A 226,876-nucleotide genomic window follows, 5' to 3' on the forward strand; every position below is an offset into this window, starting at 1 on the left:
TGTTACCTGGTTCGTCCACAACGGGCCGGAATGGCCCCCGTTTTAAGAGACCGGCGATTCTAGAGAAAGCAAGCCTCTAGGTCAATTTCCAACCAGCTTTTCCTTTATCTAGGTATGTCGGTGCCCAGAGGCTGAGAAACCGTTCAGCCAGAGATAAAAATAAAGAAGGGAATTACTTAAAGCTTTTCTGTAAAGCTTATAAAGGCTAGGCAGGCACTCATCTGTGGATAACTACCTTCAACCCTTATAGCACCTGATGTACAGAGAATGACAACACTGTCGAGAAGCGGTGTTGTGCCTGTGCCGCACCAGCGGAAAAGCTGTGTGTGGAAAGATAAGTTATCCACAGGCGGGTTATCCACCGAATTTCGCCCCCAGTTGTGCAAAGCCCTTAAGTGGGGTTATCCACAGAGCTTATGCACATACCATTGGTCGTGTTTTTTCCGGATAAGACATTGATTCGTCGTGCTCTGTGATCAACCTACATGTGGATAAGTGTGCGTCTGGTCGTTACAATGGCCGCTTGTTTTTGCCTCACCGGCTTTCAACTTAGGGGATATCCGTGTCAGTGGAACTTTGGCAGCAGTGCGTGGAGCTTCTGCGTGATGAGCTGCCTGCCCAGCAATTCAACACTTGGATCCGTCCGCTACAGGTCGAAGCCGAAGGCGACGAGTTGCGTGTCTACGCACCGAATCGGTTTGTTCTCGATTGGGTCAACGAAAAGTACCTGGGTCGTGTACTGGAGCTGCTGGACGAACACGGCAATGGTTCGACGCCTGCGCTTTCCTTATTAATAGGCAGCAAACGCAGCTCGGCCCCTCGTGCGGCGCCCAATGCTCCACTGGCTGCCGCTGCGGCGGCTTCCCAGGCGCAGCAGGCTGCTGTCGCTCCGGTCGTGGCCCCGACTCCGACCGCGCCGGCCAAGCCGAGCACGCAGAAAGTTGCCGAGGAAGTCAGCGAAGAACCTTCTCGCGACAGCTTCGATCCCATGGCGGGGGCCAGCTCCCAGCAGGCTCCGGTACGCGCCGAACAGCGCACCGTCCAGGTGGAGGGGGCGCTCAAGCACACCAGCTACCTGAACCGGACCTTCACTTTCGAGAACTTCGTGGAAGGCAAGTCCAACCAGCTGGCCCGCGCCGCGGCCTGGCAGGTGGCCGACAACCCCAAGCACGGCTACAACCCGCTCTTCCTTTATGGCGGCGTTGGCCTGGGTAAGACCCACTTGATGCATGCTGTGGGTAACCATCTATTAAAGAAGAACCCGAATGCCAAGGTCGTGTACCTGCATTCCGAGCGCTTCGTGGCGGACATGGTCAAGGCGTTGCAGCTCAACGCGATCAACGAGTTCAAACGCTTCTACCGCTCGGTGGACGCATTGCTGATCGACGATATCCAGTTCTTCGCCCGCAAGGAGCGTTCCCAGGAAGAGTTTTTCCACACCTTCAACGCCCTGCTCGAAGGCGGCCAACAGGTGATTCTCACCAGTGACCGTTATCCGAAAGAGATCGAAGGCCTGGAAGAGCGCCTGAAGTCACGCTTCGGCTGGGGCCTGACCGTGGCGGTAGAGCCTCCGGAACTGGAAACCCGGGTGGCGATCCTGATGAAGAAAGCCGACCAGGCCAAGGTCGAGCTGCCCCACGATGCAGCGTTCTTCATTGCCCAGCGGATCCGCTCCAACGTGCGCGAGCTGGAAGGTGCGCTCAAGCGCGTCATCGCTCACTCGCACTTCATGGGGCGCGATATCACCATCGAGCTGATTCGCGAATCGCTGAAGGACCTTCTGGCCCTGCAGGACAAGCTGGTCTCTGTGGATAACATTCAGCGCACCGTCGCCGAGTACTACAAGATCAAGATCTCCGACCTGCTGTCCAAGCGTCGCTCGCGTTCTGTCGCGCGGCCTCGACAAGTGGCCATGGCCTTGTCCAAGGAGCTGACCAACCACAGCCTGCCGGAAATCGGCGATGTGTTCGGCGGCCGCGACCACACCACGGTCTTGCACGCATGCCGCAAGATCAATGAACTTAAGGAATCCGACGCGGACATCCGCGAGGACTACAAGAACCTGCTGCGTACTCTGACCACTTGATGACTCCAGCGCAGCTTATTAAGGCAAGGGACTAGACCATGCATTTCACCATTCAACGCGAAGCCCTGTTGAAACCCCTGCAACTGGTCGCCGGCGTCGTCGAACGTCGTCAGACCTTGCCGGTACTTTCCAACGTGCTGTTGGTTGTCGAAGGCCAGCAGCTGTCGCTGACCGGTACCGACCTGGAAGTCGAGCTGGTCGGTCGCGTGCAGCTGGAAGAGCCGGCGGAGCCAGGCGAAATCACTGTCCCGGCGCGCAAGCTGATGGACATCTGCAAGAGTCTGCCCAACGATGCCCTGATCGACATCAAGGTCGACGAGCAGAAGCTTGTGGTCAAGGCTGGCCGTAGCCGCTTCACCCTGTCCACTTTGCCGGCCAACGATTTCCCGACCGTGGAAGAAGGCCCGGGCTCGCTGACTTGCAGCCTCGAGCAGAGCAAGCTGCGTCGCCTGATCGAACGCACCAGCTTCGCCATGGCCCAGCAGGATGTGCGTTACTACCTCAACGGCATGCTGCTGGAAGTTTCCGCCGGCATCATCCGCGCCGTGGCCACCGACGGTCACCGTCTGGCGATGTGCTCGATGCAGGCTGATATCGGTCAGCCGGATCGCCACCAGGTGATCGTGCCGCGCAAAGGTATCCTGGAATTGGCCCGCCTGCTCACCGAGCCAGACGGCAATGTCAGCATCGTCCTGGGCCAGCACCACATCCGTGCTACCACAGGTGAATTCACCTTCACCTCCAAGCTGGTCGACGGCAAGTTCCCGGACTACGAGCGCGTGCTGCCCAAAGGCGGCGACAAGCTGGTACTCGGCGACCGCCAGGCGCTGCGCGAAGCCTTCAGCCGTACCGCGATCCTTTCCAACGAGAAGTACCGCGGTATCCGTCTGCAACTGGCCAATGGTCAGCTGAAGATCCAGGCCAACAACCCGGAGCAGGAAGAAGCGGAAGAAGAAGTCGGTGTGGAATACAACGGCGGTTCGCTGGAGATCGGCTTCAACGTGAGCTACCTGCTCGACGTGCTGGGCGTGATGACCACCGAACAGGTTCGCCTGATCCTGTCCGATTCCAACAGCAGTGCGCTGGTGCAGGAATCCGACAACGACGACTCGGCTTACGTTGTCATGCCGATGCGCCTGTAATCATGTCCAGCAGAAGCTAGATGTCCCTCAGTCGTGTCTCGGTCACCGCGGTGCGCAATCTGCACCCGGTGACCTTCTCCCCCTCCCCCCGCATCAACCTCCTCTACGGCGCCAACGGCAGTGGCAAAACCAGCGTGCTGGAAGCCATCCATCTGCTGGGGCTTGCGCGTTCGTTCCGCAGTGCCCGTTTATTGCCTGTGATCCAATACGAGCAACTCGCGTGCACGGTGTTTGGCCAAGTTGAGCTGGCGGAAGGTGGGCAGAGCAATCTGGGGATATCTCGTGACCGCCAGGGCGAGTTCCAGATCCGCATCGACGGGCAGAATGCCCGCAGCGCAGCGCAGCTGGCGGAAATCCTGCCATTGCAATTGATCAACCCCGACAGTTTCCGCTTACTGGAAGGGGCTCCGAAAATCAGGCGCCAGTTTCTGGATTGGGGTGTGTTCCACGTGGAACCCCGCTTCATGTCAACCTGGCAGCGCTTGCAGAAGGCCCTGCGGCAGCGGAACTCATGGCTGCGGCATGGTACACTTGACGCCGCTTCGCAAGCAGCTTGGGACAGAGAACTGTGTCAGGCCAGCGCTGAAATTGATGAATACCGCCGCGCCTATATCAAAGCCTTGAAACCAGTCTTTGAGCGGACCTTGAGCGAATTGGTAGAGCTCGAGGGCCTGACGCTTAGCTATTACCGTGGTTGGGATAAAGAGCGAGAGCTCAGTGCAGTGCTCGCGACTTCCCTCCATCGTGATCAGCAAATGGGTCATACCCAGGCCGGCCCCCAACGTGCTGACTTGCGCCTTCGATTGGGCGCACACAACGCTGCGGATATCTTGTCCCGCGGCCAGCAGAAGTTGGTGGTCTGTGCCTTGCGGATTGCCCAGGGACACCTGGTCAGCCAGGCCCGGCGTGGGCAGTGTATTTATCTGGTGGATGACTTGCCGTCCGAGTTGGACGAGCAACACCGTCGCGCATTGTGTCGCTTGTTGGAAGACTTACGCTGCCAGGTGTTTATCACCTGTGTAGACCACGAATTATTGAGGGAAGGCTGGCAAACGGAAACGCCAGTTGCTCTGTTCCACGTGGAACAGGGCCGTATCACCCAGACCCACGACCATCGGGAGTGAAGGCATGAGCGAAGAAAACACGTACGACTCAAGCAGCATTAAAGTGCTGAAAGGTTTGGATGCCGTACGCAAACGTCCCGGTATGTACATTGGTGACACCGACGATGGCAGCGGTCTGCACCATATGGTGTTCGAGGTGGTCGATAACTCGATCGACGAAGCTCTGGCCGGCCACTGCGACGACATCAGCATCACCATCCACCCGGACGAATCCATCACCGTGCGTGACAACGGTCGTGGCATCCCGGTAGACGTGCATAAAGAAGAAGGCGTTTCCGCGGCCGAGGTCATCATGACCGTGCTGCACGCCGGTGGTAAGTTCGACGACAACTCCTACAAGGTTTCCGGCGGTCTGCACGGCGTAGGTGTGTCGGTAGTGAACGCCCTGTCCGAAGAGCTGGTCCTGACCGTTCGCCGCAGCGGCAAGATCTGGGAACAGACCTATGTGCACGGTGTGCCCCAGGCGCCGATGGCGATCGTGGGCGACAGTGAAACCACCGGTACCCAGATCCACTTCAAGGCTTCCCAGGAAACCTTCAAGAACATTCACTTCAGCTGGGACATCCTGGCCAAGCGTATTCGTGAACTGTCCTTCCTCAACTCCGGCGTGGGTATCGTTCTGAAGGACGAGCGCTCCGGCAAGGAAGAACTGTTCAAGTACGAAGGCGGCCTGCGCGCATTCGTTGAATACCTGAACACCAACAAGACCGCGGTCAACCAGGTGTTCCACTTCAACGTGCAGCGTGAAGACGGTATCGGCGTGGAAATCGCCCTGCAGTGGAACGACAGCTTCAACGAAAACCTGCAGTGCTTCACCAACAACATCCCGCAGCGCGACGGCGGTACTCACCTGGTGGGCTTCCGTTCGGCACTGACCCGTAACCTGAACAACTACATCGAGCAGGAAGGCCTGGCGAAGAAGCACAAGGTCGCCACCACCGGTGACGATGCCCGCGAAGGCCTGACCGCAATCATCTCGGTCAAGGTGCCGGATCCGAAGTTCAGCTCCCAGACCAAGGACAAGCTGGTGTCTTCCGAAGTGAAGACCGCGGTCGAACAGGAAATGGGCAAGTACTTCTCCGACTTCCTGCTGGAAAACCCGAACGAAGCCAAGCTGGTGGTCGGCAAGATGCTCGACGCCGCGCGTGCCCGTGAAGCGGCGCGTAAAGCCCGTGAAATGACTCGTCGTAAAGGCGCGCTGGATATCGCTGGCCTGCCGGGCAAGCTGGCGGACTGCCAGGAAAAGGACCCTGCCCTTTCCGAACTGTACCTGGTGGAAGGTGACTCTGCTGGCGGCTCCGCCAAGCAGGGACGCAACCGCAAGACCCAGGCGATCCTGCCGCTCAAGGGCAAGATTCTCAACGTCGAGAAAGCACGCTTCGACAAGATGATTTCCTCGCAAGAGGTCGGCACCTTGATCACGGCACTCGGTTGCGGCATCGGCCGCGAAGAGTACAACATCGAGAAGCTGCGTTATCACAACATCATCATCATGACCGACGCCGACGTCGACGGTTCGCACATCCGCACCCTGCTGCTGACCTTCTTCTTCCGTCAGTTGCCGGAGCTGATCGAGCGCGGCTACATCTACATCGCGCAGCCGCCGCTGTACAAGGTCAAGAAAGGCAAGCAAGAGCAATACATCAAAGACGACGACGCCATGGAAGAGTACATGACGCAGTCGGCCCTGGAAGATGCCAGCCTGCACCTGAACGAAGACGCACCGGGTATTTCCGGCGAGGCGCTGGAGCGCCTGGTGAACGACTTCCGCATGGTGATGAAGACCCTCAAGCGCCTGTCGCGCCTGTACCCACAGGAGCTGACCGAGCACTTCATCTACCTGCCGGCCGTGACCCTGGAGCAACTGTCCGATCACGCAGCGATGCAGGATTGGCTGGCTCGCTTCGATGCCCGCCTGCGTTCCTCCGAGAAGTCGGGCCTGGTCTACAAGGCCAGCCTGCGTGAAGACCGTGAACGTAACGTCTGGCTGCCAGAGGTCGAACTGATCTCCCACGGCCTGTCGAGCTACGTCACCTTCAACCGCGACTTCTTCGGCAGCAACGACTACAAGACAGTCGTTTCCCTTGGCGCTCAACTGAGCACCCTGCTGGACGAAGGCGCATATGTGCAGCGCGGCGAGCGCAAGAAAGCCGTGACTGAGTTCAAGGAAGCCCTGGACTGGCTGATGGCGGAAAGCACCAAGCGCCACACCATTCAGCGATACAAGGGGCTGGGCGAGATGAACCCGGATCAGCTGTGGGAAACCACCATGGACCCGACCGTGCGCCGCATGCTCAAGGTCACCATCGAAGACGCCATCGGTGCCGACCAGATCTTCAACACCCTGATGGGTGATGCGGTCGAGCCTCGTCGCGACTTCATCGAAAGCAACGCCCTGGCGGTGTCCAACCTGGACTTCTGATCCGGGTTGCAGCACCAAAGCAAAAAGGCCGCGATCGTGAGATCGCGGCCTTTTTGTTTCTGTAGGAGCGCAGCTTGCTCGCGATAGCGGTGCATCCATCAACGCATGATCGCGAGCAAGCTTCGCTCCTACTCGGATGTAGCCGTCACGCTTTCCAGGCGATAGCCATAGCCATAGATGGTCAGCAGCTGCCAGCCACGATCCGCGGTCAGCCCCAGCTTGTTGCGCAAGCGGTAGATATGAGTGTCCAGGGGGCGCGAGGAAACGATTTCCTCATGGGTCCAGAAGCGCTCGTAGAGATACTCCCGCGACAGGGGGCGACCCAGGTTGGCGAACAGGCAGCGGGCCAGGCGGTATTCGCGTTCGGTCAGGCTGATCGGGCAGCCGGCGCGGGTCACGGTCAATTCGGCGTCGTCGAACACCAGGTCATTGAAGGTTTGCACCTCGACGGTAGCCGAACGTTGCAAGCCATGGCGACGTAAAACGGCGGTCACCCGAGCCTTGAGCTCGTTAGGGCGGAAGGGTTTGCTCACATAGTCGTCGGCACCGGTATTGAGTGCCTGGACGATATCGCTCTCGGCGTCGCGGCTGGTCAGCATGATGGCGGCCGGTGGCGCCTCCATGTGTTCGCGGGTCCAGCGCAGCAACGACAGGCCGCTGAGGTCCGGCAATTGCCAGTCGAGAATCAACAGGTCGAAGGTTTCGCGCCGCAGTTGCCGCAGCAGATCCTCGCCACGCTCGAAGCTGTGCAGCGTCCATGGTTGTTCCCCGGGGCCGGGGATCTGTCGCAGTGTCTGTTCCACCCGCGCCAGTTCGGCGGGCTCGTCATCCAGTATTGCGACACGCATGCGGGGCAGTTCCTTTTATCGCGAGAGAAGACTTGTTCGTGTGGCTTTTTATGGCGCTGAGTTTAGGCGGTTAGGACGAATCTGAACAATTGTGGCGAATTGCTCTGATTCAGACCGTTGCTCGGTAGGCTGATGTCATATGGCCGGTAGCCGACAGGAGCACTGTCGCGGCCTGCAAGTCGTTGCAGAACGATACCGGCTCGAACGTGCAAGGAAAAGGATTATGGGGAACATGCTGGGGAGGGGGCGGCGGCTGGCCGCCAGCATCGAGCAGGCGGCCGGCCTGGCTCGGTTGATCACACTGATGCTCGTGGCGTGCGTGAGCCTGGGGACGACCGCGGAACCATCCGCGCAGCCATCCTCGGACTATGCCTTGCCGGTGCAACGCTATTTCAGTCCTTCCGCGACGACTATCGGTTTCAGCGACTCCCAAGGGTTCGCGCCGATCAGCGCGCCGCAGATGGCGCAACCCGTGGTACGCCAGGAGCAGCAGCGTTGGGTGTTCTGAATCAGACAATTCTGAACAAATATTGCAAACCGGCCCGGCCTGTACGCCGTGCCGGTAAATTTGCAGTCGCTGAGTGGCACACAGGGGCAATCGGAAGTGCTCCGACACAGGGAGTGTCATCCGCCGGATTGGCGGGCGTCAGGCCGGGGTTTGTCTCTGGTTTGCAGTACAGGGGAATACAGGGAGTGCCTCCTCAGGATGTAATGCTCCGACACAGGGACGTGTCATCCCTTCCCTCCCCCGCGGCCTTCTGGCGCCGCCAGCCAACAAACAACTCCTCATCTTCTATCTGGGTAGGCCTCTGATGAAAACATTCGGCGCTGAATTTTTCGGTACGTTCTGGTTGGTCCTGGGCGGATGCGGGAGCGCCGTGCTGGCGGCCGGCGTTCCGCAATTCGGCATTGGCTACCTGGGGGTGGCCCTGGCCTTCGGCCTGAGTGTCCTGACCATGGCTTACGCGGTCGGACCGATTTCCGGCGGGCATTTCAACCCGGCGGTTTCGGTGGGCCTGTGGTTGGGTGGGCGTTTCCCTGCCAGCCGGCTGTTGCCTTACATCGTCGCGCAAGTGCTCGGTGGCCTGGCCGCGGGTGGCGTGCTGTTCCTGATCGCTTCCGGCAAGGCCGGCTTTGACGCTTCGGCAGGCTTCGCCGCCAACGGTTATGGCGAGCACTCTCCAGGCGGCTACTCGATGTTCGCCGCGCTGCTGACGGAAGTGGTGCTGACCGCGATGTTCATCCTGATCATCCTCGGCGCCACCGCCAAGCGCGCCTCCGCCGGCTTCGCGCCGATCGCCATCGGCCTGACACTGACCCTGATCCACCTGATCAGCATTCCGGTCACCAATACCTCGGTCAACCCGGCGCGCAGCACCGCGGTCGCCTTCTTCGCCGGCGAATGGGCCGTGTCGCAGCTGTGGCTGTTCTGGATCGCGCCGTTGCTGGGTGCTGGCGTGGGGGCCTTGGCCTATCGCCTGATCTCCAGCGAACGGGACTGACCTTCGCGGCTGGAGGCGCCGCTGCGTATCCAGCCCGTCACGGCGCCAGACAGCACAACCGCTCTTCAGCGGTTGTGCTGTTTGTTCCGTAACTGAAATGAGCCTGGCCGCGCCTTGTTCGAGAGGTATGGTCAGAACGCCAATAATGCAGTTCTAATGGCACGGACTTCAGAAGAGCGCGACTACGGACCCAATGAACCCATGACCTCTTTGCACATTCGCCACCGGGCCATGCTCATGTCGTTTCTTCTCGGCAGTGCAGTGGCTTTCTCTACCGCGCCGGCGGCCATCGCCGCCCCCAAGCGCCCTCCCTATATCGACGACAACCAGCAATGCCGCGGCCAACCGCTGCCGGCAACGGTCGAGCACCTGACGGGCGAGGCCTGGAAGCTGGATGCCAAGGGCAATCAGCTGCCCCTGGAAGAAGGCATGAGCGTCGATGAACTCGAGGGGGTGAAGACCTCGCCCTCGGCATTCGTCAGCCTGTCCCTGGGCGATGGCTCGTTGGTGGTACTGCCTTCCAGTTCGCAGATCACCCTGCACTTGAACGAAGAGCATGCGATCCCTCAGGTCGCGCTCGAGCAGGGGCAGATCGAATCCTATGTGGTCAAGCGCCCGAGCGATTACGACCGGTTCCAGATCGTCACGCCGATTGGCGTGCTGGGGGTGCGCGGCACCCACTTCCGGGTGCGCAACGACGACCAGCTCTCGCTGGTGGAAGTGCTCAACGGCCAGGTCGCGGTCAATCGCGAGGAAGCCCACGAGCCAGCGCCGAAAAAGCCCAGGGGCAAGCAGCGCCCTGTGGGTAAACCGGCCGGCCCGCAGCCTGGCGAGGTCCAGGTGATGGGGCGCCAGGGGCTGCGCATCCAGAAGGAAGGCCCGCTGAAACCGGTCGATCTGCTGCCCGCGCCGCAGTTGATGGGCCAGGCGGGCCAGACCGGGGACTTGCCGGTCTGGCAGTTGATCATGAAGCCCTTGCCGGGAGCCAAGCGCTATCGCGCCCAGGTGGCGACCGACAAGGCTTTCCTCAATATCAAGCAGGAACAGTTCTCCAGCACCCCGGAAGTCAATTTCAGCGGCCTGGAAGCCTTTTTCTATCATGTCCGCCTTTCTGCTTTCGACGAGCAGGGACTCGAAGGAGAGACGGGGGTCTATGACATCTTCTATTACCCGAGAATCACGCGTGTTCAGTAAATGCGCGGCGGATCGTCGGTGAGGCGCTGGCGCCGACCCGATGGCCGGGAGCCGACGCAAGCCCAGCGACTGTTTGGCGGCCTGGTACGGGAATGGGCCTGGGTCAGCCTGCTCCTGCTGCCGTTGACCGCCCTGCTGGCGCTGAGCCACGGCCTGGCGCTGAACAACCTGCTGTACGACAACCTGCGCCGGCTCAGCCCGGTACCGGTCGATTCGCGCCTGCTGATGATCACCATCGACGACTACAGCCTGCAGCAGCTGGGGAAGTGGCCCTGGCCTCGCACCCTGCATGCCGATCTGCTGGACCGGTTGGCGGCAGCCAAGGTCCAGGGAGTGCTGTTCGATGTGATCTTCAGCGAACCTGACAGTGTTCCCGGCAACGACCAGCGCCTGGCCCAGGCGCTCTGCCAGGGAGGGAATGTGTTCCTGCCGCTGCTGCGCGAGAGTGTGGCGCGTTACGGCCAGCCATTGGGCGAGATCGAACCGGTGCCGGCGCTGAACCAGTGCGCCAGGGCCATCGGGCACATCAATGCCGAAGCCGACGCCGACGGCACTGTGCGCAGCGTCTATCTGCGCGAAGGTCCGCCGCAGGCACCCAAGGCGCAATTGGCCTGGCTGCTTTATCAACAGGCGCATCCGGCCGGTACCCAACTGACGATGCCGGGCTCGGACGAGGCGCAGCTCGCCCAGGGCTGGCTGCGCAGCAACCAGATACGCATCCCCTTCATCAGCCCTCATGCCGGATTCCCCAGCGTTCCCTATGTCAGCGTGTTGCGCGGTGAAGTCCCCGAGCAGCTCTTGCGCGATCGGCTGATCCTGATCGGCACCACCGCGCCCGGCCTTGGCGACCGTTATGTCACGCCGCAATCGGCGACTGTCGGCACCACCCCGGGCATCGAGATCCAGGCCAACTTGCTCAACGGCCTGTTGCAGCAGCGCACCATAGTCGCCCTGGGCCCATGGCCGACGGCGGCGTTGTCGGTGCTGTTGGTGGCGACCCTGCTGGGCTTGCTGCTGGTGCGGCCGCGGCATGCGTTATGGCTGACCCTGGGCTGCATGCTCGTGGCCCTGTTCGGTTCGGCCGGGCTGTTGCGGCTGGGCCTGTGGTGGCCACCGGTGGCCAGCCTGCTGGGAATGCTGCTGGCCTACCTGATCTGGAACTGGCGGCGCCTGAGCGTGATCCTGGCCTACTTCGGCTGGGAACTGGCCCGCCTGGACAGCGAACCCAAGGTATTGCCCGAGCGCCGCCGTACCCAGGCCCCCGTCGGGGATGTGCTGCAAGGACAGATCGTGGCGTTGGAACAGGCCCTGAGCCGTACCCGCGATACCCGCCGCTTCATTGCCGACGGCCTGGAATACCTGCCGGTCGCCACCCTGATCAGCGATCCGGAGGGACGCGTGCTGCTGGCCAACCGCAACGCTCGCGACGTGTTTGGCAATGCCTTGATCGGCACGGACATGATCCAGCAACTGGCCGAGCTCGGTTACCCCGGTTTGCAGGATGGGCCGTGCCCTGCCCTGTCCCAGTTGCAGCCCCTGGAGTTTCGCGACGTCGAGCAGCGCAGCCTGCGCGTGGACCTGGCCCCCCTCTTGCCGATCGACAGCGAAACCCCGATCGGTTGGCTGTTGAGCCTGACCGACCTGAGCCTGGAACGGGATGCCGAACAGCAGCGGGCAACCCTGTTGCGCTTCCTGTCCCATGATCTGCGCGCGCCGCATTCGGCGATCCTGGCCCTGCTCGATGTACAGCGCCATCAGGAGGTGGGAGACCCGCGGATCTACAGCCAGATCGAATTGCAGGTGCGTCGCACCCTGGGGCTCACCGAAGCCTTTGTGCAACTGGCCAAGGCCGAGTCCGAGGCGTACCAGTTCCAGCCGAGCATGTTCGCCATGCTGGTGCTGGATGCCTTCGACCAGGCCATGACTATCGCCCAGCTGAAAAACATCCAGCTGGTGCACGACCTCGACGACGAGGAAGAAGGGATGGTCCTGGCCGATCAGTCGCTGCTGACCCGGGCCTTGTTCAACCTGTTGGAGAACGCCATCAAGTACAGCCCCGCGGGGTCGACCGTGCGGGTCCAGGTGGCTTGTGCGCAAGGCTGGCTGACCTGCGATATCACTGACCAGGGCAAGGGCATCGCGGCCGAGGATCTGCCGCAGTTGTTCGTGCAGTACCAGCGTTTTGCCTCGGCCCAGGGCAGCGAAGGCCTGGGGCTGGGCTTGTCGATGGTCAAGGCCGTGGTGGACCGGCATGAGGGGCGGATTCTCTGCCGCAGCATAGTCGGCCAGGGGACGACGTTCAGCCTGCAGTTGCCCTTGTTCACGGAGTGAACGACAGGCAAAAAAATACCGGCCGCAAGGGCCGGTATTTTTTGCTCGAAAAACTTATGCACGTTTTTCGCTCGTTTATGGCTTTACGAAATATGCATGAAAATCAGAGAGTTATGAATTGCATATAGCGTTTTTTGATTAAACCGTACACAGGTTATCCACAGACGCTCAACCCGCCACTTTGTCTGGTGCGGCAGTGACCGGCGGCAGCGAACCCATGTCTCGCTGTGCCTGTTCGTTCCAGGCCGCGACCCGGTCGTTGAGCTCGGCGATGGCCCGTGGTCCGGAGCCTTCGGCGTGCATCGGCGCACCGATCATCACGGTGATGGTCCCGGGGTGCCTGACCCAGCCATTCTTCGGCCAGAACTTGCCGGCGTTGTGCGCCACCGGCAGCACCGGCAAGTCGGCGTTGACCGCCAGGGCGCTGCCGCTGCGGGAGAATTTGCCGATCTGGCCATGGGGCACCCGGGTGCCTTCCGGGAAGATCAGCACCCAGACGTTATCCTTGAGCAGCTCGTCGCCCTTGCTGGCCACTTGCTTGAGCGCGGCCTTGGGGTTGTCGCGGTCGATGGCGATCGGCCGCAGCATGGCCATGGCCCAGCCGAAGAACGGTACGTACAGCAGTTCACGCTTGAGCACCTGGCTCAAGGGTTCGAAATAGGCGGAGAGGAAGAACGTCTCCCAGGTGCTCTGGTGGTTCGAGACAATCACGCATGGCCGCTCGGGGATGTTTTCCGCACCCTGCACTTCCACATCGATCTTGAGAAACACCTTGGTCAGCCACAACGCGCAGCGGCACCAGTAGACGTTGATAAAGCGATAACGCGCCTTGAACGGCAGGAAGGGCGCGATAAAAAAGCTCAGGGAGCACCACAGCAAGGAACTGGTGCCCAGCAGCAGGTAAAAGAAGAAGGTTCTGATTGCCTGCAGGATCGACATAGCGGCGTTTACCGTTGCGGGCATTGCCCGCCTCTAAAAAGCGCCCTCCCGAACAATCCCTGGCCAGGATGTCAGAAGAACTCTAATTGTGGATAAGTTCAGCGGCGACTGCCGCCAGGTCGTCAAAAATCAAGGTGCCTGCCGGTAGGGGTTTCCCCAGGGTCTTTTCGCCTTTCCCGGTCTTTACCAACACTGGCTGAGAGTCGACGGCTTTTGCGGCTTCCAGGTCACCGAGACTGTCGCCCACAAACCAACAACCCGCGAGATCCACCTGGTAGTGCCGGGCGATGGTCTGCAACATGCCGGGCTTGGGTTTGCGGCAGGCGCAACCTTCGTCCGGACCATGCGGGCAGTAAACGATGAGGCCGAGTTCGCCGCCCTGCTCGGCCACCAGCGCGCGCAGGCGCTGGTGCATGGCCTCGAGGGTGGCGACATCGTAGTAACCGCGAGCGATGCCCGACTGGTTGGTAGCGACCGCTACCGTCCAGCCGGCCTTGCTCAACTGCGCGATCGCCTCGACCGAGCCGGGGAGCGGAATCCACTCTTCCACCGATTTGATGTAAGCGTCGGAGTCGTGATTGATCACCCCGTCCCGATCGAGAATCAGCAGTTTCAACGTCATCAGCTCAGTACGGAAATGTCGGCAATATTGAGGAACAGCCCGCGCAGGCGGGCCAACATGGCATAGCGGTTCTTGCGCACGTTGAGGTCCTCGGCATTGATCATCACGGCTTCGAAGAAGGCGTCGACCGGCTCGCGCAGGCTGGCCAGGCGCGCCAGCGCCTCGGCGTAGTCACGCTGGGCCATCAGAGGCTTGACGGCGTTTTCCGCTTTCACGATGGCCGAATTGAGAGAGAACTCCTTGGCGTCGGCGAACAGGCCCGGATCGACATCGGTGAAAATGGTCGGCTCGGCCTTGCTGATCAGGTTCGACACACGCTTGTTCACCGCCGCCAGCGCCTCGGCTTCCGGCAGCTTGCGGAAAGCCTGCACCGCCTGTACGCGCTGGTCGAAGTCCAGGGCGGAGCCCGGCTTCAGGGCACGGACCGACAGGTAGGTGGCGACATCCACGCCTTCGTCTTCGTAACGGGCACGCAGGCGGTCGAAGATGAACTCCAGCACCTGGTCGGCCAGGCCGGCGCTCTTGACCTTGCTGCCGAACGCGCTGACGGCGAACGCCACGGCTTCGGTCAGGTCCAGGTCGAGCTGCTTGTCGATCAGGATGCGCAGCACGCCCAGGGCGGCACGACGCAGGGCGTACGGGTCCTTGCTGCCGGTTGGCAGCATGCCGATGCCGAAGATGCCGACCAGGGTATCGAGCTTGTCGGCGATGGCCACCGCGGCACCGGTAACGGTGCTGGGCAGTTCGGCGCCGGCGCCACGCGGCATGTACTGCTCGTTCAGCGCCAGGGCGACGTCTTCCGGCTCGCCGTCATTGAGGGCGTAGTAGTAGCCGGCGATGCCTTGCATTTCCGGGAACTCGCCGACCATTTCGGTGGCCAGGTCGCACTTCGACAGCAGGCCCGCGCGCGCGGCACGCTGGGCGTCGCCGCCGATGCGCGGGGCGATGAAGGCGGCCAGTTTCGACACGCGCTCGGCCTTGTCGTAGACGCTGCCCAGCTTCTCCTGGAACACCACGTTCTGCAGGCGCTGGTTGAAGTCTTCGAGCTTCTGCTTCTTGTCCTGCTTGAAGAAGAACTCGGCGTCGGTCAGGCGTGGGCGAACGACTTTCTCGTTACCCTCGATGATCTGGCGCGGGTCCTTGCTCTCGATGTTGGCCACGGTGATGAAGCGCGGCAGCAGCTTGCCGTCGACGTCCAGCAGGCAGAAGTACTTCTGGTTGTCCTGCATGGTGGTGATCAGGGCTTCCTGCGGCACTTCGAGGAAACGCTCCTCGAACGAGCACACCAGCGGCACTGGCCATTCCACCAGGGCGGTGACTTCGTCCAGCAGGTCGGCCGGCACGATGGCGGTGCCTTCCTGCTTGGTCGCCAGTTCTTCGGTGCGCTTGCTGATCAGCTCGCGACGCTCGGTGGCGTCGGCCAGCACGTAGGCGGCACGCAGGTCGGCCAGGTAGTTGGCCGGCGAGGTGATGCGCACGCTCTGCGGGTGATGGAAGCGGTGGCCGCGGGAATCGCGACCGGCTTTCTGGGCGAGGATGGTGCAGTCGATGACTTCATCGCCCAGCAGCATCACCAGCCATTGGGTCGGACGCACGAATTCTTCCTTGCGCGCGGCCCAGCGCATGCGTTTCGGAATCGGCAGGTCGTTCAGCGAGTCTTCGACGATGGTCGGCAACAGGCTGGCGGTCGGCTTGCCCTTGATGCTCTGGCTGTAGCGCAGCTTCGGCCCGCTCTGGTCGATTTCGCTCAGGTCCACGCCACATTTCTTGGCGAAACCCAGGGCGGCCTGGGTCGGGTTGCCTTCGGCATCGAAGGCGGCCTGGCGCGGCGGGCCGTCGAGGTTGATGCTGCGATCCGGTTGCTGGGTCGCCAGGCCGGTGATCATCACCGCCAGGCGGCGCGGCGCGGCATAGACATGCTTGGCCTCGAAGTTCAGGCCGGCGGCCTGCAGGCCTTTCTCGATACCGCCCAGGAAGGCTTCGGCCAGGGTGTTCAGGGCTTTGGGTGGCAGTTCTTCAGTGCCCAGTTCAACCAGAAAATCTTGCGCACTCATTGTGCCGCCTCCAACTTAGCCAACACTTCATCACGCAGGTCCGGGGTCGCCATCGGGAAGCCCAGCTTGGCGCGCGCCAGCAGATAGGCTTGCGCGACGGAACGCGCCAGGGTGCGCACACGCAGGATGTACTGCTGGCGCGCGGTCACGGAGATGGCGCGACGGGCATCCAGCAGGTTGAAAGTGTGCGAGGCCTTGAGGACCATTTCATAGCTCGGCAACGGCAGCGGCTGGTCCAGCTCGATCAGGCGCTTGGCTTCGCTTTCATAGAAATCGAACAGTTCGAACAGCTTCTCGACGTTGGCGTGTTCGAAGTTGTAGGTCGACTGCTCCACTTCGTTCTGGTGGAACACGTCGCCGTAAGTGACCTTGCCGAACGGGCCGTCGGCCCAGACCAGGTCGTACACCGAGTCCACGCCCTGCAGGTACATGGCCAGGCGTTCCAGGCCATAGGTGATCTCGCCGGTCACCGGGTAGCACTCGATGCCGCCCGCCTGCTGGAAGTAGGTGAACTGGGTCACTTCCATGCCATTGAGCCAGACTTCCCAGCCCAGGCCCCAGGCGCCGAGGGTCGGCGATTCCCAGTTGTCTTCGACGAAGCGGATGTCGTGCACCAGCGGGTCGAGGCCGACGTGCTTGAGCGAGCCCAGGTACAGTTCCTGGAAGTTCTCCGGGTTCGGCTTCAGGACCACCTGGAACTGGTAGTAGTGCTGCAGGCGGTTCGGGTTTTCGCCGTAGCGGCCGTCAGTCGGGCGACGACTGGGCTGCACATAAGCGGCGTTCCAGGTTTCCGGGCCGATGGCGCGCAGGAACGTGGCGGTATGGAAAGTGCCGGCGCCTACTTCCATATCGTAGGGCTGAAGTACCACACAACCTTGCTCGGCCCAGTATTGCTGGAGGGCGAGGATCAAGTCTTGGAAGGTACGCACGGCTGGCGTAGGCTGGCTCACGAAATTCACCTGTTACTTGGGCTGCGATTTAAAGAGCGGGAGTATACCCGATTCAGTTGTGCGCACGCCCACTGGAGCCTTATGCCACGCTGCTTTTGGTGCAACGAAGATCCCCTGTACATGGCGTACCACGATCAGGAGTGGGGCGTGCCGCTGCGCGATGCACAGCGCTTGTTCGAGTTGTTATTGCTCGAAGGGTTCCAGGCCGGCCTCTCCTGGATCACCGTCCTGAAGAAGCGCGAGCGTTATCGCCAGGTGCTGTTCGGCTTCGATGTGCAGCGGGTGGCGCAGATGAGCGACGCCGAAATCGATGAGTTGATGCTCGATCCGGGGATCATCCGCAATCGGCTGAAACTCGAGGCCGCCCGACGCAATGCCCAGGCCTGGATGGAGCTCGAAGACCCGGTGGCCTTTCTCTGGTCGTTCGTCGACGGGGTGCCCAGGATCAATCATTTCAAGGATCGCAGCGAGGTCCCGGCGGTGACTGCGCAAGCCGAGGCGATGAGCAAGGGGCTGAAAAAGGCCGGCTTCACCTTTGTCGGGCCGACCATCTGTTATGCGCTGATGCAGGCGTCGGGCATGGTCATGGATCACACCCGCGACTGCGATCGCTACGCCATCCTCGCGAACGCCCGCTAGAATAGCCGCCTTGCGACGAGGTTCATGACCCGGATATCAGGAGTCACCTGTGGAAAAGTTTAAAGGCGCCCTGCTGGTAGGCGCTCTGCGATTGTTCGCCCTGCTGCCCTGGCGCGCGGTGCAGGCAGTCGGTTCGGCCATCGGCTGGATCATGTGGAAGACCCCCAACCGGTCCCGCGACGTGGTGCGGATCAACCTGGCCAAATGCTTTCCGCAGATGGATGCCGCCGAACGCGAGCGTTTAGTCGGACAGAGCCTGAAAGATATCGGCAAGTCCCTGACCGAGAGCGCCTGCGCCTGGATCTGGCCGGCCGAGCGCTCCATCGCCCTGGTGCGTGAAGTCCAGGGTCTGGAAGTGCTGCAAGAGGCCCTGGCCTCGGGCAAGGGCGTGGTCGGCATCACCAGCCACCTGGGTAACTGGGAAGTGCTCAACCACTTCTATTGCAGCCAGTGCAAACCGATCATTTTCTACCGCCCGCCGAAGCTCAAGGCGGTGGACGACCTGTTGCAGAAGCAGCGGGTCCAACTGGGCAACCGCGTGGCGCCGTCCACCAAGGAAGGCATCCTCAGCGTCATCAAGGAAGTGCGCAAGGGTGGTGCGGTGGGCATTCCCGCCGACCCGGAACCGGCCGAATCCGCTGGGATCTTCGTGCCCTTCTTCGCCACTAAGGCGCTGACCAGCAAGTTCGTGCCGAACATGCTGGCCGGCGGCAAGGCGGTCGGGGTGTTCCTGCATGCGCTGCGCCTGCCGGACGGTTCGGGCTACAAGGTGATCCTGGAAGCCGCACCCGAGGCGATGTACAGCACCGATACCGAAACCTCCTGCGCGGCGATGAGCCAGGTGGTGGAGCGCTATGTCGGGGCCTATCCGAGCCAGTACATGTGGAGCATGAAACGCTTCAAGAAACGTCCGCCCGGCGAAGAGCGCTGGTACTGACCCGCCTGGCACGATCTGTGGATAACCAAGGGTCCAAGGTTATCCACAGAGCCTGAAGCAGAGCACGACCTATCTATGCCCGATTCGCGCCAATCCCTGAGGATCAAGATCCAGCATGACAGTTTCGGCGAATGCCTGGGGCAGACGCGCAACCTGTCCGCCAGCGGGGTCTATGTCAGGCACCCGATGCTGGCGGCGCTGCCCAAGGGCGCGGTGGTCTACGGCCAGGTGCAAGGCCTGCCGATGAACGCGCCGCGAGTGAAGATGGAAGTGGTGCAGGTGGATGCCGAGGGGATCGGCCTGCGTTATCTCTGATCCCGACTCCGACTCCGACCCCGATCCTGTAGCCGCTGCCGAGCGGGCGAGGCTGCGATCGACCGCGAAGCGGTCGTAAACCAGGCGCCGCAATCTGCCAGATAATCCTGGCGTGCAGGTCCAGCGAGGATTGCGTCCTCGTACGCAGCCTCGCCCGCTCGGCAGCAGCTACGATCAGTCTTTGGCCTGGCGTTCCAGCTTCTTGAGGAACACCGTCATTTCCTTTTCCGCCTGCTTGTCGCCATGCCCGCGGGCCGCTTCCAGGCCCTGCTCCCAGGCCTGGCGCGCCGCCGGATAGTCCTGCAGCCCCTGGTAAGCCTTGCCCAGCAGCTTCCACGCCGCCGAGTACTTGGGGTCGAAACCGACGCAGCGTTGCAGATGCTCGGCGGCCTTGGCGTATTCGTTCAGGTCCAGGTAACCCTTGCCCAGGCCGAAGCGCAGCAGAGCGTTATCCACACCCTTGGCGAGCATTTTTTCCAGGGAATCGAGCATGAGGTCACCTTGAGATGTAGGAGCGAGGCTTGCCCGCGATGACGCCAGTATCCACAACGCAGATCCCGAATCAGAAGAAGCTCAACCCCACGTGGAACAGCTTCTCCACATCGCGGATATGTTTTTTATCCACAAGGAACAGAATCACGTGGTCGCCGGCCTCGATCACCGTGTCGTCGTGGGCGATCAGCACTTCCTCGTCGCGGATGACCGCGCCGATGGTGGTCCCCGGCGGCAATGAGATGTTCTCGATGGCGCGACCGATCACCTTGCTCGACTTGGCATCGCCATGGGCCACGGCCTCGATGGCCTCCGCCGCGCCACGGCGCAGCGAGTGCACGCTGACAATATCGCCGCGGCGCACGTGGGCCAGCAGGGTGCCGATGGTGGCCAGCTGCGGGCTGATGGCGATGTCGATGTCGCCGCCCTGGATCAGGTCGACATAGGCCGGGTTGTTGATGATGGTCATCACCTTCTTCGCCCCCAGGCGCTTGGCCAGCAGCGAGGACATGATGTTGGCCTCGTCGTCGTTGGTCAGGGCCAGGAAGATATCCGCGTCGGCGATGTTCTCTTCCATCAGCAGGTCGCGGTCCGAGGCGCTGCCCTGCAGGACCACGGTACTGTCGAGGTTGTCCGAGAGGTGCCGGCAGCGCGCCGGGTTCATCTCGATGATCTTCACCTGGTAACGGCTTTCGATGGCTTCGGCCAGGCGTTCGCCGATCTGCCCGCCGCCGGCGATGACGATGCGCTTGTTGGATTCGTCGAGGCGGCGCATCTCGCTCATCACCGCGCGGATATTGGCCTTGGCGGCGATGAAGAACACTTCGTCGTCGGCCTCGATCACCGTGGTGCCCTGGGGCAGGATCGGTCGGTCGCGGCGGAAGATCGCGGCGACGCGGGTGTCGACGTTGGGCATGTGCTCGCGCAACTGGCGCAGTTGCTGCCCCACCAGCGGCCCGCCGTAATAGGCCTTGACCGCCACCAGCTGGGCCTTGCCTTCGGCGAAGTCGATCACTTGCAGGGCGCCGGGGTGTTCGATCAGGCGCTTGATGTAGTTGGTCACCACCTGCTCGGGGCTGATCAGCACGTCGACCGGAATCGCTTCGTTGTCGAACAGGCCGGCGCGGGTCAGGTAGGCCGCTTCGCGGACCCGGGCGATCTTGGTCGGGGTGTGGAACAGGGTGTGGGCGACCTGGCAGGCGACCATGTTGGTTTCGTCGCTGTTGGTCACCGCGACCAGCATGTCGGCATCGTCGGCGCCGGCCTGGCGCAGCACCGTTGGGAACGATGCGCGGCCCTGCACGGTACGGATGTCCAGGCGGTCGCCGAGGTCGCGCAGGCGATCGCCGTCGGTATCCACCACTGTGATGTCGTTGGCTTCGCTGGCCAGATGCTCTGCCAGGGAACCGCCCACCTGCCCGGCGCCGAGGATGATGATTTTCATCCAGTCACTCCCTTAAAACCGTTTAGCCGCGTGCTGCGGCGATCTTGATCAGCTTGGCGTAGTAGAACCCGTCGTGGCCGCCCTCTTGCGCCAGCAACTGGCGCCCGTGGGGCTGCTTCAAGCCGGCCGCAGGCTGCCCCAGTTGCCCGGCAATGTCCAGCTCGCGAGCCCCCGGGGTACGGCCCAGGAAGGCCTCGATCACCTCGGTGTTTTCGGTCGGCAGGGTCGAGCACGTGGCGTACAGCAGGATGCCGCCGACTTCCAGGGTCGACCACATGGCGTCCAGCAGTTCGCCTTGCAGGGTGGCCAGGGCGGCGATGTCGTCTGCCTGGCGGGTGAGCTTGATGTCCGGGTGGCGACGGATCACCCCGGTGGCCGAACACGGCGCGTCGAGCAGGATGCGCTGGAACGGCTTGCCGTCCCACCACGCGGCGGTATCGCGGCCGTCGGCGGCGATCAGTTCGGCGTCCAGGCCCAGGCGGTCGAGGTTCTCCCGCACGCGCACCAGGCGTTTGGCTTCCAGGTCCACCGCCACCACGCCGGCCAGCGCGGGCTGGACTTCGAGGATGTGGCAGGTCTTGCCGCCGGGGGCGCAGCAGGCGTCCAGCACCCGCTGGCCCGGCGCCAGTTCCAGCAGTTCGGCGGCCAGTTGCGCGGCTTCGTCCTGCACGCTGATCCAGCCTTCTGCGAACCCCGGCAGGTTGCGCACGTCGGTTGCTTCAGCGAGCACGATGCCGTCCTGGCTGTAGACGCAAGGCGTGGCGGCGACGCCGGCCTCGCCCAGCAGTTTCAGGTAGGCGTCGCGGGCATGATGACGCCGGTTGACCCGCAGGATCATCGGCGGGTGGGCGTTGTTGGCGGCGCAGATGGCTTCCCATTGCTCGGGCCAGAACGCCTTGAGGGACTTCTGCAGCCAGCGCGGATGGGCGGTGCGTACCACCGGGTCGCGCTCCAGTTCGGCGAACAGCGCCTCGCTCTCGCGTTGGGCGCGGCGCAGCACGGCATTGATCAGGGCCTTGGCCCAGGGCTTTTTCAGCTTGTCGGCGCAACCCACGGTCTCGCCGATGGCGGCATGCGCGGGCACGCGGGTGTAGAGCAACTGGTAGAGGCCCACCAGCAGCAGCGCCTCGACGTCGGCGTCGGCCGCCTTGAACGGCTTCTGCAGCAGCTTGGCCGCCAGCGCCGCCAGCCGGGGCTGCCAGCGCGCGGTGCCGAAGGCCAGGTCCTGGGTGAGGCCGCGATCGCGCGCTTCGACCTTGTCCAGCAGGGTCGGCAACGAGCTGTTGAGCGAGGCTTTGCCGGTGAGGACCGAAGTCAGGGCCTTGGCAGCGGCCAGGCGCGGGTTCATTGGGCGTCCGCCGCTTGGCCGAGCACGGTGCCGGTGGCGAACTTCTCGCGCCGGCTGTTGAACAGGTCGCTGAAGTTCAGCGCCTTGCCGCCGGGCAATTGCAGGCGGGTCAGGCACAGCGCCTGCTCGCCGCAGGCGACCAGCAGGCCGTCCTTGCTGGCGTCGAGGATGGTCCCCGGTATGCCCCGGCCTTCGGCGAGGTGGGCGGCCAGCACCTTCAGGGCTTCGCCGTTCAGGGTGCTGTGGCAGATCGGCCAGGGGTTGAAGGCGCGTATCAGGCGCTCCAACTCCACCGCCGGGCGGCTCCAGTCGATCCGCGCTTCGTCCTTGTTCAGCTTGTGGGCGTAGGTGGCCAGGCTGTCGTCCTGCACTTCGCCTTGCAGGGTTCCCGCGGCGAGGCCGGCGATGGCCTGCACCACGGCGGGCGGGCCGATTTCGGCGAGGCGGTCATGCAGGCTGCCGCCGGTGTCATCGGCGCTGATCGGGGTGCTGACTTTCAGCAGCATCGGCCCGGTGTCCAGGCCGGCTTCCATGCGCATCACGGTCACGCCGCTTTCGGCGTCGCCGGCTTCCACGGCGCGCTGGATCGGCGCCGCCCCGCGCCAGCGTGGCAGCAGCGAAGCATGGCTGTTGATGCAACCCAGGTGCGGAATATCCAGCACCGCCTGCGGCAGGATCAGGCCATAGGCGACCACCACCATCAGGTCCGGCTTGAGCGCCGCCAGCTCGGCCTGGGCCTCGGCATTGCGCAGGGTCGGCGGTTGCAGCACAGGAATGGCGTGTTCCACGGCCAGCTGCTTGACCGGGCTTGGCATCAGTTTTTGCCCGCGGCCGGCCGGCCGGTCCGGCTGGGTGTAGACCGCGACGATCTCGTAGGGGCTGGCGAGCAGGGCCTTGAGGTGTTCGGCGGCAAATTCCGGAGTGCCGGCAAAGACGATGCGCAGTGGCTCAGTCATGGGAATTCTCGATGGTAAACATGCGGAAAAGAAAAAGGCTTGCCGTGGCAAGCCTTTGCAAGACGGTCATCAAGCCTGCTGGCGGTGCTGCTTTTCCAGCTTCTTCTTGATCCGGTCACGTTTGAGCGTGGATAGGTAATCGACGAACAATTTGCCGTTGAGGTGGTCGCATTCGTGCTGGATGCACACCGCGAGCAGGCCTTCGGCGATCAGTTCGTAAGGCTGGCCGTCGCGGTCCAGGGCCTTGATTTTCACGCGCTGCGGACGATCCACGTTCTCGTAGAAGCCCGGTACCGAGAGGCAGCCTTCCTGGTACTGGCCCATCTCGTCGGTGAGCGGTTCGAACTCGGGGTTGATGAATACCCGTGGCTCGCTGCGGTCTTCGGACAGGTCCATGACCACGATGCGCTTGTGCACGTTGACCTGGGTGGCGGCCAGGCCGATGCCGGGTGCCTCATACATTGTTTCAAACATGTCGTCGACCAACTGGCGCACTTCGTCGTCCACTACGGCCACCGGTTTGGCGATAGTGCGCAGGCGCGAGTCGGGGAATTCGAGGATGTTCAAAATGGCCATAAGCGTAATTGCTACACGTGTGAAGTAAATTCGGAGTCGGAGGCCTTAGGGGTCGAGGACCGGGCAACCGGTGTAAAACGCGCTCGATTCGGAGCAGGGAGCGCACAGGCTCTGGCGTTTCACGCGAGTGCACATGATAAAGGGATTCACCGCATGAGGAAATCACTACTCGCCTTGCTGCTCGTGGGCTGGACCGGCATCGGCCAGGCCCAGGTGGCGCTCCGCGAGGATTATCCACAGCGCTATACGGTGGTGGCGGGCGACACCCTGTGGAGCATCGCCAGCCGCTATCTGCGTGATCCCTGGCAGTGGCCGGCGCTGTGGCAGGCCAATGCCGGGCTCGCCGATCCCGACCTGATCTACCCCGGCGACTCCCTGACGCTGACCCGGGTCGACGGCCAGCCGCGCCTGAATCTTGCGCGAGCCGCTTCGCGCGGCACGATCAAGCTCTCGCCCGAGGTACGCCGCACGCCGCTGGCCGAGGCGATCCCGAGCATTCCGTTGCAGGCCGTCGAGAGTTTCCTGCTGAGCAACCGCATCCTCGACCGGGCCGATGCCTTCGACCACGCGCCCTATGTGGTGGCCGGCGATGCCGAGCGGGTGCTCAGCGGCACCGGCGACCGTATTTTCGCCCGCGGCCGTTTCGACCCGGAGCCGTCGACCTACGGCATCTTCCGTCGGGGCAAGACCTACACCGACCCCGGCAGCGGCGAGGTGCTGGGGATCAATGCCGACGAGATCGGCGGTGGCGAGGTGGTCGCGGTCGAGGGCGATATCGCCACCCTGCGCTTGCTGCGCACCACCCAGGAAGTGCGGCTGGGCGACCGCTTGTTCGGCAGCGAGCCGCGCACCCTCGACCCGGCCTTCGTTCCCAGCCCGCCGAGCCGGGCGGTCGAGGGGCTGATCATCGACGTGCCGCGCGGGGTGAACCAGGTCGGCGCGCTGGACGTGGTGACGCTGAACAAGGGGCGGCGCGACGGCCTGGCCCAGGGCAATGTGCTGGCGGTGATGAAAACCGGCGAAACCGTGCGTGACCGGGTGGCTGGCGGCGAAGTGAAGATGCCCGACGAACGGGCCGGCCTGCTGATGGTCTTCCGGACCTACGACAAGCTCAGCTACGGCCTCGTGCTCAGCGCTTCGCGCTCGCTGGCGGTCATGGACAAGGTACGCAATCCGTAAAATCCTCAACAAGTTACCAACAGACTTATCCACAGCTTGTTCCTGCTGCTGGCGCACTTATAACGATCAAGGATGATCCCCATGTCGCAGCCTGTCCGGGCGTCGGTTTCCCCTGCGGAGCTGGAAGCCCGTCTACGTTTGCACCGTTTGCCGGAACTGGGCCCGAAACGTTTCCAGGTGCTGCTCGAAGCCTTCGGTTCGGCCTCCCGCGCCATCAGCGCACCGGCCAGCGCCTGGCGGGCCCTGGGCCTGCCGGCGCTGGCCGCCGAGTCGCGGCGCAGCGTCCAGGTGCGCGAGGGCGCCAGCCATGCACTGGCCTGGCTAGAGCGTCCCGGCCAGCATTTACTGATGTGGGACCAGCCGGATTACCCGGCACTGCTCAATGAAATCGCCGATGCGCCGCCGCTGTTGTTCGTCGCCGGCGATCCGCGTCTGCTGGAGAAACCGCAGTTGGCAGTGGTGGGCAGCCGCCGCGCATCACGGCCCGGCATGGACACCGCCGCGGCGTTTTCCCGCAGCCTGGCCGCGGCCGGTTTTGTCATCACCAGCGGCCTGGCGCTGGGGATCGATGGCGCGGCGCACCAGGCTGCGCTGGAAGTCGGCGGGCAGACTGTCGGCGTGCTGGGCACCGGCCTGGAAAACTTTTATCCACAGCGCAACCGGCGCCTGGCCGAGGCCATGATCGCCCAGGGCAGCGCGGTGGTTTCCGAGTTCCCGCTGGAGACCGGCCCCCAGCCCGGCCACTTTCCCCGGCGCAACCGGATCATCAGCGGCCTGTCCCTGGGCGTGCTGGTGGTCGAGGCCAGCGTTGCCAGCGGTTCGCTGATCACCGCCCGGCTCGCCGCCGAGCAAGGACGCGAGGTGTATGCGATACCCGGGTCGATCCATCACCCCGGCGCCCGGGGTTGTCATCAACTGATTCGCGACGGCGCGGTGCTGGTGGAAACCATCGAGCACATCCTCGAGGCCCTGCGTGGCTGGCAGCGGTTGCCGTTGGTCGGCGACCCGCCCGAAGCCTTGCCGGCTCACCCGCTGCTGGCGCTGTTGCACGCCGCGCCGCAGACCAGCGAAGGCCTGGCCACGACCAGCGGCTGGACGTTGCCCAGGGTATTGGCGGCGCTCACCGAACTGGAGCTGGAAGGCCGCGCGGTATGCGAAAGCGGTCGTTGGTTTGTCCGGGTAAAAAGCTAGGTTTTACAGGCAGTATCGGTAAACTGCGCACAGCATTAATCCGGAGAATCAGCAATGGTCAGCAGTTGGCGTGTGCAAAAAGCCGCACGAGAAATTCGCGCAGGGGCGGTGATTGCCTATCCAACCGAAGCGGTCTGGGGGCTGGGGTGCGACCCGTGGAACGAAGAGGCGGTGGACCGCTTGCTGGCCATCAAGTCGCGGTCCGTGGACAAGGGCCTGATCCTGATCGCCGACAACATCCACCAGTTCGATTTCCTGTTCGAGGACTTCCCGCAGGAATGGATCGACCGCATGGCCAGCACCTGGCCGGGGCCCAATACCTGGCTGGTGCCCCATCAGGACCTGTTGCCGGAATGGGTCACCGGGGTCCATGACACCGTCGCGCTGCGGGTCAGCGACCATCCGCTGGTGCGTGAACTGTGCGCGCTGGTCGGGCCGCTGATTTCCACCTCGGCCAACCCCCAGGGCCGCCCCGCCGCGCGCACGCGGCTTCGCGTCGAGCAGTATTTCCGCGGGCAACTGGACATGATCCTGGGCGGCAGCCTGGGCGGGCGCAAGAACCCGAGCCTGATCCGCGACCTGGTGACCGGCAGGATCGTCCGCCCAGCCTGAAACCGCGTCGGCCTTCATCGCGGGCAAGCCCTGCTCCTACAGGTTCGCGTCGTACCACGATGATGTGTACGACATTGCTTCTGTAGGAGCGAGCGGGCGGCGATCCGACTTGCCCGCGATGCATTCGCTCAGACGACGCAGGGTTTACGGCAACAGAATGGTCGACCCCGTGGTCCGGCGCGCCGCCAGCTCGGTCTGCGCCTGCGCCGCTTCGGTCAGCGGGTAGCGCCGGCCGATCTCGATCTTCAGCTGGCCGCTGGCGACCAGGGCGAACAGGTCGTCGGCCATGGCTTGCAGGTTTTCGGCGTTGTTGGCGTAGGCCGCCATGGACGGCCGCGTGACATACAGCGAGCCCTTGGCCGCCAGGATGCCCAGGTTGACCCCCTCCACCGCGCCCGAGGCGTTGCCGAAGCTGACCATCAGCCCCCGCGGTTGCAGGCAGTCCAGCGAAGTCAGCCAGGTGTCCTTGCCGACACCGTCGTAGACCACCGGGCACTTCTTGCCGTCGGTCAGCTCCAGCACGCGCTTGGCCACGTCTTCATGGCTGTAGTCGATGGTTTCCCAGGCGCCGAGGGATTTCGCCAGGGCGGCCTTTTCCGGCGAACTGACGGTACCGATCAGCTTCACGCCCAGGGCCTTGGCCCACTGGCAGGCAATCAGCCCGACGCCGCCGGCCGCGGCGTGGAACAGCACGGTTTCGCCGCCCTTGAGCGGGTAGGTCTGGCGCAGCAGGTACTGCACGGTCAGGCCCTTGAGCATCATGCCGGCGGCCTGCTCGAAGCCGATGCTGTCCGGCAGGTGCACCAGATTGTCGGCCGGCAGCACATGCACATCGCTGTAGGCCCCCAGCGGTCCGCTGCCGTAGGCCACGCGGTCGCCGACCTTGAAGCGGGTCACGGCGCTGCCCACGGCCTCGACCACGCCGGCCCCCTCGGCGCCCAGGCCCGAAGGAAGGGCCGGTGGCGAATAAAGGCCGCTGCGGTAGTAGGTATCGATGAAGTTCAGGCCGATGGCCTTGTTGCGCACACGGACTTGCTGCGGGCCCGGCTCGGCGGGCTGGTAATCCACATACTCGAGCACTTCCGGGCCGCCATGGGCACGAAACTGGATACGCTTGGCCATCTGCACTCTCTCCTTGGTCGTGTCGTGAAAGTGCCTTATCGGACTCCTATGCTTGACCGTCGTCAACTGCGACCGGCCCTCGCGCAGTGTTATGCTACGCGCCCCGTTTGCGCAGGCCCGCTGGCTGTACCCCCGGCGCCGCGTAGCTTTGCCCGATTCAAGGTGATGCCATGACTACCCGCACCGAGGCCGTGAAAGCCTATCTGCTCGACCTGCAAGACCGCATTTGCGCTGCCCTGGAAGCCGAAGATGGCGGTACGCACTTCGTCGAGGACGCCTGGACCCGGCCGGCCGGCGGTGGCGGGCGCACCCGGGTGATCGCCGACGGCTCGCTGATCGAGAAAGGCGGCGTCAACTTTTCCCATGTATTCGGCAGCGGCCTGCCGCCTTCGGCCAGTGCCCACCGTCCCGAACTCGCCGGCCGTGGTTTCGAGGCGCTGGGCGTGTCGCTGGTGATCCACCCGCACAACCCGCATGTGCCGACCTCCCACGCCAACGTGCGCTTCTTCATCGCCGAGAAGGCGGGCGAAGAACCGGTCTGGTGGTTCGGCGGCGGTTTCGACCTGACCCCCTACTACGGCAACGAGGAAGACTGCGTGCATTGGCACCGGGTGGCCGAAAAGGCCTGCGCGCCGTTCGGCCCGGAGGTCTACCCGCGCTACAAGGCCTGGTGCGACAGCTACTTCCACCTCAAGCATCGCAACGAGCCACGGGGCATCGGCGGCCTGTTCTTCGACGATCTGAACGAGTGGGACTTCGACACCAGCTTCGCCTTCATGCGGGCCATCGGCGATGCCTACCTCGAGGCCTACCTGCCGATCGTGCAGCGCCGCAAGGCCCAGGCCTACACCGAGAAGCAGCGCGAGTTCCAGGAGTTCCGCCGTGGCCGCTATGTCGAGTTCAACCTGGTCTACGACCGCGGCACGCTGTTCGGCCTGCAATCGGGCGGACGCACCGAGTCGATCCTGATGTCCCTGCCGCCGCAGGTACGCTGGGGCTATGACTGGAAGGCCGAGCCGGGCAGCGAAGAAGCCCGCCTTACCGAGTACTTCCTGCAGGACCGCGACTGGCTGGCGGGCTCCGCTTAAAGCCCCGTCGGCGACAGAACAGTGACCGCGCATCTTGCCACCGGCAAGGCGCGCATGAGGGGTTTAGTGGATGGATCAGTACGTCGTTTTTGGTAACCCGATCGGCCATAGCAAGTCGCCGCTGATTCATCGGCTGTTCGCCGAGCAGACGGCTCAGCGCTTGAGCTACACCACTCAGCTGGCGCCCCTCGACGATTTCACCGGCTGTGCCCGCGCCTTCTTCATCGACGGGCGCGGCGCCAATGTCACCGTGCCGTTCAAGGAAGAGGCCTATCGCCTGGCCGACAGCCTGACGGCCCGCGCCGAGCGCGCCGGTGCGGTGAACACCTTGAGCAAGCTCGCCGACGGCAGCCTGCTGGGCGACAACACCGACGGCGCCGGCCTGGTGCGCGACCTGACGGTCAACGCCGGCTTCAGCCTCAAGGGCAAGCGCATCCTGCTGCTGGGCGCTGGCGGCGCGGTGCGTGGCGCGCTGGAACCGCTGTTGGCGGAGCAGCCGGCCTCGGTGATCATCGCCAACCGCACGGTGGAAAAGGCCGAGCGGCTGGCCGAACTGTTCGACGACCTGGGGCCGGTGTCCGCCAGCGGCTTCGACTGGTTGCGCGAGCCGGTGGACCTGATCATCAACGCCACCTCGGCCAGCCTCACCGGCGATGTGCCGCCGATTGCCGCCAGCCTGATCGAACCGGGCCAGACGGTCTGCTACGACATGATGTACGGCAAGGAGCCGACGGCCTTCTGCCGCTGGGCCAGCGAGCACGACGCGGCAGTTTCCCTGGATGGCCTGGGCATGCTCGCCGAACAGGCGGCGGAGGCGTTCTTCCTGTGGCGCGGCGTGCGCCCGGACACCGCGCCGGTGCTGGCCGAACTGCGGCGCCAGCTGGCGCTCTGACAGATCGCGTCATCGTTCATCGCGGGCAAGTCGGATCGCCGCCCGCTCGCTCCTACAGGTCCTCTGATTGTTCATCTATTCGGTGTACGACCCGGATCTGTAGGAGCGAGGCTTGCCCGCGATGGGGTCGCCGCTGTAACCGCGCTGTAACCCGTGATCAATCCTCAAAACGGATCGGGCATTGCTCCGTGCCTTCGAGCTTGCGCAATTCCTCGACCACCGACGTCCGCGCACGGCGCAGGGTCAGGCTGCGGTTCTGGCGCAGCAGGCGGCGGGCTTCCTGGTGCAGCATGGTGACCCCGGAATAGTCGATGAAGTTGATCTGTCGGGCGTCGATCACCAGGCGCGGGGCTTGGCAGCGCTGGATGCGCACCTGCAGGTAGTGGCTGGCGCCGAAAAAGATCGAGCCGCCCACCCGCAGGACGTCTTCGTCGCCTTCACGCGTATGCTGCACCCGCGGCTGCGAGGTGCGCTTTAAGTAGAAGAACAGCGACGCCAGGACCCCGGCGTAGATCGCCGTCTGCAATTCCAGCAGCAAGGTGGCGACACAGGTCAGGCTCATCACCACGAACTCGGCGCGGCTGACCCGGTACAGCGCGCGAATGCCGTGATAATCCACCAGCCCCCAGCAGATCAGCAGGATGCTGCCGGCCATGGCCGGGATCGGGATATGGGCGATCAGCCCCGCCCCGGCCACCGCGAACAGGGCCACCCACAGCGCCGAGAACACCCCGGCCAGGGGCGAACAGGCGCCGGCTTCGTAGCTCAGCCCGGAGCGGGTGAAAGAGCCGGACGACAGGTAGCCGGAGAAGAACGCGCCGGCGATGTTCGACAGGCCCTGGGCGCGGACTTCCTGGTTGGCGTCGAGCAACTGCTCGGAGCGCGCCGACAGCGAGCGGGCGATCGACAGGCTGGTGACCAGCCCCAGCATGCCCACCGCCACGGCGCTGGGCAGCAGCCGCAGGATCATGTCCAGGTCCAGCGGTAGCGGGCTGAACGGCGGCAGCCGCCCGGTAAAGGCGCTGACCAGCTGCACCTGGCCGAACATCGCCGGCCACAGCCACACCACCAGGGCGCTGAGCACCAGGGTGATCAGCAGCGACGGCCAGCGCGGCGCCAGAAGCTTGAGGAGCACGCCGACGACCAGCGTTCCCAGGCCCAGGAGCAGCGAGGGCCTGTCCACCGCATCGAGGTGGGCGTACAGCGAGGTCAGGCTGTTCAGCGCCGTGGCCTCGCTCGGCAGGTCCAGGCCCAGCAGGTTGGGTAGTTGCCCGAGGGCGATCACCACGGCGGCGCCGAGGGTGAAGCCGAGCACCACCGAATGGGACACGAAGTTCACCAGCGCGCCGAAGCGCAACAGCCCCAGCAGCCACTGGAACACTCCCGCGAGCAGGGTCAGCAGCAGGATCAGGGTGATGTAGTCCTGGGACGCAGGCACCGCCAAGGGGCTGACGCTGGCGTAGAGGACGATGGAGATCGCCGCGGTCGGCCCGCCGATCAGGTGCCAGGAAGAGCCCCACAGGCAAGCGATCAGGACCGGCACGATGGCCGCGTACAGGCCGTACTCCGGCGGCAGGCCGGCGATCAGCGCATAGGCGATGGATTGCGGCAGCGCGAGGATCGCCCCGCTCAGGCCGACCAGCAGGTCGCGGCCGACGCTGGCGCGGGTCTGCCGCGGCAGCCAGCTCAGGAACGGCAGGAGTGAATGGCGATCGGGCCAGGCCATGGGTCCTCGCGGTCGGCGTGTTCGGGGGCGTCAGGGTAAAGCATTGCCGCAGGTGCTTGTAGGAGCGAAGCTTGCTCGCGATGCAGGCGACGCGGTCCTTCAGAGGGACCGCGTCCGCAGGTTCTAGGGCTACTGCGTAGCCCATCGCGGACAAGCCTCGCTCCTACATACGGGCTTGCACGGCTGGCAGGGCCTCCTTGCCGTCGCGGGTCTTCACCCCGTCCAGCCATTTTTCCAGCACCGCCGGGTTGGCCTTGATCCAGGCTTTGGCCGCCTCGGCGTTGCTGAGCTTCTTGTTGGCCACCTCGGCCATGATGCTGTTCTCCAGGTCCTGGGTGAAGCTCAGGTTGGTCAGCAGCTTGCCAACGTTCGGGCAGGCCTGGGCATAGCCCTTGCGGGTCAGGGTGTAGACGCTGCCGGTGTCGCCGAAGTATTTCTCGCCGCCCTTGAGGTAGTGCATTTTCAACTGCACGTTCATCGGGTGCGGGGTCCAGCCGAGGAACACCACGAACTTCTGCCGTTTCACCGCCCGCGAGACTTCCGCAAGCATCGCCTGCTCGCTGGACTCGATCAGCTTCCACTGGCCGAGGTCGAATTCGTTCTTCTTGATGATCTCCTGCAACGACAGGTTGGCCGGGGCCCCGGAGCCGATGCCGTAGAGCTTCCTGTCGAACTTGTCCGCCTGCGGGTTGAGATCGTTGAAGTCATGCACGCCAGCGTCCCAGACGTAATCGGGCACCGCCAGGGTGAACTCGGTGCCGTCCAGGTTCTTCGCCAGCTGGGTGACCTCGCCGTTGGCCACGAACTTGTCGTAGAAGCCCTGTTGCGCCGGCATCCAGTTGCCCAGGAACACATCCACCTGGCCGTCCTTGAGCCCGCCGAAGATGATCGGCACCGCCAGGGTGTCGACCTTGGCCTTGTAGCCCAGGCCCTCGAGCAGAAAGCCGGCGATGGCATTGGTGGCGGCGATGTCGCTCCAGCCCGGGTCGGCCATCTTCACGGTCTCGCAACCCTGCTCGGCCCAGGCCAGGGCCGGGATGGCGGCGCTGCCCAGCGTCAGCCACGCGACAGCCATGCTTGTGGATAACTTTTGCATGATGTTCCCCTTAGGTTTTATTGGTTTTGGCAGGGTTGTGGATAACGGGCCTTGCGCTCCAGATCGTCGAGGTCGATATGGTTGCGCATGTATTGCTGGCTGGCGTCGACCAGCGGCTGGTGGTCCCAGCTCTTCAGCTTGCCGCGGCTCAGCGCGTCGGCGACGAAGCGACGGCGGCGCTGGCTGGCGAGTACTTGTTGGTGGATGGCCGGAATGTCCCATCGGGCCCGGGCTTCGCGAAGAAAATCCTCGAACAGGGGGCGATATTGCGGCGATTGGCCGAGGTCCTCGCGCTCGTGCGGGTCGTTGGCGACATCGAACAGCAGGCACGGGTCGTCTTCGCTGTAGATGAACTTGTAGCGGCCGCGGCGAATCATCATCAGCGGGCCGACTGTGCCTTCGGCCATGTATTCGCCGAAGACTTCGTCGTGCCCGCCCTGCCCTTGCAGGTGCGGCACCAGCGAACGGCCGTCCAGCGCCAGGCCCGGTTGCAATTCTCCGCCGGCCAACTCCACCAGGGTCGGCAGCAGGTCGGCGGTCGAGACGGCCTGGCTGACGCGGCCGGCAGCGAATTGCCCCGGCGCGCTGATCAGCAGCGGCACCCGCGCGGCCATTTCGAACCAGTGCATTTTGTACCAGAGGCCGCGCTCGCCGAGCATGTCGCCGTGATCGCCGGAGAAGATGACGATGGTGTCGTCGAGCAGCCCGGTTTCCTCCAGGGTTTCCAGGAGTTTGCCGACGTTGCTGTCGATGTAGCTGCAAGCGCCGAAATAGGCGCGCCGCGCGTCGCGGATCTTGTCCACTGGCAGCGGTTTGTCCCACAGGTCGTAGACCTTGAGCAGGCGCTGGGAGTGCGGGTCGAGATCGCCCTGGGGCGGCGTCTGCGGCAGCGGGATGTCCGCGTCGCGGTAGAGGTCCCAGAACGCCTTGGGAATGGTGTAGGGATCGTGCGGGTGGGTCATCGACACGGTCAGGCAGAACGGCCGGTCGCCGTCTTCACGCACATGGTCGAACAGGTATTGGCGGGCCTTGAACACCACCTCTTCGTCGAAATCCAGCTGGTTGGTGCGCACGCACGGCCCGGCTTGCAGCACCGAGGACATGTTGTGGTACCAGCTCGGGCGCACGTCCGGTTCGTCCCAGTTCACCGCCCAGCCATAGTCGGCCGGGTAGATATCGCTGGTCAGGCGTTCCTCGTAGCCGTGCAACTGGTCCGGGCCGCAGAAATGCATCTTGCCCGAGAGCGCGGTGCGGTAGCCCAGGCGGCGCAGGTAATGGGCATAGGTCGGGACGTCGGCGGGAAACTCGGCGGCGTTGTCGTAGGCGCCGATCTTGCTCGGCAACTGCCCGCTGACCAGGGTGAAGCGCGACGGGGCGCACAACGGGCTGTTGCAGTAGGCGGCGTCGAATACCACGCCTTGCGCGGCGAGGCGGCCCAGGTGCGGCAGCTGGATGGGCGACGGACCGTAGAACGGCAACAGTGGCGCGGCCATCTGGTCGGCCATGATGAAAAGAATGTTCTTGCGCTTCATCTATTCGCGGCATTCCATAGTAGGAAGTTATGGGAAAGTGCTGCGATCGAGCATGTAACCCGCGCCTTTTGTGGTAAAGCCCCCGTGCGGCAATGACTAGGATAAGTGCAGCTTATGTATGAAGCCCTTGGCGACCTGTCTTTGGACCTGTTCCGCGTATTCGAGGCGGCGGCGCGCCAGCGCAGCTTTACCGCCGCCGCGGTGGAGCTGGGCACCACCCAGCCCGCCATCAGCCAGCAGATCAAGCGGTTGGAGGAGCAACTCGGCACCCGGCTGTTCGACCGCATCTATCGCGGCATCGAACTGACCGAGGCCGGCCATCTGCTGTTCGAGCAGGTGCAGGCCGGTTTGCAGAGCATCGACAGCGGCCTGAGCGCCATCACGGCCCAGCATCAGCATGAGGTGCTGCAAGTGGCTACCGATTTCGCCTTCGCCGCCTATTGGCTGATGCCGCGCCTGCATCGCTTCCACGCGGCCAACCCGCAGGTGGATGTGAGCCTGGTCTCCAGCGAGCGCAGCCACAACATGCTGCGCACCGATATCGATGTGGCGGTGCTGTTTGGCGATGGCCGTTTCAGGCAGGGCGAAAGCCACTGGCTGTTCAGTGAGGAAGTGTTTCCGGTGTGCAGCCCGCTGTTGCTCAAGGAGCGGCCATTGCCCTTGCCCGCCGGCATGCTGCTGGAGTTTCCCTTGCTGCACCTGCGCGGCGAAAGCAGCAGTCACTGGTTCGACTGGAGCGGCGTATTCCGCGAGCTGGGGATCGCCACCCCGCCGGCACCGGGGCAACTGCGTTTCGACAACTACACCCTGCTGATCCAGGCGGCGATCGGCGGCCAGGGCGTGGCCATCGGCTGGCGCCACTTGGTGGATGACCTGCTGGCGCAAGGCCTGCTGTGCCGGCCGATCAGCGAAACTGTGATCTCCCGCTACGGCTACTACGTGGTCCTGCCCCAGCGCAAACGGCGCGGGCCGCTGATCCAGCGCTTCTTCGACTGGTTGATGGCCGAACAGGCGGACAGCGCCCAGTCGCTCAAGGGGGTGTCGCTGCCCTCCATCGCCCTGTAGACGCAGCCGGAGCCTCAGCCTTGGGCGAGCGTATCGACGAACTGCACGTGCTCGCGCAGGTGCAGGTTGAGGCGCAATTCGTCGTTGATGCCGATGGCCACGCCGTTGAGGCGCCGCAGGGGTTCGGCGAGCCCCGGTTCGAGGCTGCTGCTCACCTGGTTGAAGTGCTCGATACCCAGCCCGGGCAGGCCGGCTGGAGCGTTGACCAGGGTCCAGTCCAGCGGGCTGGCGTGCAACGCGGCGAGTATCTCCTGGGCGACTTCCCGGGGCAGGCTGGCAGCGGGCGCCGGATTCGGATTGTCGAGGACGGCGAAGTCTCCCACCAGGATCAGGCGCCGGATCGCGGCGGCCTGCAGGCCTGCGACCAGCGCCGCCACGGCGCGTGCCTGGTCCTGCGGCGCGCAGGCCTGCCCCGCTGTGACGCTGCCGGGCAGTTGCGGTGCGTCCAGCAGGCAGATCACCGCCGAGCTGCCGGCGACGCTGCGTTTCACCTGCTGCGGGTCGAACAGGCTGCCGCCCTTGGTGCGCAAGCCGGGACGCGGCGCCAGAGCGGTAAGGTCGTCGAGGATGGCGATGACTTCGTGCTGGCGCCGCAGGCTTTCAGCCATCAGCGCGCTGCCCAGGCTGCTCATGGCGCCGTAGAGCACCAGCTTGACCGCTGGGGTTTCAGCATTTTTCATGGCTTGGCTCGTTTCTTTACACTGTCTGGGTTATGACCCGGGGGCTGTCGCCAGGGTTCGACTTTGTCACGAGGGATTGCATGCAACGCATCAAGGGCTATCACGCCCACGTCTATTTCGACGCCGACACCATCGATCAGGCCCGTGCCCTGTGCGAGCAGGCGGCGCAGTTGTTCCCGCTGCAAATGGGCCGGGTGCATGAGCGCCCTGTCGGGCCGCATCCGGACTGGAGCTGCCAGCTGGCATTCGAGCCGCAGTACCTGGGCGTGGTGCTGCCGTGGTTGGCGCTCAACCGCAACGGGCTGGTGGTGTTCCTGCACCCGGATACCGGCGACGATCTGAAGGATCACACGGAGCATGCGGTGTGGATGGGGGCGGTCAGGCCGCTGGACCTGTCGATTTTCTGAGCGGTTGGTCCGTAGGGGCGAGCGGGCCGTGTCGGCCCTATCGCACGCAAGCTGTGCTCCTACAGGGTGGGGGATCAGTACAGCACGTTATCCAGGATCTCGTAGACGATCCCGGTGCCTACCGCGATCAGCACGATATCGGCGCCCATGCGCCGCCATTCGTAGCCCTGGTAATACGGCAGGTGCGCCAGGGCGCGGTTGTCCAGGCGCTCGCCGTAGTAGCCGCGAGGCAAGGGCTGGCCGCGTACCAGCAGGACGCCGCGGGGCGGCGGCGCGCCACGCACGAAGTAGGCGTGGTTGTCGCGAATGACCTCGCGCACCGGCCCGAAGTCCCGTGGCGGGCCGCCCCGACGATCGGCCTGCGGGCCGCGATGTTCGTCGCCACGGTTATCCCCGCGATAGTCCCTTCGGTCGTCGTAGCGACCCTGCTGCGGGCCGCCGCGATCGTGGTCGTCACGTGGGTCCGCGAGCGCATGCAGCAGCGGGCTGGCGCCGAGCATCAGCACGCCGAGGCCGGCGATCAGGCGTTTGGGCATTTTCATGGGATTTACCTCAGGCACGAACAACAAAAAGGGGCTCGGAACCTGGTTCCGAACCCCTGGGTCTTGCTGCTTAGTCTGTGGCTGGCGAGGCTAATTCCTCTGTATCAGGAACTTTACCCTCAGCTGACACGCGCCTGACGTACCCCTTCGGCCAGCGAGGCACAGAGGCTCAAGACGCCGTCCACCGCCTGCTCCGGGCTGGCGGCATTGGCGATCTGGTCGATCAGCGCCGAGCCCACCACCACCCCGTCGGCCAGGCGCGCGATGGCCGCGGCCTGCTCCGGGGTGCGGATGCCGAAGCCGATGCTGATCGGCAGCTCGGTGTGGCGTCGCAGGCGGGTCACCGCCTCTTCCACGTGCTCCAGGGTGGCGGAACCGGCCCCGGTCACACCGGCCACGGAGACGTAGTAGACGAACCCCGAGCTGCCGTTCAGCACTTTCGGCAGGCGCGCGTCGTCGGTGGTCGGCGTGGTCAGGCGGATGAAGTCGATGCCGGCGGCCTGGGACGGGTCGCACAGCTCGGCGTTGTGCTCGGGCGGTATGTCCACCACGATCAGGCCGTCGACCCCGGCTTCCTTGGCTTCGGCGATGAAGCGCGGCACACCGTAGTGGTGGATCGGGTTGAAGTAGCCCATCAGCACCAGTGGGGTCTGGTCGTTGCCGGCGCGGAACTCGCGAACCATCTGCAGGGTTTTCGCCAGGTTCTGCTTCGCCGCCAGGGCGCGGATGTTGGCCAGCTGGATCGCCGGGCCGTCGGCCATCGGGTCGGTGAAGGGCATGCCCAGTTCGATCACGTCGGCGCCGGCGGCCGGCAGGCCCTTGAGGATCGCCAGGGAGGCATCGTAGCCAGGGTCGCCGGCGGTGACGAAGGTCACCAGGGCGGCGCGGTTCTGTTGCTTGAGTTCGGCAAAGCGCGTTTGCAGGCGGCTCATCAGTGTTTCTCCTGCTGGGACTGTTGCATGTGGTGCATCACGGTTTGCATGTCTTTGTCGCCGCGGCCCGAGAGGTTGACCACCATCAGGTGATCCTTGGGCAGGTTCGGCGCGCGTTTGAATACTTCGGCCAGGGCGTGGGCGCTTTCCAGGGCCGGGATGATGCCTTCCAGGCGGCAGCACTGGTGGAACGCGGCCAGGGCTTCGTCGTCGGTCACCGAGGTGTATTCGACGCGGCCGATATCGTGCAGCCAGGCGTGCTCGGGGCCGATGCCTGGGTAGTCGAGGCCGGCGGAAATCGAGTGGGCGTCGATGATCTGGCCATCGTCGTCCTGCAACAGGAAGGTCCGGTTGCCGTGCAGCACGCCGGGCAGGCCGCCGTTCAGGCTGGCCGCATGCTTGCCGGTCTCGATGCCGTAGCCGGCGGCTTCGACGCCGATGATCTGCACGCTCTGGTCATCGAGGAACGGGTGGAACAGGCCCATGGCGTTCGAGCCACCGCCGATGCAGGCCACCAGGCTGTCGGGCAGGCGGCCTTCCTGGGCTTGCAACTGGTCGCGGGTTTCCTTGCCGATCACGGCCTGGAAGTCACGGACCATCGCCGGGTAAGGGTGCGGGCCGGCCACGGTGCCGATCAGGTAGAAGGTGCTGTCGACGTTGGTCACCCAGTCGCGCAGGGCTTCGTTCATCGCGTCCTTCAGGGTGCCGGTGCCGGCGACCACCGGGATCACCTCGGCGCCCAGCAGTTTCATGCGGAACACGTTGGCCTGCTGGCGCTCGATGTCGGTGGTGCCCATGTAGATCACGCAGTCCAGGCCGAAGCGCGCGGCCACGGTGGCGGTGGCCACGCCGTGCATGCCGGCGCCGGTCTCGGCGATGATGCGTTTCTTGCCCATGCGCCGGGCCAGGAGGATCTGGCCGATGCAGTTGTTGATCTTGTGCGCGCCGGTGTGGTTCAGCTCTTCGCGCTTGAGGTAGATCTTGGCGCCGCCGCAGTGCTCGGTCAGGCGCTCGGCGAAATACAGCGGGCTGGGACGACCGACGTAGTCGCGCTGGAAGTAGGCCAGTTCCTTGAGGAATTCCGGATCCTGCTTGGCCGCTTCGTATTCGCGGGCCAGGTCGAGGATCAGCGGCATCAGGGTTTCAGCGACGTAGCGGCCGCCGAACGCGCCGAACAGGCCGTTGGCGTCAGGGCCGTTGCGCAGGTTGGTCTGGGTCATTGGAGCGCTCCCGGTGAGTCGTGAAGAGGGTCGATGCGTGGCATGACAATGGCGTCCACTCTACCCCTGACGCCCGAGGCTGAAAACCGATAAGATCGCCACAACCTGTCAGGAAAACTCACCTATCCCATGAGCCACGACCTGCCCCCGCTGAACGCCCTCCGGGCCTTCGAAGCCACTGCCCGCCTGAACAGCGTCAGCCAGGCGGCCGAGCAGCTGCATGTTACCCACGGTGCCGTCAGCCGGCAGTTGAAGCTGCTCGAAGAGCACCTGGGGCTGAGCCTGTTCGTCAAGGAAGGCCGCGGCCTGAAACTCACAGATGCCGGGGTGCGCCTGCGGGATGTCAGCGGCGATGCGTTCGAGCGCTTGCGGGCGGTCTGCGCCGAGCTGACCCAGAGCACCGCCGACGCGCCTTTCGTGCTCGGTTGCTCCGGCAGCCTGCTGGCGCGCTGGTTCATCCCGCGGCTGGGGCGATTGAATGCCGACCTGCCGGATCTGCGGCTGCACCTGTCGGCCGGCGAAGGCGACCTCGACCCGCGCCGGCCCGGGCTGGACGCCCTGCTGGTGTTCGCCGAGCCGCCGTGGCCGGCGGACATGCAGGTCTACGAGCTGGCCAGTGAGTGTATCGGCCCGGTGCTCAGCCCGCGGTACAGCCGTTACGAGGCATTGCGCCAGGCGCCCCCCGATGCCTTGCTGGGCGAGGCGCTGCTGCAGACCACCTCGCGTCCGCAGGCCTGGCCCAGCTGGGCACGGCAAAACGGCATCGACGCCGGGGCATTGAAGTTCGGGCAGGGGTTCGAGCATTTGTATTATTTGCTGGAGGCGGCGGTCGCCGGGCTGGGGGTGGCAATCGCGCCGCAGCCGCTGGTGGCCGAGGACCTGCGGGCCGGACGCCTGGTTGCCCCGTGGGGCTTCTGCGAAACCCCGGGGCAACTGGCGTTGTGGCTACCCAAGCGCGCCGCGGATGGGCGCGCCCGGCAACTGGCGCAGTGGTTGCGGAACGAGCTGCGCCAGGCGCTTTAATCGCCGCGTTTGCACAGCAGGTAGGCCGCCAGCAGGCCCAGCGCGCCTACGGCGACGCCGGCGGTGGTCCAGGGGTGCTGCTGGGCGTAATCGCGGGTGGCGATCCCGGTTTCGCGGGTTTTCACTTTGACTTCTTCATAGGCATCGCTGAGCAGGCTGCGCGAATGTTTCAGCGCGTTCTCGGCGTTGCTTTTCAGCGTCTTGAGGGTTTTGCGTGATTCGTCCGAAGCATCGTCCTTCAGGCTTTCGAGCGACTTGAGCAGACTCTCGATCTCGGCTTCCATGCTTTCCAGTGAGGCTTTGCGTAGCGAAGTGTTGGCCATGGTGGCTCTCCTGCAATGTTGATGAGGGGGTCTGTAGGGTCCGACTGCACGGCGTGGCGAAAGTGCATTAAATCTGAACGTTGTGGGCCGGGACCGACACCAAGTGTTGCTGGCAATCGCTGCTAGGCTTTGATCTACCTCATCAGGAGAGAACGTCATGTCTGATCACCACACGTACAAGAAAGTCGAGCTGGTCGGCTCGTCCCCGAGCAGCATCGAAGACGCCATCAACAATGCGCTGGCCGAAGCCAGCAAAAGCATCAAGCACCTGGAATGGTTCGAGGTCACGGAAACCCGTGGGCACATCAAGGACGGCAAGGCCGCGCATTTCCAGGTGACGCTCAAGGTCGGCTTCCGGATTGCCAACAGCTGAGGCCGAGGCAGGCTGTTGAACTTGTGCGCTGGCCGATTGCCATAGGAAATGGCAAAGCGCTATATCTGCCTCGGGACCCGTAAGGGCTGGGGTTTTACGCTTTTTCTGATTCGACCAGGGAATGTGACCGATGAAAAAACTGGTAATGGCTTTAGCGTTGTTGAGTGCCGCGGGAACAGCCTTTGCTGCCGGCAAACCATGCGAAGAGCTGAAAAGCGAAATCGCCGCGAAGATCGATGCGAAGGGTGCGTCGGGTTATTCGCTGGATATTGTCGAGAAAGGCAGCGCGACTGACGGCAAAGTGGTCGGTAGCTGCGAAGGCGGTACCAAGGAAATCGTCTACAAGCGTGGCTGAGCCCCTGTAGGCATGCACGAAGCCGACGCTTGCGTCGGCTTTTTTGTGCCCGGGTTTCCCCGGAGCGGTCGTGCGTCCTGCGGCGGCTGGGGCCTGTCAGCCCTTCATGACCTGCGCCAGCAGTTCGTAGGAATGCAGGCGGTCGGCGTGTTCGTACAGGTCGCAGGTGAAGATCAGCTCATCGGCGTCGGTCTGTTCGATCAACACTTCGAGCTTGGCGCGGATCTTCGCCGGGCTGCCGATCATGGCCAGGCCCAGGAAACTGCCCACGGCCTCTTTCTCATGGGGCAGCCACAGGCCGTCCATGCTTGGCACCGGCTTGCGCTGCACCAGGCTCTGGCCGCGCATCAACGCGAGGATCCGCTGGTACACCGAGGTCGCCAGGTAGTCGGCTTGCTCGTCGGTATCGGCCGCCACCAGCGGCACGCCGAGCATCACGTAGGGTTTGTCGAGGACCGCGGAAGGCTTGAAGTGGTTGCGGTACACGCGAATCGCTTCGTGCATGTAGCGTGGCGCGAAATGCGAGGCGAAGGCGTAAGGCAAGCCACGCTGGCCCGCCAGCTGCGCGCTGAACAGGCTCGAACCCAGCAGCCAGACCGGCACCTGGGTGCCGGTGCCCGGTACGGCGATCACCCGTTGTTCCGGCGTGCGCGGGGCGAGGTAGGCCATCAGTTCGGCGACATCCTCGGGGAAATCGTCGGCGCTGCCGGAGCGTTCGCGCCGCAGCGCGCGGGCGGTCATCTGGTCCGAGCCGGGCGCGCGCCCCAGCCCCAGGTCGATGCGTCCCGGGTACAGGCTTTCCAGGGTGCCGAACTGCTCGGCGATCACCAGCGGCGCATGGTTGGGCAACATCACGCCGCCGGAGCCGACGCGGATGCTCGAGGTGCCGCCGGCCAGGTAGCCCAGCAGCACCGAGGTCGCGGAGCTGGCGATCCCGTCCATGTTGTGGTGTTCGGCGACCCAGAAGCGGGTGTAGCCGAACTTCTCGACATGCCGGGCCAGGTCCAGGGAATTGCGCAGCGATTGCGCCGGGCTGCCATCCTCGCGCACGGGGACCAGATCGAGGGTGGAAAACTTTACGTCGGACAATGGTTTCATGAACCTGCTTCTCCTCTGGGTATGCAGGCCTTTGTCATGAGCCAAAACCTGCCGAATGCTGTAAGCCTGTTTCATGCAATGTGGGCATATACCCGAGTTTCAATAGCCAGGACACATTTGCTGTCCGGATAAACGGCCGACTCACACCGGATGAACTTCACCGGGCCTTCTATCCTCTAGAACCCTATTGGCAGAAAACCCCAAGGGTGCGGCTTGTCGCGCCCGTTCTCGAGGAGACAGGCATGAGTATCACCAAGAAAGCATCGGCTCACTGGGAAGGCGACCTGAAAACCGGCATCGGCTCCATTTCCACTGAAACCGGGGTGCTGCGCGAAGCACCCTACGGCTTCAAGGCACGTTTCGAGGGAGGCCGCGGCACCAATCCCGAAGAATTGATCGGCGCCGCGCACGCCGGGTGTTTCTCCATGGCCTTTTCGATGATTCTCGGCGAAGCCGGGCTCAAGGCCGACAGCATCGATACCAACGCCGAAGTGACCCTGGATCAGGTCGATGGCGGGTTCGCGATCACCGCGGTGCACCTGATCCTCAAGGCCAGGATTCCCGGTGCCAGCCAGCAGCAGTTCGATGAACTGAGCCAGAAGGCCAAGGAAGGGTGTCCGGTATCCAAGGTGCTGAATGCCCGGATCAGCCTTGAGGCGACCCTGCTCGGCTGAGCCTGCTTCGCTGCGTGGGCAGCCCCTTTGCCACGGATGAATGCCGTTCATTCGCTGGGGGCGGGCTAGCCCGTGGCGGCGTTTGTATCGAGAGACCCGCGCCAGGCAGGCGCGGAAGCAGAACGCGGGTCATGAAAATGTGGTCGAATAGATGACTGCAGGCTCAGCCCAGGACCTTGGGCGCTGCATCAAGGGAGCTCCACATCATGAAACGTTTTGCCCTGGCAGTTGTTTGTTGCGCGCTGGCCACCTCGGCCCTGGCGGCTCCGAAGGATTGCGAAGAACTCAAGCAAGAGATTGAAATCAAGATCCAGGCCAATGCCGTGCCCTCCTACACCCTGGAGATTGTGAGCAAGGAGGAAGCCGAAAAGCATGACGTGGCCATGGTGGTCGGGACCTGCGAAAACGGCACCAAGGCGATCATCTACCAGAGAAACGACAGCTGATCAGATCACGCAGTTGACCATGTGATCCTCGGCCAGCAGCTCGCGCCGGGCGTTGTACAGCCGGGCGCTGGGTGTGAAGCCCAGCGAGCGGCCTTCCAGCAGGTAACGCTGGCCGGCTTCGAAATGGTCATAGCGGATGCTCAGGTAGCACAAGCGCTCGGCCGGATCGTTCAGCAGGCCGAGACGCCCGCTGAACACCTCGAAATCGAAACGCACCATCAATTCATGACTGCCCGGGGTGACCTGGAAATAGCGGCCATCGCGCAGGCGCTGGTTGTCCAGGCGTTCGGCCATCAATAGCTTGCCGCCCGGGGTCGGGGTGGCGAAGTCGACCCAGGCCTGTTGTGGGTCCACCGCCGGCAAGGGGCTGGTACAGGCAACGAGGCCGGTCAGGGCAAGCAGCAGCAAGGGTTGGCGCATGAGGGTCGGCTGTCCGGAGAGAAGCCGCAAGCATAGCGCCGATCAGGTGCGTTGACAGCCCGCCGGTTGCCCGGTGCCCACCAGGTTGCGTTGCTGGTCGTAGAGCTTGGCCCACGGCCGGAAACCGATATTGCCGGTCTGCAGCTGATAACGCTGGCCGGCGTTGAAGTCCTTGTATTTCACGTTCAGCTTGCAGTCGCGCCACAGCGGTTCGCTGTCCGGGCCGATATTGGTGGGCTCCACGGCGAACTGGTAGCGCACCTTCAGCTCATGGTTACCCGGCTGGACCTCGAAATAGCGACGATCCACCCAGGCCTTTTCATCCACTTCCAGCGCCTGCAGGGCGGTGTCCTGGTGGGTGTCGAGGTCGATCCAGGCTTGCGTCGGATCGGGGGTGGGCAGTCCGGCACAGCCGCTCAGGGTCAACAGTCCGGTGGTCAGCAGCAACACGCGCATAGCGAAACTCCAGGCAGGCGAGATAGTCTTGCGGGCAGACTCTCGACGGATGATTCGATTTGATTAGGCCGCGTTCAAGCCATGGGTTACTTGATCGTCTTTTGCGCTTTTTGTTTCCGGGCCTGGTGCTTTTGTCGCTCAACGGTTGTTCCAGCGTCGGTTACTACAGCCAGCTGGCCACCGGCCAATGGCGGTTGTTGCAGGCCCGCACCCCGGTCGAGCAGGTCATCGCCGATCCGGCTCGCGACCCGCAACTGCGCGCCCACCTGGCCCAGTCGCAGGTGGCCCGACGCTTCGCCAGCCAGCACCTGCACCTGCCGGACAACCAGAGCTATCGCCTCTACGCCGACATCGGCCGGCCCTTCGTGGTGTGGAATGTGTTCAGCACCCCCGAGTTTTCCCTGAGCCCCAAGACCCACTGTTTCCCGATTGCCGGCTGCGTGGCTTATCGCGGTTATTACAGCCAGGGCGGGGCCCGGGGTGACGCGGCCTTGCAGAAACAGCAGGGCATGGACGTGGCCATCGGCGGGGTGGAGGCTTACTCGACCCTGGGCTGGTTCAACGACCCGATCCTCAGTTCGATGATGCATTGGGGCGACGAGCGCCTGGCGACCCTGATCTTCCACGAGCTGGCGCACCAGCGCTTCTATGTGAAGGACGACACCGAATTCAACGAGTCCTTCGCCACCTTCGTCGAGCAGGAAGGCACCCGGCAATGGCGCGCCGCCAGGGGCTTGCCACCGTCCAGCGATGCCCAGGTCCGGCAGCGCGACCAGTTCATCCAGCTGATCCTCGATACCCGCCAGCGCCTGGAGCGCCTGTATGCCCTGCCGCTGCCGGCCGAGCAGATGCGCCAGCGCAAGGCCGCCGAATTCGAGCGGCTGCGGCGGGATTACCGACAACTCAAAGGCAGCCAATGGCATGGCGACTCGCGCTACGACGCCTGGATCGACGCCCCGCTGAACAACGCCCGGCTGCTGCCCTTTGGCCTGTACGACCAGTGGGTACCGGCATTTGCCGCCTTGTTCAAACAGGCGAACGGGGATTGGCCGGCGTTCTACCAGGCCGTGGAGAAGCTCGGTGCGCTGCCGGCCGAGCAGCGCAAGGCGGCGCTGAAAGCCTTGATGGGCGGCGTCTAGAAGGACGCCATCGCGGGCTCAACTGCGCAAGAACGCCTGGTGCAACTCGTCCAGGGTCTGGAAGTGGTAGGCCGGCGCCTCGGCGCTCAGTTCCTCGTGGCTGCCGAAGCCATACCCCACCGCCGCGGCGTCCAGTCCGTTGTGGCGGGCGCCGATCAGGTCGTGCTTGCGGTCGCCGATCATCAGGGTGTCGCGTGGGTCCAGGCCTTCTTCGCTCACCAGGTGGCGGATCAGCTCGACCTTGTCGGTGCGGGTGCCGTCCAGTTCGCTGCCGTAGATCACCTTGAAGTGTCGGGCGAAGTCGAAATGCCGGGCGATTTCGCGGGCGAACACCCAGGGCTTGGACGTGGCGATATAGAGCTGGCGACCCTGCCCGCCCAGGGTTTCCAGCAACGGCATGACGCCGTCGAACACCCGGTTCTCATACAGGCCGGTGACTTTGAACCGTTCGCGGTAGAAGTTCACCGCCTCCCAGGCCCTGGCTTCGTCGAAACCGTAGAACTGCATGAACGCCTGCAACAGCGGCGGGCCGATGAAGTGCTCCAGCTTCGTCAGGTCCGGTTCGTCGATGCCCAGCTTGCCGAGGGCGAACTGGATCGAGCGGGTGATGCCTTCGCGCGGGTCGGTCAGGGTGCCGTCGAGGTCGAACAGTACGGTTTGGTAATGCATGGGAATTCCTGGGCAATGATTCGGGGGCTCAAGCCTGGTCGTAGCCTTCGGCCAGATGCAGGTCCTTGAGCTTCACGTAGTTGGCGGCGCTGTAGGTGAAGAACGCGCGTTCCTTGTCGGTCAGCGGGCGTGCCTGCTTCACCGGGCTGCCGACGTAGAGGAAGCCGCTTTCCAGGCGCTTGCCCGGCGGCACCAGGCTGCCGGCGCCGACGATCACGTCGTCTTCGACCACCGCGCCGTCCATGACGATGCTGCCCATGCCGATCAGCACCCGGCTGCCGATGCTGCAACCGTGCAGCATCACTTTGTGGGCGATGGTCACGTCGTCGCCGATCAGCAGCGGGAAGCCGTCCGGGTTGAAGGGGCCGGCATGGGTGATGTGCAGCACGCTGGCATCCTGCACGCTGGTGCGCGCGCCGATGCGGATGCGGTGCATGTCGCCGCGGATCACCGTCAGGGGCCAGACCGAACTGTCGGCGCCGATTTCGACATCGCCGATCACCACCGCCGAGCTGTCGACGAAGGCCCGCGGGCCGAGGATGGGCGTGTGCTGCTGATAGGTACGGATGGCCAAGTGGGATACCTGCTCTGACATTTATTAATGGGGGCGATAGCTGCGGCGTGCGTCGATTGTAATTAAGATGGCGCAATGTTTCTTCCAGCCAAGGTGCCCACCGTGAGTGTGAACAACCCTCTTCTGCAGCCCTACGACCTGCCGCCGTTCTCGGCGATCCGCGCCGAGCACGTACAGCCGGCCATCGAACAGATCCTGGCTGACAACCGCGCCGCCATCGCTGAAATCCTCAAGAGCCAGGGCGCGCAACCGACCTGGGCCGGCCTGGTCCTGGCCATGGACGAACTCAACGACCGCCTGGGCGCCGCCTGGAGCCCGGTGAGCCACCTCAACGCCGTGTGCAACAGCGCCGAACTGCGCGAAGCCTATGAGGCCTGCCTGCCGGCCCTGAGCGCCTACTCCACCGAAATGGGGCAGAACCGCGAACTGTTCCAGGCCTTCGAAGCCCTGGCCAGCAGCCCGGAAGCCGCCGGTTTCGACGTGGCGCAGAAAACCATCCTGGAACACTCCCTGCGCGACTTCCGCCTGTCGGGTATCGACCTGCCGCCGGAGCAGCAGAAGCGTTATGCCGAAGTGCAGAGCAAGCTGTCCGAGCTGGGCAGCCGCTTCTCCAACCAATTGCTCGACGCCACCCAGGCCTGGACCAAGCACGTCACCGACGAAGCGGCGCTGGCCGGCCTGACGGCCTCGGCCAAGGCGCAAATGGCCGCCGCGGCCCAGGCCAAGGGCCTGGACGGTTGGCTGATCACCCTGGAGTTCCCCAGCTATTACGCAGTGATGACCTACGCCGAAGACCGCGCGCTGCGCGAAGAAGTCTACGCCGCCTACTGCACCCGTGCCTCGGACCAGGGGCCGAACGCCGGCCAGAACGACAACGGCCCGGTCATGGAGGAAATCCTCGACCTGCGCCAGGAACTGGCCCGCCTGCTGGGCTACGCCAACTTCGCCGAGCTGAGCCTGGCGACCAAGATGGCCGAGTCCAGCGACCAGGTGCTGAGTTTCCTGCGCGACCTGGCCAAGCGCAGCAAGCCGTTCGCTGCCCAGGACCTGCAACAGCTCAAGGCCTATGCCGCCGAGCAAGGCTGCCCGGATCTGCAGAGCTGGGACAGCGGTTTCTACGGCGAGAAGCTGCGCGAGCAGCGCTACAGCGTGGCCCAGGAAACCCTGCGCGCCTATTTCCCGATCGACAAGGTGCTCGGCGGCCTGTTCGCCATCGTCCAGCGCCTGTACGGCATCGAGATCGCCGAACTGAAAGGCTTCGACACCTGGCACCCGGACGTGCGCCTGTTCGAGATCAAGGAAAACGGCCAGCACGTGGGCCGCTTCTTCTTCGACCTGTATGCCCGCGCCAACAAGCGCGGCGGTGCCTGGATGGACGGCGCCCGCGACCGTCGCCGCACCTTCGACGGCGTGCTGCAAAGCCCGGTGGCCAACCTGGTGTGCAACTTCACCCCGGCCGACAGCGGCAAGCCTGCGCTGCTGACCCACGATGAAGTCACCACCCTGTTCCACGAGTTCGGCCATGGCCTGCACCACCTGCTGACCCGCGTCGAGCACGCCGGCGTTTCTGGCATCAACGGCGTGGCCTGGGACGCAGTCGAGCTGCCGAGCCAGTTCATGGAGAACTGGTGCTGGGAGCCCGAAGGCCTGGCGCTGATCTCCGGCCACTATGAAACCGGCGAGCCGCTGCCCCAGGACCTGCTGCAGAAAATGCTCGCGGCGAAGAACTTCCAGTCCGGCTTGATGATGGTGCGCCAGCTGGAATTCTCGCTGTTCGACTTCGAGCTGCATGCCACCCATGGCGACGGCCGCGGCGTGCTGCAGGTGCTCGAGGGCGTGCGCGACGAGGTCTCGGTGATGCGTCCGCCGGCCTACAACCGCTTCCCCAACAGCTTCGCGCACATCTTCGCCGGCGGTTATGCCGCGGGTTACTACAGCTACAAGTGGGCCGAAGTGCTGTCGGCCGATGCGTTCTCGAAGTTCGAGGAAGAAGGCGTGCTGAATGCCGAGACCGGTCGCGCGTTCCGCGAAGCGATCCTGGCCCGCGGCGGCTCCCAGGAGCCAATGGTGCTGTTCGTCGATTTCCGCGGACGTGCGCCGTCGATTGACGCACTCTTGCGCCACAGCGGCCTGTCCGAGGACGCAGCGGCATGAGCGAGGGGCCAGTGAAGACGAAAAAACGCTTTATCGCCGGGGCGGTATGCCCGGCGTGCAGCGAGCAGGACAAGCTGATGATGTGGAGCGAAGACGACGTTCCCCATCGCGAATGCGTGGCCTGCGGTTATGCCGACACCTTGAATGAACAGGGCCTGTCGGTGCCCAAGGAATTGAGCACGCGGGTCAACACCACGGCCCTCAAGGTGCCGGACGCCAAGGTCCAGTCGGTGCAGTTCTTTCCCAACCCCAAGTTGAAGAAGAAAACCGACGAACCCAAGTAGTGGTGAATCCTTGTAGGAGCGCAGCTTGCGCGCGATAGCGGTGTATCAGATACACCGCGGCGCCTCGATCGCCAGCAAGCTGGGCTCCTACAGGAAAGCTGCGCCCCTCGGGGCCTATCAATTCGCCGGCTTGCTGACGCTCACTGTCTCGAACCAGCTTTTCACCGAGCACAGGGCGAACACGCTGGTGCTGCAATCGCCATTGGCCAGGGCGGTGCGCAATTTGTCGATATCGGCCTGCATCATGTAGCGAATGCCGTCCTTGAAGTGGGAACTGTCGCCAAACCCGCCTCCGGTCATTTCATTCAGTGCCTCCTCCTTGCTCCACCCCTGGACCACGACCCGATACATCGCCGACATCAGGCCGGTGCGGTCCGAGCCGTGCTTGCAGTGCATCAGCACCGGGCCCTGGGTCTCGGCGGCCTGGATCGCCCGCAACGCCGCTAGCACATCGGCGTCATCCACATGATTGGTGCGATAGGGCAGCTGCACCTGGTTGATGCCCGGGGCTTGCAGCCAGCTGGAGTCGGACTCCGGCAGGAAGTTGATCACCGTTCCGACCTTGAGCTTCTCCAGCAGGGGCACGGCTTTGCCGTCCGGCAAGGCGCTGCGGTAGAGCGTTGGCGACATCTGGTACAGGTTGTAGTGGGGATCCACGGGCTGGGCCCACTGGGCGGGCCGGGTCGAGTCGGTCTCGGCGGCCTGCGCCTGCGGCCAGGCGAACAGCGTCAGGAGGGACAGGCAGAGAGCGGGAAGGACGCGAAAGGTGTGCATGCAGAAGGCCGTGACCGGAAAAAGAGTGAGGGAGCCTTAGCTTCTCCTCGAAGCGGTCAAAGCCCTGTGAGGGGCTTGTCAAAGAATCGTGAAGCGGGCTCCTGGAGGGTTTTTTCCGGGCAATCGCCACTTTTTCCGGCATCAGCGATCTATTTGGATGCTTAGCCTGCTACCATTTGTAACCAAAATTTGCTGAACTGCGCTTCCCGGCGCCGGCTTTTCCCCGCCGCCGCCAAAAAATGACAAGCCACGCCATGACGCGGCTGCCCAACCCGTGAATGCCTAGTGTGAGGTGTCTCCCCCATGTCTGATCACGATCAAGACAACCCGCGGCGTGAGTTTTTGCGCAAATCCCTGACCCTGATCCCGGTGGTCACGGTCGCCAGTACCGGCCTGGGCAGCTCGATGCTGATGGCCGCCCCTGAAGCGGCCAAGCCCGCCGCGCCCGTCGCACCGGCCAGGACTTCGGGCAGTGCCGACAGCTACCAGCCGACTTACTTCACTGCCGAAGAGTGGGCCTTTGTCCAGGCTGCCGTGGAGCGCCTGATCCCGGCCGACGAGCAAGGTCCCGGTGCCCTGGAAGCCGGCGTGCCGGAATACATCGACCGGCAGATGAACACCCCCTACGCCGCGGGCGCCCTGTGGTACATGCAAGGCCCGTTCAATGCCGACGCCGCGCCGGAGATGGGCTGGCAGAGCAAGCTGGTCCCCAAGGAGATCTATCGCCTGGGCATCGCCGCGACGGACGCTTGGTCGAAAGCCTTCAACGGTAAAACATTTGCCGCGAAAGACAGCGCTACCCGAGACGATCTGCTCAAGCAGCTTGAAGCCGGAAAACCGCAATTCGACAGTGTTCCGCCGAAGATTTTCTTCAACCTGCTGTTGCAAAACACCAAGGAAGGGTTCTTCTGCGACCCGATCCACGGTGGCAACAAAGGCATGGTCGGCTGGACCCTGATCGGCTTCCCCGGCGCTCGCGCCGATTTCATGGACTGGGTGGAACGCAACGAGCAATACCCTTTCCCGGCAGTATCGATTCGCGGCGAGAGGGCTTGAGCATGGCAACCGTAATGAAGAAGGTCGACGCGGTGATCGTCGGGTTTGGCTGGACCGGCGCGATCATGGCCAAGGAGCTGACCGAGGCCGGGCTCAATGTGCTGGCGCTGGAGCGCGGGCCCATGCAGGACACCTACCCGGACGGCAACTACCCGCAGGTGATCGACGAACTCACCTACAGCGTGCGCAAGAAACTGTTCCAGGACATTTCCCGGGAGACGGTCACCATCCGCCACAGCGTCAACGACGTGGCCCTGCCGAACCGCCAGCTGGGTGCGTTCCTGCCCGGCAATGGCGTGGGCGGCGCCGGCCTGCACTGGTCCGGCGTGCATTTTCGCGCCGACCCGATCGAGCTGCGCATGCGCAGCCACTACGAAGAGCGCTACGGCAAGAACTTCATCCCCAAGGACATGACCATCCAGGACTTCGGCGTCACCTACGAAGAGCTGGAGCCGTTCTTCGACTATGCGGAAAAAGTCTTCGGCACCTCGGGCCAGGCCTGGACCGTGAAAGGCCAGCTGGTCGGTGAAGGCAAGGGGGGCAACCCCTACGCGCCGGACCGTTCGGACCATTTCCCGCTGGAGTCGCAGAAAAACACCTACTCCGCGCAGCTGTTCCAGAAGGCGGCCGGCGAAGTCGGCTACAAGCCGTACAACCTGCCGTCGGCCAACACCTCGGGGCCGTACACCAACCCCTATGGCGCACAGATGGGGCCGTGCAACTTCTGCGGTTTCTGCAGCGGTTACGTCTGCTACATGTACTCCAAGGCCTCGCCGAACGTGAACATCCTGCCGGCCCTGCGGCCGCTGCCGAATTTCGAGCTGCGCCCCAACTCCCACGTGCTCAAGGTCAACCTCGACAGCACCAAGACCCGCGCTACCGGCGTCACCTACGTCGACGGCCAGGGCCGCGAGATCGAACAGCCGGCGGACCTGGTGATCCTCGGCGCGTTCCAGTTCCATAACGTGCGGCTGATGCTGCTGTCCGGCATCGGCAAGCCATACGATCCGATCACCGGCGAAGGCGTGGTGGGCAAGAACTTCGCCTACCAGAACATGGCGACCATCAAGGCCTACTTCGACAAGGACGTGCACACCAACAACTTCATCGGGGCTGGCGGCAACGGCGTGGCGGTGGACGACTTCAACGCCGACAACTTCGACCACGGCCCCCACGGCTTCGTCGGCGGCTCGCCGTTCTGGGTCAACCAGGCCGGCAGCCGGCCGATCGCCGGGACCTCCAACCCGCCGGGCACCCCGGCCTGGGGCAGCGCCTGGAAGAAAGCCACCGCCGACTACTACACCCACCAGGTGTCGATGGACGCCCATGGCGCCCACCAGTCCTACCGCGGCAACTACCTCGACCTCGATCCGGTATACCGCGACGCCTATGGCCTGCCGTTGCTGCGCATGACCTTCGACTGGCAGGAAAACGACATCAAGATGAACCGCTTCATGGTCGAGAAGATGGGCAAGATCGCCCAGGCGATGAACCCCAAGGCCATTGCCCTGCTGGGCAAGAAGGTCGGCGAGCACTTCAACACCGCGTCCTACCAGACCACCCACCTCAACGGTGGCGCGATCATGGGCACCGACCCCAAGACCAGTGCCCTGAACCGCTACCTGCAGAGCTGGGACGTGCACAACGTGTTCGTCCCGGGCGCTTCGGCCTTCCCCCAGGGCCTGGGCTACAACCCGACCGGCCTGGTGGCCGCGTTGACCTACTGGTCGGCCCGCGCGATCCGCGAGCAGTACCTGAAGAACCCCGGCCCGCTGGTCCAGGCATAAGGAGCGATGACCATGAAAACCCTCGTTATCGCCACCCTGGCCCTGCTCGGCAGCACCGCCCTCAGCGCCGCCGAAACCGATCCGCAGGCCTTGGTCAAGCAAGGCGAATACCTGGCTCGCGCCGGTGACTGCGTGGCCTGCCACACCGCCAAGGACGGCAAGCCGTTCGCTGGCGGGCTGCCGATGGAAACCCCGATCGGCACGATCTACTCCACCAACATCACCCCGGACAAGACCGGCATCGGCGAGTACAGCTTCGAGGACTTCGACAAGGCCGTGCGCCATGGCGTGGCCAAGAGCGGCGACACCCTGTACCCGGCCATGCCCTACCCGTCCTATGCACGGGTCAGCGATGCCGACATGCAAGCGCTGTATGCCTACTTCATGAAAGGCGTGGCGCCCGTGGCCCAGGAGAACCGCGACAGCGACATTCCCTGGCCGCTGAGCATGCGCTGGCCGCTGGCCGGCTGGCGCTGGCTGTTCGCGCCGAGCGTGGCGGACCTGCAAGGCCAGGCGGCGCCAGCGCCGGCCGGCCAGGACCCGCTGGTCGGCCGCGGCGCCTACCTGGTCGAAGGCCTCGGCCACTGTGGCGCCTGCCACACGCCACGGGCCCTGACCATGCAGGAGAAGGCCCTGAGCGCCGGCGAAGGCAGCCAGTTCCTGGCGGGCAGCGCGCCGCTGGAAGGCTGGATCGCCAAGAGCCTGCGCGGCGACCACAAGGACGGCCTCGGCAGCTGGAGCGAGGCGCAACTGGTGCAATTCCTCAAGACCGGCCGCAGCGACCGCAGCGCGGTATTCGGTGGCATGAGCGATGTGGTGGTGCACAGCATGCAGTACATGTCCGACGAGGACCTGACGGCCATTGCGCGCTACCTCAAGTCGCTGCCGGCTGTAGACCCCAACGACCAGCCGCACCAGTACGACAAGCAGGTGGCCGAGGCCCTGTGGAAAGGTGACGACAGCAAGCCGGGCGCGGCGGTGTACATCGACAACTGCGCGGCCTGCCACCGCACCGACGGCCATGGCTATACCCGCGTGTTCCCGGCGCTGGCGGGTAACCCGGTGCTGCAAAGCGCCGACGCTACGTCGCTGATCCATATCGTGCTCAAGGGCGGCACTCTGCCGGCCACCCACACCGCGCCATCGACCTTCACCATGCCGGCGTTCGCCTGGCGCCTGTCGGACCAGGAGGTGGCCGATGTGGTCAACTTCATCCGCACCAGCTGGGGCAACCAGGGTTCCGAGGTGAAGGCCGCGGACGTCGCGGGGCTGCGCAAGGGCGACCTGCAGAGCACCTCGAACGACGACCTGGGCCAGGTGACGAAGCACAGCGGCGGTTGACCGGGCGTTATCGCGGGCAAGCCGGATCGCCGCCCGCTCGCTCCACGGGATTACCCCGACTGTAGGAGCGAGGCTTGCCCGCGATGCGCGTCGCCAGACGCGCGCTTCCAGCCCAACGGCGCTTTGCAGAAATTCCAACCTCCATTACTGTATATAAATACAGTAATGGAGCGCCTCCCATGTCCACCCCCCTGCCCCCGCGCGGCCGTGGCACCGCGACCAACCCGCACAACCGCTTCGCGCCCCAGCGTTCGGAGGCCTTCGACGACGGCTGGCACCAGGAGGTGCCGTTGACCCAGGGCACCGAGGTGCGCTTCGAAACGGCGAAATCCATCATCACCCGCAACAGCTCGCCGGACCTGCCCTTCGACCGCTCCATCAACCCCTATCGCGGCTGCGAGCACGGCTGCATCTACTGTTATGCGCGGCCCAGCCACGCCTACTGGGACATGTCTCCCGGGCTGGATTTCGAGACCCGGCTGATCGCCAAGAGCAATGCCGCTTCGCTGCTCGAACAGCAGCTGTCCAGGCCCGGTTATCGCTGCGCGCCGATCAACCTGGGCTCCAACACCGACCCTTATCAGCCCATCGAGCGCGAACACCGGCTGACCCGCCAGACCCTGGAAGTGCTGTTGCGCTACCGGCATCCGGTGACCATCGTCACCAAGGGTTCGCTGATCCTGCGCGATCTCGACCTGCTGGCCGAGCTGGCCAGGCAGCGACTGGTGGCGGTGATGATCAGCCTGACCACCCTGGACGACGAGCTCAAGCGCATCCTCGAACCCCGGGCGGCGGCGCCCAAGGCGCGGTTGCGGGCGATCCGGGTGATGCGCGAGGCGGGGATCCCGGTCGGGGTGCTGTGTTCGCCGATGATTCCGATGATCAACGACAGCGAGCTGGAAAGCCTGCTCGCCGAGGCTCGGGCCGCCGGCGCGCAAAGCGCGGCCTACATGATGCTGCGCCTGCCCCTGGAAGTGGCGCCGCTGTTCGAGGAATGGCTCGAGGCCCACTATCCGCAGCGGGCGGCCCATGTCCTGAGCCTGATCCGGCAGTGTCGCGGCGGCGAACTCTACGACAGCCGCTTCGGCGTACGGATGCGCGGCGAAGGCCCCTTCGCCGCCCTGCTGGCGCAACGGTTCGCCAAGGCCAGCAAGCGCCTGGGGCTCGACCGGCGCGAAGGTTATGACCTCGATTGCACGGCCTTCTGTCCGCCCGGCGCGCAGATGTCGTTGCTCTAGGAACAATTGACCTAAGGTGCAGTAGTGCCTGGTGCACCTTACGCTTACGCTGACCACCTTCTGGCTGCGCCAATAGTGGCGTTTTAGAGCGCTCCGTTCAGTTTGAGTTAAGTTTGGAGGGCTAGTTTGTTCATCGAGGGACCTGTGGGTCGCCCCCAGCGTTCTGGTTGTTTTTTAATCAAACGCTGGTGTCATGCTGGATAAAACCGGAAAATTCCCCCAAGGGTCTGCGCGGAAAGTGGGCGAGCGACGGTCAGGCATGGCAACGGCCGGCGTGCGACGCCATACCACTTTTCGACAGAGCCAAATCGGTCAAAGAGGATGAATCACATGAGTGACAAGGATAAACAGCCGTTGGCTGCGCCGGCTTCAGCGTCCACAGAGGCCGCGGAAAGTGCCGACGCAGCGCTGCAGACAATCGTTGACGGCTTTTTGCATTTTCATCACGAGGTCTTCCCGCAGCAGGAAGAACTGTTCAAGAAACTCGCCAAGGCCCAGCGGCCCCGGGCGATGTTCATTGCCTGCGCGGACTCGCGCATCGTTCCCGAACTGATTACCCAGAGCGCCCCGGGCGACCTGTTCGTGACCCGCAACGTCGGTAACGTGGTGCCGCCTTACGGGCAGATGAACGGCGGCGTGTCCACGGCCATCGAATACGCGGTCATGGCGCTGGGCGTGCATCACATCATCGTCTGCGGCCATTCGGACTGTGGCGCCATGCGCGCGGTGCTCAACCCGCAGAGCCTGGAAAAAATGCCGACGGTCAAAGCCTGGCTGCGCCACGCCGAAGTGGCCAAGACCATGGTTCACGAGAACTGCGATTGCGTTGACGAGAACGCCAGCATGCACGTGCTGACCGAAGAGAACGTCATCGCCCAGTTGCAGCATTTGCGCACCCACCCGTCGGTGGCTTCGCGCATGGCCAACGGCCAGTTGTTCATCCATGGCTGGGTGTACAACATCGAAACCAGCGAAATCAAAGCCTACGACGCGGACCAGGGATGTTTCCTGCCGCTGGATGGACGTCATCCGATCCCGGTTGCGACGCCTAAAGCGCGCTTCTAGAGCCTCCTAAATCCCGTGTGGTTCAGCCATGACTGCCGTCAGCGCAGTCAGGCTTCGCCACGCCTGCAAAAAGCTTCAGGAGAATCATCATGCGTGCAGCACGACTGAAAGCTGTTTTGCCACGGGAGCTGCTGGCTTCCGTGGTGGTGTTCCTGGTGGCCCTGCCGTTGTGCATGGGGATCGCGATTGCGTCCGGCCTGCCGCCGGCCAAGGGGTTGATCACCGGGATCATCGGTGGCCTGGTGGTGGGCTGGCTGGCCGGCTCGCCCCTGCAAGTCAGCGGCCCCGCCGCGGGGTTGGCGGTACTGGTGTTCGAGCTGGTGCGCCAGCATGGTATCGCCATGCTCGGGCCGATCCTGCTCCTGGCCGGCCTGCTTCAATTGGTGGCCGGGCGCCTGCGCCTGGGTTGCTGGTTTCGCGTCACGGCGCCGGCGGTGGTCTACGGCATGCTGGCCGGGATCGGGGTGTTGATCGTGCTCTCCCAGGTGCATGTCATGCTCGACGCCCAGCCCCAGGCGTCCGGCCTGGATAACCTCGCGGGCTTCCCCGCGGCGGTGGCCCAGGCGCTGCCGAGCCTGGGCGGCGGGTTTGGCTGGCAGGCCGGGTTGCTCGGCTTGTCGACCATGGCCGTGATGTTCCTGTGGGAAAAACTGCGCCCGCATTCCCTGCGCTTCATCCCTGGCGCGTTGCTGGGCGTGGGCCTGGCGACCCTGGCCAGCCTGGCCCTGGCGCTGCCGGTCAAACGGGTGGAAGTCCCGGCCAACCTCGCCGAGGCAATCGACTGGCTGCGTCCGGCCGACCTGCTCAACCTGGCGGATCCGACGCTGCTGATCGCGGCCTTCGCCGTGGCCTTTATCGCCAGCGCCGAAACCCTGTTGTCGGCTGCCGCGGTGGATCGCATGCACAACGGGGTGCGCTCGGACTTCGACCGTGAACTGTCGGCGCAGGGGGTTGGCAACATGCTTTGCGGGCTGCTCGGGGCGTTGCCGATGACCGGGGTGATCGTGCGCAGCTCGGCCAACGTCCAGGCCGGCGCGACCACGCGGCTGTCGACGATCTTCCACGGCCTGTGGCTGCTGGCGTTCGTGCTGTTGCTGTCCAGCGTGCTGCAGAGCATTCCGGTGGCCAGCCTGGCGGGCGTGCTGGTGTACACCGGCTTCAAGCTGGTGGACCTCAAGTCGTTCCGCAAGCTGGGTCGCTACGGGCCGATGCCGATGCTGACCTACGGCGTGACCGCGCTGGCGATCGTCTTCACCGACCTGTTGACCGGGGTGTTGATCGGTTTCGGCCTGACCCTGGTGAAGCTGGCCTGGGGCGCCTCGCGCCTGAAGATCAGCCTGATCGACCTGCCGGCCGACGGCGAGATGGAGTTGCGCCTGGTGGGCGCCGCGACCTTCCTCAAGGTCCCGGCACTGACCCAGGCGCTAGGCAGCATTCCCCCGGGCACCACGGTGCATGTGCCGCTCAATAACCTGGGGTATATCGACCACGCCTGCCTGGAACTGCTCGAGGAGTGGGACCGGGCCAACGCCGCCAAGGGCTCGAAGCTGGTGATCGAGTCGCGCGGGTTGAAGCGTCGGCTGGAGGGACGCCTGCACACCACAGTGGGGGTGAGCCCGGCGTCGAAAGGCGTAAGCCGGGCATGAAGCCTCTGTAGGAGCACAGCTTGCGTGCGATGGGTGCGCCGAGGTCTCTCTGAAGCGCCGCACCATCGTTCATCGCGGGCAAGTCGGATCGCCGCCCGCTCGCTCCTACAGAGTTTCGATGGCTTCAGGCTGCCGGCTGGTCGAGCTCCAGCTCCACGCCCAGCTGGCGCGACAGACACGGCCAGCGTTTCCAGGCCGCTTCGGTGTCGGGGCTGTTGAGTTTCTCCCGGTAGGCCTCGACCGACTCGAGGGCGAAGCTCTCTTCGTCGAGCATGCTGTCGACCGCGTGATGCACCGCTTCATCCAGCTGGTTGGCGAAGGTTTCGCCGATCAGTTGGTGCGCGATCAGGTTGGCCACGGTGGTATCCAGCGGGATCAGCGGCTGGCCGAAGTGAGTGATGTACAGGTCGTTGACCTCCTCCACCAGGCGGTGGGCCAGGTAGGCCTCGTCCAGCAGGCCGTCCAGGCCTTCGTGCCCGGCCATGATGGCGGGTGGCTGAAGGAAGAACTGCTCGGCGATCTTCAGCACCGGCTTGATCTGCGACTCGATGCCGGCTTCGCGCGCGACTTCGTTGGCAGCGTCCAGCAGGTCCGGGACCTGGTCGATGTAAGCGGCGACAAAACGGGTCATCACCCCCTGGGCGTCCACTTCGGGGAGCTGGATGGCGGGGTGCAGGTGCGGCAATTGGGTTTCCAGCTGGCGGCGCAAATAACCACTGCCGGACTCATGCTGATGGGCTCGTTGGATCTGCTCGCGCAATGCGGCGGTGTTCATGAATACTCCAGGAAACAAGGGCAATTTAATAGGGAAGACATAAGTTAGCCTGCTCACGAAACCGCTTAAGACGCATTTTTCATAATCACGTCACAGTTAGACGCCCAGGTTATATCTCTTCGCCATCGTTCTCCCCTCTATCCCTTTCCTGCCGTGGCCTATAAGGCTGCACGAAACTGTTTCAGGCGTTTTACGAGCCTGCGTTGCGAGGTCGAAGTCGCTGTCTATACTCGGGGCTGTATGAAGTTAGCTGATGACGCCCGACTGCATGTGCAGCGAGGCTCGGCGGTTTAAGTTCGTAGTCTAGGCAGCCGCTCCCTTGCCGCAGGTGAAAGCCGGCGGGATAACAAGAACGATAAGGGGAACCCGCAATGATGCGACATCCACAAGTCTGGATGGGCCTCCTGTTGTGGTCGGTATTCAGCCAGGCGCATGGCGCCTGGACGGTGAATATGGCGCCTGGAGCGACTGAAATCAGTCACGCGGTATTCGACCTGCACATGACCATCTTCTGGATCTGTGTGGTGATCGGCGTCATCGTCTTCGGCGCCATGTTCTGGTCGATGATCCTGCACCGCCGCTCCACCGGCCAGGAAGCCGCCCGATTCCATGAAAGCACCACGGTCGAGATTCTCTGGACGGTGGTGCCGTTCGTGATCCTGGTGGTCATGGCCATTCCCGCCACCGCGACCCTGATCAAGATGTACGACACCAGTGAGCCGGATGTGGACATCCAGATCACCGGCTATCAGTGGAAGTGGCACTACAAATACCTGGGCCAGGACGTCGAGTTCTTCAGCAACCTGGCTACCCCCGCCGAGCAGATCCACAACCAGAGCGCCAAGGGCGAGCATTACCTGCTGGAGGTCGACCAGCCGCTGGTGCTGCCGATCGGCGCCAAGGTGCGCTTCCTGGTGACCTCGGCCGACGTCATCCATTCCTGGTGGGTGCCGGCCTTCGCGGTCAAGCGCGACGCGATCCCCGGTTTCGTCAACGAGGCCTGGACCCGGATCGACAAGCCCGGCCTGTACCGCGGCCAATGCGCCGAGCTGTGCGGCAAGGACCACGGCTTCATGCCGATCGTGGTCGACGTGAAGACCCAGGCCGACTACGACACCTGGCTGGGCGAGCGCAAGGCCGAAGCGCTCAAGCTCAAGGAGCTGACCAGCAAGGAATGGACCCTCGAAGAACTGGTGGCCCGTGGCGACAAGATCTACCACACCACCTGTGTTTCCTGTCACCAGGCCGAAGGCCAGGGGCTGCCGCCGATGTTCCCGGCCCTCAAGGGCTCGAAGATCGCCACCGGTCCGAAGGAAGGTCACTTGAACCTCGTCTTCCACGGCAAGCCCGGCACCGCGATGGCGGCCTTCGGCAAGCAGCTGTCGGAAGTCGACCTGGCCGCGGTGATCACCTACGAACGCAACGCCTGGGGCAACAACAAGGGCGACATGGTGACGCCCAAGGATGTCCTGGCTCTGAAACAGGCGGAAAGCAAATGACCCGGTCCATTGCGTGTTCCCGGAACCGGTCGGGGCGTGCCGCCCTCGATCGTCCAGCCCACCCGTTTACAGGAGACAGGTCATGAGCGCTGTGATCGACGACCACGGCCACGCCGGCCATGACGAGCATGCCCATGGCCCCGCCAAGGGCCTGATGCGCTGGGTGCTGACCACCAACCACAAGGACATCGGCACCCTGTACCTGTGGTTCGCCTTCACCATGTTCCTGCTCGGCGGCTCGTTCGCCATGGTGATCCGCGCCGAGCTGTTCCAGCCCGGGTTGCAGATCGTCGAACCGGCGTTCTTCAACCAGATGACCACCATGCATGGCCTGGTGATGGTCTTCGGCGCGGTGATGCCGGCGTTCGTCGGCCTCGCCAACTGGATGATCCCGCTGATGATCGGCGCCCCGGACATGGCGCTGCCACGGATGAACAACTTCAGCTTCTGGCTGCTGCCGGCGGCCTTCCTGATGCTGGTCTCGACCCTGTTCATGCCGGGCGGCGGGCCGAACTTCGGCTGGACCTTCTACGCCCCGCTGTCCACCACCTACGCGCCGGAAAGCGTGACCTTCTTCATTTTCGCCATCCACCTGATGGGCATCAGCTCGATCATGGGCGCGATCAACGTGATCGCTACCATCCTAAACCTGCGCGCCCCCGGCATGACCCTGATGAAGATGCCGCTGTTCGTCTGGACCTGGCTGATCACTGCGTTCCTGCTGATCGCGGTGATGCCGGTGCTGGCCGGCTGCGTGACCATGATGCTGATGGACATCCACTTCGGCACCAGCTTCTTCAGCGCCGCCGGCGGTGGCGACCCGGTGCTGTTCCAGCATGTGTTCTGGTTCTTCGGCCATCCCGAGGTGTACATCATGATCCTGCCGGCCTTCGGCGCCGTCAGCTCGATCATCCCGGCCTTCTCGCGCAAGCCGCTGTTCGGCTACACCTCGATGGTCTACGCCACGGCGAGCATCGCCTTCCTGTCGTTCATCGTCTGGGCGCACCACATGTTCGTGGTCGGCATCCCGCTGGTGGGCGAGCTGTTCTTCATGTACGCCACGATGCTTATCGCGGTGCCGACCGGGGTCAAGGTGTTCAACTGGGTCAGCACCATGTGGCAGGGCTCGCTGACCTTCGAGACGCCGATGCTGTTCGCCGTGGCCTTCGTGATCCTGTTCACCATCGGCGGTTTCTCCGGGCTGATGCTGGCCATCGCCCCGGCGGACTTCCAGTACCAGGACACCTACTTCGTGGTCGCGCATTTCCACTACGTGCTGGTGCCGGGCGCGATCTTCGGCATCTTCGCCTCGGCCTACTACTGGCTGCCGAAATGGACCGGCCACATGTACGACGAAACCCTGGGCAAGCTGCACTTCTGGCTGTCCTTCATCGGCATGAACATGGCGTTCTTCCCGATGCACTTCGTCGGGCTGGCGGGCATGCCGCGGCGGATTCCGGACTACAACCTGCAGTTCGCCGACTTCAACATGGTCTCGTCCATCGGTGCGTTCACCTTCGGGGCCACGCAGATCTTCTTCCTGTTCATCGTCATCAAGTGCATCCGTGGCGGCGCGCCTGCGCCCGCCAAGCCCTGGGACGGCGCCGAAGGGTTGGAGTGGAGCGTGCCGTCGCCGGCGCCATACCACACCTTCAGCACGCCGCCGGAAGTGAAATGAACGGCCCGCCGCGCTACCCACGGGCCTGTGGAACGGCAGGAGGTTGCTGATGGCCGAGGTCTCGATGAAGAAGCTGGTCACCCGCCTGTTGCTGGTGGTGACGGCGATGTTCGTCTTCGGGTTTGCCCTGGTGCCGATCTACGACGTGATGTGCAAGGCGCTCGGGATCAATGGCAAGACCGGCGGGCAGTACTCCGGCGAGCAGCAGGTCGATGCCTCGCGCCAGGTGCGCGTGCAGTTCCTGTCGACCAATGCGATCGACATGGTCTGGGAGTTCTATCCCAAGGCCGACGACATCGTGGTTCATCCCGGTGCGGTGAACGAGATGATCTTCATCGCCCGCAACCCCAGCGATCACCCGATGAGCGCCCAGGCGATCCCGAGCATCTCGCCGAGCAGCGCGGCGATGTATTTCCACAAGACCGAATGCTTCTGCTTCACCCAGCAAGTGCTGCAACCCGGTCAGCAGATCGAGATGCCGGTACGTTTCATCGTTGACCGCGACATGCCCAAGGATGTGAAGCACCTGACGCTGGCTTACACGCTGTTCGATATCACCGCGCGTCATCCACCGGTGGCCGTGAGCACCAACACCGGCGGTTAAGACGTTCAAGCGTGCCCGATAAGGAGAACAACAAATGGCAACTCATGAGCATTACTACGTTCCCGCCCAGAGCAAGTGGCCGATCATCGCCACGCTGGGCATGTTCGTTACCGTGTTCGGCCTGGCCACCTGGTTCAACGACCTCAAGGCCGCACGACCCGAGTCCCATGGCCCGCTGATCTTCTTCGTCGGGGGCCTGTTGCTGGCCTACATGCTGTTCGGCTGGTTCGGCGCGGTGATCAAGGAAAGCCGTGCCGGGCTGTACAGCGCCCAGCTGGATCGCTCGTTCCGCTGGGGCATGAGCTGGTTCATCTTTTCCGAAGTGATGTTCTTCATCGCCTTCTTCGGCGCGCTGTTCTATGTGCGCCATGTGTCCGGCCCGGCCCTGGGCGGCGAAGGCAGCAAGGGCATCGCGCACATGCTCTGGCCGAACTTCGAGTTCGTCTGGCCATTGCTTAACAACCCCGATTCCAAGCTGTTCCCACCCCCGAAGGAAGTCATCAGCCCCTGGGGCCTGCCGCTGCTCAATACCGTGCTGCTGGTCAGTTCCAGCGTCACCGTGACCATCGCCCACCATGCCTTGAAGAAAGGCCATCGTGGCGCGCTGAAGATCTGGCTGGCGCTGACCGTGCTGCTCGGCTGTGCCTTTCTCGGCTTCCAGGCCGAGGAATACCTGCACGCCTACCACGAGCTGGGGCTGACCCTGGGCTCGGGCATCTACGGCGCCACCTTCTTCATGCTCACCGGCTTCCACGGCGCCCACGTGACCATCGGCACATTGATCCTGTTCGTGATGCTGATGCGCATCCTGAAGGGGCATTTCGACGCCGAGCACCAGTTCGGGTTCGAAGCGGCCAGCTGGTACTGGCACTTCGTCGATGTGGTGTGGATCGGCTTGTTCGTCTTTGTCTACGTGCTCTGAGCCCGCCGTTACCAGGGGGCGTGCGACACCAGCTGGCCGCTGAAGAAGCCCCAGGCGATCAGCCCGACGGTGATCGCGGCCAGGCACACACGAACGGTCAGCGACCTGAGCAGGCGATGGGAGCTGCTGTCGTCCTTGACCAGAAAGAACAGCCCGCTGAACAGGCTGACGAGCGTGGCGATCAGCATCAGGACGATGGCCGCTTTAAGCATGGTGGGGGCTCCCGGGGGGAAACGCGATGCGCTTGAGTATAGCCAGTCGATCTCGTCACTTTCTGGCGTTGCCATGAACGGCTTTCGCCCGGGCGTGGTGCCGACGCTGGTGGTGCTGGCCTTGCTGCCGGTGCTGGTGGCGCTGGGTTTCTGGCAGCTGGGACGAGGCGAACAGAAACGCGAACTGCTGGCCAGCTACGCCGAACGACGGGTCGCCGCGCCGCTTGGCGTGGACGAGCTGCAAGCCGCCGCCGATCCGGCGTTTCGCCGGGTGCGATTGCACGGCCGGCTGGATGCCGAACACAGTCTGCTGCTCGACAACCGCCTGCACGACGGCAAGGTCGGGGTCGAGCTGCTGCAACCCTTTCTCGACCAGGCCAGCGGCCAGTGGCTGCTGCTCAATCGCGGTTGGCTGCCCTGGCCGGACCGGCGCACGCCGCCGGCGTTCAGCACCCCGGAACAGGCGCTGGACCTCGACGCCTGGGTCTATGTCGCGCCGGGCGCGACCTTCCAGCTGCATGCCGACCCGCGCGACGCCCAGTGGCCGCGGCTGGTGACGACGGTCGACGCCGCCGGGCTGTGGCGCGAGTTGGGGCGTGGCGGGTTTGCCCACGAGTTGCGCCAGGAGCGCGGCCCGGGCGCCTACCTGACCGAATGGCCGGTGGTGGCCATGGGGCCGGAAAAACACTTGGGCTATGCCGTGCAGTGGTTCGCCATGGCGCTGGCCCTGGGCGCTTTGTACCTCTACTTCGGATGGCATAACGCAAGGGAGAAAAAACATGGGAGCGGCCATGAATCCACCCAACATTTCTGAGGCCCGCGCGCGCCACCAACGGCGCCGTGGCCGCTGGCAACTGCTGCTGATCGTGGCCATGGTGATCGGCCCGATGATCCTCGCCACCGGCATGTACAAATTGCAGTTCTGGGTGCCGGACAGCCGCACTTATCACGGCGAGATGATCGGCAACGGCCAGAGCCGCGCGGACCTCGGGGTCCAGGCCGACGAGGCGCGCTGGCAACTGCTGGTCACGGCCCCGCGGGACTGCGCGGTGGACTGCCAGCAACTGGTGTACCTGGCGCGGCAGATCCAGATCGCCCTGGGCCGCGACGCCTCCCGGGCCAGCCACGCCCTGGCCGCCGCCCAGCCGCTGAGCGAGGAGTACGCGGCCAGGCTGCAACGCGAATACCCACAGTTGCAACGCTATCCCCTGGACCCGTCGGCCTCCGCCAAGGGCGCCAATGCCCAGGGCGCGCCGCAGCTGTGGATCGTCGACCCGCACGGCAACCTGGTCCTGCGCTACGACGCCCGGGTCAAGGGCAAGGACCTGCTCAACGACCTGCGGCACCTGCTGAAACTGTCGAACATCGGATAGGGGCATCGTCATGGCCAAACCCGGATTTCGCCTCGCCTTGTTCGCCACCTTGCTGGCATTGATCGTGGTGCTGCTCGGCGCCTATACCCGGCTGACCCATGCCGGCCTCGGCTGCCCGGACTGGCCGGGCTGCTACGGCTTCATCGGCGTGCCGAAAAGCGAAGCCCAGCTGGCCCATGCCGAACTGCACTTTCCCGATGCGCCGGTGGAAGCCCACAAGGGCTGGAACGAGATGATCCACCGCTATTTCGCCGGCACCCTGGGCCTGCTGATCGTGCTGCTGGCGGCACGTTCCTGGACGCACCGGCATCACCCCGGGCAACCGCTGAAGCTGCCGCTGTTCCTGCTGTCGGTGGTGTTCGCCCAGGCCCTGTTCGGTATGTGGACGGTGACGCTCAAGCTGTGGCCGCAGGTGGTCACCGCGCACTTGCTGGGCGGTTTCGCCACCCTCAGCCTGCTGTTCCTGCTGACGCTGCGCCTGTCCGGTGTGTTGCCGGCGCTGATCGTGCCGCGGCGCCTGCAGTACTGGGCCACGGCCGGGCTGGTGCTGGTGATCGGGCAGATCGCCCTGGGCGGCTGGGTCAGCTCCAACTACGCGGCGGTGGCCTGCATCGACCTGCCGACCTGCCATGGCCAGTGGTGGCCGGCGGCGGATTTCGCCAACGGCTTTCACCTGACCCAGCATATCGGCCCCAACTACCTGGGCGGGCAGCTCGACAGCGAGGCTCGCACCGCCATCCACCTGACCCACCGCCTGGGCGCCCTGCTGGTGACCCTGGTGCTGCTGGGCCTGGCCTGGCAGTTGAAGCATGTGGGCATGACGCGCCTGGCCGGGCTGGTGCTGGTAGCGCTGGGCGCGCAGGTCGGCCTGGGCATCAGCAACGTGCTGTTCCACCTGCCGCTGCCGGTGGCCGTGGCTCATAACGCCGGGGGCGCGGCGCTGCTGCTGACCCTGGTGCTGGTCAACTATCACGCCCGCACCAGCCTGGTCCGCGCCCGTACGCACCTGCCGCTGGGCTGGCGCTTGAGCCCGCGTAAACAGGCGGCCGGGCCCATCACGATAAAAGGAGAGATGCCATGGCGACTCTGATCGGTGAACGCCACCGCCAGGCGATCTGGCGGGACTACCTGGAGCTGACCAAGCCCAAGGTGGTGGTCCTGATGCTTATCACCTCGCTGGTGGGCATGTTCCTCGCCACCCGTGCCGGGGTGCCGTGGACGGTGCTGGTGTTCGGCAACCTGGGTATCGCTCTGTGCGCCGGCGCGGCCGCGGCGGTGAACCATGTGGTGGACCGGCGGATCGACGCGGTCATGGCCCGCACGCACAAGCGGCCCTTGGCCGAGGGCCGGGTCTCGCCGTCGGCGGCGCTGGGTTTCGCCCTGTTGCTGGCGCTCGCCGGGCAAGCCTTGCTGCTGGCCTTTACCAACCCGCTGACCGCCTGGCTGACCCTGGCCTCGCTGCTCGGCTACGCGGTGATCTACACCGGCTTCCTCAAGCGCGCGACGCCACAGAACATCGTGATCGGCGGCCTGGCCGGCGCCGCGCCGCCGTTGCTGGGCTGGGTCGCGGCCACCGGGCATGTGACGGCCGAGCCGCTGTTGCTGGTGCTGATCATCTTCGCCTGGACCCCGCCGCACTTCTGGGCGCTGGCCATCCACCGCAAGGAGGAATACGCCAAGGCCGACATTCCGATGCTGCCGGTGACCCACGGCGAGCATTACACCAAGGTGCATATCCTGCTCTACACCTTCGCCCTGCTGGCGGTCAGCCTGCTGCCCTACGTGATCCACATGAGCGGCATGCTCTACCTGGTCTGCGCGCTCGGCCTGGGCGCGCGCTTTCTGCAATGGGCCTGGGTGCTGTACCGTGGCAGTCGGCCGCACGCGGCGATCGGCACCTTCAAGTACTCTATTTATTACTTGTTCCTGCTGTTTATCGCGCTGCTCGTAGACCACTACCTACTGTTGAACCTATGACTCGAACTCAGAAAACCGTCTTTATTCTCGTGGCGCTGGTGGCCCTGGTGCTGGGGCTCACCGTCAACAAAGTGCTGACCGGCAAGAACCAGGGCGACCCCACGGCGCTGATCGATGCCGGGATCATCCTGCTGCCCCAGAGCCGCACCCTGCCGGACGTGAAAATGACCGACCAGGAAGGCCAGCCGGTGCAGCTCGACGCGCTCAAGGGCAAGTGGAGCCTGCTGTTCTTCGGCTACACCTTCTGCCCGGATATCTGCCCGACCACCCTCGCCCAGCTGCGCCAGATCAAGAGCGAGCTGCCCAAGGAGGCGCTGGACAAGCTGCAGGTGGTGCTGGTCAGCGTCGACCCGAACCGCGACACGCCGCAGCAGCTGAAACAGTACCTGGGCTACTTCGACAAGGACTTCAAGGGCCTGACCGCGACCTCGGTGGCGGACGTGCAGAAGCTCGCCAATGCGGTGAGCATCCCCTTCATCCCGGCGGACACCAGCAAGCCCAATTACACCGTCGACCACAGCGGCAACCTCGCGGTGATCGGTCCGGACGGCACCCAGCGCGGCTTCATCCGCGCGCCGCTGAACAACCAGAAACTGGTGGCCCAGCTGCCGGTGATGCTGCAACGCAAGTAACCCGGGAATACCGCGTTATCGTTTATCGCACGCAAGCTGTGCTCCTACGCGCTTCTGTAGGAGCACAGCTTGCGTGCGATGAAATCACTGCGGTCCATCCGAAACGAAACGGGGCGCCCTGAGGCGCCCCGTTTGTGTTTCTGCAGCCGATCAGAACGCCGGAACCACGGCGCCTTTGTACTTCTCGAGAATGAACTGCTTCACTTCCGGGCTGTGCAGCGCGGCAACCAGCTTCTTCATGGCGGCCGAATCCTTGTCGTCGGGACGGGCCACCAGGATGTTCACGTAAGGCGAATCCTTGCCTTCGATCACCAGGGCGTCCTTGGACGGATCCAGCTTGGCTTCCAGGGCGTAGTTGGTGTTGATCAGCGCCAGGTCGACCTGGGTCAGCACGCGCGGGATGGTCGCGGCTTCCAGTTCGCGGAACTTCAGGTCCTTGGCGTTCTCGGTGATGTCCTTCACGGTGGACAGGATGTTGTTGGCGTCCTTGAGCTTGATCACGCCGGCCTTGGCCAGCAGCAGCAAGGCACGGCCGCCGTTGGTGGCGTCGTTGGGGATCACCACGGTGGCGCCGCCTGGCAGTTCGTCGAGCTTCTTGAACTTGCTGGAGTAGGCGCCCAGCGGCTCCAGGTGCACGCCGGCGACGTTCACCAGGTGAGTGCCCTTGGCCTTGTTGAACTCATCGAGGTAGGGCTGGTGCTGGAAGAAGTTGGCGTCCAGGCGCTTTTCGGCGACCTGCACGTTTGGCTGGACGTAGTCGGTGAAGACCTTGACCTTCAGGTCCACGCCTTCCTTGGCCAGCGCCGGCTTCACGAATTCGAGGATCTCGGCGTGGGGCACCGGGGTGGCGGCCACGGTCAGGGTGTCGGCGGCGTGCGCGGAGAACGCGGCCACGGCGGCGAAAGCGACGAGTAGTTTTTTCATCCAGCTAGCTCCTTGTGAGGCGCCCGGTGCAGGGCGCCTGCCGGCCAGGGCCGACTTATTTTCGGGAAAAGTGCACCACCAGCTTGTCGCCGACGGTTTGCAGAACTTGAACCAGCACCAGCAACAGCACCACGGTGACCACCATGACGTCGGTCTGGAAGCGCTGGTAGCCGAAGCGGATCGCCAGGTCGCCGAGACCGCCCGCGCCCACCACGCCGGCCATGGCGGTGTAGGACACCAGGGTAATCGCGGTCACGGTAATGGCCGCGAAAATGCCCGGGCGGGCTTCCGGCAGCAGGGCGTTGGTGATGATCTGCCGGGTGCTGGCGCCCATCGACTGGGTGGCTTCGATGATGCCGCGGTCGACTTCGCGCAGGGCGGTTTCCACCAGGCGCGCGAAGAACGGCGTGGCGCCGACCACCAGCGGCGGGATCGCCCCGGCGACGCCCAGCGAGGTGCCGGTGATGAGCACGGTGAACGGGATCATCACGATCAGCAGGATGATGAACGGCAGCGAGCGCAGGATGTTCACCAGCAGCGACAGCAGCGCGTAGAGGCCCTTCTGCTCCAGCAGTTGGCGCGGGCTGCAGAGGAACAGCAGCACGCCCAGGGGCAGGCCCAGCAGCACAGTGAACAGCAGCGAGCCGCCGAGCATCAGCAAGGTGTCGCCGGTGGCCAGCCAGATTTCGTACCAGTCGATATTGGCGAAGAAACTTGTCAGCAGTTCCATTAGCGCAGCACCTCCATGTGGACATCCGCCGCAGTGAAGTGGGCGAAGGCCGCCTCCATGTCACCGCCGGTGATGGCCAGGGTCAGTTGCCCGTAAGGGACGTCTTTGATGCGGTCGATACGGCCGGCGAGGATGCTGTAGTCCACTCCGGTCTCGCGGGCCACGGTGCCCAGCAGCGGCGCATAGGTGGCGTCGCCCTGGAAGGTCAGGCGCACGATGCGCCCCGGCACGTGGGCAAAGTCGTCGCGCTGTTCGCTTTCGTCGACCTGCTCGTCTTCCTGGACGAAGCGCTTGGTGGTCGGGTGCTTGGGATGCAGGAACACCTCGGCCACCGAACCCTGCTCGACGATCACCCCGGCGTCCATCACCGCCACCTGGTCGCAGACGCGACGGATCACATCCATTTCATGGGTGATCAGCACGATGGTCAGTTTCAGTTCGCGGTTGATCTCGGCCAGCAGTTGCAGGACCGACGCGGTGGTCTGCGGGTCCAGGGCGCTGGTGGCTTCGTCGCACAGCAGGATCTTCGGCTTGGTCGCCAGGGCACGGGCGATGCCCACACGCTGCTTCTGCCCGCCGGAAAGCTGGGCCGGGTACTTCTTCGCGTGGTCGGCCAGGCCGACCCGGGCCAGCAGCTCGGTCACGCGCTGGTCGATCGCGCTGCGCGACAGCTCGCCGGCCAGGGTCAGCGGCAGCGCGACGTTGTCGGCCACGGTCTTGGAGGCCAGCAGGTTGAAGTGCTGGAAGATCATCCCGACCTGCTGGCGGAAACGGCGCAGGCCGTTGGGGTCCAGGGCGGTGACTTCTTCGCCGTCGACGACGATCTTGCCGCCGCTGGGGTTTTCCAGGCGGTTGATCAGACGCAGCAAGGTACTTTTGCCTGCGCCGGAATGGCCGATCAGGCCGAATACCTGGCCATTCTCGACCTTCAGGCTGGTCGGATGCAGCGCGGGAATATCCTTACCGGCGACCCGGTAGGTTTTATGGACGTTTTGAAACTCGATCACGTAGCGAACCTTGTGGGGCGCGTTAGAAAAGGATCAGCGGTTAGCCGGGCGCGCATTTTAGCCTGTCCGTATAGAGGTTCTTAGCATTTATTTCGTAAACATCCTTCGATTTGGCAATAACGCGATCAAAGGTCATAAAAAAGGAACGGCGCCAAAGCTCATCAGTCACTGATTTAGCCACTCGAAAAAACCAGGTGCCGTGCCTGGTGATGTTGACCGAAGAAGCCCCCGCCCCATCGGGGCTTCGCCAACGAGGAGTCTTGTCTGATGAGCACCAAGAAACCGAGCGTCCCGAACAGCCAGCTGGCCGGGACCGATACCCTGGATCGCGGTAACACCAACAGCAAGCTGCAAAGCCTGGAAGCCTTCCGTTCCGATGCCAGCGAGCAGGCCCTGCGCACCAACCAGGGGGTGAAGATCGCCGATAACCAGAACACCCTGAAGGTCGGCGCCCGGGGCCCTTCGCTGCTGGAAGACTTCATCATGCGTGAGAAAATCACGCACTTCGACCACGAGCGGATTCCGGAGCGCATCGTCCACGCCCGCGGCACCGGCGCCCATGGCTACTTCCAGACCTACGAGAATCATTCGGCGCTGACCAAGGCCGCATTCCTGCGCGATCCCGGCAAGAAGACCCCGGTGTTCGTGCGTTTCTCGACGGTGCAGGGGCCGCGCGGCTCCGGCGACACCGTGCGCGACGTGCGCGGCTTTGCCGTGAAGTTCTTCACCGACGAGGGCAACTTCGACCTGGTGGGCAACAACATGCCGGTGTTCTTCATCCAGGACGCGATCAAGTTTCCCGACTTCGTCCACGCGGTCAAACCCGAGCCGCACAACGAGATCCCCACGGGCGCTTCGGCCCACGACACCTTCTGGGACTTCGTGTCGTTGCAGCCGGAGTCGGCGCACATGGTGATCTGGGCCATGTCCGACCGGGCGATCCCGAAAAGCCTGCGCAGCATGCAAGGCTTCGGCGTGCACACCTTCCGCTTCATCAACGCCGAGGGCACGTCCAGTTTCGTCAAATTCCACTGGCGTCCCGCAGCGGGCACTTGCTCGCTGGTGTGGGACGAGGCGCAGAAGCTGGCAGGCAAGGACACCGACTTCCATCGTCGCGACCTGTGGGAAGCGATCGAGGGCGGCGATTACCCGGAATGGGAGCTGGGCGTGCAGGTGATCAGCGAGGACAACGAGCACAGTTTCGATTTCGACATCCTCGACCCGACCAAGCTGATTCCCGAGGAACTGGTGCCGATCACGCCCCTGGGCAAGATGGTGCTCAACCGCAACCCGGACAATTTCTTCGCCGAGACCGAGCAGGTCGCCTTCTGCCCGGGGCATATCGTGCCGGGGATCGACTTCTCCAACGACCCGCTGCTGCAGGGCCGGCTGTTTTCCTATACCGACACCCAGCTCAGCCGTCTCGGCGGGCCGAACTTCCACGAGCTGCCGATCAATCGTCCGCTGGTGCCGATCCACAACGGCCAGCGCGATGCCGTGCACCGCAGCACCATCGACAAGGGGCGGGCCTCCTACGAACCCAATTCCATCGACGGCGGCTGGCCGAAAGAAACCCCGCCAGCGCCGGAGAATGGCGGGTTCGAGAGCTATCACGAGCGCATCGACGCGGACAAGATCCGCCAGCGCAGCCCCTCGTTCAGCGATCACTTCTCCCAGGCGCGGCTGTTCTACAAGAGCATGAGCCCGCATGAGCAGGAGCACATCATCGGCGCCTACAGCTTCGAGCTGGGCAAGGTCGAGCGCGAGTGGATCAGGGCGCGCCAGGTGAACGAGATCCTGGCCAATATCGATCTCGAACTGGCCGCGCGGGTGGCCCGCAACCTCGGTTTGCCGGCGCCCAAGGCGGGCACTGTCGAGGTGCCGCAGCCGGCACTCGACCGCTCGCCGGCCCTGAGCCAGGCCAACCTGCTGTCGGGGGATATCAAGACGCGCAAGATCGCGGTCCTGGTGGCCGACGGCGTCGACGGCCAGGCCATCGACGACTTGAAAAAGGCCCTGGAAGCGGAGGGCGCCCACGCCAAATTGCTCGGGCCGACCTCGGCGCCCGTGACCACGGCGCAGGGCAAGGTCCTGCCGGTGCATGCCTCCATGGAAGGGCTGCCGTCAGTGGTGTTCGATGCGGTGTTCGTGCCGGGCGGCGCGAAGTCGGTGCAGGCCCTGGGCGGCGATGGGGTGGCCCTGCATTACCTGCTCGAAGCCTACAAGCATCTGAAGGCGATTGCCTTGCAGGGCGAGGCCAAGCAGCTGCGGGATGTGCTCAAGCTGCAAGCGGATGCGGGGCTGATTGTCGGCGGGGATGCCAAGGCGTTGCGGGCGTTCTTTGACGCGATCGCCCAGCATCGGGTCTGGGAGCGGGAGCCGAAGACCAAGGCGATTCCGGCCTGACCTTTTGATGCTTCCGTAGGAGCACAGCTTGCGTGCGATGGGGGCGCTACGGTTTCTCGGTAGCGCCGCCCGCACGGCAGGCTATTGGGCTTTGCGTGGGGTCAAGACCATCTGGGCCGGGATGTGGCGCAGGATCTGCCGTTCGATCTGCAGGTCGAACGCCCCGTCGAGCTTCTTCACGCGCTTGCTCAGCAAGGTCTTCAGCCAGGGGTAGTCTTCGGTGCGCGGCGCCTGGATGCTGACGTCGCACTGATAATTCACCACATCGGCGGCGATCGCATCGAGTTGCCGCCGCAGTTGCTTGATATCGCGCAGGTTCAGCGCAACGGTGGTGCTTTCGGCGGCCGGGTCGATCAACTTGGCGGCCGGCCTGGCTTCGGCGGCCTTGAGGGCGGCTTCGGCTTTTTCCAGCTCGGCTTTACGGGCCTGGGTGATGGCGCCGTTGACGCCGCCGGTCAGGGCCGGCGCCTTGGGCATCAGCGCGCGAGCGCGGCTCAGGGCGGTGGCGGCAGCGTTGACATCACCTTTTTGCAGGACGATCTGGCTGCGTTGCAGATAGGCTTCGGCCAGCTGGCGCTGGTACTGCTCGAGCTGCGGATCGTCGGGCGACTGGCTCTGCAAGGCGCTGAGCTGGTCTTCGGCGGTGGCCAGCTCGCTGCTGGCGATACTTTGTTGCAGCTGTGCCAGGGCCGTGGCCCGGGCATCGGGGGCTTCGACCGGCGGGGTGCTCTGGCAGGCGCCCAGCAGCAGGGAAAATGCGACAAGGAGCAGATAACGGGAGGCGAACGGCTTCATTCCTGCGACTCTCTAATTGCGCAAAAAGCGAGCAAGTCTACACCCCTCGACGGGGCAGAACAAAACTCAGCAGAAACAAGGCGGCCGCCGTGACCACGATCGAGGGTCCTGCCGGGGTGTCCTTGAACCACGACAGCGCCAGCCCGCCAGCGACCGCGAGCATGCCCAGCAGGCTCGCGCCCAGGGCCATCTGTTCCGGGGAGCGGGCGTGACGTTGCGCCGCAGCCGCCGGGATGATCAGCAGCGAAGTGATCAGCAGCACGCCGACGATCTTCATCGCGACCGCAATCACCACCGCGATCAACAGCATCAATGCCAGGCGCAGAGACGCCACCGGCAAGCCCTCGACCCTGGCCAGCTCCTCGTGCACGGTGATCGCCAGCAACGGTCGCCACAGGGCTACCAACAGCAGCAGGACCGCGGCGCTGCCGCCGAGGATCCACGCCAGGTCGCCGGGGCTGATCGCCAGCAGGTCGCCGAACAGATAGGCCATCAGGTCGATCCGCACGTCATGCATGAAGCTTAGTACCACCAGCCCGAGGGAGAGCGTGCTGGGGGCGAGAATCCCCAGCAGCGTGTCGGACGCCAGCGGCTGGCGCTGTTGCAGAGTGACCAGCAGCACCGCCAGCAGCAGGCAGCCGACGGTTACCGCCACCGCCGGGCTGACATCCAGCAGGAAACCCAGGGCCACGCCAAGCAGGGCGGCGTGGGACAGGGTGTCGCCGAAATAGGCCATGCGCCGCCAGACCACGAAGGACCCCAGGGGGCCGGCCACCAGTGCCAGCGCCAGGCCTGCGAGCAGGGCGTAGAACAGAAAATCAGCCATGCTTGCAGCTATCTCCATGGACATGAACGTGGCCGGCGACCGGCCCGGTGACGACCGAGCCATGCAAGTCGTGGGCGTGGTCGTGATGGTGGTGGTAGATCGCCAGGCTGGGCGCGTTCTGGCCGAATAGCTCGACGAAGGCCGGATCGCCGCTGACCTGTTCCGGGTGGCCGGAGCAGCATACGTGGCGATTGAGGCAGACCACCTGGTCGGTGGTGCTCATCACCAGGTGCAGGTCGTGGGAGACCATCAGCACGCCGCAGCCATGGCGGTCGCGCAGGCGGGTGATCAGGCTGTAGAGCTCGGCCTGGCCGGCGACATCCACCCCTTGTACCGGCTCGTCGAGTACCAGCAGTTCCGGCTCGCGCAACAGGGCGCGGGCCAGCAGTACGCGCTGCATTTCCCCGCCGGACACGTTTTGCACCGGGCTGTCGATGACTTGCTCGGCGCCGACTTCCTTCAGCGCGGCCAGCGCGGCCGCGCGGTCCACGCCCGGCACCAGGCGCAGGAAGCGCAATACCGACAGCGGCAAGGTGGGGTCGACATGCAGCTTTTGCGGCATATAGCCGACCCGCAGCTTGGGCTTGCGCCAGACGCTGCCGCTGTCGGGCTTGAGCAGCCCGAGCACGGCGCGCACCAGCGTGGTCTTGCCGGCGCCGTTGGGGCCGATCAGGGTGACGATCTGCCGCGGTTCGACGCTGAGCTGGATATTCTCCAGCACGGGCTGCCCGGCGAAGGTCACCGCGACCTGGTCGAGGCGGATCAAGGCAGTGCTCATCAGGCCCCCTGGCAAGCCGAGCAGAGGCCGACCACTTCGACGGTCTGGCCTTCGACGACGAAGCCGACGTCGCGGGCGCTGCTGACGATCGCGTCGCTGATGGACTTCTGTTCGAGTTCGATGGCGACATGGCACTCGCGGCAGATCAGGAACTGGCCCTGGTGCGCGTGTTCCGGGTGGTTGCAGCCGACGAAGGAGTTGAGCGAGGCGATCCGGTGGACCAGGCCGTTTTCCAGGAGGAAGTCCAGGGCGCGGTACACGGTGGGCGGCGCGGCGCGACGACCATCCTGCTCGCTGAGCACGGCGAGGATGTCGTAGGCGCCCAGCGGCTTGTGACTTTGCCAGACCAGCTCCAGCACCCGCCGGCGCAGGGCGGTCAGGCGCAGGCCCTGGCGCGCGCACAGGACATCGGCCTCGGACAGCGCGCTGTGCACGCAGTGAGAGTGGTCGTGGGGGCGACTGGCGAGGGGTGTTTTAGGCATGAGCGGCGACGATAATTGTGAGAGACGTTATTATGTTACCCGTTCTCGCCTCTTCGAGTGGTCATCGTGTCCCGACTTTTTGCCCTTTTTGTCGCTTTTATCACCAGCGTGTTCGTGATCGGCCCGGCCCACGCCGAAGTGCGGGTCCTGACCAGCATCAAACCCCTGCAATTGATCGCCGCCGCGGTCCAGGACGGCATCGCCGTGCCCGAGGTGCTGCTGCCGCCGGGCGCCTCGCCGCACAATTACGCCTTGCGCCCTTCCGACGTGCGCAAGGTGCAGGCGGTGGAATTGCTCTACTGGATCGGCCCGGACATGGAGAGTTTCCTGCCGCGGGTACTCAAGGGGCGCACCCTGCCGTCGGTGGCCGTGCAGGATCTGCCGGGCCTGAAACTGCGCCGTTTCGCCGAAGATAACCACTCGCACGCCGAAGAAGCCGATGAGCATGACCACGATCACCGCCCGGGCAGCCTCGATGCGCACCTGTGGCTGTCGCCGACCAACGCGCGGGTCATCGCCGATCGCATGGCGGCCGACCTGAGCGCGGCGGACCCGAGCAACGCCGCGCGTTACCAGAGCAATGCCAAGGCTTTCGACAAGCGCCTGGATGCCCTGGATGCCCGCTTGAAAACCCGTTTGGCGCCGATCGCTGGCAAGCCTTATTTCGTTTTCCATGAAGCTTTCGACTATTTCGAAGAGGCGTATGGCCTCAAGCACGCGGGCGTGTTCGCCGTCGCGGCGGAGGTACAGCCGGGCGCGCAGCATGTCGCGGCGATGCGCACGCGTTTGCAGGAAGTCGGCAAGACCTGTGTGTTCAGCGAACCGCCCCTGCGCCCACGCCTGGCCGAGACCCTGGTGGCCGGGCTGCCGGTGAAGTTGGCGGAACTCGATGCGCTGGGTGGCTATACCCCGGCCACGGCGCAGGGTTATGAACAGGTGCTGGAGAAGCTGGGCAACGACCTGGCGGGCTGCCTGGAATCGTTGTAACCGCTGCTGGCGCTATCGCGGGCAAGCCTCGCTCCTACGGAGGCTTGCCCGCGATGCGTTCAGAGGGCGAACGGCAACGGCGTGCTGACCTGCTGGCGCTGGGCCAGGCGCAGCTGGAATTCCATCGGATCGTGAATCAGCACGTCCTGCCCGGCGAAGGACTCGGCGGCGATCAGGCGTGACAGCCAGAAGCGCACGCAGGCGACCCGCAGCATGGTCGGCCACAGCTCGGCCTCGGCGGCGGTGAACGGCCGCAGCGCCGCATAGGCGCCCAGCAGGGCCCGGGCCCGGGCGCCGTCGAGCAGGCCGTCGGCATCGGAACACCAGTCGTTCAGGGCGATCGCCACGTCATACAGCATCGGCCCGGAGCAGGCGTTGTAGAAGTCGATCAGGCCGGTCAGGTGCGTGCCTTCGAACATCGCGTTGTCGCGGAACAGGTCGGCATGGATATTGGCCCGCGGCAAGGCGAGGACTTTCGCCTTCTGTTCGCTGATCTCATCCAGGGCCCGTTGCAGCAGGTCGCGGGCCTGGGCATCGAGATGGGACAGCATCTGGCCACCTTCGGCCTGCATCCAGTCCAGGCCGCGATCGGTCTTGCGCTTGATCATGTTGTCGCGGGTGGCCAGGTGCAGATGGCCGAGCAGTTCGCCGACCTGCGCGCAATGCTGGGCGTTGGCATCCTTGATGTGCTTGCCGGCCAGGCGCGGCTGCAACAGTGCCGGTTTGCCGGCCAGTTCGCGCAGGGCCACGCCGTCGGTGGTGCGCAGCGCATAAGGCACTGGCAGGTCGGCGTCGTGCAGTACGTCCAGCAGTTCGATGAAGAACGGCATTTCCTGGACCGGGCCGCGCTCGATCAGGGTCAGGACGAATTCGCCCTGTTCCAGGCTGATGAAGAAATTGGTGTTTTCGCTACCAGCGGCAATCCCCTGGAAGTCAAGCAGGCGGCCGAGCCCGTATGGGGCGAGAAAGGTTTCCAGCTCGGGCCGAGCCAGGGGAGTGAACACAGACATGGTTAAAAACTGCCAGTACGGGCGCCGCTGTCGAGCCAGCGCCGGTTGAAGTTAGGAGCGGTTTACCACTCGAAGATTTTCCACGACGGAATTAGCATATCCGGCTGGTCCGAACGAATGAAGTTGCCATCGGAACCGTCGGCGCGCACCAGAAAGTAGGGTTTGCCGCCCTTCGGTGTGACCTTGATGGCGTACAGGAAACCGTTCTGCCGGTACTCCTGGATAGTCTTGTCGCCTTCCGTGCGAATGGTTACTTCCGGATCCGCCGAAGGCGCATCCTCCGCGGCAATCGCGGCCATCGGCACGATTGCAATCAGGCTGGCCAGCAGCAAGCGATTTAGTGTGCGCATGATAACCTTGTCCCTTTGTCGTCAACGGTCCCGCTATTCTAGCGCCGGACCCGCCGAAAAGGTTGATCCTGCTCATGAGCCAAGCCCCCCTCGTCCTGGTGGACGGTTCGTCCTACCTGTATCGCGCCTTCCACGCGCTGCCGCCCTTGACCACTTCCAAAGGCATGCCGACCGGTGCGGTCAAGGGCGTGCTGAACATGCTCAAGAGTCTGCGCAAGCAGTACCCCGACAGCCCGTTCGCCGTGGTGTTCGACGCCAAGGGCGGGACTTTCCGCGACGAGATGTATGCCGAGTACAAGGCCAATCGCCCGAGCATGCCCGATGACATGCGCGTCCAGATCGAGCCGCTGCACGCCAGCGTGATCGCCCTGGGCTTTCCGCTGCTGTGCGTCGAGGGCGTCGAGGCGGACGACGTGATCGGCACCCTGGCCCGCAGCAGCGCGGCGGCTGACCGTCCGGTGGTGATTTCCACCGGCGACAAGGACATGGCGCAACTGGTGGACGGCCACATTACGCTGGTCAACACCATGTCCGGAAGCAGCATGGACGTGGAAGGCGTGAAGGAGAAATTCGGCGTCGCTCCCGAGCAGATCATCGATTACCTGGCGCTGATGGGCGATTCCTCCGACAACATTCCGGGGGTGCCGGGGATTGGCCCCAAGACCGCTTCTGGCCTGCTGGTCGGGGTGAACGGCGGCCTGAAAGAGCTGTATGACCAGCTCGACATCGTGCCGAGCCTGCCGATTCGCGGGGCCAAGACCCTGCCGGCCAAGCTCGAGGAACACAAGGAAATGGCGTTCCTCTCCTATCAGCTGGCGACCATCAAGGTCGACGTACCGCTGGACATCGGCCTGGATGACCTGCACCTGGGCGAGCCGGACCGGGACAAGCTGATCGAGCTGTACAGCCTGATGGAGTTCAAGAGCTGGCTCGACGAACTGCAGCGCGACGCCAAGCGCCTCGAACTGAGCGAAGCCGCGACGCCTGGAGCGGCGGTCGATCTGCTGACCGTGGTCGAGGTTGAAGTCGAGGTCGCGGTGCCGGCCGTTGTCGAAACCCGATATGAAACCATCCTCGACCAGACGCGTTTCGACGTCTGGCTGGAGAAGCTGAAGAACGCCAAGCTGTTCGCCTTCGACACCGAAACCACCGGCATCGATGCCCAGCAGGCGCAGCTTGTGGGCTTGTCTTTCGCGGTAGAGGCCCACGAAGCGGCCTATATCCCGCTGACCCACTCCTACATCGGCGCGCCCGAACAGCTGGATCGCGATACGGTCCTGCGCGCGTTGAAGCCGCTGCTGGAGGACCCGCAAAAACTAAAGGTCGGCCAGCACGCCAAGTTCGACATGAACATCCTGGCCAACTGCGCCATCGGTGGCGATCAGGCCAATGGCATCACCGTGCGTGGTGTCGCTTTCGACACGATGCTCGAATCCTACGTGCTCAACTCCACGGCCACCCGCCACGACATGGACAGCCTGGCGGAGAAATACCTGGGCCATGCCACCGTGAGTTTCCAGGACATCGCCGGCAAGGGCGCCAAGCAGCTGACGTTCGATCAGATTGCCCTTGAGCAGGCCGGGCCCTATGCCGCCGAAGACGCCGATGTGACCCTGCGCCTGCATCAGGTGCTGCACGAGAAGCTGGCGGCGATCCCGAGCCTGGCCAGTGTGCTCAGCGATATCGAAATGCCCGTGGTGCCGGTGCTGGCGCGCATCGAGCGCCAGGGTGCGCTGGTGGATGCCGACCTGCTGGGCGTGCAGAGCATCGAGCTGGGCGACAAGATGGTGGCGCTGGAGCGCGAAGCCTTCGAGATTGCCGGCGAGGAATTCAACCTGGGGTCGCCCAAGCAACTGGGGGTGATCCTCTACGACAAGCTCGGCCTGCCGGTGCTGAAGAAGACCGCCAAGGGCCAGCCGTCCACCGCCGAAGAGGTGCTGGCCAAGCTGGCCGAGGACGACTACCCGCTGCCCAGGGTGCTGATGCAATACCGCTCCATGAGCAAGCTCAAGAGCACCTACACCGACCGCCTGCCGGAGCAGATCAACCCGCGTACCGGGCGGATCCACACCTCCTACCATCAGGCGGTGGCCTCCACCGGGCGTTTGTCCTCCAGCGATCCGAACCTGCAGAACATCCCGGTGCGTACCGCCGAAGGCCGGCGCATCCGCCAGGCGTTCATCGCTCCGCCGGGCTACAAGCTGCTGGCGGCGGACTATTCGCAGATTGAGTTGCGGATCATGGCGCACCTGTCCCGCGACGAAGGCTTGATGAATGCTTTCCGTAACAACCTCGACGTGCACACGGCGACGGCCGCCGAGGTGTTCAAGGTCGACCTCGAGAACGTCAGCTCCGATCAGCGCCGCAGCGCGAAGGCGATCAACTTCGGGCTGATCTACGGCATGGGCGCGCAGAAGCTCGGCAAGGACATCGGCGTCGATACCAAGACCGCCAAGGCCTATATCGACACCTACTTCGCCCGTTACCCCGGCGTGCGCGAATACATGGACCGCACGCGTGCCCAGGCCGCGGACCAGGGCTATGTGGAAACCCTGTTCGGGCGTCGCCTGTACCTGCCGGAGATCAACTCCAACAAGCCACAGGAGCGTGCCGGCGCCGAGCGTACGGCGATCAACGCGCCGATGCAGGGTACGGCGGCCGACATCATCAAGAAGGCAATGGTGGCGGTGGACAATTGGCTGGCGACCTCGGGCCTGGATGCCAAAGTCATCCTGCAAGTGCACGACGAACTGGTGCTGGAGGTGCGCGAAGATCTGGTGGCCCAGGTGAGCGAGGAGATCCGCGGCTATATGAGCAACGCCGCGACCCTGGATGTGCCGCTGCTGGTCGAAGTCGGGGTGGGCAGCAACTGGGACGAGGCGCACTGAGGCGAGACGGGGGCTTTCTGCCGCGACATAGTGCCGCGGCAGAAGAGCCCGCCAGGCGCTTTAGTGCAAAAAACTTCATCCACTATTGCCAATAGTTTTTGCCGGCTCCCGGAACTTAATCGGGGCAGGCCCACTCAGAGTAACTGAATGGCTGGTGAAGCCTTTCGATGCTCCTATGTTGTGTTAAGTGTTGGCAGATATCTGGACCTCGCCCTAGCGGTCCGGAACTTGGACCCCGAACTTCCCCTCCCCATACGAAGTCCGGGGTTTTTTTTGCCCCAAAACTGCCTGTGGAATGACCATGCTGCGTTAAAAGCGCGGCCCGAAATGCTCATTTACAGCCAGTAAACTCCGCTTTCGGGCCGCGCTTTTGCCTTGCCTGATCATCCCACAGACAGTTTTTGCCTTCCTTTCTCAGGCCTCGGTTTCGGTGGCTTTGTCGGTCAGTTCCAGCCAGTTGGCCAGTACGGTGTAGGCCTCTTCCAGGCCCATGCGCTTGGGGGCGGAGAACAGCTGGATGGTGACGTTGTCGCCCCAGCCCTTGCGGATTTGCGATTGCACCTTGAGCAGGGTGTTCTTGGCTGCGCCGTAGGTCAGCTTGTCGGCCTTGGTCAGCAGGACGTGCATCGGCATGCCGCTGGCGACGGCCCAGTCGAGCATCAGCTGGTCGAAGTCGGTCATCGGATGGCGGATGTCCATCATCAGAATCAAGCCTTTCAGACTCTCGCGACTGCCCAGGTAGGCTTCCAGGTGACGCTGCCAGTGTTGCTTGAGCGGGATCGGCACTTTTGCATAACCGTAGCCTGGCAGGTCGACCAGACGGCGATCGTCGTCTAGCTTGAAGAAGTTCAACAGCTGCGTGCGACCCGGGGTTTTCGAGGTGCGCGCCAGGCTGGCGTGGGTCAGGGTATTCAGGGCGCTGGACTTGCCGGCGTTGGAACGCCCGGCGAAGGCCACTTCGAAGCCTTCGTCATCCGGACATTGATCGACTTTGGCGGCGCTGAGCATGAAAGTGGACTGTTGGCACAGACCAAGAATGGGGTTTTTCAGTTGCATGGGATTTCCGATAGGGGCGGTGCCGGGAATGGGCGCGGCAAGCGGTGTCGTTTCCGTTTCAGTGACGCCAGTATATAATGCCGCAGATTTTGTGTGCGCTTTGTCCCAGCGTAGGATGAAGTTCACGAGAGCGACAGACCTTGATTGCGCATTAGAACGCACCACGCTCTCAACCCTGAAAAGGTCGTTTTATGACGAAATGGCTGCTGGCTACCGGTCTCCTGATGCCGCTTTACAGCGCTCAGGCTACACAGGACCCGGAAGCCGTGTACAACCGTGTTTGTGGGGCTTGTCATTCCGGCCAACTACCAACGGCTCCCCGCAAGGGAGACCAGGGAGCTTGGGCGCCAAGACTGGCGCAAGGTATGGAGACGCTGGTGCAACACGTGACCCAGGGTTTCAAGGCGATGCCGCCGCGTGGTTTGTGCATGGACTGCAGTGCCGAGGATTACCGAGCCATCATCCTTTGGATGAGCGAGTGATCCCGGTCCATAACTCTTAACCCTTAGCCGTAGTTGGATTAGCTGATGAACAAATTACTCGTGAGTCTGCTGTTGACCTTGGGCATCACAGGTGTCGCCCATGCTGCAGGCGACGCTGCTGCCGGTCAGGCGAAAGCCGCTGTGTGTGGTGCTTGCCATGGTCCGGATGGGAACAGCATGGCGCCTAACTTTCCGAAGCTGGCGGGTCAGGGTGAGCGTTACCTGAACAAGCAGTTGCACGACATCAAGTCCGGCAAGCGCCAGGTGCTGGAAATGACCGGCCTGCTGACCAACCTGAGCGATCAGGACCTGGCTGACATCTCCGCCTACTTCGCCAGCCAGAAAGGCAGCGTCGGCGCGGCGGATCCGAAAGTCGTGGCTCGCGGTGAAGAACTGTTCCGTGGTGGCAAGCTGGATCAAGGCATGCCTTCCTGCACCGGCTGCCACTCGCCAAATGGCACGGGCAACGCCGCTGCCGGCTTCCCGCACCTGGGCGGCCAGCACGCTCAGTACGTGGCCAAGCAGCTGACCGACTTCCGTGAAGGCAACCGCACCAACGACGGCGACACCATGATCATGCGCAGCATCGCCGCCAAGCTGAGCAACAAGGATATCGAGGCTGTATCCAGCTACATCCAGGGCCTGCACTGAGGCCGGCGATCATGTTGCGAAAGGGTCTATCCTGCGCAACGTTAATGATTGATTAATCTGTCGATGAAAGCATAAAGGGTGGCCCAGGCCGCCCTTTTTTATGGCGTCTGCCGCTACACTAGCGAACTCAAGCCCGCCATGACCTGTCCGAAAACAGGTCGCGCGAGGCGACCTTACTTGTTCAGGAGTAAAGCATGCGTAATCTGATTCTCAGCGCCGCTCTCGTCACCGCCAGCCTGTTTGGCATGACCGCTCAAGCCGCCGAGCCCCTCGAAGCCGGTAAACAATATGTAGAGCTGAGCAGCGCCGTTCCGGTTGCGGTGCCTGGCAAGATCGAAGTGGTCGAGCTGTTCTGGTATGGCTGCCCACACTGCTACGCCTTCGAGCCGACCATTAACCCCTGGGTTGAGAAGCTGCCGGCCGACGTCAATTTCGTACGTATCCCGGCCATGTTCGGCGGTATCTGGAACGTTCATGGCCAGCTGTTCATCACCCTGGAAGCCATGGGTGTCGAGCACAAGGTGCACAAGGCCGTATTCGAAGCCATCCATGGCGGCAAGAAACTCGCTTCCCCAGAGGAAATGGCCGAGTTCCTGGCTGGCGAAGGTATCGACAAGGACAAGTTCCTGAGCACCTACAACTCGTTCGCCGTCAAAGGCAAGGTCGAGGACGCGAAGAAGAAGGCCCAGGCCTATCAGATCTCCGGCGTACCGACCATGGTCGTCAACGGCAAGTACCGCTTCGACTTGGGCACCGCCGGTGGTCCCGAGGGCGCCCTGAGCGTCGCCGACCAGTTGATCGCCAAAGAGCGAGCGGCCAAGTAAGCGAGTTCCCAGCCATGCGACGTTGGGGTTCGGAACGCATCGTTGGCCTGCATGATCCGCGGGTCAACGAACATCATGTAGCGTCCTCTGGCCTGCCGGCAGACAGTCGTCTGCGGCTGCTCAGCTTCAATATCCAGGTCGGTATCAGTACCGAGCGTTATCGGCATTACCTGACCCGTGGCTGGCAGCACCTGCTGCCGCACAACGGGCGCGCCAATAACCTGCAAAAGATCGGCGACCTGCTGGGCGACTTCGATCTGGTCGCCCTGCAGGAAGCCGATGGCGGCAGCCTGCGCTCAGGCTACGTCAACCAGGTCGAACACCTGGCCCAGTTGGGGGCCTTCCCCTACTGGTATCAACAACTCAATCGCAACCTCGGTCGCCTGGCGCAGCACAGCAACGGCGTGCTCAGCCGCCTGCGTCCGTGGGCGATAGAGGACCACCCGTTGCCGGGCCCCAAGGGCCGTGGGGCGATTCTTCTGCGCTTCGGCGATGGTCCCGAGGCGCTGGTGGTGGTGATGATGCACCTGGCCCTCGGCGCGCGTACCCGTACCCGGCAGCTGGCTTATATCCGCGAGATGATCGGCGGCTACAAGCACCAGGTGCTGATGGGCGACATGAACACCCATGCCAGCGACCTGCTGGAACATTCGCCATTGCGCGACCTCGGCCTGCTGGCCCCGCAACTGGAAGCGACATTTCCCAGCTGGCGCCCGCAACGCTGTCTCGATCATATTTTGCTCAGCCCCAGCCTGACGCTGGAACGGGTCGAAGTACTGGCCCAGCCGATTTCCGATCACCTGCCGGTCGCGGTAGAGATTCGTCTGCCGGGTTCGCTCACGGCCGATGCATTGCCCGCGTTGAGTCCTGCCCCTCGCGGATCCCATGAATGAGCGACGACGCCCAGCGCTGGAAAGAGAAATACCTCAAAAGTATCGAACAACAGGAAAAACTCGAGCGGCGCTGGAATGCCCGCCTCGACCTCCTGCGTCGTGGCCTGGTCCGCAGCACCCTGGCGGCCGAAGGCACGGACCGCGCTGTCGACCAGTGCATGAAGGAAATGCGCGAAGTGGTGCGCTCGGACGACATGGACGCGGCCCTGGCGGCCCTGTTGCCGCGCCTGGAAAAAGCCGTGCTGGATTCCGAGCAGCGTCGCGAAACCCGTGTCGAGCAAATGAGCACGGCGCTGACGTCGCTGGTCAGCCAGTTGCAGAAACTGCCGCTGCCGCGTGACGTCAGCCGACCGCTGAAAAGCTTTGCCAAGCAGCTGGATGGCCGTGTCGGCCAGGCCCGGGAAATTCCGCTGTTGCTGGGCGAGCTGAGCAGCCTGCAAGGCAAGGCGCTGAGCCAGCTGGAGAGCCCGGAGGAGCCAAGTCGCCCTGGCCTGCTGCAACGTTTGTTCGGCGGGCGGGACGCCGATGAAGCGACGGCGCCGGCGGTAACCGCGCCCCCTGTGGCGGCGCCGAGCCCGGCTGCGGTACGGCCGCCGGAAATGCTTGAAGCGCCTGCGCCGCAGATCGAGGACAGGCCCCTGCCATTGGCCGAGGCGCCGGCCCTGGAATCGCCCATTGCGGTCCAGCCAGCCCTTGCGCCTGACAGCCTGCCACGAGCGCCGCAACCGGAAATCCTGCCGCAGCCTCTGCCCGAGGAAGCCGCCGCGGCCCCGACCTCGCCCCCGGTCACTGCCTTTGTGCCGCCGGTACTCGAGCCGGAGAAAACCGTCCCCGTCGAGCTTGCGCCCCAGGCGCCGGATGCACCGCCTGTGCAGGTGCCGGCAGAGCCCGAACCCGTCGAACTGTCCGTATCGGAGCCGTCTCCGGCCGCCGAAGCAGCGGTTGCCGCCAGTAACCCGGACGAATTGATCATCGCCGCGCCGGCGCAGGTCGCTCCGGCGCCTGTGCTGCTCGATCGCCTGCCGTTGCCAGCGGCCATGGCCGAGGTGCTGGCGGCGGCCAACCCACAGTCCGGCGAGCCGGATGTGCTGTATGCCCTGCCCGATTCGCCGGAGCCGTCCTACAGCTCGGTGGCCAAGCATATCGAACATACCCTGCTCGGTCTGCTGGACGACCTGAGCCTGCCCGAGCGCCACCGGCCACAGGCCGAATCCATGCGCGATCGCTTGCAGCATGGGCTTAACTGGTATGAATTGCTGCCGATCCTCGACGATCTTGCGGTGTTGATGCTGGCGATCACCGACAGCGGTCAGCATGAGTTCGAGACCTACCTCAAGCACCTCAACGAACGGCTGGAATCCTTCCAGAGCAATCTGCAGGCAGCCAGCGAAGGCCACGCCGACAGCCATTCCGCAGCGCGGGCCATGGACACGCAGATCCGCGAACAGGTGGATGGCCTGCAAAGCAGCGTCCAGGAAGCCGCCGACCTCGACGACCTCAAACAGGTGCTGGAAAGCCATCTGGAAGGCCTGCTCGGTACCATGGATCAGCACCAGAAGCAGCGCGACGAGCGGGAGAAGGAAGTGGCGGCCCGCCTGCAAAGCCTGGCCGAGCGAGTGTCGAGCATGGAGCAGGAAGCCCAGGGGTATCGCGAGCATCTTGAGGAGCAGCGGCAGAAAGCGCTGATCGACCCGCTGACCGGGCTGCCCAATCGCGCAGCCTGGGGCGAGCGCCTGGAACAGGAAGTGGCGCAGTGGCAGCAGCACGGCAATACCTTGCTGCTGGCGATGCTCGACCTCGACCACTTCAAGGCCATCAACGACAACTATGGGCACCTGGCCGGCGACAAAGTGCTGAAGATCATCGCCAGCGTGCTGCGCAAGCGCCTGCGCGGCAGCGATTTCATCGCCCGTTTCGGCGGGGAAGAGTTCGTGCTGATGATGCCAAACACATCATGGCCGGTCGGTGCGCGCCTGGCGGAAACCCTGCGGGCCGCCATCGAAGCCTGTCCGTTCCACTTCAAGGGCGAGCGGGTGACGATCACCATGTCGATTGGCATGAGCGCCTTCAAACCGGGCGATCACAGCGATCTGGTGCTCAAAAGAGCCGATCAGGCGTTATACCGGGCTAAAAATTCGGGACGGAATCGGGTGGAGCTGGGCTGAAGGGTAATTTGTTCAATTTTGTATAAACCGGCGTTTTGGCCGTTTTCACGCTCAGGCAGTACGTTACACTGTTGCATTATTTTCCCCAGCGTACTGCCTTCCATCATGAAAGTCCTTGCCCTCGCCCTGTCCCTTCTCGTGCTCGCCGGTTGTGCCAGCGGCCCGCGCATCGATACCAGCCACCCTTCGGTCAACTTCGATGGGCGGGTGCAGTTCGTGGTCGTGCACTACACCTCCGCCTCGATGGAGCGCTCGCTGCAACTGTTGACCCACGGCCAGGTCAGCAGCCATTACCTGATCGGCGACGACAAGGCGGCAACCATCTACAAGCTGGTGGACGAGCAATACCGCGCCTGGCATGCCGGCGAGAGCCAGTGGCAAGGTCGCACCTGGCTGAACTCCAGCTCCATCGGTATCGAGATCGTCAACCCGGGCTTTCGCGACCTGCCTACCGGTCGCGTCTGGTATCCCTACAGCGAAGCGCAGATCCAGAACCTGATCGTGCTGCTCAAGGACATCAGCAAGCGCAACAACATCTCGCCCCGGCACATCATCGGCCACAGCGATATCGCTCCCTTGCGCAAGCTCGACCCGGGCCCGATGTTCCCCTGGAAGCGCCTGGCCGAAGCCGGGCTCGGCCTGTGGCCCAATGCCCAGGCGGTAGCCCGTCAGCAAGCGTTCTACGCCGCCCAGTTGCCGAGCATCTCCTGGTTCCAGGCGGAACTGGCGCGCCTGGGTTATGAAACCCCGCAGACCGGCCAGCTGGATGTCGCGACCCGGCATGTGCTGGCGGCGTTCCAGATGCATTACCGGCCGTCGCGCTTCGACGGTCAGCCGGACGCGGAAAGCGCGGCGATCCTGCAGGTTCTCAACCAGACAAAATAATGACGCCCGCCCGGCGGTCAGGGCTTTTTCTCCATCAGTAGCTATAACTCATTGGTAACCTTCGGATATCCAATGATGTCGCCCGCCCGCGAACCCCTGCGCAGTTGGTTCTATCGCCCCTGGCTGCTGGCGATGGCGGCGGCTGTGCTGAGCGCGATGCTGCTGTTGGCGGCGAGCCTGGGCATTGCGATGCATGAGGTGCAGCTGCGCGAAAGCGAGCAGATGAATGCCCGCGGCGAGCGTTTTCTCGAACGCCTGGAGCAGCTGTTCGGCCAATTGCGCGAGGGGCTGGACGTGCTCGAGGAGCAGCCGCTGCGCGAATGCAGCGCCGGCATGATCGAAATCCTGCAACAGGTCAGCTTCAGCTATCGCTTCATTTATGAGGCGGCTTACGTCGATGCCTACCAGGCATGCACCAACTGGCCGCGCCAGGACAACCTGACCATGGTGCGGCCGCCGGACATTCGCGGCCCGACCTACAGCTACTGGCTGAACACCTCCGGCGAATCCAATGAAAATCGCGCGGTGCTGATGCTCGGGCGTGGCAGTTTCCGGGTGGCGACCTCGCGCGGACACCTGACCGATATGGTCGACCTGCCAGCCGGCAGCAGCCTGATGGTGGTGCTCGACCACGGCAAGCAGGCGATCCCGGTGCTGGGCCAGACGCTGGCCTGGCCGCCGGCCGAGCCGGCACCGCCGAGCGGCGGCAATCCATTGCAGGTAACCGAGAGCCAGCTGATCTACCGGATGCCGACCACCAACCCGGAATACCAGCTGGTCCTCGTCACCCCGCGTACCAGCATGCAACAGGAAATGTTCGACGACTGGTGGTGGCTGGTGCCCGGCAGCCTGGCACTCGCGCTGTTCATCGGTGGGCTGGTCTTTCAACTGGTCCGGCAGCGCCAGTCCCTGGGCGCCGAGTTGCAGGGGGCGCTGCATCGCGGCGAGTTGCAGGTGCTGTATCAACCCATCTTCGATCTGCATACGCGCCAGTGCGTCGGGGCCGAAGCGCTGCTGCGCTGGCGGCGTCCGAATGGCTCCCTGACCAGTCCGGAACTGTTCATTCCCATGGCGGAGGACACCGGGCAGATCCGCCCGATCACCGATTTTGTCCTGCAGCGCCTGCTCGAACAGCTGGGGCATCTGCTGCGAACCAACCCGCACCTGTATATCTCGGTCAACCTGGCGGCATGCGACGTCATGGTGCCGCGCATCGGCAAGGTCATGGCGCGCCTTTTGGCGTTGCATCGGGTGGCGGCGCGGCAGATCGCGTTCGAGGTCACCGAACGCGGGCTGATCGATGTGGTGGTCGCGCGGAACAACCTGCAGGCTTTACGGGATGTCGGGCACCAGGTGTTGATCGACGATTTCGGCACGGGGTATTGCAGCCTGGCTTATCTGCAGACCCTGCCGGTGGACTGCCTGAAGATCGACAAGGCCTTCGTCGATGCCCTGGGGCATGACGCGGCCAGCAGTGGCGTGGCCCCGCACATTATTCGCATGGCCCATGCGCTGCAGCTCAAGGTGATCGCCGAGGGTATCGAGTTCGAGGACCAGGCGCTGCTGTTGAGCAGTGAAGGCGTGCGTTTCGGCCAGGGCTGGCTGTTTGCCCGGGCATTGAGCGCGGTGCAGTTCATCGACCTGATCGCCCGCGGGCACCGCCGCCCGGGGCCACGCCGCCTGGATGAAGAAGCCTAGAGCGGCAGGGCCAGATAAAACTGCGTGCCCTGCCCCGGCCGCGAATAGACGCCCATGCGCCCGCCATGCAGTTGCACGATTTCCTTGCACAGCGCCAGGCCCAGGCCGGCCCCGCCTTTCTTGCGCCCGACCTGGACGAAGGGCTCGAATATCCGCCCCTGTTGCCCGTAGGCGATGCCTTCGCCGTTGTCTTCGACGCTGATGATGACGCGTTCGCCATGCCGCCGCGCCTGCAGGCGGATCGCGCCCTCACGGGGGGTATGCCGCAGGGCGTTGTCGATCAGGTTGTCCAGCACCCGTTCCAGTTGCATGCGATCGGCGTGCAGGCGTGGCAGCGGCGCCTGTATTTCCACCAGCAGCTCGATGCCTTGTGTCGTGGCCGTGCCGATGAAGCGGTTGCGCGCCTGCTCCAGCAGGTCTTCGAGGATGCAGGGCGCCAGGGTCAGTTTCTGCAGGCCGTTCTGGTAGCGCGAGAAGTTCAGCAGGTCGTTGATCAGTTGCATCAGCCGCTGCATTTCTTCGTTGACGGTGTTCAGCAGGTCGGCTTCGCGGGATTCCTCGGGGAAATGCACGCGCTCCTGCAACAGGCCGAACGCCATGTGCATGCCGGTCACCGGTGTGCGCAATTCGTGGGAGGCGCGCAACACGAACTCGCTGCGCACCCGCTCGAAGGCCCGCTGTTCGGTGACGTCGTGCAGCACCATCACCGCGCCGAGAATATGCCCCTGGGGATGGCTGACCGGGGTCAGGCTGTACGTCAGCAGGCGCGATTCGCCATCGACCTCGATGCTGAGGTCTTCCGGGGCCCGCTCCAGGTTGCCGCCGCGCAGTACCAGTTGTAGCTGTTCGTCCAGCTCCGGGCGTTCGAGGGCGCTGCCCAGGCCCTGTCCGAGGCGCGCCTCGTCCCAGCCCAGTTGTCGCTGGGCCACCGGGTTGAGGTGCTCCAGGCAGCCCTGACGGTCGATCATCAGCAAACCGTCGTCGATGCTGTCGAGCACCGATTGCAGGCGTTGCTGGCCGGCGAGCAGTTCGTCGACATTGGTCGCCTGATGCTCGCGCAGGGCCTGGGCCATGATCCCGAAGCGCCGGGTCAGCAGGTTCATCTCGGCGGAGGACGACAGCGGAAGGGTCACGTCGAAGTTGCCTTGGCCGATCTTGTCGGCGGCCTTGACCAGGGCTTCGATAGGGCCGCCGAAGCGCCGGGCGATACCGTGGGCGGTGATGAAACCGATGATCAGCACCGCCAGCCCGACCAGGCCGAGCAGGCCGGCGATCAGCAGGGCGCGATCGCGGGCCTGGTGTTCGATGTCGTTGATATTGTCCAGGGCCTGCTTGTGCTCGCCGATCAGGCCATTGCGCAGGGTATTGAAGCGCTGGGTCAGTTCCGTGTTGCCATTGACCCCCGCCGCGCTTTCGTCGGCCCGCTCGAAGGCTTCGAAGAAGCGCTGGTAGTCCTCACGGGCCTGGACAAACCCGTTGTGCACGTTGTTCTGCCGCTCGTGCACGATGCCTTGGTCGAGCAGGGCCAGGTACTGCTGCCGGGATTCCTCCAGCGCAGTGCGGTCGGGGTGGTGGTTGAGCATGATGATCAACTGGTCGCCCAGGGTCTGGCGCAGCTTGAGGCCCAGGTCCAGGGTGATGAAGTTATTGCGGATCAGCGCTTCCTGGGTCTTGGCCATCTGCATGACGCTGACCAGCCCGAGCAGCAGGCCGAGCAGCGCCACGGTAATCAGCGCCGAGATGCTCAGGAACAGCCGCGTGCGCAGTTTCATCGCCAGCTTCATGCGGGGCGGCTCACAGGTTGTACTGTTTGCGTTTGCGGTACAGCGTCGAGGCGTCGATGCCGAGCGTCCGGGCAGCCTGGTCGAGGGTATCGCTGGTGGCCAGCACCGCGCCGATATGGGCTTTCTCCAGTTCGTCCAGGCTCAGGGCGGCACCGATGCGCGGGGTGTTGTTGGCGGGTTGCTCGGCCATGCCCAGATGGCTGATCTCCACTTTCTCCTGCGGGCAGATGATGCTGGCGCGTTCCACCACGTTGCGCAGTTCGCGGATATTGCCCGGCCAGCGATAGTTGAGCATGGCTTCTCGGGCCTCGTCGCTGAAGCAGCGGCCGGGACGGGCGTATTCCTTGACGAAGCGCGCGAGGAAGCGGTCGGCCAGGGTCAGGATGTCCTCGCTGCGTTCGCGCAGCGGTGGCAGGTGCAGGGTGATCACATTCAGGCGGTACAGCAGGTCCTCGCGAAAGCGCCCCTCGCGCACCATGTCCTCGAGGTTGAGGTTGGTCGCGGCGAGGATGCGCACATCGGCGCGGCGGGTCACCGGGTCGCCGACCCGTTCGTATTCCTTGTCCTGGATGAACCGCAGCAGCTTGGGTTGCAGGGTCAGCGGGAAGTCGCCGATCTCGTCGAGGAACAGTGTGCCGCCATCGGCCTGGTTGACCCGGCCCAGGGTGCTTTCGCTGGCGCCGGTAAAGGCTCCGCGGCTATGGCCGAACAGTTCGCTTTCCATCAGCTCGGCGTTCAGCGACGGGCAGTTGATGGTCACGCAGGATTTCCTGGCGCGCTTGCTCCAGCCATGGATGGCCCGGGCCAGTTCGCCCTTGCCGGTGCCCGATTCGCCGAGGATCAGGATATTGGCGTCGGTGCCGGCCACCTGGCGTGCGGTTTCCAGTACCACTTTCATGGCCGGGCTGTGGGAGTCCAGGCCGTCCTTGGGTTTGCGCACCTCGCCTTCCAGGGCTTCCAGGCGGGCCGAGAGCTGGCGCACTTCCAGTTGCTTGGCGGTGGCCAGGCGCAACTGGTCGGGGCTGCACGGCTTGACCAGATAGTGGGCGGCGCCGGCCTGGATCGCGTCCACCGCGGTATCGACGGCGGAGTGGGCGGTGACGATCACCACGCGCATCCAGGGCGCCTGGATGCGCATCTGCGCCAGTACGTCCAGGCCGTTGTCCTCGCCCAGGCGCAGGTCGAGGAAACACAGGTCGAATACCTGGCGCTGGAGCAGGGCGTCGGCCTGGGCTGCGCTGTTGGCGGTGGCGACGGTATAGCCCTCGTCTTCCAGGCAGTAGCGGAAAGTACGCAGGATTGCGGATTCATCGTCCACCAGAAGGATACGGCCTTGATTTTCCGGTGCTGATTCCATGTCCGCGTCTCCTGAAGTGAGTGATCTTATTTAGTCCCGGAAAAATCGGGCAAGTTGCATGGTCAATCTTGATCGATTCCACCGCGTGCAGGTTAGTCCTCTCCGAGCGTGATTGCTAATCGATTGAAAATAATAGGGTTTATCCGTTTCTAACAGCTTGTCGCGATTTTTTTGCGACTCGTGGATGCCCTGGGCGGCGGTTCCTGAGGTTTTTTCCCGCGTCGTTTCGCCGAGGTTCGTGCAATTCGCACGATGCTCTAACGGGCATCGTGCAGGATGAACGCCGGAAGATCGCAGGATATTCAATTAAGCCATTGTTTTTATTAGGTTTATTTGTAAATAAAAAAGTGGCATGCAGGCTGCAATGATCTCATCAGACTTTTCTGATCGAGCCGTAAGAGCTCAGAACAATGACTCAGGTGGGAGGAGCTTCAGGATGAATCGCCAACGTCTCACTCAATTCTCTGTTTCACCCTTGCGTTTGCAGCAAGGGTTGTTCGCCAGCCTGGCCTTGCTGGTGACCCTGATTGGTGGCCAGCAGTTTGCGCGCTGGGAGCAGGAGCCATCGCAACAGAACACCGCAAGGTTGCCGGTTTATCACAGTACCCAAACCCATTTCAGTGCCGTCAGCACCCGGTTTGCAGATTCCGCCCCGATGTTCCTGACGGAGTCCGACCAGGCTCAGCCTGTGGTCGTGGCTCCGTACCAGGAGCGCTGGGTGTTCTAGGCAGGACGGCTGGCGCGCGAATGCCGGGCCGGCCGGGCAGTACCTCTAAATAGAAGCGTATTAAGGAGAATGACCATGTTGAGCTGGGCAATCACATTCCTGATCATCGCCATCATCGCCGCCGTACTGGGCTTTGGTGGTATCGCGGGCACCGCCACGGGGATCGCCAAGATTCTCTTTGTCGTTTTCCTGGTGATGTTCATCGCTTCCTTCTTCTTTGGCCGCCGCGGTCGAGGCTGAATATGAGCGCTTTCTTCAAACCACTGGCCGCCGCCCTGCTGCTGGGCGGCGCGGCCACGGCGATGGCGGCCAACGACGGTCAGACCCGGGCCAACGAGCTGTTGAACACCGACCCGCAGTACCGCAAGACCTGGCAGGAAGTCATCGAGAAAGAGGAGCGGCTGCCGGAATGGGTGATGAACCTGTCCGGCGACGCAGAACAGATGAACGCGGTGGCGGAAGACGGCGAGCAGTATCTGGTCGGCCCGCTGTGTGAAACCCGCGAGACCTGTCGCAGCCAGCGCCTGATCGTGGCGTTCAGCTTCGACAAGAAAGACGCCTATGCCATGTTGGTCGAGGTGCCGGCGGGCCTGCCCGCGGACAAGTCGCCGACGCGGCACGCCGAGTACCGTTTTCTCGGCAAGCCTGACCCCGGCATGCAGGGCTTGCTCAAGGAGCAGCTGAAAAAGGACCCGAACTGGTACTGAGCAGGCTGGGCGAAAGGTTCGATCATGGAAAGGCAGCGCCTGCGGCCTGCCTTTCCGTTGCACCGCCCCGAGGAGGGGTAGCGCATGACCAGGGGGCCGGGACGTTCTGATCGCTTCAGGATCGGAGTGACCTAGGGGTACAGGGAGTGCCCCCGCAAGGGCCGGGTCAGGCAAAACTGCGACGCAAGCTCGCCAGCCGCCGAGGCTGACGACTTGCGTCGTGTTTATGGCAAAACCTTGTCGCAGAGCGGCGGCATGCCTTTTCAGCGGACGGGGCGCAGCAATGGGGCGAGGTGCTGCTCCAACCGTTTCACGGTGTTTCCTCGCGACCGTACATCGAGAAACTTTTAGCTTTTTCCAGTCGCTACTTCTGCTTCTTCTGTAAGAACTTTCTCTTCTTTCGCAGGTCCTGCCCAACCCGCGCAAAAGCGCTGAATGCCGCCTGAAATGGCCGTTTCACGGTAGATTGCCAGGCCGAAATGTCGCATTCGAACCGGTTGGGACGCCCGTTTTGTTTAGAAAAACTCATGCCGATTCGGCATAGGGTAGGCGTTTACGGCATTAGACGCGCTCCCCTTGCGTCGGAATAGTTGCGCCTTTTTTCGCCTGCACAGAGCTGTAAATGCTTGGTCGGGGTGACCTTATACGGGGGCCGATGCACAGACTTTTCCGCCATTGAGCGTTCCAGTTCGCGCATCAGCCCGAGTCCAACTGAAGTAAGGGTAATGATATGAAGAAGGCAAAACTAAGCCTCGCCTGGCAGATCCTCATCGGTCTGGTGCTGGGGATTGCAATTGGTGCGCTGCTCAACCATTTCAGTGCCGAAAAGGCCTGGTGGATCAGCAACGTCCTGCAACCGGCAGGCGATATCTTTATCCGCTTGATCAAGATGATCGTGATCCCGATCGTGATTTCCTCGCTGATCGTCGGTATCGCCGGCGTGGGCGACGCGAAGAAGCTCGGGCGCATCGGCCTCAAGACCATCATCTACTTCGAAATCGTCACCACCATCGCCATCCTGGTCGGCCTGGTGCTGGCCAACGTGTTCCACCCGGGCGCCGGCATCGACATGAGCACCCTGGGTACCGTGGATATCTCCAAGTACCAGGCGACCGCCGCCGAGGTCCAGCATGAACACGCGTTCATCGAGACCATCCTCAACCTGATCCCATCGAACATCTTCGCGGCCATGGCCCGCGGCGAGATGCTGCCGATCATCTTCTTCTCGGTGCTGTTCGGCCTGGGTCTGTCGAGCCTGCAGGCCGACTTGCGCGAGCCGCTGGTGAAGATGTTCCAGGGCGTCTCGGAAAGCATGTTCAAAGTCACCCACATGATCATGAACTACGCCCCGATCGGCGTATTCGCCCTGATCGCGGTGACCGTGGCCAACTTCGGTTTCGCTTCCCTGCTGCCGCTGGCCAAGCTGGTGATCCTGGTCTACGTGGCCATCGCCTTCTTCGCCTTCGTGGTCCTGGGCCTGATCGCTCGCCTGTTCGGTTTCTCGGTGATCAAGCTGATGCGCATCTTCAAGGATGAGCTGGTGCTGGCTTACTCCACCGCGAGCTCGGAAACCGTGCTGCCACGGGTGATCGAGAAGATGGAAGCCTACGGTGCGCCGAAAGCCATCTGCAGCTTCGTGGTGCCGACCGGCTACTCGTTCAACCTCGACGGTTCGACCCTGTACCAGTCCATCGCGGCGATCTTCATCGCCCAGCTGTACGGCATCGACCTGTCGATCAGCCAGCAATTGCTGCTGGTCCTGACCCTGATGGTCACCTCCAAGGGTATCGCCGGCGTGCCGGGCGTGTCCTTCGTGGTACTGCTGGCGACCCTGGGCAGCGTGGGCATTCCGCTCGAAGGCCTGGCCTTCATCGCCGGTGTCGACCGTGTGATGGACATGGCCCGTACCGCCCTGAACGTAATCGGCAACGCCCTGGCGGTGCTGGTGATCGCGCGTTGGGAAGGCATGTACGACGACGCCAAGGGCCAGCGCTACTGGAACTCCCTGCCGCACTGGCGCAGCAAGGAGCCGCTGCCAAGCGGCGAGATCACCAAGGGCTGAGGCCGTTCCTATATGTAATGTGCAATCGACAAACCCCGGTCAATCCGGGGTTTGTCGTTTCTGTGGGCCCCGCTATCATTCGCCGCATCTTTTGGGGGAATAACTGATGCTCAATGGCCTGTGGCTTGGCTTCTTCATTGTGGCGGCCGTCTCTGCGCTGGCGCAGTGGCTGGTCGGCGGTAACGCCGGGATCTTCGCGGCGATGGTGGAAAGCATCTTCGCCATGGCCAAGCTGTCGGTGGAAGTGATGGTGCTGTTGTTCGGCACCCTGACTCTGTGGCTGGGCTTCCTGCGGATCGCCGAAAAGGCCGGGATCGTCGACTGGCTGGCCAAGGTCCTGGGCCCGCTGTTCACCCGCCTGATGCCGGAAGTGCCGCCAGGGCATCCGGCCATCGGCCTGATCACCCTGAACTTCGCGGCCAACGGCCTGGGCCTGGACAACGCCGCCACGCCGATCGGCCTCAAGGCCATGCGTGCGCTGCAGGACCTCAACCCCAGCGCGACCACGGCGAGCAATGCGCAGATCCTGTTCCTGGTACTCAACGCTTCATCCCTGACCCTGCTGCCGGTGACCATCTTCATGTACCGCGCCCAGCAAGGTGCCGCCGACCCGACCCTGGTGTTCCTGCCGATCCTGCTGGCCACCAGTGCCTCGACCCTGGTCGGCCTGCTGTCGGTCGCGGTGATGCAGCGCCTGCGCCTGTGGGACCCGGTGGTGCTGGCTTACCTGATCCCCGGCGCCCTGGCCCTGGGCGGCTTCATGGCCTTGCTGGCCACGTTGTCGGCCACCGCGCTGGCGTCGCTGTCGTCGATCCTCGGCAACCTCACGCTGTTCGGCCTGATCATGCTGTTCCTGGTGATCGGCGCGTTGCGCAAGGTCAAGGTCTACGAAGCGTTCGTCGAAGGCGCCAAGGAGGGGTTCGATGTCGCCAAGAACCTGCTGCCTTACCTGGTGGCCATGCTCTGCGCGGTCGGTGTGTTGCGGGCCTCCGGTGCGCTGGATTTCGGCCTCGACGGCATTCGCCACCTGGTGGAATGGGCCGGCTGGGACACCCGCTTCGTCGACGCGCTGCCCACGGCCCTGGTCAAGCCCTTCTCCGGCAGCGCCGCGCGGGCGATGCTGATCGAGACCATGCAGAGCCAGGGCGTGGACAGTTTCCCGGCGCTGGCCGCGGCGACCATTCAGGGCAGTACCGAGACCACCTTCTATGTGCTGGCGGTGTACTTCGGTTCGGTGGGTATCCAGCGGGCGCGCCACGCGGTGGGCTGTGCCTTGCTGGCCGAGCTGGCCGGCGTGGTGGCGGCGATTGCGGTGTGCTACTGGTTCTTTGGTTGAGGCGCGGGATGCTATCGCGGGCAAGCCTCGTTCCTACGGATTGCATTCCTGTAGGGGCGAGGCTCGCGAACAACCTCAGCGGGTTCTGATCGTTGGCGCCAGGCGTGTGCCCTGCTTCACCGTCCACTCCACCACTTGCCGGCTCAAGGCGTCTGCCGCCTGACCGAAGCCGGTGACCACCGCCGGGACCCGGGTGTCGTTCAACGGCTGGCGCACCTCGAAGCGCTGGCTGGCGAGAATCTTCTGGTCGTAGCCGCGCACCAGTCGCGCATCCAGGCGGATCACTACGCCCACGGCCTTGCCCTGGTACTCGCTCTGGAACGCCTGCAGGTTGCCGCCCAGTTCCAGGTCGGTCTGCACGTTGCTGTCGTCGGTGCCCAGCAGTTGCACCCGGCCATCGGCGAGGAAACCTTCCAGCAACCGATCGCGCAGCAGCACCGGCGCCGGATCGCTCCAGCGAGCGTCCTTGTAGCTGCTGATCACATCGCCTTGGGGAATGACCGCAATTCTTGCGCTGTTCAGCGCGTCGCTGGCCTGGGGCTTGGTCAGGCGCAGCGACCAGGGCTGTGCGGTGCCCTGGGACCGCGCTGCGGTGCTCTGGGCCGTGGGCAGGCGGTAGATGTCCACCGGCTCGGCCTGGGGCAGGATCGAGCAGGCGCCGCTCAAGGCGAGGCTGGCGATCAGGGCCAACTGGCCGAATGGGCGATAGGCACGCTTCATGGCGTGAACTCCTTGTTCTTGTCACTGCCCAGCAGATAGCCGCTGGGGTTGGCTTCCAGGCGACGGGAAATGGCCCGCAGCGAGCTCAGGGTGTCCCGCAGCTCGCGCACGGCGGGTGCCAGGCCATTGAGGCCCTGGATGCCGTTGTTCAGCGAGTCCTGGTTATCGGTCAGCAATTGGTTGATGGTCGCGCTGCTCTGCTCCAGCGCTTGCATGGCCTGCTCGGCGCTGCCGAACATCTGCTTGCCCTGTTCGTTGAGCAGGCCGTTGGCGTTGCGCATCAGGGCGGTGGTCTGTTCCAGGGTGGCGCTGGCCTGCTTGCCGATGGAGGCCAGTTGCTGCATGGCCTGGCGCACGTCGCCGCGTTGTTCGGCGAGGACGCCGGTGGTCTGCTCCAGGTGTTCGAGGGTGTTGCTGATGCGTTCGACGTTCTCGGGCGAGAAGATGCCGTTGGCGTTATGCAGCAGCAGGTTGACGCTGGTCATCAGGTCGTCGCTGTTGTTCAGCAGGCGGGCGATCGGCGATGGCGAAGCAACGATCAACGGCAGCTTGCCGTCCTTGCCCTGGAGCGTCTGGCTTTGCGGGGTGCCGCCGCTGAGCTGGATGATCGAGGTGCCGGTAATACCGGTCAGCGCCAGCTTGGCCTGGGTGTCTTCCTTGATCGGGGTCTCGCCGCTCAGGCGGATCCGCGCCAGGACGCGACGCGGGTCCTTGGGGTCGAGGCGCAGGCTGACCACGTCGCCGACCTTGATCCCGCTGTACTGCACGGAGCTGCCCTTGGACAAGCCGCTGACGGCCTCGTTGAACACGACCTCGTAGTCCTTGAACTCGGTGTCGACGCTGGACTTGGCCAGCCACAGGCCGAACAGCAAGGCGCCGACCACCACCAGGACGCTGAACAGGCCGATCAATACATGATGGGCTCGGGTTTCCATGTCATACCTCGTTGAGCTGTGTAGCGGCTTGATACGCCGCGCGGCCGCGAGGGCCATGGAAGTACTCGTGAATCCAGGCGTCGTCGGTCTCGGCGACCTGGTCGATGGCATCCGCCACCAGCACCTTTTTCTGCGCCAGCACCGCCACCCGGTCGGTGATGGTGTACAGCGTATCCAGGTCGTGGGTGACCAGGAATACGCTCAGGCCCAAGGCGTCACGCAGGGTCAAAATCAGTTGGTCGAACGCCGCGGCGCCGATCGGATCGAGGCCGGCGGTGGGTTCGTCGAGAAACAGGATGTCCGGATCCAGGGCCAGGGCCCGTGCCAGCGCGGCGCGCTTGATCATGCCGCCGGACAGCGAAGACGGGTATTTGTCGGCCGCCGACAGCGGCAGGCCGGCCAGGGCCAGTTTCACCGCCGCCAGGTGCTCGGCGTCGGCGCGGCTGAAGCCGGCATGTTCGATCAGCGGCAGGGCGACGTTTTCGGTCACGGTCAGCGACGAGAACAGCGCGCCTTTCTGGAACAGCACGCCGAAGCGTCGTTCGATCAGCGAGCGTTCGTGCTCGGCCAGGCTCGGCAGGTTCTGGCCGAACACCCGCACCGAGCCCGCGCTGGGCTGGCGCAGGCCGATGATGCTGCGCAGCAGCACCGATTTGCCGCTGCCCGAGCCTCCGACCACAGCGAGGATCTCGCCCTTGTACAGGTCCAGGTCGAGGTTTTCATGCACGCTCTGCGGGCCGAAGCGGTTGCACAGGCCGCGGACTTCGATCACCGCCTCGGTGGGCGCGCGGGTTGTACGGTTCACCAGCTCATCTCCATGAAGAACAGCGCGGCGACGGCATCCAGGACAATCACCACGAAGATCGATTGCACCACGCTGGACGTGGTATGGGCGCCCACGGACTCGGCGCTGCCGCTGACCTTGAACCCCTCCAGGCAGCCGATGGCGGCGATCAGGAAGGCGAAGATCGGCGCCTTGACCATGCCCACCAGGAAGTGCTGCACGCCGATGTCCGATTGCAGCAGCGCGAGGAACATCGCCGGCGAGATGTCCAGCGACAGGGCGCAGACCACCCCGCCCCCGACTATCCCCGAGAGCATGGCCAGGAAGGTCAGCATCGGCAGTGCCACCAGCAGCGCCAGGACCCGTGGCAGCACCAGCAGCTCCATCGGGTCCAGGCCCAGGGTGCGGATCGCGTCGATCTCTTCGTTGGCCTTCATCGAGCCGATCTGCGCCGTGAAGGCGCTCGCGGTGCGGCCGGCCATGAGGATCGCGGTCAGCAGCACGCCGAATTCACGCAGGAAGGAAAACGCCACCAGGTCGACGGTAAAGATGCTGGCGCCGAAACTCTGCAGCACCGTGGCGCCGAGGAAGGCCACCACGGCGCCGACCAGGAACGTCAGCAAGGCGACGATGGGCGCGGCGTCCAGGCCGGTCTGCTCGATGTGCGCGACCATCGGCGTGATGCGCCAGCGCTTGGGGTGCAGCAGCCCGCGGGCGAGGGTTTCCAGGATCAGGCCGACGAAACCCAGCAGTTTCAGGCTGTCCTGCCAGACACTGTCGACCGCCTTGCCGATCCGCGTCAGCAACTGGATGCCGACCGATACTTCCGGTTCCTTGATCGGCACGCAGAAGTCGGTCAACGAGCAGTAGACGGTCTGCAGCAGCGCACGGTCGGCCGAAGACAGGGTGCAGTCCGGATGCTCGGCGGACTGGCCCAGGCGTTCCGAACCCAACAGCTCCACCAGCAGCGAAGCGCCGGCGGTGTCGAGGGCGCCCAGGCCGTTGAGGTCGATGTGCGTGTTGGCGTCGTACTGCCCGGCGAGCGTCGCACACAGGTGCTTGAGCTCGGTGTAGTGGGCGAGCGTCCAGTCCCCCGACACATGCAGTTGCGAGGGGGTACTCGACATATCCAGGTGGGCCCTGCCGGCCGTCGCGCTAGGGATCATAAGCTCCGTGCTTGTATGGCTTTTACGCAGTGCTACGTAATACCACGATCGGACGATTTTGCCTTGTACTAAGGTGCTGGGTTCGATCCGCTATCGGTGATCTTGAAACGCAGCACGCCGATCACCTGCCCGTCTTCGGTCAGTACCCGGACCTGCCAGTCGCCGGTCGGGTCGCCGGGGAAATTCTGCTTGTGCGACCAGGCGCGGTAGCCTTCCTTGCGTCCGCCGTGGATGTCCAGGGCCACCCGGTCGACCTCTTTACCGTTGAACTGCCAGACGTGATAAATCCGCTCGTCCAGCCCGCGCGGCGCGTTGATCGCGGTGTAGGCATACAGGCCGGCGGAGCGCACGTCGCTGGCGCCGACCTCCTTGAGGCTGTTGCCCGGCGTGCGGTCTTGCAGCTGGGTGCTGATGGCATCCTCGGTGATCCACAACGTCGCCGGCGGTACCCAGGAGCGCAGCAGCCAGCCGGCGCCGCCGATGGCCAGGGTCATGCCCAGCAGCATCAGCGTGCCGCGCAGGGTGCGGATGGGGAAAATCGACGCCAGGCTGGGAAACGACAGCAACATGGCGGTGCCCAGGGCCAGCTTGAAGCTTTGCGCCGTGGTCAGGTGCACAATGATCGGCAGCGCGGTCAGCAGCACGGCGAATAGCGTCAGGGTGTGCAGGGCGAGGAACAGCCAGCGCCGCGGGGCCAGCCACTTGTAGTACAACGGGTCGATGATCGAGATCAGCGCCGCGGCCCCCAGCAGGCCGGTGAATACCAGCTGCCCGCTGTTCCAGGCGGTGGTGACGAAGAAGAACGGCAGGACGAAGAACAGGCTTTCCTGGTGAATCATCTGCGTTGCGTAACGCAGCAGCGGCTGGGGAATTTCCCGCTTGAAGATCCTGGCGAACAGCTCGGTCAGGCTGTTTTCCAGCATCAGCCAGACCCAGCTCACCAGCATGATCACGGCGATCCAGGAGGCCAGGCTCTGCTGGCGATCCACCAGGATGAAGCTGCCGACCCCGGAAATGAAACCGCCGAGCGCAATGACCCCCGGGTAGCGCTGCATCAGTTCCAGGATGCGCTGTATGAGATGAGTCAGGTTTGGCATGCGGTGATTCACATCAGAAAAAAATCCCCGACAGAATAACGGTTTAGCGCGACAAAAGACGCATCAGGCATGCGCTCGTTTGCGATAAGCGCGCCATCCGGCCAGAGCGAAAACCATCAGCGCCAGGGCGCCGAGGATCAGCCCACTCAAGGCGGCGTAGCTCAGCAGCGGCTTTTCGATACGCAGATAACCGGGTTGATCCAGCAGTTTGCGCAGGGCCAGGTCGGCCTGTTTCAGACTGACGGCGTGCAGGCGCTTGGCCGGGTCGGCGAAATGCCCGTCCTGGTAGTCGCTCAACGCACCCCAGTAGTAGTCCGCCAGCGCGCTGTTGCCCTGCACCGCCCAGGCCTGGCGGGCAATGGCGGCCTGTTTCAGGCGAGCGAAGGTGGCGGGGTCCAGGCCGTCCTTGAGCAGTTGCGTCTTCAGCTCGTCGATCAGGCGCCGGGCCAGGGGCACGTCCCCGCGCGCAAGATCGGCATTCAGGCTGAGAAAGCCGACGCCGCCGAACACCTCGCGCTCGCTCGACGGGCCGTAAGACAGCTCATGCTCGAGGCGCAACTGGCGGTACAGCGCCCAGTCGAGATAGTCCTTGAGCAGGTCGAAGGTTTCATCGTGCTGCTGGTCGAGGGTCGGCTCGGGGAACAGCCAATGCAGTTTGGCGCTGTCGCCGACCCAGCCTTGGACCAGGTTGCGCTCGGCGGCGGCGGTCTGCTGGATGTCCGGCAGGCCCTGGTGTTCGCTGGGCTCCACCGGCGCCAGTTCGCCATAGCTGCGCTCCAGGTAGGCTGGCAGCAGGCGATCGAGGTCGCCGACGACAATCAGGGTCATGTTGTTCGGGGCGTACCAGTCCCGGCGCAGTTGCTCCAGTTGTTCGAGGGTCAGCGAGTCGACTTCGGCCCGTTCGGCGCATTTGAGGCCCAGCTCCACCGCCAGCTGGTTGCTGGCCGTATGGCCGAGGTCCTGGCGGTCCAGCCAGCGCTGCAAGTGGGAGTAATGCCCGCCGTCTTCACGCTCGACCACCCGTTTCGCGGTTTGCAGCGCCTTGTCGTCGAGCCGGGTGCGGGTCAGCAGGGCCAGCAGCAGGTCCAGCACCTTGCGCTGGTTTTTCGCCGGCGCCTCGATGACGAAGGTGGTGTCGGCATTGCTGGTGTAGGCGTTCCATTCGCCTCCCAGGGCTTGCATGCGCTCCTCCAGCCCGCCCTCGCCGCTGGCGTCGATGCCGCTGAACAGCAAGTGCTCGAGCAGGTGCGGCAGCTCCTTGTCGGCGCAGGCGAAATCGTCGAGCCCCACCCCGACGACCAGGCGAATCGCCACATGGCCGCGCTCGTTGCCCGGCTTGAGCAGCAGTTGCAGGCCGTTGGGCAGCATGTAGCCTTCGACCTGGAAGCGATCCAGGGCAAACGAATGAGCTGAGCCGAGCAGCAGGCAGGCGAACAACAGGCAACGCATAACGAGTTCCTTACGGCTTGCGTAAGTTCTAGGTTCGGTACGTAAACTGCCTGCGCGTCGATCATGCTGCGTTAAAAACGGCCTCGGAATGCTCATGTAGGCCCCTACACTCCGCTTCCTCGTCCGTTTTTGCCTTGCCTGATCGCCGCTCGGCGACTTTCCGTACCGACCTTCAGACTTCCAGTAACTGTGGACGTTCAGGGTGAATGGGTGATGTCAGCCATATCGTCCACGGCGAGCGCGCCGGTTTCGGAGGTGCCCAGCACCACATAGGCGCTGCCGCAGAACAGTGAGTTCAGGCGTTTCATATCGGCGATCAGCTCCAGGTGCAGCGAGCTGGTCTCGATGCTCTGGACGATTTTACGTTGCAGGCGGCTGACATGGGCATGGGCCAGGCGACGTTCCTGGGCGCGGAAGCGGCGTTTTTCCCGCAGCAGCTGGCGGGCGCTTTCCGGGTCGGCGCTGAGAAACACCGAAAGCCCCAGGCGCAGGTTGGCCAGTAGTTGTTCGTGCAGGCCGGCCAGTTCTTCGAGGCCGACTTCGGAGAAGGAGCGACGTTGCGCGGTCTTCTGTTGCTGGACCTTGCGCAACATGCGGTCGATCAGGTCGCTGGCCAGTTTCAGGTTGATCGCCAGTTCGATGATCTCGGCCCAGCGCCGGCTGTCCTGCTCGCCCAGGTCTTCGCGAGGCATCTGCGCCAGGTAGAGCTTGATCGCGCTGTAGAGCACCTCGACATCTTCGTTGAGGCTGCGCATTTCCTGGGTGATCGCGGTCTGCTTGCCGCGCAGCACGTCGAGCATGGCTTCGAGCATGCTGTCGATCAGGTCGCCAATGCGCAGGGTTTCCCGGGCGGCGTTGGCCAGGGCCAGGCTGGGAGTGGCCAGGGCGGTCGGATCGAGATGGCGAGGCTTGGCCCGGCCATTGGTTTCCGGGCGCTCCGGGAGCAGCCAGGCGCAGACTTTGGCCATAGGTCCGACCGTTGGCAGCAGGATCAGGCAGCGCAGGGTGTTGTAGAGCAGGTGGAAGCCGATCACCACCTCCTGCGGGCTGAAATCCAGGCTGTCCATCCAGCGGGCGAGCGGATCGAGCACGGGGATGATCAGCAGCAGGCCGATCAGTTTGTACAGCAGGCTGCCCAGGGCCACTTGGCGGCCCGCGGCGTTCTGCATGTTGGTGCTGAGAAAGGCCAGCACGCCGCTGCCGATGTTGGCGCCGATCACCAGGCCGATGGCCACCGGCAGGCTGATGACGCCGGCACCGGCCAGGGTGGCGGTGAGCAGGACGGCCGCCAGGCTGGAATAGGAAATCATGGCGAACAGCGCGCCCATCAGGGCGTCGAGCAGTATGTCGCCGGTCAGCGAGGCGAACAGCACCTTCACCCCCTGGGCATGGGTGATGGGCGTCGCGGCCTCGACTATCAGTTGCAGCGCCAGGATGATCAGCCCCAGGCCGATTCCCACCCGTCCGAGCTGACCGGCCCGGGTCTGTTTGCGCGACAGGAAGAAGATTACCCCGAGGAAGATCAGCAGCGGCGACAGCCAGGACAGGTCGAAGGTCAGCACCCGCGCCATCAGCGCGGTACCGACATCGGCGCCGAGCATGGTCGCCAGGGCGGGTGTCAGCGCCATCAGGCCCTGGCCGACGAACGAGGTGACCAGCATGGCCGTGGCGTTGCTGCTCTGGACCATGGCGGTGACCAGGATGCCGGCGACGAACGCCAGCGGACGCCTGGCCATGTTCTGGCCGATGACGTGCCGCAGGTTGGTGCCGTAGACCCGCAGGATACCGGTGCGGACGATGTGCGTGCCCCAGACCAGCAAGGCCACTGCGGAGAGCAGATTGAGCAGGGTGAGCATGACAGGCCCCCTGTGGTGAATATGCCCCAGAGGGGCAAGTTAACGATGCCGCGCGTCTTTCTACGTTCTGTACTTAAGCTGTAGTTGGCTAACGGTCTGGGCGCCAGCATCGCATAGCTGATACGGCGATTGAAACAAAACTGTCATGAAGAACGGCTTTTCGCAGGCATGAAAAAAGGGGCTCGAAAGCCCCCTTTTTCGTTGCGCCCTCGGGTTATTGACCCGGGATGTCCTTGCGCAGTTTCACCGGGTCTTGCTGCTTCTTCTTTTTCGCGATGGCGGTGCGCATCTTGATGTTGATCGCCTCCACCGCCAGCGAGAAGCCCATGGCGAAGTAGACGTAGCCTTTTGGCACATGGACGTCGAACGCCTCGGCAATCAGCACGGTACCGACCACCAGCAGGAACGACAGCGCCAGCATCTTCAGCGACGGGTGCTTGTCGATGAACTCGCTGATGGTGCCCGAAGCCAGCATCATCACCAGCACGGCGACGATGATCGCAGCGACCATGACCGGCACGTGGGACACCATGCCGACGGCGGTGATCACCGAGTCCAGGGAGAACACGATGTCGATGATCGCGATCTGGATGATGGTGTAGAAGAAGTTGCCGCCCTTGCCGCCTGGCTCATCGGCGGTTTCGTCCTCGCCTTCCAGGGCGTGGTACATCTCCTGGGAGCTCTTCCAGAGCAGGAACAGGCCACCGAAGAACAGGATCAGGTCGCGCCCGGAAATGCCCTGGCCGAAGACTTCGAATAGGTCGGCGGTCAGGCGCATGACCCAGGTGATCGACAGCAGCAACAGGATCCGCGTGACCATGGCCAGCGCCAGGCCGAAAATCCGGGTGCGGGCCTGCATGTGTTTGGGCATGCGGCTGACCAGGATCGAGATCATGATGATGTTATCGATACCCAGAACGATTTCGAGGGCGGTCAGGGTAAAGAAGGCAACCCAGATTTCCGGGTTGGTCAGCCATTCCATGTGTATTCCTTTGAGCGAGTGTTGAACCGCGCCAGCCGAGGCTCGGAAACCAAGTCTAGCGGCCGGCGTGGCGAGTCATTGATTTTATAGAGTGCTGAACAGCGGAAAGATCCCCATCAGCAAGGCGGCGAACATTATGCATAGGCAAACCAGCACTGCCCACTTGAGGGTAAAGCGTTGGTGGTCGCCGAATTCGATACCGGCCAGGGCCACCAGCAGGTAGGTCGAAGGGACCAGCGGGCTGAGCAGATGGACGGGCTGGCCGACGATCGAGGCACGGGCCATTTCCACCGCGGTGATGCCGTAGTGGCTGGCGGCTTCGGCGAGCACCGGCAATACCCCGTAGTAGAACGCATCGTTGGACATGAAGAAGGTGAACGGCATGCTCACCAGCGCGGTAATCACCGCCAGGTACGGGCCCAGGGCGTTAGGAATCACCGCCAGCAGGCTTTTCGACATGGCGTCGACCATGCCGGTACCGGTCAGGATGCCGGTGAAGATACCGGCGGCGAAGATCAGCCCCACCACCGACAGCACGCTGCCGGCATGGGCCGCGACGCGGTCCTTCTGCTGTTGCAGGCACGGGTAGTTGACGATCATCGCGATACTGAAGGCCACCATGAACAGCACGGGCAGCGGCAGCAGGCCGGCGATCAGCGCGCACATCAGGGCGAAGGTCAGGGCACCGTTGAACCAGATCAGCTTCGGACGACGGGCATCCGGGAACTGCGAAACGCTGATTTCGCTATGGTCGATCTCGTCGCCCTGCAGGTGCAGTTCACCCAGGCGCGCCCGCTCACGCTTGCCGTACATATAGGCGATCGCCAGGATCGCGACCACGCCGGCCAGCATCGCCGGGATCATCGGCACGAAGATGTCCGACGGGTCGACGTGCAGCGCACTGGCGGCACGGGCAGTCGGGCCGCCCCAGGGGGTCATGTTCATCACGCCGCCGGCCAGGATGATCAGGCCGGCCATGATCCGCGGGCTCATGCCGATGCGGCTGTACAGCGGCAGCATGGCCGCCACGCAGATCATGTAGGTGGTGGCGCCGTCACCGTCCAGCGACACCACGAGGGCCAGCACGGCGGTGCCGACCGAAACCTTCAGCGGGTCGCCCTTGACCAGCTTGAGGATCTTGCGCACGGCCGGGTCGAACAGGCCGGAGTCGATCATCAGGGCGAAGTACAGGATGGCGAACATCAGCATCACGCCGGTCGGTGCCAGCTTGGTGATGCCTTCGAGCATCATCGGGCCGATCTTCGGTGCGAAGCCGCCGAACAGCGCGAACAGGATTGGAACGATGATCAGGGCGATCAGCGCGGACAGGCGCTTGGTCATGATCAGGAACATGAACGTGATGACCATGGCGAAGCCAAGGAAAGTCAGCATGGGAATACTCCAGGCGTAGCGCGGCTAGGGAAGACGAACCGAGGGAATCAGCGCGGAACGGACAGCGCGGGACGTGCTGGAGGAAGCGGGATGGAAAGGCGGGTAAGAACGGACATCAGAATCACCAAATTGTTGTTGTTAATTGGGCCATGCGGCGCGAAGCGCGCGTATGGCCAACCGGTCTGTTGCCGGTAGTGGAGGCGATCCTAATCGCGGAAGCTTTCAGCTACCTTTCGTTGAGCAAAGCATTGGCCGCAAGCGTCGCGAGCCGACGTGCGGTCAAAAAATAACCAGAACGGGTTGCCGGCGGGTCGTTTGCGGTGGCCTGGTCATTGGCTGGGAGGTCGGTAGATGAACCTGTTGCATACCGGAGGTTGCCACTGCGGCCAGTTGCGCTATCAGTTCAGCGGGCCGCTGCGCGATATCGCCCATTGTCACTGTTCGATCTGCCGCCGGGTCAGCGGTGGCCTGGTGACCACCTGGATCACCCTGCCCCGCCCGGCTTTCCAGTGGCTGGCCGGAACACCGGCGCGGTACGACTCTTCGCCCGGTTGCGCGCGGTATTTCTGCCCGAGTTGCGGCGCCCACCTGGCGCTGGTCACCCAACTGAGCCCGGACAGTATCGATGTGACGGTGGCGACCCTGGATCACCCGGAGCTGGCGCCGGCCGACCGGCATATCTGGACCGATAGCCGTTTGCCGTGGCTGCACCTGGATGAACAGTTGCCGGGCGAGGCCGAGGAAACTTTGTAAGGAGTGAGATCGCTTCGCGGGCAAGCCTCGCTCCTACGGGCCACGCGTTTTTGTAGGAGCGAGGCTTGCCCGCGATGCTTCTGGCCTCAGGGCAGTTCCAGCCCGCCCGCCGCCTTGTGCAGGGCGCGCAGGTGTTCGCCGACCTGTTTCAGGTTGGCTTCGTTGGCGGCGATCTCGGCGGCGCGCTGGGGCTCCAGCAAGGCGCGTGCTTCCTTGTCCAGGTCGCCGGTCAGGGCTTGCAGCTGTTTCTGCCGCAGGCTGCTTTCCGCTTCCAGGCGCTGCCATTCGCTGGGCTGCGGCAAGCCGTAGCCGCTGCTCCCCAGCAGTTCCGCGGGGCGACTGAGGAAACCACTGTTGGCGAGGATTTCCCGCAGGGTCTGGTTGGCCTTGTCCATGCCACCGTTCTGCAACTCGCGGGCGCCCAGGTAACGTTGCTTGACCTCATCCTGGGCCAGCAGCAACTGGCGCCGGAAGCTCGCCTGTTCGAGCAGCAGCAAGGCGGCGCTGGTGCGCAGGTCCGCCTGGTCGAACCACTGGCGCCGCTCCTCGGCGCTCAGCGACAGCCAGTCTTCCACGCTGTTCTGCTTGATCGGCAAGTGCTTCTTCAGCACCTCGAACATGGCCTGGTAGCGGTCGCGGAAAGAATCGAAGCGATAGCCCAGGCGCAAGGCTTCGCGCGGATCGTCCAGCACGCTGGTATCGGCCAGGCCACGGGCCTTGAGCACTTCCAGCAGGCCGTTGGGCATGATGCTGTCCAGGCCGGTGAGCTGGGCGTTGTTGCTGCCGCTGCGCAGCAGTTTCAGGCTTTCCACCGCACAGTTGTTGGACAGGAAGTAATAGTTGCCGTCGTAGCTCCAGTGCATCTCGGCCGCGTGCTCGACCACTTCCTCGATCTCGCTGCGTGACAGGTTCAGCGGCACCGACGCCAGGCTGCGCAGCTCGGTCTTGGTGTACTCATCGATGACCTGGGCCAGGGGCAGGATAAACAGCCGCGAGGGGTACTTGCCGACCAGGCCGTCCCAGCTCGACAGCTGCACATCGCCGACGAAGGCGCGATAAGACAGCACCAGGTGCTGGTCGAGGTCCAGCCGGCAATCCGGTCCGCGAGGCCGGCCAGGTGCGCAGATCACCAGGCGCAGCATGCTGTGCCCCCAGCGGCTGACCCAGTTCTGGTTGGCCTCGGCCAGCAGGTAGTCCACGGCATAGACCCGTTCGGGGTCGACCTGCCCCAGCGGCTGCTTGGCGAAATCGTTTCCGGCGTTGAGGAAGGCGAAGGACCGGGCACAACTGTCCTTGGCCTTCGGCGCCCAGCCGAAATGCTCCTGGTAGTAGCGGTACAGTGCCGGCCGGCGGCAGGCGTAGCTCGGATCCAGGAGGAAGTACTCCATATTCACCGCGACGAACTCTTTCGGGTTGGTCGTTTCGTAGAGGTCCGGGCTGCGGGCGATCTGGCGGTTGTATTGCTCGCGCTCGCCCCGGCGCCCGACGTATTGCGGCCAGCCGGCGAGGTCGAGCAGGCGCGGATCGTCGCTGAGGGTGAAACGTCGCTCGGTCTGGCCGCGACACTGGTCCGGCAGGCCGATCAGCCCGGAGGAACTGTACTGGCGGCTGCAGCGCTGGATCAGCGTGCGTTCGGCGCTCGACCACAGGCGCGAGCGGTCGTAGATATGGGTGAGTTCATGCAGCACAGTGGCGAGCATTTCCCGGCGCACGGTGCCATGGGGGCGGTTGGTTTTCTGGGTGGCCGCACTGCCATCGGTTAGGCCGGCCAGCAGATTGCGGTTGAGATCGAGTTCGTCGACCAACGCTGCTTGCCCATAGGCGTTATGGGGCATGTCGTCAGTCCAGCCGACATCGATGCGGCGGTCCAGCTGCTGGATGAAGCGCGGTGGCAGCGCCTGCATCGCTTCATCCAGCAGGGCCTGGCTGGCGCGTTGCTGGTCCGGGGTCAGGCCATCGGTCTTGAGCCGCAGTTGCAGGTCTGCTTGAGCGCTGTTGCCCACGAGCAACAGCGCCGCGCTCAGCAGCCAGGCAGCGAGCGACCTCACAATGCGAGGATGGCTTCGGCGAGAACCTGGTCGCTGGCGTCGCGGGCTTCCGGCACGCGGTCACGCAAGGTATCGAAAGCGGCTTCCAGCTGGACGCCTCGGATATCGCCATTGCTGGCGACGAAGCTGGCGGCATCGTCATGAGCGGCACGGACGATTTTCGAGTCGCGGATGGAGGTGGTGGTGTCCGAGGTGAAATCGATGGTACGACCAAAGGCTCGAACGATGATGTTACTGGTGGCTACCAGGGTTTGCGCCTGGGCGACATCGGCCAACAGCAACAGGCCGAGGGTGGCAGCAATCAGCGGGCTACGCATGGAACGACTCCGGGATGAAAGGGATAACTATTGGACGAGAATTGCCTGCGCCAGTTCAAGGTCGCCGGCATGAAGTTGTGGCTGGGTTTTACGCAGGTATTTCAGGGCTGATTCCAGTCGGGCTCCGCGTAGATCGCCGTCGGTGGCGATGAACGCCGCGGCGTCGTCCTGAGCCGCCAGCAGCCGTTTGCGCTCGAAAGGCGCGGAGGTCACCTTGCTGGTGGCATAACCGCTGACGACCAGGCCTTCTGTGCTCAGGTCGAAAGCACTGGCCGAGCCTGTCCAGCACATAGGGATCAACAGGGAAACACTAAGCAAGGATCTGAAAAAACGCATGGGTCTCGACAGCTGAAAAACCAGCGGCAAGGCTAGCGCAATGCCCGGGCGAGAGCCAGCGCCCAGGGCTTCGGGTGCGTTCGGCGCACCCGTCACCGGACCGGTGGTCAGATCGTCAGGATGGCCTGGGCGAGCTGAGCATCGGTAGCGCTCAGTTGTGGCAACTGTTGGCGGATGTGATCAAAGGCGCTTTCCAGTTTCACGCCACGAATGACGCCATCGGTGGCGACGAAGCTGGCGGCGTCGTCACGAGCGGCGCGCACGATTTTGTTATCACGGAACGAAGACGTGACGTCGGACGTCGCATCGGAAGTGGCCTTGAGCGCGCCGACTACGGCGTCGGTGGTCACGATAAAGCTCGATGCATGGGCGTTGGATGCCAAGGCCAGCAAGGCTGCAGCGCTGAGCAGGCGAAGACGGGACATAGGTAAAACTCCTTGATAACAGATAGGGTGGCGCTGAGTAGGCACCGGGTAGCCACTGCGGGACAGATGAATCAGACGTCCCTGAATCGCTACGCGCCACCGGATATTAGGCCCACCCTATCTGTTCGAATAGCCCTCTTCTGCTGTCTGCATGCGCAGCTAGCGCCAGAAAGGCTTGTCCAGCTCGGCCAGGCGGTCGCTGTGGCTGATGCCGACATCGGCGAGTTGCTGATCGTTGAGCCCGGCCAGTACGCGTCGTGTTCGGGCGTTCTGCTGTATCTGGCACAAGGCGCGGTACCAGCGTTTCCAGATACTTGTCTGGGGAAGGGAGAGGCTGAGAGGTGCGGTACGTCCTGGTAAGTGATTCATGGTGCGGTCCTTTCGGCAGGCCGAAGTCAGGGACTTGGGAGACCATATTGCTACTCGCGCAGACACGTAAACAGATACACCATGGCTAAATTGTACGGGTTCAGTTCTATTTGTACTTAAACTGTACTGGTTGCGTGTGACCCCATCTGTACCTGAATTTTCCGGCCTGAAACGACAAAACCCGTCGCGGTTGCCCGCGACGGGTTTTGTTTTTTCAATTCGTAGTGCTGGCGATGGACCCGAAGGTCAGGGCCAGCGACGCTAACTTAGCGCCAGAACGGCTTGCTCAGCTCTTCGTAGCGTTGAGCTTCGCTGATACCTGCGTCAGCCAGCAGACGCGAATCCAGGCGAGCCAGCTGGTGGCGGCTGGAGATGCGGCGCTGCCACAGCATCAGGTTGGCGAGAACGCGCATAGGCATGGAAGCCTGGGTTTTTGCAGCTTTGTCTTCGAAGAACAGTTCGGAACTGAGTGTACGTTCCATGGTGTGCATCCTTCCGCTTGTGGCGGGATTAGGTAGTGGTTTAACTGGTGCCCATGATCCTCCTCTCGCGCCAGTCTCTGTAGATACAGTTCATTTGTATTGTGAGAGACCAGTTAACTGTTTATAGGTGCTGTACTGTTCGGAAACGATGCAACTGTACCTGTCGGCACCATTTAGGTGCATTTCCAAGTGTTCTCTGGAAAAAGGTACGGATTTAAAGGGGTAAAAGACCGGTACAGTAGTACAGTTTTTTAGGGTCGCTGAAAGCGTGTCGATGAGCTGGCGCCACTGTGCTTGCGCCAGCCCACGACTGTACCCCTCAGACGGCGAGCATGCGCCCGGTTTCTTCCAGATTGATGTGCCAGCGCAGGGCGTCCCGCAGAATGTGCGGCGTATGGCCGCCTACGGCGCAAGCCGCGGTGAAATAGTCATTCAGCGCCTGGCGATAGTCCGGGTGTACGCAATTGTCGATGATCGCCCGGGCCCGTTCCCGCGGGGCCAGCCCGCGAAGATCGGCCAGGCCGATTTCGGTGACCAGGATATCGACGTCGTGTTCGGTGTGGTCGACGTGGCTGACCATCGGCACCACGCTGGAAATCGCCCCACCCTTGGCAATGGACTTGGTGACGAAGATCGCCAGGTGCGCGTTGCGAGCGAAGTCCCCCGAGCCGCCGATGCCGTTCATCATCCGCGTGCCGCAGACATGGGTGGAATTGACGTTGCCGTAGATATCGAATTCCAGAGCGGTATTGATGCCGATGATGCCCAGGCGGCGCACCACTTCCGGATGGTTGGAGATTTCCTGCGGACGCAGCACCAGCTTGTCCTTGTAGCGCTCCAGGTTGCCGAACACATCGGCGTTGCGCCGGCTCGACAAGGTGATCGAACTGCCCGAGGCGAAGCTCAGCTTGCCGGCGTCGATCAGGTCGAACGTCGAGTCCTGCAGTACTTCGGAATACATGGTCAGTTCTTCGAACGGCGATTCGATCAGGCCACACATCACCGCGTTGGCGATATTGCCGATGCCAGCCTGGAGCGGGCCGAGCTTGTTGCTCATGCGGCCGGCATCCACTTCCTGCTTGAAGAAGCTGATCAGGTGGTTGGCGATCCCCTGGGTTTCGCTGTCTGGTGTCGAAACGGTGGATGGCGAGTCGGCCTGGTTGGTGATGACGATCGCGACGATCTTTTCCGCCGGGATCGGGATGGCGGTGCTGCCGATACGATCATCGACCTTCACCAGCGGGATCGGTGTGCGGGTCGGCCGGTAGGTCGGGATATAGATGTCGTGCAGGCCTTCCAGGTTCGGGTTGTGCGCCAGGTTGATCTCGACGATCACGTGCTTGGCGAAAATCGCGAAGCTGGCGGAGTTGCCCACCGAAGTGGTCGGTACGATATGGCCCTGCTCGGTAATCGCCACGGCTTCGATGACGGCGATGTCCGGCAGCTTGAGCTGCTGGTTGCGCAGTTGTTCCACGGTTTCCGACAGATGCTGGTCGATGAACATCACCTCGCCGGCGTTGATTGCCTTGCGCAGGGTGCTGTCGACCTGGAATGGCATGCGCCGGGCCAGGACGCCGGCCTCGGTGAGTTGCTTGTCGAGGTCGTTGCCCAGGCTGGCGCCAGTCATCAGGCTGATTTTCAGCGGGGTTACCTTGGCGCGCTCGGCCAATGCGTGGGGCACGGCCTTGGCTTCACCGGCGCGGGTGAAGCCGCTCATGCCGACGGTCATGCCGTCCTGAATCAGAGCGGCAGCGTCGGCGGCGCTCATTACCTTATCCAACAACGAAGGCAAGCGGATACGATCACGGTACATGGATTGTTATCTCGGGCAACGGAAGCAAGAAGCGCAGTCTAGTGATTTCAAAAAAAAACGCCCCGCGACAAAGGTCGAATGAAAGGCCCTGATTTAGAGCCTTCTGTCGGCTTTCTGGAATAAATAAAAAACCCCAGCCTACTAAAGGCTGAGGTTCCGGATGTTGCGCTGGAGCAGGTTTTACTCGACGGCCTTGACCATGTCCTCGATGACTTTCTTGGCGTCGCCGAACACCATCATGGTCTTGTCCAGGTAGAACAGCTCGTTGTCCAGGCCGGCGTAACCGCTGGCCATCGAGCGCTTGTTGACGATGATGGTCTTGGCCTTGAAGGCTTCGAGAATCGGCATCCCGGCGATCGGCGACTTCGGATCATTCTTCGCCGCCGGGTTGACCACGTCGTTGGCGCCGAGCACCAGTACCACGTCGGCCTGGCCGAACTCGGAGTTGATGTCCTCCATCTCGAACACCTGGTCGTACGGCACTTCGGCTTCGGCCAGCAACACGTTCATATGGCCGGGCATGCGCCCTGCCACCGGGTGGATCGCGTACTTCACGGTCACGCCGTGATGGGTCAGCTTCTCGGTCAGCTCTTTCAGCGCGTGCTGCGCCCGCGCGACCGCCAGGCCATAGCCCGGAACGATGATCACGGTGTCGGCGTTGGTCAGCAGGAAGGTGGCGTCGTCGGCCGAGCCGGATTTCACCGGACGGGCCTCTTGCGCGCCTGCCGAGCCACCCGCGTCGGCGGTGTTGCCGAAACCACCCAGCAGTACGTTGAAGAACGAGCGGTTCATCGCCTTGCACATGATGTACGACAGGATCGCCCCGGACGAACCGACCAGGGAGCCAGCGATGATCAGCATCGAGTTGTTCAGCGAGAAGCCGATGCCCGCCGCGGCCCAGCCCGAATAGCTGTTGAGCATCGATACGACTACCGGCATGTCGGCGCCGCCGATCGGGATGATGATCAGCACACCCATCACGAAGGCCAGGGCCAGCATCAGGGCGAAGGCAGTCAGGTTACCGGTGAGCATGAAGGTCACGCCCAGGACCAGGGTGGCCAGGCCGAGGATCAGGTTCAGCTTGTGCTGGCCGCCGAACTGTACTGGTGCGCCCTGGAACAGACGGAACTTGTACTTGCCCGACAGCTTGCCGAAGGCGATCACCGAACCCGAGAAGGTGATGGCACCGATGGCCGCGCCGAGGAACAGCTCCAGGCGGTTACCGGCCGGAATCGAGTCGCCCAGCTGTTTGACGATGCCCAGGGATTGCGGCTCGACCACGGCGGCAATGGCGATGAACACTGCTGCCAGGCCGATCATGCTGTGCATGAAGGCCACCAGCTCCGGCATTTTGGTCATTTCCACGCGCTTGGCCATGATCGAACCGGCGGTGCCGCCGATCAGCAGGCCGACGATCACGTAGCTGATACCCACGGTGGCCAGCTCCGCGCCGAGCTTGAACACCAGGCCGACGGTGGTGGCGATCGCCAGGGCCATGCCGAGCATGCCGAACAGGTTGCCGCGTCGCGAAGTGGTTGGATGCGACAGGCCTTTGAGGGCCTGGATGAAGCAGATCGACGCAATCAGATAGAGCGTCGTGACGAGGTTCATGCTCATTACTTCGGCGCCTCTTCTTGTGCGGCTTTCGGGGCTTTCTTCTTGAACATCTCAAGCATGCGGCGGGTGACCAGGAAACCGCCGAAAACGTTGACGGCGGCCAGGGCCACGGCCAGGGTGCCCATGATCTTGCCCAGGGGGGTAACGGTCAGGGCTGCGGCCAGCATGGCGCCGACGATCACGATCGCCGAAATGGCGTTGGTTACGGCCATCAGCGGCGTATGCAGCGCGGGTGTAACGTTCCAGACCACGTGGTAACCGACATAAATCGCCAGCACGAAGATGATCAGGTTGTAGATACCGGGGGAGATAAGCTCTTCCATCGTCTGAATCCCTGCTTAGGCGTTTTTACGGATGACTTGGCCATCGCGGCACATCAGGCACGCGGCGACGATGTCGTCTTCCAGGTTGACCTCGAACTGACCTTCCTTGGTGAAGACGAGCTTCAGGAAGTCCAGCAGGTTGCGGGCGTACAGCGCCGAGGCGTCGGCCGCGACAGCGCCGGCCAGGTTGGTCGGGCCGACGATGGTCACGCCATTTTCGACGACTACCTGGTCCGCCACGGTCAGAGGGCAGTTGCCGCCTTGAGCAGCTGCGAGGTCGATGACCACTGAGCCTGGCTTCATCTGGGCCACGGTTTCGGCGCTGAGCAATACCGGCGCCTTGCGACCGGGAATCAAGGCCGTGGTGATCACGATGTCGGCCTGCTTGGCACGTTCATGCACGGCCTGGGCCTGACGCTGCATCCAGCTGGCGGGCATCGGGCGTGCGTAACCGCCGACCCCGACGGCGCATTCGCGCTCTTCATCGGTTTCGTAGGGCACGTCGACGAACTTGGCCCCCAGGGATTCGATTTGCTCCTTCACCGCCGGACGTACGTCCGAAGCCTCGATCACGGCGCCCAGGCGCTTGGCGGTGGCAATGGCCTGCAAGCCGGCCACGCCGGCGCCGAGAATCAGCACGCGAGCCGCTTTCACGGTACCGGCGGCCGTCATCAGCATCGGCATGAAGCGTGGATAGTAGTGGGCTGCCAGCAGTACCGCCTTGTAACCGGCAATGTTGGCCTGCGAAGACAGCACATCCAGGCTCTGGGCCCGCGAGGTACGCGGTGCGGCTTCCAGGGCGAAGGCAGTGATGCCGCGCTCGGCCATCTTGGCGATGGTTTCATTGCTGAACGGATTGAGCATGCCGACCAGAACGGTGCCGCTCTTGATCAGGCCCAGCTCGCTGTCGCTGGGCGCGACAACTTTGAGGATCAGCTCGGCACCGAACGCATCGTTGGCGCTGCCAATGGTTGCACCGGCTGCTTCATAGGCACTGTCGACAACACTGGCGTTAATGCCTGCGCCGCTTTGCACAGTGACTTTATGACCCTGGCCGATCAGCTTCTTGATGGTTTCCGGGGTTGCAGCAACCCGTGTTTCACCCGTTTGGGTCTCGAGGGGAACGCCAATGTGCACGTCAAATCTCCTGCTTGATCTTATTGCTTTCGATCTTTCTTAGAAGGCCAGCACACTGCGGATGGTGCGGCTGGGGCGGCCGATCAGCACGATCCCGCCAGAATCAAGGCGGGGCGCGGCATTTTGCAGGCGAACAATACGGCCTTCAAGGAATTATGACGGGTGACGGAAAATTAACTACAAGTCACCCTGTGACCGAATGTCGCAAGGATTTGGCTCAATACCTTGTAAATCGTGGCTTGTAAGAGTTTTTACCGAGAAAAAACAATTTTCACATTGTCGTTGTGAATGAGGGCTCATGAGCCCCGATAAAACCCTACAAGCCGCGTGGTTAGCTGTTTGTAGGACGGTTGTTCAGGTTGTCGATACAGTCTGCTCAAATGCGACATTTACTTATATCTGTAGGGTTTTAAATTTACTGACTACGGGGTCAGCTTATATGTGGGTCCCGCTATTTCTCTAGGCTGTAGCCTTGTGCCTGTTCCACCAGCCAATCGCGAAAAGCCCGTAAAGACGCCGATTCGACCTTGCGCTCGGGAATCATCAGGTAATACGCCTTGATGCTGGTCAGTGCATCGGGATTGGCGATGACCAAGCGTTTCTCCTTCAGCTCACGTTGAATCAGGAACGGTGGAATCAGCGCCACCCCCATGTCGTGCATGGCGGCCTGGGCCAGCATGGAGAATAGTTCGTAACGCGGGCCTGTCATGTCTCGGGGGATGTTCAGGTGTTGTGCGTTGAACCACTGACGCCAGGCATAGGGGCGTGTGGTCTGCTGGAGCAATGGCAGTTCGGCAATTTCTTCGGCGCTCAATCGAGCGCGTTCGCCCAGTGTGTCTGGGCTGCACACTGGCATTGGGTTCTCTCCCATCAGTCGATGGGATTGCGTGCCCGACCAGTCGGCATCGCCAAAATAGATCGCGGCGTCGAAGTCGGTATCGGCAAACAGAAAGGGACGTGTGCGGTTGGTCAGGTTGACCGTGACTTCCGGGTGTCGCTGCTGAAAGTCCTTGAGGCGAGGCAGCAGCCATTGGGTGCCGAAAGTTGGCACGACGGCCAGCTCGATGACATTGGCGCCCTGTTGGCCCATGACGGAAAGTGTGTCGCGTTCCACGGCGTCCAGCTGAGTGGCGACGCGCCGGCTGTAGGAAAGCCCGGCCTCGGTCAGCTTTACGCCGCGCCGGGAGCGGCGGAACAGTTCGACACTGAGAAACTCTTCCAGGCTGGCGATCTGTCGACAGATGGCGCCCTGGGTCAGCGAAAGCTCCTGCGCCGCCTTGGTAAAGCTCTCGTGGCGCGCAGCTGCTTCAAAGCTGATCAGTGCGGCAGTGCTGGGTATCTTTCTGCGCATGTACGGCAATCTCACTAATTGGGGCGCTGGAAGCCGTTGAAGGCTGCTACGGAGTGAGAAATTAGCACAACAGTATGCGAAATCCTCGTTTGTCGCGGAGTTGAAGCCGGCCTAGGATCAGCCCACGAACCTTGATCTATTTCACGAGGACTCACTCATGGGCGGCAAAGCAAGCTTCAACTGGATCGATCCCCTTCTGCTGGATCAACAGCTCACTGAAGAAGAGCGCATGGTGCGCGACAGCGCCGAGCAGTTCGCTCAGGGCAAGCTGGCGCCGCGGGTGCTCGAAGCTTTCCGCCATGAAAAGACCGATCCGGCGATTTTCCGCGAAATGGGGGAAGTTGGTTTGCTGGGAGCGACCATTCCCGAGCAGTACGGCGGCAGCGGCCTGAACTATGTCTGCTACGGCCTGATTGCCCGGGAGGTGGAGCGTGTGGACTCCGGCTACCGCTCGATGATGAGCGTGCAGTCTTCCCTGGTAATGGTGCCAATCAACGAATTCGGAACCGAAGCCCAGAAACAGAAGTACTTGCCGAAGCTGGCTTCCGGCGAGTGGATCGGCTGCTTCGGCCTGACCGAGCCAAACCATGGTTCCGACCCGGGTGCGATGATCACCCGCGCTCGCAAGGTCGAGGGCGGCTACAGCCTGACCGGCAGCAAGATGTGGATCACCAACAGCCCGATCGCCGATGTGTTCGTGGTCTGGGCCAAAGACGATGCCGGCGATATTCGTGGCTTCGTACTGGAAAAAGGCTGGAAAGGTCTGAGTGCTCCAGCGATTCACGGCAAGGTCGGTTTGCGTGCTTCCATCACCGGCGAAATCGTCATGGATAACGTCTTTGTGCCGGAAGAGAACATCTTCCCTGACGTGCGTGGCCTCAAGGGGCCGTTCACTTGCCTGAACTCTGCCCGCTACGGTATTTCCTGGGGCGCCCTGGGGGCTGCCGAATTCTGCTGGCACACGGCACGCCAGTACACCCTGGACCGTCAGCAGTTCGGTCGGCCATTGGCGGCCACCCAGTTGATCCAGAAAAAACTGGCGGACATGCAAACCGAGATCACCCTCGCCCTTCAAGGCTGCCTGCGTCTGGGGCGGATGAAGGATGAAGGGACGGCGGCGGTGGAAATCACTTCGATCATGAAGCGCAACTCCTGCGGCAAGTCGCTGGATATCGCTCGGATGGCTCGCGACATGCTGGGTGGCAATGGCATCTCCGACGAGTTCGGCATTGCCCGTCATCTGGTCAACCTGGAAGTGGTGAATACCTACGAAGGGACTCACGATGTCCATGCGCTGATCCTGGGGCGTGCGCAGACTGGCATCCAGGCGTTCTATTAATAGGAGAGCGACCATGGGCGCGTTGTCTCATCTGCGGGTGCTGGACTTGTCGCGAGTGCTGGCCGGGCCTTGGGCCGGACAGATACTCGCGGACCTGGGGGCCGAGGTAATCAAGGTCGAGCGCCCGGGCAATGGTGACGATACGCGCGCCTGGGGGCCGCCCTTCCTCAAGGATGCTTATGGCGAGAACACCACGGAGGCCGCCTATTATCTGTCGGCCAACCGTAACAAACAGTCGGTCACCATTGATTTCACCCGACCGGAAGGCCAGCAATTGGTGCGCGAGCTGGCGGCCAAGTCCGACATTCTGATCGAGAACTTCAAGGTCGGCGGCCTGGCGGCCTACGGGCTGGACTATCAGTCGCTGAAGGCGCTCAACCCTGACCTGATCTATTGCTCCATCACCGGCTTCGGTCAGACCGGGCCTTATGCCAAGCGTGCCGGTTACGACTTCATGATCCAGGGGCTGGGTGGGCTGATGAGCCTGACCGGGCGTCCCGAAGGGGACGAAGGCGCTGGGCCGGTCAAGGTGGGGGTGGCATTGACGGACATCCTGACGGGGCTGTACTCGACGGTCGCGATTCTTGCGGCGTTGGCGAACCGGCAACAGAACGGCGGAGGCCAGCATATCGATATGGCGCTGCTGGATGTGCAGGTTGCGTGTCTGGCCAACCAGGCGATGAATTATCTTACGACTGGCGTCGCGCCCAAGCGGTTGGGAAATGCTCATCCGAATATCGTGCCGTATCAGGACTTTCCTACCGCCGATGGGGATTTCATCCTCACCGTGGGGAATGACGGACAGTTCCGCAAGTTTGCCGAGGTGGCGGGTCAGCCGCAGTGGGCAGACGATCCGCGATTTGCCACCAATAAGCTGCGCGTTGCCAACCGGGCGGTGCTCATTCCGCTGATCCGCCAGGTCACGGTGTTCAAGAGCACGGCGCAGTGGGTAGCGGAACTGGAGCAGGCGGGAGTGCCTTGCGGCCCGATCAATGACCTGGCACAGATGTTTGAGGATCCACAGGTCAAGGCGCGTGGCTTGGCAATCGAGCTGCCTCATGCGTTGGCGGGATTGGTACCTCAGGTGGCGAGTCCGATCCGACTCTCTGAAACGCCAGTCGAGTACCGTCATGCTCCTCCTCTATTGGGTGAGCATACCGCCCAGGTTCTGCAGCGGGTGTTGGGGCTTAAGCTTGAGTCCGTGGATGCCTTGCGAGCCTCGAGCGTGTTGTGAATGTTGCTCTTCTATATAGAGAGCATTTGATCCCCCTCTATATAGAAGGCCTGAAAACACCCCTTTTGGGGTGTTTTTAAGTTTATTCATAGTAAAAGCAAATTAGGGGTTGACGGCAGATTTCACAGGTCTATAATTCGCCCCACTTCCGGCGCAGTCGAAGCATAAAACTCCTTGAGATTCAACGAGTTAAGCAGTTTTCGACAGCGGTCACGCTTCAGTTCATCGAAGCCCGAAGGAGTTGATAAGGCAGTGAGTTTTCGCCTTGTTGACGGTTCGATCGTCTCGGTCGAAAGCGGAGAAAAAGAGGTGTTGACAGCAGCGTGTAACGCTGTAGAATTCGCCTCCCGCTGACGAGAGATCGGAAGCGCAAGTGGTTGAAGTTGCAAAGGAAACTTTGAAAACTTCTTAAAATAACCGCTTGACAGATACAGAGGCTGCTGTAGAATGCGCGCCTCGGTTGAGACGAAAGACTTAACCAACCGCTCTTTAACAACTGAATCAAGCAATTCGTGTGGGTGCTTGTGGAGTCAGACTGATAGTCAAAAAGATTATCAGCATCACAAGTTACTCCGCGAGAAATCAAAGATGTAACCAACGATTGCTGAGCCAAGTTTAGGGTTTTCTCAAAACCCAAAGATGTTTGAACTGAAGAGTTTGATCATGGCTCAGATTGAACGCTGGCGGCAGGCCTAACACATGCAAGTCGAGCGGTAGAGAGGTGCTTGCACCTCTTGAGAGCGGCGGACGGGTGAGTAATGCCTAGGAATCTGCCTGGTAGTGGGGGATAACGTCCGGAAACGGACGCTAATACCGCATACGTCCTACGGGAGAAAGCAGGGGACCTTCGGGCCTTGCGCTATCAGATGAGCCTAGGTCGGATTAGCTAGTTGGTGAGGTAAAGGCTCACCAAGGCGACGATCCGTAACTGGTCTGAGAGGATGATCAGTCACACTGGAACTGAGACACGGTCCAGACTCCTACGGGAGGCAGCAGTGGGGAATATTGGACAATGGGCGAAAGCCTGATCCAGCCATGCCGCGTGTGTGAAGAAGGTCTTCGGATTGTAAAGCACTTTAAGTTGGGAGGAAGGGTACTTACCTAATACGTGAGTATTTTGACGTTACCGACAGAATAAGCACCGGCTAACTCTGTGCCAGCAGCCGCGGTAATACAGAGGGTGCAAGCGTTAATCGGAATTACTGGGCGTAAAGCGCGCGTAGGTGGTTCGTTAAGTTGGATGTGAAATCCCCGGGCTCAACCTGGGAACTGCATCCAAAACTGGCGAGCTAGAGTATGGTAGAGGGTGGTGGAATTTCCTGTGTAGCGGTGAAATGCGTAGATATAGGAAGGAACACCAGTGGCGAAGGCGACCACCTGGACTGATACTGACACTGAGGTGCGAAAGCGTGGGGAGCAAACAGGATTAGATACCCTGGTAGTCCACGCCGTAAACGATGTCAACTAGCCGTTGGGAGCCTTGAGCTCTTAGTGGCGCAGCTAACGCATTAAGTTGACCGCCTGGGGAGTACGGCCGCAAGGTTAAAACTCAAATGAATTGACGGGGGCCCGCACAAGCGGTGGAGCATGTGGTTTAATTCGAAGCAACGCGAAGAACCTTACCAGGCCTTGACATCCAATGAACTTTCCAGAGATGGATTGGTGCCTTCGGGAACATTGAGACAGGTGCTGCATGGCTGTCGTCAGCTCGTGTCGTGAGATGTTGGGTTAAGTCCCGTAACGAGCGCAACCCTTGTCCTTAGTTACCAGCACGTTATGGTGGGCACTCTAAGGAGACTGCCGGTGACAAACCGGAGGAAGGTGGGGATGACGTCAAGTCATCATGGCCCTTACGGCCTGGGCTACACACGTGCTACAATGGTCGGTACAGAGGGTTGCCAAGCCGCGAGGTGGAGCTAATCCCACAAAACCGATCGTAGTCCGGATCGCAGTCTGCAACTCGACTGCGTGAAGTCGGAATCGCTAGTAATCGCGAATCAGAATGTCGCGGTGAATACGTTCCCGGGCCTTGTACACACCGCCCGTCACACCATGGGAGTGGGTTGCACCAGAAGTAGCTAGTCTAACCTTCGGGGGGACGGTTACCACGGTGTGATTCATGACTGGGGTGAAGTCGTAACAAGGTAGCCGTAGGGGAACCTGCGGCTGGATCACCTCCTTAATCGACGACATCAGCTGCTTCATAAGCTCCCACACGAATTGCTTGATTCATTGAAGAAGACGATTGGGTCTGTAGCTCAGTTGGTTAGAGCGCACCCCTGATAAGGGTGAGGTCGGCAGTTCGAATCTGCCCAGACCCACCAATTACTGGTGCACCCTGTAGCGATACGGGGCCATAGCTCAGCTGGGAGAGCGCCTGCCTTGCACGCAGGAGGTCAGCGGTTCGATCCCGCTTGGCTCCACCATTACAGATTGGTGTCCATCGTTTAAAGCTTAGAAATGAGCATTCCGCCCAAGTGGCGATGAATGTTGATTTCTGATCTTTATCAGAATCGTTCTTTAAAAATTTGGGTATGTGATAGAAAGATAGACTGAACACTACTTTCACTGGTAGTGGATCAGGCTAAGGTAAAATTTGTGAGTGGCTCTTAAGAGCATTGCGAATTTTCGGCGAATGTCGTCTTCACAGTATAACCAGATTGCTTGGGGTTATATGGTCAAGTGAAGAAGCGCATACGGTGGATGCCTTGGCAGTCAGAGGCGATGAAAGACGTGGTAGCCTGCGATAAGCTTCGGGGAGTCGGCAAACAGACTTTGATCCGGAGATCTCTGAATGGGGGAACCCAGCCAGCATAAGCTGGTTATCTTGTACTGAATACATAGGTGCAAGAGGCGAACCAGGGGAACTGAAACATCTAAGTACCCTGAGGAAAAGAAATCAACCGAGATTCCCTTAGTAGTGGCGAGCGAACGGGGACTAGCCCTTAAGTGGCTTTGAGATTAGCGGAACGCTCTGGAAAGTGCGGCCATAGTGGGTGATAGCCCTGTACGCGAAAGTCTCTTAGTCATGAAATCGAGTAGGACGGAGCACGAGAAACTTTGTCTGAATATGGGGGGGACCATCCTCCAAGGCTAAATACTACTGACTGACCGATAGTGAACTAGTACCGTGAGGGAAAGGCGAAAAGAACCCCGGAGAGGGGAGTGAAATAGATCCTGAAACCGTATGCGTACAAGCAGTGGGAGCAGACTTTGTTCTGTGACTGCGTACCTTTTGTATAATGGGTCAGCGACTTATATTCAGTGGCGAGCTTAACCGAATAGGGGAGGCGTAGCGAAAGCGAGTCTTAATAGGGCGTTTAGTCGCTGGGTATAGACCCGAAACCGGGCGATCTATCCATGGGCAGGTTGAAGGTTAGGTAACACTGACTGGAGGACCGAACCGACTACCGTTGAAAAGTTAGCGGATGACCTGTGGATCGGAGTGAAAGGCTAATCAAGCTCGGAGATAGCTGGTTCTCCTCGAAAGCTATTTAGGTAGCGCCTCATGTATCACTGTAGGGGGTAGAGCACTGTTTCGGCTAGGGGGTCATCCCGACTTACCAAACCGATGCAAACTCCGAATACCTACAAGTGCCGAGCATGGGAGACACACGGCGGGTGCTAACGTCCGTCGTGAAAAGGGAAACAACCCAGACCGTCAGCTAAGGTCCCAAAGTTATGGTTAAGTGGGAAACGATGTGGGAAGGCTTAGACAGCTAGGAGGTTGGCTTAGAAGCAGCCACCCTTTAAAGAAAGCGTAATAGCTCACTAGTCGAGTCGGCCTGCGCGGAAGATGTAACGGGGCTCAAACCATACACCGAAGCTACGGGTATCACGTAAGTGATGCGGTAGAGGAGCGTTCTGTAAGCCTGTGAAGGTGAGTTGAGAAGCTTGCTGGAGGTATCAGAAGTGCGAATGCTGACATGAGTAACGACAATGGGTGTGAAAAACACCCACGCCGAAAGACCAAGGTTTCCTGCGCAACGTTAATCGACGCAGGGTTAGTCGGTCCCTAAGGCGAGGCTGAAAAGCGTAGTCGATGGAAAACAGGTTAATATTCCTGTACTTCTGGTTATTGCGATGGAGGGACGGAGAAGGCTAGGCCAGCTTGGCGTTGGTTGTCCAAGTTTAAGGTGGTAGGCTGAAATCTTAGGTAAATCCGGGGTTTCAAGGCCGAGAGCTGATGACGAGTTACCTTTTAGGTGACGAAGTGGTTGATGCCATGCTTCCAAGAAAAGCTTCTAAGCTTCAGATAACCAGGAACCGTACCCCAAACCGACACAGGTGGTTGGGTAGAGAATACCAAGGCGCTTGAGAGAACTCGGGTGAAGGAACTAGGCAAAATGGCACCGTAACTTCGGGAGAAGGTGCGCCGGTGAGGGTGAAGGACTTGCTCCGTAAGCCCATGCCGGTCGAAGATACCAGGCCGCTGCGACTGTTTATTAAAAACACAGCACTCTGCAAACACGAAAGTGGACGTATAGGGTGTGACGCCTGCCCGGTGCCGGAAGGTTAATTGATGGGGTTAGCTAACGCGAAGCTCTTGATCGAAGCCCCGGTAAACGGCGGCCGTAACTATAACGGTCCTAAGGTAGCGAAATTCCTTGTCGGGTAAGTTCCGACCTGCACGAATGGCGTAACGATGGCGGCGCTGTCTCCACCCGAGACTCAGTGAAATTGAAATCGCTGTGAAGATGCAGTGTATCCGCGGCTAGACGGAAAGACCCCGTGAACCTTTACTATAGCTTTGCACTGGACTTTGAATTTGCTTGTGTAGGATAGGTGGGAGGCTTTGAAGTGGGGACGCCAGTTCTCATGGAGCCATCCTTGAAATACCACCCTGGCAACTTTGAGGTTCTAACTCAGGTCCGTTATCCGGATCGAGGACAGTGTATGGTGGGTAGTTTGACTGGGGCGGTCTCCTCCTAAAGAGTAACGGAGGAGTACGAAGGTGCGCTCAGACCGGTCGGAAATCGGTCGTAGAGTATAAAGGCAAAAGCGCGCTTGACTGCGAGACAGACACGTCGAGCAGGTACGAAAGTAGGTCTTAGTGATCCGGTGGTTCTGTATGGAAGGGCCATCGCTCAACGGATAAAAGGTACTCCGGGGATAACAGGCTGATACCGCCCAAGAGTTCATATCGACGGCGGTGTTTGGCACCTCGATGTCGGCTCATCACATCCTGGGGCTGAAGCCGGTCCCAAGGGTATGGCTGTTCGCCATTTAAAGTGGTACGCGAGCTGGGTTTAGAACGTCGTGAGACAGTTCGGTCCCTATCTGCCGTGGACGTTTGAGATTTGAGAGGGGCTGCTCCTAGTACGAGAGGACCGGAGTGGACGAACCTCTGGTGTTCCGGTTGTCACGCCAGTGGCATTGCCGGGTAGCTATGTTCGGAAAAGATAACCGCTGAAAGCATCTAAGCGGGAAACTTGCCTCAAGATGAGATCTCACTGGAACCTTGAGTTCCCTAAAGGGCCGTCGAAGACTACGACGTTGATAGGTCGGGTGTGTAAGCGCTGTGAGGCGTTGAGCTAACCGATACTAATTGCCCGTGAGGCTTGACCATATAACACCCAAGCAATCTGCGAACTCGAAAGAGACCAGATTGCGGTGTGTGAAGACGCAAGAACCGAAAGTTCGCATTGCTCACAAAGCACCTAGCTATTACATACCCATTCGCTGAGGCGTTACTCCAGTAACGAATCGGCTACCGAATTTCTTGACGACCATAGAGCATTGGAACCACCTGATCCCATCCCGAACTCAGAAGTGAAACGATGCATCGCCGATGGTAGTGTGGGGTTTCCCCATGTGAGAGTAGGTCATCGTCAAGATTAAATTCCGAAACCCCAATTGCGAAAGCAATTGGGGTTTTGTTTTTGTAGAAGTTCCTGATTTTGCTGGCACGTTCGGCCCTTGAGCCAACGGTCTGGCCACCGAATTTCTTGACGACCATAGAGCATTGGAACCACCTGATCCCATCCCGAACTCAGAAGTGAAACGATGCATCGCCGATGGTAGTGTGGGGTTTCCCCATGTGAGAGTAGGTCATCGTCAAGATTGAATTCCAAAACCCCTGTCTGCTGACGCAGACAGGGGTTTTGTTTTTCTACGCCTGAAACCTCGGGCTTGCCCACAAACCCAGTCCCTTGGCTGGCCTGGGAGGGTCGCTAGCAATCCCTCCCCATTCAAATCAGCGCCAACCTGTTCCGCTCTTTTTCCTCACCGCTGACGCTGCCTGCTGCTTCTGCGGGCCAGCCATTTCCGCCACCAGATATAGATCCCGGTAATGGACAGCATCGCAATCACCAGCCCCAGGACTGCAATCAGCACCTGCCCGGTAAAGCCGATGATCCGCCCTCCATGGATCGGCAACTGCAACCTGTAGAAGCGCTCGCCCAAGGTGCCTTGTCCGGCTATTTCCTGCCCGAGCAGACGCCCATCCGTGCCATGGAAGAACAGCCACGACTTTCCATGGGCCTGGGTATCGTGCTGGCCGAAACCGGCGCCATAGAAGTTGTATTCGAAGCTGTAATACAGCTCGCCGATCGCTGCCGTGAGGCCCAGCCGCTTACCTTCTTCCTGGGCGCGCAGGTAAGCCTGCTGATAGTCGAGACGGGTCACCCCTAACTGATCGCCAGGCATGCGCCCACGGGCTTCATAGACGCTCGGCTCGATCGGCGAGAACAGCGATACCACAGGCTTGAATACCTGGCTTGGCAAGTTCATCGCCACGCTGCTGATGGCAATCGGCAACAACAATAACCACAGCCACAATCCGCCGGCTCGATGCAGGTCCATGTTGAGGCGATAGGCATGCCCGCCCTTGATCTTCCAGGCGGTCGACCACTTCTGCCAGAACGGTCGGCCACGCGGCAGGGTGAGGAACAGGGCGATAAAGCAATCGACGACCCAGAAGATCGCCACCAGCCCCATCAGCAGCAGGCCCCAGTTGCCTGGCAGCGTCAGGTTGTAATGGAACTCGAGAATGAAGGGGATGAAGTTCTCCCGCTGAAAACAGCAGGCGCCCCAGAACCGCTTGCCGGTCTGTTCGCCACTGACCGGATCCAGATAGAACACCTGGTTGGGTTCGTCGAACGGTTTGTTCGTGGCCGGATCGTTGCGTGGCACGGCCGCGAGCAACGCGGTATGCCCGGGCTCGCTAGGATACTCCATGTACCAGACCTGCAAGCGCGGATGCTGTGTTTGCACCTGCTCCACCAATGCCCCGGGCGGCAGCGCCTGGCCCTTGGCGGCGGCCTCGTAGAAATCGGGGTTGAGCCACTCGTCCAGCTCATGATTGAAAGCCAGCAGGCTGCCGGTCAGCCCTGCCAGTAACAGGAATACCGCCGTGGCCAGGCCGATGTATCGATGCAGTAGAACCAGGATTGCACGCATGGAATTTGTCCCGTGGAAACGACGAAGCCAGCGCATGCGCTGGCTCCGGAGAAACATCAATGATCAGAACTGATAGCTGACGGTGGCCGCGACGTTACGTTCCTCGCCCATGTAGCAGAAGCTCAGGCTGGCACAGGAGGCGATATAGGATTCGTTGGTCAGGTTGTTGGCATTGAGCCGGACATCCACGCCCTTCAGCCCGACCTTGCCCAGGTCATAGCCGATGGAGGCGTCGAACAGGGTGTAGGACGGCACCTTCATGGTGTTCTCCGCATCCGCCCAGCTGTAGCCCACGTAGCGTACGCCGCCACCCAGGCGCAGGCCGTCGAGTGCCGCGCTGTCGAACCGGTAGTCGGTCCAGAGCGAGGCCATGTGGCGCGGTGCCTGGGTCGGCGAGTTGCCCTTGTTCTCGATGACGTCGGTGGCGGTGCTCAAGGTGCTGATCATCGATTTCGAATACTCGATATCGGTGAAGGTGTAGCTGCCGAGCACCTTGAGGTTGTCGTTCAGTTGCAGGTGCGCTTCCAGCTCCAGGCCCTGGGAACGCACGGCGCCGACGGCGCGATAGAAGTTTTCCTGGGGCAGCTTGGTCGCCAGGTTCTCCTGGTCGATGCGGAACAGCGAGGCGGTGTACAGGTCGTCCGTGCCCGGTGGCTGGTACTTCAGGCCCAGCTCCCACTGGGTGCCGTCGGTAGGTGCCAGCGGGTTGCCGGTGCTGTCCGCGTAGGAGTTGGGGTTGAAGGATTCGGAATAACTGATGTACGGCGCCAGCCCGTTATCGAACAGGTACAGGGCGCCGGCGCGGCCGGTCAGCTTGGTGCGTTTGTCGTTGATCTCGGTGCCTTGCGGGCGCGAGGCTTCGGCCACGCGGTTCTCGTCCGAGGTTTCGACCCAGTCCTGGCGCAGGCCCAGGGAGAAGCGCCACTTGTCCATCTCGATCAGGTCCTGCAGATAGACGCCGGTCTGCTCGAGGCGCCGCAGGTAGCTGAGCGGATCGTAGTAGGTGATGGCCGAGTTGCCGTAGACCGGGTCGAACGCATTGATCGGCGCCAGCGAACCGCTGGTCCAGTCCACCACCGTCTTGCGCCGCTGATAGTCCGCGCCCACCAGCACGGTGTGTTTGGTCGCGCCGGTGAGAAATTCGGCCTGCAGCATGTTGTCGACGATAAAGGCGTGCAGCTTCTCATCGCCGCCGGTGTAGTAGCGGTTCAGTTCGTTGCTGGTCGGCGTGGTCCAGCCGTAGCCGTAGACCTGGTCCAGCTTCACCTTGGAGTCCAGGTAACGGAAGTTCTGCCGTGCGGTGAAGACATCGTTGAAGCGATGTTCGAACTGATACCCGAACGACTGCTGGTCGCGTCGATAGCCGTCGATGCCAGGCTCGCCCTCGAAGAAGTGTTCGGAAATGCGCCGGCCATTGCGCTGATGCAGGGCGCCGTCGGCCGGCATGCCGCTGTGGTAGCCGCCATCGGGATCGTGTTGCAGGTAGGCCTGCAGGGTCAGCGAGGTGTCGTCGCTGAAGTCGATGCTCAGGGTCGGCGCCAGGGCATAGCGCTTTTCCTTGTTGTGGTCGAACTGGGTATCGGACCGGTCCGTCAGCCCGGTCAGGCGGTAGGCGATGCGTTTGTCGTCATCCAGCGGGCCGCTGAAGTCGAAGCCCATGCCGCGCTGGCCCTGGGTGCCGACCGTGGCCTGGACCTGGTGATAGGGCTCGTACAGCGGCTTCTTGCTGGTCAGGGCCACCAGGCCGCCCGGGGAGCTGCGGCCATACAGTACCGACGAAGGCCCCTTGAGGATATCCACCCGTTCGAGGAAGTACGGATCGACCTGCATGGTGCTGTAGGTGCCGCTGTCGCCCATGGACTTGAGGCCGTCGAGGTAGATGTTGTCCACCGAGCCGTCGTTGAAGCCGCGCATGGCCACGTAGTCGTATCGGTGGGTCGCGCCGTAGGGGTTGGTCAGCACGCCGGGGGTGTAGCGCATGGCCTGGGATACGGTCTGTGCACCCTGGTCGTCCATTTGCTCGCGGGTCACCACGGAGACGCTCTGCGAAGTTTCCAGCAGCGCGGTACTGGTCTTGGTGGCGATCTGGCTATGGGTGGCGTTGTAGCCTTCCATGCTGCCCAGCGCGTTGCCCAGGGCGAACCCCTTGATGTCGGTGGTCGGCAGCGACAGGGCGCCGGTCTCGGGCAGCGCTCGCAGGACATAGCCGCTGCCGTCCTGGCTGACGGCTTCCAGGCCTGAACCATTGAGCAACTGGCGCAGGGCCTGCTCGGTCGAGTACTCGCCTTGTAGCCCCGCGGACTGGCGACCCTGGAGCTGCGTGGGGGTCATCGACAGGGTAATGCCGGCCTCGCGGGCGAACCGGTTGAGCACCTCGCTCAAAGGGCCGCCTGGGATGTCGTAACTGTGGCTGAGGCTGGCCGCGGTTGTTTCCGCCGCCTGGGCCAGGCAGGGCAGGACGGTGACGCCCAGCGCCGAGGAGAGCAGGGCCACGCGGACGGCATGGCGCAGGCCGAGGGCGGGCTGCGATGAAGAAAGCCGGGTAGGGGAAGGGTTGTTGCGCACAGTCATGAAAGGGTTCCGTTGAGTCGCTGGGGGCAAATGGAAGTGCTTACTGTCCAAGCCGGACTCGTCGGGAAAACCCGCCAAAAAAAATCACCGAATCGAAGGGCCTCAGGCGAGGCGTTCCAGAGTGACCCACCAGCGGGTGCGATAACGCAGGCGCACAGGCAGGGTTTGCGCAACGAGCGCCAGCAGTTTGTCGGTGTCTTCCAGGCGGTAGACGCCGGACAGGCGCAGGTCGCCGATCTCGTCGGCGCAGCCCAGGTAGCCTGGGCGGTAGCGTCCGACTTCCTGGATAAAGTCCGCCAGGCGCATGTTGCGGGTGACGATCAGGCCGTCGGCCCAGGCCCCTACATCCATGTCCAGCGGCCTCGCCGGCACCGCCTGCGTGGCGCTGACCAGGTAACTCTGCCCGGCCTGCACCCGCGCCGAAGCGCCATCGGCCGTGTGCGGCGAATGAATGACGACGCTGCCGGCGGTCACGCTCAGGCGCGTGCAGCCGTCTTCCAGGCGCACCACGAAACGGGCGTCGAAACCTTCGAAGAGAGCGTGCCGCGTACTGACCAGCAGCGGCCTGCTGCTGTCTGCCTGCGGGTCGGTGCCACAGGTCAGCATGAGTTCCCCGCGGCTGAGCCTGACCAGCCGCTGCCGGGCAGTGAAATCCATATCGGCGGCGCTGTCAGTGTTGAGCTCCAGGCGTGTGCCGTCGGGTAACTGGAAGCCGCGACGCTCGCCGGTGGCGGTGGCGAAATCGGCGTTCCATTGCTGCCAGGCCAATTGCTCCTTGCCCAGCCACGCGGCGGAGCCCAGCAGCATGACGCCACCCAGCAGCTTCAGGGCCTGGCGCCGGCCGAGGCGCTGGGCGCTGTTTTCCAGGGTGTCGAAGGCCACTTGGGCGGGGACGGCCCGCAGGTTGCCATGCAGCTCCTGTTGCAGCGATTGCACCCGCTGCCAGGCCTGCTCATGTTCGTGATGAGCCGCACGCCAGGTCTCGCATTGCTGTCGCAGCCGCGGGTTATCGGCGTTGTTGCGCAAGCGCAGCAGCCAGTCGATCGCCTGCTTGACCACCAGGTGCCTAGGAGCCGCGGGGCGACGCAGGGAAGGGTTGTCCACAGCGCTCAAGCCTCGTAACGCAGCAGGTAGCAATGGAAAAGCGCATCGGCCACGTAACGCTCCACCGAACGCAGGGACACCCCCATCTGCTCGGCGATCTGCCGGTGGCTCAGGCCTTCGCACTGGGCCAGCAGGAACGCTTTGCGCACCTTCGGTTTCAGGCCCTCGAGCAGGCGCGCGATGCTTTCCAGCAGCTCCAGCACCAGGGCCCGGGCCTCCTCGCTGGGGGCTTCGGCTTCCGGCAGGTGGGCGATGGTTTCCAGGTAGGCGCGTTCGATTTCCTCGCGGCGCCAATGGTCGATCACCAGGCCGCGGGCGATGGTCCGCAGAAAGGCGCGAGGCGCCTTCAGTTCCAGGCGTTCGCTGCGTTGCAGCAGGCGCACGAAAGTGTCCTGGGCCAGGTCGGCCGCATCGGCGGCATTGCCCAGCCGGCTGCGCAACCATGTGTTGAGCCAGCCATGGTGATGGCTGTAAAGCGCCTGTACCGCGAACTCAGGTGATGACATGGATGCGACTGCCCGGGTGTCACAAATGATAATTAGTCGCATTGTCATCAAGGGTCCCGGATTTTGCAACATCCGCAGGACGCCAGGTGCTGGAAAAGGCCGGCGCGACCGCTCTAGCCTGCCGTTCGGCAGGTTTTTTGCGGATACAGCGTACATTTCTGATAAATCGCTAAGATTTATCCGCTTCGTGCCGACAGACAGTGAGACCCATGCGTGCACCAAAGTAGAGCGGTTCGTAGAACGCCGCCTGCGCTGTTACATGGAAAGTTGCATCCCGTACGCATCCCCACTTCCGGCATAAGAAGTCCCATGACATGAATCTCAAGTTCAGCCATAAAATCCTTTTGGCCGCCTCTGGTGTGGTGGTTCTGGCTTTCGCGTTGTTCACTCTTTACAACGACTACCTACAGCGGAACACCATCGGCCAGAACCTCGAATCGTCCATCCAGCAAGCGGGTGACCTCACGTCCAGCAGCGTCCAGAACTGGATGAGCGGGCGCATCCTGGTGCTCGAGAACCTCTCGCAGAACGTGGCGCACCAGGGTGCCAATGCGGACTTCCCGGGGCTGGTGGACCAGCCGGCGCTCACCTCGAACTTCCAGTTCACCTATGTGGGCCAGGTCAACGGTGTGTTCACCCAGCGCCCTGACGCGAAGATGCCCGACGGCTACGACCCGCGCCAGCGTCCCTGGTACAAACAGGCCGTGGCGGCCGACAAGACCATGCTGACCCCGCCCTACATGGCGGCGGTCGGCGGGCTGGTGGTGACCATCGCCATGCCGGTGAAAAAGAACGGCCAGTTGCTGGGTGTGGTGGGCGGCGACCTGAGCCTGGAAACCCTGGTGAAGATCATCAACTCGGTGGACTTCGGCGGCCTCGGCCATGCCTTCCTGGTCAGCGCGGACGGACAGGTGATCGTCAGCCCGGACAAGGACCAGGTGATGAAGAACCTCAAGGACATCTACCCGGGCGCCGACGTGCGCATCCAGAAGGGCACCCAGGATGTGGTGCTCAACGGCCAGCAACGCATCCTGTCCTTCACCCCGGTGACCGGCCTGCCGAATGCCGAGTGGTACATCGGCCTGTCCATCGACCGGGACAAGGCCTACGCGCCCCTGAGCAAGTTCCGCACTTCGGCGCTGCTGGCGATGTTCATCGCCGTGGCCGCGATCGCCGTGCTGCTGAGCCTGCTGATCCAGGTGCTGATGCGTCCGCTGACCACCATGGGCCGCGCGATGCAGGACATCGCCCAGGGCGAGGGCGACCTGACCCGGCGCCTGGTGGTGGAGAGCAAGGACGAGTTCGGCGAGCTGGGCGGTTCGTTCAACCAGTTCGTGGAACGTATCCACGCCTCGATCTCCGAGGTGTCCTCGGCCACCCGCCAGGTGCACGATCTGTCCCAGCGGGTGATGGCGTCCTCCAACGCGTCGATCATCGGCTCCGACGAGCAGAGCGCGCGCACCAACAGCGTGGCGGCGGCGATCAACCAGCTGGGCGCCGCGACCCAGGAAATCGCCCGTAACGCCGCCGATGCGTCGCAGCACGCCAGCGGCGCCAGCGAACAGGCCGACGATGGCCGCCAGGTCGTGGAGCAGACCATTCTGGCCATGACCGAGCTGTCGCAGAAGATCAGCCTGTCCTGCACCCAGATCGAGACCCTGAACGCCAGCACCGACAACATCGGGCACATCCTCGACGTGATCAAGGGCATCTCCCAGCAGACCAACCTGCTGGCGCTCAACGCGGCCATCGAAGCGGCGCGTGCCGGTGAAGCCGGCCGCGGTTTCGCGGTGGTGGCCGACGAAGTCCGCAACCTGGCCCATCGCACCCAGGAATCGGCCGAGGAGATCCACAAGATGATCACCTCGCTGCAGATTGGCTCCCGCGAAGCGGTGTCGACCATGAACGCCAGCCAGGCGTCCAGCGAGGAGAGCGTGGAAGTGGCCAACCAGGCCGGCGCGCGGCTGGTCAGCGTGACCCAGCGGATCACCGAGATCGACGGCATGAACCAGTCGGTGGCCGCGGCCACCGAAGAGCAGACCGCCGTGGTGGAGACCCTCAACAGCGACATCAGCCAGATCAACCTGCTGAACCAGCAGGGCGTGGCCAACCTCAACGAAACCCTGAAGGATTGCGATGCCCTGTCGCTGCAGGCCAACCGCCTGAAGCAACTGGTGGACAGCTTCAAGATCTGATCGGCGAGCGGCACAAAAAACGCGATGCGGTCAGGCAGACCGCATCGCGTTTTTGTTTTTCACGAGCAGGCTCGTTCCTACAGAGAGCCTCCATCCCCCTGTAGGAGCGAGCTTGCTCGCGATAGCGTCCGCCCGGACGCTATCTTTTCAATGCCCTACTCGAACATCCTCCGCACATTCCCCAGCGCCTCGTCGGCGAACCCCTGCAGGAACCCCTGGAAGGCCGCGACCTCGGCGCCCCCTTCGGCCGGGTCGGCGACGATCCGCCAGGTGGCGCGCGCCCGCTCGCCGGGCAGGGCCTCGACGCTCATGGCCGCCCACAGGTTGCCGATGCCGAGGGTGTCGTAGATCAGGCTCCAGGTCATGTGCAGGGCCTGGTCGTCCCGCGAATTGAGTTGTTCGATGACGATATTGCCGTCGTGGAAGAACTTCTTGCGCACCGAGCGTACGCCTGCGCCGGTCATCTCGATGTGCGACAGCGCGGGAATGAAGGCCGGGAAGCCGGCGAAGTCGCCGACCACGGCCCAGACGTCTGGCGCCGCGGCGTCGATGTCCACCGTGGACACGACTTCGCAGGCGTGCGGGTTGCGGATCAGGGTATCGGGTTGCAGGTGGTTCATGGTGTTCTCCAGCGTGGGTGGGTTCAGATGAAGCGAATGTCCTTCAGGTATTGGCAGCCCTTGCGCAGCAGTGCCCGGTCCTTGGCCGGGTAGTCGGCGCCCATGCGCCGCACCCCGGCCTCGGCGTTGGCATGGCCGATCAGCGAGATGTCGCCGATGTCTTCCTCGAAGCCGTTGAGGTAGAAGCCGAGGACGCCGAACAACGCGTTGTCGTGATCGACCCGGCCCAGCTGGCGCTGCCAGTCGGCGACGCTGACCATGCGGAACTCGCGCCCGGCCTCGCGGAACGAGGCGACGTAGGCTTCCCAGCTCAAGGGCTGCGGGTTGTGCAGGTTGAACACCGCGTGGGCCGGCTGATAACGGCTGGCATGGAAGGCGATGAAGCGGGCGAGGAAATCCACCGGCATCAGGTCGAAGTTCATCGCCAGCTGCGGCACCTGGCCCAATTGCAGCGAGCCCTTGAGCATCAGCATCAGGCGGTTGCGATGGGGCTGGCAGACCCCGGTCTGGCTGTTGAAGCTGATGTTGCCGGGGCGATAGAGATTGACCCACACCCCCTGTTCGCGAGCGCGTTGCAGCAGCCGTTCGCCGACCCATTTCGACAGGTTGTAGCCATTGCGGATGTAGATCGGCGGGGTGGCCGCGGGTGGCAGCTCCAGTACCCGGCCCTGGGCGTCGACGCTGCTGGCGGCGGACAGGGTCGAGACGAAGTTGAAGACTTTCTTGCTGCGCCCTTCGCACAGGCGCAGGCACTCGAACAGCGGTTCGACGTTGTCGCGCACCAACGCCGGGTAATCCAGCACGTGATTGACGTTGGCGGCGTTGTGCACCAGCGCGCCGTATTCGAGGTCGATGCGCGCGTAGACATCGGCCGCCAGTCCCAGCCGCGGCTGGCTGATGTCGGCGGCATGCACCCGCACCCGGTCCAGGTCCAGATGCTCCAGGCGATTGTCGCGCAGGGCCTGGGCGAAACGCTCGGCGGCCGTTTGCCCGGGCGTTTCCCGGACCAGGCACGCCACCTCGCTGGCGCCCCCTTCCAGCAGCGCCTGGACGATATGCACGCCGAGAAAACTGTTGGCGCCGGTGACCACCACCTTGCGCACGTCGCCCAGCCGGCTGGCCGGTAGTACCTGGAGATCGAGTTCGGCAGCGGCATCGGCGAATACCTGTTCGAGGGCCGGGTCCGGGCCGCCGTGGGGAGCGCCGTCGAGCAGGGTCGCCAGGTTGCCCAGGGTCGGCGCCTCGATGAAGCGGCTGATCGACGGGCTGCGGCCGAAGGCTTCGCGCACCGCCAGCAGCAGGCGTGACAGCAGGATCGAGTGGCCGCCGAGGTTGAAAAAGCTGTCGTCGGTGCCGATGTCTTCGGCCGGCAGTTCCAGCAGCCCGGCCCACAGTTCCAGCAGGCGGCGTTCGCTGGCGTTGCGCGGCGGGCGCCGTTGCGCAGGGCCTTGCGAGGGCCGCGGCAGTTCCAGCAGCGCCCGGCGGTCGACCTTGCCGTTGGCGGTGTAGGGCAGGCTCGGCAGTTCGAAGTAGGCGCCGGGCTGCATGTAGTCCGGCAAGCGCTGGCGCATCCAGGCGCGCAGGGCCGGCAGCGCGTCGCCGGGCGCGCCGGGCTGGGCCAGGCAGGCGAGGATCCGGCGCTGCTCGTCGATCACCACTGCCACCTGGCGGTACAGCTGGCTGTCGCGCAGGCAGTGTTCGATCTCCTCGGGCTCGACCCGGAACCCGCGGATCTTCACCTGATTGTCGCGCCGCCCGCAGATCTCGATGCCGCTGTCGGTCCACTGGCCGATGTCCCCGGTGCGGTAGACCCGCAGCCGGCGGCCGTCCGGCAGGTCCAGGAGCAGGTAGCGCTCGGCGCTCAGCGCCGGGTTGTTCAGGTAGCCGAGGCCGACGCCCGGGCCGGCCAGGTACAGCTCGCCGGGGGTACGTTCGGCCACCGGTTGCCGTTGCTCGTCGAGAATCAGCACCTGGCTGTTGGCGATGGGCAGGCCGAGGTGGCGCGGGCTGTCGCCCGCCTGGAAGCGGTGGGTGGTGGCCAGCACCGTGGTTTCCGTCGGGCCATAGATATTGTGCAGCGCGCACTGGTCCGCCAGGTGCTGGATGACGAAGGGTTCGCAGACGTCGCCGCCGGTCACCAGGTATCGCAGCCCCAGCGGCTGGTCCAGGGGCAGGATGCTCAGCAGCGCCGGCGGCAGGAAGGCGTGGCTGACGCGCTGGCGCTGGAGCAGGGCCAGCAGTTGTTGCGGATCGCGGCGCTGGTTGGGGTCGGGAACCACCAGCAGCGCACCGCACAGCAAGGTGGGCAGGATGTCCAGCAGTGAGGCGTCGAAATTGATGGTGGAGAACTGCAGGACCCGACTGTCTGCGTTCAGCTCGACATGGCCGATGTACCAGGCGCAGAAGTGGCTGAGGTTGCCCTGGCTGAGCAGCACGCCCTTGGGCTGGCCGGTGGTGCCCGAGGTGTAGATCGCCACGCAGGGTGCTTCCGGCGGCAGTGCCTGGCGCAGCAGCGGGCCGAGGTCCTCTGTTTCGTCGGGCGCCAGGGCATGGACATCCAGTCGGGGCAGGTCGAGGTCGCCCAGGTCCTCGCGCCCGTCGTGCAGCAGCAGGGCCGCGCCGGCGTTGTCGAGGATGAAGCGGCGCCGCTGCGCCGGGTGCTCCGGGTCCAGCGGCAGGTACACCGCACCGCAGCCGAGGGTCGCGAGGATTCCCGCATACAACGCCGCCGACTTGGGCAGGCAGAGGCCGATCACCGGCGGTTGCGTGGGATTCGCCGGCAAGTGGCGCCGCATCTGCCGCTGCAGGCGCAGGCTCATGCGGTGCAGGGCCCGGTAGCTGTAGTCGAGGCCCTGGATGTTCAGGGCCGCACGCTCGGCGAAGGCCAGCAGGCTCTGGTCGATGCGCCGGGCGATCGGCACCTGCATTTCCCGCAGCAACGCCGGGGCCGGTTGCTGGTTGTGCCGGTGTTCGAACGCCAGCGCGTCCAGATGCTCCAGGCCCAGCAGCGGTTCGGGTGGTTCGTCCAGCGGCGCGAGTTGCTCGAAGAACGCCGCGCTGCGGGAAAAGCCGCTGACCAGCCGCGCACTGCTGGCGACCAGGCTGGCCACCGCACTGCCGCGCAGGGCCTGGCCGTTGCCGCTGGCGGGCGCTACCAGGCTGGCCTGGGCGATCAGCCGGTTGCCGTACCGATGGACCACCCGCACCTGCGGCAGGCCGGACGCCGGTGGCGCGATCAGGGCGACGCGCAGTTGCAATTGTGCGGTGCCGGCCCAGGAGGCGGGTTGGCCCAGGCTGCCGTCGTCGATCAGCAGGTCGGGCCTGCGCCCCTGCGCGCTGGCGATGGCCTGGGGCGAGTCCAGGTGCCGCAACAGGTGGCCGTGGCTGGCAAGCTCCGTGGCCAGTTGCTCCAGCGCCTGGCTGCGACCGCTCAGGACAATATCGAGGCGTCTCATGTTCGGGTCCCTCCGTCAGGGCAAGTAGTCGGCCAGAGCGTCCTGGACGCAGGCCGCCTCCAGCATCGAACTGCTGCGCAACAGGCGCAGGATGTTGGCGAGCAGCGGATGGTGGCGGTTGATCGGGTAGGCCAGGCCGGCCGCCTCCTCGCGCAGCGCGGCCCGGACCGGCGCGGCGACCGGCAGTTGGTCGATCAGTTGCAGGTCGAAGCGCTTCTGGATGTCGTTGGTCAGGTACTGGGCGATGAACACCGGCAGCACCCGGGCGATCTGCTGGCGGTCGGCGTCGCTGGCGCCGTGCCAATAGATGCGCACCAACCGCGACCAGAATCCCGAATGCCGGCCTTCGTCCAGCAGGTGGTCGGCCATCAGGCCCTTGATCGACTGCTTGACCGTGTCGTCCTTGGCGAAGGCGGCGACATCGTTGGTCACGGTGTTTTCGGCGATGGCCACGCAGATCAGCTCCACCGCGTCGCGCAGGTGTTCGGGCGCGCGCTGCAGGGCAGCGGGGATGGCCCGGCTGAGTTCGATTTCCGTGGGCAGCCCGATGGGCTCGATGCCGCTCAGGGCGATGGTCTGCTGCATGAAGTCCATCGCCACCAGCGCGTGGTAGTCCTCGTCCACCACCACGGTCATGGCGTCGTAGCGGCAGGTGAAGGGAAAGGCGATGGCGAAGCGGTCCTTGGCGATGCGGCGGGCGGTCCGGTCCACCAGCTCGGTCTCGAAGATCACGACGTCGTTGATGAACTTGTAGAGGCTCTGCACCAGCACGAAGTCGCGCAGGTGGCCGCAGTGTTCGAGGAACACCTGGCTGTGCACCAGCGGCTGGCGGCTCAGGGGATAGATCAGCTTGTCGTCGTCCTCGAGCATGCGCCGCGGGCGGGTACGGATGGTCGCGCGCTCTTCCCAGGCGTCGGCGAAGGACTGGTAGTCGAGGGCGTTCATGCGCTCACCCCGATGGCCGGTTCGGTCATGCTCAGGCGCAGCCCGTCCCACAGGGCGATGCGGCTGTCCACCGCGGCGATGGCCGCGGCATACACCTCTTGCTGGCGCTGCGGGTCGCCGGCCACCAGCCGTTCCAGCAGATGCTCCGCCGCCGGGCCGTGGTCGTCGGCGTCGACCTCGATGTGGCGTTGCAGGTAATAACGAAAGGTCGGCGCCTGCCTGATACCGATGCCCCAGTCGTCGAGCAGGCGCTGGAACATCCGCGGGATCACGCTTTCCCGTCCGTGGAGAAAGGCCGCCGCCACGCAATGGGCCGGCGCCTGCACGGCGGTGTGCAGGGTCTGGCGGACGAAGGCGCGGGCGGCCGGGTCGGCATCGACGCTGTGCAGGGCGGCGTCGAAACTCATGCCTTCGCGTTGCAGGGTGACGAAGCGCTCCACCGTCCGGGTGGCGGCACCGACTTCCCGCATGGCATCCAGGTACAGCTCGAAGTGGCTGTAATGACCCTGCCCGGGGCGGTCGTCGGATTCTTCGCCCAGCACGATTTCATTGATCAGCCGTGCCGCGCCGGGGTCCAGCGGCGGTAGCCAGGGCAGGCGGGTGCAGGTCAGCTCCTGTTGCAGGCGCTTGGTCAGCGACATGAAGTCCCACACGGCGAACACATGGGTCTGCATGAACCGTTGCAGCACCGCGAGCGAGTTGATCTCGGCGAATATGGGGTGGACGCTTAGTGTCGCTTTACGGGCGTCGAGAAGTGCTTGGCTGGCGTTCATCTGATCTACCTTCCTGGAAGTTAGAAGTACGGTTGCAGGGCCGGATAGTTGCGGCGCCTATATAACGTGCAAGCGGTGTTTAAAGTGACGGGCGAGCAGGGGCCTCAAGCCTGAAGTTGATACTTGTGAAAGTTTCTGGTTGATCCGTTATCGGGCTACAACCTTGGCCGGCTGTGCTTAATGGGTTGAAGCAACGCAGTGTTTGCCAAGTGCTCGTGAACGGAGTGCGGACATCGATTAATGCCGGCGAATAAAAAACTAATACAGGGAAAAGTATCGGGCAAGTTGTTTTTTAATGGGTTTTTAATATTGTATTTTTAGTGCGCGACAAGTTGCTGGGGAACTTGTTATTCAAGTTTCCTTGAGTCGAAGTTACTCCTTCCAACTTATATAAGTCAGAATTTTTTACCCTGAGTGAATGCCTCACTCGAAGCAACCTTTGCCGCGTTGGGATGACGTTGTCGGATGTCGGGGAGAACGCGTCCGGGAGCCGCTCCCGGTCATCTTCTCCAGTGGTGTGGGCTCCTTGCATGGGGCTTGGGAACGACGTGCGGCGGGCGAGTCGCCGCGCCCACGTCCCTTTTTCTGTCGGCGACAGCAAGAGTGGGCCCAAATCGACAGCTGAGCCATCGCCGGCACGTCCAGGAAGGTGTCGGGCCGGCGAAAGCGCGGGGGGAAGAAGGCGCGGCGGCGGACTATCCGCCGAGCAGGCCCAGGTGGGTGTTGACGATTTGCAGCAGGCGCTGGCGCTGGGACTTGATGAAGAAGTGATTGCCGGCCACCTCGATCAGCTCGAACTCCCGGCGCGTGAATTCTCGCCAGTTGGCCATGTTGCTAGCGGGAGCCAACGCGTCTTCGCTGCCGTAGAGGGCGGTGAGGGGAATGTCGAGGTTGCCGCTGGACTGGTCGCACCAGGATTCGAACAGCTTCAGGTCGGCGCGCAGCAGCCTTTCGTACTGGTCGCGGCTGGCCTGGTCGCGGGGAATTTCCAGGGGGGTGGCGCCCAGCGACAGCATGGCTTCGTGAAAGGGCGTGGCGGGCAGCGTGTGTAGCAGCGGCCGGGAAGCGGGGCTGTCGGGGCTGCGGCAGGCGCAAAGGAACAGGTGGCGGGTCTGGCCGGGGTAGTGCGCCTGGGCCCATTTGGCGGCTTCATAGGCCAGCAATCCGCCCAGGCCATGGCCGAACAGGGCGTGCGGCTCGGCCAGCAGCGGGCGCAGCACGGCGAAGGTGTCGACCAGCAAGAGCGGCCAGTCTTCCAACGGTGCTTCGGCCTGGCGGCTGCCGTGGCCGGGCAGCCGTACCAGCACCAGCTCGATGTGCCCGGCCAGGCCGCCGGCCCAGTTGCGCAGTTGCTCCGGGTCGGCCCCGGTCTGGGGGAAGCAGATGAGCCGGACGTGCGCCGGCTCGCCGGAGTCGAGCACCATCAGCCATTGTTCGTTGCGAGCGTGCACTGCTTGTCCTTAAGCCGGTGTGCCGGTCATCGAATACTGCATCGTGGTCGCCGCGGGCCACGGTGGCAGCCGTCAGCTCTGGGTGGACCGTTCCAGGTAGTGGCGAATGGTCGTCGCGGCCTTCTCCAGATGACCGCGCAACACCGCCAGCGCCCGCTCGACATCCTTGGCCTCGGCGGCGTCGGTCATGGCGTTGTGGTCGTCCTGGGTCAACTTGCCCAGGCCCATGGAGGATAGATGGAAACGCAGGAAGCGTTCTTCCTCGTTCAGTTCGAGTTCGATCAGGCGCAGCAGTTTGCGGTTCGGTGCACGGTGGTAGAGCGACATGTGGAACAGGCGGTTGAGACGCCCGATCTCGGCGTAGCTGGTTTCGTTTTCCAGTTGGGCGATATAGCCGCGTGCCTGGGCGATATCCTCGGCCTCGAGCAGCGGGATCGACAGGCGCAGCGCCTCCAGCTCGAGCAGCAAGCGCAGGCCATAGGTTTCCACGGCGTCGTAGCCGATCAGTTCGGCGACCACCGCGCCTTTGTGCTGCACCACATGCAGCAGCGATTGCGCTTCGAGCTGGCGCAAGGCCTCGCGGACCGGCATGCGGCTGACACCGAAGAGGTCGGCCAGATCCTGCTGGCGCAGCGCCGTGCCGCTGGGCAGGCGGCCATCGAGAATCGCCGCGCGCAGGGTTTCCTCGATCACCGAACGCGCGAGATGGGCGGGAATGGGCCCGGTGACGGCGATCTTGCTCAAGGGCCTCGGTTTTTCTGTCACGTCAACGCTATCCTGTTTCTGGTGAATATTTGGATCCAATGGACGCTAGATAGCGCCCTGCTGCTTGTCAAACCAGGGCCGTGGGCAAATGCCGGGCCCTGCTGGCGATTTTTCCGGCGCCGATTCTCGGGGCAGCCCTTGCGCCACTCAAGCATTGGCCGATAAACGCACAGGTGTCTGCTTTCAGCTTAGCGTTTCCGGCAGAACCGTGATTGTAAGGTGCCATTGTCTTTTGCCGGCCCAGCCTGCACCATCGTTCGATCCACGACAGCTCCCATGGACTCTTCGCATTGGCGGCACGTTTAGCTCTTTCTCGGACCCTGCGCTGGTTGTGTTCGGCGCTGCTGCTGGCCGGCCTGTTGCTGGGCGGCCTGCAGGCCGATTGGGACTTCTCGCAGATCAGCCGCCGCGCCACGGCGCTGTACGGGCCGCTGGGCGAAGGGCAGAAGCGCATCGATGCCTGGCAGCAGCTGCTGGCGACCCAGAACCAGGCCAGCGAGCTGGAACAGTTGAAGGTGGTGAACCTGTTCTTCAACAAGAACATGCGTTACGTCGAAGACATCGACCTGTGGCATCAGGTCGATTACTGGGAAACCCCGGTCGAGGCCCTGTGGAAGGGCGCCGGCGATTGCGAGGACTATGCGATCGCCAAGTATTTCAGCCTGCGCCACCTCGGCGTTTCCAGTGACAAGCTGCGCATCACTTACGTCAAGGCCCTGCGCCAGAACCGCGCGCACATGGTGTTGACCTACTATTCAAGCCCGGAGGCCATGCCATTGGTCCTCGACAGCCTGATCGACGCCATTCAGCCGGCCAGCCAGCGTACCGACCTGCTGCCGGTGTACTCCTTCAACGCCGAGGGCCTGTGGCTGTCCGGCGCCAAGGGCAACAAGAAGGTCGGTGACACCAAACGCCTGTCCCGGTGGCAGGACGTGTTGAAGAAAATGCAGGCCGAAGGTTTTCCGGTCGAGACGACTCACTAGGAGCACGAGCTCAGATGTCTTTGTTCAAACAACTGTTGATCGCAATCTGTCTGTTCCTGGTGGTGGCCTTCAGCGGCAGCTTCATGGTCAGCCTGGAAAGTTCGCGGACCCAGTACGTCAACCAGCTGCGTTCCCATGCCCAGGACGCGGCGACGGCGCTGGCGCTGTCCCTGACCCCGAATATCGACGACCCGGCGATGGTCGAGCTGATGGTCAGCTCGATCTTCGACAGCGGGTACTACTCGAGCATCCGGGTGGTCAACCAGGTCACCGAAGAGGTCATGGTCGAGCGCAGCGGCACGCCCGAGGTCGGCAACGTGCCGGACTGGTTCGTCAAGCTGATCGCCCTGGAACCGGCCGGCGGCGACGCCCTGGTCAGCCGCGGCTGGCAGCAGGCGGCGCGGGTCGAGGTGGTCAGCCATCCGATGTTCGCCGTGGCCAAGCTCTGGCAAAGCGCCCTGGGCAGCCTGACCTGGCTGTTGTTGTGCGGGGCCGTGAGCGCGGTGCTGGGCGCCCTGTTGCTGCGCCGCCAGCTCAAGCCGCTGGACTACATGGTCAAGCAGTCCCATGCCATCGCTCGCCGCGAGTTCCTCAGCCTGCCCGAGCTGCCGCGCACGCCGGAACTGCGCCGGGTGGTGCAGGCCATGAACCAGATGGTGGAGAAGCTCAAGGCGCTGTTCCAGGAGCAGGCCGAGCGTAGCGAGAAGCTGCGGGCCGAGTCCTATCAGGACAACCTCACCGGCCTGGCCAACCGCCGTTATTTCGAAATGCAGCTCAATGCCCGGGTGAGTAACCCGGAACAGGCCAGTTCCGGCTACCTGCTGTTGCTGCGGGTCAAGGACCTGGCCGGCCTGAACCAGCGCCTGGGCGGGCAGCGTACCGATCAGTTGCTGCAAGCGGTGGGCGAACAGTTGCAGCGCGAGTGCGCGCGCTACCCGGAAACCCATAACCTGGTGACCCGGATCCGCGGTGGCGAGTTTGCCGTGCTGGCGCCGGGGCTGGTGCGCGAAGAGGCCCTGCAACTGGCGCAGAACCTGGAAAGCGCGCTGGCCAGCCTGCACGCCACGGGCGCCACCGATGTGGCGTCGGTGGCTTCCATCGGCCTCGCCCCCTTCGTCCATGGCGACGCGCCGCAGGCGGTGCTGGGCCTGGCCGACCAGGCCCTGGCGCAGGCCGAAGCCCAGGGCGACAGCAGTTGGGCCTGCGTGGAGCATGGCGCGGCGGCGAGCATCGGCGACGACCATCACGCCTGGCACACGCTGCTGGACGGTGCCCTGAGCCAGCAGCGCTTCGAGTTGTATTTCCAGCCGGTGGTGGCGACCCGCGACACCACGCTGGTGCTGCATTACAAGGTGTTGTCGCGATTGACCGACGAGCAGGGCCAGACCATCGCCGCCGGGCGCTTCCTGCCGTGGCTGGAGCGCTTTGGCTGGACCGCGCGCCTGGACCTGCTGATGCTCGAGCTGGTGCTCAAGCAGATGACCGGGCATCAGGACTCGCTGGCGCTGAACCTGTCGGCCGCGACCCTGGCCGACCCGCAGGCCTTGAACAAGGTGTTCGAGATCCTGCGCCAGCACGCCAGCCTGGGGCCGCGCCTGACCCTGGAGATCGGCGAGGAGCAGTTGCCCGAACAGGCGCTGCTGGAGCAACTGACCCGGCGCCTGCGCGAGCTGGGTTTCTCCCTGAGCCTGCAACGCTTCGGCGGGCGCTTCAGCATGATCGGCAACCTGGCACGCCTGGGCCTGGCCTACCTGAAGATCGACGGCAGCTACATCCGCGACATCGACCAGGAAAGCGACAAGCGCCTGTTTATCGAAGCGATCCAGCGCGCCGCCCACAGCATCGACCTGCCGCTGATTGCCGAGCGGGTCGAGACCGAAGGGGAGTTGCAGGTGATTCGCGAGATGGGGGTGTACGGCGTTCAGGGCCGCCTGTTCGGCGAGCCCGCGCCCTGGCGTTGAAGCGACCGGCAGCGCCGGCCAAGCGGCTCCCCCGGTAGCGGCGGGAGCCGGCGCTATTCAGATCAGACCGGTTTCGTCGTCGTTGATCAGATGGCTCAGGCCCCCCAGCGCTTCGCGCGCCTGGGTCCGGTCCATCAGCTTGGCCTGGGCCGCCGGCGGCAGGTCGGTGACGCGGATCACCCCCTTGCTGGTCAGCACCTGGATCAAGTCGTCGAGTACCCGGATCATTTCCAGGTCGCTCTGCTTGAGCTGTTTCAGGCTGACTTCCACCACTTCGTTGGCGTACCACTCCTGGATCTCATGGTGGTCGGCGGCCAGCGTTTCCGTGGCCTCGGCGTAGGGCGCGGGCTCCACGCGAACCAGCTGGCCCTGTGCATCGCGTTGCACGTAGAACATGGGGAATCCCTCGAAAATTGGTCCGGCATCATGCTGTCAGCAGCATAGGCCAACGGCGCACTCTGGGCGCGAGTATGCAACCAAAGCGGCGCGATCGTCACGGCGGGAACAGCCGGCCACCCAGGTAGGTGGCCGGCAGGCCGTGGATCAGCTGTTGTTGTGGTCGATCTTGATGGTCGGGTCGCTACCGGCGATCAGCGAGCTGATGCTGGTATTGGACCAGTTGTTGCCTTCCAGCTTGATCGTCACGTCGGCGTTGGCGATGCCACCGGCGGCGTTGAGCTTGCCTTCGGAACTGACCTGCAGGGTCGAGGTGCCATCCACCGTGGTGATCTTCAGGAAGTTGTCGATGGTGCTGGCGCTCTCGCCCTGCAACAGATCGCGCAGGTCGATGCGGTCGCCTTCGCTGGCCTTGAAGTCCTTGATCACATCGTTGCCGGTGTCGCCGGCCTTCCAGACGAAGGTATCGGCACCCGAACCACCGATCAGGATGTCGTTGCCCGAACCGCCGATCAGCGTGTCGTTGCCGGTGCCGCCCAGCAGGATGTCGTTGCCCTTGCCACCGTCGAGCACATCGTTGCCGCCCTGGCCGAAGATGATGTCGTTGCCGGCACCGCCCAACAGCGTGTCGTTGCCGTCATGCGCCCCGGACACATCGAAGTCGGTGTAGTGCTCGGTGACGTACTGGTGCACGTTGGCAGTGGTGACGCTGCTGGCCGCCACGCCGGTCTTCTGCGCGACGAAGGCCTGCATCGCCTGGTAACCCTCGCCGGCGATGCCGTTGAAGCTCACCAGGTCGCCGAACAGGATGTCGTTGCCATTGCCGCCGCTGACGGTGTCGGCCCCTGGCAGCGTCGCCTCGGTGTGGCCGAGGATGGCGTTGGCCAGGTTCGACGGGTCGATGTTGGTCTGTGGCTTGCCATCGCTGTCGTAGGGCTTCAGGTCGTTGAGGCTGACGTCGTTGTTCAGGCCGATCGCTTCCACCTGCGACAGGTTGCTCAGCAGGGCAAAGCCGCTGTTGGAGTTGCTGGTGGTGGCGCTGTCGGTATAGGAGCCCGGACCGGTCTGGTACGACAACTCGTAGGTGCCATCGCCCTGGGCGTGCAGGGTGCCGGCGTTGTAGTTGGACCAGGTGCCCCAGGTGGACTGCGTCCAGACCGTGACGCTGCCGCTACTGTTGATATCGATCAGGTGCGTGCTGTCCGGTTGCAGCCGAACGGTATCGCCCAGGTGGTAGTTGCTGGTGGTGATCACGCTATCGAGCCGGGTGCTGCCGTACAGGATCGGGTTGGTCTGCTCGCCGGCCTGGTAGAAGGTCGGCTTACCGTCGGTGATGAAGTACGTCAGGTTGGTCGCGTTGGCATTGCCGGTGGCCTGGCTGCTCTGGAAGAAGTTGGCCGTGGTCTTGAACACGTCCTCGTAGTTGGTGCCGCCGCCGGACGCCATGGAATCCAGGACCGCCTTGAGCTGGGTCAGCGCGTTCGGGTCGTTCAGGTTCACCGAGACCTGCTTGTTGACCTGGGTATCGAAGTCCGCCAGGAAGATATTCACGGTACCCGAGGTGCTGGCGCCCAGGCTGTTCTTCAGGGCGCTGAACACCGTGGTCAGCGAGTTCTTGGCCGCCGTGAGCGAGGCATCGCTCATGCTGCCGGAGCTGTCGACCATGAACGCGATGTTGTAGTTCTTGCCTTGCACCACGTTCAGGCCGGCCACGTCCGCGACCATGATGTCGTTGCCCTCGGTGCCGACGAAGTTGATGTCGTCGGCCGCCGTGCCGAGGCTGGCGCTGTAGGTCGCCGGGTAGACGGTGACCGGGATCTGCGCGCTGGTGCTGGCCGAACCGCCCAGGGACTCGGTGGAGGTCGAGGTCACGGTCAGGTTGAACGAGCCGTTGTAGTACGGCGGCGGAGTGATGGTCAGCGTACCCAGGTTCCAGCCGGTGACATTGGCCTCGCTGACGCTGCCGCCGGCGGTGAAGGTATGGCCGGCGCCATCGCTGAGCACGGAGCCCGCCGGAATGCCGCCGATCTTCACGCTCAGGCTTTCCGAGCCGTCGGTATCGGTCAGGGCGGTGGTGATCTTCGCCAGCTTGACGCTGCCGCCTTCGATGCCTTCGTTGAACTTGTAGCCGTCGTAGTAACCCTCGCCGTTGCTGCCATGCAGCTCGGAGAGGGTGACGCCGGCATTGTTCAGCGCGGTTTCGTTCGGGTACATCGGGATATTGGTATTGCTCAGGTCGACCGGCGTGCTGCCATTGACCGACAGGTTGACGTCATAGCTGCCCGGGCCGCTCTGGTTGGCGTGGTAGATATCCAGGGTGTAGTAGCCGCTGGTGGTCGGGGTGAACGAACCGCTGATACCGCCACCCGAGCCCCAGACCGCGGTGGCCACGTTCTTGCCGCCGATGGTGATCAGCAGGCTGTCGTCGCCGGTACCGCTGAAGCTGTAGGTCTTGCCGGCTTCCAGGTAGATCAGGCCGGACGTCTTCGAGCCGCTGCCGCCCGGCACGTTGGCGTCGGACTGGGCGTTGGTCACCGTGGTGCTGCTGGTCGGGTTGCCGGACTTGTCGAACACCGCCTTGAGCGCATCGCCGGTGATGCCGTTGCCGTTGGTGCCCAGGCCGCTGAGGCTGGTCCAGGATTCCTTGAGCAGGCCGATGGAGTTCACGCTGTTGCTCGCCACGCCCAGGGTCGGCGCATCGGCCACCGGGGTGATGTCGATCTTCACGGTGCCGGTGTTGCCCAGGGCCTGGCCGTCGGTGGGCTGGAACTTGATCTGCGCGTAGTCGGCCTGCTGGTTGCCCACGCCGCTGCCGTTGTAGCCGTCGACACCCGACTCGTTGGCATCCGGGGTGAAGCGCAGCTTGCCGGCGTCGATATCGGCCTTGCTGAGGGTCTGGTTGAGGGTCACGTCCTTCCAGGTCGAGCCGTCGAGGTACTGCAGCTTGCCGTCGCCCGGCAGCTGGGTAATTTTCACGCCCAGGCTGGCCGCCGGGCTGTCGACGTCGCTGACGCCGAAGGTCGCCCAGTTCAGGGTCAGGGCCGTGTCTTCGGTGCCGGTCACGGCACCGCCGGTGGCCACTGGCGCATCGTTGACCGCGACCACGTTGACCGTGGTGGTGGCGACGTTGGAGTAGTTGCTGCCATCGGTCACGGTCACGGTGATGGTCCGTGGCGTGGTGCTCGGGTCTTCACTGTTGTTGGTGAAGGTGATGTTCTTGATCTGCTGCATGTAGTCAGCCAGCGTCGCGTTGCCGCTCAGGGTCAGGGTGATGGTCCCCGCCTGGCTGTTGGCATTGATGGTGATGCCATTGACGCTGTTGCCCAGATTCAGCGAGTCGCCCGGCTGACGGTTGGTCAGCACGATGGTGGCGCCGGTCAGCATGGTGCTATCCGGATCGGTGATGCTCAGGTCGGTGTCGGCGATCGACACACCCGCGCCCGGGGTGTTCTCGGTGAAGGTCACCTTGTAGTCGGCCCCGGTGGCGCCGCTGGAGTTGTTGGCATCCAGATCGATCACCGGTGGTGCGTCGTTGTCGATGATCGACGTGGTGACGCTGCCATTGGTGCCGCTGACCACCAGGTTCTCGAAGTTACCGCCGCTGGCCGAGTCGATCTTGACCACGAAGTTTTCCGTGCTCTCGGTGATCTTGTCGTCGATGGTGGCCACGTTGAAGCTGGCGCTGCTGGCGCCGGCCGGGATCTTCACGGTGTAGACCCCGGTGAAGTCCGAGCCGTCGGCGGCGGTGCCGCTGTAGCTGATCTTCAGGGTGACCTCGGTTTGTGCCGGGCTGGTCAGGCTGACGGTGTAGGTCGCGGTCTGGCCTTCGGTGACCGAGGTGCTGCCATTGATGCTCACCGTGGTGGTGTCGAGGGTGTCGGTGACATTGGTCACGGCTGGCGTGGTGCTTGGCACCAGGTTCTCGAAGTTGCCGCCAGTAACGGTCTGGATCGTGGCCTGCACGGTGCCGGCGTCTTTGTAGACGTCGTCGGCTGGAGCCGGGACGGTCACGGTGCCAGTGGTAGCGCCGGCGGCGATATTGATTACCGCGCCATTGCTCAGAGTTACGGTCACTGGTGTGCCCGCAGCGTTGGTCAGCGTTGCGGTGTAAACGATCGAACCGCCCTCGGCCACGGTGTTGGTGGCGCTGAGGGACAGGTTGGTGGTGTCCGGGGTGTCGGTCACGGTAGTGCTGACCGGAGTCTTGTCGGCTACCAGGTTTTCGAAGTTGCCGCCGCTGACTGTGCTGATCGAGTTGCTCAGCGGGGTATGCCCGACCAGCACATCGTTAGGCGCGGTAGTGGTGGCCGTACCTGTGGTCTGGCCGACAGCGATGGTGATCTTCTCGCCATTGGCCAGGGTCACCACGACCGGGCTGCCGGTGACCGGCGAAGTCACGGTAGCGGTGTAGGTGATGGTCCCGCCTTCGGCGGCCGATGGCGTGGCCTTGAGGCTGACCGTCGAGGTGTCGATGGTATCGGTGACGCTGGTGACCGCTGGCGCGGTGCTGGTGACCAGGTTCTCGAAGTTGCCGCCAGTGGCGGTCTGGATCGTGGCCTGCACAGTGCCGGCGTCTTTATAGACGTCGTCGGCTGGTGCTGGGACGGTCACGGTGCCGGTGGTCTTGCCAGCGTCGATGGTGATCACCGCGCCATTGCTCAGGGTCACGGTCACTGGTGTGCCGGCGGCGTTGGTCAGGGTGGCGGTGTAAACGATGGAACCGCCCTCGGCGACGGTGTTGGTGGCGCTGAGAGACAGGTTGGTGGTGTCTGGGGTGTCGGTCACCGTGGTGTTGGCCGGCTTACTGTCGACCGCCAGTTTTTCGTAGTTGCCGCCGGTGGCGTTGGTGATGGTGGTGCTCAGGGAGCTGCCGCCTGCCAGAGCGTCGTTTGGCGCTACGAAATTCACGGTGCCGCTGCTGGCGCCAACCGGGATGGTGATGGTCTGTCCGTTGGACAGGGTCACGACTACTGGCGAGCCAGTCACTGGCGCGGTGACGGAGGCGGTGTACACCACGGTGCCACCTTCGGCCACATTCGAAGTTGCGGTCAGCGAGACGGTCGAGGTGTCGATGGTATCGGTGACGTTAGTGACCGCTGGCGTGGTGCTGGTGACCAGGTTCTCGAAGTTACCACCGGTGGCGGTCTGGATCGTGGCCTGCACAGTGCCGGCGTCTTTGTAGACGTCGTCGGCTGGAGCCGGGACGGTTACGGTGCCGGTGGTAGCGCCGGCGGCGATGTTGATTACCGCGCCATTGCTCAGAGTTACGGTCACTGGTGTGCCCGCAGCGTTGGTCAGGGTGGCGGTGTAAACGATCGAACCGCCCTCGGCGACGGTGTTGGTGGCGCTGAGGGACAGGTTGGTGGTGTCCGGAGTGTCGGTCACGGTAGTGCTGACCGGAGTCTTGTCGGCTACCAGGTTTTCGAAGTTGCCGCCGCTGACCGTGCTGATCGAGTTGCTCAGCGGGGTATGCCCGACCAGTACATCGTTAGGCGCGGTAGTGGTGGCGGTACCGGTGGTCTGGCCGACAGCGATGGTGATCTTCTCGCCATTGGCCAGGGTCACCACGACCGGGCTGCCGGTGACCGGCGAGGTCACGGTAGCGGTGTAGGTGATGGTCCCGCCTTCGGCAGCCGACGGCGTGGCCTTGAGGCTGACGGTCGAGGTGTCGATGGTGTCGGTGACGTTAGTGACCGCTGGCGTGGTGCTGGTGACCAGGTTCTCGAAATTGCCGCCAGTGGCGGTCTGGATCGTGGCCTGTACGGTGCCGGCGTCTTTGTAGACATCGTCAGCCGGTGCCGGGACGGTCACGGTGCCAGTGGTCTTGCCGGCGTCGATGGTGATCACCGCGCCATTGGAGAGGGTCACGGTTACTGGTGTGCCGGCGGCGTTGGTCAGCGTTGCGGTATAGACGATCGAACCGCCCTCGGCCACGGTATTGGTGGCGCTGAGGGTCAGGTTGGTGGTGTCCGGAGTGTCGGTCACCGTGGTATTGGCCGGCTTGCTGTCGACCGCCAGCTTCTCGTAGTTGCCGCCAGTCGCATCCTTGATGGTGGTGCTCAAGGAACTGCCACCCGCCAGAGCGTCGTTAGGTGCCACAAAGTTCACGGTGCCGTTGCTAGCGCCGACTGGAATGGTGATGGTCTGGCCGTTGGAGAGGGTTACGACTACTGGCGAGCCAGTCACTGGCGCGGTGACGGAGGCGGTGTACACGACGGTGCCACCTTCGGCCACATTCGAAGTTGCGGTCAGCGAGACGGTCGAAGTATCGATGGTATCGGTGACGTTAGTGACCGCTGGCGTGGTGCTGGTAACCAGGTTCTCGAAGTTGCCACCGGTGGCGGTCTGGATCGTGGCCTGCACAGTGCCGGCGTCTTTGTAGACATCGTCGGCCGGAGCCGGGACGGTTACGGTGCCAGTGGTCTTGCCAGCGTCGATGGTGATCACCGCGCCATTGCTCAAGGTCACGGTCACTGGCGTGCCCGCAGCGTTGGTCAGGGTGGCGGTGTAAACGATGGAACCACCCTCGGCGACGGTATTGGTGGCGCTGAGGGACAGGTTGGTGGTGTCTGGGGTGTCGGTCACCGTGGTGTCAGCAGGTTTGCTGTCGACCGCCAGTTTTTCGTAGTTGCCGCCGGTGGCGTTGGTGATGGTGGTGCTCAGGGAACTGCCGCCTGCCAGAGCGTCGTTTGGCGCTACGAAATTCACGGTGCCACTGCTGGCGCCAACCGGAATAGTGATGGTCTGTCCGTTGGACAGGGTCACGACTACTGGCGAGCCAGTCACAGGCGCGGTGACGGAGGCGGTGTACACCACGGTGCCACCTTCGGCCACATTCGAAGTTGCGGTCAGCGACACAGTCGAGGTGTCGATGGTATCGGTGACGTTAGTGACCGCTGGCGTGGTGCTGGTGACCAGGTTCTCGAAATTGCCGCCAGTGGCGGTCTGGATCGTGGCCTGCACGGTGCCGGCGTCTTTGTAGACGTCGTCGGCTGGTGCCGGGACGGTCACGGTGCCGGTGGTGGCACCGGCGGCGATGTTGATCACCGCGCCATTGGAGAGGGTCACGGTCACTGGCGTACCCGCAGCGTTGGTCAGCGTTGCGGTGTAGACGATGGAACCACCCTCGGCGACGGTATTAGTGGCGCTGAGGGTCAGGTTGGTGGTGTCCGGGGTGTCGGTCACCGTGGTGTCAGCAGGTTTGCTGTCGACATCCAGCTTCTCGTAGTTACCACCAGTTGCACCGGTAATGGTAGTGCTCAGCGAGCTACCACCCGCCAGGGCATCGTTTGGCGCCGTGAAGTTCACGGTACCGGACGATTCGCCCACCGGGATGGTGATGGTCTGACCGTTGGACAGGGTCACGACTACTGGCGAGCCAGTCACTGGCGCGGTGACAGAGGCGGTGTAAACCACCACGCCGCCTTCGGCCACAGACGGAGTCGCGGTCAGCGACACAGTCGAGGTGTCGATAGTATCGGTGACATCGGTGACGGCTGGAGTGGTGCTTGGCACCAGGTTTTCAAAGTTACCGCCAGTGGCGTCCTTGATGCTGACTTCGACTTTACCGGCGTCTTTGTAGACGTCGTCGGCCGGGGCCGCGACAGTCACGGAACCCGCAGTGGCGCCGGCAGCGATGGTGATTACTGCACCGTTCGACAGGGTCACGGTGACCGGAGTACCGGCGGCGTTGGTCAGGGTTGCGGTGTAAACGATCGAGCCACCTTCCGCTACGGTATCGGTCGCGGTCAGGCTGAGGTTGGTAGTATCTGGGGTGTCGGTAACGGTAGTGTCGGCAGGTTTGCTGTCGACATCGAGCTTCTCGTAGTTGCCGCCAGTAGCGTCCTTAATGGTGGTGCTCAAGGAACTGCCACCCGCGAGAGCATCGTTTGGCGCGACGAAGTTCACGGTGCCGCTGCTAGCGCCGACCGGGATGGTGATGGTCTGGCCGTTGGACAGAGTCACGACTACTGGCGAGCCAGTCACTGGCGCGGTGACAGAGGCGGTGTAAACCACTACACCGCCTTCGGCCACGGACGGCGTGGCCGTCAGGCTGACGGTCGAAGTGTCGATGGTGTCGGTGACATCGGTGACGGCTGGAGTGGTGCTTGGCACCAGGTTTTCAAAGTTACCGCCAGTGGCGTCCTTGATGCTGACTTCGACTTTACCGGCGTCTTTGTAGACGTCGTCGGCCGGGGCCGCGACGGTGACGGAGCCGGTCGTTGCGCCGGCGGCGATGGTGATGATCGCGCCGTTGCTCAAGGTCACCGTCACTGGTGTACCAGCAGCGTTAGTCAGGGTTGCGGTGTAAACAATGGAGCCACCTTCCGCCACGGTGTCGGTGGCGGTCAGGCTGAGGTTGGTAGTGTCCGGAGTATCGGTAACCGAGGTCTCTGCCGGTTTGCTATCAACATCCAGCTTCTCGTAATTGCCGCCAGTGGCGCCGGTGATGGTGGTGCTCAAGGAGCTGCCGCCTGCCAGAGCATCGTTTGGCGCGGTGAAGTTCACGGTGCCGGACGATTCGCCCACCGGAATGGTAATGGTTTGGCCATTGGACAGAGTCACGACCACTGGCGAGCCAGTCACTGGTGCAGTCACGGAGGCGGTATACACCACAACACCACCTTCAGCGACGCTAGGCGTAGCCGTCAGGCTGACGGTCGAAGTGTCGATGGTGTCAGTGACATCGGTCACTGCCGGCGTAGTGCTCGGCACCAGGTTCTCGAAGTTGCCGCCAGTGGCGTCTTTGATGCTGACTTCGACCTTGCCGGCGTCCTTGTACACATCATCCGCAGGTGCTGCGACAGTCACGGAACCCGTGGTTGCGCCGGCCGCGATGGTGATCACTGCGCCATTGCTCAGGGTTACGGTCACCGGCGTACCGGCGGCGTTAGTCAGCGTGGCGGTGTAGACGATGGAGCCGCCTTCGGCGACGGTCTCGGTCGCAGTCAGGCTGAGGTTGGTCGTGTCAGGAGTATCGGTAACGGTAGTGTCAGCAGGCTTGCTATCAACATCCAGTTTCTCGTAATTGCCGCCAGTTGCACCGGTAATGGTAGTGCTCAGCGAGCTACCACCCGCCAGGGCGTCGTTTGGCGCGGTGAAGTTCACGGTACCGGACGATTCGCCCACCGGGATGGTAATGGTCTGGCCGTTGGACAGGGTGACCACTACTGGAGAGCCAGTCACTGGAGCCGTCACGGAGGCGGTGTAAACCACCACGCCGCCTTCGGCCACAGACGGTGTGGCAGTCAGGCTGACGGTGCTGGTATCGATGGTATCGGTAACGTCAGTCACTGCCGGGGTGGTGCTCGGCACCAGGTTCTCGAAATTACCGCCAGTGGCATCTTTGATGCTGACTTCGACCTTGCCGGCGTCTTTGTAAACGTCATCGGCTGGAGCTGCGACGGTGACGGAACCCGTAGTTGCGCCGGCCGCGATGGTGATTACGGCACCGTTCGACAATGTAACGGTGACCGGAGTACCAGCGGCATTGGTCAGAGTTGCGGTGTAAACGATGGAGCCGCCTTCAGCCACAGTGTCGGTCGCACTGAGGGTCAGGTTAGTAGTGTCTGGTGTATCGGTAACGGTGGTATCTGCAGGTTTGCTGTTGACATCCAGCTTCTCGTAATTACCACCAGTGGCGCCGGTGATGGTGGTGCTCAAGGAGCTGCCGCCTGCCAGAGCATCGTTTGGCGCGGTGAAGTTCACGGTGCCGGACGATTCGCCCACCGGAATGGTAATGGTTTGGCCATTGGACAGAGTCACGACTACTGGCGAGCCAGTCACTGGTGCAGTCACGGAGGCGGTATACACCACAACACCACCTTCAGCGACGCTAGGCGTAGCCGTCAGGCTGACGGTCGAAGTGTCGATGGTGTCAGTGACATCGGTCACTGCCGGCGTAGTGCTCGGCACCAGGTTCTCGAAGTTGCCGCCAGTGGCATCCTTGATGCTGACTTCGACCTTACCGGCGTCCTTGTAAACGTCATCCGCAGGTGCTGCGACGGTCACGGTCCCGGTCGTTGCGCCGGCGGCGATGGTGATGATCGCGCCGTTGCTCAGGGTCACAGTCACTGGAGTGCCAGCGGCGTTGGTCAGCGTGGCGGTGTAAACGATGGAGCCACCTTCCGCGACAGTGTCAGTCGCAGTCAGGCTGAGGTTGGTCGTGTCAGGAGTATCGGTAACGGTGGTATCGGCAGGCTTGCTGTCGACATCCAATTTCTCGTAGTTACCGCCAGTTGCACCGGTAATGGTGGTGCTCAGCGAGCTGCCGCCTGCCAGAGCATCGTTTGGCGCGGTGAAGTTCACGGTGCCGGACGATTCGCCCACCGGAATGGTAATGGTTTGGCCATTGGACAGGGTTACGACTACTGGAGAGCCAGTCACTGGTGCGGTGACGGAGGCGGTGTAAACGACCACGCCGCCTTCGGCCACAGACGGAGTCGCGGTCAGGCTGACAGTCGAGGTATCGATAGTGTCAGTGACATCAGTCACCGCTGGGGTGGTGCTCGGCACTAGGTTTTCAAAGTTACCGCCAGTGGCATCTTTGATGCTGACCTCAACCTTGCCGGCGTCTTTGTAGACATCGTCGGCAGGGGCCGCAACGGTGACGGAACCGGTGGTGGTGCCGGCGGCGATGGTAATCACCGCGCCATTGCTCAGGGTCACGGTCACTGGCGTGCCAGCCGCGTTAGTCAGGGTGGCGGTGTAAACAATAGAGCCGCCTTCCGCGACGGTATCGGTCGCAGTCAGCGTCAGATTGGTGGTGTCCGGGGTGTCAGTAACGGTGGTGTCAGCAGGCTTGCTATCGACATCCAGCTTCTCGTAATTACCGCCAGTCGCACCGGTGATACTGGTGCTCAGGGAGCTGCCGCCAGCCAGCGGGCTGTTAGGGGCAACAAAATTTACCGACCCGCTGCTTTCGCCCACAGGGATGGTAATGGTCTGGCCGTTGGACAGGGTTACGACTACTGGAGAGCCGGTGACTGGTGCGGTGACGGAAGCGGTGTAAACCACTACACCACCTTCAGCCACAGACGGAGTCGCGGTCAGGCTGACGGTCGAAGTATCGATGGTATCGGTGACATCGGTCACCGCTGGGGTGGTGCTTGGCACCAGGTTCTCAAAGTTGCCGCCAGTAGCGTCTTTGATGCTGACTTCAACCTTGCCGGCGTCCTTATAAACGTCATCGGCTGGGGCCGCGACAGTCACGGAGCCAGTGGTTGCACCCGCGGCGATGGTAATCACCGCACCATTGCTCAGGGTCACGGTCACCGGCGTACCTGCAGCGTTAGTCAGGGTTGCGGTGTAAACGATCGAGCCACCCTCGGCGACGGTATCGGTCGCGGTCAGGCTCAGGTTGGTAGTGTCCGGAGTATCGGTAACCGAGGTCTCTGCCGGTTTGCCGTCGACATCCAGCTTCTCGTAGTTACCGCCAGTGGCGCCGGTGATGGTGGCGCTCAAGGAGCTACCACCCGCCAAGGCGTCGTTCGGCGCCGTGATATTGACGGTGCCGGAAGACTCACCCACTGGAATGGTGATGGTCTGGCCGTTGGACAGGGTCACGACTACGGGTGAACCGGTCACGGGAGCAGTGACGGAGGCGGTGTAAACGACCACGCCACCTTCGGCCACAGACGGAGTCGCGGTCAGGCTGACGGTCGAAGTATCGATGGTGTCGGTGACATCGGTGACGGCTGGAGTAGTGCTCGGCACCAGGTTCTCGAAATTACCGCCAGTAGTCTCTTTGATGCTGACTTCGACCTTGCCTGCGTCTTTGTAGACGTCGTCAGCAGGCGCCGCAACGGTGACGGATCCAGTGGTTGCACCGGCCGCGATGGTGATCACTGCACCGTTCGACAATGTCACGGTAACCGGAGTACCAGCCGCGTTAGTCAGCGTGGCGGTGTAAACGATCGAGCCACCCTCGGCGACGGTATCGGTCGCGGTCAGGCTCAGGTTGGTCGTGTCCGGAGTATCGGTGACCGAGGTCTCTGCCGGCTTGCCATCCACATCGAGTTTTTCATAGTTACCGCCAGTCGCGCCGGTAATGGTCGCGCTTAGCGAGCTACCACCCGCCAAGGCATCGTTCGGCGCCGTGATATTGACGGTGCCGGAAGACTCGCCCACTGGAATGGTGATGGTCTGGCCGTTGGACAGGGTGACCACCAGCGGTGCGCCGGTGACTGGAGCCGTCACGGACGCGGTATAGACCACGGTGCCGCCTTCGGCCACGGACGGCGTGGCGGTCAGCGAGACGGTGCTGGTGTCGATGGTGTCGGTGATCTCGGTCACCGCCGGGGTGGTGCTCGGCACCAGGTTCTCGAAGTTGCCGCCCGTTGCGTCCTTGATGGTCGCCTCGACGGTGCCGGCGTCCTTGTAGACGTCGTCGGCGGGTGCGGCAACGCTCACAGAACCGGTGGTCGCGCCGGCGGCGATGGTGATCACCGCGCCGTTGCTCAGGGTCACGGTCACCGGCGTACCGGCGGCGTTGGTCAGGGTCGCGGTGTAGACGATCGAGCCGCCTTCGGCGACGGAGCCGCTGGCCGACAGGCTCAGGCCAGTGTCGTCGATCGAGTCGGTGATGACGGTTTGCGCCGGCGTGGTATCGGGTGTCAGCTGTTCGAAGTTACCGCCGGTAGCTCCGGTGATGCTGGTGCTGACGGTACTGCCGTTGTTGTAGACGTCGTTGGCCGGGGTATCGACCACTACGCTGCCCACGGTCTTGCCGGCATCGATCACGATGGTCGAACCGTTGGACAGGGTCACGGTGACCGGGGTCTGCGCCGGGTTGGTCAGGGTGGCGGTGTAGGTGATCTGGCCGCCTTCGACGACAGTGCCGGTGGCGGTCAGTGTCAGGCCGGTGGCATCCACCGAGTCGGTGATGGTGGTCACGGCCGGCGTGGTGCTCGGCACCAGGCTCTCGAAATTGCCGCCGGTAGCCCCGGTAATGGTGGTGCTGACGGTGCTGCCGTTGTTGTAGACGTCGTTGGCCGGGGTATCGACCACTACGCTGCCCACGGTCTTGCCGGCCTCGATGGTGATGGTCGAGCCGTTGGACAGGGTCACGGTGACCGGAGTCTGCGCCGGGTTGGTCAGGGTCGCGGTGTAGGTGATCTGGCCGCCTTCGACAATGTTGCTGGTAGCGGTCAGCGTCAGGCCGGTGGCATCCACCGAATCGGTGATGGTGGTCACGGCCGGCGTGGTGCTTGGCACCAGGTTCTCGAAGTTGCCGCCGGTGGTGCTGGTGATGGTGGTGCTGACGGTGCTGCCGTTGTTGTAGACGTCGTTCGCTGGCGTATCGACGTTCACGCTACCGGTGGTCTGGCCGGCGCCGATGGTGATGGTCGAGCCATTGGACAGAGTCACGGTGACCGGCGTCTGCGCCGGGTTGGTCAGGGTCGCGGTGTAGGTGATCTGGCCACCTTCGACGACGGTGCCAGTGGCGGTCAGCGTCAGGCCGGAGGTGTCCGGAGAGTCGGTGATGGTGGTCACCGCCGGCATCGGGTTCGGCACCAGGTTCTCGAAGTTGCCGCCGGTAGCCCCGGTAATAGTGGTGCTGACGGTGCTGCCATTGTTGTAGACATCGTTGGCCGGCGTATCGACGGTCACGGTGCCGGTGGTCTGGCCGGCGCCGATGGTGATGGTCGAGCCGTTGGACAGGGTCACGGTGACCGGGGTCTGCGCCGGATTGGTCAGGGTCGCGGTGTAGGTGATCTGGCCACCTTCGGTCACGGTGGAACCCGCGGTCAGGGTCACGGTGGTGGTGTCCACGGTGTCCGTGACCTGCGTGACGGCCGGGGTCGGGTCGACGGTCAGCACCAGGCCTCCGCCGCCGGTGGTGCCGGTGACGCCCACGGTGATCTGGCTCGGGTCGTTGTAGACGGTGTCGTTCGGCGCCAGCGGGACGTTGACGGTGCCGGTCAGTTGCCCGGCCGGAATCACGATCACCGAGCCGTTGGACAGGGTGATGGTCAGGTCGGTCAGCGGTGCCTGGGTCAGGGTGGCGGTGTATACCAGCACGCCGCCGGCTTCGGTGATGGTCGGGGTGGCGCCCAGGGTCAGGGTCGAACCGCGCAGCACCTGGGTGGTGCTGTCATTGTTGGCCGTCAGCGCGCCGGTGGTGTCTTGCGCCGCCGTGGCGGTCGCGCCCAGGCCCGCGGTCGGGAAGCCGATAGTCGGGTCGACCCGGCCCGCGGTGGCGTCGAGCATCACGAAGCTGTGACCGCCGCCGGCGTTGCCGCTACCTGCGGCGGTCGGGCCGGCCGCGGTGGCTTCCAGGTCGGTGGTCGGGTCCGCGCCGGCGGCGATCGCCTGCTGCAGTTCAGCGACCGACGGCGCGGCCTGCTCGGCGGCATCGGCGTTGTTGCTGGAGTCCGGGACGGCACCGCTCCATTGGGTTTCACGGCCCAGGTCCAGGGTCCGGCCATCGGCCAGCTCCAGGCTGACGGCACCCGCCAGGCCAGTGTCGACCTGGTCGCCTACATACAGGCGATCGCCCTCAACGAGTACACGGCGGACCCCTTCAGGGGATACGACGAAAACTTGGCCGACAATGCTTTTGACGGTAGCAACAACAGTGCTCATTGAGGGTTCTCCGGGGGTGCCTTCAGTAGACTTCCATGTTCCTGACGGGCATTTCGCCAACGCAGTCTGGACGTTCTTCAGAGTGTAGAAACACGTAGTTTTGACGCGACTATTCGTCAATAAATTGGCTATATTTTTTTGCTATTACATATATGCCAAACTATTGACCTTCTGTGAGCCATCCTAAACAATCGTCAAGGTAATGTCACATTGATATTTATGCGGTGACCTGTCTAAAAGTGTGTGACCCAGTTCTTGGTTTGAACTTTCCGATATACGGTCATGCCGGTTGCCATCATCCGATGCAGCACCTCGTATTGCTGTGATTTGGGACAAGCAGTCCTGGGAAACCCTTCTTATGCGTCCGCAGTTGTTCAAAGCTTTACCTTTAGTCCTCGCGTCCAGTTTTGTCCAAGCACAAACCCTGCCTGAAGCCATGCAGAAAGCCCTGGATGTCCATCCCGAAATCCAGGCTGCGGTAAACAGCCGCCTGGCGGCCGATTACCAGCTCAAGGCGGCCAAGGGCGGCTATTTGCCGCGGGTCGACCTGTTGGGCGGCTATGGTCGCGAAGGCACTGACAGCCCGACGACCCGTGCCGGTTCGAGCAACCACTGGGAGACGCTGAACCGCAGCGAGTCAAGTTTACGTCTCCAGCAGATGGTTTTTGACGGTTTTGCCACCTCCAGTGAAGTGGGGCGTCAACAAGCCACCGTGAACTCCCGGGCGTATTCGCTGCTCGGCACTTCGGAGCGCACCGCGCTGACCGTCGCCCAGGTGTACCTGGACGTGCTGACCCGTCGCGAGTTCGTGCGCCTGGCCGAAGAGAACATGCGCAATCACGAGCGCATCTACGACCAGATCCAGCTGCGCACCCAGCGTGGCGTCGGCAGCCGCGCCGACCTCGACCAGGCCGAAGCGCGCATGGCCCAGGCGCGCAACAACCTGATCACCGAACAGACCAACCTGGCCGACGCCCAGACCAACTACCTGAGCGCGGTCGGCCAGATGCCGGACCAGCTGGAACGTCCGGTCGGCTTCATGGCCCTGTTGCCGGCCACCCTGGACGAAGCCCAGCGCCAGATGCTGGAAAACAGCCCGATCCTGCGTTCGGCCGAGTCCGATATCGTTGCCGCCGAGAAACAGTACGAAGCCGCCAAGTCGACCTTCTACCCGCGCTTCGACGCCGAGCTGGGACGTACCGCCGACAACAACCTGGACGGGATCGACGGTCACAACAACGAATGGCAGGCCATGCTGCGCATGCGCTTCAACCTGTTCGCCGGTGGCAGCAACAAGGCCGACCTGGAATCCAAGGCCTACCAGTCCAACCAGGCACTGGATATTCGTAACAACGCCCTGCGTGTTCTGAATGAAGAGCTAGGCTTGGCGTGGAACGCCTTGAACAATGCGAATGCCCAGGTGCCGATCGCCCAGCAATATGTCGATCGCAGCGCCAGTGTCCGCGAGGCGTACCAGAAGCAATTCAGTCTGGGCGAGCGTACCTTGCTCGACTTGCTCGATAGCGAGAATGAACTGTTCACCGCTTCGCGTCGTTTGGCGGAAATCAAGAACATTCAGTTATTTACTCAGTATCGAATCAAGGCGACCATGGGCGAGTTGCTCAAGAGCCAGGGAGTGGTCGCCCCCATGGCTTCCGTCGTGCAGAACGATGTGAAGCCCAAGGTCCAACTGCCTGGGATGAATTGAGTACATTTCATCCAATTGACAGTTAAAGAGTGCCGAGCGTGGAATCAGAAGTCAGTCGAGTGCAACTCAGCCATGATCCACGCGGCATGCATGACGACCCGCTGCTGGACGCGCTGCTGACCCTGTGTGCGCTGCACCAGAAGCCGGCCAGCGCAGCGATGCTGACCACCGGTTTGCCGTTACCCTCCCAGCGCCTGAGCGCCGAGCTGCTGCCCCGCGCCGCCGCTCGCGCCGGCCTGCAGGGGCGCCTGCTGCGGCGCAAGCTGGAGCAGATTCCCGCCATCGCCATGCCCGCCCTGCTGTTGCTCAAGGACGGCCGCAGCGCCGTCCTGATCGGCTGGCAGGGTGAGGACCGCGCCCGCTTGCTGCTCAGCGAGAGCGACGGCGGCGAGGTCAGCGTCAGCCTCCAGGTGCTGGCCGACGATTACAGCGGGCGAGTGTTTTTCGCTCAGCCGCAGCACAAGTTCGACGTCAACCACGGCTCGCTGATTCCCCGCGCGCGTTCCTGGTTCCGCGACACCCTGAAGCGTTCGCGCTGGCTGTACGCCGACGCCATCGCCGCCAGTTTCCTGATCAACATCATCGCCATGGCCGCGCCGCTGTTCGTGATGAACGTCTACGACCGCGTGGTGCCGAACCAGGCCGCCGCCACCCTGTGGGTGCTGGCCATCGGTATCACCGGCGCCTACCTGTTCGACCTGATCCTCAAGAGCCTGCGCAGCCTGTGCCTGGACCTGGCCGGCAAGAAAACCGACCTGATCATCTCGGCCACCTTGTTCGAGCGCATCGTCGGCATGGCCATGAAATACCGCCCGGCGCGGGTCGGCAGCTTTGCCCAGAACATCCACGAATTCCAGAGCCTGCGCGACTTCCTCGCCTCGCTGACCCTCACCAGCCTGATCGACCTGCCGTTCACCCTGCTGATCTTCCTGGTGATCGCCATTCTCGGCGGGCACCTGGTGTGGATTCCGGTGCTGGCCTTCCCGATTGCCCTGGGTATTGGCTACGCCCTGCAGAAGCCGCTGATCGCGACCATGGAGAAAACCATGGCCCTGGGCGCCGAGCGCCAGTCGAGCCTGATCGAGACGCTGGCCGGGCTGGACGCGGTGAAGGTCAACAACGCCGAAAGCGAACGCCAGTACCAGTGGGAGCAGACCATCGGCACTCTGGGCCGGCTCGAGCTGCGGGTGAAGATGCTGTCCAGCCTGGCGATGAACATCACCTTGCTGATCCAGCAACTGGCCGGGGTGATCATGATCGTCTTCGGCGTGTACCAGATCATCGACGGCAACCTCAGCATGGGCGGCCTGATCGCCTGCTACATGCTCAGCGGCCGCGCCCTCAGCCCGCTGGCGTCGCTGTCCGGCCTGCTGACCCGCTATCAGCAGGCGCGGGTGACCATGACTTCGGTCGACCAGATGATGGAGCTGCCCCAGGAGCGCAACTTCGACGAGCGCCCCCTGAGCCGCAACGTGCTGCAGGGCGCCATCGAGTGCCGGCAGTTGAACTTCACTTACCCGGGGCAACAGAACCCCGCATTGAAGAACATCAACCTGGTGATCAAGCCGGGCGAGAAGATTGGCATCATCGGCCGCAGCGGCTCGGGCAAGAGCTCCCTGGCCAAGCTGCTGGTGGGCCTGTACGCCCCGGACTCCGGCGCCTTGCTGGTGGACGGCGTAGACATCCGGCAGATCGACGTCAGCGAGTTGCGCCACAACATCGGTTACGTGGCTCAGGACATCCAGCTGCTGGCCGGCACCCTGCGTGACAACCTGACTTCCGGCGCCCGTTACGTCGAGGACGAACTGGTGCTGCAGGCCGCCGAACTGGCCGGCGTGCACGAGTTCGCCCGGCTGCATCCGCAAGGCTACGAGCTGCAGGTGGGCGAGCGCGGGCAGAATCTGTCCGGCGGCCAGCGGCAGAACGTGGCCCTGGCCCGTGCCCTACTGCTCAACCCGCCGATCCTGCTGCTGGACGAACCGACCAGCGCCATGGACAACACCGGCGAAGAGCGCCTGAAACAACGCCTGCAAGCCGTGGTGGAAAACAAGACCATGGTGCTGGTCACCCACCGGGCTTCGTTGCTGTCGCTGGTGGATCGCCTGCTGGTGATCGACCGTGGGCAGATCCTGGCCGACGGACCGAAAGCGGTGGTGATGGAAGCGTTGAAGAAGGGGCAGATCAGTGTTGCTTAAGTCCGGTGTCAAAGATTCCATCCTCCGCTACTTCAAAGGCACCGAATCGCTGCATGACCAGCCCCTGCCCGAGGTCAACAAGGCGCTGATCGAAGACGCGCCGCGGGTTATCCGCCTGACCATCTGGGGCATCATCGGTTTCTTCCTGTTCCTGCTGCTGTGGGCCAACTTCGCGGTGATCGACGAGGTGACCAAGGGCGAGGGCAAGGCGATCCCATCGTCCAAGGTGCAGAAGATCCAGAACCTGGAAGGCGGCATCGTTTCCGAGCTGTTCGTCAAGGAAGGCGAGATCGTCGAGGCCGGCGCCCCGCTGATCCGCCTGGACGACACGCGCTTCAAGTCCAACGTCGGCGAAACCGAGGCCGACCGGCTGTCGATGCTGCTGCGCGTGGAGCGCCTGAGCGCGGAGATCGACGACCGTCCGCTGAATTTCCCCGCCGACGCCCTGGAAGCCGCACCCGGCCAGGCCGCCAGCGAGAAGTCGCTGTACGAAAGCCGCCGCCAGCAGCTGCACGACGAAGTCGGCGGCCTGCAGGAACAGCTGATCCAGAAGCAGCAGGAGCTGCGCGAGTTCACCTCCAAGCAGGCGCAGTACCGCCAGCAACTGGGCCTGCAGCGCCAGGAAATCGCCATGTCCGAGCCGTTGGTGGCCCAGGGCGCGGTGTCGCCGGTGGAAGTCTTGCGGCTCAAGCGCGCCGAGGTCGAAACCCGCGGGCAACTGGACGCCACCACCCTGGCGATCCCCCGTGCCGAATCGGCGATCAAGGAAGTGCAGCGCAAGATCGACGAAACCCGCGGCAAGTTCCGCAGCGAAGCCCTGACCCAGCTCAACGAGGCGCGCACCGAACTGAACAAGGCCAGCGCTACCGGCAAGGCCCTGGAAGACCGGGTCAGCCGGACCCTGGTCACCTCGCCGGTGCGCGGCATCGTCAAGCAACTGATGGTCAACACCATCGGCGGCGTGATCCAGCCGGGCAGCGACATGGTGGAAATCGTGCCGCTGGACGACACCCTGCTGGTGGAAGCGAAGATCCGCCCGCAGGACATCGCCTTCCTGCACCCGGGGCAGGAAGCGGTGGTCAAGTTCACCGCCTATGACTACACCATCTACGGCGGCCTGAAGGCCAAGCTGGAGCAGATCGGCGCCGACACCATCACCGACGAAGACAAGAAGACCACCTACTACGTGATCAAGCTGCGCACCGAGCGCAGCCACCTGGGCACCGACGACAAGCCGCTGCTGATCATTCCGGGCATGGTCGCGTCGGTGGACATCATCACCGGCAAGAAAAGCATCCTCAGCTACCTGCTCAAGCCAATCATCCGCGCCCGCGCCGAGGCGCTGCACGAGCGCTGATCTTTAAATCCCATCGCGAGCAAGCTTCGCTCCTACGCTCCCCCTGTAGGAGCGAAGCTTGCTCGCGATGGCGCCAGTTAATTCACCACTGAATTCCCCGCCCGAATCGCCATATCGTTATTCACTAACGGTATTTAAATTTAGTTTCTTATATCTATAAAGTCGTCTCCCTGCGTACCTGCCGACCAATCGGCGCGCCGCACGACAATGAACCCACACGGGACCACCGTGAGTTTCTGATCGACGCGCGCGCCACCGGGCGTGCTTTGCGTGGGAGTGATTTATGTCCGTACCCTCTCCAAGTGCCGCGCCCATCGCCGCACAAGCTTTTGCCATCCGCCCGTTCGACGGCGCCGTCGGTGCCGAGATCGTCGGCCTGGACCTGGCCCTGCCGGTCAGCGACCAGGACTTCGCGCGCATCCACCGGGCGCACCTGGACCATCACGTCGTGGTGTTTCGCGACCAGCGCATCACTCCCGAACAACAGATCGCCTTCAGTCGCCGTTTCGGCGTGCTGCAGATCCACGTGCTCAAGCAGTTCCTGCTGGCCGGGCACCCGGAAATCCTCATCGTTTCCAACATCGTCGAAAACGGCCAGTCCATCGGCCTGGGGGACGCCGGCAAGTTCTGGCATTCCGATCTTTCCTATAAAGAGCTGCCGAGCCTGGGTTCGATGCTGCATGCCCAGGAGCTGCCGTCCGAGGGCGGCGACACCCTGTTCGCCGACATGCACAAGGCCTGGGACAGCTTGCCGCAAGCGCTGCGCAACGCCGTCGAGGGCCGCCAGGCCGCGCATTCCTACACCGCGCGCTACAGCGAGACCAAGTTCGAGGGCAACTGGCGCCCGACCCTGACCCCGGAGCAGCTGGCCCAGGTCCAGGAAGTGGTGCACCCGGTCGTCCGTACCCATCCGGAAAACGGCCGCAAGGCGCTGTTCGTCAGCGAAGGCTTCACCACCCGCATCGTCGGCCTGCCCGAAGACGAGAGCCGTCAGCTGCTGGCCGAGCTGTACGCCCACAGCGTGCTGCCGGAAAACATCTACCGCCATCAGTGGCAGCCCCATGACCTGGTGTTCTGGGACAACCGTTCGCTGATCCACCTGGCCGCCGGCTGCCCCAGCCATCTGCGCCGCAAGCTGTACCGCACCACCATCCAGGGCGACGCCCCTTACTGATCGGCCCCTCACGGCAGGAGAATCACCATGTCCCAACCGACTCAACGCCGCCCGCGCCTGGGCCAACTGGCCGCCGCCATCGGCCTGGGCTTCAGCCTGCTGGCCGGTAGCCTGGTCGCGCCGGCGACGGCCCAGGCCGAAGGCGAGATCCGCATCGCCGAACAATTCGGCATCGTCTATCTGCTGCTCAACGTGGTGCGCGACCAGAACCTGATCGAGAAGCACGGCAAGGAAGAGGGCATCGATATCAAGGTCGACTGGACCCAGTTGTCCGGCGGCGCGGCGGTCAATGACGCCCTGCTTTCCGGCTCCATCGACATTGCCGGGGCCGGTGTCGGCCCGCTGCTGACCATCTGGGATCGCACCCATGGCAAGCAGAACGTCAAGGCCGTGGCGTCGCTGGGCAATTTCCCTTACTACCTGCTGAGCAACAATCCCAAGGTCAAGACCATTGCCGATTTCACCGAGCAGGACCGTATCGCGGTGCCGGCGGTGGGGGTTTCCGTGCAGTCGCGATTCCTGCAGTACGCGGCGGCCAAGCAGTGGGGCGACAAGGAATTCAATCGCCTGGACAAATACACCGTCGCCGTTCCACACCCGGACGCCACGGCGGCGCTGATCGCCGGCGGTACCGAGCTGACCGGGCATTTCTCCAACCCGCCGTTCCAGGACCAGGCCCTGGCCAACCCGAACGTGCACGTGGTGCTCGACACCTACGACCTGCTGGGGCCGAACTCGCCGACGGTGCTGTTCGCCACCGAGAAATTCCGCAACGAGAATCCGAAGACCTACAAGGCCTTCGTCGAGGCGCTGGCCGAGGCCGCCGACTTCGCCCAGAAGGACAAGGGCGCCGCAGCGGACACCTACATCCGCGTGACCAAGGCCAAGATCGATCGCGCGGCCTTGCTGAAAATCATCGACAGCCCGCAGTACGAGTTCACCGTCACGCCGAAAAACACCTACCCGCTGGCCGAGTTCCTCTACCGCGTGGGCGCGATCAAGAACAAACCGCAATCGTGGAAGGACTACTTCTTCCAGGACGCCACCCCGCTGCAAGGGAGCTGACTGCGATGAATGCCCCCTTGCCAGGCCACACGGCCAGCAATCCGACCGCGACCGCGCAGGCGCTGCTTGCGGTCGACCAGGTCAGCCTGGAATACCGCACCCCGCAGCGCGTGGTGCGGGCCACCCACCAAGTCAGTTTCGACGTCGACCCCGCCGACCGTTTCGTCCTGCTCGGGCCTTCGGGCTGCGGCAAGTCGACCCTGCTCAAGGCGGTCGCCGGTTTCATCCCGCCCTGTGAAGGCGAGATCCGCCTGCAAGGGCAACGCGTCAGCCAGCCGGGGCCGGACCGGATCGTGGTGTTCCAGGAGTTCGACCAACTGCCCCCGTGGAAAACCGTGAAGCAGAACGTGATGTTCCCGCTACTGGCGTCCCGGACGTCGAACCGCCGCGACGCCGAGGAGCGTGCGCTGCATTACCTGGACAAGGTCGGCCTGGCGGCGTTCGCCGATGCCTATCCGCATACTTTGTCCGGCGGCATGAAGGCCCGGGTGGCCATTGCCCGGGCCCTGGCGATGCAGCCGAAGATCCTGCTGATGGACGAGCCCTTCGCCGCCCTCGACGCCCTGACCCGGCGCAAGATGCAGGAAGAGTTGCTGCTGCTCTGGGAGGAGGTGCGCTTTACCCTGTTGTTCGTCACTCACTCCATCGAGGAGGCGCTGGTGGTGGGCAATCGCATCCTCCTGCTGTCGCCGCATCCGGGGCGGGTGCGGGCGGAAATCCACAGCCACCAGTACGACCTGCAAAGCCTGGGCGGCGTGGCCTTCCAGCAGACGGCGCGGCGTATCCACCGGCTGCTGTTCGACGAAGGCCAGGCGCCGGAAACCGAGCGCGAGCTGGACTTCACCGATATCCGTATCGCTTATTGAACCTGTAGGCCGACCTTGCATTAGGAGCACCCGATGAGCCATTCACCACCTGTTCGCCAGGAATACGAAGTCGCCCTCGAACCGCTGCTGGCGGTGCCGCTGGAGCGCGACTTGCCGCTGGGCCAGCGCCTCTGGCAGCAGGGCTGGCTGCGCAAGAGCCTGATCCTGGTCGTGCTGGCGCTGCTCTGGGAGGCCGTGGCCCGCTACCAGAACAACGACCTGCTGCTGCCGGGTTTCCTGCAGACCGCCAGCGCGCTGTACCACGGCCTGCTCAGCGGTGAACTGCTGGGCAAGGTCGGCATTTCCCTGGTCGTGCTGCTCAAGGGTTACCTGATCGGCATCGTCCTGGCCTTCGCCCTGACCACCCTGGCGGTGTCGACCCAGGTGGGCCGCGACCTGCTGAGCACCCTGACGTCGATGTTCAACCCGTTGCCCGCGATTGCCCTGCTGCCGCTGGCCCTGCTGTGGTTCGGCCTGGGCGAGAACAGCCTGATTTTCGTGCTGGTGCATTCGGTGCTCTGGGCCTTGGCCCTGAATACCTACGCCGGCTTTCTCGGGGTTTCGGAAACCCTGCGCATGGCCGGGCGCAACTACGGGCTCAAGGGCATGCGCTTCGTGCTGTTCATCCTGATCCCGGCGGCGCTGCCCTCGATCCTCGCCGGCCTGAAAATCGGCTGGGCCTTCGCCTGGCGCACCCTGATCGCCGCCGAACTGGTGTTCGGCGCCAGCAGCGGCAAAGGCGGCCTGGGCTGGTACATCTTCCAGAACCGCAACGAGCTGTACACCGACAAGGTCTTCGCCGGCCTGGCGGTGGTGATCCTGATCGGCCTGCTGGTGGAAAACCTGGTCTTCGACAGCCTCGAACGCATCACCGTAAAACGCTGGGGCATGCAACGCTGAGCACCTGAAATACCGCCGCCCCCGTAGCCGCTGCCGAGCGCCAGCGAGGCTGCGATCGGCCCCGCAGGGGCCGCAAAACCTGGCGATGCATTCCGCCTGGCACCCTGCGTGCGCAGCAGGGGGCAGTATCCGCGGTTGAAATGACCCTGCTAGCATTGCGTCTGACTCACCCCCAGCCAGACACGAGTGCTCAGCATGCAACTTCCAGACATGAACCTGCTGGTCGCCCTCGACGCCCTGCTCGACGAGGGCAGCGTGGTCGGCGCCGCGCGGCGCATGAACCTCAGCCCGGCGGCCATGAGCCGGACCCTCACGCGGATCCGCGAGGCGCTGGGCGACCCGGTCCTGGTGCGCGCCGGCCGCGGCCTGGTGCCCACGCCCAAGGCCCTGGAGCTGCGCGGCCAGGTGCGCGACCTGGTGGAGCAGGCGGCGCTGCTGTTCCGTTCCGCCGACAAGGTGGACCTCGGCACCCTGCGCCGACGCTTCAACGTGCGCGCCAACGACTTTTTCGTTGGCGTCTATGGCGGCCGCCTGATGGACACCCTGGAGCGCCAGGCGCCGCACTGCGAACTGCGTTTCGTCCCCGAAGGCGATGGCGACGACGAGGCCCTGCGGGAAGGGCGGATCGACCTGCGCATCAGCAATACCCGGCCGCTGACGCCGGAAGTGAAGGTGCAGAACCTGTTCTCCACGACCTTCGTCGGCCTGGTCCGCGAGCATCACCCGTTGCTCGACGACGAAATCACCGCCGAGCGTTTTGCCGCGTTTCCGCATATCAGCATGTCCCGGCGCGGTATCGCCCGCGGGCCGATCGACGCCGCGCTCGGCGAACTGGGGCTGGAGCGCCGGGTGCCGCTGGTCGCGCCGAGCTTTCATGCCGCGATGTTCATGCTGCCGGACTCGGACCTGATCCTGCCGGTGCCCAGGGAGACCCTGCTCAGCGTGTCGCGGCTGGGCCTGCGCCTGGGCTCGTTCGCCTTGCCGATCGCGCTGCCGACCCTGGTGCTGACCCAGGCCTGGCACCCGCGCTACGACAAGGACCCGGCCCACAAGTGGTTCCGCGAAACCCTGCGCGCCACCTGCAACGAAACCTGGCACGCCGCGCAACCCCAACCCTGAGCCCGTAGGAGCGAGGCTTGCCCGCGATGAACGATAACGCGGTGCTTCAGATAAACCGCGGTGCTGCCATCGCGGGCAAGCCTCGCTCCTACAGAATCCAAAATCCTCCATCGTTGTGTCTGGCGCACTTATAAGCTGTCGATAAGTCAGTTTTCGTCAGCTTTGCGGCTTCATAAACTGCTCCGGTATCTTTTCTGCGGAGTCGTTTCCCCATGAGTTCCCTTGCCGTGGCTGTGCCGGCACCCCTTGCAGCGGCCAGCAAACCGGCAGCTGCCAGTCCTCCGGTCTTTGGCCCGCGGATCATCATCGGCCTGTTGGGCGTGCTGCTGGCGGTGCTGGTCTCGGGCCTCAACGAAATGGTGACCAAGATCGCCCTGGCCGATATCCGTGGCGCCCTGGCCATCGGTTACGACGAAGGCACCTGGCTGGTGGCCAGCTACACCGCCACCTCGGTGGCGGCCATGGCTTTCGCGCCCTGGTGCTCGGTGACCTTCTCGCTGCGGCGGTTCACCCTGTGCGCCATCGCCCTGTTCACCGTGCTGGGCGTGCTCTGCCCGTTCGCCCCGAACTATGAAAGCCTGTTGCTGCTGCGCACCCTGCAAGGCCTGGCCGGCGGCGCGCTGCCGCCGATGCTGATGACCGTGGCCCTGCGGTTCCTGCCGGCCAACGTCAAGCTCTACGGCCTGGCCGGCTACGCCCTGACCGCGACCTTCGGCCCGAGCCTGGGCACGCCGCTGGCGGCCCTGTGGACCGAATACGTCGGCTGGCAATGGGCCTTCTGGCAGGTGGTTGCGCCGTGCGTGCTGGCGATGCTGGCGGTGGCCTACGGCCTGCCCCAGGACCCGCTGCGCCTGGAGCGCCTCAAGGCCTTCAATTGGCGTGGCCTGCTGTTGGGGTTCCCGGCGATCTGCATGCTGGTGATCGGCATCCTGCAGGGCAACCGCCTGGACTGGTTCAACTCGCCGCTGATCGGCCTGCTGCTGGGAGGCGGAGCCTTGCTGCTGGTGCTGTTCATGTTCAACGAATGGTCGCAGCCGATTCCGTTCTTCAAGCTGCAGATGCTCGGTATCCGCAACCTGTCCTTCGCCCTGCTGACCCTCGCCGGGGTGCTGGTGGTGCTGACCGCGGTGATCATCATTCCTTCGAGTTTCCTGGCCCAGGTCCAGGGCTACCGGCCGTTGCAGACGGCCCCGGTGATGCTGGTGATGGCCCTGCCGCAACTGCTCGCGCTGCCGCTGGTGGCGGCCCTGTGCAACCTGCGCTGGGTCGATTGTCGCTGGGTGCTGGGCATCGGCCTGGGCATGCTGGTGCTGTCGTGCCTGGGGGGCACGCACCTGACGTCGGTGTGGATCCGCGACGATTTCTACCTGCTGCAACTGCTGCAGATCTTCGGCCAGCCGATGGCGGTACTGCCGCTGCTGATGCTCTCCACCGGCAGTATCCAGCCGATCGAGGGGCCGTTCGCTTCCGCCTGGTTCAACACCGTGAAGGGCCTGGCGGCGGTGGTCGCCACCGGGGTGCTGGACGTGCTGACCACCCACCGCCTGCATTTCCACTCGACCCGGCTGGTGGACAGCCTCGGCAACTCGCCGCTGAGCGCCGTCGATGCCAGCAACCTGGCCCAGCGCCTGCACCGCCAGGCCGTGGTGCTGACTTCCGCCGACCTCTACTACGTCATGGCCGGCGTGGCGGCGGCCCTGATCCTGCTGATTTTCTGGATGCCGACGCGGATCTATCCGCCTCGCGCGCCGACTTGAACGCTCACTGAGACAGAAGGTTTTTATGACGATCCACATCAAACACAAAATCGCCGTCAGCGTGGCGGCGGTCGCGGCCCTTGGCGTACTGGTGTACCTGATCACCGGCAAGGCCACCGAGCAGACCACCAACGACGCGTTCGTCAGCGCCGATTACACCCTGGTGGCGCCGCGGGTGGCGGGGTTCATCAAGGAAGTGCTGGTCGAAGACAACCAGCGGGTCAAGGCCGGCCAATTGCTGGCGCTGATCGACGATCGCGACCTGCGCGCCGCGGCCCAGGCGGCGGACGCTGAAACCCTGGTGGCCAAGGCGCAGTTACAGAACGCCCGCGCCACCCTCGACCGGCAGAGTTCGGTGATCGCCCAGGCCCAGGCCTCGGTGGTGGCCGCACGGGCGGAAATGGCCTTCGCCGAACATGAACTGAATCGCTACAACCATCTGGCCGGGGTCGGCGCCGGCACGGTGCAGAATGCCCAGCAAGCCAAGACCCGTATCGACCAGGCCAGCGCGCGGCTGGCCACGGCTACCGCGGCGCTGGCCGCTGAACGCAAGCAGGTGGAAATCCTCACGGCCCAGCGCGATGCCGCCGAGGGCGGCCTCAAGCGCGCCCAGGCGGCTTTGGAAATGGCCAGCTATGAGCTGTCCTACACGCGCATCGTCGCGCCGGTGGACGGCATGGTCGGCGAGCGCGCGGTGCGGGTCGGCGCCTATGTCACCCCGGGCAGCAAGATCCTCGCCGTGGTGCCGCTGGAACAGGCCTATGTGGTGGCCAACTTCCAGGAAACCCAACTGGCGCGCATGCACCCCGGCCAGCCGGTCGAGGTGCGGGTCGACAGCCTGGACGGGCAGACCCTGCACGGGCGGGTCGAGAGCCTGGCGCCGGCCACCGGGGTGACCTTCGCCGCGGTCAAGCCGGACAACGCCACCGGCAACTTCACCAAGGTGGTGCAGCGCATTCCGGTGAAGATCCTGCTGGAGCCCGGCCAGCCGCTGGTGGAGCGTCTGCGGGTGGGGATGTCGGTGGAGGCCAGTGTCGATACCCTCGGCAACGCCGCCTCGGTGCGCGAGGTGGCGAAGCGATGAGTCGTCGTTACCTGCTCCAGCCGGCGTTTGCCCTGAGCCTGTTGTCCCTGGCGGCCTGCAGTGTCGGCCCGGATTTCCAGCGTCCCGAGGGGCCGCGGGTCGATGCCTGGGCCTCACCGCAAAAGGCCGCGCCGAGTCAGGTGGTCGACAGCCCCCTGGACGAGCGTTGGTGGGACGTGTTCAACGATCCGCAGCTGTCGGCCCTGAGCCGGCGCGTGCTGACCGACAACCTCGACCTGCAACTGGCCAGCAGCCGCCTGGAGCAGAGCCGTGCGGCGCGCCAGGTGGTCACCGCCGAGCGTTATCCGACCACCAGCGCCAGCGGCGGCTATGCCCGCAAGCGCAACAGCGGCGAAGGCCTCAACGATCCGTCGGGCCACGAGGGCAAGTCCGCCTTCAACCTGTGGGACGCTGGCTTTTCGGCCTCCTGGGAGCTGGACTTCTGGGGCCGCGTACGACGGGAAACCGAGGCCGCCGACGCGACCCTGGAAGTCGCCGAGAACGATCGCCGTGGCGTGCTGTTGTCGGTGCTGGCCGAGACGGCCCAGGACTACATCCAGCTGCGTGGCGTGCAGAGCACCCGGGCGGTGACCGAGCAGAACCTCGACGTCGCCCGCCACAGCCTGAAGCTCTCGCAACTGCGCCTGGCCGACGGCGTGGCCACCGACCTGGACGTGGCCGAAGCCGCTGCGCAAGTGGCAACCATCGAGTCGCAACTGCCCGCCCTGCAGCAACGCCAGGCGCAACTGATCAACGCCCTGAGCCTGTTGCTGGGCGAACCGCCCCAGGCCCTGCACGCCGAACTCGCGGCGGACGCGCCAGTGCCACAGACCCCGCGCCAGGTCGCCATCGGCCTGCCCTCGCAACTGGCCGAACGCCGCCCGGACATCCGCCAGGCCGAAGCCCGCCTGCATGCCGCCACCGCCAGCATCGGCGTGGCCCAGGGCGATTTCTATCCGCGCATCACCCTGTCCGGCAACTTCGGCTCCCAGGCCATGCAATTGTCGGATTTCGGTTCCTGGGGCTCGCGGCAGTTCGGCATCGGCCCGCAGTTCAGCCTGCCGCTGTTCGACGGCGGCCGCCTGCGCGGCATGCTGCATTTGCGCGAGGCCCAACAGCAGGAAGCGGCCATCGCCTACCAGCAGACCGTGCTGCGTGCCTGGCACGAAATCGACGACCAGCTGACCCGCTACAACAGCAGCCAGCTGCGCCGTGACAGCCTCGCCGAAGCCGTGCGGCAGAACCAGATTGCCCTGCGCACCGCGCAACAGCAGTACGTCGAAGGCGTGGTGGATTTCGTCAACGTCCTGACCGTCCAGGGCGCCTTGCTGGCGACCCAGGAACAACTGGTGGAAAGCTCGACCGGCGTGTCGCTGGCCATGGTCGGCCTGTACAAGGCGCTGGGCGGGGGCTGGGAGTCGGTGTATCCGTTGGCGGACGCGCGGTCTTGATGCGTCTCACCAATACCCGGGCTTGATGGCTGGCGCCTTGTGCGTCGGGACCCGCTCCGGGAATTGGTGGCGCTGCAACTCGTCGGTGGTAACGACCCGGCGCATCCAGTGTGCACAGGCTTTCAGCGAGCCTGGCGCGGGGCGTTTGAATTCAGGTCGGTGAGGGAGGATCACGCCCAGTGTCAGTTGCGGGAAATCCGCGCGGATAGCCTTCAGTGCCGGCGTCATGTCGGTATCGCCAGAAACCAGGACCAGTTGTTCGATGGGCGCGCAATGTGTGGTGCTAGCCTGTCGGGCGGCGAGGCGATACAGGCTGATCGCGATATGCACGTCGGTTTCTTTTTCTTCGAGTTTCCAGATATCGACCTTGTCCTGCCGCGAAGCCCCGATCTTTTTGTCGATGAAACGCGGCGCCCGGGCGGGTTCCAACTGGTGCCGTCCGAAGTGCACGCATACCTTGGCAGCTTTCAGGGCGCGTATGTATGTGTCCTGGGCTTCCTTGGAAAGCCGGCCACGGGTCGCGAGTTCGGGTTTTACCGAGGAGGTGAAATAGTCCACCGAAACCAGCTCGCTGGCTGGGTTCTCGACATGCACGATATGCGCGAGCAGTTGGGGCAGATCCAGCCACTTGTACGGCGTACCGGCCAGCAGCCCGTAAAACAGGTTGTAGCCGTCAACGAAGAAGGCGGTGCGCACGATTCCAATCCCTGGAAACGAAAAAACCGGCCTGGGCCGGTTTTTTCACCCCAACGGCCAGCGAACTTAATTGCTGCGTACGGGGTTGAGTTGTGGGTCGATCCTAAGTTCGAAGGGCTGACTGCGTCAACCGTGCCCCGACTTAAGGTTTCAATCTGCAAAGGTTCCGAGCCTGTGCCAGCTGTTTTGCCTGCGTGGTGCCAGCGCGTCAAGGATCGACGGGAACCGATCTATTAGGGCGTATTGCGGTGGCCTCCGGTGTCGGTGGCGGGTTCTGCAAAAACACCACATACCCCCGGAACCACGGGCTGTCTTGCAGGTAGCTCGGCTCCTGCCATTGGCCACCCTGGATCAGCCCCACCTTGTAGGGCAGGCCCATGCGGTCGAGGCGGGGCAGGTAGGTGGCGTAGTTGGCGATGCTGTGGCGGCCCTGGTAGGTCTGTACCACCACCTCGTCGACCACGCCCTTGAGGCCGGCGATGGCGTCGGGGCTGGCGTTGCTGCTCCAGTCCAGCAGGCCGGTGATGCTCAGGCGGTACTGCGCGGGCAGGCGCTGGCGCAGGTCGCGCAGGAAGCTGGCGTATTCGTCGAGGTAGCGGGTGCGGGCGTCGAAATCGATCTGGATGCCCACCACCGGGTTGCCGGCCTGCCGCCAGCGTTGCACCTGGCCGAGCAACTGGCGGTAGACCGTTTCCGGCCAGTGCAGGGTGTGGGCGCGATACACCACCCAGACCTCGCCCTGGCGCAGGCGCGGAATGGCCATGCCCTGGGCGATGAAGTGCACCTTGCCGCTCGGGTCGCGCCGTGAGCGGCTGACCTGCCCTTGCAGGATGTACAGGCTCTTGGCCTGGCTCAGCACCGGCTGCGGGGCGACCCCGCTCCACAGCCAGAAGGCATCATGCTCACGGGCGTCGACCGCGGCCTGGGCGCTGGCGCCGAGCAGCAGCCCCAGCGCCAGCAGGTAGCGTCGCAGGCTCGCCATGCTTACCAGTAGTACTGCAGCGACTTGCCCCACTGGGTGTCGGCGAGGCTGCCTTTCAACTGGCGGAACCAGGCCTTGCGCACTGCCGGTTCCACGTCTTCGCCCCCGCAGCGGTTGTTGCCCGACGATGCATAGCAATTGATCGCGCGGTACAGGGCATAGGCGCGGTCGTTGCGCGACGCCTTGGGGTTGGCGATCACCTGTTTGTAGCCCTCGAGGCGGGAGAACGGTTCGCCCTTGAAGGCCGACGGCGTGCCGCCCAGGGACTGGCCGTCGGGCTGTTGGTCCAGGGGCATGCTGTCCAGGTCGTTGCGCAGGACGAACTCACCCAGGCAGTTCAGGCCTTGCGGGTCTTTTCCATCCTTTGCCAGTGTCGCCGCGGTCTCCGCGATGCTCGGGCAGACGTAGCCGGAGCCGGCAGCGGCGCCGTTCCAGTGGAACAGTTGGAGTGGCCGGCCGTTGCTGAAGACATAACCCAGGCTGTAGCCGAGCTTGTCTTCCGGGGCGTCGGCGGGCAGTTGCGCCAGGTCGCTGGCAAAGTCTGCGTACTGGCGGCGCATCAGGTCCTTGTAGAGCAGCACGAATTGCGCGGTGGCGCGCTCCAGCGGGTCGGCGGCCTGGCCGATCTGCTGGCGCAACAGCTCGGCGCCCGCCACATGGCGCAGCAGGATAAGGCGCACCTGTGGGGTTTTGATCGGCGAGTCGGTGGCGAACACCTTGGCCAGTTGCTGGCTGCGTTCGTAGTTCATCGCCAGGGCCAGCTCCAGCTGTTCCCGTTGCAGCGGTTGCTTGGCCAGCGGTAGCAACTGCAGCCACAGGGCCTGGGCGCCAGGGCCGTCGTTCTTCGCTTCCAGGGCCAGGCCGCGCAGGGTCTGCTGGCTGAAGGCGAGGTAGTCGAGGCTGGCTGGCGGCTCGGCGGGCAGCAGTTTCAGCGCGGCGTCCGGGTTGTGCTCGACGTAGAAGGCGAAGGCGGCCTGCAGATAGTCGTACAGCGCCGGTTGCGTGGCGAACACGGCCTTTTGTTGCTGCAAGGCTTCGCGGGTCAGTGGCGATTCGGGCTGGCCGCGCATCCACATCAGGTCGTTGACCGCCAGCAGCAGGGGCGTGTCGAAGGGGCTGCGGTTGACGATCAGCAGCTTGTTGTCGACTTCCTCCACCAGTTCGTCCAGCGACAGGTTGCGCTGGTCGTCCTTGGCCTGGGTCATCTGCCAGGCGTAGTCGGCGGCCAGCTTGTCCGTATTGCCGTCCAGCCAGTGCACCCGGCGCAGCAGGCCCTTGGCCGACACGGCGTAGGCGCCCTGTGGATAAGCTTGCAGGTAGCTTTCCAGGCCGGTTTCGGCCCGTTGCAGCGACGACTCATCCACCTGTTCCAGGGTGGGCATGCCGTACTCGTCGAAAGCGTTTTGCTGGGCGCCGTTGAGGGTGCTGCGGGCGCTCATGTACAGGGCGGTTTCTTTCAGCCAGGCGTTCGGGCTGTCCTTGAGGCTGGCGAACCCTGCGTCGGCTTCGCTGAAGCGCCCGCTGTAGAAGTCGCCGGCGGCCTGTAGATAAGTGGCGAATCCCTTGCCCAGCGGGGTCTGCACCGTGGCGGGCAACAGGCTGGCCAGTTGCGGGCTGTCCCAGCTGCAGGCCGCGAGCAGGTTGACCCGGCTCTGCGCCAGGGCCTGGCGTTCGCCGGTCGGCAGGTCGGCGGCGATCAGTTGGTCGATGAACGCCTGGGCGCTGGCGTCCGAGTTGCTGCGGCAACGGCTGCCTTCGCCGGAGAGAAAGGCATCGCCGGCCGCTTGCGGGGTCTCACGCACCACCTGCAGGGCTTCCAGGCGGCCATTGAGGTCCGTGTCATCCGTGGCCGGCGTCTGCTCGGCGCTGGCCGCCGAGGCCAGGCTCCAGACCCCGAACGGCACCGGGCCATAACCTTCGTCCAATTCGTCGGTGCCGGGTACTTTTGGCGCCACGGGCAGGGCGCCGCTGTCGGCCAGCAACAGGCGCAGGTTCACCCGGCTGTCGTTGCCCGGGTTGAGAAACGGCAGGTTGCTGCAGATGTCGAGGTGGCCCTTGACCAGAGTCCAGCTGGGGTAGCAGGAATCGTCGGAGCTGGCCTGGGCCGGGGGGCTGGAGAGAGTGCCGAGCAGGGCGCCGAGCGCCAGTGTCAGAGACGACAAAAGACCGATACGCATGAATTGTCCTTAATCCGAAGCCGTGGAAACGGGGGGGCGCAAGTGTGGTGCGAATCATACAGAAGGTCCCCGATGGCATCTAAAATACTCACACGCACCGATGCGGGCGGCGCTTCGTCGCTGGGGACGGGCCTGGGGCTTGACCCTCAGAGGCGGGCTTGTTGACAGCCTTGGTTGGCGTCGATGCTCCTCTGCCAGTCGCCCCAGGGCGAGAGGCGCTTTGTAAGGGGCTCGAAAACAGCGATGCTGTGGCGGAAAAAGGCGGGGTCAGGAGGGTCACCATGGAGTTTCGCAGAGAGCCGCACTGGTTGCGTCCGGTCGCGCCGCACCTGGCCGGGCACCGGGCGCTCGAGGGGCGCGGCCTGCTTGTGGTGCTGCGGGCCTACTGGCTGTTGCCGATCCTGTTGCTGGCGGCGGCCGCGCGCTTCTACGACCTGACCGCGGCCGCCATCTGGGGCGACGAAGGCTCCAGCCTGCTGCTGAGCCAGTATTCTCTGGGCGAGATCTGGGTGCATGCCGCCCATGACGTGCACCCACCGCTGTATTTCATGCTGCTGCATGGCTGGATCGCGGTGTTCGGCGACGGCATCCTGGCGATCCGCAGTTTCAGCGCCTGGCCGGGCATCCTCTGTGTCGGGCTGGGGGTGTGGCTGGTGGCGCAGGTCGCCAATCGTCGCGCGGCGATCCTGGCCGGGGTCCTGCTGGCGCTGCTGCCCACTGCCGTGCGCTACAGCCAGGAAGTGCGCATGTATGCGCTGCTGGGGGTATGGCTGCTCGGCGCGACCCTTGCCCTGGTGTACTGGGTCCGGCAGCCGTGGCGCCGGCGCTACCTGGTGTATTACACGCTGCTGATGAGCGCGGCGTTCTACACCCACTATTTCACCGCGCTCTGCGTACTCGCCCACTGGTCGTACCTGGGGCTGCTGCGCCTGCAGGCGAGCCCCGCCAACCGGACCCTCAACCTGCCGGGCTGGTGGCTAGCCAATGTGGCTATCGTGCTGCTGTTCGCGCCCTGGCTGCCGGGGCTGGTGGACCTGGTCCGGCATCTCGACCAACTGAAGGCCAATGGCGACGTCGGCTGGGAGCCGGCGGTGGAACTGGTCTCGCTGCCCTCGATGATCTGGCAACTGCTGACCCAGGACGAGGGCGACAGCCTCCCGCCCTTGCTGTTCGCCAGCCTGCCGCTGCTGATGCTGGGGGTTGTCGCCCTGGTGGCCTGGCGCGATCGCTCGCCCTGGCGACTGCACTGGCTGCTGGCGACCTACAGCACGCTGCCGCTGGTGCTGGTGTTCGCGGTGTCGTTCATTTCGCCGGTGTTCATCGAGCGCTACCTGACGGCCTATGCCCTGGGCCTGCCGCTGTTGGTTGCGATTGCGCTGGACCAGCTGCTGGAGCACGCCCGCCCCCTGGCGCTGGCGCTCCTGCTGCTGTTTGGCGGGGCCGAGGCGCTGGGGCTGAAGAACAACGCCACCGTGGACAGCAATGACCAGATCAGCGTGCTGGTGGACTACGTGAACCAGCGCTACGTGGCCGGCGACCGGATCGTCACCAGCGACCTGCTGTGGTACCTGAGTTACGTCTATTACAACCGCACCGACGCCCAGCCACTGCTCTACACCCCGCCGACCCCTGCCGGGGTCTCGACCCGGCCCAATGCCTACGGCTTCGGCACCCTGGTCGACCAACAGGCCGCTACCCTGTATGTCGACTCCCTGTCGGCGCTGCCGCTGGGCACCGGCCGCGTCTGGCTGATCAGCACCGCCGACCAGCCCGACGAGTTCGCGCCGCTGCCGGCCCACTGGCGGCAAAGCGCCGAATTCATGGCCGGCAACGTCAAGGCGCGGCTGCTGCTGATGTGTGGCGCGGGTGTCAGTCCTTCGCCGAGCCCTCCGCCATGCCCTTGAGCAGTTCGATGGGCAGCGGGAAGACGATGGTCGAGCTTTTGTCGCCGGCAATCGAGCCCAGGGTCTGCATGTAGCGCAACTGCATGGCGCCGGGTTGCCGGCCGAGCATTTCGGCGGCCTGCATGAGTTTTTCCGAGGCCTGCAGTTCGCCCTCGGCATGGATGACTTTCGCCCGGCGCTCGCGCTCGGCTTCGGCCTGCTTGGCGATGGCGCGGATCATCGACTCGTTGAGGTCGACGTGCTTGATCTCGACGTTCGCCACCTTGATGCCCCAGGCGTCGGTCTGCGCGTCGAGCACCTGCTGGATGTCGGCGTTGAGGCGCTCGCGCTCGGCCAGCAATTCATCCAGCTCATGCTTGCCCAGCACCGCGCGCAGGGTGGTCTGGGCCAACTGGCTGGTGGCCATGAGGAAGTCCTCGACCTGGATGATCGCCTTTTGCGCGTCCAGCACGCGAAAGTACAGGACCGCGTTGACCTTGACCGAAACGTTGTCGCGGGTAATCACATCCTGCGGCGGCACGTCGAGCACCACGGTGCGCAGGTCGACGCGGACCATCTGCTGCACGACCGGGATCAACAGCACCAGTCCCGGCCCCTTGACCCGCCAGAACCGCCCGAGCTGGAACACCACCGCGCGTTCGTATTCGCGCAGGATGCGAAACGTCGAGACCAGTAGCGCCAGCAGCAACGCCAGCAGCGCGCCAAAACCCAATTCCAGACCCATTTCATCCTCCTCGCGGCGCGGCTTCGGCCGTCGTCACTTCCAGCAGCAGCCCGTTGCGCGCCACCACCTTTATAGGTTGGCCGGCCTGCAGCGGCGTCGCGCTCAGGACCTGCCAGTGTTCGCCCTGCAGCAGCACCCAGCCGTTGCAGGGATTGCCCGTTTGTACCGCAGTGATGGTCGTGACGCTGCCCACCAGTCCGGCATCGCCAGCCACCTGCTGGCGCTGTCGCGTGCGCAGCGCCAGGCCCGCCAGCGCCGCCAGCAACAGCGCGCTGATCACGGCCAGGCTGACGATCAGCGGCAGGGGGATGCCGTAGCCCGGCACCTCGGTGTCCATCAGGATCACTGCGCCGACCACGAAGGCAACGATGCCGCCCAGGCCGACGACGCCGAAGGTCGGGAGAAAGGCTTCGGCCACCATGAAGGCGATGCCCAGCAGGATCAGGGCCACGCCGGCATAGTTCACCGGCAGCAGTTGCAAGGCGTAGAGGCCGAGCAACAGGCAAATGCCGCCAAGCACGCCGGGCACCGCGGTGCCCGGATTGACGAATTCGAAGAACAGCCCGTAGATGCCGATCATCATCAGGATCAGCGCCACGCTGGGGTGGGTGATGACCGACAGCAGTTGCGTGCGCCAGTCCGGGTCGTGATGGATCACCGCGGCGCCCAGGGTATGCAGCTGGACGGCCTGGCCGGCGGCGTTGAGGGTCTTGCCGTCGAGTTGCCGGAGCAGGCCGTCGAGGTCGTCCGCGACGTAGTCCACCACCTTGAGCTTCAAGGCTTCCCGGGCCGGCAGGCTGACTGCCTCGCGCACCGCCTGTTCCGCCCATTCGGCGTTGCGCCCGCGCAGTTGCGCCAGGCCGCGGATATAGGCCGCGGCGTCGTTGATCTGCTTGTGGGTGAGGGTGTCGGCAGGCGGTGGCGGGGCTTTGTCCGAGCGCGGCGCGGCGGGCGGATTGGCGTCGGGGTCGGGCTGGCCCGGCATGCCGACCCGGACCGGCGTGGCCGCCCCGAGGTTGGTGCCCGGCGCCATGGCGGCGACATGGCTGGCATACAGGATATAGGTGCCGGCGCTGGCGGCGCGGGCCCCGCCGGGGGCGACGAAACTGGCCACCGGCACCGGGCTGGCGAGGATCGCCTTGATGATCGAGCGCATCGAGGTGTCGAGGCCGCCCGGGGTGTCGATGCCCAGCACCACCAATTGCGCGTGTTCGTCGACGGCCTTGCCCAGGCCGCGCACGACATAGTCGGCGCTGGCGGGGCTGATCACGTCGTTGACGGTGAGCACCACCACCGGATTCGCGGCCAGGGCGTGCCCGGTCGGCCCGCCGATCAGCAATCCCAGCAGCAATGTCTGCAGCCCTGCCCGCCACCCGCGCCCGTTCATGCGGCTCTCCCGGAGCGTCATGCGTCAGTCGTTCGTTGGTCTTGCCCTTGAGTCTAGTAGAGCCGGGGTTCGCTCGAACCCTGGGCAGGGGGGGCGCCGTTCGGAAGATCGTCGGTGGCGGCAGACGGTGCGTCCTAGACTGTGGAAAGAAGCGACCGTTCGCCCATCCACAGTCCTGCGAAGCCGTTCAGGACACCGAGGTGCATCATGCGTATGGCAAGAACCGTGCAACGCAGCCTGGAACAGGCGCATTGCGATTTCGAGGTGGTGGCCCACCCGCATTCGGCGAGCAGCCTGGAGACCGCCCGGGTGGCGGGCGTTCCCGCCGAGCGCGTGGCCAAGTCGGTGATCCTCGACGACCATCACGGCCACTATCTGATGGCGGTGTTACCGGCCAGCCGGCACCTGGACCTGAGCAAGATCCGCGGCAGCAGCGAATGGCAGATCACCCGGGAAAGTACCCTGGCGCACCTGTTCAACGACTGCGAGCGCGGCGCGGTGCCGGCCCTGGGCGAATCCTATGGCCTGAACGTGGTGATCGACCCGCTGCTGACCCGCCAGCAAGATATCTACGTGGAGGCCGGCAACCACAACAACCTGGTGCATCTGAGCATGGACGAATACCTGAAAATGGTGCCCCATGCCGAGGTGTGCGAGGTCAGCTACTAAGGTCGGCCCGCTACCTGCCAATCCCGCCCAGGAGCCCACCATGGAATCCCCATCCCACAGCCTGCCCGCGCTGTTCAAGCAACTCGGCCTGCCCGACGATCCTGTCGGCATCGACCGTTTCATCGCCACCCATTCGCCACTGAAACCGGAACTGCACCTGGCGGATGCCTTCTTCTGGACCCGCAGCCAGGCGGATTTCCTGCGCAACGAGATCCTCGACGACGCCGACTGGGCGGAAGTGGTGGATCAGCTGGATGTGTTGTTGAGGAAGGGGAGAGGGGGTTGAGGCGAACGGATTGATACCGCTCCTTAAATAGACCAGAATTAAGACCAAATTTGAGGTCTTAATTATGCAAAGCGTATTGGCTGATAAAGCTGTCAGCGTGTCTGAACTGAAAAAAAATCCCTCGGCCGTCCTGAATGGCGCGCACGGTGGCCCGGTTGCAGTGCTCAATCACAATCGGGTCATGGGGTATATGGTTCCGGCCGATGTGTTCGAAGCCTTGATGGAACGTCTTGATGACCTGGAGCTGGCGGAGATTGTGCGCGCGCGTCGTCATGAGACGCCGATCCCGGTAAGCCTGGATGACTTATAAGCTCCAGTTCCTGCCTTCGGCCCGCAAGGAATGGGACAAGCTCGGGCATACCCTGCGCGAGCAATTCAAGAAGAAGCTGGCCGAGCGACTGGAAATGCCCCGGGTGCCAGCAGATGCCCTGCACGGCATGGCGGACTGCTACAAGATCAAACTCAAGGCCTCGGGTTATCGCCTGGTCTACCAGGTGATCGAGGATCAGGTCGTGGTCTCGGTGGTGGCCGTGGGCAAACGTGAACGCAGTGCCGTGTATGAGCGGGCACGAAAGCGTTGAAGCGATTTCCTCGGCCGACGGTCGAGCAATTGTTTCAAAACTTGACTGAAATTCGTGCAGCATTGATAGTTAGCAAACTAACAGTGTGCGAACTTTCCTTTGCCTGACTCTCTCGAATCACTCCAGATGAATATCAGCAGTGGCATGGTGGTCGCCGCCCGGCATTGGCGGCGGATTTGCCAGTCCACGCTGGTCAACTATGGAATCTCCGAAGCCTGCGCCGTGCCCCTGCTGATGATCGGGCGCCTGGGCGAGGGTGTGCGCCAGGTCACGGTAGCGCATGCCGCGGGGATGGAAAGCCCGTCCCTGGTGCGCCTGCTGGACCAGTTGTGCAACGCCGGTTACGCCTGCCGTACCGAGGACCCCAACGACCGGCGCGCCAAGTGCCTGAGCCTGACCGACAGCGGCCGCGAACTGGTGCAATCGGTGGAAGCCGAGCTGGTGCGCCTGCGTGGCGACGTGCTGGCAGGTATTTCCCCTGCGGACCTGGAAGCCGCACTGCGGGTGATCCGCGCCTTCGAGTCGGCCGTCCAACTGCCGGCGGTGCCTTCTTGAGCGGATTCTTCACCGGCGTCCCGCCGGCGCGTGACTGGTTCTACGGCGTGCGTACCTTCGCCGCGTCGATGATCGCCCTGTACATCGCCATGCTCATGCAGATGCCGCGCCCGTACTGGGCGATGGCCACGGTCTATATCGTCTCCAGTCCCTTCGTCGGGCCCACCAGTTCCAAGGCGCTGTACCGCGCGGTCGGGACCTTTCTCGGGGCCTCGGCGGCGGTGCTGTTCGTGCCGATGTTCGTCCAGAGCCCCTATCTGCTGGTGGTGATCATCGCCCTGTGGACCGGCGTGCTGCTGTTCCTGTCCCTGCACCTGCGCACCGCCAACAGCTATGCGTTGATGCTCGCCGGCTACACCTTGCCGCTGATCGCCCTGCCGGTGGTGGATAACCCGCTGGGGGTGTGGGACGTGGCGGAGGCACGCACCGAGGAAATCTTCCTCGGCATCGTCTGCGCGGCGGTGGTCGGCAGCCTGTTCTGGCCCCGGCGGCTGGCGCCGGTCTTCGTCGACACCGCGGGCAAGTGGTTCAGCGATGCGTCCACCTACAGCCAGCGCTTCCTGGCCCGCGACGTGCGGCCCGAAGAAGTCAGTGCCTTGCGCGCGTCCATGGTCGCCACCTTCAACAGCCTGGAGCTGATGATCGGCCAGTTGCCCCACGAAGGCGCTCGCCCGCAGACCGTGCGCAATACCAAGGAGCTGCGCGGGCGCATGATCCACCTGCTGCCGGTGGTGGACGCCCTGGACGATGCGCTGTACGCCCTGGAGCGCCGCACCCCGGAACTGGTGGAAAAGTTCGCGCCGCTGCTGGCCCAGGCTGGCGAATGGCTGCAAGGCACCGCCGAGGGTGCGCCGGTGGAGCGCTGGCAGGCCCTGCGCAAGCAGCTCGAAGCCTTGCAGCCCGCCGCCGAGGCGCTGGACGACCGGCACCAGCTGCTGTTTTCCAATGCGCTGTATCGCCTCGGCGAGTGGATCGACCTGTGGCAGGACTGCCGCAGCCTGCAACACGCCATCCAGTGCGAAAGCCAGGACATCTGGCGTGCGGTCTACCGCCATTGGCGCCTGGGCCGCCTGACGCCGTTCCTCGATCGTGGCCTGATGCTGTATTCGGCGGCTTCCACCGTCCTGGCGATCATCGTCGCCTCGGTGCTGTGGATCCTGCTGGGCTGGACCGACGGCGGCAGCGCGGTGATCCTGGCGGCGGTGGCCTGCAGCTTCTTCGCCGCGATGGACGACCCGGCGCCGCAGATCTACCGGTTCTTCTTCTGGACCGCGATGTCGGTGCTGTTCGCCAGCCTCTATCTGTTTTTGATCCTGCCCAACCTGCACGATTTCCCGATGCTGGTGCTGGCCTTTGCCGTGCCGTTCATCTGTGTCGGTACCCTGACGGTGCAGCCGCGGTTTTACCTGGGCATGCTGCTGACCATCGTCAACACCTCGTCGTTCATCAGCATCCAGGGCGCCTACGACGCCGACTTCCTGAGCTTCGCCAACTCCAACCTGGCCGGGCCCATGGGGCTGCTGTTCGCCTTTGTCTGGACCCTGGTCGCGCGGCCGTTCGGTGCGGAGCTGGCAGCCAAGCGCCTGACCCGTTTCAGCTGGCAGGACATCGTCGGCATGACTGAACCTGCCAACCTGGCCGAGCACCGGCATCTGGGCGTACAGATGCTCGACCGCCTGATGCAGCACCTGCCGCGCCTGGCCATGACCGGCCAGGACACCGGCGCCGCCCTGCGCGAAGTGCGCGTGGGCCTGAACCTGCTGGACCTGCTGGCCTATGCGCCACGGGCCCGGGGCAATGCGCAGGCGCTGTTGCGCCAGGTGGTGGCCGAGGTCGGCGGGTATTTCAAGGCCTGCCTGGAAGCTGGCGAACGCCTGCCGGCGCCGAGCCCGTTGCTGATGACCCTGGATCGCACCCGCCGGGCGCTCGATGCCGGCAGCCAGGACGATCCGCAGACCCGGCTGCACCTGCTGCACGCCCTCAGCGGCCTGCGCCTGGCCCTGTTGCCTGGTGTGGAGTTCGTCGGTGGCGGCGAACTGACCGAACCGCTTCCCCATGGCATCGATGGAGCGCCTTTATGATCGGTGACCTGGATATCAGCGGGGTGTTCCTGCCCACGCTGCTGGTGCTGATGGGCCTTACCTACGGCTTGTACCTGGTGGTGCACAAGGTGCTGACGCGCCTGCACTTTTATCGTCTGGTCTGGCACCGGGCGTTGTTCAACGTGGGTCTCTACGCCTTGCTGCTTGGCGCCGTGGACTCACTCAGTCGATACCTGATGACATGAAAAAGCCCTTATTGACCATCGGCCGTGTGGTCCTGACGCTGCTGGTGGTGACCTTCGCCGTCGTGGTGGTCTGGCGCATGGTGATGTACTACATGTTCGCGCCCTGGACCCGGGACGGGCATATCCGCGCCGACATCGTGCAGATCGCCCCGGACGTCTCCGGGCTGATCCAGCAGGTGCAGGTGCGGGACAACCAACTGGTCAAGCGTGGCCAGGTGTTGTTCAGCATCGATCAGGACCGTTTCAGCCTGGCCCTGCGCCAGGCCCGGGCGTCCCTGGCCGATCGCCAGGAAACCCTGGCCCAGGCCCAGCGCGAGGCCAAGCGCAACCTCGGCCTGGGCAACCTGGTGCCGCGCGAGCAGCTGGAAGAAAGCCAGTCCCGCGTGGCCCGCGCCCAATCGGCCCTGGCCGAGGCCCAGGTGGCGGTGGACAGCGCCCAGCTGAACCTCGACCGCTCGGTGATCCGCAGCCCGGTCGACGGCTACGTCAACGACCGTGCGCCGCGCACCCAGGAATTCGTCACCGCCGGCCGCCCGGTGCTGTCGGTGGTGGACAGCAATTCCTTCCACATCGACGGCTACTTCGAGGAAACCAAGCTCGACGGCATTCATATCGGCCAGGGCGTCGATATCCGGGTGATCGGCGATCGCGCGCGGCTGCGCGGGCATGTCGAAAGCATCGTCGCCGGTATCGAGGACCGCGACCGCAGCAGCGGCTCCAACCTGCTGCCCAACGTCAACCCGGCCTTCAGCTGGGTGCGCCTGGCCCAGCGGATTCCGGTGCGCATTGCCTTCGATGAAGTGCCGGACGACTTCCGCATGATCGCCGGGCGTACCGCCACCGTCTCGATCATCGACGATCGGGCCCACTCGCCAGCGGAGCCGGCACGATGAACCCGGCGGCGCGCTTGGCCATGGCGGGGCTCGGCCTGCTGCTCTCGGCCTGCCAGATGGTCGGTCCGGATTACCAGTTGCCCAGGGACGCGGCGTTGCAGCGCAACGACCTGCAGGGGCAACTGGCCGGCTCGGGCGCCAACGTGGTATCGGCGCCGGTTCCGGCGGACTGGTGGCGCCTGTACCAGGACCCGCGGCTGGACCGGTTGGTGCAGCAGGCCATGGCCAGCAACACCGACCTGCGGGTGGCGGCGGCCAATCTGGCGCGGGCCCGGGCCCAGGTCGACGAGGCCCAGGCGGCCGGCGGCTGGAGCGGCGGGGTCAAGGCCGGGGTGGAGCGCCTGCAAGAGTCCGGGGAAGCCTTCCTGCTGCCGGAAAAAGTCCCGGTGGCCAATGTCGGCAACCTGTCCATCAGCACCTCTTACCAATTCGATCTGTTCGGCACCCTGCAACGCGGCATCGAGGCGGCCCAGGCCAACGCCGATGCGACCCAGGCCGCGGCCGACACCGCGCGCATCACCCTGGTGGCGGACGTCGTGCGGGCCTATACCCAGGTCTGTGCGGCCAATGAGGAGCGCGAAATCGCCGAGCATTCCCTGGCGTTGCAGGCGCAAAGCACCGAACTGATCCAGCGCCTGCGCGATGCCGGGCGCGGCGACGACACCCAGGTCACCCGTTCGCAGACCCAGTTCAAATCCCTGCGCGCCGAACTGCCGCGTTACGACGCGGCGCGCCAGGCCGGCCTGTTTCGCTTGTCGATGCTCCTGGCCAAGCCGCTGGACCAGCTGCCGGCCGGCACCGACAGCTGCGCCGAGCTGCCGCATATTGCGCAATTGTTGCCGGTGGGTGATGGCGCGGCCCTGCTCAAGCGCCGCCCCGACGTGCGCCAGGCCGAGCGCCAACTGGCCGCCGCCACCGCGCGGATCGGCGTGGCTACCGGGGCCCTGTACCCCGATATCAGCATCGGAGCGACCGTGGGCACCGTGGGCATTCTCGACAACCTCGGCAAGTCGTCCACCAACCGCTGGGGCTTCGGCCCGCTGATCAGTTGGACAGTGCCGGCCAACGGTGCCCGCGAGCGCATCCACGAGGCCGAAGCCGCCAGCCAGGGTGCCCTGGCGCACTTCGACGGGGTGGTGCTCAACGCCATCCGCGAAACCCAGACCGGCCTGGCCCAATACAGCGCCCAGTTGCAGCGCCGCGACGCTCTGGCCGACGCCGAACAGTCGGCCCGCCAGGCCGCCGAGCAGACCCACCGCTTCTTCCAGGCCGGCCGCGAATCGTTCCTCGCCGACCTGCAGGCCACGCGCACCTACACCGACGTGCGGGCCCAGTTGGCGGCGGCCAACACCCAGGTGGCAATGAGTCAGATCGACCTGTTCCTGGCCCTGGGCGGCGGCTGGGAAAGCGGACGAACGCAAGCCTCGAACCCCGGCAAACCCTGAGGCCATTGCTATGCTTTGAACAGTTGGAAGGGCGCCGTGCGACCGGTGCCCGACCAGCGGTCAGGCACGTGATGGTCATGGGGATTCCAATAATGAAAAACCCTTATGCTCTCGGCTTCTGGTGCGCCATCGTCGCACTGGTGCTGCTCTCGGCGACTTACTTCTACGGCGTCATGCTGGCGCACCAGATCGACAAGGCGATGATCTTCCTCGACAGCGCCAGCGCGCTGATCGCCGTGACCGCCATCGTGTTCGTCGCCTGGGCGTCGTACCAGACCCAGAAAATCAAGAAAAAACAGCTGGAGCAGGGCAAGACCCTGGTGGCGATCTGGGACACCAAAGTCGCCCTGCGCCGGGTTGAAACCGTGTTCGACCGCTACTTCTGGGGCAGCTACTGGCAGCCGGGGCGAACCTTCCAGGAAGTCATGGGCGAGTTGACCGGCACCCCATTGGAAAAAAGCCTCGAGGCCCTGAAAAAACAGTGCGTGCTGCTCGATAAACAGGCCGCGGACGGGCGTCACTGGCTGAACAATGCCCGCGAGCTGTCCGACGTCGCCGCGGCCATGGCCCGCGAGCGTTATCAGCTGGACTTCTGCGATCCGCGCTCGGAAGCGCCGGGCGGCGCGGTGATCAACCGCGATTTCGAAGTGCTGGTCTACACCTGGACCGCTCGCCTGAAAAGCTTCGACCACCAGCTCGACGCCATGGAAGTCGAATATTCCGAGCATCCCGCCTGACCCCGTTGCGCGGTGCCCCGACCCGCACCACCGCCCGGCCCGGCGACAGCTGCGCTGTCGATCGCAGCCTCGCTCACGCTCGACAGCGGCTACAGGCGTGCGTCAGTTCTTGTAGCCGCTGCCGAGCCCCCGGCGAGGCTGCGATCGGTTGCGGCGCAACCGCAAACCCTGACGACGCGGTGTACCTGACCCCCACCGCCGCCTGCCCTGGCGACAGCTGCGCTGTCGATCGCAGCCTCGCTCACGCTCGACAGCGGCTACAGGCATGCGTCAATTCTTGTAGCCGCTGCCGAGCCCCCGGCGAGGCTGCGATCGGTTGCGAAGCAACCGCAAACCCCTGACGACGCGGTGCACCTGACCCCCACCGCCGCCTGGCCTGGCGACAGCTGCGCTGTCGATCGCAGCCTCGCTCACGCTCGACAGCGGCTACAGGCGTGCGTCAGTTCTTGTAGCCGCTGCCGAGCCTCCGGCGAGGCTGCGATCGGTTGCATAGCAACCGCAAGCCCTGACAACGCGATGCGCCCGGCCTGCACCGCCCGCTTCATCGTTCCCCCATCAGGCAAAGGTTTTTCTCCTCGCGCTTTCGCAACTTTTCACATGGAAAGGTTGGGCCGCCCAGCCCGGCCGGTGCTAACCTTCGGCAGTTTTACGCACAGTCGAGCCACAACCCGTTCCGGGTTCAGGGAAGACGATCACTCATGCAAACAACGGATCGATCGGGTCAGATATGAATAAATCAGCAGGCGTACTGTTAGGAATCGTCGTCGCAGTAGGCGCTATCAGTGCGGGCGGCGCCTGGTACACCGGGACCAAGCTGGAAGGGGTGCTGCAAACTTCCATCGCCGATGCCAACAAGGAACTGCAGGCCGCCATGGTCGGCGCCAACGGCACCGCCAGCCTGGAGCTGGTGTCGCTGGAGCGCCACCTGTTCAGCAGCACCGCGCGCTACCGCCTCAAAGGGCAGGGCGAGATGTTCGGCGACAGCGCCGAGGGCGTCGAGCTGGTGTTCGTCGACCACATCGAACACGGCCCGCTGCCCTTTTCGCGCCTGATGACCCTCAAGTGGCTGCCGGTCATGGCCAGCAGTCACTACGAGCTGGAAAAGAACACCCTGACCGAAAAATGGTTCGCCGCCACCAAGGATGCATCGCCGCTCAAGGGCGTGGTCAACCTGGGCTACGACCGTTCCGCCACCGGCACCCTGGAATTGCTGCCGCTGGAAACGGCCCTGGATGACCAGTCGACCCTCAAGTTCTCCGGCATGAAGCTGGAGCTCTCGGCCAGCGCCGACGCGCAGAAGGTCAAGGCCGACGGCTACATGGACAGCCTCAAGCTCAACAGCATCGCCGAAGACCAGACGCCGGTGCAGGTCGAGTTCAACGGCCTGACCCTGGCCAGCAACCTGACCAAGAGCAACTACGGTTTCTACGTCGGCGAGAACACCCTGGTGCTGACCGGCACCAAGGCCACGTTCGGCGCCAAGCAGTCGGTGCTCGCCTTCAAGGACTTCGAGGTCAAGAGCACCACCGGCGAGACCGGCGCCCACCTGGCCGGCCGTGCCGACTACAAGATCGGTGAGGTAGCCCTCAACGGCAAGGCGGTCGGTTCGGCGCAGATGACCTGGAGCATGAAGAACCTGGACATCGCGTCCGGCATGTCGCTGATGCAGGTCTACCAGAACAAGCTGCAACCCTATGAGGCCGAAGTCGCTGCCGCCGAGGCCGCTGGCGAGCCGGCGCCCGAGCTGAACCTGAGCGAGGCCGAGCAGGCCCAGGTCAAGGCCGACCTGGACAAGCTGCTGGCCGCCCAGCCGCACCTGGCCCTGGAAAACCTTTCGTTCAAGACCTCCAACGGCGAGAGCCGCCTGAGCCTGGTGGTGGACCTGAACAAGCCGCAATCCATGGAGCTGCCGCCGGCCGAGCTGAGCAAGCAACTGCTCACCCAACTGGACCTGAACCTGCTGCTGTCCAAGCCGATGATCGCCGACATGGCGGCGTTGCAGGCCCAGCTGGACGGCGTGACTGACGCCAAGGCCATCGCCGACCAGGGCAGCATGGCCGCCGATATGGTCAGTGGCATGGCGCTGGGCACCCAACTGGCCAAGCTGGAAGGCAGCGACATCGTTTCCAAGCTGCGTTATGCCAACAATGAGGTGGACTTCAACGGCCAGAAAATGACCCCTGAACAGTTCGTCGACTTCGTCATGAACAAGCTGGGACTGGTCGCCGCCCAGTAACCCATGCGGCCTCGTCCAGAGGCTCTCCGACCCGGCAACGCCCGGCCTCCGCACATGCGGATCGGCCGGGCGTTTTGCTATCGGCGACTCGCGCCAATCCTTGGTGAAAACCGCGTCGAACAGGGCTGCAAGCCGCTTCGCCCGCAGGCTCTGGCAAAAAACGAATCTGAATAAATATTGCGTTTCGTTATCTGAACTAACCTTGCGTGGAACACTAGCCTTGAAGCTGGCCGAATCATTCGATTCGGTTTCCTGATACCCATCAGGCAGGGAAGGTATCAAGAGATTCCGGCTAGCCATGTAAGGATGCTGACGAAATGCCGCTGATTGTTCATCCCTCGCGTCTGTATGGTTTGCGCCCGTTGTTTCGCCTGGCGCTATGCAGCCAGTTGCTGTGGCCGACCCTGGCCTTCGCCGACCCGGCGTACGACCAGATGGTGCTCGATGCCCGCGCCGGGACCTACGTTCCCGCGCTGACCCATTTGCGCCAGTTGCCGCCCGACCGCTTGACCGCCGGTCTGGTCAGCGACCATCTGCAGATCGCCAGCTGGGCCGGTCTCGATGCCGAGGTGGTGAATGTCTATGAAACCCAGGCCCGTGGCCGGGTGCTGCCGATCCAGGCGCTGACCGCCACCGCCCGCGCCTATCGCAACCTCAAGCGCTGGGACTCGGCGATCCAGCTGTATCGCCTGGCCCTGGAGCGCGAACCACAGAATCCCGACCTGCAACTGGGCCTGGCCCTGACCCAGGCCGACTCCGGCCAGCCCGCTGAAGCCGTGCGCCGCGCCCGCGAGCTGGTGGCGGCCAAGCCGGACGACGCGACCCGCCGCCTGGCGCTGGGGTATGCCCTGACCCGCGCCGATCAACCCCATGAAGCCCTGTTCGAGTTCGACCAGGCGTTCATCCGCGCCGGCAGCCAGCCGCAAGTGGCTCGCGAATACGTGATCGCCCTGCAGCGCGCGCGCCTGCCGGAGCCGGCGCTGCGCCTGGCACGCCAGCGGCCCGGGCTGCTCGATCCGGTATTGCTGCGGCGCCTGGAGGGCGACGTGGCCGCCGAGCGTGTGCGCCTGACCGAGCTGGCGACGCGCAGCGAGACGGAGCGCTACGTCATCGCCGACCGCGCGCTGGCCGATTACGACCGGTTGATCGCGACCTGGACGCCGGACCCCACCGCCAAGGACGACGTGACCCGCTGGCGCGTCGATCGCCTGGGCGCGCTCAAGGCTCGGGCGCGCAACGCCGAGGTCATCGACGAATACCACAAGCTCACCGCCGAAGACGTGGCCATCCCGACCTACGCCTTGCGCTGGGTCGCGTCCGCGCACCTGGACCAACGCAAGCCGGAAATCGCCAGCGATCTCTATCGCCAGGTGCTGGCGGCGCCGGATGCCGATGTCAGCGACCGGGTCGAAGACAGCACGGCGCTGTATTACGCCCTGGTGGAAAGCGACCGCCCGCAAGAGGCGCAACAAGTCGCCGACGACTTGGCCAAGAGTCAGAAACCCCGGGTCGAACTCAAGGGGCTGCCGGTGGGCAACCCCAACGATGATTGGATGGACGCCCAGCAACTGGCCGCGCAGTCCGGCAGCTACAGCGCCGACCTGGCGGGCAGCGAGCAGCGCCTGGCCAGCCTGGTGCAGCAGGCGCCGGGCAACCTGGGGCTGCGCCTGTCGGAAGCCCAGCTGTACCTGGCCCGCAAATGGCCACGCCGCGCCGAGGGCCTGCTCAAGGAAACCGAGGCCCAGGCACCGCGGGACATCGGCCTGGAAGTCGCCCAGGGCCATACCGCGCAGGATCTGCAGGAATGGCGCCAGCTCGACGCCCTGACCGACGACGTGATGCAGCGCTTCCCCGAGAACCGGCAGGTACAGCGCCTGGCTCGCCAGCGGGAAGTGCACGACATGGCCGAACTGCGGATCGAAACCTATGGCGGCAAGAGCTACGGCGGCGGCAGCAGTGGCGCCGGCGCGGTCACCGGGAGCAAGGATTTCGGCATCGAGAGCGTGCTCTACAGCCCGCCCATCGCTGAAGACTGGCGGCTGTTCGGCGGCCTCGGCTATGCCACCGGCGACTTCCAGGAAGGCACCGGGCACCACCGCTGGCAGCGCGTCGGCGTGGAGCGCCGGACCCGCGACATGACCCTGGAGGCGGAAGTCTCCAACCACTCCTATGGCTTTGGCGACAAGCAGGGCGCGCGCCTGGCTATCGCCCGCGACATCGACGACCACTGGCAATACGGCGGCAGCCTGGAATACCTATCGGCCAATACGCCGCTGCGCGCCCTGAACAGCGATATCTACGCCAATGGCGGCAGCGCGTTCCTGCGCTGGCGGGCCAACGAGAGCCGCGAATGGCGGCTGGCCCTGAGCCCATCGCATTTCAGCGACGGCAACAACCGTGTCGAAGCCTTGCTCACCGGTCGCGAAGGGGTGTACGCCACGCCGCACGTGCAGGTCGACCTGGGCCTGGAAGTCGGCGCCAGCCACAACACCAAGGAAGACACGCCGTACTTCAACCCCAAGTCGGACTTCACGGTCCTGCCGATGGTGAACGTCAACCACGTGCTGTATCAGCGCTACGAGACTGCCTGGAGCCAGCAGTTCCAGGTCGGCGCCGGTACTTATAGCCAGCGCGACTACTCCACCGGGGCGATTGCCCTGCTCGGCTATGGCCAGCGCGTGACCTGGAACGACGTGTTCGAAGCCGGCGCCAACCTGAGCGTGGTCAACCGGCCGTACGACGGCGATCGGGAAACCGATCTGCGCCTGCTCCTCGACCTTACTTACCGCTTCTAGAAGAGTGTGAAGATGCCTCAGACCCTCCGTTGCATCCTCCTGCTGGGAGCCCTGTTTCTCAGCGCCTGTGCCCAGCAGGCCGCGGACTTCGTGACGCCGGCGCAGCGCCCTGTGCCCGCCAATGAAGCCCCCTGGCCCAAAAACCATGTACTGGGCATCGCCTACCACGATGTCGATGACCGCGACCCCGACCAGGCAGTGGTGGGCGTGCGTACCGAACGGCTGATCGAGCAACTGGCCTGGCTGCGCGAGAACGGCTACCAGCCGGTCACCGTGGACCAGATCATGGCGGCGCGCAAAGGCGGCCCCGAGCTGCCGCCCAAGGCCGTGCTGCTGAGCTTCGACGACGGTTATTCGAGCTTCTATACCCGCGTGCTGCCGATCCTGCGCAGCTACAACTGGCATGCGCTGCTGGCCCCGGTCGGCGTGTGGATCGACACCCCGGCCAACCAGCCGGTGGATTTCGCCGGCACCCCGCGCCGGCGCTCGGACTTCCTCACCTGGGCGCAGATCCGCGAGATCTCCCGTTCCGGGCTGGTGGAAATCGCCGCCCACACCGACGCCAGCCACAAAGGCGTGCTGGCCAACCCCCAGGGCAACCTGCAACCGGCCGCCGCCACCCGGCGCTACGACGCCACGACCAAGCGCTATGAAACCGAGGCCGAATTCGAGAGCCGCATGCGCAACGACGTGGCGACGATCTCGCAGAAGATCCGCGCGGCCACCGGCTACAGCCCGCGCGTCTGGGTCTGGCCATACGGCACCGCCGATGGCACGGCGCTGCGGGTGATAGGCGAGCAGGGCTACGACATGGCCCTGACCCTGGACGACGGCCTGGACGCCCTCGACAACCTGATGAGCAGCCCGCGCTTCCTGGTGGCCTCGGACCCGGACGGCCTGCATTTCTCCAACAGCATCGTCGGCGTGCAGGCGCCGTCCGCGATGCGCGTGGTGCACGTCGACCTGGACAACGTCTACGACCCGGACCCGCAGCAGCAGGAAATCAACCTCGGCAAGCTGGTCCAGCGCATGGCCGACATGGGCGCCAACACCGTGTTCCTGCAAGCCTTCGCCGATCCCAAGGGCGACGGCCTGGTCAAGTCGCTGTACTTCGCCAACCGCCACCTGCCGGTGCGTGCCGACATTTTCGACCGGGTGGCCTGGCAGTTGCGTACCCGTGCCCACGTCAAGGTGTTCGCCTGGATGCCGGTGCTCGCCTTCGACCTCGACCCGAGCCTGCCACGCGTCACCCGCTGGGACCCGGAGACCGGCCAGGTGGGCGTCGACCCGGACCAGTACCGGCGCCTGTCGCCGTTCGATCCGCAGGTACGGCGCATCATCGGCGAGATCTATGAAGACGTTGCGCGCCTGACCTCGGTGGACGGCATCCTCTATCACGACGACGCGCTGCTCTCGGACTTCGAGGACGCCAGCCCCGCAGCGCTGCGTGCCTATGCCGCCAATGGCCTGCCGGGCTCGATCGCCGCCCTGCGCGCCGACCCGGCGGCCCTGCAACGCTGGACCCGGTTCAAGAGCCGCTACCTGATCGGCTTCACCCACGAGCTGACCGCCAAGGTCAAGGCGATCCGCGGGCCGCAGGTGCTCACGGCGCGCAACCTGTTCGCCGAGCCGATGCTCAATCCGCACAGCGAAACCTGGTTCGCGCAGAACCTCGACGATTTCCTCGCCAGCTACGACTGGACCGCGCCCATGGCCATGCCGTTGATGGAAGGGCAGCAGCGCAAGGCCTCGGGCGCCTGGCTGGAGCGCCTGGTGGCGACGGTCAAGGCGCGCCCCGGCGCGCTGGAGCGCACCGTATTCGAGTTACAGGCCCGGGATTGGGCGCAAAAGCCGGCGAGCGATATCGACGCCGCACAAATGGCCGACTGGATGGGCCGACTCAAGCGCCAGGGCGCGACCAGTTTCGGCTACTACCCGGATAACTTTCTTGAGAACTCCCCGGACCTGAATGTCGTCCGTCCGGAGCTCTCCACCAAGTGGAATCCATAAATCATGTGGGATCGAGTGTTAGCCCTGTTCGTTCTGGCGATTGTCCTCGGGGTGCCGCTGGGCCTGATCTTCTTGCTGACCGGCCAGTTCCTGATGGACTTCGTGTTCTATTACCCGCTGTTCATGTCCGGCCTGTGGATTGCCGGCGGCCTGTATTTCTGGATGCACTGGGAACGCCACTGGCCATGGGGCGAGAACACCCTGCCGCCACCGCTGGCCGGCGAGCCGCTGATCAGCATCCTGATCCCCTGCTACAACGAGGGCGACAACGCCACCGATACCATCCAGGCGGCGCTGGCCCAGCACTACCCGAACATCGAAGTCATCGCGATCAACGACGGCTCCAAGGACAACACCGCCGAAGTGCTGGATGCCCTGGCGTTGCAGGATCCGCGGTTGCGGGTGCTGCACCTGGCGGAAAACCAGGGCAAGGCCGTGGCCCTGCGCATGGGGGCGGTGGCGGCCCGCAGTGAATACCTGGTGTGCATCGACGGCGATGCCCTGCTGGCGCCCGACACGGCGGCCTATCTGGTGGCGCCGATGCTGGACAACCCGCGCCTGGGCGCGGTGACCGGCAACCCGCGGATCCGGACCCGCTCGACCCTGGTGGGCCGGGTCCAGGTCGGCGAGTTCTCGTCGATCATCGGCCTGATCAAGCGCACCCAGCGGGTGTTCGGCAAGGTCTTCACCGTCTCCGGGGTGATTGTCGCCTTCCGGCGTACGGCGCTGCACCGCGTCGGCTACTGGAGCCCGGACATGATCACCGAGGACATCGACATCAGCTGGAAGCTGCAGCTCGACCACTGGAACATCTTCTACGAGCCGCGGGCGCTGTGCTGGATCCTCATGCCGGAAACCCTGCGCGGCCTGTGGAAGCAGCGCCTGCGCTGGGCCCAGGGCGGCGCCGAGGTGCTGTTCAAGAACATCCGCAGCATCTGGGAATGGCGCCACCGCTACCTGTGGACGCTGCTGTTCGACTACTGCCTGTCCACCGGCTGGGCCTTCACTTTCCTGCTGTCGGTGATCTTCTGGGCCGTCGGCCAGTTCGTGCCCATGCCCGCGGCCATCGCCGTGGACCGCCTGATGCCGCCGGCCTTCACCGGGATGGTCCTGGCGATGGTCTGCCTGGGCCAGTTCGTGGTCAGCATCCTGATCGACCGGCGTTACGAGAAGGACCTGGGGAAAACCATGTTCTGGGTGGTCTGGTACCCGCTGGTGTTCTGGTTCGTCAGCCTGCTCACCACCCTGGTGAGCTTTCCCAAGGTGCTGTTCGGCGAGCACCAGAAGCGCGCGCGCTGGGTCAGCCCGGACCGCGGCATCAAGCCGCGAAAAGACGAAGAGGAGGTGCGCTGATGAAAATCATCCGAACCCGCCAGCGTCCGTTCCTGATGGTGGTGGACGTGGTCCTGACTATCCTGGCCTGGATCGGCCTGGTGTACCTGCTGGCCCGCGGGCTCATGCCCATGGTCGACAGCCACGCCGGGCCGCGGATCAACGTCAGCCTGTTCGATGCCCTGACCACCTTGCAGTTCTATGCCTGGGTCGCGGTGATCAACGCGGTGCTGTTGATTTCCTGGGCGCGTTATCGCCAGCGCCGCCACCGGAAATACCCGCCGCGCCTGCCGGCGCCGGTGGTGGACAACCAGCGCCTGAGCGAACGCTTCAAGCTCAGCGACGAGACCTTTGCCCAGATGCGCCAGCCCGGGACCATCATCGTGCACAACGACGAAGAGGGCGGCATCAGCCACGTCACCACCAAGTTCTTTCGGATCGCCACGCCGGACCAGCCCCATCCGCCGCTGATGCCGGAGCCGCTGGAGCGCGTCATCCACCTGCCGGGCGAAGACGGCAAGACCTAGGCCGTGCCGGGCACCGATCCCGGCCGGCGTAACCGTGAAAAAGCCCCGGAGCTTGAAAAAAATCCGGGGTTTTTCGTTTACAAGCCGCCGCGACTCAAGCTCAATCAGCTCCGGTATCGCTCGATGGCAATGCTTCTTCGTGCGGCTATAGTCCTCTGGCTCCGATGAACCCATTCGCAAAGGTGCTCGCGTATGTCCCGTTTTGCCTCTTTCTCCACCTGGCTGGCCGCCAGCGCTGTCCTGCTGGGCCTGCACGCGCCGGTGCAGGCCCAGGAGCGTTTCACCCTGAACGTGCCCGGGGTCTCGGACAACCGTCTGTTCACCCCGGCCAGCGCCAGCGACGCCAAGGGCTGCGGCGGGCATAACCAGTCGCCGGCCCTGGCCTGGACCCCCGGCCCCGAAGGCACGCGCAGCTACGCCATCGTGATGCACGACCCCGACGGCGCCAAAGGCCAGGGCGTGGATCACTGGGTGCATTACGGGATCAAGGCCACGACCCGGCAGATCGCCGCGGGCGTGGGCGCCAAGGGCACCCTGGAAGGGCTGGGCGGCACCAACAGCAAAGGCACCACCACCTACGTCGGCCCCTGCCCGCCGGTGGGCGATAGCGCGCACCACTACATCATCCAGATCTACGCCCTGGAACTGGCGCCCGACGCCTTGCCGGCCGGCCTGACCCGCGCCCAGTTGCTGGAGAAGATCAACGGCCATGTGCTGCGCAACAGCAGCGTGGTACGGCGCTACCTGCGCTAAGCGAAATTTTTTTCCGGGGCTTAACCCGAATCGCCCAGGCGTTTCGTCTCAAGGGGGGAATGGATCAATTTCTCCCGAGGTCAGCCCCCATGTTCCTTTCTCCGCTCTACCTTCGTCCCGCCGTCCAGGGTTGCGCCGCCGGGTTGCTGCTGGCCCTGGCCGGGTGCGGCCAGCCGTCGCCGGACAACCGCGCTGGCGCGACTCCCGCGCCACAGGCGCCGCAACCGCCGGTCGCCGCGCCGGCGTCGGCCGAGATCCGGCGTGCCGATGTGGTGCTCGCCGGGTACAGCACCAAGGCCGCCGCGCCGATGCCGAGCGTGATACGGGAGCATGAGTCGCTGGCCGCCGACTACCGCAGCGAACCTCGCGAGCAGTACCGCAACCTGCCGGACAACCCGATCCACAGCGTGGCGCAGGCCCCGGTCTCGACCTTCAGCGTCGACGTCGATACCGGCGCCTACGCCAACGTCCGGCGCCTGCTCAACCAGGGCAGCCTGCCGCCGGAAGGCGCGGTGCGCCTGGAAGAGCTGGTGAATTACTTTCCCTACGATTACGCCTTGCCCAGCGATGGCTCGCCCTTTGGCCTGACCACCGAGATCGCGCCGTCGCCGTGGAACCCTCACACCCGGTTGTTGCGCATCGGCATCAAGGCCTCCGATCGCGCGGTGGCCGAGCTGGCGCCAGCCAACCTGGTGTTCCTGGTGGATGTCTCCGGCTCGATGGATCGCCGCGAGGGCCTGCCGCTGGTGCAGAGCACCCTCAAGCTGCTGGTGGACCAGCTGCGCGAGCAGGACCGGGTATCGCTGGTGGTGTATGCCGGCGAGTCGCGGGTGGTGCTGGAGCCCACTTCCGGCCGCGACAAGGCGAAGATCCGCGAGGCCATCGAGCAACTGACCGCGGGCGGCTCCACCGCCGGCGCCTCGGGGATCCAGCTGGCCTATCGGATGGCCCGCCAGGGCTTCATCAAGAACGGCATCAACCGCATCCTGCTGGCCACCGACGGCGACTTCAACGTCGGCATCAGCGATTTCGACAGCCTGCGGCAGATGGCCGTCGAGCAGCGCAAGAGCGGGGTCTCCCTGACCACCCTGGGCTTTGGCGTGGACAACTACAACGAACACCTGATGGAGCAACTGGCCGATGCCGGCGACGGCAACTACGCCTATATCGACAACCTGCGCGAAGCGCGCAAGGTCCTGGTCGACCAGCTCGGCTCGACCCTGGCGGTGGTGGCCAGGGACGTGAAGCTGCAAGTGGAATTCAACCCGGCCCAGGTCAGCGAATACCGCCTGCTGGGTTATGAGAACCGCGCGCTCAAGCGTGAAGACTTCAGCAACGACAAGGTCGATGCCGGGGAAATCGGTGCCGGGCATACCGTCACGGCGCTGTATGAAATTGTCCCGGTGGGTGAGAAGGGCTGGCTGGAGCCGCTGCGTTACGGCCAGGCCAAGGCGCCGGCCGCCAGCGCCAGGGCCGATGAACTGGCCATGCTGCGGGTGCGCTATCAGGCGCCCCAGGGCGGTAGCAGCCGCTTGCTCGAACGGCCGATCCTGGCCTCGCAGCAGCGCGAGTCGCTCGCCGCAGCCAGCGATGATCTAAGATTCGCCGCAGCGGTGGCGGCCTTCGCCCAGCAGCTCAAGGACGGTCGCTACACCGGCGACTTTGGCCTCGAGGACACCGTGGCCCTGGCACGCGGCGCCAGGGGCGACGACCGTTTCGGCCTGCGTGGCGAGTTCGTGCAACTGGCGGAACTGGCGCAGAGCCTGCGGGCCCAGGCCGTTCCGGTGAAGCAGCCGGGGCGTTCCGGGGAGGCGTTGAGCCGCCGTGAGTAATGTCATGACCCACCACCAGAAGGAGTTCAGCACGACCATGCCTGCGGTGAACCGGTCAGCATCCGCCAGCAGCGACGAAGCGCTGCTGGCGCATTATCGCGCGGGCGACAGCGCCGCCTTCGAGGTGCTCTACCAGCGTCACCGCCAGGGCCTGTACCGGTTTCTGCTGGGCCTGTGCGACAAGGCCGAGCTGGCCGACGAGATCTACCAGGACACCTGGCTCAGCCTGATCCGCACCGCCAGCGAGCCCAAGGGCCGGGCCAGTTTCCGCACCTGGCTGTACCAGATCGCGCGCAACCGGCTGATCGATCACTGGCGCAAACAGGGCATCCGCCATCCCGTGCACGACAGCTACGACGAACAATTGCATGAGCGGGCCGATGACGCCGACGGCCCGGAGCAGCACCTGAGCCTGAGCCGCGAGCAGCAACGCATCAATGCGGCGCTGCAAGTCTTGCCCGCCGACCAGCGCGAAGTGTTCTTGCTGCGCGCCCACGGCGAACTGGAGTTGCCACAGATCGCCAGCCTTACCGACACACCGCTGGAAACGGTAAAAAGCCGCTTCCGTTACGCGCTGAAAAAACTGCGTCGGCTCCTGGCCGAGGAGGTACTCACATGACTGACGCCCGATCGCTTCCCCCCCGTGAAGAAGAGCAACTGCTCGAACATATTCGCCGGCACAGCCCGGCCGAACCGCCAGCCAGCCTCGATACGCTGATCCTGGCCACGGCCCGGCGCGAAGCCCCGGCCCCCCGGCCTTCGCTGTGGCAACGCTGGTTCGCGGCCTGCCGCCAGCCGCGCTGGCAGGTGGCGTTCGCCGGCCTGTTCGGCGTGACTCTGCTGCTGGGCGTGTTGCAGCGTGCGCCAGAGCCGGCGCCCAGCCAGGCGTTTGCGCCCGCACCGGCCCCTGTGGCCAGGGCTTCCGCTCCGCAACTGGCGCGACGCCAGGTCGAGTCCACGGCCGCAGACGCTGTCCAGGAGGAGTCGGCAGCCGCGGCGTCGCCTCGCCTCGAACTGGCCGCCAAGCCGCAGGCGGCTGGCGGTGCCTTGTCGGCACCCGCCCCGGCGGCGCCGGTGGCGGGCCTGCCGCTGACCCTGGAACCCCCGGCGTTCGACGCCGAGCCCCAGGAGTCGCTGGGGCACCTGGCGTCGTTCTCGGCCAGGGCCAAGGCCGAACACCGGGTCGCACAGACGCCGCTCGACGATGTGCTGCGCGAGGTACTGCGGCTGCGCCAGACCGGCCAGGACGCGCTCGCCGAGCAATACCTCGACGCGCTCCGGCAACGCTTCCCCGACGAGGACATCAGCGAGCGCCTGCGCGCCTTGCAGCCGCACTGACGATAAACGCGCGCCAGTAATGGCCGGGAGCCGCGAAAACGCGCACTATCGCGGCAGTTTTCCTGAAAGTGAGAGGCTGGCCATGGCGCCACGCATCGACCGCATCGCCGCACTGCTGAATTGCCCGACCAAGGGCGCGGATATCCGCCAGGCCATCCAGGAGAGTCGCAAGGACTTTCTGCTGGAGGCCGAAGAAGAACGTGAAGACGAACAGCCGGCCGAGCCTGCCGCCGACCAGGATCGACAGACACCAGGCTGAGGCCTGGCGCGTCACTTGCGGGCGGGGGCGCGCTTCACGTTCTGGCCCTTGTTGTCGATGGCCAGGGCGATCGCCTCATAGCAGTCGTGGAACAGCGACGGGTTCTTGAACATGTTCTCCACCAGTTCCATCTTGCCGTCGGCATGGGTGACGCGGATGAAGCGCTGGTTGAAGACTTCCACCAGCTCGAGGTCCGAAATATTGATCAGGCGGATTTCGCGGGTTTTCGAGCTGAAGTTGCTGACCGGGGCGAACAGCTTCTTGTCCGTCAGCACCACATAGCGGTTGCCGGCGCCGCGCAGGAAAATCAGCGAGCCGGCGACGGCGACCGTCATGGCCAGGCCCAGGACCCCGACCAGTTGCAGGACCAGATGACCATTGAGCCCCAGGGCTTCTATCAGCCGGATCATGCTGCTGTTCTCGCTGGGGGTGCCAAATATCCCGAACAGCGAAAGCCCGCCGAAGACCAGGCCCGCCAGGGTCATTTTCTTGTAGTTGGGCCCGTAGTAGTAACGCGCCTGGTGAGAGGGCGCGGTGTTGCTGGAGAGGTTGGAGATATTCATGCGGGGCGGTCTTCCGTGAACGGGGGGAAATGGGCGGTGCTCGGTGGTGAGCGGGTGAGTGATGTCTGAGTGGCATCATCGCAAAAATGAGCGCGGACATCTAAGGGGTTTTCGGATTGCGTGATGAGCAAGAAAAGGCGTCACCAAGAAGCGAAATACCTCACAACCAATGCAGCCAATCCGCCTTGTTCCTCCTGAACTGCCATCCCTATAGTCCTTCCTGTTGCTGAAAAATCAGCGACCGGATTTGGCGATCCGTTTAAAGTTAGGCGCAGTCGCGTCATCGACTCCTTGCGCGTGCATTTTGGTGCGGGCAATGGCGATCCATGGCGGCTGTGCGCGGGAGACCTTCGGGTCTGCCGGGTTTACTAACTTACCGGTTCGCCAACCCGCGTACGGCTGCCACCCACTCGTTTGGCGACGAGATCGGCAGCCTTCTTACCCAAGTTAGGATGGCCTGTCATGTCGAAATACATACCGCTGCAAACCAATTTTCCTGATTGCCCCGTTCTGCTGATCGATAGCGATGAGCCGTTGGCACATGTGCTGGATTGTGCCCATCAACGGATCAAGGCAGGGACGGATCTTTTGGAAAGCCTTACCTCGGTGACGATCAAGGGTATTGAGGATGGCGATCTTTATCGGCTGACCAGCGCTGCTTATTTGCTGCTCAGGGAGGGGGTGGATTTGCTGGAGGTTGTGCGACGAGGTGTTGAGTGAACCTCATACAGCCTTGATGTCAGCAGTTGTCAGTCGCGCATCCACTGCTTCTGCAATCTCCCAAACACACAAAAAAGCCCCAGGCCATTCGACCTGGGGCTTTTTGGTTTCTGTCTGGCGCACTCGGCGGGATTCGAACCCACGACCCCTGCCTTCGGAGCGTGAAAGGAAGTCCAGCGTTTATGGGCTACTCCCAGTAAATACGGGGCTTTCCTGTCCGGTTGTGTCTTCCGATGATGGCCCGTATAGTGAAATTTGCACCCACTATGCACCCACGGCACCCATGAAAGCGAAATTGACCCTCTCCCTGCTTGGCGGCCTGGAGACAACCGGCAGCACCTACGAAGTCCACGATACCACCGTCAGCGGCTTGTTTGTCCGTGTCACGGCAGCGGGCCACAAGAGCTATGTCGTTCGCTGGGCCAGGGGCAAGAAGAAGACCCTGGGCCGTGTAGGCGTGCTGACGCTCGATAGAGCGCGCAAGGAGGCGCTGCAGTACCTTGCCGAGGCTCATGAGCATGGCGAGCCGCTGGCAGTGTCCCAGGCCCGCGCTGGCGCGAGCATGCCAACCCTGGAAGCTTTCCTGGTGGAGCAATTCGAGCCCTGGGCCAGGGTTCACCACCGCGACCATGTGAACAGCGTGCGTGCCATCCGGTCGGCCTTCGCCGATCTACTTCCCCTCAAGCTTGAAGAGATCGACCACCGCCGTGTCGAGCGCCTGCGCGTGTCCTGGGTGGACGGGGGAAACACGCCCGCGACAGCCAATCGGAATATCCAGCGCATCAAGGGGCTGCTGAGCCGGGCTGTCGAGTGGGGCGTTTTGCCTGAGCACCCGTTGGCCAAGTTGCGCCGCCTCAAGACCGACCGAAAGGGCCGTATCCGCTTCCTGACGACCGAGGAACTGGCCGATCTGCGCCAGGCCATGGATACGCGGGATGAGGGCATCAGGGCCGAGCGCGATAGTGCGAACATGTGGCGCAAAGAACGCAATAAGGAATTGATGCAAGACCTGCGCGAGGTAACTTTCGCGGATCACTTGAAACCCCTAGTTTTGCTCAGCATCAATACCGGCATGCGCCGTGGCGAGGTATTCAACCTGCAATGGGCTGATATCAACTTCAAGGGGAAGGTGCTGACCGTAGAGGGCGAAACTTCTAAGTCTGGACAGACGCGCCATATACCCTTGAACAAGGAAGCACTTGAAGTATTACAGTGCTGGCGCGATCAACATACCCGAAAAGCCGGGTATGTATTCCCAGGCAAAGAAGGTGGGCGCTTGGACAATGTGAAAAAGAGCTGGGATGGCCTGTTGAAGCTTGCGAAGATCGACGGCTTTCGGTGGCACGATCTGCGCCACACCTTCGCTTCAAAGCTGGTCATGGCTGGCGTGCCGCTCAACACCGTTCGGGAGCTGCTGGGTCACTCAGACATAGCCATGACGCTGCGTTACGCGCACCTCGCGCCAGACAGCAAAGCTGCCGCCGTCGAACTAATTTGACTTGTTGTTTTTTATCATTGTTTTAAAGCTGTGATAATTAACGTCCAGGCTTTTATTTCTCTGAATGAATTTCACGTATTCATTCAGGGTGCTCCATTCCTCCCGAACCAGTTCTAAGTCGATACTTATGTTGTCTGGCATATAGTTTACTTTCGAGCGATTAACTTTCAAATCACCGAATAGCTTGAATTCGCCCTTGAAGTAGTCATCATTCGAAACCAAAGTCGCCACATCTACCGTCTCAAGCTCCGCATATTTAAATCCTAGCCCGCCAACTCTTAACTTATAAACAACCTCATCCTCTGACCATATTTTTTCCATTAACAAGATGAAGGAGGTTTTGTCGTCTGGATTATCTCCAAACGGATCATCAACGACTGTCGTGCTGAGCACACCCTGTATGCCGTATTCCAGCAACGCCACGATTTTCTCGTTCTGGGTGGTCGCTGCGAGCTCGAGCCCGGCTTTCAGAAACGGGTCAATCCGAGCGGAGAGGACAGCTTTTTTTGATCGGTTTGCCATTCATCGCTCCCAGGAATAGCTTACAACGCGATGGCTTGCATCGCGTGTTACTTACAAATATAGTGTTTACACCGTCCAGTATCGTCCGGACGTTAGGTTTACACAACTGGAGCTTTATACAGATGACCCAAACCCCGCAGTTGCAACCCCTTGCCCTCGGCATTGACGACGCTGCCCGCGTGATCGGCGTGGCCCGCTCGATGCTTTACGAGATCGTCGCCCGTGGCGAACTACCCAGCTTCAAGATCGGTCGTCGCCGCATGATCTTGGCCAAGGAACTAGAGACGTACATCAATCGCGTGGCTGTGGAGAACGCCCGATGACCATCCGCATCATCGGCAGTGCCCAGAAAGTCCTGGGCACGCTTCACCTCCCGGCCAGCACCCGCCTGGTCGATCTGGAAACCCTGCGCCAGCTTGGCGCCCAACGTGTAGAGGTAGTTACCGCATGAACCGTCAGATAGCAGAGGACAATGCCGAGCTGATGCTGCAGGCCGGTATCTTCGCCAAGGTCATCACCGATCTGATCCAAGACAACGTGGCTGCGCAGCACGCCGAAGAGCCTGAGTTCTTGAACGAGTACCGCATCGACGGCCTGATGATGGGCTTGAAGATCGTCGCGCAAGAGCTGTGCGCTCGCAGCGAGTGGATCACGGAAAGGATCGAGGAGGAAGAGAAGGAGGCCCAAGCGGCGTTGCAGCGCCGCAAGGGTCAAGACATGGCACGGGAATGCAATATCGGGGGCAAGTCTGGCACGCGCAGCGCAGCCTGACAACCCACCGCCCCCCCTGCAGGGGGTCGATTCCAGATCGACCCCTTTGCGCCTGATTGTGAGTTCCTGAATGGAATGCCTAGCCGCAAAACTACTTCGCCGTGGAGACATGGTGAGCATTGAGCGTGGGCAGCTCGTCATTCAACCGGCGAGCGGCAAGCCCGTGCCGCCTGAGTGGATCGCCGCCAATAGGGCCGGGCTGTGTCGCGAGGCCCTGATGGCGGTGGGCATGGATGCGTTTGAGTACACAGACTATTCGACAGGGCACTACGGCAAAACCCGCAGTGCTGGCGTCACGCTTCGGTTCGTGTCGGTGGTGTCTGGGCAATCTGCCTATGCGGTGTTCAACGCCGATCTGACGCGTCAGCGCAACACTGCCAGCGCCAAGGCTGGCACGCCCCTACCCAAGGGACAGTTCCGCATCGGTAAGCGCAGCCATTTCTACAGGTTCTGGCTGGGTACCGGCCTGCCTTTCCCGCGGCGGTTGGCGGCTATGCACGATTACATGGGGAAGCTTCGCGGCATCTTGTTCACCGGGGCGCTGACTGGCGACCGCATAGACGCTGGCAGCCTGGCGCCTGTCGGTCTAACCGTGGGGCAATTCAGGGAGGCCATTTTGCCGGACAACTTCCGGACAAAATCCGGACAACTCCCGGACAATTCCCGGACAAGAGTGCCGGACAAGGAATCCGCTCCAGCCCAGGAACCATGCGGCTTACAGCGAAATCAAACTACGTGCGTTTCAAACCACGAAAGCAAGTTAACAAGAAGGTGCGAATACAAGACCCCATCCAATACCCCAATCCCTACACATAGACCACCACAAGAGCAAACCATGGACGAATGGCTCGATGCCTACAGCTCGACCTGATCCACCACTTCAAACGAAACCGGGGGTTTCCAAGTGAGCACATCGAAACACGGGGTTTCAGACTACGAGCGATCCCGCATCATCGAACTGCGCCGCCGCCACTCATTCCGGGAGGTGGCGCAGATGACTGGTGTGCCGCTCGGTACCGTGAAGACCATTGTCAGCCGCTCGGGTGCGTTTCGTGACAACCCTGTGCAGCGGGCCTTGTTCACCCTGCCGCCGATGCAGGTCACTGCTGGAACATCCCCGGCAGTTCAGGAGCTACCGCAACAGCAGGCCGTGACAGGCGACCGTGACGTGGACGCCCTGCTGTGGCTGCGCGAGGTGGTCAGCACTGGGCACCCGGCGCACATCGACGCCGCCATGGAGGCAGCCAAGCGCATCAAGACGCCATTCAAGGAGCTGGAGTTGCGGTACCGGTCCTGGCTCCAGGCCAAGCACCCTAACAACATGTTTGCGGCCTTGTCGTCGTTCGACCTGGGCAACCTTGAGAGCTTGGCCAAGTCGTCGGTGCAGAAGCTGGCGCGGCAGACTGAGGCGCGTGCGCGGTTTGGCGACCGGATATTCAGCCTGACCGATGCAGAGCTGTTCTGCGAATCGGCGCTCGATGGCTTGGCACTCGGTGACGGCTTCGACCTGGACAAGGCCGAGGTAGCCGCCAGGTTCAGGGCAAGGCCGGAGCAGATGCCCAACACGCTCAGCGACTGCATCCACGAGCTGCAGTACTGGAGCGATCTGTACTGGCTGCGCAATGCCTGTGAGCAGTATGCGGGCGATCCGGCCCCGGAGGCATCGGCCCGCGACTGGTTTGTGTTCGAGCTGCTGGCGCAGATACGGCCCAGGCACAAGGACGAATCCAAGGCCGTGATGCGGTACCTGAGCATTAGCGGTCGCGCCGATCATCGCCAGGATTGTGACCGCATCATCGACAACCTGATTGGGTGAGACATTCCCGAGACACGAAACACGCAGTTTCAGCTACACCCCTCGCCAGCCCTGGCGTACAGAGCCTTTCAGTATCCACCCCAATGGAGGAACCGCACCGAGACATCGAGGCGAGACGATGACCGTTCATCGGAAATTCTCAAGCCTCAATGTCCCTATAGATACACCCATACACAACAGGACATAGCCTCAATCAGTCGAACGGTAAGCCACTGTTTTGACAAGGAAAACAGGCCTATGGTGGGTACTCGAAAACCCCATCCACAGGACTTTTCCCTGATGAAACTTCACGAACTGCGCGAGAAGCGCACCGCCGCCGTCGAAGGCATGAGAAAGCTGGTGGACACCGCTTCCGCTGCTGGCCGTGACCTGACCGCCGACGAATCCACCCAGTTTGACACCCTCAAGACCGAAGAGCGCTCGCTGGCCGACCAGATCACCCGCCATGAACACCTGGCCGATCTGGAGAAGCGCACCGCCGCTCCCGCCACCACCGACACCCCTGAGCACCTGGAGAAGCGCGTCAGCGTGATCCGCGTGCTGCGTGCGCAGATGGAAGGCCGCCAACTGGACGGCGCCGAGCGCGAATACACCCAGGAAACCGAACGCCGCACCGGTCGCAAGGCTGAGGGCGCATTCGTGCCGTTCGCCGCCCTGGAGCGCCGCGCCAACACCACCGCGACCGCGCCCGAGCTGGTGGGCACCGACCACCGTGCTGACCTGTACATCGGCCCGCTGCGTGAGGCGTTGCTGGCGCGCTCGCTGGGCATCCGCACCCTGACCGGCCTGGTGGGCAATGTGAGTGTGCCCAAGTTCGGCAGCGGCTTGGAAACCGGTTGGGTTACTGAGGGCCAGGCCGTGCCCGAGGGCCAAATGTCGTTCGACGGTGTGACCCTGACGCCGAAGCATGTGGGCGGCAAGACCGAAATGTCGCGCCAGCTCCTGCAGCAATCGTCGCCAGGCATTGAGCAACTGGTACGCGAAGACCTGTCGTTCCTGATCGCCCGTCAGATCGACCGCGCCATCATCAACGGCAGCGGCGCTGCTGGTGAACCGCTGGGCGTACTGAACACCACCGGCATCCAGACCGCCGACATGCCCGCCACCTGGGCCGAGGTGCTGGCGCTGCTGGAAAAACTGGATGACGTGAACATCACCAACGCCCGCTGGCTGACCACCGCCGCGATCCGCACCATCCTGGGCAGCACCGAGAAGGTGGCCGGGTCTGGCAGTGGCTTCCTGTACGACAACGGCACGCTGGCCAACCTGGCGCTGGCGGCATCGAAGAACGTCCCGACTGGCAAGCTGATCTTGGGCGACTGGAGCCAGGTCATGCTGGGCGTCTGGTCCGAAGTGGACATTCTGGTGAACCCATACGCCGAACCGGCCTACAGCCGCGGCGGTGTGCAGGTCCGTGCGATGGCCACTGTCGACACCGCCGTGCGCCACCCCGAAGGCTTCGTAGTTGCTTCGGAGGCGCAACCATGACTGCCCTGGCGATCGACTACACCCCTAAGACCAAAATCATCCTGTGCGGATTCCTGCGCCGCCTGTTTGGTAAGGAGCACCATTTCGTGCTGGACCGTGGCGACCCCAGGGAAGCGGTGAAGGCCATGGATGTCAATCATCCTGGATTCGCCAATGAGTTGGCCAAGGCGCAGAGCCGTGGGCTTCGCTTCGCGATCTTCAAGAACGGCCAGAACATCAAGGAGGAAGAACTTGGGCTTGGCGGTGCTCGCGAGCTTCGCTTCGTGCCTGTGATCGAGGGAAGCAAACGCGCCGGCCTGCTGCAGACCATTGTGGGCGTCGCTTTGCTCATCGCAGGGCCTTTCACGGGCGGCGCCACCTATGGCCCAGGGGTCGCGTTGGTTGCTGGCGGTGTCATCCAGATGCTCAGCCCGCAGGCCAAGGGGCTGGCACAAAGCGGTGCGCCTGAAAACCTTCCGTCGTACGCCTTTGGCAGCGCCAAAAACACTACCGCCAGCGGCTTGCCGGTGCCGATCTGCATCGGACACCGCCGTTGGGGTGGCGCGATCATCTCCGCGTCGATCTACGCAGAGGACAAGGTTTGATGGAGCGCCGAGTAGCCGCAAGCCTGGAACGGAAGGGCCGGACGCTGTTCGGCTATGCCGCCCGTTTCGGACAACCAGCGCCCATCGAGGGCTTTACCGAAATCATCCTACCGGGGGCTTTCAAGCGCTCCCTTGCAGGCCCAGCCGCCGCCAGCATCCGTGCCGTTTACGAGCACGACGATGCAGCCCTATTGGGCCGTGTCGGAGCTGGCACCCTGCGCCTTACTGAGGATGACGTGGGCCTGGCCTTCGAGCTGGACCTACCCGACACCAGCCTGGGCCGCGACCTGTCCGAGCTGGTGAGGCGCGGCGACGTGGCCGGGTGCTCATTCGGCTTCGTGCCGGTGAAGGAGGACTGGCAAGGCGAGTTGCGCAGCCTGCAGGACGTGGACCTGCACGAAATCACCATAACGGCGAATCCGGCCTACCCGACCACCACTGTATCGGTGCGCAGCCGCAAGCCAATGCTGGCGCTGGCCAATGCCCGTCGATACCTTGAGTTCCTGGAGTGCATCCGGTGAAAAAGCTGTTCCGCCTGTTCACGCGCTCCAACAACACCCCGGCCTATGATCGGTACTTCGACCAGTTCAGCCAGGCCGGTAACTCGGCAGGGGTCAACATCACGGTACAGACCGCCGAGTCGATCAGTGCCGTATACGCGGCTGTCGCGGCCATCAGCGAGAGCGTGGGCAGCCTGCCGCTTGACGTGTACCGCCGCACCGATGACGGGCGCGACAAGGCCCGTACCCATCCCCTGTACGCGCTGCTGCACGACGCCCCGAACGAGTGGCAAACCGCCCTGGAATTCCGCGAGCAACTGCAACGCCACATCCTGCTGCGCGGCAATGCCTATGCTCGCATCCGCTGGAGTGGCGCCGGTCGCGTACAGGCACTGGAACCAGTCAACCCTGACAGCGTGTCGATCCTGCGCAGTCCGGCCAGCGAGCGCCTGGTCTACGAGTACACCGACCGCCACGGGAAGCTCCAGCGACTGACCGCCGACGAGATGTTGCACATCCGCTATCACACCGAAGACGGTGTGCTCGGGCGCAGCCCTATTCAGGTGGCCAGGGACACCCTCGGGCTGGCGCTGGCCGAACGTACCCACGGCGCCAAGATGTTCGAACAGGGCACGAAGCTGTCGGGCGTGATCGAGACAGCACCCGGCACCACCAAAGAACAGGCCGCGCAGATTCGTGAGAGCTGGGCGGCTGGCCAGGCTGGCGTGAACAACCACGGCAAGACCCCAGTGCTGCCCCAAGGCGCGAAGTACAGCGCGGTATCCATGACCCTGGAGGATGCCGAGTGGATCGAGGCCCGGCGCCTGTCGGTCGAGGAAGTGGCCCGCCTGTTCCGTGTACCGCCCGTGCTGATCGGTGATCTGCGCGAGGCCAATTACTCCAACGCCGTGGAGCTGGGCCGGTACTTCGTTACGCACACCCTGCGCCGCCATCTGGTCGCGTGGGAGCAGGCCATCAACCGCACCTTACTGGGCAATGGCTTCTTTGCTGAGCACAACGTGGAAGGCCTGCTGCGCGGTGATAGTCTCAACCGTGCGCAGTTCTATCAACGTGGTGTCGAGGACGGATGGCTGCTGCGATCCGAAGTCCGCCGCATGGAAAACCTACCCACCGTAGAAGGTATCGATGATGAGCAAGAAACCAAGACTCCAGATGATCAAGCCCCGGGTGCGGGTGCTGGGAACCCACCTGGAGGAAAAGCAGCGCCAGGCGAAGGAGAAGAAGCGTGAGCAGGTACAAGCCCAAGACGAGGGTGATTCCCCTCGGTAGTGCGGCGTGGCAGCGCCTGCGTGCCCAGGTGCTGGCCGAGGAACCACTGTGCCGCTGGTGCCTGGCCCGTGGTCAGTACGTGGCCAGCACTGACGTGGACCACATCAACAACGATGGCGACGACAACCGGCGTGAGAATCTGACCGGCATGTGCCACGAATGCCACAGCCGCAAGACGGCCCATGACATGGGCAAGAAGGTGTTCCTGGGGTGCGACGTGCGCGGTATCCCGCTCGACCCGAACCACCACTGGAACAAGCCAAAAGATCACTAGGAACCGCGTGGAGCTAGACCGCCCCCGACCTGCTCTTTCTTCGCTAACTGCCGAAAAAACATGAAGACCACGCCCCGCCGCCCCCGATCTGACAGCGCCAAGGCCGCCGTAGCCGCGAGCCAGGCCGTGGCTGTCGGCCCAATCCGGCCGCCGCCGCATATTCGCGTGCGCGATGCTGACAGGCCGTTCTGGGATGCCATCGTGACCGCTCGCCCTCGTGACACCTGGACCGACGCCGACCTGGTGCTGGCTGCGAACCTGGCGCGGGCCTATGCCGACATCGAGGCGCTGCAGGATAGCATCGACCGCGACGGCATGCTGGTCGAGGGGAAGGTGAACCCGGCCTGTGAGCTGCTGGACAAGATGACGCGCCGGTCGCTGGCCATCGGTCGCCAGCTCATGGTGGCCACCATCGCCACAGTGGGCAAAGCCCAGGATATCCACAAGGGCGCCGCGCTCGAGCGTGAGGCCCGGCAGCATGTGGATGACGACCTGATCCCTACCCTGAGCACGCTGCAATGACCCGCGCCGAAAAGATCATCGCGTTCATCGAGCGCTATTGCGTGACGCCCGAAGGCGCGGACGTGGGTAAGCCGCTGTGCCTGGCTGAGTTCCAGCGCCAGTTCATCCGCGACGTGTACGACAACCCGGTGGGCACTCGCCGGGCCATCCTCAGCGTGGCCAGGAAGAACGGCAAGTCGGGCCTGATCGCGGGCCTGCTGCTGGCGCACCTGGTCGGCCCCGAGGCGAAGCAAAACAGCCAGCTTGTGTCGGGTGCCATGAGCCGCGACCAAGCCGCCCTGGTGTTCAACCTGGCTGCCAAGATGGTTCAGCTATCGCCAGCCCTGTCGAAGATCGTCCGCATCGTGCCCAGCGGCAAGCGGCTGCTGGGGCTGAACCTGAACACCGAATTCCGCGCCCTGGCCGCTGATGGCAAGACCGCACACGGCCTCTCCCCGGTGCTGGCCATCCTGGACGAGATTGGCCAGATACGCGGCCCACAATCCGACTTCGTGGACGCCATCACCACCAGCCAGGGCGCCCACTCGGCACCCCTGCTGATCGCCATCAGTACCCAGGCAGCCAACGACGCCGACCTGCTGAGCCAGTGGATTGACGACGCCCTGCGCAGCAATGACCCCAAGATTGTGTGCCGCCTGTACGCGGCGCCAGCGGGCTGCGACCTGATGGACGAAGACGGCTGGCGAGCGGCCAACCCGGCCCTGGGCATCTTCCGGTCGGAGACAGACCTTCGGGAGCAGATGCAGCAAGCCGAGCGCATGCCGAGCATGAGCAACACCGCCCGCAACCTGCTGCTTAACCAGCGCGTGAGCCTCGACAGCCCATTCATCAGCCCTGACGTGTGGATGGCCTGCGACACCGCGCCTGACCCGTTCGAGGGCCTGGTCTATGCGGGCCTCGACCTGTCTGCCCGTACCGACCTGACGGCGCTGGTGCTGATCGGCAAGGTGGATGGCGTGTGGCAGGTCCGTCCGTACTTCTGGACGCCTGAACAGGGCCTGTTCGACCGAGCGCAGAAGGACCGCGCCCCGTATGACATGTGGGTGCGCCAGGGATACATCCGCACCACGCCCGGCGCCACCGTTGACTTGGAAGCGGTGGCCCTGGACATGGCCGAGATACTGAGCGACTGCGATCTGGCGGCGATTGCCTATGACCGCTGGCGCATCGACGTGCTCAAGAAGGAACTGGAACGTCTGGGCTTGGAGTTGCCGCTGGTGCCCCACGGGCAAGGTTTCCGCGACATGGCGCCCGCCCTCGACGCTCTGGAGGCAGAGCTGCTGAATGGCCGTGTCGCCCACGGTGGCCACCCCGTACTGACCCTGTGCGCTGCCAACGCCGTGGCGGTGAAAGACCCCAGCGGCAACCGCAAGCTGGACAAGAGCCGTCGCACCGGCCGCATCGACGGCCTGCAGGCCCTGGCTATGGCGTTCGGCGCCGCCCAGGTTGCCGAGGCCCCCGCCGATCTTGATACCGAGGTATTTTTCGTATGACCACCGTGACCCTTGAAGAAGCCAAGCTGCACATGCGCGTCGATCACGATGAGGAAGACAGCTACATCCTGGGCCTGATCGCCGCGGCTGAAACCCACGTCAGCATGTTCCTGGGCGATGGCCTGCCCGATCCGATGCCTGCACCGGTCAAGGCTGCCGTCCTGCTGCTGGTTGGCGACCTGTACGAGAACCGAGAGCGCCAGGGCGACCGCACGCTGACCGAGAGCACCGCTTATTCCATGCTGCTGGCGCCGTATCGCTCGATGGCGGTGCTGTGATGCTGGCCGGTAAGCTGCGCTATCCAGTGACGATTGAGCGCCCCGTGGACGTGCGCGACCAGTACGGCGGGTTCATTCGCACCTGGGAGCCGGTGGGTCGTGAGTGGGCCGATATCGAGAGCATCAGCGGCAGTGAGTTCATCGCCGCCCAGGCGCCCCAGTCGCAGACCGTGTTCCGCATCCGCATCCGCTACCGCGACGACCTGGTATCGAGCTGGCGCATACGCGAAGGGGGTAAGGTGTACGAAATCACCGCCGTGCTGCCCGACGCTCGCCGCCGGCGGATCGAGCTCATGTGCAAGACCGGGAGAGAGTGAGGGTGTCGTTTTCAACACACTGTGTAGGAATCAACACAGTGGAGCGAGACAGACCATATCGTCCGACTCGGACCTAAACGGCCATTTCGTAGCGCGCATGAAAAAGCCCCGCCAGATCGTCTCTGTGTGGGGCTTCGTTTGCACCCACCCTGCACCCACGACTTGCAGCGCGTGACGGTGAATTTCGGTGGAGGCCTTGATCTGTATGGCGCACTCGGCGGGATTCGAACCCACGACCCCTGCCTTCGGAGGGCAGTACTCTATCCAGCTGAGCTACGAGTGCAGCGGGCGACATCATACCCATGTCGACCGGGGGCGTCCATGCGGTTTTTGTCCGCGTGATGATTGGTTGTCCCTTCGCTGTCTACCTTGTCCTTTTCGATACTTGAAAGGCCCTTCGGCCGATTCACAAGTCCGGCCACCAGACGTCCCTTTGTTTGCTTTGCTCTATGGCTTCAAGCGCTCCAACCCGTTGCGCTCGCGCAGCGATTTCCTGCCGGTCAAGGCCAACGCATGCATTCAAAAGGCGCGGTAATGCTCGATTTCTCGTTGCGGCAAAACCTGCTGGCACGCTCCGATCTGTTCAGGGGGCTGCCGGACACATTGATTCGTTATGTGGCCACCCATGCGGTGGAGCGGACATTGAATGACCGCGACGTGCTCTACCTCCAGAGCGAGGCGCTGGACTTCATTGCCCTGGTCGCCGAGGGCCAGGTGTATTCGGTGATCCATGGCCCGGACGGGCGCGAGCAGATTGTCGGCAGCGCTGGGGTGGGCCAGGTGGTGGGCGAGTCGGCGCTGATCGAAGGGCATGCGCGGGAGACCTCGGCCTTCGCATGCGGCCCGACCCGGGTGTTGCTGCTGGGGCGACGGCATTTCCCGATGCTGTTCGCCGAGCCGCTGTTCTGGCAGCGCGTGGTGATGCTGCTGATGGCGCGGTTGCTGAAGGTCATCGAGCTGCTCGAACTGGTGTGCCTGCATCGCCTGGAGTCGCGGCTGGCGCGATTCCTGCTGGCCAATATCGACGATTTCCAGCTGGCGCCCGTGACGTGCGCGGCGGTGCCGCGCAACCAGGGCATCCTGGCGGCGATGCTCAATACCAGCCGCCCGAAGCTCAATGTCCAGTTGCAGCACTGGCGGCGCTCGGGGGTGATCAGCTGCCAGAGCGGCCACCTGGTGATCAACGATGTCGAGCACCTGCGGCGCAAGGCCTGCCCGCTCAGTTAATTTTTCCCGGTGTTCCCCAGGTAACAGCGAGGGCCTGTTCCCCGATCAGAGACTGTCGGCTCATCAAGGAATGCACAGGGAGTGCTGGCGATGGGATCTTTTCGTGAAGTGGCGGCGGTCGATCGGTTGTTCGAGGCAAGCTGGCGAGCGGTGTACCCCGAGCTGATGCGCCGGGCCAATCGTCGGGCCAGGGGCAACCTGACCCTGGCCCAGGAGTGGCTGTCGAGCACGGCCGTCAAAGCCCTGCTGTTCTTCCGGCGTTCCCCCGAACGCATACGAGAACCGCAGGGTTTTCTGTTTCTGGTGCTGGACCATGTGTTCCTCGACAGCCTGCGGCGCAGCAAGCGCGAAGAGCAGCTGTTCGATTATTCGATCGACCTGGCGCTGGACCACCAGGCGCTCCTCGCCGCGCCTTGTGTCTCGGTGTCCGAGTACACCGAGCAGTTCGAGCGGCTGGTGCAGTTGGGCTGTCGCCTGGAGCAGCTGCCGTTGCCCCAGCGCCGGCTGTTTGAAATGCGCTTTGTCGAAGAGCTGCCCTACCCGCAGATCGCCGCCGAACTGGGGATCGCCCAACCCCTGGTACGCAAGCGCGTGCAGTTGCTGCGCGAGGCGCTGCGTTGATCGCAACTTTTGCATTCACAGCTGCGGCGGTCGCGCGTTCTTGTTTCATGAGCACCTGAAACCGCCGACGAGTTCATCGCCATCGCGCCTGCGCTGGCGACTTCCATCAAGGAGAGATGTATGTCAGAGCCGATGGTCAACAGCCAGATTACCGACGCTGTAACCCAAACCAACGTCAAGGTGGTGGCAGAGGCGCCGGCGCAGGCCGTTGCCTCGCTGTACCAGGTGGCCAGTCATTCGGCGGGGCTGTCCCTGCAGAATGCGGTCAACAGCCAGCAGGCGTTGAATCAGATCTCCAACGCGGTGATCTCCAAGGCTGTGTCGCTGATCATGCAGATCGGCGAGAAGGCCTGATGCCTGGGGAGATACCTCATGTTCTGGTTCAAGAAAAAACCTGCCGCCGAATCCGCGGCCACCGATCCCAAGGCGGCCGATGCCGCCGCAGCCGATCCCCAGGCTGCCAGCCCCAAGGCTGCTGATCCCCAGGCTGCTGATCCCAAGGCAGCGGGCAAGCCGAGCACCTCCTCCGCGCCCCCACGCACGGTAATGGACCGCATGAACGAGCACATGCTGGCCCAGGTCGCGGCGCCCCCGACCGTCAGCACTTCGGCGCTGAACAGCCAGATCGTCGAGGCGGTGGAATTCACCAATGCGCAGACCTTCAGCTATGCCCCGGCACAGATCGCCATCGCCCCGGACATGATGATCAGCCAGGCCGCGGGCCTGGTCGCGCAATCGGCGGCGGGCTACTTCGACGGGGTCAGCAAGCTGGCGCTCGCGGCCCAGGCGGTGCTGCTCGAGCAGATGACGAAAAACATCGTCGAGAACCACCCGGAAAAAGCCGCCGAGGATGCCCTCGGCGCCCTGGCTACCGACTTGCTGGTGGGGGCGGCCGCCGCCGTTGCAGCAGCCGCCGGTGCCATGGAGGCGACCGCCGCGGGCGTGGCCATCGACAAGATCGACGAGAGCATCGCCAAGTACAGCAGCACCCTGGCCAACCGCGCCGCGCCGTCTTCCTGATTCACGCCGTCCTGGCGTCATGGGCATCGAGTCCCGGAATCCCTCCGGGACTGTGCAGCAGCACGTTCAAACCGCACTTTTCTTCAATGAGGAGCGACATCATGCAGCCTGGAGATATTGTTTTTTCAGTGGCCCAAGTGGACGACAAACTGTCCACCAGCATTCCTCGCGCGTTCATCCGCGCGGGGCAGTGGATCAAGGCCAAGATGTTCGGCGACGGCTCGCCGAACGTGCCGGTGGTGCACGCGGCCATCGCCATCAGCGATACCTGTGTGATCGAAAGCGTCGGCAGCGGCATCCAGGTGACCGACCTTTCCACCGAGGCGGTCAAGCGCTCGGCGATGGTCTATTCCTGTGCCGACGAGGATCTGGCGCGGGCCGCGACCGTGGCCGCCGAGCAGTTCAACGGCGACGTCGGCAGCGCCCAGATCAGTGGCCGCTACAGCGTCTGGAACGCGGCGCTGTCGGTGTTCAAGCGCACGCCTTTCACCTCCGATTTGCAGGCGCGGATCAACGAGTCGGTAGCGATCGGCAACGTGTCGTTCTGTTCGCAGTTCGTCGCCAACAGCTATGAGGTCGGCAACCTCTATTACAACGCCAACCTGCTGCCCCCGCCGCCCGCGGTCTTCGACACCCGCCCCACCGCCATGACCCCCTGGGACCTGGCCTCGTCCTGCGACAGCGACGGCAAGTTCTACTTCGCCGGCTTCTGGCAGGACGGCATCGAGGTGCGGCTTTAGTGGCGCGGCCCCGCACTTGAAGGAGGAAGTCCCGATGTCCGAGCACAACCAAGACTCGCTGGCGGGTCTCTATCAACTGGCCGATGCGCTCAACCTGACCCTGTCCGCGGGTGAAAAGCAGATTCTCGAGGCCTGGATGCGCAGTCAGCCGCAGACCGGGGTCATCGACAAGGTGCTCAACCAGACCCAGCACCTGATCGAGCGGGAAAAGCAGCGCACCAGCGAGCTGATGGCCCAGGCCAAGGCCAGCGAAAGCGAGTTGCAGCAGAACGCCGAGCAGCGCGAGGCGGTGATCCGCCAGTGGCTGGCCGCCAAGCAGCAGGCGGCGGCCGAGGTCGGCGCGCGGCCCACGCAGACGCTGGGCGCCGAGCAGGCCGAGCTGATCCGCCAGAGCGTCGATGAGGCGGTGAAGGCGCGGATGCAGGGGCTGGTCCAGCAGGTCGAATCGGCCCTGGCGCTGCTCGCGCAGTCGCACCAGGCGCCTGTGGAGCATTGATCGGGTTGTCGTTTCACAGCGTGCGTTTTGCCGCGTTCATTAATGAACACGGAACCCGCCGTGTACTAACAAGGGAAGTTGAACCATGCCATTAGTCAACGAGCAAATCACCGACGCGGTCACCCAGACCAACGTCAAAGTGGTGGCTGAAGCGCCAGCGATGGCGATGAGCACCATCTACCAGTCCATGGCCCAGGCCACGGCGATTCTGTTCCAGAACGCCGTTTCTGCGCAGCAGCAACAAAATACCCTGGCCCAGGCCGCCACCAACCAGGGCGTGATGCAGATCTACAGCGTCGATACCACCGCAGGCGCGGCGGCTACCGAAAAAGTGGCTCAGGGCGGCGTGGCCGACAACCTGACCAGCCTGCTGACGGTCCTCAAGTCGTTCAACCCTTGATCGGGTGAGCGTTAACGGAAGTCGTTCTTTTTAACCAGGAGTTTCATCTATGAGCACAGTCAGTCCGCAAATCACCGATGCCGTCACCCAGACCAACGTCAAGGTCGTGGCCGAAGCGCCCGCCATGTCGATGGGCACCATCTACCAGTCCCTGGGACAATCCGTGGCGATCCTGTTCCAGAACTCGGTCTCGGCCCAGCAGCAGCAAAACACCCTGGCCCAGGCGGCTACCAACCAGGGCGTGATGCAGATCTACAGCGTCGACACCACCGCCGGCGCGTCGGCCACCGAAAAAGTGGCCCAGGGCGGTGTGGGCGACAACCTGACCAGTCTGTTGACGATCCTCAAGTCGTTCACTTAAGACCTGGCCCCGAGAAAACCCCGCAGCCGCAAGGCTGCGGGGTTTTTTGCATTTCTGCCGCAGGCCGATCCTGCAGGGGGACGCGCCCGCAACCGCGGAGGCGGTGTCGTTGATCCGAAAGATTCTGCCAAAGCGATGTTTTCGTTCTTTTTTTCGAACGGACTATTGTCCTTTACCCCCGTTGACCCTAGGATTCGTTTGAGATTTCAAACGCTCTTGTCTGAGAGCCGACCCGCACGTCTATCCTGATAGACGCTATTTCTGTGTTTGAGCCCGGTACAAGATTTTCCTGACGGCAGCCTGTGAAGGCGCCTTTCAACAATCACAATTCGCTCCGCTCCGCGCGGTGCTGTTAAGGAAACCGACATGCAGCTTAAAGACGCCCAGTTGTTCCGCCAGCAAGCCTTTATCGATGGGGCTTGGGTCGACGCGGACAATGGTCAGACGATCAAAGTGAACAACCCGGCCACCGGCGAAATCCTCGGCACTGTGCCGAAGATGGGCGCTGTGGAGACCCGCCGGGCCATCGAAGCCGCCGACAAGGCCCTGCCGGCCTGGCGCGCGCTGACCGCCAAGGAGCGGGCGACCAAGCTGCGTCGCTGGTACGAGCTGCTGATCGAGAACCAGGACGACCTCGGCCGCCTGATGACCCTGGAACAGGGCAAGCCGCTGGCCGAAGCCAAGGGTGAGATCGCCTACGCCGCCTCCTTCATCGAATGGTTCGCCGAAGAAGCCAAGCGCATCTACGGCGACGTGATTCCCGGCCACCAGCCGGACAAACGCCTGATCGTGATCAAGCAGCCGATCGGCGTGACCGCAGCCATCACCCCGTGGAACTTCCCGGCGGCGATGATCACCCGTAAAGCCGGCCCGGCCCTGGCCGCTGGCTGCACCATGGTGATCAAGCCGGCTTCGCAGACGCCGTTCTCCGCCCTGGCCCTGGTCGAACTGGCGCACCGCGCCGGTATCCCGAAAGGTGTGCTCAGCGTGGTCACCGGCAGCGCCGGCGACATCGGCGGCGAGCTGACCAGCAACCCGACCGTGCGCAAGCTGTCGTTCACCGGCTCGACCGAAATCGGTCGCCAGCTGATGGCCGAATGCGCCAAGGACATCAAGAAAGTCTCCCTGGAGCTGGGCGGCAACGCACCGTTCATCGTGTTCGACGACGCGGACCTGGATAAGGCCGTCGAGGGCGCGATCATCTCCAAATACCGCAACAACGGTCAGACCTGCGTCTGCGCCAACCGCCTGTACATCCAGGATTCGGTCTACGACGCGTTCGCCGAGAAACTGAAAGCGGCCGTGGCCAAGCTGAAGATCGGCAACGGCCTGGAAGAGGGCACCACCACCGGCCCGCTGATCGACGAAAAAGCCGTGGCCAAGGTCCAGGAACATATCGCCGACGCCCTGGGTAAAGGCGCGACGCTGCTGGCGGGCGGCAAGTCCATCGAAGGCAACTTCTTCGAGCCGACCATCCTGGTCAACGTGCCGAAAGACGCGGCCGTGGCCAAGGAAGAAACCTTCGGCCCGCTGGCGCCGCTGTTCCGTTTCAAGGACGAAGCCGAAGTGATCGCGATGTCCAACGACACCGAGTTCGGCCTGGCTTCCTACTTCTACGCCCGCGACCTGGGCCGTGTGTTCCGTGTGGCCGAGGCCCTGGAATACGGCATGGTCGGCGTCAACACCGGGCTGATCTCCAACGAAGTCGCGCCGTTCGGCGGCATCAAGGCGTCGGGCCTGGGCCGTGAAGGCTCCAAGTACGGCATCGAGGACTACCTGGAAATCAAATACCTCTGCCTGGGCATCTGAGTCTCGAGGCTCAGGCCGGGCAAGGCTGGCTTCAAGCGCAAAGGGCACGAGAGCGCTGTCCCTTTGCGCCGCTTCAAAACGCACTATTCTCTGTGGCCGGGAACCCTGTGGCAGTCGATCATCGCATGCTGCCGCCGTTCGTCTCCCCGCCGCGTCATCCTTGAACCACGCCGACCGATGAGCGGCGAATGAGGACTGTAATGAGCAAGACTAACGCTGATCTGATGGCCCGCCGTGTCGCCGCTGTTCCACGCGGTGTAGGCCAGATTCACCCGATCTTCGCCGATTCCGCGAAGAACGCCACGGTAACCGACGTTGAAGGTCGCGAGTTCATCGACTTCGCCGGCGGTATCGCCGTACTCAACACCGGCCACCTGCACCCGAAAATCGTCGCCGCAGTGAGCGAGCAGCTGAACAAGCTGACCCATACCTGCTTCCAGGTCCTGGCCTACGAGCCTTACGTGGAACTGTGCGAAAAAGTGAACGCCAAGGTGCCGGGCGATTTCGCCAAGAAAACCCTGCTGGTGACCACCGGCTCCGAAGCCGTGGAAAACTCCGTGAAGATCGCCCGTGCCGCCACTGGCCGCGCCGGCGTGATCGCCTTCACCGGCGCCTATCACGGCCGCACCATGATGACCCTGGGCCTGACCGGCAAGGTCGTGCCTTACTCGGCCGGCATGGGCCTGATGCCAGGCGGCATCTTCCGCGCGCTGTACCCGAACGAACTGCACGGCGTGAGCATCGACGACTCGATCGCTTCCATCGAGCGCATCTTCAAGAACGACGCCGAGCCGAAAGACATCGCCGCGATCATCATCGAGCCTGTACAGGGCGAAGGTGGTTTCTACGTGGCGCCGAAAGCGTTCATGCAGCGTCTGCGCGCCCTGTGCGACCAGCACGGCATCCTATTGATCGCCGACGAAGTACAGACCGGCGCTGGCCGTACCGGCACCTTCTTCGCGATGGAGCAGATGGGCGTCGCCGCCGACCTGACCACCTTCGCCAAGTCCATCGCCGGTGGCTTCCCGCTGGCCGGTGTGTGCGGCAAGGCCGAATACATGGACGCCATCGCCCCTGGCGGCCTGGGCGGCACCTACGCCGGTAGCCCGATCGCCTGCGCGGCGGCCCTGGCGGTGATGGAAGTGTTCGAGGAAGAACACCTGCTGGACCGCTGCAAGGCGGTTGGCGAGCGTCTGGTGACCGGCCTCAAGGCCATCCAGGCCAAGTACCCGGTGATCGGTGAAGTGCGCGCCCTGGGTTCGATGATTGCGGTCGAGCTGTTCGACGACGGCGACTACCACAAGCCGAACGCCGCCGCCGTGGCTGCCGTAGTGGCCAAGGCTCGCGACAAGGGTCTGATCCTGCTGTCGTGCGGTACCTACGGCAACGTGCTGCGCGTGCTGGTGCCGCTGACCTCGCCGGACGAGCAACTGGACAAGGGCCTGGCGATCATCGAAGAGTGCTTCGCCGAGCTCTGAGCCTGCGGGGCGGCCTGCCCGTGAGCTGATCGAAAAAACCCGCTGCGGCGGGTTTTTTCATGCCTGGTCGCCAGGCCGAGGGTATTTGCGCTGTATGGATCGGCCTGCATTGACTAAGGTGCAAGGGATTGCCCAAGGAGCGTGCCGCATGACTGCTGTGGATTTACCCGCTGTACCGCGAGTGTTGATTGCCGAGGCGGATCCTTGGTCGCGGGATCTGCTCAAGCAGGTGTTGCTCAATGTGCGTTGCGACGCGCGGCTGGATGTCTGTGCCGATGGCCAGCAAGCGTTGCAGTTGCTGGCCGACAAACCCTATGACCTGGTGATCGCCGACTGGGAGTTGCCCGGCGTCGATGGCCTGGGCCTGCTGCGCAGCGTGCGCCACCGTCGGCGCAACCCGGTGTTGCCCTTCATCCTCCTGAGCGCTCGCAATGACAGCGCCAGCGTGCGCGAGGCCCTGCCGCTGGCGCCGACGGCCTACCTGACCAAGCCGCTGAACATGGAAGGCCTGACCCAGCGCCTGCAGGACCTGCTGCTGGATGCCGGCCAGGAAGTGTCGTGCGAGGTGCCCGCCCTGGCGCCGGGCAAGACCTTGTGGGCCTTTCTCGAGCGCCGTCGCGACCTGGCCGATGGCGCGCCACTGCTCGCCGATGTGCAACTGGCGGTAAAGCGCAGCCTCAACCCCGACGGTCTCGACCTCAAGCTGCTGGAGCAAGAGGTGGGCACCGACCCGCAGATCACCGCCGTGCTGATCGCCGCGGCCAACAGCGCTGCCCAGCATCACGGCAGCGCGGTGCAGACCCTGGCCCAGGCGCTGCAACGCCTGGGTTCCGGGCAGAGCATGAACCTGATTCTGGGCCTGGCCCTCAAGCGCAGCGCGCGCCTGAGCGACCCGGCCCTGGCCGACTACGCCGAACGTTACTGGGAACTGTCGCTGCACACCGCCGAATATGCCCGGACCCTGGCCCGGCTGCTGGACCTGGACCAGGAGCGCTGTTATTGCGCGGGCCTGTTGCATCGCCTGGGAGACCTGGCGTTGCTGCGTTGCCTGCAGGAATGGAAGCAGGCCGGCGGCGCGCTGGACGACATGGAAGAAATCGGCGATGCCCTGGAGGAGTTCGGCGCCGGCTATGGCTCGGCCCTGCGCACCCGCTGGCGCCTGCCGCTGGAGCTGCGCGAGCTGATCGCGTCGGTGTATCAACTGGGAGGCGGGGTCTATTCCCGCGAGGCGCTGGTGATGAACCTCGCTGCGCAGCTGGCCCGCCTGCGTCCGTCCGAAGGCCTCGAAGAGCTGGCCAGCGGCAAGACCGCGCGCTTGCTCAAGGTCGGTTTGCCGGAACTGAGCCGCCTGCGCAAAAGCTGATACGGGCTTGGCGCGTATCCGTAGCCGCTGCCGAGCGCCAGCGAGGCTGCGATCGGCACCGCAGGGGCCGCAAAACCAGGCACCGCATTCCTCTCGGCAAACCGCACGGACAGGTTTTGCGAGGACTACGTCGGAATGCCGCCCACCTCGATCGCAGCCTCGCCGGAGCTCGGCAGCGGCTACAGGGTTCCCGTGCGGGCTAGCCCGTAACGATACGGTTCTTGCCCTGGCGCTTGGCTTCGTACATCGCCGCATCGGCGCGGGCGAACAGGCTGTCGAGGTTTTCGTCGTCGGCGGTGAGGCTGGTCAGGCCCTGGCTGACGGTGATGCTGAACTGCTGCTCGTCATGGCTGAAGGTCAAGCGCTGGATTTCCCGCTGCAGGCGCTCGGCGACCTGGCGCGCCATGTCCGGGGCGCAGCCGGGG

The 226,876-nt window shown here is 63.7% G+C and carries 200 protein-coding genes, 3 tRNA genes, 4 rRNA genes and 2 pseudogenes (1 of these 209 cut by a window edge); 128 read left to right on the plus strand and 81 right to left on the minus strand.

Annotation, left to right across the window (positions count from 1 at the left end):
- The first annotated feature begins 562 nt into the window (after positions 1–562).
- The 4 genes from dnaA to gyrB are packed head-to-tail and all read left to right on the plus strand — an operon-like array spanning position 563 to position 6,774.
- A complete protein-coding gene (gene dnaA / locus TO66_RS00005; protein ID WP_044460381.1) occupies positions 563–2,086 on the plus strand; it encodes a chromosomal replication initiator protein DnaA in 1,524 nt (507 codons plus the stop codon).
- Positions 2,087–2,124: 38 nt separating this feature from the next.
- Entirely contained in the window at positions 2,125–3,228 is a 1,104-nt protein-coding gene (gene dnaN / locus TO66_RS00010; protein WP_044460382.1) for a DNA polymerase III subunit beta, read from the plus strand.
- Between the two features lie 20 nt (positions 3,229–3,248).
- A complete protein-coding gene (recF, locus tag TO66_RS00015; RefSeq protein WP_044460383.1) occupies positions 3,249–4,352 on the plus strand; it encodes a DNA replication/repair protein RecF in 1,104 nt (367 codons plus the stop codon).
- Between the two features lie 4 nt (positions 4,353–4,356).
- Entirely contained in the window at positions 4,357–6,774 is a 2,418-nt protein-coding gene (gene gyrB / locus TO66_RS00020; protein ID WP_044460384.1) for a DNA topoisomerase (ATP-hydrolyzing) subunit B, read from the plus strand.
- Between the two features lie 128 nt (positions 6,775–6,902).
- Here gyrB and TO66_RS00025 read toward each other — a convergent pair whose 3' ends face one another.
- The gene (locus TO66_RS00025) at positions 6,903–7,622 is read right to left on the minus strand and encodes a response regulator transcription factor (RefSeq protein ID WP_044460385.1); all 720 of its coding nucleotides are present in this window, start codon (positions 7,620–7,622) and stop codon (positions 6,903–6,905) included.
- A gap of 223 nt (positions 7,623–7,845) precedes the next feature.
- On the opposite strand from TO66_RS00025, the gene TO66_RS00030 reads away from it, so the two are divergent.
- The 4 genes from TO66_RS00030 (at position 7,846) to TO66_RS00045 (ending at position 12,649) form a co-directional block, all read left to right on the plus strand.
- Positions 7,846–8,130, plus strand: coding sequence for a hypothetical protein (locus TO66_RS00030; protein WP_044460386.1), 285 nt, complete (start codon positions 7,846–7,848; stop codon positions 8,128–8,130).
- Positions 8,131–8,434: 304 nt separating this feature from the next.
- Positions 8,435–9,124 carry an aquaporin Z gene (gene aqpZ, locus TO66_RS00035; RefSeq protein WP_044460387.1) on the plus strand — a complete coding sequence of 230 codons (690 nt, stop codon included), beginning with the start codon at positions 8,435–8,437 and terminating at the stop codon, positions 9,122–9,124.
- Positions 9,125–9,325: 201 nt separating this feature from the next.
- Entirely contained in the window at positions 9,326–10,318 is a 993-nt protein-coding gene (locus TO66_RS00040; protein ID WP_082061025.1) for a FecR domain-containing protein, read from the plus strand.
- Positions 10,319–12,649 (plus strand): CHASE2 domain-containing protein, encoded by a 2,331-nt coding sequence (locus TO66_RS00045; protein ID WP_044460388.1) that lies wholly within the window; start codon positions 10,319–10,321, stop codon positions 12,647–12,649.
- A gap of 168 nt (positions 12,650–12,817) precedes the next feature.
- Here TO66_RS00045 and TO66_RS00050 read toward each other — a convergent pair whose 3' ends face one another.
- From TO66_RS00050 to glyQ, 4 genes are all read right to left on the minus strand, one after another.
- Positions 12,818–13,588, minus strand: coding sequence for a 1-acyl-sn-glycerol-3-phosphate acyltransferase (locus tag TO66_RS00050; RefSeq protein WP_044460389.1), 771 nt, complete (start codon positions 13,586–13,588; stop codon positions 12,818–12,820).
- 82 nt (positions 13,589–13,670) lie between these two features.
- A complete protein-coding gene (gmhB, locus tag TO66_RS00055) occupies positions 13,671–14,210 on the minus strand; it encodes a D-glycero-beta-D-manno-heptose 1,7-bisphosphate 7-phosphatase (protein ID WP_171820083.1) in 540 nt (179 codons plus the stop codon).
- Positions 14,210–16,264 carry a glycine--tRNA ligase subunit beta gene (gene glyS, locus TO66_RS00060; RefSeq protein ID WP_044460390.1) on the minus strand — a complete coding sequence of 685 codons (2,055 nt, stop codon included), beginning with the start codon at positions 16,262–16,264 and terminating at the stop codon, positions 14,210–14,212. The genes gmhB and glyS overlap by 1 nt, the downstream gene beginning before the upstream one ends.
- Positions 16,261–17,214, minus strand: coding sequence for a glycine--tRNA ligase subunit alpha (gene glyQ / locus TO66_RS00065; RefSeq protein ID WP_003177094.1), 954 nt, complete (start codon positions 17,212–17,214; stop codon positions 16,261–16,263). Before glyQ ends, glyS begins: the two co-directional genes overlap by 4 nt.
- 81 nt (positions 17,215–17,295) lie before the next feature.
- Between glyQ and TO66_RS00070 the strand changes: the two genes are divergently transcribed.
- From TO66_RS00070 to TO66_RS00080, 3 genes are all read left to right on the plus strand, one after another.
- On the plus strand, positions 17,296–17,853 hold the full coding sequence (locus tag TO66_RS00070) for a DNA-3-methyladenine glycosylase I (protein ID WP_044460391.1): 558 nt from the start codon (positions 17,296–17,298) through the stop codon (positions 17,851–17,853).
- Positions 17,854–17,902: 49 nt separating this feature from the next.
- Complete coding sequence (locus TO66_RS00075; protein WP_044460392.1) at positions 17,903–18,790, plus strand: lysophospholipid acyltransferase; 888 nt, start codon at positions 17,903–17,905, stop codon at positions 18,788–18,790.
- A gap of 75 nt (positions 18,791–18,865) precedes the next feature.
- The gene (locus TO66_RS00080) at positions 18,866–19,105 is read left to right on the plus strand and encodes a PilZ domain-containing protein (protein ID WP_044460393.1); all 240 of its coding nucleotides are present in this window, start codon (positions 18,866–18,868) and stop codon (positions 19,103–19,105) included.
- 174 nt (positions 19,106–19,279) lie between these two features.
- Here TO66_RS00080 and TO66_RS00085 read toward each other — a convergent pair whose 3' ends face one another.
- The 5 genes from TO66_RS00085 to def all read right to left on the minus strand — a co-directional run bounded on the left by TO66_RS00085 (position 19,280) and on the right by def (position 23,921).
- Entirely contained in the window at positions 19,280–19,597 is a 318-nt protein-coding gene (locus TO66_RS00085; protein ID WP_044460394.1) for a tetratricopeptide repeat protein, read from the minus strand.
- 70 nt (positions 19,598–19,667) lie between these two features.
- Positions 19,668–21,041 carry a Trk system potassium transporter TrkA gene (gene trkA, locus TO66_RS00090; protein WP_044460395.1) on the minus strand — a complete coding sequence of 458 codons (1,374 nt, stop codon included), beginning with the start codon at positions 21,039–21,041 and terminating at the stop codon, positions 19,668–19,670.
- A gap of 22 nt (positions 21,042–21,063) precedes the next feature.
- A complete protein-coding gene (gene rsmB, locus TO66_RS00095; protein ID WP_044460396.1) occupies positions 21,064–22,389 on the minus strand; it encodes a 16S rRNA (cytosine(967)-C(5))-methyltransferase RsmB in 1,326 nt (441 codons plus the stop codon).
- Positions 22,386–23,345, minus strand: a complete 960-nt coding sequence (gene fmt, locus TO66_RS00100; RefSeq protein WP_044460397.1) for a methionyl-tRNA formyltransferase — start codon at positions 23,343–23,345, stop codon at positions 22,386–22,388. The genes rsmB and fmt overlap by 4 nt, the downstream gene beginning before the upstream one ends.
- 69 nt (positions 23,346–23,414) lie before the next feature.
- A complete protein-coding gene (gene def, locus TO66_RS00105) occupies positions 23,415–23,921 on the minus strand; it encodes a peptide deformylase (RefSeq protein ID WP_009046227.1) in 507 nt (168 codons plus the stop codon).
- 153 nt (positions 23,922–24,074) lie between these two features.
- On the opposite strand from def, the gene TO66_RS00110 reads away from it, so the two are divergent.
- The 3 genes from TO66_RS00110 to TO66_RS00120 all read left to right on the plus strand — a co-directional run bounded on the left by TO66_RS00110 (position 24,075) and on the right by TO66_RS00120 (position 26,903).
- The gene (locus TO66_RS00110; protein WP_044460398.1) at positions 24,075–25,100 is read left to right on the plus strand and encodes a LysM peptidoglycan-binding domain-containing protein; all 1,026 of its coding nucleotides are present in this window, start codon (positions 24,075–24,077) and stop codon (positions 25,098–25,100) included.
- A gap of 81 nt (positions 25,101–25,181) precedes the next feature.
- Complete coding sequence (gene dprA / locus TO66_RS00115; protein ID WP_044460399.1) at positions 25,182–26,291, plus strand: DNA-processing protein DprA; 1,110 nt, start codon at positions 25,182–25,184, stop codon at positions 26,289–26,291.
- 54 nt (positions 26,292–26,345) lie between these two features.
- On the plus strand, positions 26,346–26,903 hold the full coding sequence (locus tag TO66_RS00120) for an L-threonylcarbamoyladenylate synthase (protein ID WP_044460400.1): 558 nt from the start codon (positions 26,346–26,348) through the stop codon (positions 26,901–26,903).
- 144 nt (positions 26,904–27,047) lie between these two features.
- Here TO66_RS00120 and TO66_RS00125 read toward each other — a convergent pair whose 3' ends face one another.
- Positions 27,048–28,025, minus strand: a complete 978-nt coding sequence (locus TO66_RS00125; RefSeq protein ID WP_044460401.1) for a quinone oxidoreductase — start codon at positions 28,023–28,025, stop codon at positions 27,048–27,050.
- A 170-nt stretch (positions 28,026–28,195) separates the two neighbouring features.
- Here TO66_RS00125 and hemF point away from each other — a divergent pair, with 170 nt between their 5' ends.
- Together hemF and aroE are read left to right on the plus strand one after the other, a co-directional pair.
- Positions 28,196–29,113, plus strand: coding sequence for an oxygen-dependent coproporphyrinogen oxidase (gene hemF / locus TO66_RS00130; RefSeq protein WP_044460402.1), 918 nt, complete (start codon positions 28,196–28,198; stop codon positions 29,111–29,113).
- A gap of 70 nt (positions 29,114–29,183) precedes the next feature.
- Positions 29,184–30,005 carry a shikimate dehydrogenase gene (aroE, locus tag TO66_RS00135; RefSeq protein WP_044460403.1) on the plus strand — a complete coding sequence of 274 codons (822 nt, stop codon included), beginning with the start codon at positions 29,184–29,186 and terminating at the stop codon, positions 30,003–30,005.
- 157 nt (positions 30,006–30,162) lie between these two features.
- Here aroE and TO66_RS00140 read toward each other — a convergent pair whose 3' ends face one another.
- The 3 genes from TO66_RS00140 to betC form a co-directional block, all read right to left on the minus strand.
- A complete protein-coding gene (locus TO66_RS00140) occupies positions 30,163–31,731 on the minus strand; it encodes a SulP family inorganic anion transporter (RefSeq protein WP_044460404.1) in 1,569 nt (522 codons plus the stop codon).
- A 163-nt stretch (positions 31,732–31,894) separates the two neighbouring features.
- Positions 31,895–32,827 (minus strand): choline ABC transporter substrate-binding protein, encoded by a 933-nt coding sequence (gene choX / locus TO66_RS00145; RefSeq protein ID WP_044460405.1) that lies wholly within the window; start codon positions 32,825–32,827, stop codon positions 31,895–31,897.
- Between the two features lie 17 nt (positions 32,828–32,844).
- Positions 32,845–34,359 carry a choline-sulfatase gene (gene betC, locus TO66_RS00150; RefSeq protein WP_044460406.1) on the minus strand — a complete coding sequence of 505 codons (1,515 nt, stop codon included), beginning with the start codon at positions 34,357–34,359 and terminating at the stop codon, positions 32,845–32,847.
- Positions 34,360–34,473: 114 nt separating this feature from the next.
- On the opposite strand from betC, the gene TO66_RS00155 reads away from it, so the two are divergent.
- Positions 34,474–35,424 (plus strand): choline sulfate utilization transcriptional regulator, encoded by a 951-nt coding sequence (locus TO66_RS00155; RefSeq protein WP_044460407.1) that lies wholly within the window; start codon positions 34,474–34,476, stop codon positions 35,422–35,424.
- A 14-nt stretch (positions 35,425–35,438) separates the two neighbouring features.
- Here the strand turns inward: TO66_RS00155 and TO66_RS00160 are convergent, their stop codons facing one another.
- The gene (locus TO66_RS00160; RefSeq protein ID WP_044460408.1) at positions 35,439–36,104 is read right to left on the minus strand and encodes an NAD(P)-dependent oxidoreductase; all 666 of its coding nucleotides are present in this window, start codon (positions 36,102–36,104) and stop codon (positions 35,439–35,441) included.
- Between the two features lie 80 nt (positions 36,105–36,184).
- On the opposite strand from TO66_RS00160, the gene TO66_RS00165 reads away from it, so the two are divergent.
- On the plus strand, positions 36,185–36,511 hold the full coding sequence (locus TO66_RS00165) for a DOPA 4,5-dioxygenase family protein (RefSeq protein ID WP_044460409.1): 327 nt from the start codon (positions 36,185–36,187) through the stop codon (positions 36,509–36,511).
- Positions 36,512–36,585: 74 nt separating this feature from the next.
- Here TO66_RS00165 and TO66_RS00170 read toward each other — a convergent pair whose 3' ends face one another.
- From TO66_RS00170 to trpB, 3 genes are all read right to left on the minus strand, one after another.
- Positions 36,586–37,053, minus strand: a complete 468-nt coding sequence (locus TO66_RS00170) for an anti-virulence regulator CigR family protein (RefSeq protein WP_044460410.1) — start codon at positions 37,051–37,053, stop codon at positions 36,586–36,588.
- 119 nt (positions 37,054–37,172) lie between these two features.
- Positions 37,173–37,985, minus strand: coding sequence for a tryptophan synthase subunit alpha (trpA, locus tag TO66_RS00175; RefSeq protein WP_044460411.1), 813 nt, complete (start codon positions 37,983–37,985; stop codon positions 37,173–37,175).
- Complete coding sequence (gene trpB, locus TO66_RS00180; RefSeq protein ID WP_044460412.1) at positions 37,985–39,205, minus strand: tryptophan synthase subunit beta; 1,221 nt, start codon at positions 39,203–39,205, stop codon at positions 37,985–37,987. Before trpB ends, trpA begins: the two co-directional genes overlap by 1 nt.
- A 129-nt stretch (positions 39,206–39,334) precedes the next feature.
- On the opposite strand from trpB, the gene TO66_RS00185 reads away from it, so the two are divergent.
- A complete protein-coding gene (locus TO66_RS00185) occupies positions 39,335–40,228 on the plus strand; it encodes a LysR family transcriptional regulator (protein WP_044460413.1) in 894 nt (297 codons plus the stop codon).
- Here TO66_RS00185 and TO66_RS00190 read toward each other — a convergent pair.
- Complete coding sequence (locus tag TO66_RS00190) at positions 40,225–40,551, minus strand: YqjD family protein (protein WP_044460414.1); 327 nt, start codon at positions 40,549–40,551, stop codon at positions 40,225–40,227. The two genes, TO66_RS00185 and TO66_RS00190, sit on opposite strands and share 4 nt — an antisense overlap.
- Before the next feature lie 157 nt (positions 40,552–40,708).
- Here TO66_RS00190 and TO66_RS00195 point away from each other — a divergent pair, with 157 nt between their 5' ends.
- Both TO66_RS00195 and TO66_RS00200 read left to right on the plus strand, forming a co-directional pair.
- On the plus strand, positions 40,709–40,924 hold the full coding sequence (locus TO66_RS00195; RefSeq protein ID WP_007926178.1) for a dodecin: 216 nt from the start codon (positions 40,709–40,711) through the stop codon (positions 40,922–40,924).
- A gap of 130 nt (positions 40,925–41,054) precedes the next feature.
- Positions 41,055–41,279: a DUF1161 domain-containing protein gene (locus TO66_RS00200; RefSeq protein ID WP_044460415.1), complete on the plus strand. Its 225-nt coding sequence runs from the start codon at positions 41,055–41,057 to the stop codon at positions 41,277–41,279.
- Between the two features lie 96 nt (positions 41,280–41,375).
- Here the strand turns inward: TO66_RS00200 and TO66_RS00205 are convergent, their stop codons facing one another.
- Positions 41,376–42,377: an LLM class flavin-dependent oxidoreductase gene (locus TO66_RS00205; protein WP_044460416.1), complete on the minus strand. Its 1,002-nt coding sequence runs from the start codon at positions 42,375–42,377 to the stop codon at positions 41,376–41,378.
- A gap of 242 nt (positions 42,378–42,619) precedes the next feature.
- Between TO66_RS00205 and TO66_RS00210 the strand changes: the two genes are divergently transcribed.
- Positions 42,620–43,051, plus strand: a complete 432-nt coding sequence (locus TO66_RS00210) for an OsmC family protein (RefSeq protein WP_044460417.1) — start codon at positions 42,620–42,622, stop codon at positions 43,049–43,051.
- A gap of 206 nt (positions 43,052–43,257) precedes the next feature.
- A complete protein-coding gene (locus TO66_RS00215) occupies positions 43,258–43,497 on the plus strand; it encodes a DUF1161 domain-containing protein (protein WP_044460418.1) in 240 nt (79 codons plus the stop codon).
- On the opposite strand, the gene TO66_RS00220 is transcribed toward TO66_RS00215, so the two are convergent.
- Complete coding sequence (locus TO66_RS00220) at positions 43,498–43,917, minus strand: hypothetical protein (protein WP_044460419.1); 420 nt, start codon at positions 43,915–43,917, stop codon at positions 43,498–43,500.
- 42 nt (positions 43,918–43,959) lie between these two features.
- On the minus strand, positions 43,960–44,373 hold the full coding sequence (locus tag TO66_RS00225) for a hypothetical protein (protein ID WP_044460420.1): 414 nt from the start codon (positions 44,371–44,373) through the stop codon (positions 43,960–43,962).
- A gap of 59 nt (positions 44,374–44,432) precedes the next feature.
- On the opposite strand from TO66_RS00225, the gene TO66_RS00230 reads away from it, so the two are divergent.
- Positions 44,433–45,512, plus strand: a complete 1,080-nt coding sequence (locus tag TO66_RS00230; RefSeq protein WP_044460421.1) for an aminopeptidase — start codon at positions 44,433–44,435, stop codon at positions 45,510–45,512.
- An 18-nt stretch (positions 45,513–45,530) separates the two neighbouring features.
- On the opposite strand, the gene TO66_RS00235 is transcribed toward TO66_RS00230, so the two are convergent.
- Both TO66_RS00235 and TO66_RS00240 read right to left on the minus strand, forming a co-directional pair.
- Complete coding sequence (locus TO66_RS00235; RefSeq protein WP_044460422.1) at positions 45,531–46,181, minus strand: HAD family hydrolase; 651 nt, start codon at positions 46,179–46,181, stop codon at positions 45,531–45,533.
- Between the two features lie 28 nt (positions 46,182–46,209).
- A complete protein-coding gene (locus tag TO66_RS00240; RefSeq protein ID WP_044460423.1) occupies positions 46,210–46,755 on the minus strand; it encodes a gamma carbonic anhydrase family protein in 546 nt (181 codons plus the stop codon).
- Positions 46,756–46,830: 75 nt separating this feature from the next.
- Between TO66_RS00240 and prlC the strand changes: the two genes are divergently transcribed.
- Together prlC and TO66_RS00250 are read left to right on the plus strand one after the other, a co-directional pair.
- Positions 46,831–48,909 (plus strand): oligopeptidase A, encoded by a 2,079-nt coding sequence (gene prlC, locus TO66_RS00245; RefSeq protein WP_171820082.1) that lies wholly within the window; start codon positions 46,831–46,833, stop codon positions 48,907–48,909.
- Positions 48,906–49,193, plus strand: coding sequence for a YheV family putative zinc ribbon protein (locus TO66_RS00250; RefSeq protein WP_044460424.1), 288 nt, complete (start codon positions 48,906–48,908; stop codon positions 49,191–49,193). The genes prlC and TO66_RS00250 overlap by 4 nt, the downstream gene beginning before the upstream one ends.
- 117 nt (positions 49,194–49,310) lie before the next feature.
- Here TO66_RS00250 and TO66_RS00255 read toward each other — a convergent pair whose 3' ends face one another.
- The gene (locus TO66_RS00255; RefSeq protein WP_044460425.1) at positions 49,311–49,967 is read right to left on the minus strand and encodes a tyrosine-protein phosphatase; all 657 of its coding nucleotides are present in this window, start codon (positions 49,965–49,967) and stop codon (positions 49,311–49,313) included.
- A 303-nt stretch (positions 49,968–50,270) separates the two neighbouring features.
- Here TO66_RS00255 and TO66_RS00260 point away from each other — a divergent pair, with 303 nt between their 5' ends.
- The 6 genes from TO66_RS00260 (at position 50,271) to TO66_RS00285 (ending at position 58,100) form a co-directional block, all read left to right on the plus strand.
- On the plus strand, positions 50,271–51,023 hold the full coding sequence (locus TO66_RS00260; RefSeq protein ID WP_044460426.1) for a gluconate 2-dehydrogenase subunit 3 family protein: 753 nt from the start codon (positions 50,271–50,273) through the stop codon (positions 51,021–51,023).
- 2 nt (positions 51,024–51,025) lie between these two features.
- Entirely contained in the window at positions 51,026–52,810 is a 1,785-nt protein-coding gene (locus tag TO66_RS00265; protein ID WP_044460427.1) for a GMC family oxidoreductase, read from the plus strand.
- A gap of 12 nt (positions 52,811–52,822) precedes the next feature.
- Entirely contained in the window at positions 52,823–54,151 is a 1,329-nt protein-coding gene (locus tag TO66_RS00270; protein ID WP_044460428.1) for a cytochrome c, read from the plus strand.
- 179 nt (positions 54,152–54,330) lie between these two features.
- On the plus strand, positions 54,331–55,389 hold the full coding sequence (locus TO66_RS00275) for a PA0069 family radical SAM protein (protein WP_044460429.1): 1,059 nt from the start codon (positions 54,331–54,333) through the stop codon (positions 55,387–55,389).
- A gap of 330 nt (positions 55,390–55,719) precedes the next feature.
- Positions 55,720–56,454, plus strand: a complete 735-nt coding sequence (locus TO66_RS00280) for a carbonic anhydrase (RefSeq protein ID WP_044460430.1) — start codon at positions 55,720–55,722, stop codon at positions 56,452–56,454.
- Between the two features lie 89 nt (positions 56,455–56,543).
- Positions 56,544–58,100 (plus strand): SulP family inorganic anion transporter, encoded by a 1,557-nt coding sequence (locus TO66_RS00285; RefSeq protein WP_044460431.1) that lies wholly within the window; start codon positions 56,544–56,546, stop codon positions 58,098–58,100.
- A gap of 124 nt (positions 58,101–58,224) precedes the next feature.
- Here the strand turns inward: TO66_RS00285 and TO66_RS00290 are convergent, their stop codons facing one another.
- Positions 58,225–58,875, minus strand: coding sequence for a hypothetical protein (locus TO66_RS00290; RefSeq protein ID WP_044460432.1), 651 nt, complete (start codon positions 58,873–58,875; stop codon positions 58,225–58,227).
- Between the two features lie 371 nt (positions 58,876–59,246).
- Here TO66_RS00290 and coxB point away from each other — a divergent pair, with 371 nt between their 5' ends.
- From coxB to TO66_RS00310, 4 genes are all read left to right on the plus strand, one after another.
- Complete coding sequence (coxB, locus tag TO66_RS00295) at positions 59,247–60,374, plus strand: cytochrome c oxidase subunit II (RefSeq protein WP_044460433.1); 1,128 nt, start codon at positions 59,247–59,249, stop codon at positions 60,372–60,374.
- An 82-nt stretch (positions 60,375–60,456) separates the two neighbouring features.
- The gene (ctaD, locus tag TO66_RS00300) at positions 60,457–62,052 is read left to right on the plus strand and encodes a cytochrome c oxidase subunit I (RefSeq protein WP_044460434.1); all 1,596 of its coding nucleotides are present in this window, start codon (positions 60,457–60,459) and stop codon (positions 62,050–62,052) included.
- 49 nt (positions 62,053–62,101) lie between these two features.
- Entirely contained in the window at positions 62,102–62,656 is a 555-nt protein-coding gene (locus tag TO66_RS00305) for a cytochrome c oxidase assembly protein (protein ID WP_044460435.1), read from the plus strand.
- Between the two features lie 34 nt (positions 62,657–62,690).
- Positions 62,691–63,578 carry a cytochrome c oxidase subunit 3 gene (locus tag TO66_RS00310; RefSeq protein ID WP_044460436.1) on the plus strand — a complete coding sequence of 296 codons (888 nt, stop codon included), beginning with the start codon at positions 62,691–62,693 and terminating at the stop codon, positions 63,576–63,578.
- Between the two features lie 8 nt (positions 63,579–63,586).
- On the opposite strand, the gene TO66_RS00315 is transcribed toward TO66_RS00310, so the two are convergent.
- Positions 63,587–63,790 carry a twin transmembrane helix small protein gene (locus TO66_RS00315; protein ID WP_044460437.1) on the minus strand — a complete coding sequence of 68 codons (204 nt, stop codon included), beginning with the start codon at positions 63,788–63,790 and terminating at the stop codon, positions 63,587–63,589.
- A gap of 73 nt (positions 63,791–63,863) precedes the next feature.
- Here TO66_RS00315 and TO66_RS00320 point away from each other — a divergent pair, with 73 nt between their 5' ends.
- The 5 genes from TO66_RS00320 to TO66_RS00340 are packed head-to-tail and all read left to right on the plus strand — an operon-like array spanning position 63,864 to position 67,772.
- On the plus strand, positions 63,864–64,604 hold the full coding sequence (locus TO66_RS00320; RefSeq protein WP_044460438.1) for an SURF1 family protein: 741 nt from the start codon (positions 63,864–63,866) through the stop codon (positions 64,602–64,604).
- Complete coding sequence (locus TO66_RS00325) at positions 64,570–65,163, plus strand: hypothetical protein (protein WP_044460439.1); 594 nt, start codon at positions 64,570–64,572, stop codon at positions 65,161–65,163. The genes TO66_RS00320 and TO66_RS00325 overlap by 35 nt, the downstream gene beginning before the upstream one ends.
- 10 nt (positions 65,164–65,173) lie before the next feature.
- Entirely contained in the window at positions 65,174–66,253 is a 1,080-nt protein-coding gene (locus TO66_RS00330; RefSeq protein WP_044460440.1) for a heme A synthase, read from the plus strand.
- Positions 66,241–67,140 (plus strand): heme o synthase, encoded by a 900-nt coding sequence (gene cyoE / locus TO66_RS00335; protein ID WP_044460441.1) that lies wholly within the window; start codon positions 66,241–66,243, stop codon positions 67,138–67,140. The genes TO66_RS00330 and cyoE overlap by 13 nt, the downstream gene beginning before the upstream one ends.
- A complete protein-coding gene (locus TO66_RS00340; RefSeq protein WP_044460442.1) occupies positions 67,137–67,772 on the plus strand; it encodes an SCO family protein in 636 nt (211 codons plus the stop codon). The genes cyoE and TO66_RS00340 overlap by 4 nt, the downstream gene beginning before the upstream one ends.
- 150 nt (positions 67,773–67,922) lie before the next feature.
- Here TO66_RS00340 and TO66_RS00345 read toward each other — a convergent pair whose 3' ends face one another.
- From TO66_RS00345 to TO66_RS00355, 3 genes are read right to left on the minus strand one after another with little or no spacing between them, the layout of a single operon-like run.
- Positions 67,923–68,696: a MetQ/NlpA family ABC transporter substrate-binding protein gene (locus TO66_RS00345; protein WP_044460443.1), complete on the minus strand. Its 774-nt coding sequence runs from the start codon at positions 68,694–68,696 to the stop codon at positions 67,923–67,925.
- 55 nt (positions 68,697–68,751) lie between these two features.
- Positions 68,752–69,426, minus strand: coding sequence for a methionine ABC transporter permease (locus TO66_RS00350; RefSeq protein WP_044460444.1), 675 nt, complete (start codon positions 69,424–69,426; stop codon positions 68,752–68,754).
- Positions 69,426–70,433 (minus strand): methionine ABC transporter ATP-binding protein, encoded by a 1,008-nt coding sequence (locus TO66_RS00355; protein WP_044460445.1) that lies wholly within the window; start codon positions 70,431–70,433, stop codon positions 69,426–69,428. Before TO66_RS00355 ends, TO66_RS00350 begins: the two co-directional genes overlap by 1 nt.
- A gap of 255 nt (positions 70,434–70,688) precedes the next feature.
- On the opposite strand from TO66_RS00355, the pseudogene katE reads away from it, so the two are divergent.
- Positions 70,689–72,839: pseudogene (gene katE, locus TO66_RS00360) on the plus strand (catalase HPII); the annotation flags it as partial.
- Between the two features lie 81 nt (positions 72,840–72,920).
- On the opposite strand, the gene TO66_RS00365 reads toward katE, so the two are convergent.
- The 4 genes from TO66_RS00365 to zur are packed head-to-tail and all read right to left on the minus strand — an operon-like array spanning position 72,921 to position 75,720.
- Positions 72,921–73,634: a PA5502 family lipoprotein gene (locus TO66_RS00365; RefSeq protein ID WP_044460447.1), complete on the minus strand. Its 714-nt coding sequence runs from the start codon at positions 73,632–73,634 to the stop codon at positions 72,921–72,923.
- 37 nt (positions 73,635–73,671) lie between these two features.
- Positions 73,672–74,460, minus strand: coding sequence for a zinc ABC transporter permease subunit ZnuB (znuB, locus tag TO66_RS00370; RefSeq protein ID WP_044460448.1), 789 nt, complete (start codon positions 74,458–74,460; stop codon positions 73,672–73,674).
- Complete coding sequence (znuC, locus tag TO66_RS00375; RefSeq protein ID WP_044460449.1) at positions 74,453–75,238, minus strand: zinc ABC transporter ATP-binding protein ZnuC; 786 nt, start codon at positions 75,236–75,238, stop codon at positions 74,453–74,455. The genes znuB and znuC overlap by 8 nt, the downstream gene beginning before the upstream one ends.
- Positions 75,238–75,720, minus strand: a complete 483-nt coding sequence (gene zur / locus TO66_RS00380) for a zinc uptake transcriptional repressor Zur (protein ID WP_044460450.1) — start codon at positions 75,718–75,720, stop codon at positions 75,238–75,240. The genes znuC and zur overlap by 1 nt, the downstream gene beginning before the upstream one ends.
- A 57-nt stretch (positions 75,721–75,777) precedes the next feature.
- On the opposite strand from zur, the gene TO66_RS00385 reads away from it, so the two are divergent.
- Positions 75,778–76,707, plus strand: coding sequence for a zinc ABC transporter substrate-binding protein ZnuA (locus TO66_RS00385; RefSeq protein ID WP_044460451.1), 930 nt, complete (start codon positions 75,778–75,780; stop codon positions 76,705–76,707).
- Positions 76,708–76,766: 59 nt separating this feature from the next.
- Here the strand turns inward: TO66_RS00385 and TO66_RS00390 are convergent, their stop codons facing one another.
- Together TO66_RS00390 and TO66_RS00395 are read right to left on the minus strand one after the other, a co-directional pair.
- On the minus strand, positions 76,767–77,717 hold the full coding sequence (locus tag TO66_RS00390; RefSeq protein WP_044460452.1) for a homoserine kinase: 951 nt from the start codon (positions 77,715–77,717) through the stop codon (positions 76,767–76,769).
- Between the two features lie 62 nt (positions 77,718–77,779).
- Complete coding sequence (locus tag TO66_RS00395) at positions 77,780–78,067, minus strand: DUF2782 domain-containing protein (protein ID WP_044460453.1); 288 nt, start codon at positions 78,065–78,067, stop codon at positions 77,780–77,782.
- 74 nt (positions 78,068–78,141) lie between these two features.
- On the opposite strand from TO66_RS00395, the gene polA reads away from it, so the two are divergent.
- Complete coding sequence (gene polA, locus TO66_RS00400; RefSeq protein ID WP_044460454.1) at positions 78,142–80,955, plus strand: DNA polymerase I; 2,814 nt, start codon at positions 78,142–78,144, stop codon at positions 80,953–80,955.
- Positions 80,956–81,369: 414 nt separating this feature from the next.
- On the opposite strand, the gene yihA is transcribed toward polA, so the two are convergent.
- Positions 81,370–82,011, minus strand: a complete 642-nt coding sequence (gene yihA / locus TO66_RS00405) for a ribosome biogenesis GTP-binding protein YihA/YsxC (RefSeq protein ID WP_044460455.1) — start codon at positions 82,009–82,011, stop codon at positions 81,370–81,372.
- Positions 82,012–82,202: 191 nt separating this feature from the next.
- Here yihA and TO66_RS00410 point away from each other — a divergent pair, with 191 nt between their 5' ends.
- From TO66_RS00410 to TO66_RS00440, 7 genes are all read left to right on the plus strand, one after another.
- Positions 82,203–82,493: a cytochrome c5 family protein gene (locus TO66_RS00410; RefSeq protein ID WP_044460456.1), complete on the plus strand. Its 291-nt coding sequence runs from the start codon at positions 82,203–82,205 to the stop codon at positions 82,491–82,493.
- A 45-nt stretch (positions 82,494–82,538) separates the two neighbouring features.
- A complete protein-coding gene (locus tag TO66_RS00415) occupies positions 82,539–83,144 on the plus strand; it encodes a cytochrome c (protein WP_044460457.1) in 606 nt (201 codons plus the stop codon).
- Positions 83,145–83,338: 194 nt separating this feature from the next.
- Positions 83,339–83,968, plus strand: coding sequence for a thiol:disulfide interchange protein DsbA/DsbL (locus TO66_RS00420; protein ID WP_044460458.1), 630 nt, complete (start codon positions 83,339–83,341; stop codon positions 83,966–83,968).
- A gap of 14 nt (positions 83,969–83,982) precedes the next feature.
- Positions 83,983–84,861 carry an endonuclease/exonuclease/phosphatase family protein gene (locus TO66_RS00425; RefSeq protein ID WP_044460459.1) on the plus strand — a complete coding sequence of 293 codons (879 nt, stop codon included), beginning with the start codon at positions 83,983–83,985 and terminating at the stop codon, positions 84,859–84,861.
- Complete coding sequence (locus TO66_RS00430; protein ID WP_044460460.1) at positions 84,858–87,026, plus strand: GGDEF domain-containing protein; 2,169 nt, start codon at positions 84,858–84,860, stop codon at positions 87,024–87,026. The genes TO66_RS00425 and TO66_RS00430 overlap by 4 nt, the downstream gene beginning before the upstream one ends.
- Before the next feature lie 105 nt (positions 87,027–87,131).
- A complete protein-coding gene (locus TO66_RS00435; RefSeq protein WP_044460461.1) occupies positions 87,132–87,911 on the plus strand; it encodes an N-acetylmuramoyl-L-alanine amidase in 780 nt (259 codons plus the stop codon).
- A gap of 72 nt (positions 87,912–87,983) precedes the next feature.
- Complete coding sequence (locus TO66_RS00440; protein ID WP_044460462.1) at positions 87,984–89,609, plus strand: EAL domain-containing protein; 1,626 nt, start codon at positions 87,984–87,986, stop codon at positions 89,607–89,609.
- Here the strand turns inward: TO66_RS00440 and TO66_RS00445 are convergent.
- Positions 89,606–91,393, minus strand: coding sequence for a KinB sensor domain-containing domain (locus TO66_RS00445; protein ID WP_044460463.1), 1,788 nt, complete (start codon positions 91,391–91,393; stop codon positions 89,606–89,608). The genes TO66_RS00440 and TO66_RS00445 overlap by 4 nt on opposite strands.
- A 10-nt stretch (positions 91,394–91,403) precedes the next feature.
- The gene (gene algB, locus TO66_RS00450) at positions 91,404–92,750 is read right to left on the minus strand and encodes a sigma-54-dependent response regulator transcription factor AlgB (RefSeq protein WP_044460464.1); all 1,347 of its coding nucleotides are present in this window, start codon (positions 92,748–92,750) and stop codon (positions 91,404–91,406) included.
- Between the two features lie 436 nt (positions 92,751–93,186).
- Between algB and TO66_RS00455 the strand changes: the two genes are divergently transcribed.
- From TO66_RS00455 to TO66_RS00475, 5 genes are all read left to right on the plus strand, one after another.
- The gene (locus TO66_RS00455) at positions 93,187–93,477 is read left to right on the plus strand and encodes a hypothetical protein (protein WP_044460465.1); all 291 of its coding nucleotides are present in this window, start codon (positions 93,187–93,189) and stop codon (positions 93,475–93,477) included.
- A gap of 75 nt (positions 93,478–93,552) precedes the next feature.
- On the plus strand, positions 93,553–93,717 hold the full coding sequence (locus TO66_RS32135; protein ID WP_003177151.1) for a DUF1328 domain-containing protein: 165 nt from the start codon (positions 93,553–93,555) through the stop codon (positions 93,715–93,717).
- Between the two features lie 2 nt (positions 93,718–93,719).
- A complete protein-coding gene (locus TO66_RS00465; RefSeq protein WP_044460466.1) occupies positions 93,720–94,184 on the plus strand; it encodes an inhibitor of vertebrate lysozyme family protein in 465 nt (154 codons plus the stop codon).
- A gap of 730 nt (positions 94,185–94,914) precedes the next feature.
- Entirely contained in the window at positions 94,915–96,246 is a 1,332-nt protein-coding gene (gltP, locus tag TO66_RS00470) for a glutamate/aspartate:proton symporter GltP (protein ID WP_044460467.1), read from the plus strand.
- A 106-nt stretch (positions 96,247–96,352) separates the two neighbouring features.
- Complete coding sequence (locus TO66_RS00475) at positions 96,353–97,582, plus strand: nucleoside recognition domain-containing protein (RefSeq protein WP_044460468.1); 1,230 nt, start codon at positions 96,353–96,355, stop codon at positions 97,580–97,582.
- A gap of 75 nt (positions 97,583–97,657) precedes the next feature.
- Here TO66_RS00475 and TO66_RS00480 read toward each other — a convergent pair whose 3' ends face one another.
- The 9 genes from TO66_RS00480 to TO66_RS00520 all read right to left on the minus strand — a co-directional run bounded on the left by TO66_RS00480 (position 97,658) and on the right by TO66_RS00520 (position 107,963).
- The gene (locus TO66_RS00480; RefSeq protein ID WP_044460469.1) at positions 97,658–98,302 is read right to left on the minus strand and encodes an ABC-type transport auxiliary lipoprotein family protein; all 645 of its coding nucleotides are present in this window, start codon (positions 98,300–98,302) and stop codon (positions 97,658–97,660) included.
- Positions 98,299–99,237 carry an MlaD family protein gene (locus TO66_RS00485; protein WP_044460470.1) on the minus strand — a complete coding sequence of 313 codons (939 nt, stop codon included), beginning with the start codon at positions 99,235–99,237 and terminating at the stop codon, positions 98,299–98,301. The genes TO66_RS00480 and TO66_RS00485 overlap by 4 nt, the downstream gene beginning before the upstream one ends.
- Position 99,238: 1 nt before the next feature.
- Positions 99,239–100,042, minus strand: a complete 804-nt coding sequence (locus tag TO66_RS00490; RefSeq protein WP_044460471.1) for an ABC transporter ATP-binding protein — start codon at positions 100,040–100,042, stop codon at positions 99,239–99,241.
- Positions 100,039–101,187: an ABC transporter permease gene (locus TO66_RS00495; RefSeq protein ID WP_044460472.1), complete on the minus strand. Its 1,149-nt coding sequence runs from the start codon at positions 101,185–101,187 to the stop codon at positions 100,039–100,041. The genes TO66_RS00490 and TO66_RS00495 overlap by 4 nt, the downstream gene beginning before the upstream one ends.
- 68 nt (positions 101,188–101,255) lie before the next feature.
- Positions 101,256–102,284, minus strand: a complete 1,029-nt coding sequence (locus TO66_RS00500; protein WP_044460473.1) for a DUF5924 family protein — start codon at positions 102,282–102,284, stop codon at positions 101,256–101,258.
- Between the two features lie 63 nt (positions 102,285–102,347).
- Positions 102,348–103,733 (minus strand): pitrilysin family protein, encoded by a 1,386-nt coding sequence (locus TO66_RS00505; RefSeq protein WP_044460474.1) that lies wholly within the window; start codon positions 103,731–103,733, stop codon positions 102,348–102,350.
- A 197-nt stretch (positions 103,734–103,930) separates the two neighbouring features.
- Positions 103,931–105,589 (minus strand): Na/Pi cotransporter family protein, encoded by a 1,659-nt coding sequence (locus TO66_RS00510; RefSeq protein WP_044460475.1) that lies wholly within the window; start codon positions 105,587–105,589, stop codon positions 103,931–103,933.
- A 214-nt stretch (positions 105,590–105,803) separates the two neighbouring features.
- On the minus strand, positions 105,804–106,571 hold the full coding sequence (locus tag TO66_RS00515) for a TerC family protein (protein ID WP_044460476.1): 768 nt from the start codon (positions 106,569–106,571) through the stop codon (positions 105,804–105,806).
- Positions 106,572–106,655: 84 nt separating this feature from the next.
- Positions 106,656–107,963: a CitMHS family transporter gene (locus TO66_RS00520; protein WP_044460477.1), complete on the minus strand. Its 1,308-nt coding sequence runs from the start codon at positions 107,961–107,963 to the stop codon at positions 106,656–106,658.
- Positions 107,964–108,314: 351 nt separating this feature from the next.
- Between TO66_RS00520 and TO66_RS00525 the strand changes: the two genes are divergently transcribed.
- The gene (locus tag TO66_RS00525; RefSeq protein ID WP_044460478.1) at positions 108,315–108,716 is read left to right on the plus strand and encodes a GFA family protein; all 402 of its coding nucleotides are present in this window, start codon (positions 108,315–108,317) and stop codon (positions 108,714–108,716) included.
- An 86-nt stretch (positions 108,717–108,802) separates the two neighbouring features.
- On the opposite strand, the gene TO66_RS00530 is transcribed toward TO66_RS00525, so the two are convergent.
- From TO66_RS00530 to TO66_RS00580, 11 genes are all read right to left on the minus strand, one after another.
- Positions 108,803–110,764, minus strand: coding sequence for a DUF4105 domain-containing protein (locus TO66_RS00530; protein ID WP_044460479.1), 1,962 nt, complete (start codon positions 110,762–110,764; stop codon positions 108,803–108,805).
- Positions 110,761–111,081: a DUF2388 domain-containing protein gene (locus TO66_RS00535; RefSeq protein WP_044460480.1), complete on the minus strand. Its 321-nt coding sequence runs from the start codon at positions 111,079–111,081 to the stop codon at positions 110,761–110,763. Before TO66_RS00535 ends, TO66_RS00530 begins: the two co-directional genes overlap by 4 nt.
- Positions 111,082–111,108: 27 nt before the next feature.
- On the minus strand, positions 111,109–111,417 hold the full coding sequence (locus TO66_RS00540; RefSeq protein ID WP_044460481.1) for a DUF2388 domain-containing protein: 309 nt from the start codon (positions 111,415–111,417) through the stop codon (positions 111,109–111,111).
- A gap of 107 nt (positions 111,418–111,524) precedes the next feature.
- The gene (locus TO66_RS00545; RefSeq protein ID WP_044460482.1) at positions 111,525–111,842 is read right to left on the minus strand and encodes a DUF2388 domain-containing protein; all 318 of its coding nucleotides are present in this window, start codon (positions 111,840–111,842) and stop codon (positions 111,525–111,527) included.
- Positions 111,843–112,001: 159 nt separating this feature from the next.
- Positions 112,002–112,211 (minus strand): DUF1127 domain-containing protein, encoded by a 210-nt coding sequence (locus TO66_RS00550; RefSeq protein ID WP_044460483.1) that lies wholly within the window; start codon positions 112,209–112,211, stop codon positions 112,002–112,004.
- A gap of 266 nt (positions 112,212–112,477) precedes the next feature.
- Positions 112,478–112,693 carry a DUF1127 domain-containing protein gene (locus TO66_RS00555; protein WP_044460484.1) on the minus strand — a complete coding sequence of 72 codons (216 nt, stop codon included), beginning with the start codon at positions 112,691–112,693 and terminating at the stop codon, positions 112,478–112,480.
- A 319-nt stretch (positions 112,694–113,012) separates the two neighbouring features.
- Entirely contained in the window at positions 113,013–114,506 is a 1,494-nt protein-coding gene (locus tag TO66_RS00560; RefSeq protein ID WP_044460485.1) for an acetyl-CoA hydrolase/transferase family protein, read from the minus strand.
- A gap of 180 nt (positions 114,507–114,686) precedes the next feature.
- Positions 114,687–116,123, minus strand: coding sequence for an NAD(P)(+) transhydrogenase (Re/Si-specific) subunit beta (locus TO66_RS00565; RefSeq protein WP_044460486.1), 1,437 nt, complete (start codon positions 116,121–116,123; stop codon positions 114,687–114,689).
- Positions 116,123–116,446 carry an NAD(P) transhydrogenase subunit alpha gene (locus TO66_RS00570; protein ID WP_044460487.1) on the minus strand — a complete coding sequence of 108 codons (324 nt, stop codon included), beginning with the start codon at positions 116,444–116,446 and terminating at the stop codon, positions 116,123–116,125. Before TO66_RS00570 ends, TO66_RS00565 begins: the two co-directional genes overlap by 1 nt.
- A gap of 15 nt (positions 116,447–116,461) precedes the next feature.
- Positions 116,462–117,583, minus strand: a complete 1,122-nt coding sequence (locus tag TO66_RS00575) for a Re/Si-specific NAD(P)(+) transhydrogenase subunit alpha (RefSeq protein WP_044460488.1) — start codon at positions 117,581–117,583, stop codon at positions 116,462–116,464.
- A gap of 451 nt (positions 117,584–118,034) precedes the next feature.
- The gene (locus TO66_RS00580; protein WP_044460489.1) at positions 118,035–118,934 is read right to left on the minus strand and encodes a LysR family transcriptional regulator; all 900 of its coding nucleotides are present in this window, start codon (positions 118,932–118,934) and stop codon (positions 118,035–118,037) included.
- A 157-nt stretch (positions 118,935–119,091) separates the two neighbouring features.
- Here TO66_RS00580 and TO66_RS00585 point away from each other — a divergent pair, with 157 nt between their 5' ends.
- The gene (locus tag TO66_RS00585; protein ID WP_044460490.1) at positions 119,092–120,273 is read left to right on the plus strand and encodes an acyl-CoA dehydrogenase; all 1,182 of its coding nucleotides are present in this window, start codon (positions 119,092–119,094) and stop codon (positions 120,271–120,273) included.
- Positions 120,274–120,286: 13 nt separating this feature from the next.
- The gene (locus TO66_RS00590; protein ID WP_044460491.1) at positions 120,287–121,507 is read left to right on the plus strand and encodes a CaiB/BaiF CoA-transferase family protein; all 1,221 of its coding nucleotides are present in this window, start codon (positions 120,287–120,289) and stop codon (positions 121,505–121,507) included.
- Between the two features lie 122 nt (positions 121,508–121,629).
- On the opposite strand, the gene TO66_RS32140 is transcribed toward TO66_RS00590, so the two are convergent.
- Positions 121,630–122,016, minus strand: coding sequence for a hypothetical protein (locus TO66_RS32140; protein ID WP_256242176.1), 387 nt, complete (start codon positions 122,014–122,016; stop codon positions 121,630–121,632).
- 136 nt (positions 122,017–122,152) lie between these two features.
- Here TO66_RS32140 and TO66_RS00595 point away from each other — a divergent pair.
- The 6 genes from TO66_RS00595 (at position 122,153) to rrf (TO66_RS00620) (ending at position 127,570) form a co-directional block, all read left to right on the plus strand.
- Positions 122,153–123,689 (plus strand): 16S ribosomal RNA (locus TO66_RS00595).
- A 65-nt stretch (positions 123,690–123,754) separates the two neighbouring features.
- Positions 123,755–123,831 (plus strand) — tRNA-Ile (locus tag TO66_RS00600).
- 26 nt (positions 123,832–123,857) lie between these two features.
- Positions 123,858–123,933, plus strand: a tRNA-Ala gene (locus TO66_RS00605).
- A gap of 250 nt (positions 123,934–124,183) precedes the next feature.
- Positions 124,184–127,076 (plus strand): 23S ribosomal RNA (locus TO66_RS00610).
- A 152-nt stretch (positions 127,077–127,228) separates the two neighbouring features.
- Positions 127,229–127,344: ribosomal RNA gene (rrf, locus tag TO66_RS00615) — 5S ribosomal RNA — on the plus strand.
- A 110-nt stretch (positions 127,345–127,454) separates the two neighbouring features.
- Positions 127,455–127,570 (plus strand): 5S ribosomal RNA (rrf, locus tag TO66_RS00620).
- The 16S, 23S and 5S rRNA genes sit together here with 2 tRNA genes alongside, the layout of an rRNA operon.
- Positions 127,571–127,732: 162 nt before the next feature.
- Here the strand turns inward: rrf (TO66_RS00620) and TO66_RS00625 are convergent.
- The 4 genes from TO66_RS00625 to TO66_RS00640 all read right to left on the minus strand — a co-directional run bounded on the left by TO66_RS00625 (position 127,733) and on the right by TO66_RS00640 (position 133,089).
- Positions 127,733–128,908, minus strand: coding sequence for a PepSY domain-containing protein (locus tag TO66_RS00625; protein WP_044460492.1), 1,176 nt, complete (start codon positions 128,906–128,908; stop codon positions 127,733–127,735).
- A 63-nt stretch (positions 128,909–128,971) separates the two neighbouring features.
- Positions 128,972–131,479, minus strand: coding sequence for a TonB-dependent siderophore receptor (locus tag TO66_RS00630; protein ID WP_044460493.1), 2,508 nt, complete (start codon positions 131,477–131,479; stop codon positions 128,972–128,974).
- A 102-nt stretch (positions 131,480–131,581) separates the two neighbouring features.
- Positions 131,582–132,583, minus strand: a complete 1,002-nt coding sequence (locus TO66_RS00635; RefSeq protein WP_044460494.1) for a FecR domain-containing protein — start codon at positions 132,581–132,583, stop codon at positions 131,582–131,584.
- 5 nt (positions 132,584–132,588) lie between these two features.
- On the minus strand, positions 132,589–133,089 hold the full coding sequence (locus TO66_RS00640; protein WP_044460495.1) for a sigma-70 family RNA polymerase sigma factor: 501 nt from the start codon (positions 133,087–133,089) through the stop codon (positions 132,589–132,591).
- A 314-nt stretch (positions 133,090–133,403) separates the two neighbouring features.
- Here TO66_RS00640 and TO66_RS34175 point away from each other — a divergent pair.
- A pseudogene (locus TO66_RS34175) lies at positions 133,404–134,429 on the plus strand (cache domain-containing protein); the annotation flags it as partial.
- A 69-nt stretch (positions 134,430–134,498) separates the two neighbouring features.
- The gene (locus tag TO66_RS34180; protein ID WP_409077173.1) at positions 134,499–135,284 is read left to right on the plus strand and encodes a methyl-accepting chemotaxis protein; all 786 of its coding nucleotides are present in this window, start codon (positions 134,499–134,501) and stop codon (positions 135,282–135,284) included.
- Between the two features lie 155 nt (positions 135,285–135,439).
- Here TO66_RS34180 and TO66_RS00650 read toward each other — a convergent pair whose 3' ends face one another.
- From TO66_RS00650 to TO66_RS00675, 6 genes are all read right to left on the minus strand, one after another.
- Positions 135,440–135,904, minus strand: coding sequence for an SRPBCC family protein (locus tag TO66_RS00650; RefSeq protein ID WP_044460497.1), 465 nt, complete (start codon positions 135,902–135,904; stop codon positions 135,440–135,442).
- Between the two features lie 23 nt (positions 135,905–135,927).
- Entirely contained in the window at positions 135,928–139,359 is a 3,432-nt protein-coding gene (locus TO66_RS00655) for an amino acid adenylation domain-containing protein (protein WP_044460498.1), read from the minus strand.
- Positions 139,360–139,374: 15 nt separating this feature from the next.
- A complete protein-coding gene (locus tag TO66_RS00660; protein ID WP_044460499.1) occupies positions 139,375–140,304 on the minus strand; it encodes a diiron oxygenase in 930 nt (309 codons plus the stop codon).
- Positions 140,301–141,077 carry a DUF3050 domain-containing protein gene (locus TO66_RS00665; RefSeq protein WP_044460500.1) on the minus strand — a complete coding sequence of 259 codons (777 nt, stop codon included), beginning with the start codon at positions 141,075–141,077 and terminating at the stop codon, positions 140,301–140,303. The genes TO66_RS00660 and TO66_RS00665 overlap by 4 nt, the downstream gene beginning before the upstream one ends.
- A gap of 695 nt (positions 141,078–141,772) precedes the next feature.
- A complete protein-coding gene (locus tag TO66_RS00670) occupies positions 141,773–142,528 on the minus strand; it encodes a thioesterase II family protein (RefSeq protein WP_044460501.1) in 756 nt (251 codons plus the stop codon).
- Between the two features lie 72 nt (positions 142,529–142,600).
- Complete coding sequence (locus TO66_RS00675; protein ID WP_044460502.1) at positions 142,601–143,293, minus strand: GntR family transcriptional regulator; 693 nt, start codon at positions 143,291–143,293, stop codon at positions 142,601–142,603.
- Positions 143,294–143,583: 290 nt separating this feature from the next.
- Here TO66_RS00675 and lapG point away from each other — a divergent pair, with 290 nt between their 5' ends.
- Entirely contained in the window at positions 143,584–144,276 is a 693-nt protein-coding gene (gene lapG / locus TO66_RS00680) for a cysteine protease LapG (RefSeq protein ID WP_044460503.1), read from the plus strand.
- Between the two features lie 14 nt (positions 144,277–144,290).
- Complete coding sequence (gene lapD / locus TO66_RS00685) at positions 144,291–146,237, plus strand: cyclic di-GMP receptor LapD (RefSeq protein WP_044460504.1); 1,947 nt, start codon at positions 144,291–144,293, stop codon at positions 146,235–146,237.
- A 57-nt stretch (positions 146,238–146,294) separates the two neighbouring features.
- Here lapD and TO66_RS00690 read toward each other — a convergent pair whose 3' ends face one another.
- Together TO66_RS00690 and TO66_RS00695 are read right to left on the minus strand one after the other, a co-directional pair.
- On the minus strand, positions 146,295–146,633 hold the full coding sequence (locus TO66_RS00690) for a hypothetical protein (RefSeq protein WP_044460505.1): 339 nt from the start codon (positions 146,631–146,633) through the stop codon (positions 146,295–146,297).
- Positions 146,634–146,780: 147 nt separating this feature from the next.
- Complete coding sequence (locus TO66_RS00695; protein ID WP_044460506.1) at positions 146,781–161,219, minus strand: retention module-containing protein; 14,439 nt, start codon at positions 161,217–161,219, stop codon at positions 146,781–146,783.
- 358 nt (positions 161,220–161,577) lie between these two features.
- Between TO66_RS00695 and TO66_RS00700 the strand changes: the two genes are divergently transcribed.
- The 11 genes from TO66_RS00700 (at position 161,578) to TO66_RS00750 (ending at position 175,895) form a co-directional block, all read left to right on the plus strand.
- A complete protein-coding gene (locus tag TO66_RS00700; protein ID WP_044460507.1) occupies positions 161,578–162,927 on the plus strand; it encodes a TolC family outer membrane protein in 1,350 nt (449 codons plus the stop codon).
- Between the two features lie 38 nt (positions 162,928–162,965).
- Positions 162,966–165,122, plus strand: coding sequence for a type I secretion system permease/ATPase (locus tag TO66_RS00705; protein WP_044460508.1), 2,157 nt, complete (start codon positions 162,966–162,968; stop codon positions 165,120–165,122).
- Positions 165,112–166,479, plus strand: a complete 1,368-nt coding sequence (locus TO66_RS00710; RefSeq protein ID WP_044460509.1) for an HlyD family type I secretion periplasmic adaptor subunit — start codon at positions 165,112–165,114, stop codon at positions 166,477–166,479. Before TO66_RS00705 ends, TO66_RS00710 begins: the two co-directional genes overlap by 11 nt.
- A gap of 283 nt (positions 166,480–166,762) precedes the next feature.
- The gene (locus TO66_RS00715) at positions 166,763–167,653 is read left to right on the plus strand and encodes a TauD/TfdA family dioxygenase (protein WP_044460510.1); all 891 of its coding nucleotides are present in this window, start codon (positions 166,763–166,765) and stop codon (positions 167,651–167,653) included.
- Positions 167,654–167,680: 27 nt separating this feature from the next.
- The gene (locus TO66_RS00720) at positions 167,681–168,718 is read left to right on the plus strand and encodes an ABC transporter substrate-binding protein (RefSeq protein ID WP_044460511.1); all 1,038 of its coding nucleotides are present in this window, start codon (positions 167,681–167,683) and stop codon (positions 168,716–168,718) included.
- Between the two features lie 5 nt (positions 168,719–168,723).
- The gene (locus TO66_RS00725) at positions 168,724–169,584 is read left to right on the plus strand and encodes an ABC transporter ATP-binding protein (RefSeq protein ID WP_044460512.1); all 861 of its coding nucleotides are present in this window, start codon (positions 168,724–168,726) and stop codon (positions 169,582–169,584) included.
- A gap of 33 nt (positions 169,585–169,617) precedes the next feature.
- A complete protein-coding gene (locus TO66_RS00730) occupies positions 169,618–170,484 on the plus strand; it encodes an ABC transporter permease (RefSeq protein WP_044460513.1) in 867 nt (288 codons plus the stop codon).
- A 195-nt stretch (positions 170,485–170,679) separates the two neighbouring features.
- Complete coding sequence (locus TO66_RS00735; protein WP_044460514.1) at positions 170,680–171,603, plus strand: LysR family transcriptional regulator; 924 nt, start codon at positions 170,680–170,682, stop codon at positions 171,601–171,603.
- 212 nt (positions 171,604–171,815) lie between these two features.
- Entirely contained in the window at positions 171,816–173,360 is a 1,545-nt protein-coding gene (locus tag TO66_RS00740; RefSeq protein WP_044460515.1) for an MFS transporter, read from the plus strand.
- A gap of 25 nt (positions 173,361–173,385) precedes the next feature.
- Positions 173,386–174,444 carry an HlyD family secretion protein gene (locus tag TO66_RS00745; RefSeq protein ID WP_044460516.1) on the plus strand — a complete coding sequence of 353 codons (1,059 nt, stop codon included), beginning with the start codon at positions 173,386–173,388 and terminating at the stop codon, positions 174,442–174,444.
- Positions 174,441–175,895 (plus strand): efflux transporter outer membrane subunit, encoded by a 1,455-nt coding sequence (locus TO66_RS00750; RefSeq protein WP_044460517.1) that lies wholly within the window; start codon positions 174,441–174,443, stop codon positions 175,893–175,895. The genes TO66_RS00745 and TO66_RS00750 overlap by 4 nt, the downstream gene beginning before the upstream one ends.
- 6 nt (positions 175,896–175,901) lie before the next feature.
- Here TO66_RS00750 and TO66_RS00755 read toward each other — a convergent pair whose 3' ends face one another.
- From TO66_RS00755 to TO66_RS00765, 3 genes are all read right to left on the minus strand, one after another.
- Positions 175,902–176,591, minus strand: coding sequence for an NYN domain-containing protein (locus TO66_RS00755; protein ID WP_044460518.1), 690 nt, complete (start codon positions 176,589–176,591; stop codon positions 175,902–175,904).
- A gap of 208 nt (positions 176,592–176,799) precedes the next feature.
- Entirely contained in the window at positions 176,800–177,573 is a 774-nt protein-coding gene (locus TO66_RS00760) for a DUF3142 domain-containing protein (protein ID WP_044460519.1), read from the minus strand.
- 2 nt (positions 177,574–177,575) lie between these two features.
- Positions 177,576–179,750 carry a hypothetical protein gene (locus tag TO66_RS00765; RefSeq protein ID WP_044460520.1) on the minus strand — a complete coding sequence of 725 codons (2,175 nt, stop codon included), beginning with the start codon at positions 179,748–179,750 and terminating at the stop codon, positions 177,576–177,578.
- 281 nt (positions 179,751–180,031) lie between these two features.
- Here TO66_RS00765 and TO66_RS00770 point away from each other — a divergent pair, with 281 nt between their 5' ends.
- Positions 180,032–181,654: a glycosyltransferase family 39 protein gene (locus tag TO66_RS00770; RefSeq protein WP_044460521.1), complete on the plus strand. Its 1,623-nt coding sequence runs from the start codon at positions 180,032–180,034 to the stop codon at positions 181,652–181,654.
- Here the strand turns inward: TO66_RS00770 and TO66_RS00775 are convergent.
- Entirely contained in the window at positions 181,620–182,378 is a 759-nt protein-coding gene (locus TO66_RS00775; protein ID WP_044460522.1) for a slipin family protein, read from the minus strand. The two genes, TO66_RS00770 and TO66_RS00775, sit on opposite strands and share 35 nt — an antisense overlap.
- Position 182,379: 1 nt before the next feature.
- A complete protein-coding gene (locus tag TO66_RS00780; RefSeq protein WP_044460523.1) occupies positions 182,380–183,765 on the minus strand; it encodes a nodulation protein NfeD in 1,386 nt (461 codons plus the stop codon).
- A 207-nt stretch (positions 183,766–183,972) separates the two neighbouring features.
- Here TO66_RS00780 and TO66_RS00785 point away from each other — a divergent pair, with 207 nt between their 5' ends.
- The 20 genes from TO66_RS00785 (at position 183,973) to TO66_RS33585 (ending at position 204,300) form a co-directional block, all read left to right on the plus strand.
- Complete coding sequence (locus tag TO66_RS00785; RefSeq protein ID WP_044460524.1) at positions 183,973–184,434, plus strand: aminoacyl-tRNA deacylase; 462 nt, start codon at positions 183,973–183,975, stop codon at positions 184,432–184,434.
- Between the two features lie 40 nt (positions 184,435–184,474).
- Positions 184,475–184,720 carry a DUF2789 domain-containing protein gene (locus TO66_RS00790; protein ID WP_044460525.1) on the plus strand — a complete coding sequence of 82 codons (246 nt, stop codon included), beginning with the start codon at positions 184,475–184,477 and terminating at the stop codon, positions 184,718–184,720.
- 64 nt (positions 184,721–184,784) lie between these two features.
- Positions 184,785–185,030 (plus strand): type II toxin-antitoxin system prevent-host-death family antitoxin, encoded by a 246-nt coding sequence (locus TO66_RS32145; protein WP_082061026.1) that lies wholly within the window; start codon positions 184,785–184,787, stop codon positions 185,028–185,030.
- Positions 185,020–185,301 (plus strand): type II toxin-antitoxin system RelE/ParE family toxin, encoded by a 282-nt coding sequence (locus TO66_RS00800; protein WP_009041601.1) that lies wholly within the window; start codon positions 185,020–185,022, stop codon positions 185,299–185,301. Before TO66_RS32145 ends, TO66_RS00800 begins: the two co-directional genes overlap by 11 nt.
- Positions 185,302–185,427: 126 nt before the next feature.
- Positions 185,428–185,856: a MarR family winged helix-turn-helix transcriptional regulator gene (locus TO66_RS00805; RefSeq protein ID WP_044460527.1), complete on the plus strand. Its 429-nt coding sequence runs from the start codon at positions 185,428–185,430 to the stop codon at positions 185,854–185,856.
- Positions 185,853–187,937 carry an FUSC family protein gene (locus TO66_RS00810; RefSeq protein ID WP_044460528.1) on the plus strand — a complete coding sequence of 695 codons (2,085 nt, stop codon included), beginning with the start codon at positions 185,853–185,855 and terminating at the stop codon, positions 187,935–187,937. The genes TO66_RS00805 and TO66_RS00810 overlap by 4 nt, the downstream gene beginning before the upstream one ends.
- The gene (locus tag TO66_RS00815; RefSeq protein WP_044460529.1) at positions 187,934–188,143 is read left to right on the plus strand and encodes a DUF1656 domain-containing protein; all 210 of its coding nucleotides are present in this window, start codon (positions 187,934–187,936) and stop codon (positions 188,141–188,143) included. Before TO66_RS00810 ends, TO66_RS00815 begins: the two co-directional genes overlap by 4 nt.
- Complete coding sequence (locus TO66_RS00820; RefSeq protein WP_044460530.1) at positions 188,140–189,036, plus strand: HlyD family secretion protein; 897 nt, start codon at positions 188,140–188,142, stop codon at positions 189,034–189,036. Before TO66_RS00815 ends, TO66_RS00820 begins: the two co-directional genes overlap by 4 nt.
- Positions 189,033–190,481: an efflux transporter outer membrane subunit gene (locus TO66_RS00825; RefSeq protein ID WP_044460531.1), complete on the plus strand. Its 1,449-nt coding sequence runs from the start codon at positions 189,033–189,035 to the stop codon at positions 190,479–190,481. Before TO66_RS00820 ends, TO66_RS00825 begins: the two co-directional genes overlap by 4 nt.
- Positions 190,482–190,573: 92 nt before the next feature.
- Positions 190,574–191,218, plus strand: coding sequence for a hypothetical protein (locus tag TO66_RS00830; RefSeq protein WP_044460532.1), 645 nt, complete (start codon positions 190,574–190,576; stop codon positions 191,216–191,218).
- A gap of 727 nt (positions 191,219–191,945) precedes the next feature.
- Positions 191,946–193,454, plus strand: coding sequence for a YdgA family protein (locus TO66_RS00835; RefSeq protein ID WP_044460533.1), 1,509 nt, complete (start codon positions 191,946–191,948; stop codon positions 193,452–193,454).
- Between the two features lie 317 nt (positions 193,455–193,771).
- Positions 193,772–196,249: a poly-beta-1,6 N-acetyl-D-glucosamine export porin PgaA gene (pgaA, locus tag TO66_RS00840; protein WP_044460534.1), complete on the plus strand. Its 2,478-nt coding sequence runs from the start codon at positions 193,772–193,774 to the stop codon at positions 196,247–196,249.
- Positions 196,250–196,261: 12 nt separating this feature from the next.
- The gene (pgaB, locus tag TO66_RS00845; protein WP_044460535.1) at positions 196,262–198,259 is read left to right on the plus strand and encodes a poly-beta-1,6-N-acetyl-D-glucosamine N-deacetylase PgaB; all 1,998 of its coding nucleotides are present in this window, start codon (positions 196,262–196,264) and stop codon (positions 198,257–198,259) included.
- Between the two features lie 3 nt (positions 198,260–198,262).
- A complete protein-coding gene (pgaC, locus tag TO66_RS00850; protein WP_044460536.1) occupies positions 198,263–199,612 on the plus strand; it encodes a poly-beta-1,6-N-acetyl-D-glucosamine synthase in 1,350 nt (449 codons plus the stop codon).
- Complete coding sequence (pgaD, locus tag TO66_RS00855) at positions 199,612–200,118, plus strand: poly-beta-1,6-N-acetyl-D-glucosamine biosynthesis protein PgaD (protein WP_044460537.1); 507 nt, start codon at positions 199,612–199,614, stop codon at positions 200,116–200,118. The genes pgaC and pgaD overlap by 1 nt, the downstream gene beginning before the upstream one ends.
- A gap of 192 nt (positions 200,119–200,310) precedes the next feature.
- Positions 200,311–200,871 carry a YbhB/YbcL family Raf kinase inhibitor-like protein gene (locus TO66_RS00860; protein ID WP_044460538.1) on the plus strand — a complete coding sequence of 187 codons (561 nt, stop codon included), beginning with the start codon at positions 200,311–200,313 and terminating at the stop codon, positions 200,869–200,871.
- An 89-nt stretch (positions 200,872–200,960) separates the two neighbouring features.
- A complete protein-coding gene (locus TO66_RS00865) occupies positions 200,961–202,703 on the plus strand; it encodes a VWA domain-containing protein (RefSeq protein ID WP_044460539.1) in 1,743 nt (580 codons plus the stop codon).
- A 37-nt stretch (positions 202,704–202,740) separates the two neighbouring features.
- Positions 202,741–203,322 carry an RNA polymerase sigma factor gene (locus TO66_RS00870; RefSeq protein WP_044465912.1) on the plus strand — a complete coding sequence of 194 codons (582 nt, stop codon included), beginning with the start codon at positions 202,741–202,743 and terminating at the stop codon, positions 203,320–203,322.
- Positions 203,319–204,041, plus strand: a complete 723-nt coding sequence (locus tag TO66_RS00875) for a hypothetical protein (protein WP_044460540.1) — start codon at positions 203,319–203,321, stop codon at positions 204,039–204,041. Before TO66_RS00870 ends, TO66_RS00875 begins: the two co-directional genes overlap by 4 nt.
- A gap of 82 nt (positions 204,042–204,123) precedes the next feature.
- On the plus strand, positions 204,124–204,300 hold the full coding sequence (locus TO66_RS33585; protein WP_177330384.1) for a hypothetical protein: 177 nt from the start codon (positions 204,124–204,126) through the stop codon (positions 204,298–204,300).
- 11 nt (positions 204,301–204,311) lie between these two features.
- Here TO66_RS33585 and TO66_RS00885 read toward each other — a convergent pair whose 3' ends face one another.
- Positions 204,312–204,863 carry a hypothetical protein gene (locus tag TO66_RS00885; RefSeq protein WP_044460542.1) on the minus strand — a complete coding sequence of 184 codons (552 nt, stop codon included), beginning with the start codon at positions 204,861–204,863 and terminating at the stop codon, positions 204,312–204,314.
- 462 nt (positions 204,864–205,325) lie between these two features.
- On the opposite strand from TO66_RS00885, the gene TO66_RS00890 reads away from it, so the two are divergent.
- Both TO66_RS00890 and TO66_RS00895 read left to right on the plus strand, forming a co-directional pair.
- Positions 205,326–205,583 (plus strand): hypothetical protein, encoded by a 258-nt coding sequence (locus TO66_RS00890; protein ID WP_044460543.1) that lies wholly within the window; start codon positions 205,326–205,328, stop codon positions 205,581–205,583.
- Positions 205,584–205,866: 283 nt separating this feature from the next.
- Complete coding sequence (locus TO66_RS00895; protein ID WP_044460544.1) at positions 205,867–207,081, plus strand: site-specific integrase; 1,215 nt, start codon at positions 205,867–205,869, stop codon at positions 207,079–207,081.
- On the opposite strand, the gene TO66_RS00900 is transcribed toward TO66_RS00895, so the two are convergent.
- Positions 207,073–207,603, minus strand: coding sequence for a hypothetical protein (locus TO66_RS00900; protein WP_044460545.1), 531 nt, complete (start codon positions 207,601–207,603; stop codon positions 207,073–207,075). The two genes, TO66_RS00895 and TO66_RS00900, sit on opposite strands and share 9 nt — an antisense overlap.
- 122 nt (positions 207,604–207,725) lie before the next feature.
- On the opposite strand from TO66_RS00900, the gene TO66_RS00905 reads away from it, so the two are divergent.
- The 14 genes from TO66_RS00905 to TO66_RS00965 all read left to right on the plus strand — a co-directional run bounded on the left by TO66_RS00905 (position 207,726) and on the right by TO66_RS00965 (position 216,936).
- On the plus strand, positions 207,726–207,926 hold the full coding sequence (locus TO66_RS00905) for a helix-turn-helix domain-containing protein (protein ID WP_044460546.1): 201 nt from the start codon (positions 207,726–207,728) through the stop codon (positions 207,924–207,926).
- Positions 207,923–208,054: a hypothetical protein gene (locus tag TO66_RS33795; protein ID WP_256242206.1), complete on the plus strand. Its 132-nt coding sequence runs from the start codon at positions 207,923–207,925 to the stop codon at positions 208,052–208,054. The genes TO66_RS00905 and TO66_RS33795 overlap by 4 nt, the downstream gene beginning before the upstream one ends.
- The gene (locus TO66_RS00910) at positions 208,051–208,374 is read left to right on the plus strand and encodes a hypothetical protein (RefSeq protein WP_044460547.1); all 324 of its coding nucleotides are present in this window, start codon (positions 208,051–208,053) and stop codon (positions 208,372–208,374) included. The genes TO66_RS33795 and TO66_RS00910 overlap by 4 nt, the downstream gene beginning before the upstream one ends.
- A 109-nt stretch (positions 208,375–208,483) precedes the next feature.
- Positions 208,484–209,245 carry a hypothetical protein gene (locus TO66_RS00915; protein WP_256242209.1) on the plus strand — a complete coding sequence of 254 codons (762 nt, stop codon included), beginning with the start codon at positions 208,484–208,486 and terminating at the stop codon, positions 209,243–209,245.
- A gap of 33 nt (positions 209,246–209,278) precedes the next feature.
- Entirely contained in the window at positions 209,279–210,190 is a 912-nt protein-coding gene (locus TO66_RS33800) for a hypothetical protein (protein ID WP_044460549.1), read from the plus strand.
- Between the two features lie 279 nt (positions 210,191–210,469).
- A complete protein-coding gene (locus TO66_RS00925) occupies positions 210,470–211,678 on the plus strand; it encodes a phage major capsid protein (protein WP_044460550.1) in 1,209 nt (402 codons plus the stop codon).
- The gene (locus TO66_RS00930) at positions 211,675–212,262 is read left to right on the plus strand and encodes a tail assembly protein (protein WP_044460551.1); all 588 of its coding nucleotides are present in this window, start codon (positions 211,675–211,677) and stop codon (positions 212,260–212,262) included. Before TO66_RS00925 ends, TO66_RS00930 begins: the two co-directional genes overlap by 4 nt.
- Positions 212,262–212,783, plus strand: a complete 522-nt coding sequence (locus tag TO66_RS00935; protein WP_044460552.1) for an HK97 family phage prohead protease — start codon at positions 212,262–212,264, stop codon at positions 212,781–212,783. The genes TO66_RS00930 and TO66_RS00935 overlap by 1 nt, the downstream gene beginning before the upstream one ends.
- Positions 212,780–214,012, plus strand: a complete 1,233-nt coding sequence (locus tag TO66_RS00940) for a phage portal protein (protein ID WP_044460553.1) — start codon at positions 212,780–212,782, stop codon at positions 214,010–214,012. Before TO66_RS00935 ends, TO66_RS00940 begins: the two co-directional genes overlap by 4 nt.
- Entirely contained in the window at positions 214,009–214,326 is a 318-nt protein-coding gene (locus TO66_RS00945; RefSeq protein ID WP_052506089.1) for an HNH endonuclease, read from the plus strand. Before TO66_RS00940 ends, TO66_RS00945 begins: the two co-directional genes overlap by 4 nt.
- Before the next feature lie 60 nt (positions 214,327–214,386).
- Entirely contained in the window at positions 214,387–214,848 is a 462-nt protein-coding gene (locus TO66_RS00950) for a hypothetical protein (protein WP_052506090.1), read from the plus strand.
- The gene (locus TO66_RS00955; RefSeq protein WP_044460554.1) at positions 214,845–216,341 is read left to right on the plus strand and encodes a terminase large subunit; all 1,497 of its coding nucleotides are present in this window, start codon (positions 214,845–214,847) and stop codon (positions 216,339–216,341) included. Before TO66_RS00950 ends, TO66_RS00955 begins: the two co-directional genes overlap by 4 nt.
- Positions 216,338–216,619 (plus strand): head-tail connector protein, encoded by a 282-nt coding sequence (locus tag TO66_RS00960; protein WP_023382239.1) that lies wholly within the window; start codon positions 216,338–216,340, stop codon positions 216,617–216,619. The genes TO66_RS00955 and TO66_RS00960 overlap by 4 nt, the downstream gene beginning before the upstream one ends.
- 26 nt (positions 216,620–216,645) lie before the next feature.
- Positions 216,646–216,936 (plus strand): phage head closure protein, encoded by a 291-nt coding sequence (locus TO66_RS00965; RefSeq protein ID WP_177330385.1) that lies wholly within the window; start codon positions 216,646–216,648, stop codon positions 216,934–216,936.
- Between the two features lie 206 nt (positions 216,937–217,142).
- On the opposite strand, the gene TO66_RS00970 is transcribed toward TO66_RS00965, so the two are convergent.
- Positions 217,143–217,219 (minus strand) — tRNA-Arg (locus TO66_RS00970).
- A gap of 230 nt (positions 217,220–217,449) precedes the next feature.
- Between TO66_RS00970 and TO66_RS00975 the strand changes: the two genes are divergently transcribed.
- The 11 genes from TO66_RS00975 to TO66_RS01025 all read left to right on the plus strand — a co-directional run bounded on the left by TO66_RS00975 (position 217,450) and on the right by TO66_RS01025 (position 226,451).
- Positions 217,450–218,163, plus strand: a complete 714-nt coding sequence (locus TO66_RS00975; RefSeq protein WP_044460556.1) for a Crp/Fnr family transcriptional regulator — start codon at positions 217,450–217,452, stop codon at positions 218,161–218,163.
- A gap of 90 nt (positions 218,164–218,253) precedes the next feature.
- The gene (locus TO66_RS00980) at positions 218,254–218,784 is read left to right on the plus strand and encodes an RNA polymerase sigma factor (RefSeq protein WP_256242217.1); all 531 of its coding nucleotides are present in this window, start codon (positions 218,254–218,256) and stop codon (positions 218,782–218,784) included.
- A gap of 120 nt (positions 218,785–218,904) precedes the next feature.
- Entirely contained in the window at positions 218,905–219,138 is a 234-nt protein-coding gene (locus TO66_RS00985) for a RebB family R body protein (protein WP_044460558.1), read from the plus strand.
- Between the two features lie 18 nt (positions 219,139–219,156).
- Entirely contained in the window at positions 219,157–219,804 is a 648-nt protein-coding gene (locus TO66_RS00990; RefSeq protein WP_044460559.1) for a hypothetical protein, read from the plus strand.
- Between the two features lie 101 nt (positions 219,805–219,905).
- A complete protein-coding gene (locus tag TO66_RS00995) occupies positions 219,906–220,544 on the plus strand; it encodes a hypothetical protein (protein ID WP_044460560.1) in 639 nt (212 codons plus the stop codon).
- A gap of 34 nt (positions 220,545–220,578) precedes the next feature.
- Positions 220,579–221,040, plus strand: coding sequence for a hypothetical protein (locus tag TO66_RS01000; RefSeq protein ID WP_044460561.1), 462 nt, complete (start codon positions 220,579–220,581; stop codon positions 221,038–221,040).
- An 85-nt stretch (positions 221,041–221,125) separates the two neighbouring features.
- Entirely contained in the window at positions 221,126–221,440 is a 315-nt protein-coding gene (locus tag TO66_RS01005) for a RebB family R body protein (protein ID WP_044460562.1), read from the plus strand.
- A 49-nt stretch (positions 221,441–221,489) separates the two neighbouring features.
- Complete coding sequence (locus TO66_RS01010) at positions 221,490–221,801, plus strand: RebB family R body protein (protein WP_044460563.1); 312 nt, start codon at positions 221,490–221,492, stop codon at positions 221,799–221,801.
- A gap of 366 nt (positions 221,802–222,167) precedes the next feature.
- Complete coding sequence (gene gabD / locus TO66_RS01015) at positions 222,168–223,610, plus strand: NADP-dependent succinate-semialdehyde dehydrogenase (protein WP_044460564.1); 1,443 nt, start codon at positions 222,168–222,170, stop codon at positions 223,608–223,610.
- A gap of 200 nt (positions 223,611–223,810) precedes the next feature.
- On the plus strand, positions 223,811–225,088 hold the full coding sequence (gene gabT / locus TO66_RS01020; RefSeq protein ID WP_044460565.1) for a 4-aminobutyrate--2-oxoglutarate transaminase: 1,278 nt from the start codon (positions 223,811–223,813) through the stop codon (positions 225,086–225,088).
- A gap of 148 nt (positions 225,089–225,236) precedes the next feature.
- Positions 225,237–226,451 (plus strand): response regulator, encoded by a 1,215-nt coding sequence (locus tag TO66_RS01025; RefSeq protein ID WP_044460566.1) that lies wholly within the window; start codon positions 225,237–225,239, stop codon positions 226,449–226,451.
- 199 nt (positions 226,452–226,650) lie between these two features.
- On the opposite strand, the gene TO66_RS01030 is transcribed toward TO66_RS01025, so the two are convergent.
- Positions 226,651–226,876, minus strand: the final stretch of a protein-coding gene (locus tag TO66_RS01030; protein ID WP_044460567.1) for a sensor domain-containing diguanylate cyclase. Its footprint extends 767 nt past the window's final position; 226 of the gene's 993 nt are visible here — the last part of the coding sequence; the start codon falls outside the window, past its right edge; it ends in the stop codon at positions 226,651–226,653.

It is taken from the genome of Pseudomonas sp. MRSN 12121 (assembly GCF_000931465.1).
Lineage (GTDB): Bacteria > Pseudomonadota > Gammaproteobacteria > Pseudomonadales > Pseudomonadaceae > Aquipseudomonas.

Bases quoted from the DNA above. Each gene is read 5' to 3' on its own strand.
- TO66_RS00875 (WP_044460540.1), top strand. From the start codon at position 203,319: ATGACTGACGCCCGATCGCTTCCCCCCCGTGAAGAAGAGCAACTGCTC.
- TO66_RS00730 (WP_044460513.1), top strand. From the start codon at position 169,618: ATGAGCCATTCACCACCTGTTCGCCAGGAATACGAAGTCGCCCTCGAA.
- TO66_RS00045 (WP_044460388.1), top strand. From the start codon at position 10,319: ATGCGCGGCGGATCGTCGGTGAGGCGCTGGCGCCGACCCGATGGCCGG.
- TO66_RS00170 (WP_044460410.1), bottom strand. From the start codon at position 37,053: ATGAAAATGCCCAAACGCCTGATCGCCGGCCTCGGCGTGCTGATGCTC.
- TO66_RS01005 (WP_044460562.1), top strand. From the start codon at position 221,126: ATGCCATTAGTCAACGAGCAAATCACCGACGCGGTCACCCAGACCAAC.
- TO66_RS00200 (WP_044460415.1), top strand. From the start codon at position 41,055: ATGAAAAAACTGGTAATGGCTTTAGCGTTGTTGAGTGCCGCGGGAACA.
- TO66_RS00260 (WP_044460426.1), top strand. From the start codon at position 50,271: ATGTCTGATCACGATCAAGACAACCCGCGGCGTGAGTTTTTGCGCAAA.
- TO66_RS00480 (WP_044460469.1), bottom strand. From the start codon at position 98,302: ATGAAGCGTGCCTATCGCCCATTCGGCCAGTTGGCCCTGATCGCCAGC.
- gyrB (WP_044460384.1), top strand. From the start codon at position 4,357: ATGAGCGAAGAAAACACGTACGACTCAAGCAGCATTAAAGTGCTGAAA.
- zur (WP_044460450.1), bottom strand. From the start codon at position 75,720: ATGCCTAAAACACCCCTCGCCAGTCGCCCCCACGACCACTCTCACTGC.
- TO66_RS00540 (WP_044460481.1), bottom strand. From the start codon at position 111,417: ATGCGTTTTTTCAGATCCTTGCTTAGTGTTTCCCTGTTGATCCCTATG.
- coxB (WP_044460433.1), top strand. From the start codon at position 59,247: ATGATGCGACATCCACAAGTCTGGATGGGCCTCCTGTTGTGGTCGGTA.
- TO66_RS00235 (WP_044460422.1), bottom strand. From the start codon at position 46,181: ATGCATTACCAAACCGTACTGTTCGACCTCGACGGCACCCTGACCGAC.
- TO66_RS00445 (WP_044460463.1), bottom strand. From the start codon at position 91,393: ATGAAGCTGGCGATGAAACTGCGCACGCGGCTGTTCCTGAGCATCTCG.
- znuC (WP_044460449.1), bottom strand. From the start codon at position 75,238: ATGAGCACTGCCTTGATCCGCCTCGACCAGGTCGCGGTGACCTTCGCC.
- TO66_RS00340 (WP_044460442.1), top strand. From the start codon at position 67,137: ATGACTCGAACTCAGAAAACCGTCTTTATTCTCGTGGCGCTGGTGGCC.
- TO66_RS00570 (WP_044460487.1), bottom strand. From the start codon at position 116,446: ATGGAAGAGCTTATCTCCCCCGGTATCTACAACCTGATCATCTTCGTG.
- TO66_RS00040 (WP_082061025.1), top strand. From the start codon at position 9,326: ATGACCTCTTTGCACATTCGCCACCGGGCCATGCTCATGTCGTTTCTT.
- TO66_RS00420 (WP_044460458.1), top strand. From the start codon at position 83,339: ATGCGTAATCTGATTCTCAGCGCCGCTCTCGTCACCGCCAGCCTGTTT.
- yihA (WP_044460455.1), bottom strand. From the start codon at position 82,011: ATGCAACTGAAAAACCCCATTCTTGGTCTGTGCCAACAGTCCACTTTC.
- TO66_RS01010 (WP_044460563.1), top strand. From the start codon at position 221,490: ATGAGCACAGTCAGTCCGCAAATCACCGATGCCGTCACCCAGACCAAC.
- TO66_RS33585 (WP_177330384.1), top strand. From the start codon at position 204,124: ATGGCGCCACGCATCGACCGCATCGCCGCACTGCTGAATTGCCCGACC.
- TO66_RS00750 (WP_044460517.1), top strand. From the start codon at position 174,441: ATGAGTCGTCGTTACCTGCTCCAGCCGGCGTTTGCCCTGAGCCTGTTG.
- TO66_RS00740 (WP_044460515.1), top strand. From the start codon at position 171,816: ATGAGTTCCCTTGCCGTGGCTGTGCCGGCACCCCTTGCAGCGGCCAGC.
- TO66_RS32135 (WP_003177151.1), top strand. From the start codon at position 93,553: ATGTTGAGCTGGGCAATCACATTCCTGATCATCGCCATCATCGCCGCC.
- znuB (WP_044460448.1), bottom strand. From the start codon at position 74,460: ATGGCTGATTTTCTGTTCTACGCCCTGCTCGCAGGCCTGGCGCTGGCA.
- TO66_RS00725 (WP_044460512.1), top strand. From the start codon at position 168,724: ATGAATGCCCCCTTGCCAGGCCACACGGCCAGCAATCCGACCGCGACC.
- TO66_RS00185 (WP_044460413.1), top strand. From the start codon at position 39,335: ATGAGCCACGACCTGCCCCCGCTGAACGCCCTCCGGGCCTTCGAAGCC.
- TO66_RS00190 (WP_044460414.1), bottom strand. From the start codon at position 40,551: ATGGCCAACACTTCGCTACGCAAAGCCTCACTGGAAAGCATGGAAGCC.
- trkA (WP_044460395.1), bottom strand. From the start codon at position 21,041: ATGAAAATCATCATCCTCGGCGCCGGGCAGGTGGGCGGTTCCCTGGCA.
- TO66_RS00900 (WP_044460545.1), bottom strand. From the start codon at position 207,603: ATGGCAAACCGATCAAAAAAAGCTGTCCTCTCCGCTCGGATTGACCCG.
- TO66_RS00790 (WP_044460525.1), top strand. From the start codon at position 184,475: ATGGAATCCCCATCCCACAGCCTGCCCGCGCTGTTCAAGCAACTCGGC.
- TO66_RS00780 (WP_044460523.1), bottom strand. From the start codon at position 183,765: ATGAACGGGCGCGGGTGGCGGGCAGGGCTGCAGACATTGCTGCTGGGA.
- TO66_RS00985 (WP_044460558.1), top strand. From the start codon at position 218,905: ATGTCAGAGCCGATGGTCAACAGCCAGATTACCGACGCTGTAACCCAA.
- TO66_RS00280 (WP_044460430.1), top strand. From the start codon at position 55,720: ATGAGTGACAAGGATAAACAGCCGTTGGCTGCGCCGGCTTCAGCGTCC.
- TO66_RS00425 (WP_044460459.1), top strand. From the start codon at position 83,983: ATGCGACGTTGGGGTTCGGAACGCATCGTTGGCCTGCATGATCCGCGG.
- TO66_RS00525 (WP_044460478.1), top strand. From the start codon at position 108,315: ATGAACCTGTTGCATACCGGAGGTTGCCACTGCGGCCAGTTGCGCTAT.
- TO66_RS00485 (WP_044460470.1), bottom strand. From the start codon at position 99,237: ATGGAAACCCGAGCCCATCATGTATTGATCGGCCTGTTCAGCGTCCTG.
- TO66_RS00800 (WP_009041601.1), top strand. From the start codon at position 185,020: ATGACTTATAAGCTCCAGTTCCTGCCTTCGGCCCGCAAGGAATGGGAC.
- TO66_RS00505 (WP_044460474.1), bottom strand. From the start codon at position 103,733: ATGCGTTGCCTGTTGTTCGCCTGCCTGCTGCTCGGCTCAGCTCATTCG.
- TO66_RS00030 (WP_044460386.1), top strand. From the start codon at position 7,846: ATGGGGAACATGCTGGGGAGGGGGCGGCGGCTGGCCGCCAGCATCGAG.
- TO66_RS00770 (WP_044460521.1), top strand. From the start codon at position 180,032: ATGGAGTTTCGCAGAGAGCCGCACTGGTTGCGTCCGGTCGCGCCGCAC.
- TO66_RS00110 (WP_044460398.1), top strand. From the start codon at position 24,075: ATGAGGAAATCACTACTCGCCTTGCTGCTCGTGGGCTGGACCGGCATC.
- TO66_RS00665 (WP_044460500.1), bottom strand. From the start codon at position 141,077: ATGAACGCCAGCCAAGCACTTCTCGACGCCCGTAAAGCGACACTAAGC.
- TO66_RS00415 (WP_044460457.1), top strand. From the start codon at position 82,539: ATGAACAAATTACTCGTGAGTCTGCTGTTGACCTTGGGCATCACAGGT.
- TO66_RS00865 (WP_044460539.1), top strand. From the start codon at position 200,961: ATGTTCCTTTCTCCGCTCTACCTTCGTCCCGCCGTCCAGGGTTGCGCC.
- rsmB (WP_044460396.1), bottom strand. From the start codon at position 22,389: ATGAACCCGCGCCTGGCCGCTGCCAAGGCCCTGACTTCGGTCCTCACC.
- cyoE (WP_044460441.1), top strand. From the start codon at position 66,241: ATGGCGACTCTGATCGGTGAACGCCACCGCCAGGCGATCTGGCGGGAC.
- TO66_RS00125 (WP_044460401.1), bottom strand. From the start codon at position 28,025: ATGGCCAAGCGTATCCAGTTTCGTGCCCATGGCGGCCCGGAAGTGCTC.
- TO66_RS00455 (WP_044460465.1), top strand. From the start codon at position 93,187: ATGAATCGCCAACGTCTCACTCAATTCTCTGTTTCACCCTTGCGTTTG.
- TO66_RS00925 (WP_044460550.1), top strand. From the start codon at position 210,470: ATGAAACTTCACGAACTGCGCGAGAAGCGCACCGCCGCCGTCGAAGGC.
- pgaD (WP_044460537.1), top strand. From the start codon at position 199,612: ATGAAAATCATCCGAACCCGCCAGCGTCCGTTCCTGATGGTGGTGGAC.
- dnaN (WP_044460382.1), top strand. From the start codon at position 2,125: ATGCATTTCACCATTCAACGCGAAGCCCTGTTGAAACCCCTGCAACTG.
- TO66_RS01025 (WP_044460566.1), top strand. From the start codon at position 225,237: ATGACTGCTGTGGATTTACCCGCTGTACCGCGAGTGTTGATTGCCGAG.
- gmhB (WP_171820083.1), bottom strand. From the start codon at position 14,210: ATGACGTTGAAACTGCTGATTCTCGATCGGGACGGGGTGATCAATCAC.
- TO66_RS00520 (WP_044460477.1), bottom strand. From the start codon at position 107,963: ATGCTGACTTTCCTTGGCTTCGCCATGGTCATCACGTTCATGTTCCTG.
- TO66_RS00395 (WP_044460453.1), bottom strand. From the start codon at position 78,067: ATGCGCACACTAAATCGCTTGCTGCTGGCCAGCCTGATTGCAATCGTG.
- TO66_RS00975 (WP_044460556.1), top strand. From the start codon at position 217,450: ATGCATTCAAAAGGCGCGGTAATGCTCGATTTCTCGTTGCGGCAAAAC.
- trpB (WP_044460412.1), bottom strand. From the start codon at position 39,205: ATGACCCAGACCAACCTGCGCAACGGCCCTGACGCCAACGGCCTGTTC.
- TO66_RS00345 (WP_044460443.1), bottom strand. From the start codon at position 68,696: ATGAAAAAACTACTCGTCGCTTTCGCCGCCGTGGCCGCGTTCTCCGCG.
- pgaB (WP_044460535.1), top strand. From the start codon at position 196,262: ATGCCTCAGACCCTCCGTTGCATCCTCCTGCTGGGAGCCCTGTTTCTC.
- TO66_RS00120 (WP_044460400.1), top strand. From the start codon at position 26,346: ATGGTCAGCAGTTGGCGTGTGCAAAAAGCCGCACGAGAAATTCGCGCA.
- TO66_RS00410 (WP_044460456.1), top strand. From the start codon at position 82,203: ATGACGAAATGGCTGCTGGCTACCGGTCTCCTGATGCCGCTTTACAGC.
- gabT (WP_044460565.1), top strand. From the start codon at position 223,811: ATGAGCAAGACTAACGCTGATCTGATGGCCCGCCGTGTCGCCGCTGTT.
- TO66_RS00625 (WP_044460492.1), bottom strand. From the start codon at position 128,908: ATGCGTGCAATCCTGGTTCTACTGCATCGATACATCGGCCTGGCCACG.
- TO66_RS00835 (WP_044460533.1), top strand. From the start codon at position 191,946: ATGAATAAATCAGCAGGCGTACTGTTAGGAATCGTCGTCGCAGTAGGC.
- TO66_RS00225 (WP_044460420.1), bottom strand. From the start codon at position 44,373: ATGCGCGTGTTGCTGCTGACCACCGGACTGTTGACCCTGAGCGGCTGT.
- aqpZ (WP_044460387.1), top strand. From the start codon at position 8,435: ATGAAAACATTCGGCGCTGAATTTTTCGGTACGTTCTGGTTGGTCCTG.
- TO66_RS00590 (WP_044460491.1), top strand. From the start codon at position 120,287: ATGGGCGCGTTGTCTCATCTGCGGGTGCTGGACTTGTCGCGAGTGCTG.
- TO66_RS00735 (WP_044460514.1), top strand. From the start codon at position 170,680: ATGCAACTTCCAGACATGAACCTGCTGGTCGCCCTCGACGCCCTGCTC.
- TO66_RS00435 (WP_044460461.1), top strand. From the start codon at position 87,132: ATGAAAGTCCTTGCCCTCGCCCTGTCCCTTCTCGTGCTCGCCGGTTGT.
- fmt (WP_044460397.1), bottom strand. From the start codon at position 23,345: ATGACTGAGCCACTGCGCATCGTCTTTGCCGGCACTCCGGAATTTGCC.
- TO66_RS00785 (WP_044460524.1), top strand. From the start codon at position 183,973: ATGCGTATGGCAAGAACCGTGCAACGCAGCCTGGAACAGGCGCATTGC.
- TO66_RS00885 (WP_044460542.1), bottom strand. From the start codon at position 204,863: ATGAATATCTCCAACCTCTCCAGCAACACCGCGCCCTCTCACCAGGCG.
- TO66_RS00265 (WP_044460427.1), top strand. From the start codon at position 51,026: ATGGCAACCGTAATGAAGAAGGTCGACGCGGTGATCGTCGGGTTTGGC.
- TO66_RS00560 (WP_044460485.1), bottom strand. From the start codon at position 114,506: ATGTACCGTGATCGTATCCGCTTGCCTTCGTTGTTGGATAAGGTAATG.
- TO66_RS00760 (WP_044460519.1), bottom strand. From the start codon at position 177,573: ATGGCGAGCCTGCGACGCTACCTGCTGGCGCTGGGGCTGCTGCTCGGC.
- TO66_RS00140 (WP_044460404.1), bottom strand. From the start codon at position 31,731: ATGGCCTGGCCCGATCGCCATTCACTCCTGCCGTTCCTGAGCTGGCTG.
- glyS (WP_044460390.1), bottom strand. From the start codon at position 16,264: ATGAGTGCGCAAGATTTTCTGGTTGAACTGGGCACTGAAGAACTGCCA.
- TO66_RS00070 (WP_044460391.1), top strand. From the start codon at position 17,296: ATGCCACGCTGCTTTTGGTGCAACGAAGATCCCCTGTACATGGCGTAC.
- hemF (WP_044460402.1), top strand. From the start codon at position 28,196: ATGACTACCCGCACCGAGGCCGTGAAAGCCTATCTGCTCGACCTGCAA.
- TO66_RS00195 (WP_007926178.1), top strand. From the start codon at position 40,709: ATGTCTGATCACCACACGTACAAGAAAGTCGAGCTGGTCGGCTCGTCC.
- gabD (WP_044460564.1), top strand. From the start codon at position 222,168: ATGCAGCTTAAAGACGCCCAGTTGTTCCGCCAGCAAGCCTTTATCGAT.
- trpA (WP_044460411.1), bottom strand. From the start codon at position 37,985: ATGAGCCGCCTGCAAACGCGCTTTGCCGAACTCAAGCAACAGAACCGC.
- TO66_RS00255 (WP_044460425.1), bottom strand. From the start codon at position 49,967: ATGCACACCTTTCGCGTCCTTCCCGCTCTCTGCCTGTCCCTCCTGACG.
- aroE (WP_044460403.1), top strand. From the start codon at position 29,184: ATGGATCAGTACGTCGTTTTTGGTAACCCGATCGGCCATAGCAAGTCG.
- TO66_RS00820 (WP_044460530.1), top strand. From the start codon at position 188,140: ATGAAAAAGCCCTTATTGACCATCGGCCGTGTGGTCCTGACGCTGCTG.
- TO66_RS00330 (WP_044460440.1), top strand. From the start codon at position 65,174: ATGGCCAAACCCGGATTTCGCCTCGCCTTGTTCGCCACCTTGCTGGCA.
- TO66_RS00285 (WP_044460431.1), top strand. From the start codon at position 56,544: ATGCGTGCAGCACGACTGAAAGCTGTTTTGCCACGGGAGCTGCTGGCT.
- TO66_RS00720 (WP_044460511.1), top strand. From the start codon at position 167,681: ATGTCCCAACCGACTCAACGCCGCCCGCGCCTGGGCCAACTGGCCGCC.
- TO66_RS00860 (WP_044460538.1), top strand. From the start codon at position 200,311: ATGTCCCGTTTTGCCTCTTTCTCCACCTGGCTGGCCGCCAGCGCTGTC.
- TO66_RS00585 (WP_044460490.1), top strand. From the start codon at position 119,092: ATGGGCGGCAAAGCAAGCTTCAACTGGATCGATCCCCTTCTGCTGGAT.
- TO66_RS00080 (WP_044460393.1), top strand. From the start codon at position 18,866: ATGCCCGATTCGCGCCAATCCCTGAGGATCAAGATCCAGCATGACAGT.
- TO66_RS00955 (WP_044460554.1), top strand. From the start codon at position 214,845: ATGACCCGCGCCGAAAAGATCATCGCGTTCATCGAGCGCTATTGCGTG.
- betC (WP_044460406.1), bottom strand. From the start codon at position 34,359: ATGAAGCGCAAGAACATTCTTTTCATCATGGCCGACCAGATGGCCGCG.
- TO66_RS00775 (WP_044460522.1), bottom strand. From the start codon at position 182,378: ATGGGTCTGGAATTGGGTTTTGGCGCGCTGCTGGCGTTGCTGCTGGCG.
- TO66_RS00895 (WP_044460544.1), top strand. From the start codon at position 205,867: ATGAAAGCGAAATTGACCCTCTCCCTGCTTGGCGGCCTGGAGACAACC.
- TO66_RS00550 (WP_044460483.1), bottom strand. From the start codon at position 112,211: ATGAATCACTTACCAGGACGTACCGCACCTCTCAGCCTCTCCCTTCCC.
- gltP (WP_044460467.1), top strand. From the start codon at position 94,915: ATGAAGAAGGCAAAACTAAGCCTCGCCTGGCAGATCCTCATCGGTCTG.
- polA (WP_044460454.1), top strand. From the start codon at position 78,142: ATGAGCCAAGCCCCCCTCGTCCTGGTGGACGGTTCGTCCTACCTGTAT.
- TO66_RS00765 (WP_044460520.1), bottom strand. From the start codon at position 179,750: ATGCGTATCGGTCTTTTGTCGTCTCTGACACTGGCGCTCGGCGCCCTG.
- TO66_RS00950 (WP_052506090.1), top strand. From the start codon at position 214,387: ATGAAGACCACGCCCCGCCGCCCCCGATCTGACAGCGCCAAGGCCGCC.
- TO66_RS00910 (WP_044460547.1), top strand. From the start codon at position 208,051: ATGAACCGTCAGATAGCAGAGGACAATGCCGAGCTGATGCTGCAGGCC.
- TO66_RS00465 (WP_044460466.1), top strand. From the start codon at position 93,720: ATGAGCGCTTTCTTCAAACCACTGGCCGCCGCCCTGCTGCTGGGCGGC.
- TO66_RS00085 (WP_044460394.1), bottom strand. From the start codon at position 19,597: ATGCTCGATTCCCTGGAAAAAATGCTCGCCAAGGGTGTGGATAACGCT.
- TO66_RS00930 (WP_044460551.1), top strand. From the start codon at position 211,675: ATGACTGCCCTGGCGATCGACTACACCCCTAAGACCAAAATCATCCTG.
- TO66_RS00655 (WP_044460498.1), bottom strand. From the start codon at position 139,359: ATGAGACGCCTCGATATTGTCCTGAGCGGTCGCAGCCAGGCGCTGGAG.
- TO66_RS00555 (WP_044460484.1), bottom strand. From the start codon at position 112,693: ATGGAACGTACACTCAGTTCCGAACTGTTCTTCGAAGACAAAGCTGCA.
- TO66_RS00915 (WP_256242209.1), top strand. From the start codon at position 208,484: ATGGTGAGCATTGAGCGTGGGCAGCTCGTCATTCAACCGGCGAGCGGC.
- TO66_RS00515 (WP_044460476.1), bottom strand. From the start codon at position 106,571: ATGGAATGGCTGACCAACCCGGAAATCTGGGTTGCCTTCTTTACCCTG.
- TO66_RS00155 (WP_044460407.1), top strand. From the start codon at position 34,474: ATGTATGAAGCCCTTGGCGACCTGTCTTTGGACCTGTTCCGCGTATTC.
- TO66_RS00690 (WP_044460505.1), bottom strand. From the start codon at position 146,633: ATGTTCTACGTGCAACGCGATGCACAGGGCCAGCTGGTTCGCGTGGAG.
- algB (WP_044460464.1), bottom strand. From the start codon at position 92,750: ATGGAATCAGCACCGGAAAATCAAGGCCGTATCCTTCTGGTGGACGAT.
- TO66_RS00440 (WP_044460462.1), top strand. From the start codon at position 87,984: ATGATGTCGCCCGCCCGCGAACCCCTGCGCAGTTGGTTCTATCGCCCC.
- pgaC (WP_044460536.1), top strand. From the start codon at position 198,263: ATGTGGGATCGAGTGTTAGCCCTGTTCGTTCTGGCGATTGTCCTCGGG.
- TO66_RS00990 (WP_044460559.1), top strand. From the start codon at position 219,157: ATGTTCTGGTTCAAGAAAAAACCTGCCGCCGAATCCGCGGCCACCGAT.
- def (WP_009046227.1), bottom strand. From the start codon at position 23,921: ATGGCCATTTTGAACATCCTCGAATTCCCCGACTCGCGCCTGCGCACT.
- TO66_RS00890 (WP_044460543.1), top strand. From the start codon at position 205,326: ATGTCGAAATACATACCGCTGCAAACCAATTTTCCTGATTGCCCCGTT.
- TO66_RS00050 (WP_044460389.1), bottom strand. From the start codon at position 13,588: ATGTCGATCCTGCAGGCAATCAGAACCTTCTTCTTTTACCTGCTGCTG.
- TO66_RS00475 (WP_044460468.1), top strand. From the start codon at position 96,353: ATGCTCAATGGCCTGTGGCTTGGCTTCTTCATTGTGGCGGCCGTCTCT.
- TO66_RS00805 (WP_044460527.1), top strand. From the start codon at position 185,428: ATGAATATCAGCAGTGGCATGGTGGTCGCCGCCCGGCATTGGCGGCGG.
- TO66_RS00210 (WP_044460417.1), top strand. From the start codon at position 42,620: ATGAGTATCACCAAGAAAGCATCGGCTCACTGGGAAGGCGACCTGAAA.
- TO66_RS00825 (WP_044460531.1), top strand. From the start codon at position 189,033: ATGAACCCGGCGGCGCGCTTGGCCATGGCGGGGCTCGGCCTGCTGCTC.
- TO66_RS00320 (WP_044460438.1), top strand. From the start codon at position 63,864: ATGAACGGCTTTCGCCCGGGCGTGGTGCCGACGCTGGTGGTGCTGGCC.
- TO66_RS00290 (WP_044460432.1), bottom strand. From the start codon at position 58,875: ATGAACACCGCCGCATTGCGCGAGCAGATCCAACGAGCCCATCAGCAT.
- TO66_RS00365 (WP_044460447.1), bottom strand. From the start codon at position 73,634: ATGAAGCCGTTCGCCTCCCGTTATCTGCTCCTTGTCGCATTTTCCCTG.
- TO66_RS00980 (WP_256242217.1), top strand. From the start codon at position 218,254: ATGGGATCTTTTCGTGAAGTGGCGGCGGTCGATCGGTTGTTCGAGGCA.
- prlC (WP_171820082.1), top strand. From the start codon at position 46,831: ATGTTTCTTCCAGCCAAGGTGCCCACCGTGAGTGTGAACAACCCTCTT.
- TO66_RS00165 (WP_044460409.1), top strand. From the start codon at position 36,185: ATGCAACGCATCAAGGGCTATCACGCCCACGTCTATTTCGACGCCGAC.
- TO66_RS00350 (WP_044460444.1), bottom strand. From the start codon at position 69,426: ATGGAACTGCTGACAAGTTTCTTCGCCAATATCGACTGGTACGAAATC.
- TO66_RS00510 (WP_044460475.1), bottom strand. From the start codon at position 105,589: ATGCTCACCCTGCTCAATCTGCTCTCCGCAGTGGCCTTGCTGGTCTGG.
- TO66_RS00215 (WP_044460418.1), top strand. From the start codon at position 43,258: ATGAAACGTTTTGCCCTGGCAGTTGTTTGTTGCGCGCTGGCCACCTCG.
- choX (WP_044460405.1), bottom strand. From the start codon at position 32,827: ATGCAAAAGTTATCCACAAGCATGGCTGTCGCGTGGCTGACGCTGGGC.
- TO66_RS00715 (WP_044460510.1), top strand. From the start codon at position 166,763: ATGTCCGTACCCTCTCCAAGTGCCGCGCCCATCGCCGCACAAGCTTTT.
- TO66_RS00495 (WP_044460472.1), bottom strand. From the start codon at position 101,187: ATGATCCCTAGCGCGACGGCCGGCAGGGCCCACCTGGATATGTCGAGT.
- TO66_RS00310 (WP_044460436.1), top strand. From the start codon at position 62,691: ATGGCAACTCATGAGCATTACTACGTTCCCGCCCAGAGCAAGTGGCCG.
- recF (WP_044460383.1), top strand. From the start codon at position 3,249: ATGTCCCTCAGTCGTGTCTCGGTCACCGCGGTGCGCAATCTGCACCCG.
- lapD (WP_044460504.1), top strand. From the start codon at position 144,291: ATGTCTTTGTTCAAACAACTGTTGATCGCAATCTGTCTGTTCCTGGTG.
- TO66_RS00745 (WP_044460516.1), top strand. From the start codon at position 173,386: ATGACGATCCACATCAAACACAAAATCGCCGTCAGCGTGGCGGCGGTC.
- TO66_RS00995 (WP_044460560.1), top strand. From the start codon at position 219,906: ATGCAGCCTGGAGATATTGTTTTTTCAGTGGCCCAAGTGGACGACAAA.
- TO66_RS00630 (WP_044460493.1), bottom strand. From the start codon at position 131,479: ATGACTGTGCGCAACAACCCTTCCCCTACCCGGCTTTCTTCATCGCAG.
- TO66_RS00660 (WP_044460499.1), bottom strand. From the start codon at position 140,304: ATGAACGCCCTCGACTACCAGTCCTTCGCCGACGCCTGGGAAGAGCGC.
- pgaA (WP_044460534.1), top strand. From the start codon at position 193,772: ATGCCGCTGATTGTTCATCCCTCGCGTCTGTATGGTTTGCGCCCGTTG.
- TO66_RS00325 (WP_044460439.1), top strand. From the start codon at position 64,570: ATGGGAGCGGCCATGAATCCACCCAACATTTCTGAGGCCCGCGCGCGC.
- TO66_RS32145 (WP_082061026.1), top strand. From the start codon at position 184,785: ATGCAAAGCGTATTGGCTGATAAAGCTGTCAGCGTGTCTGAACTGAAA.
- TO66_RS00275 (WP_044460429.1), top strand. From the start codon at position 54,331: ATGTCCACCCCCCTGCCCCCGCGCGGCCGTGGCACCGCGACCAACCCG.
- TO66_RS00535 (WP_044460480.1), bottom strand. From the start codon at position 111,081: ATGCGTAGCCCGCTGATTGCTGCCACCCTCGGCCTGTTGCTGTTGGCC.
- TO66_RS00220 (WP_044460419.1), bottom strand. From the start codon at position 43,917: ATGCGCCAACCCTTGCTGCTGCTTGCCCTGACCGGCCTCGTTGCCTGT.
- TO66_RS00025 (WP_044460385.1), bottom strand. From the start codon at position 7,622: ATGCGTGTCGCAATACTGGATGACGAGCCCGCCGAACTGGCGCGGGTG.
- TO66_RS00430 (WP_044460460.1), top strand. From the start codon at position 84,858: ATGAGCGACGACGCCCAGCGCTGGAAAGAGAAATACCTCAAAAGTATC.
- TO66_RS00545 (WP_044460482.1), bottom strand. From the start codon at position 111,842: ATGTCCCGTCTTCGCCTGCTCAGCGCTGCAGCCTTGCTGGCCTTGGCA.
- TO66_RS00935 (WP_044460552.1), top strand. From the start codon at position 212,262: ATGGAGCGCCGAGTAGCCGCAAGCCTGGAACGGAAGGGCCGGACGCTG.
- TO66_RS00960 (WP_023382239.1), top strand. From the start codon at position 216,338: ATGACCACCGTGACCCTTGAAGAAGCCAAGCTGCACATGCGCGTCGAT.
- TO66_RS00315 (WP_044460437.1), bottom strand. From the start codon at position 63,790: ATGCTTAAAGCGGCCATCGTCCTGATGCTGATCGCCACGCTCGTCAGC.
- TO66_RS34180 (WP_409077173.1), top strand. From the start codon at position 134,499: ATGGCGTCCTCCAACGCGTCGATCATCGGCTCCGACGAGCAGAGCGCG.
- TO66_RS00700 (WP_044460507.1), top strand. From the start codon at position 161,578: ATGCGTCCGCAGTTGTTCAAAGCTTTACCTTTAGTCCTCGCGTCCAGT.
- TO66_RS00695 (WP_044460506.1), bottom strand. From the start codon at position 161,219: ATGAGCACTGTTGTTGCTACCGTCAAAAGCATTGTCGGCCAAGTTTTC.
- TO66_RS00870 (WP_044465912.1), top strand. From the start codon at position 202,741: ATGCCTGCGGTGAACCGGTCAGCATCCGCCAGCAGCGACGAAGCGCTG.
- TO66_RS00205 (WP_044460416.1), bottom strand. From the start codon at position 42,377: ATGAAACCATTGTCCGACGTAAAGTTTTCCACCCTCGATCTGGTCCCC.
- TO66_RS00250 (WP_044460424.1), top strand. From the start codon at position 48,906: ATGAGCGAGGGGCCAGTGAAGACGAAAAAACGCTTTATCGCCGGGGCG.
- TO66_RS00160 (WP_044460408.1), bottom strand. From the start codon at position 36,104: ATGAAAAATGCTGAAACCCCAGCGGTCAAGCTGGTGCTCTACGGCGCC.
- ctaD (WP_044460434.1), top strand. From the start codon at position 60,457: ATGAGCGCTGTGATCGACGACCACGGCCACGCCGGCCATGACGAGCAT.
- TO66_RS00305 (WP_044460435.1), top strand. From the start codon at position 62,102: ATGGCCGAGGTCTCGATGAAGAAGCTGGTCACCCGCCTGTTGCTGGTG.
- TO66_RS00565 (WP_044460486.1), bottom strand. From the start codon at position 116,123: ATGAGCATGAACCTCGTCACGACGCTCTATCTGATTGCGTCGATCTGC.
- TO66_RS00500 (WP_044460473.1), bottom strand. From the start codon at position 102,284: ATGCCAAACCTGACTCATCTCATACAGCGCATCCTGGAACTGATGCAG.
- TO66_RS00650 (WP_044460497.1), bottom strand. From the start codon at position 135,904: ATGAACCACCTGCAACCCGATACCCTGATCCGCAACCCGCACGCCTGC.
- TO66_RS01000 (WP_044460561.1), top strand. From the start codon at position 220,579: ATGTCCGAGCACAACCAAGACTCGCTGGCGGGTCTCTATCAACTGGCC.
- TO66_RS33795 (WP_256242206.1), top strand. From the start codon at position 207,923: ATGACCATCCGCATCATCGGCAGTGCCCAGAAAGTCCTGGGCACGCTT.
- dprA (WP_044460399.1), top strand. From the start codon at position 25,182: ATGTCGCAGCCTGTCCGGGCGTCGGTTTCCCCTGCGGAGCTGGAAGCC.
- TO66_RS00390 (WP_044460452.1), bottom strand. From the start codon at position 77,717: ATGTCTGTGTTCACTCCCCTGGCTCGGCCCGAGCTGGAAACCTTTCTC.
- TO66_RS00905 (WP_044460546.1), top strand. From the start codon at position 207,726: ATGACCCAAACCCCGCAGTTGCAACCCCTTGCCCTCGGCATTGACGAC.
- TO66_RS00640 (WP_044460495.1), bottom strand. From the start codon at position 133,089: ATGTCATCACCTGAGTTCGCGGTACAGGCGCTTTACAGCCATCACCAT.
- TO66_RS00270 (WP_044460428.1), top strand. From the start codon at position 52,823: ATGAAAACCCTCGTTATCGCCACCCTGGCCCTGCTCGGCAGCACCGCC.
- TO66_RS00830 (WP_044460532.1), top strand. From the start codon at position 190,574: ATGAAAAACCCTTATGCTCTCGGCTTCTGGTGCGCCATCGTCGCACTG.
- TO66_RS00580 (WP_044460489.1), bottom strand. From the start codon at position 118,934: ATGCGCAGAAAGATACCCAGCACTGCCGCACTGATCAGCTTTGAAGCA.
- TO66_RS00815 (WP_044460529.1), top strand. From the start codon at position 187,934: ATGATCGGTGACCTGGATATCAGCGGGGTGTTCCTGCCCACGCTGCTG.